The following is a 224,990-nucleotide window of genomic DNA, read 5'->3' as shown; positions in this document are numbered from 1 at the left end:
CGACGCCACCGTTCTTGCCCTCCACGTCGGCATAGAGACTGGACATGTCGGTGATGAGACCGATCTTGACCTTGTTCTCCTGCGCGAGCGCTGCCTGCGAACACAGGCCCGCTGCCGCGAGCACCATTGCCAATGCCGTGAACTTGCTCTTCCTCTGCATGTTGTGTCTCCTGAATGTTGTTGACGTGAGGGCGGAACCGGTGACCACCGCCGGCTGCGGTGAATGCCTTGCGGCACTCCCCGGTCAACCGGCGGCCTGGCGTCGAGGCCTCAGAGAGGCCGTCGCGCGCTTACTTCCAGAGCGTGCACTTGGACTCGGCCTTGGTGGTCCACACCGTGTCGGCCGGCAGTGTCTGCAGCACGTTCAGGTAGTCCCATGGCTTCTTGGAGTCGGCAGCCTTCTTCACTTCGACGAGGTACATGTCGTGTGCAAAGCGGCCATCCGGACGGATCACGCCCTTGGCGTAGAAGTCGTTGATCGGAGTGCTCTTCAGGTAGGCCATGACCTTGTCGGCGTCCGTGGTCTTCACCGCGGCAACCGCCTTGAGGTAGTTCATCGTCGCGGAGTAGTCGGCCGCGTGGATGTCCGTGGGCATGCGCTTGGTCTTGTCGAAGAACTTCTTGGCGAAGGCGCGCGATGCATCGTCCTTGTCCCAGTACCAGCTGGTGGTGTGCAGCAGACCTTCGGTGTTCTTCAGGCCCAGCGAATGGATGTCCGACAGGAACACCAGCAGGCCGGCGGTCTTCATGCTCTTGTTGATGCCGAATTCCTTGGCCGCCTTCACCGAGTTGATGAAGTCGCCACCGGCATTGGCCAGGCCCAGGACCTGTGCCTTGGAGTTCTGTGCCTGCAGCAGGAACGACGAGAAATCCGACGCATTCAGCGGATGCTTGACCGAACCGGCGATCGTGCCGCCCTTGGCCTTGATGACGGCCGAGGTGTCGGCTTCCAGCGAATGACCGAAGGCATAGTCGGCCGTCAGGAAGAACCAGCTCTTGCCGCCGCGCTCCACCACCGCACCGCCGGTGCCCTTGGCCAGCGCCACGGTGTCGTATGCGTAGTGCACGGTGTACGGGCTGCATTGCTCGTTGGTCAGGGCCGCGGAGCCCGCACCACTGTTGAAGTACACGCGCTTCTTTTCCTGCGCCACCTTGGCAGCGGCCAGTGCCGTACCGGAGTTGGTGCCACCGAACAGCATGGTCACGCCGGCGGTGTCGATCCATTCACGCGCCTTGGAGGCGGCGATGTCGGCCTTGTTCTGGTGGTCTGCGGAGACCATCTCGATCGGCTGGCCCAGGGCCTTGCCACCGAAGTCGTCAATGGCCATCTGCACGGCCACGGCACCGTTCTTGCCTTCCACGTCGGCGTAGAGGCTGGACATGTCGGTAATGAAGCCGATCTTCACCTTTTCCTGCGCCTGCACGGCGGCAGATGCCAAGCCCATTGCGCCCAGAGCGCATACCAGAGCCTTGAGAGTTGTCTTCTTCATTACTTTCTCCTTTGCTTTCGAAGCTGTTGTGTCGCGAAACTGCGGTTTCGCACTTGTCAATGAATGGGATATCCGAACCGGAAATCGATGCCGGCGCGTCAGACGCCCAGCAGTTCGTTGAGCACCGGCATCTTGGCCTCCAGCTCCGATGCGCCAAATTTCTCGACGATCTGGCCGTGCTCCATCACGTAGAAACGATCGGCCAGCGGGGCCGCAAAACGGAAGTTCTGCTCCACCATGACCACCGTGTAGCCCTTCTCGCGCAGCGTGATGATCATGCGGGCGAGTGCCTGCACGATGACCGGCGCCAGACCTTCGGAGATTTCATCGAGCAGCAGCAGGTTCGCGCCGGTGCGCAGGATGCGCGCCACGGCCAGCATCTGCTGCTCGCCACCCGAAAGACGTGTTCCCTGGCTGTTGCGGCGCTCCGCCAGATTGGGGAACATGGCATAGATCTCATCGACCGACATGCCCTGACGTCCGGTCTTGAGCACCGGCGGCAGCATGAGGTTTTCTTCCGTGGACAGGCTCGAGAAGATGCCGCGCTCCTCCGGGCAATAGCCCACGCCGAGGTGGGCGATGCGGTGCGTCGGCAGGTCGATGGTCTCGACCCCGTTGACTTTCACCGAGCCCTTGCGCGACCCCGTGAGGCCCATGATGGCGCGCATGGTCGACGTGCGGCCCGCGCCATTGCGCCCGAGCAGCGTCACCACTTCGCCGGGTTGCACGACCACGTCGACACCGTGCAGCACGTGCGACTCGCCATACCAGGCCTGAAGCCCCTTGATTTCCAATGCAGGCTGACTGCTCATCTCAATGCGCCCCTTGCAGTTGCCCGGCGTCTGTCGTGCCCATGTAGGCTTCCATCACTTGCGGGTTCTTCGATACTTCTTCGTAGGGCCCTTCGGCCAGGATGGCACCGCGCTGCAGCACCGTGATGCGGTCTGCAATCGTGGACACCACTTTCATGTTGTGCTCCACCATGAGGATGGTGCGCCCCGCGGAGACCTTCTTGATGAGCTGCGTGACGCGATCCACGTCCTCGTGGCCCATGCCCTGCGTGGGTTCGTCGAGCAGCATGAGCTCGGGCTCCATCGCCAGCGTGGTCGCGATCTCGAGGGCGCGTTTGCGGCCGTAGGGCAGGTTCACCGTGACCTCATCCGCGATGTCGGCAAGGCCCACCTCATCGAGCAGTTGGACTGCGCGGTCGTTGAGCTGGTCCAGGCTCTTCTCGCTCTGCCAGAAGTGATAGGCGTTGCCCAGCTGGCGCTGCAGGCCCAGGCGCACGTTCTCCATCAGCGTCAGATGGGGAAAGACGGCCGAGATCTGGAAGGAACGGATCACCCCGCGCCGCGCGATCTGCGCGGGCGCTTCACGGGTGATGTCCTGACCATTGAACTTGATGGTGCCCGAGGTGGGCTCCAGGAACTTGGTCAGCAGGTTGAAGCAGGTGGTCTTTCCCGCACCGTTGGGGCCGATCAGTGCATGGATCGAGCCGCGGCGCACGGACAGGTTCACATCGCTGACAGCGGTGAAACCCTTGAATTCCTTGGTGAGGTGTGATGTTTCCAGAATGAAGTCGCTCATGGCAACCAGAGCATGCAACGCCGGGGGCGCCACATGCACTTGTCTCCGTGGTTATGTTGCACTGCATCCTAGGTGGGCATTCCATTTGGAGGAACTGGTAGAAATGCCTATGTATTAACGCCTAAGGGAGGAATTCCCTTGATTGATGTCACCAATGTGTCAATTCGGCGCCCTCAGCGCCCTGCTCGCGCTCCTCTGATGGATCGAGGTACGGCTCAACTGAGCGCAAGAACCACCGCCGACTCGTCCACCTTCAGGACCACGCGGGAGCGAGCCCGCAGGCCCGCGCCCGGCTCGGAGAATCCCACGATCTGCAGGCCCGTGCCGAGCGTGGCCGAGACCTCGTCGCCCAATCCCCCGCGCGAGACGCGCGTCACGGAGCCGCTCCAGCGGTTCACACCGTAGGCCTCCACCGGCCCGCCGGTCGGCAGGGCCTGCGCGTGCACCGCGGTGGCCTTGCACAGTGCCTGCACGGCCACGCCGTTCTGAAGGCCCAGCAACTCGGCGCTCTCGCGCGTGATACGCGCGCAGACGTGAAACTCGGGCGACGCCGCGCCTTCGAGCACGACGCGCACGATCTGCCCCTGCACATCCATGTCCCTGACCACGCAGGGCCACTGGTTGCGCATGCTGGTGCGCACAGCCAGTCGCTGCGCCGCCCCGGCCGGCAGCGCGGGCCGTTCCTGCATGTGCTGCACCGCGTCGCTGCGGGCGATCTTGAGCGCCTGCGCCGCCGCCAGGAGCTGCACGCCCGCATCGGTGAGGCGTGCACCGCCGCCGCCTCGGCCACCCACGGCACGGTCGAGCAAGGCCACGCCCGCCAGATTGGTGAGCGTATCCACGGCCTGCCAGGCCGCCTTGTAGCTCACGCCCACGGCGCGCGCGGCCTTGGAGATGGAGCCCAGTTCGCCGATCTGCCGAAGAATGTCGATGCGCCGGTCCGACTGCACATGCCCCAGGGCTTCCACAAAGGAGGGTTCGCGGTGATTTGTCTGCATGGGCGCCATCATGCCGTGTCTTTGCATATACTCAACGTTGTTCAATTATGGAATAACGAATCAAGGAACATCGCATGACAAGCCAACGCACCCGCACCACCCTTTCCCTGAAGCTGATCGCACAGGCCGCACTCGCACTGGCGCTGCTGCCTGCGGCGCACGCCGGCGAGGTGGCCGTGGCCGTGGCAGCCAACTTCACGGCCCCCATGCAGAAGCTGGGGGCGATGTTCGAGAAGCAGACCGGCAACAAGGTGGTGATCTCCTCCGGTGCAACCGGCAAGTTCTATGCACAGATCGTCAACGGCGCTCCCTACGACGTGCTGCTGGCTGCCGACGACACCACGCCCGAAAAGCTGGAGAAGGAAGGCAAGGCCGTCAAGGGAACCCGCTATACCTACGCCATCGGCCAACTGGTGCTCTGGAGCCCGCGTGACAACTACGTCGACAGCGAGGGCAAGGTGCTGAACACGCAGTTCGACCACATCGCGATCGCCAACCCCAAGCTGGCCCCCTATGGCGCGGCCGCCATGGAGGCACTCGACAGGCTCAAGCTCACTGAGACGATCAAGCCCCGCGTCGTGACCGGCGAAAACATCGGCCAGACCTACCAATTTGTCGCCACCGGCAACGCACCGCTCGGCTTCGTCGCACTGTCGCAGGTGATGGTGGACGGCAAGGTCAGCAAGGGCTCGTACTGGATCGTTCCGGAGAGCATGCACGAGCCCATCCGCCAGGACGCCGTGCTGCTGAACAAGGGCGAGGCCAACGACACGGCGAAGGAACTGCTCAAGTACCTGCGCAGCGACGAGGCACGCGCGGTCATCAAGACCTACGGCTACGGCTTCTGAGCCGCGGGAGCGTGTTGATGCTCCCAGCATTGCCGGATGAGGGATACTTCGCACCACGAAACCTCCTCCGCGCTTCCTCGACCACCCGACACCGCCTCACCGTCACCGCGCCATGCATTTCACCGCCGAAGACTGGCAAGCCGTCCTGCTCACGCTGAAGCTTGCCGGGCTCACGACGATCCTTCTTCTGGTGCTCTGCACGCCCGTTGCATGGTGGCTGGCCCACACGTCCTCGCGCTGGCGGGCCCCGATCTCCGCCGTGGTGGCGCTGCCGCTGGTGCTGCCGCCCACGGTGATCGGCTTCTACCTGCTGATCCTGCTGGGCCCGCAGGGATTCGTCGGGCAGCTCATGCAATCCATGGGGCTGAAGCTGCTGCCCTTCACCTTCAACGGCCTGCTGATCGGCTCCCTGATCTATTCGATGCCCTTTGCCGTGCAGCCGCTGCAGCGTGCGTTCGAGTCGCTCGGCAGGCGCCCGATGGAAGTGGCCGCCACCCTGGGCGCCGCGCCGCTGGACCGGTTCTTCTCCGTCGCCGCCCCCATGGCCCGCAACGGCTTTCTCACGGCGGGCGTGCTGACATTCGCGCACACGGTAGGAGAGTTCGGCGTGGTGCTGATGCTTGGCGGAAACATCCCCGGCCAGACGCGCGTGGTCTCGGTGCAGATCTACGACCACGTCGAGGCACTCGAATACACGCAGGCCCACTGGCTGGCCGCGGGCATGGTGGTGTTCTCGTTCCTCGTGTTGCTGGCCATCCACCTGCTGCAGCGTCCGCAGTCCCGCTCATGAACCAGCCCAGCCACACCACAGCCCAACGCCTGCGCGCGTCCTTCACGCTTGCGCGGGCGAGCTTCCAGCTCGATGTCGACCTGGACCTGCCGGGCCATGGCGTGACCGCGCTGTTCGGCCCCTCGGGCTGCGGCAAGACCAGTTGCCTGCGCGCGATGGCGGGCCTTGAGCGCGCAGGCGGCAGCATGGTCGTGAACGACGAGGTGTGGCAGGACGACGCACGCCGCATCTGGCTGCCGACGCACCGACGCCGGCTGGGCTATGTGTTCCAGGAAGCCAGCCTGTTCCCCCACCTGGACGTGCGGCGCAACATCGCCTACGGCATGCGCCGCACGCCCGCTGCCGAACGGCGCGTGGCGCTCGAGCAGGCCGTCGATCTGCTGGGCATTACCGGGATGATGGATCGCCGGCCCGACACGCTCTCCGGAGGCGAACGCCAGCGCGTGGCCATCGCCCGCGCGCTGGCCGCGAGCCCCCATGTGCTGCTGATGGACGAGCCGCTCGCGGCACTCGACGCCCAGCGCAAGCTCGAGGTGCTGCCGTACCTGGACCGGCTGCACCAGTCGCTCGACATCCCCATCATCTATGTGAGCCATTCGCCCGACGAAGTCGCGCGCCTGGCCTCGCACATGGTGCTGATGGAGTCCGGCCGCGTACTGGCAAGCGGCCCCACCGAAACACTCATGTCGCGCCTCGACCTGCCCCTGGCCCATGGCGACACGGCCAGCGCACTGGTCGTTGCGACCGTAGCGGGCTACGACCGTGCCGACCAGCTGCTCACGCTGCACAGCCAGGCCGGCCCCCTGCACCTGCCCACGGCCCGTGAACATGCGGTGGGCGATGTTCTGCGCGTGCGCATCATGGCCCGCGAGGTCAGCCTCACACGCTCCCCGGCCAAGGACAGCAGCGTGCTGAACACGCTGCCGGCCCGCATCGCCTCCATCACGGACGAGGGCCCGGGCCAGATGCTGGTCGAGCTCGACGCATCCGGCACGACACTCCTCGCGCGCATCACCCGGCGTTCATGCAGGCAGTTGGGGCTCGCGGTCGGCGAGGCCATCCACGCCCAGATCAAGGCCGTCCTGCTCCTGGATTGAGCCTGGACGAAAGAACAAAACTATTAATACCTGAGATCGCGAGGGAAGAGTGTAGGGATTGCACTGTCATCAAGACGTAAGCCAATCCTTAGACTGTTACCTACAATTGCGATCCGCGCCGGCCACATCCCCTTGCCTCTGATCGAGGAGGGGCGCTCGTGTCTGGCGCCAAGCCTTTCCCGGAGACCAAATGCAGGCTTTACTAGCACTATCAAGAGCCATCGACAGGCTCAATGCCTTCATCGGCAAATACTCAATCTGGCTGATTTTTGCCGCCACCCTCGTCAGCGCCGTCAATGCCATCATCCGAAAGGTGTTCGACTTCAGCTCGAACGGCTTCCTGGAAGTCCAGTGGTATCTGTTCGCATGGTCGTTCCTGATCGCCGCCGGCTTCACGCTGCTGCATCGCGAGCATGTGCGCATCGACGTGGTGAACAGCCGCCTGTCGAAGAAGACCCAGGTGTGGATCGACATCATCGGCTTCGCCTTCTTCCTCACGCCGCTGTGCGTGACCATCCTGTACCTGAGCTGGCCGGTGGTCATGCAGATGTACACCTCGGGCGAAATGTCGGGCAACCCCGGCGGCCTGATCCGCTGGCCCGTGTGGGCCGCCATTCCCGTGGGTATCACGCTGCTGATGCTGCAGGGCATCTCCGAACTCATCAAGCGCATCGCCTTCCTGACCGGCGACGGCCCCGACCCCATGGGCAAGCTCTCCGACAAGAGCGCAGAGCAGGAACTGGCCGAGGTGCTGCGCGCCGAAGCCGAACGCAAAGAAGCCGAAGCAGCCGCCGCCATGGCTGCTCCTGCCAAGCACTGAACGCCGCAGGAGCCAACCACAATGGAATTCATTACCACCAACTACGCCCCGATCATGTTCGCGGGCCTGATCGTGTTCCTGCTGCTGGGCTTCCCGGTGGCATTCAGCCTGGGTGCTGCAGGGCTGGCCTTCGGTTTCCTCGGCATCGAACTCGGCGTGTTCCCTTCGTCCGTGATGGCCTGGCTGCCCCAGCGCCTCATCGGCATCATGGCCAACGATACCCTGCTCGCGGTTCCGTTCTTCACCCTCATGGGGCTGATCATGGAGCGCAGCGGCATGGCCGAGGACCTGCTCGACACCGTCGGCCAGGTGTTCGGCCCGCTGCGCGGCGGCCTGGCCCTGGCCGTGATCTTCGTGGGCGCCCTGCTGGCTGCCACGACGGGTGTGGTGGCCGCATCGGTCATCTCGATGGGCCTGATCTCGCTGCCCATCATGCTGCGCTATGGTTATGACCGTCCGCTGTCCGCCGGCGTGATTGCCGCATCGGGCACGCTGGCCCAGATCATCCCGCCCTCGCTCGTTCTGATCCTGATGGCCGACCAACTCGGCCGCAGCGTGGGCGACATGTACAAGGGCGCATTCATTCCCGGCTTCATGCTGATGGGCCTGTATGTCCTGTGGGTGGTGATCCTCGCGATCTTCAAGCCGCACACCGTGCCCGCACTGCCGCCCGAGGCGCGCATCTACCGCGAGGAAAACGGCAACGCCGGCTACACCTCGCTGGCCGTGGTCATGGCGGTCTCCACCGCCGTCGCGATCCTGCTGGCAGGCCACATGGCCGACCTGCACACCTGGTGGCAGGGCAAGGAAGTGCTGGACGTGCCCACCGATGAAAAGGTGGTCACGGCCATGTGCGGCGGCACGTTCATCGCATTCGTGATCGCCAGCGTGAACAAGCTGCTCAAGCTGGGGCTGCTCTCCAAGCTGGCCGAACGCGTGACCTTCGTGCTGATTCCGCCGCTGCTGCTGATCTTCCTGGTGCTGGGCACGATCTTCCTGGGCATCGCCACGCCGACCGAAGGCGGTGCGATGGGCGCGATGGCCGCGCTGATCATGGGCTTCGTGCGCAAGCGCCTGGACATGTCCCTGCTCAAGCAGGCCCTGGCATCGACCACCAAGCTCGCGAGCTTCGTCATGTTCATCATGATCGGCGCGACCACCTTCAGCCTGGTGTTCCAGGCCGCGGATGGTCCGAAGTGGGTCGAGCACCTGCTGACCGGCCTGCCCGGCGGACAGGTGGGCTTCCTGATCGTCGTGAACGTGATGATCTTCTTCCTGGCGTTCTTCCTGGATTACTTCGAACTCTCGTTCATCGTCGTTCCGCTGCTCGGCCCCGTGGCCGACAAGATGGGCATCGACCTGATCTGGTTCGGCGTGCTGCTGGCCGTGAACATGCAGACCTCGTTCATGCATCCGCCATTCGGCTTCGCGCTGTTCTTCCTGCGCTCCGTCGCACCGGACAAGCAGTACGTGGACCGCGTGACCGGCAAGGTCATCCAGCCCGTGACGACCATGCAGATCTACAAGGGTGCCGTCCCGTTCGTGCTGATCCAATTGATCATGGTGGGCACGCTGATCGCGTTCCCGGGCATCGTCACCGGTGCGCTCGACAAGGCCGAGAAGGTGGACATGAACGCCGTGGGAACCGAGATGCTGCAGCAGCTGGAAGGAAGCGAAGGCTACGGCAGCGGCTCCGACGGAGATACCTACGGCAATGACGAGCCCACAGCAGCCGAGCAACCCGACGGCGCGGCCTCGGCAGAAGAACCTGCCGCCCCGGCCGAGGGAGGCTACGGCTCGGACGATCCGATGAAGGCGCTGCAGGAATCCGCAGGCGCCGCGAGCGAGGCGAAGTAACGGCCTCTCGCTGATTGCCCCAAGGCTCACCGCAAACCTCCGGCGCCGGACCTCTCCCGGCACCGGAGGTTTTTTATTCATCACGCATTGTCGGAATGAGCACGAGGTTGTCCAAACGACGACCTGAGCAGCGCGCGCCCGCCCTGAACTGCCCACCCCAATGCTGAGATGGCCCCTCAGACGCGACGCAAAGGCGCAGACAGTACAAGCGTACGGCAAGCCTTTGCAACAAAGTATGAGGGGCCATATCAGCACTTCCAAACGAAGACTCTCACCGCAAGCGCCGCGAACCCCTTCGTCACGCTACACATAGAACCCGGTATTCCGGGAAGAAAAAAAGCGGTGAGCCGCTGGGGCCCACCGCTTTTGATGACGTGGAGAAGAACTTAGATCTTCACCGAGTTCATGTACTGGTTGAACGGGAATTCGGAGAAGCGATTCCACAGGATCTGGTCGCGCTGGAAAGCACGCATGTCCTGGTGGATCTTCTTGAACTCCGGCGACTTGGCTTCGTGCTCGGCAAACACTTCCATCGAAGCCTTGAAGCCCGCATCCATCACGGCCTTCGGGAAAGCCTTCAGCTGCGTCTTGTTGGCCACGAGGCGCTTGATGGCGATCGGGTTCACGGTCTGGTACTTGGAGGTCATGTCCATCGCAGCCCAACGCGTTGCGGCTTCCAGGATGGCCTTGTTCTCCGGCGACAGCGCATCGAACTTCTTGCGGTTGACGAAGAACTCCAGGTCGGCGGAACCTTCCCACCAGCCTGGGTAGTAATAGTACGGAGCCACCTTGTTGAAGCCCAGCTTCTCGTCGTCGTAGGGACCGACGAACTCCACGGCGTCCAGCGTGCCCTTTTCCAGAGCCTGGTACACGTCACCCGCGGGCATGTTCTGGCCGACCACGCCCAGCTTGGCCATCGCCTCGCCGAACACGCCGCCGCCCAGGCGCATCTTCAGGCCCTTGAGATCGGCCACGCCCTTGATTTCCTTGCGGTACCAGCCACCCATCTGGGTGGTGGTGTTGCCGGCACTGAAGGTGCGGAAGTTGTACTTCTCGAAGAACGCGTCCAGCAGCTTGCGGCCGTTGCCATGGTCCTTCCACGCATTCATCTGCAGCGTGGTCAGGCCGAACGGCACCGCGCAGCTGAAGGCGAAGATCGGGTCCTTGCCGGTGAAGTAGTAGGCCGCAGATTCGGCCATGTCGATGGTGTCGGCCTGCAGCGCATCCACCACGCCGAAAGCGGGCATCAGTTCACCAGCGGGGTGCACGGAAATCTCGAACTTGCCGCCCGACATGGCCTTGACGGCGGCCGACATCTTCTCGGCGCTGCCGAAGATCGTGTCCAGCGACTTGGGGAAGCTCGATGCCAGGCGCCAGCGCACGGCGGCCTGCGCGTGAACGGCTGGTGCAACACCGGCTGCGAGCACGCCAGCAATACCGGCCTGCTTGATGATGGAACGACGATCCATGGATTTCTCTCCGAACAATGTAGTTGAGTTGGTGCGGCGTGCGACGCAATGACTGACTGCCCGACCGGCACCTACGTACAGCACATCGCGCGCGCACTCGAAAAATGTAGACGATGGCACGCGCAAATGAGTTGTCAGATTCTAAAAAAATGTCGAGTGCGCTCAGAGGGGGTTTTCCCCTGCGTGTGGTACTCCGTTGCTACAACTTCTGCATTTTTTCGACTTGTGCCGGGCCGAAAAAACACAACCCGCCGCCAGTTGCCCGGAGCGGGTTGCAAGTGACTCGGAATTGCGGGAGGGCCCGCGCCGTCTTCGCCGTCTCGTTTGCCTGCGCGGTCAGGCGACCTTGGGCGTGGCGGCTGCCACGGAGCGGCGTGCACCGAAACGCTTCTCGATCGACGCCTGGATGCCCGCCGCGTCGAGCCCCTGCAGCGACAGCAGCTTGGCCGGATCGCCATGCTCGATGAAGGCATCCGGCAGACCGAGCTGGAGCACCGGACGCACCACGCCGGCCGCATTCAGCGCCTCGAGCACGGCACTGCCGGCACCACCCATGATGCAGCCCTCTTCCACTGTGACGATCTCGTCATGCGTGCGGGCGATCTCGAGCAGCAGCTCCGTGTCGAGCGGCTTGGCCCAGCGCATGTTCACGACCGTGGCATCGAGTGCCTGCGCGGCTTCGAGCGCCGGGTACAGCAACGTGCCGAAGGCAAGGATCGCAAGGCGCCTGCCCGCCTCGGCGGACTGCGTCTCGCGGCGCACTTCGCCCTTGCCGAATGGCAGGGAAGAGAGGTCCTCGAGAGGCTTCACGCCTACACCCGCACCACGTGGATAGCGCACCGCCACGGGATGGTCCTGCTCGTAGGCGGTGGTCAGCAACTGGCGGCATTCGCGCTCGTCGGCAGGGCATGCCATGCTCATGTTGGGAATGCAGCGCACGAAGGCAATGTCATAGGCACCCGCGTGCGTGGCGCCATCGGCGCCCACCAGACCTGCGCGGTCGAGAGCGAACACCACGGGCAGGTTCTGCAGGGCCACGTCGTGGATCAGCTGGTCATAGGCGCGCTGCAGGAAGGTCGAATAGATCGCGACCACCGGCTTCACGCCTTCGCAGGCCATGCCCGCGGCAAAGGTGACCGCGTGCTGCTCGGCAATGCCCACGTCGTAGTAGCGCTTGGGAAACCTGCGCTCGAACTCCACCAGCCCCGAGCCCTCGCGCATGGCGGGCGTGATGCCGACCAGGCGCGAATCCTGGGCCGCCATGTCGCACAGCCAGTCGCCGAAGACCTGGGTGAAGGTCTGCTTGGAGGGCGTGGCGGGCTTGACCAGGCCCACGGCCGGATCGAACTTGCCCGGACCGTGATAGGCCACCGGATCGGCTTCGGCCAGCTTGTAGCCCTGGCCCTTCTTCGTGACCACATGCAGGAATTGCGGGCCCTTCAGGCTCTTGATGTTCTCGAGCGTGGGAATCAGCGAGTCCAGGTCATGTCCATCGATCGGGCCGATGTAGTTGAAGCCGAACTTCTCGAACAGCGTGGCCGGCACCACCATGCCCTTGGCCTGCTGCTCCAGGCGCTTGGCCAGTTCGAGCAGCGGCGGCACGGGCTTGAGCACCTGCTTGCCCACGTCGCGCGCCTTCGCATAGAACTGGCCGCTCATCAGTTGCGCCAGATAACGGTTCAGTGCACCCACCGGTGGGCTGATGCTCATGTCGTTGTCGTTCAGGATCACCAGCAGGTTCGCATCGGCCACGCCCGCGTTGTTGAGAGCCTCGAACGCCATACCGGCCGTCATCGCGCCGTCGCCGATCACCGCGATGCCGAAGCGGTTCTCGCCCTTCTGCTTGGAGGCCAGCGCCATGCCGAGCGCAGCGGAAATGCTGGTGCTCGAATGCGCCGTGCCAAAGGTGTCGTATTCGCTTTCCGTGCGCAGCGGAAATCCGGACAGACCGCCCAGCTGACGCAGCGACGGCATGCGGTCGCGGCGCCCGGTGAGGATCTTGTGGGGATAGGACTGGTGACCCACGTCCCACACGATGCGATCCTGCGGCGTACTGAACACCTTGTGCAGCGCCACGGTGAGCTCGACCGTGCCGAGGTTCGACGAGAGGTGGCCGCCCGTCTTCGACACGCTCTCCAGCACGAACGCCCGCAACTCGTTGGCGAGCGTCTTGAGATCCGCGCGCGAAAGCCGGCGCAGGTCGGCCGGGTCGTTCACAGTCGTCAAAAGGGGATAGGAATTCGTGGACATAGTGGGGCTTCCAGCCTTCGTTCTCGCCCGGTTATCGGCTCTGCGCGGTGCGCGTGCCGAAGGGGCGTTGTTCTATCTTCTCGGGCTGAACCGCATGCGCCCAGGCACCGCGCGTGCCGGCGAGGCAGGCGGCCGGAGGGAGCATGAGTGCGGTTCGGAATGGCATCGCTGCAAGGGTCTCGCCAGTGCTGTCAGTGGCTGCGGCGCACCACCGCATCGGCCAGTGCGGCCAATGCCCGTGTGTCGGACAGCCCCGAGCGGGCCAATGCCGCGTGGGCCGCTTCGCGCAGCTCTTCGGCATATCGCTGCGCGGGCTCAAGGCCCAGCAGCGACACATAGGTGGGCTTGTCGCTTGCGGCATCCTTGCCTGCGGTCTTGCCCAGTGTGGCGGAATCGGCGATCACATCCAGGATGTCGTCGACCACCTGGAATGCCAGCCCGATGGCCGCGCCGTATTCCGCCAGCGCCTCGCGCGCATCCTCCGCGGCGTCCGCGCACGCGGCACCCATGACCACGCAGGCACGCAGCAACGCGCCCGTCTTGAGGCGGTGCATCCGTCGCAGTTGGTCTTCGGTCAGCATCTTGCCGACACTCGCCAGGTCGATGGCCTGCCCGCCCGCCATGCCGTCGGCGCCGGCCGCACGCGCCAGCATGCGGCACAGCGTGGCCTGCATCGCGGCAGGCACTCCGGTCTCGGGTGTGAGAAGTTCGAAGGCCAGGGCCTGCAATGCATCTCCCGCCAGCAAGGCCTCGGCCTCGCCGAACTGCACGTGCACCGTGGGCTTGCCCCTTCGCAGCACGTCATTGTCCATGCAGGGCATGTCGTCGTGGACCAGGGAGTAAGCGTGGATCAGCTCGGCAGCGCAGGCGCCGCGCAACGCGGCCTCGCGCAGGCCGCCCACGGCCTCGGAAGCGGCCAGCACCAGCAGCGGACGCAGCCGCTTGCCACCGTCAAGCACGGCATAGCGCATGGCCTCGCCCAGGCCCGCGGGCGCCTCGGGGCTCACCCAGCGCGAAAGGCAGTCTTCCACCTCGTCGCGCTGCACGCGCTGCCAGGCATCGAAATCAAAATCTTGTGCAAGCACCACTGCGGAATCCATTTTCTGCGTCACTCCTGCGTCCACGCCTGCAGCTTGCCTTCGTCGAGGACCTTGATCTGATCCTGAACCGCGTCGAGACGCGCGCGGCAGAATGCCAGCAGGCTGGCGCCGCGCTGATATCCGGCAAGCATCTGCTCGAGCGGCATGTCGCCGGATTCGATGCGCTCGATGAGTTCCTCCAGCTCCTGCAGTGCAGCTTCATAGCTGACGGGATCCTTGGAGTCTGCTGCGGCTGGGGCCTTGGGCATGGGTAAGATGGGCGCTGAACGCAAGTAGGGAAAACGGGCCATTTTAGGCGCTGCACTCCGAGGGCGTCAGCGGAATGAGTGTTTAAGGTGATTTGCCCGTTCGCTCGAAGAGAACAGGAGGCCGCCGGTGCTGCCATCGCCCGCCGGCCGCGCCGGATCGGCTCAATACACTTACTTGGACTCCGGAAATAACCCCACCGCCTATAATCCCATTTCCGTCACGAACCGGCTATGGATCACTGTCCCTGGGCCGGTTTCGTTTTTTTCCGTCGGTGCGAACGCGCACCCCTCCCTGTGGGGAGTCTTTAGGTCAGGTCCCCCATGTCTGATTTAAGTCTTCAACTGCAGCAGGCCGCAAGCCAACTTCCAGTTTCCAGTTACTTCGACGAGGCGCTCTTCCAGCGCGAGCTGGAGACCATCTTCCAGTCAGCTCCCCGCTATGTGGGGCATCAACTCGCCGTACCCAACCCGGGTGACTACTACGCGCTTCCCCAGGAGGGAGAAGGCCGCGCGCTGGTGCGCAACGCGCAGGGCCAGGTCGAACTGATCTCCAATGTGTGCCGCCACCGCCAGGCCGTCATGCTCAAGGGGCGTGGCTCGCTGCAAGGCCATGGCAAAGGCCATGCGGGCGGCAACATCGTCTGCCCGCTGCACCGTTGGACCTACAGTCCCAGCGGCGAACTGCTGGGTGCGCCGCACTTCGCGCACGACCCGTGCCTGAGCCTCAACAACTACCAGCTCCAGGAATGGAACGGCCTGCTGTTCGAGACGCGCAACGGCCGCGACGTGCGTGCCGATCTGGCCGGCATGGGCCCGCTGTCGGAGCTGAGCTTCGACGGGTTCGTGCTCAGCCACGTCGAGATGCACGAGTGCAACTACAACTGGAAGACCTTCATCGAGGTCTATCTGGAGGACTACCACGTCGGTCCGTTCCATCCGGGCCTCGGCAACTTCGTGACCTGCGACGACCTGAAGTGGGAGTTCGCCAAGGAGTATTCGGTGCAGACCGTGGGCGTCGCGCCGACCTTTGGCAAGCCTGGCTCCGAGGTCTACCGGACCTGGCACGACGTGCTGCTGCAGTACCGTGACGGCAAGCTGCCCGAGCGCGGAGCGATCTGGCTCACCTACTATCCCCATATCATGGTGGAGTGGTACCCCCACGTGCTCACGGTCTCGACGCTGCATCCGGTCAGCCCGACCAAGACGATGAATGTCGTGGAGTTCTACTACCCCGAGGAAATCGTCGCGTTCGAGCCTGAGTTCGTGGCAGCGCAGAAGGCCGCCTATATGGAAACCGCCATCGAGGACGACGAGATCGGCGAGCGCATGGACGCGGGCCGCAAGGCGCTGCTCGAGCGTGGCGACAACGAGGTCGGCCCCTACCAGAGCCCGATGGAGGATGGCATGCAGCACTTCCACGAATGGTATCGCTCGCGCATGGGAGACATGCTGAACGGAGATCCATCCGCCGCGCGCCGCTGAGCGCGAAATCCACGATTCCACGGCTCTCGCGTCCTCTTCGGCATATTCGCCGTAAGATCGGCGGGCCCAAGCCAGTGTTCTTTCTTTTCACGGAAGGCACTGGCATTTTTTTGTCCGCAACGAATACTCCGACGCTATGCATGCCCTCTGGATGGTCCTGGCCGCCTTCTTCTTCGCCAGCATGGGGGTCTGCATCAAGGCCGCGTCGCCCTACTTCAATCCGGGCGAGATGGTGTTCTATCGCGGCGTGATCGGGATGGCGATGATGATCTGGCTGGCGCGCCGGCAGGGCACTTCGCTGAAAACCCGCTACCCCGGCATGCACGCCTGGCGAAGCCTGATCGGCGTGACCTCGCTCGTGGCCTGGTTCTATGCGATCGCCCATCTGCCGCTCGCCACCGCCATGACGCTCAACTACATGAGCAGCGTCTGGATCGCCGTGTTCCTGATGGGGGCCGCACTCTGGGCCTGGCGCCCGTCTCCCGAAGCGCCCCGCCCGCCACTGCAGGGCTCGCTGGTCGGAACCATCATCGTCGGCTTCATCGGCGTCGTGCTGCTCCTGCGCCCCAGCATCCAGCAGGAGCAGGCCTTCGCCGGCATGCTCGGCCTCATGTCGGGCATGGCCTCGGCATTTGCCTACATGCAGGTGGTCGCCCTCTCGCGCATCGGCGAGCCCGAAACCCGCACCGTGTTCTATTTCGCCATGGGCTCGGCAGCGGCGGGGGCGGTGACCATGATGGTGACGGGCATCTCCCCGTGGGCTGGCTGGAACACGCTGTGGCTGATCCCGATCGGCGTGCTGGCCTCCATCGCGCAACTGTGCCTGACCAAAGCCTATGCGCAGGCCAAGACATCACGCGAGACGCTGGTCGTGGCGAACCTGCAGTACTCCGGCATCATCTTCGGAGCCATCTCGGGCATGGTGTTCTTCGGCGACATCATTCCGCCACTGGGGTGGGCGGGCATGTTCCTGATCATCGCCAGCGGCATCACGGCCACCGTGTTGCGTGCACGCAGCGCGCCCGATGCACCGAACGAAGAAGTATGAGCCCGTGCCGCAAGCTCTGAGGGTCGGGGGCTTGGGGCTTGGAATAAGCCTCGAATTTCGCTCCAGCGACCTCCCTCAGCCGATATTCATGCGGGATTCGCGTCAAAATGGTGACAGCAGGCAATTGGTGCAGCGGCCAATATCCAGACAAATTCATCCGTTCTCTCGACAAGCGCGAATATGACATACACGACATTGATTCAAGTTGCTGAATTGAAAAAGCTGATAGAGAGTGGCTCACCACTTATGGTGTTTGATTGCTCTTTTGATCTTATGAACCCGGGGTGGGGTGAATCACAGTTTCTCGCTTCACATATTCCCGGTGCAATTCACGCCGATCTGGACAAAAATCTCAGCGCACGGCATGGCAGCCCGGGTGCGGACGGCTCGGTCATTGTGGCTGGGGAGGCGGATCAGCCCGCCTCCGGAGGTCGCCATCCGCTGCCCAACCGCGAGCGTTTCTCGATGTGGCTGAGCGAAATCGGCTTCTCCAACGATATGCAGGCTGTGGTCTATGACCGCAATGGTGCCAACTATTGCGGCCGCCTCTGGTGGATGCTCAAGTGGGCGGGCCACGAGGCCGTGGCAGTGCTCGATGGCGGCCTGCAGGCATGGCGGGCAGCCGGCAATGCGATGGGCTCGGGCGAAGCAACCAACCACTTTCAGAGTAATTTCGAGCTCAAGGCGCCACTGGTCCGGCTGGTGAATGCGGACGATGTGCTCCTGCAGCTCGGCACCGGCAGCCAGACCGTGGTTGACGCGCGTGCGCCGGCGCGCTATCGCGGCGAGGTCGAGCCCCTGGATCCCGTGGCGGGTCATATTCCGGGCGCCTTGAATCGCCCGTTTACCAGCAATATCGGAGCAGATGGGAAATTCAAGCCTGCCAATCAGCTGCGCGAGGAATTCAGCGATTTGCTGCAAGGACGTTCACCAGACAATGTGGTTCACCAATGTGGCAGCGGTGTCAGCGCATTGCCCAATTTGATCGCCATGGAGGTGGCTGGTTTGGGACGCGGCGCGCTGTATGCAGGTAGCTGGAGTGATTGGTGCAGTAATCCGCAAAGGCCGGTGGAAAAAAATTAACCTTTGTGAATTCGCGGTCCCCGAGGTATTTAGGTGTATCTTTGGGTTACGCTTTGAAATCCAGCGATACCTCTGAAGCTCACTCGCTCCATAGCCATGCAAGTAGTCTGCTATTTTGGTAAAGCCGCGCGCCAGGGCAAGGTTGCCCTCCCCACGGACAGCCTGCTGGCCGCGTGCGAAGATTTTGCGAAACGCAACGAGCTCACAGGTCTGCTTGCCATCTCCGACGGCTACTTCCTCCACGTCCTGGAAGGAGAAGACGCCGCGGTGCAGAACATGGTGGGCCGCATTGCGGCATTCTGGGATCAGGAGTCGCCCTCGATCCTGTTCGAGCGCTCCGCCTCGCAGCGCCATTACCAGCAATGGAACGTCGTGATATCGCACGGCGCCAAGCACCGCGCGGATGCGGCCCAGCGGCTCGCGGAAACCCGGCGCTTTCTCGACGAAGATCCCGGCGATGCCGCCGATCCGTTCAGGTATTTCCTCACCCCCAACCGCTCGGCCAAGCAGTCGAGCACGCATCAGCCGGTGCGGCAGGTGGCGATCTTCAGCAATTCCGTGCTGTGGTTCAACCCGATCTTCAGCCATCTGTCGGAGCGCTTCGGCACGCAGGCCTGCGCGCTCAAGATGTCCAGCACCGGCAAGGATGCGGACAGCTATCCACTCGACTACGCGGACGTGGTGGGCGACTCCGCCGGTCCGGTGCGCATCGTGGGCATCAGCGAAGGCCTGCTCTCCTCCACGCTGTCCCAGCCGCTGCTCGAGAAGATCGAGCTGATGGTGTTCCTGATGCGCCGCAGCGGCCAGGGCACCGACACCGCCTTTGTGTCCCGGGCGCTATCGCATCCCGTCGTCCAGCGCTGCAGGCCGAGCGTGCTGTTCGTCACGCCGGGCGGCAACCAGGCGCTGTCCGACATGCTCCACAAGATGGTCGATGAAGCGGGGCTGACCTCGACGGAAACACGAGGCTCCGTGCTCATGGGCGGACCGACCTGGAAAGCCATTCACGAGCAGCTGGTCACCACCGCACGCCCGCTGCAGAAGGACCTTGCCGACGTGGCGGCGCAGGCACCGGTCGAAGCCTTGACAGAAGTCGATCTCGAACTGGAGGTGGTTGCTCCGCCGCCATCGCGCAAGCCACAGGCAACCAGGACGCACTCCCCGGTCGCTATGCCTGAAGAGCCTGCCGATGAGCCTGCAGAAGAGGCGCCTCCGGAGGAAGTCGCCCAGGAAGCCGCGAAAGCCATGAAAAAGGCGGCCTCCCCCGCATCACCACCCGCATCACCACCCGCAGTTGCGACCGGGCGCGCGGTCGACCTCTCCCCCGAGGCACTGACCGACATGCTGCAGCGCCTGATGTACGGGCTGGCCACGACGGCCTGGGCGGGCTGGCTTGATACCCGCGCGCGCGACTTTGCCGCCAAGACCGACAACGCCCCCGCCGCCGCGACCCTGAAGACCGTGGCCGAGAGCATCATGCCGCACCTGGAGGCGCAGGCCCGGCAAGGCCACCTGCGCGAGATGATCACCACGTTTGCAGACCACCACGAGATCCTGGTCCCGCATCCGCTCGACCCCACGCTGGTGCTGTACCTCTTCGCGCGCCTGGATGACCTGCCACTGGCCGCCCTGCGCCGACTGATCCTCGACGACCTGATGGACTGACCCACGGCAGGCAGCCACGGAAAAGCACAACGCCTCCAGGGCAAGCTGCCCTGGAGGCGTTCTGGGATCGGGCCACAGCTGCAGTTGCAGCAATGGCCTGGCAGTCCATCACACGTTGGTGATCGAGATCGCGCGGGTGTTCAGGCAGGCCTCCAGCGCCTCCGGTCCGCCTTCCGAGCCGTAACCCGAATCCTTGATGCCGCCGAACGGCAGTTCCGCCGAGGGCGTGGCTGGCTGATTGACCCACAGCATGCCGACCTCCACACGCTGCGACAGCAGGTGGGCATTCTTCAGCGAAGAGGTGAACGCGTAGCCCGCGAGGCCGAACGCAAGGCGGTTGGCCTCCTTGACAGCCTCGTTCAGGTCGGTGAAGCCGCGCACCGCCGCCACGGGACCGAACGGCTCGTCGTTGAAGATGCGCGCGGTCAGCGGCACATTGTCCAGAATCGTCGGTGCGTAGAAATTGCCGGCGGTGCCGATGCGCTCGCCGCCCGTCATCACCTCGGCTCCGCTCTGCACGGCGTCGGCCATGAACTCGGCCATCGCCGTCACGCGGCGCGGATTGGCCAGGGGGCCCATCTGCGTGCCCTCGGCCAGGCCGTCGCCCACCCGCAGGCCCTTCGCATACTTGGTGAGCGCCGCCACGAAGTCGGCCTTCACACTCTCATGCACCAGGAAGCGTGTGGGAGAAATACAGACCTGGCCCGCATTGCGGAACTTGGCGCCTGCCGTGCACTTCACGGCAAGCGCGATGTCCGCGTCGTCGCAGACGATGACGGGCGCATGGCCGCCGAGTTCCATCGTCACGCGCTTCATGTGCTGGCCCGCGAGGCCCGCGAGCTGCTTGCCCACCGGCGTGGAGCCCGTGAACGTGACCTTGCGCACCACGGGGTGCGGAATCAGATAGCCCGAGATTTCCGCCGGGTTGCCGTAGAGCAGGTTGATCACGCCGGCCGGAACGCCCGCATCGGCGAACGCCCTGATCAGTTCCGCGGGGCTGGCCGGGGTCTCCTCCGGCGCCTTCACGATCACCGCGCAGCCCGCAGCCAGGGCGGCCCCCAGCTTGCGCACCACCTGGTTGATCGGGAAATTCCATGGCGTGAATGCCGCCACGACCCCCACGGGGTCCTTCACCACCAGCTGGCGAACGGCCAGGTTGCGCGAGGGAACGATGCGGCCATAGACACGCATGCCTTCGTCGGCGAACCACTCGATGATGTCGGCCGCGGCCGCAGCCTCGCCACGTGCCTCGATCACCGGCTTGCCCTGCTCCTGCGTGAGGATCTCGCCGATCGCCGCCGCACGCTCGCGCATCAGCGCGGCTGCGCGGCGCATGGTCCTGGCCCGCTCGATCGCGGGCATGTCGCGCCAGATCTCGAAGCCCTTCTGCGCGGAAGCAAGCGCCGCATCCATGTCCGCCTTGTTGGCATGCGCCACACGGCCGATTTCCTGGCCGGTGGCCGGATTGAACACGGCAAGCGACTTGCCGTCGGATGCATCGCGCCATTGGCCGTCGATGAAGAGCTGGGTATTGGGGTAACTCATGCGTTTGCTCCTTGTGCTGGGTGTCGGGTTGGTGGCTTGCTGATTTGCCTCACCCGCCAATATAGGACAGATGGGTGGGTTGTGCTGGATTGTGGTTGCGCATTCTGGAACCGCTTGGCAGATACCCGGCCCCGGCGCACCGGCGAAGCGGAAGTCGCCGCCTCTTCGGTTCATCCCCCGCACATCCAGCTCCACGTAAGCGCAGCGCAGAGCACTCCACCGCATCGCCCCCCGCAAGGAAGAAGTCCCCCCCTTTCGATCAATGGTGCACAGGCACCAGGAAGTCCCGGCTGATCCGGGACCCCAGCTCGTTCACCCGATCCAGGAACTGCGTCAGGTATGCATGCAGCCCGGTGGCCAGAATCTCCTCGATCCTCCCGTAGCTCAGGTCGGCCAAAAGGCGCCCCGCCTTGCGCTGCGTCTCTCCCGAGTGCTCGTTGGCCACGGCCGCCAGGTTGTCCACCACCTGCTTCATGTTCGAATGCAGGGAGCGCGGCATGTCGGCCCGCAGCATCAGCAGTTCGGCCACGCGCTCGGGTGTGATCACATCGCGGTAGACCTTGCGGTAGATCTCGAATGCGGAGACGCTGCGCAGGATCGCGCTCCAGTGATAGAAGTCGAACTCCGGCGTGGCACGCGTGGGATTGCGCACGCTGCCGTGGAAATCGCTCTGCACCGCATGGAACTTCACGTCCAGCAGCCGCGCCGTGTTGTCGGCCCGCTCAAGGGACGTACCAAGCCGCATGAAGCGGTACGCCTCGTCATGCAGCATGGTGCCCAGCGTGACGCCACGCGAAAGATGCGAGCGGTACTTGACCCACTCGAAAAACTGCCCCGGGTCGCGCTCGAGGGCCCCATCCTGCATGTGCTTGTGGATGGCCAGCCAGGTGTGGTTCTGCGTCTCCCAGACCTCGGTGGTCAGCGCCCCGCGCACCGCACGCGCATTCTCGCGCGCGGCCTGGATGCACGAGTAGATGGACGAGGGGTTGCGCTCATCACGCACCATGTAGGTGAGCACCTTCTCCTGCGTGATCTCGCCGTAGCGTGCGGTGTAGTCGGGTATCAGCTCGCTGATGGACAACAGGCCCAGCCAGCCTTCCTGCGCCTTGCTGGCGGATTGCGGCAGCAGCGACGTCTCGTAGTTCACATTGAGCATGCGCGCGGTGCTCTCGGCACGCTCCGTGTAACGCGACATCCAGAACAAATGGTCAGCGGTTCGGCTCAACATGTCAGGCTCCCTGCGATTGGTTATGCGATGCGGCCGAAGATGCGGGGGCGTCCTCGGGATTGAGCACCCAGGTGTCCTTCGTGCCTCCCCCCTGCGACGAGTTGACCACCAGCGAGCCCTCCTTGAGCGCGACGCGCGTGAGCCCGCCCGCGACCATGCGCACCTTCTTGCCCGACAGCACAAAGGGCCGCAGGTCGATGTGGCGCGGCGCAATGCCGGAGTTCACATAGGTCGGACAGCTCGACAGCGACAGCGTCGGCTGTGCGATGTAGCCGGCCGGGTTGGCCAGCAGCGCGGCACGGAACTCCTCGATCTCGGCCCGGGTCGCGGCAGGGCCGATCAGCATGCCGTAACCTCCCGCTCCGTGTACCTCCTTGACCACCAGTTCATGGAGATGATCGAGCACGTACTTCAGATCGTCGCTCTTGCGGCACAGCCACGTCGGCACATTCGAGAGGATGGGTTCCTCGCCCAGATAGAAGCGGATCATCTCGGGCACATAGGGGTAGACCGACTTGTCGTCCGCGATGCCGGTGCCGACCGCATTGCAGATCGCCACATTGCCGGCGCGGTAGACATCCATCAGGCCCGCGCAACCCAGGGTGGACGTGGGGCGGAACACGCGGGGATCGAGGAAGTCGTCGTCCACGCGCCGATAGATCACATCGACGCGCTGCAGCCCGCGCGTGGTGCGCATGAAAACGAAGTTGTCCTTGACGACCAGGTCCTGCCCTTCGACGAGCTCGACGCCCATCTGCTGCGCAAGGAACGCATGCTCGAAATACGCGCTGTTGTACATGCCCGGCGTGAGCACCACCACCGTCGGTTCGGAACTTGCCGAAGGTGCGCTCGCCCGCAGGGTGTCCAGCAGCAGGTCGGGATAGTGCGCGACCGGTGCCACCTTGTGCTGCGCGAACAGTTCGGGAAAGAGCCGCATCATCATCTTGCGGTTTTCCAGCATGTACGACACCCCCGAGGGCACGCGCAGGTTGTCCTCCAGCACGTAGTAGACCCCGTTGCCGCTGGCGTCCGGCGCCCGCACGATATCGATGCCCGAGATGTGGGAGTAGACGTCGTTGGGTACGTCGACCTGCACCATCTCGGGGCGGAACTGCGCGTTGCGGTTGATCAGTTCGTCGGGAACGATGCCCGCGCGGATGATGTCCTGCCCGTGGTAGACGTCGTGGATGAAGCGGTTGAGCGCGGTGACGCGCTGCTCCAGGCCCTGGCGCATGCGCTGCCATTCATCTGCGGGAATGATGCGCGGGATCAGGTCGAAGGGAATCAGGCGCTCGGTGCCCGAGCCGTCCTCGTCCTTGGCGCCATACACCGCGAAGGTGATGCCGACGCGCCGGAAGATCATCTCCGCCTCGGCGCGGCGCGCCTGCATCGCGCTGTCGGGCTGGCGCGCGAGCCATTGGGCATAGCGCCGGTAGTGCTCGCGCTCGGCACCTGCCGCGATAGGAAGCGTTGCATACATTTCGTCAAACCTGAGCATAAAGAAGCCTCCTGTGACCACAGGATAGCAAGTTGCAGGCCTGAAATCCCGGGCTGCCCTTCGCCAAGCATTAGCGCTATCCCTAGATCACTCTCAATAGCTCGACCTCACCATTTCAGTGCACCCGCACCCTCGGCAGGAACACGGTGATGCCAGTACCGGGCGGTGCGCTCACGCTCGCACCCCACGTCCTGCGCCCGATCGGAACGCCAGTGCACGGCGCCGCACACAGGCGTTGCGGCAACCACGACGGAGCGCTCGCGATAACGCCCCATGACCGCCGGTGCGGGATGGCCGAAGCGGTTGCGGTAACCGGCCTGCACCACGGCGATCCGAGGCTTCAGCGCGTCCAGAAACGCTTCGCTCGAGGAGGTCTTGCTGCCGTGATGCGGCACCAGGAGCAGGTGCACCGGCGCGAGCGCCCCCTGGGCCAGCAACGCCCACTCCTGCGCCAGTTCGATGTCCCCTGCCAGCAGCGCCGAGACGCCCTGCGCATCGGTCACCCGCAGCACGCAACTGGCAGCATTGGGCCGCAGGCGTTCGATCGGCCCCTCTGCCAACCTCAGCCCAAGCTCCGGCGGCGGATGCAGCACCTCGAAGCGCACGCCGTCCCAGGACCACTCGCCGCCTGCAAGACAGGGCTGCACGTCGCGCAGTTGCGCAAGCGGGTGCCCGCCTTCCAGCGACGCAAGCAGGCTGCTCTGCGGTTGCGCAGCCAGTACGGCAGCAGCGCCACCCGTATGGTCGGCATCGCGATGGCTCAGCACCAGGGTGTCGATGTGCTCGCCAAGGGCGTGGAGCACCGGCACGACAATGCGCTCTCCTGCATTGGCCTCGCCCGAATACTGCGGCCCGGCGTCGTAGAGAAGGCCATGCCGCGCGGTGCGCACCAGCACCGCCTGCCCCTGTCCCACATCGAGTGCCATGAGATCGAAACGCCCGGCTTCCGGACGTTCCTGCGACCACCACAGCAGCGGCACCATGCAAGGCAGCGCGAGCATCCGTACCCGCCACGGCAGCCGCAAGGCCAGCAGCATGCCTGCCAACGCTGCAGCCACGCCCGCCCACAGCGGCGCCACGGGCAGAGCAAGCTGCGCCATCGGCCAGTTGGCAAACCATTGCAGTGTTGCCGTGAAGAGCTGCGTGGCCAGCACAGCAGGCACCCACAGGCCATTCCACAGGATGCCGAGCATGGACAGCGGCAGCACCACGAAACTCACCCAGGGGATGGCCAGCAGGTTGACCACCAGCCCCACCACCGACATCTGCCCGAAGATCAGCAGGGAGAGCGGTGCCAGGGCCAGCGTGACAATCCACTGCTGGTGCAGCAACTGCCGCAAGTGAAGCGCAAGCGTTGCGATCGGAGACCGATGCGCCATGGCGCGAGACCGCATGCCACCCGCGAACAGCATGCCCACGGCCACGAAGCTGAGCCAGAAGCCGGCCTGCAGCATCGCCCACGGATCCCACAGCAGCACCAGGGCACAGGCGATCAGCCACACCTGCGGCCAGGGCCAGCGCTTGCCACCAAGGCGCAGCAGCGCGACGACACCCAGCATGAACACCGTGCGCTGCGACGGCACGCCCCAGCCGCTGAACAGCGCATACATCGCGGCCAGCAGCACACCACCCGACAGGCTCGCGAACTGTGCCGGCAGAAGCAGGCACAGGAGGCCGGAACGACGCCAGAGCGCACCGATGACCTTCGCTGCGAGCCATGCAAACATCGTCACATGCAGGCCCGAGATGCTGACCAGATGCGCCACACCGGTGATGCGAAAGAGATCCCAATCCTGCCGGTCGATCACGCGCTGGTCGCCCGTGACCAGCGCCGCCACCACGCCGGCAGCACGCTGCCGGTCCCCCTCCCGTTCCTGCTCCTGCGGAGAGCGCGAGGCTGTGCGCTCGAGAATGGCGTCGCGCACATGCTGACGCGCTCGCTCGACGGGATGGCGCCATGCCGAGTCATCGAGCAACCGGGGCGCGGACGATCCGTGTCCGGAACGGACATAGCCGTTGGCCTGGACGCCCTGCTCCCACATCCAGAGTTCGTAGTCGAAGCCGAACGGATTCATGCCGCCATGCGGCGCCCTCAGGCGTACTTCGAACGCCCAGCGCTGCCCCGCGCGCAGCGTCGCCGGCACGGCCGCTGGAGTGGATGCATCGTCCCACATGCCGAGCGCATACCAGCTCAGGTCCACCAGCCGAGGCAGCGAAACCGGCTGACCACGCCAGCGCGCCGACTCGACGCGCAATCGCATCTTCACGCCGCGTTCGCTGGACTGGGGCATCGCGGCGACGACACCCTCCACCTGCAGGTCCCGGCCCTCCAGGTCCGGATTCAATGCGGTCTGCGCCAAGGAGGCCGATCGCCATCCGATCTGGCCGAACACCGCAAGCGCCGACAATGCTGCCAGCGCCACGATCCACCCCGCCCAGGCCTGGCGTAGCCACACCGGATGCACAGCGGCCGATCGCACCCGCCGCCCCACCCGCCGCCTCATCAGCAGCGCACAGGCCAGCATGGCGCCCGCCCCCGTCATGCAGGCCACATAGGCTTCCGCGCTCCAGAGCATGCGCTGCTGCAACTGAAACGCCGTACCCAGCAGCACGCCGATCATGAGTGCCGATCCGGCCCATGGCGCGCACGGGTGACTCGCAGGAATGTCGGTGTGCAAGAGCATCCGGCGATGCTAGGGATTGCCCTTTCCCACGCCTTGATCCATGCGGACTGCCCGGCAAGGGATGACTCCGCAAATGGAATTGCGTGTTTCTCTCCCAACAGCCAGCGGCAACTATGTACCATTGGCGACTGCACGCCCCTGCCGGCCAGCGGGCGACGCGTCCAGCAGAGGAGTCCGCAAGCCATGCGATCTCCCCATTCACCCCCATCCAACAAGGACTGCCGCCATGAGCGTTTACGACAAACTCAAGGAACTCAACATCACCCTGCCGCCCGTGGCCACGCCTGCTGCGGCCTACGTGCCCTTCGTGCAGAGCGGCAACCTGGTGTTTCTGAGTGGCCACATCGCACGCAAGGACGGCAAGCCCTGGTCCGCGCAGTTCGGCCGCGACATCACCACGGAAGAAGGCAAGGCCGCGGCCCGCGCCGTGGCAGTCGACCTGCTGGGCACACTGCATGCCGCCACGGGCGACCTCAACCGCGTCAAGCGCATCGTCAAGCTCATGAGCCTCGTGAACTCCACCAGCGACTTCACCGAGCAGCACCTGGTCACCAACGGCGCGAGCGAGCTGTTCGCCCAGGTCTTCGGTGACAAGGGCTCGCACGCACGCAGCGCATTCGGCGTGGCGCAGGTTCCCTTCGGCGCCTGTGTCGAGATCGACCTGATCGCGGAACTGGCTGACTGAAGATCAGCGACCCTCGCGCACCCGGAGACACCATGGACACCCCGCTTGTTCTGACGATTCAGTCCCATGTGGCCTATGGGCATGTGGGAAATGATGCGGCCATGCTGCCGCTGCAGTTGCTCGGCATCGAGCCGGTGGCCGTCCATACGGTTCAGTTCTCCAACCACACGGGCTATGGCGAGTTCAAGGGCCAGGTCTTCACCCCGGCCCATGTCACCGATGTGATCGACGGCCTGCGTGCGCGCGGCGTGCTCGCGCGCTGCAAGGCCGTGCTCTCGGGTTATCTCGGCGACCCCGGCGTGGGCGAAGTGATTCTCTCCGCGGTGCAGGAAGTTCGCGCCGCCCATCCCGCTGCGCACTATCTCTGCGACCCGGTCATGGGCGATGTGGGGCGCGGCGTGTTCGTGCGGCCCGGCATTCCGGAGTTCCTGCGCAAGCGCGCCCTCTCGCAGGCCAGCGTGATCACGCCGAATCACTACGAATTCGAACTGCTCTGCGGCGGTGAGCCGCTCACTACCGTGGAAGCTGCCGTCAAGGCAGCGCGCGGAATGCTGGCCAACATGCACCAGCCGTCGTCGGCGCTCATCGTCATCACCAGCCTGCGCACCTCCGACCTGCCGGCGGACAGCCTTGCCACACTGGCCGTCACCGCCCGGAACGCCTGGCTCGTGCAGACGCCCTTTGTCGATCTGCAGCCATTGCCCAACGGCATGGGCGACGTGTTCTCGTCGGTGCTGCTCGGCCACATGCTGCAGGGTGAATCGGTGGAGCAGGCCGTCACAAGCGCCGTGAGCACGCTCTACGCCCTGGTTTCGCGCACGCAATCCGGCCAGCGCGACCTGCCGCTGGTGGCGTGCCGGGACCAGATCATGCAGCCTGCCAAACGGTTCGAGGCAACACCCTGGACAAGCCGGTGATGCGCCATGGCGCGCGCATCACCAGGGTGCGCTGACGCATCGAAAATTTCGGCATTTTCCGCAGTCCCCGGAACAGTCGGTGCAAGAATGCATCTTCCGCATCACCCAACGAAGGACATCATGATTCTGGAAGTCGTGGACATCAAGATCCCAGCAGGCCAACAGGCGCCATTCGAGGAAGCCGTCGCGCGCGGCCTGAGCACCGTCATCTCCCGCGCCAAGGGCTTCAAGGGCTACCGCATCAAGCATTCGATCGAGAGCCCGGAGCGCTATCTCGTGATGATCGAGTGGGAGACGCTCGAAGACCACACCGTGGGCTTCCGCGGGTCACCCGCCTTTGCCGAATGGCGCGCGATCGTCGGACCTTTCTTTGCAGCGCCGCCCAGCGTGGAACATTTCACCTCCGTCGGCTGAGCTCTTCCAGTCATAAGAAGGGTTCATCACGGACTACTGGGGATAGTATTGAGGCTTTCCAAGTGACTGCCTGAGCAGCGCGCGCCCGCCTTGAACTGTTCACCCCAATGCTGAGATGGCCCCTCAGACGCGACGCAAAGGCGAAGACAGTACTTTGGTACGGCAAGCCTTTGCAACAAAGTATGAGGGGCCATATCAGCACCTCCACACGAAGACTCTCACCGAAAGCACAGCGCGCCCATTCGTCACGCGCCCCCATCCACCCCGGTATTCCACGAAGAACCAAAAAAAATGCGTGACCCTCAAAGGTTCACGCATTTTTCTTATCGCCTTTCGGCGATGTGCAACCGGCTTACTCCACGCGGATCAGATCGTTGATCTTGAAGCCGAAATCCCCCGCCTTGCCCTTGCGCCCACGCGCTGCGCGCGCGTTGTTGAGCGAACGGATTTCCAGCGTCTCCTCGCGCGCCTTGCCGCCGCGGCCGATGCCCGTGAAGCGCACGCTGCGGGTGTAAGCCACCGCGCCGCCAAGCTGGTCCTTGTCCTCCAGGTCGATCAGCATGAGCCCGCGACCGCCCTTTTCCATCATCTTGAGCTCGGCGATCTCGAACGTGAGAATGCGGCCGCCCACCGAGGCGCAGCACACATGGGTCGCGGGCACCAGCTCCTGCGACGCCGTGGTGAATGCAGCATGCGAGGGCCGGCACAGCGTCTCCTTGTCGCCCAGGTTCACGAACGACTTGCCGCCGCGATTGCGTGCCGTCATGTGCTCCACCGTGGTGATGAAGCCATAGCCGCCCGAGCCCGCGAGCAGCAGCGCCGCATTGTTGGGGCCGGCAAAGTAGTGCACGGGCTGCGTGCCGCTTTCAAGATCGATCAGCGTGGTGATCGGCTGGCCGTCGCCGCGGCCGCCCGGCAGTTGCGACACGGCGACCGAGTACACACGGCCGTTGCTGCCGAACACGATCAGCGTATCCACCGTACGGCATTCGAAGGTGCCGTACAGCGTATCGCCCGACTTGAAGCCGAAACTGCCGGCCTCGTGGCCGTGTCCGGTGCGCGCACGCACCCAGCCCTTCTCGGAGATGACGACCGTCACCGGCTCGTCCACCACCTTCACCTCGGCTACCGCCTTCTTCTCCGCCTGGATCAATGTGCGGCGCGAATCGGCAAACTGCTTGGCATCGGCCTCGATCTCCTTGATCATCAGGCGACGCAGCGCATTCGGGTTGGCCAGGATTTCCTCGAGCTTGCCCTGCTCCTCGCGCAACTCGGAGAGCTCCTGCTCGATCTTGATCGCCTCAAGCCGTGCCAGCTGGCGCAGCCTGATTTCAAGGATGTCCTCGGCCTGGCGGTCGGTAAGCCGGAAGCGCTCGATCAGCGCTGCCTTCGGTTCGTCCGAAGCCCGGATGATGGCGATCACCTCGTCGATGTTCAGCAGCACGAGCTGACGGCCTTCGAGGATATGGATGCGGTCGAGCACCTTGTTCAGTCGGTGCTGCGAACGGCGTGCGATCGTCGTCTGGCGGAAGCTGATCCACTCCTCCAGCATCTGGCGCAGCGACTTCTGCACCGGCCTGCCGTCGAGGCCGATCATCGTGAGGTTGATCGACGACGATGTTTCAAGGCTGGTGTGCGCAAGCAGCGTGGTGATGAGTTCCTGCTGCGGCACCTTGCCCGTCTTGGGCTCGATGACGATCCGCACGGGTGCATCCTTGCTGGACTCGTCGCGAACGCCGTCCAGCAGTGCCAGCATGCTGGCCTTGAGCTGGCTCTGTTCCTGCGTGAGCGCCTTCTTGCCGGTCTTCACCTTGGGGTTGGTCAGCTCCTCGATCTCCTCCAGCACCTTCTGCGTACTGGTGCCCGGAGGCAGTTCGGTGACGATGAGCTGCCACTGTCCGCGGGCAAGTTCCTCGATCTTCCAGCGCGCGCGCACCTTGAGGCTGCCACGGCCCGTGCGGTAGGCATCCTGGATGTCGGATGCGCTGCTGATGATCTGGCCACCGCCCGGATAGTCCGGGCCGGGGATCAGCGCATAGAGCTCATCGTCGCTCAGCTTCGCGGACTTCACGAGCGCAACGCAGGCATCGGCCACCTCGCGCAGGTTGTGGCTCGGAATCTCCGTCGCCAGCCCCACCGCAATGCCGCTTGATCCGTTGAGCAGCGAGAACGGCAGGCGCGCGGGCAGTTGCCGGGGCTCGTCGAACGAACCATCGTAGTTGGGCATGAAGTCCACCGTGCCCATGTCGATCTCGTCGAGCAGCAGCGTGGTGATCTTGGCCAGGCGCGCCTCGGTGTAGCGCATCGCGGCCGCACCGTCACCGTCGCGGCTGCCGAAGTTGCCCTGCCCGTCGATCAGCGGATAGCGCTGGCTGAAGTCCTGCGACAGGCGTACCAGTGCGTCGTAGGCGGATTGGTCTCCGTGCGGGTGGTACTTGCCGAGCACGTCGCCGACGACGCGCGCGCTCTTCACCGGCTTGGCCGGCACGTTGCGCGTGGGGCCGCTGTAGCCAAGGCCCATGCGATCCATCGCATAGAGGATGCGGCGCTGCACGGGCTTGAGGCCGTCGCTCACATCGGGCAGCGCGCGCCCCTTCACGACGGAGAGGGCGTATTCCAGGTACGCCTGCTGCGCATACTGCGCCAGTTCCAGGCTGTCGCCGTCGGGCTGATCAGCAGAAAATTCAAGAGTGGATTGATCGCTCATTCGTTCGCAGACAAGTCTTGCCATGTGGCGCGCGAGGCGACTCGAACAACGCTGTTCGAGCCGGCGGCGCCAAGAGGGGATGAGAAAGTGGTGGGTGAAGAAGAGGATGAGGAAGAAGAGGGAGCAGAGGAGGCCTCCTCCGCCGTGCCCGCAGGGATCTCCATGCGGATACGGCCGGGGACGACGCCCTGCTGCGCCTGGTGGGCACGATGCGCGCGCACCGGCTCCGGCGGCTTGAGCATGGCATACAGGCCCAGCACGCTCTTCACGTAATTCTGGGTTTCGCGGTACGCGGGAATCCGGTTGCCGGCGCGCTGCACGGCGCCTTCGCCCGCGTTGTAGGCCGCCAGGGCAAGGTCCTTGCGGCCGTCGAAAAGCTTGAGCAGATAACGCAGGTAGCTGGCCCCGGCGTTGAGGTTCGTGGCCGGGTCTTCGAGCTTCTGCGCCACGCTGCGCTTCTTGTCGGCAGCCACGCCGAAGCGGCTGGCGGTGGCGGGCATCAGCTGCATCAGGCCGACCGCACCGCGCGGCGAAACCGCCATCCGGTCGAAGCCCGACTCGGTGGCGATGACGGCCTTGAGCAGCTCATATTCGAGACCCGACGACTGCGCCGCACCGCGAATCTGTGTGCGCACGCTCTTGTAGCCCGGCGAGATGTCGATGAATGCCAGCTTGCGCACGCTGGCGCTTCCTGCTTCCGCAAGCGAATAGTCCGTATGGTCCGAGCCCGCGTCCTCCGTCCTGGCATCGCGCGTGGAATCGAACTGGTCGCCACGGAAGAACAGGGTGTAGTTGGCATCGATCTGCTCCGCGGCGAAATGCGTGACTCCGCGCGAATCGACATAGGCCCACAGATCGGCGTGCGCCGCCTGCTGCGCGAGGCACAGCACCGCGGCAAGCAGGGGCAACCTCAGCAGGCGCCCGGCCAGGCCGCTGCGGCCACCCGCACTCCCGCCCGCTCCCGCACGCAAGAGCGGACGCAACGCCGGAGCCTGTCCGGGCGTCGGGAATCCGAGGTGACGCGAGGGCCCGTTCATGTCAGATGTCGACCTCCACCTCGTCGCCATGAACTTCCATCAGTTCACGGCGCGCGGCGGCCTCGCCCTTGCCCATCAGCTTGGTCATCAGGCCTTCCGTTGCGCCGAAATCGAACGCACCGCCCACGCGCACCGGCAGCAGGCGACGGGTATCCGGATTCAGCGTGGTCTCCCAGAGCTGCTCGGCGTTCATCTCGCCCAGGCCCTTGAAGCGACTGATCTGGCATTTCTCGCGCGGCACGCCGTCCTTGGCGGACTTGTCGAGAATGCTCTCGAGTTCCGCCGCATCGAGCGCATAGACCTTGGCTGCGGGCTTCTTGCCGCGCGCGGGCACATCGACACGGAACAGCGGCGGACGCGCCACGTAGATGTTTCCTGCCTCGATGAGCTTGGGAAAGTGGCGGAAGAACAGCGTGAGCAGCAGCACCTGGATGTGCGAGCCGTCCACGTCGGCATCCGAGAGAATGCAGATCTTGCCGTAGCGCAGGCCGCTCAGGTCGGGCGTATCGTTCGGTCCGTGCGGGTCGACACCGATGGCGACCGAGATGTCGTGCACTTCCGTGTTCGCGAACAGGCGGTCGCGTTCGACCTCCCAGGTGTTCAGCACCTTGCCGCGCAACGGCAGGATGGCCTGATTCTCCTTGTCCCGACCCATCTTGGCGCTGCCGCCGGCGGAATCGCCCTCAACCAGGAAAACCTCGTTGTAGGCCAGGTCGCGGCTCTCGCAGTCGGTGAGTTTTCCGGGCAGGACGGCGACGCCCGAACCCTTCTTCTTCTCGACCTTCTGGCCCGCGCGCTGGCGGGTCTGCGCGGCCTTGATCGCCAGTTCGGCCAGCTTCCTGCCGAAATCGACGTGCTCGTTGAGCCAGAGTTCGAGCGATGGCCGCACGAAGCTCGACACCAGGCGCACGGCGTCGCGCGAGTTCAGGCGCTCCTTGATCTGCCCCTGGAACTGCGGGTCGAGCACCTTGGCCGACAGCACATAGCTGGCGCGCGCAAACACGTCCTCGGGCATGAGCTTGACACCCTTGGGCAGCAGCGAGTGGAACTCGATGAAGCTCTTGACCGCCTGAAACAGGCCATCGCGCAGGCCGCTTTCATGGGTTCCGCCGGCCGTGGTCGGAATCAGGTTCACGTAGCTCTCGCGCACCGGAGATCCCTCTTCGGTGAACGCCACGCACCACGCCGCGCCCTCGCCTTCGGCGAAGCTCTCGCTGTTGCGGTCGGCATAGCCTTCGCCCTCGATCAGCGGGATCACGGGATCGGCGTTGAGCGTCTGCGCCAGGTAGTCGCGCAGGCCGCCCTTGTACTGCCAGGTCTGCGTATCGCGGGTCTTCTCGTTGACCAGCGTGACGGTGACGCCAGGCATGAGCACGGCCTTGCTGCGCAGCAGGTTGGTGAGTTCGCCCATGGGCAGGGCTCCCGACTCGAAATACGATGCATCGGGCCAGACCTGCACGGTCGTGCCCTGCTTGCGCTCGCCGGCCTGCAGGGGGCGGGCCACCAGCGGCTCGACCACGTCGCCGCCGGAGAACACCAGCCTTGCGGCCTGGCCTTCGCGGTGGGTGGTGACTTCGAGGCGTTTCGACAGCGCGTTGGTCACCGAGACACCCACGCCGTGCAGGCCGCCCGAGAAGCTGTAGGCGCCCCCGTTGCCCTTGTCGAACTTGCCCCCGGCGTGCAGGCGCGTGAACACGAGCTCGACGACGGGCGCGCCCTCTTCGGGATGGATGCCGAACGGAATGCCGCGGCCGTCGTCCTCCACGCTCACCGACCCATCGGTGTGCAGGGTGACCTTGATCTTCTTGCCGAAACCGGCAAGCGCCTCGTCGGCGGCGTTGTCCAGCACTTCCTGGAGGATGTGCAACGGGTTGTCCGTGCGGGTGTACATGCCCGGACGCTGCTTGACGGGCTCCAATCCCTTGAGGACGCGAATGGAGCCTTCGGAGTATTCACTTGCCGGATTGGATGCAGGTTTGGTTGCCATGGCGGCGCATTGTAATACTGGATATAAAAACAGGCTTATGTCTTTTCCCCACCGCGCGGGGCTCAACCCGGCGCCTGCGGGAACACCGTGTTTTGGCTACATTTGTGCAAATGCAAAACGATCCAAAAAAATTGCCCATGGCACAGGTGCTCGCCTGCGGTGCTGCCGTGGTCACGCTGTCGATGGGCATTCGCCACGGCTTCGGCATGTGGCTGCAACCGATCACGCAGGAGATGGGCTGGACTCGGGAGACGTTCGCCTTTGCCCTGGCCATTCAGAATCTGGCCTGGGGTCTGTTCGGCATTTTAGGAGGCATTGCCGCCGACCGTCTCGGCGCGTTCAAGGTGCTCATCGGCGGCGCGGTCCTCTACGCGCTGGGGCTGGCCGGAATGGCCTTGTCGCCGACCCCGGGATTGTTCGCGCTGACCACCGGCGTGCTGATCGGCGCGGCGCAGGCCGGCACCACCTATGCCGTGATCTATGGCGTCCTCGGCCGGCAGATCGCCGCGGACAAGCGCTCCTGGGCCATGGGCGTGGCGGCCGCCGCCGGCTCGTTCGGACAGTTCCTGATGGTTCCGGTCGAAGGCCAGCTCATCCTGCAACTGGGCTGGAAGACGGCGCTGCTGGTGCTGTCGATTGCCGTGCTGCTGATCATTCCGCTCGCCTTCGGCCTGCGCGAGCCAGGTTTCCAGGGCTCGGCCCAGGTCAAGCGCACGCAGAGCGCGGGCGCGGCCTTCAAGGAGGCTATCCGCTATCCGAGCTTCCTGCTGCTTACCGCCGGCTATTTCGTCTGCGGCTTCCAGGTGGTGTTCATCGGCGTGCACATGCCAAGCTACCTGAAGGACCATGGCCTGTCCCCGCAGGTGGCCAGCTACGCGCTCGCGTTGATCGGCCTGTTCAACGTGTTCGGCACCTATATCGCCGGCACGCTGGGCCAGCGCATGGCCAAGCGCCATATCCTGGCCTTCATCTACTTCGCGCGGGCCGTCGTCATTGCCGTCTTCCTGCTGGTGCCGCTGTCGCCCCTGTCGGTCTATGTGTTCTCTGCCGTGATCGGCGCGCTGTGGCTGTCCACCGTGCCGCCCACCAATGCGGTGGTCGCGCAGATCTTCGGCGTGCAGCACATGTCGATGCTCAGCGGCTTCATTTTCTTCAGCCACCAGATCGGCAGTTTCCTGGGCGTGTGGCTCGGCGGTTACCTGTACGACCGGACGGGCAGCTATGACGTCGTCTGGTATCTGTCGATTGCCCTTGGCGTCTTCGCGGGATTGGTGAATCTTCCCGTGCGCGAAAATGCGATTGTCCGCCCTGCAGCCCCACAGGCCGCATAGCGCACCCGTACTCCTCGTTGGGACACCATCACCATGTCGACACCTGCCAGCACCTCAACCCATGCCGGACCCGGCTCGGGCCGACGCCCCGATGCAGGGGAAAGCCCATCGGCAGGCAGGCGGACGGGTGTCCGGCTGGCGGCGGCCATCGCCATGACCGTCGCCATCGCCGCCGTGCTGCTGGGCGTCTTCTCGCTCTATGCCCAGCCCGATTTCCTGGTGACGCTGGCCGACCAGTTGTGGGCGTGCTTCTGAAGTCAACCCATTGCCGGCCTGGCGAGTTGATGAATAATCGCCCACTTCACCACAGCCTCTCCACGGCACCACCTTGCCCGGCCCCGAAAGGCCGCACCGCATCGAGATGACCCTCCCCAACGCCAGCCACGCCACCGAACATGCCCCGCTGCATTCTCCCTCCGCATGGGTGAAGCGCTGGTCGCACCTGATTGCCCCGGGTGCGGACGTGCTGGACGTGGCCTGCGGCTCGGGGCGACACATGCAGTGGCTCGCATCGCGCGGCCACCAGGTGACCGGCGTCGACCGCTCACCCGAGGTGCTGGCCTCTGCGGGCCGCTTCGGCGCGGTCCTCGAGGCGGACATCGAGAACGGCCCCTGGCCCCTGCCGGGGCGGCAGTTTGCAGCAGTTGTTGTCACCAATTACCTCTGGAGACCGATTTTTCCGGTCATCCTGGACAGCCTTGCGCCGGGCGGCGTGCTGATCCATGAAACCTTCGCAAGCGGCAACGAAACGGTCGGAAGACCCGCCCGCGCGGAATTCCTGCTCCAGCCCGGCGAGTTGCTGCAGGTCTGCAAGGACTTGCGCGTCATTGCCTACGAGGACGGATTCCTGGACGATCCCGAGCGATTCGTTCAACGCATCGTGGCCCGACGCGAACCCGATTCCGCGGCAGAGTTGTTCAGGGCCTCCCTGGGCCACACTCTGACTAGTTAGAATGCTTCTTTCCCGTATAAAGACACGGACATGACTTCTCCCAGCGCTCCCCTGACCGGCAGCATCGTTGCCCTGGTCACTCCCATGCACAAGGACGGCAGTGTGGACTACCCCACCCTGCGCAAACTGATCGACTGGCACATCGCCGAAGGCACGGCCTGCCTTGGCGTCGTCGGTACCACCGGCGAGTCCCCCACAGTGAATGTGGAAGAGCACTGCGAGATCATCCGCGTGTCCGTCGAGCAAGCCGCCGGCCGCGTCCCCGTGATGGCCGGCTGCGGCGCCAACTCCACCGCGGAGGCGATCGAGCTTGCCAAGTTCGCCAAGAGCGTGGGTGCCGACAGCCAGCTGCAGGTCGTGCCCTACTACAACAAGCCGACGCAAGAAGGCCAGTACCAGCACTTCAAGACCATCGCCGAGACCGTGGGCGACCTGCCGATGTACCTGTACAACGTGCCCGGCCGCTCGGTGGCCGACATGCACCATGAAACCGTGATGCGCCTGGCCCAGGTGCCCGGCATCGTCGGCATCAAGGAAGCCACCGGCAACATCGAGCGCGCGCAGTGGCTGATCCGTGAAAAGCCCGCACATTTCTCCGTCTACTCCGGTGACGACCCGACCGCCGTGGCGCTCATGCTCTGCGGTGGACAGGGCAACATCAGCGTGACAGCCAACGTGGCACCACGTCTGATGGCCGAGCTGTGCAAGGCTGCGATCGCAGGCGATGTCCGCAAGGCCATGGAGATCCAGTTCAGGCTTCTGCCGGTGCACAAGAACCTTTTCGTGGAAGCCAACCCCATCCCCGTGAAGTGGGCCATGGAGCGCATGGGCCTGTGCGGCGGCACGCTGCGCCTGCCGATGACGACCATGAGCCAGGGCAACGAAGCGGTGGTGGAGGCTGCCCTGCGTGCGGCGGGCCTGCTCGGCTGAGGCCGGCGACCGCCCCTGCGACCGGCCTGATACCGCTCCCAACGGCACTCCCAAATCAATGAGGAATTTCGCGTGAACGCTACGACACGACTCGGCCTGCTGGGCCTGGCTTTGGCTTTGTCCGCCTGCTCCGTGCTGGAGAGCGACAAGATCGACTATAAGAGCGCCAAGAAGGGCGCGACACTCGAGGTGCCGCCCGACCTGACACAGCTCTCGCGCGACACCCGCTACACCGTGCCCGGCGGCGCTGTCTCCGCGCAAGCCTACGAGGCGGGCCAGGCACAGAAGCCCACAGGTCCCAACACGGCACCCTCCACGATCGGCGACGTACACATCGAGCGCGACGGAAACCAGCGCTGGCTCGTGATCGACCGCCCGGCAGACAAGCTCTGGGAACCGGTGCGTGACTTCTGGCTCGAGAACGGCTTCGTCTTCACCCAGGAAAATTCCGAGCTCGGCATTCTGGAAACCGACTGGGCCGAGAACCGCGCCAAGATCCCGCAGGACATGATCCGCTCGACTATCGGCAAGCTGTTCGACGGCCTGTACTCCACGGGCGAACGCGACAAGTTCCGCACACGCCTGGAGCGCAACCCCAAGGGCGGCACCAACATCTACGTGAGCCATCGAGGCATGATCGAGGTCTACAGCAACCAGCAGAAGGACGCCACGATGTGGCAGCCGCGCCCGGTCGACCCGGAGCTTGAGGCCGAATTCCTGCGCCGCATGATGGTCAAGCTCGGCGTGAGTGAAGCCCAGTCGAAGGCCGCCGCAGCTGCTGCGCAGACCACCCCGCTCGCACCATCGGTCAAGGTGACCAACGCGAACGGCGTGCCCGTTATCCAGCTCGACGAAGGTTTCGATCGTGCATGGCGCCGCGTCGGCCTGTCGCTGGACCGCACCGGCTTCACGGTCGAGGATCGCAACCGTGCGGAAGGCGTGTACTACGTGCGCTATGTCGCACCCGATCCGAACAAGAAGGAACAAGGCTTCTTCAGCAAGCTGTTCAAGGGTGCACCGGATGCCGTTCCGCCGCTCAAGTACCGCGTCGTCGTCCGCAGCGAAGCATCGCAGAGCGTGGTGACGGTCCTGAATGCCGCCGGCGCACCGGAAACCTCGGCCAATGCCGAGCGCATCCTGCGCGTGCTGGCCGACGACATGAAGTAAGCACGTGAGGACATCGGTGCCCGATCCGGCACCGATGTACACTCCACCATGCGCCTTTGTCCATGTCCGTGGACAAGGCGCATTTTTCTTTTTCGATCAGACAGGGCCTCTACCGCGGTACATAGCGCATGCTTCGCTTCAAGAGCCTGGGCAGTGGCAGCTCGGGCAACTCCACCATCGTCGAAGGCCGCAGCGGCCACTCCACCAGGAGACTGCTGGTGGATTGCGGCCTCGGAATCCGCATCACCGCCGAGCGCCTGGGCGAAGCGGGCCTCGGGATACAGCAGATCGATGGCATCTTCATCACGCATGAACACTCCGACCATGTCGGCTGCATGGCGACGCTCGCGTTACGCCACGGCATTCCCGTCTGGATGAGCCGCGGAACCTATGAGGCGATCGGTGAGCCCGATCTTCATGGCCTTCTGCGCATCACGGCACATGGCGAGAGCATCGACCTGGGGGCCATGGAGGTCCTGCCGTTTGCCGTGCCACATGACGCCCGGGAGCCGCTGCACCTGCGCGTGAGCGATGGGGCACGGCATATCGCGCTGCTCACCGACCTCGGACACGCCAGTCTCGCGGTCGCGCCCTACATTGCGGACTGCGACGCGTTGCTCATCGAAGCCAATCACGACAGTGAGATGCTGCGCAATGGCCGCTACCCCGCGTTTCTCAAGCGGCGCATCGGCGGTGACCATGGCCATCTGGCCAATGAGCAGACCGCGCAACTGCTCCAGTTCGTGGACAGGGACAGGCTTCAGCGCGTGGTGGCAGCGCATTTGAGCAAGGAGAACAACCTGCCCAAACTGGCCCGACAGGCACTCGCCACCGCCCTGGGACGCGATGCAGCCGACATCGACGTGGCGTTGCAGAAATCCGGCTCATGCTGGGTCCAGGTCGGCAACTGACGCCAGCAAATCCACTCGATTAATGCCACTTTTGTCCAGCAGGATTTACCGCTCATTTCACGCCATTCCATTTTGAAATGGAGTTCCCCTGACGGCTACCTGATCATTCCCCACGCTCCGGGACAGGATTTTCATTTTGCTGTTGAAAAAACAAAGAGACACAAACGAGATAAACAGCGGATAGCGTCACGCATTTCACCGCGTTCGCGCATTGCGTGGCACCCAAAACAAAAAGGCTCCAACCTTTCGGTGGAGCCTTTACCCTCAGTTGCACAAGCCATCTTTCAGGCCCGCGCTGCAGAAGAGTGATTATTACTTGTTGGCAGCGGAAGCAGCAGCGTTGGCAGCGGCATCAGCGGCAGCCTTGGCAGCGTCAGCGGCGTTGTTCGCGGCATTGGCAGCAGCGTCGACGGTAGCGGAAGCAGCAGCGGATGCGGCGTCCACAGCAGCGGAAGCGGCTTCGGTCGCAGCGGCGGCAGCCTGGCTGGCAGCAGCAGCGGCCTGGTCGGCAGCGGGAGCAGCAGCCGGGGCTTCAACAGGAGCTGGCGCAGGAGCGGGAGCAGCTTCTTCCTTCTTGCCGCAAGCGGACAGGGCAACAGCAGCAACCAGAGCGGCGAGAACGATGGAGTTCTTCATTTCAATTTCCTATTTGGACAGTCAGATCAGATTTGATTAGCCCTTATGCCCACCTCTTGCAAAGCAATGCACAAGGCCGAATGGGGCACCCAATCCATACTGAGCCCCACGATTTGCGAATTACAGCCACATATTATAAGAATTATTTTGGGCAATAGAGGGTTATCCCGACGTGAATCATGAAGGTTTACATTCCTGTGACTTTTTGGTCACAACCCCAATATCGTCGCGGGGAACCCCGGACGGCTGCGGCTCGCAATCCATTCCCGCAGATGCTCGTGCAGCACCAGTCCGTGCCGTGCATCGGTGGTGGCCGTCCCCCGGCTGCGCTCCACGTCAAGCCGCTGCAGGCACCAGCCCGGCGCCCAGATGGCGCTGGGGATGTCCGATGCGTTGCGGGTGCCCAGCAGGCGGCACTCGATAATATGATCCCAGCGGGTGCGCCACTGAACGAAGCGAGGGTGCCGGGCACGCAGGAACTCGAAGCTGCCCGCCAGCACGATGCATTTTCGCGGGCTGCGCCCTGACGAAGGACCTCCTGCCGAAGCCCAGGCATTCAACGCCTCCAGCACTTCGCGCTCGCCGAGCGGCCAGTCCCTGAAATCGCGGTCGCACAGGATCAATTCCCTGAGGCCCTGCTCCGCGGCACCGTGCAACGCCAGCCGAATCCACTGCTGGAACTCTGCCGGCCCATCGAAGCGTCCTTGCGGGAATGGGCAGCTTCCATCGCTCTCGGTATCGCAGTTGTCGGTCATGCAGGAGGGCCTCCGTCGGCTGTGTCGGGACTCAGCCCTGCGTCAACGCGCGCACCCAGCCGTCATCGAACCAGGACTCCAGCAGGGACAAAGCCTCATCGCTGGCCTTGGCAAGCTCGCGCGCGGAAAGCCTGCGCTCGTTGGCCAGCGTGCGCATCAGCGCGGCATCGCGGCCCGAGGCCCGGTAGCTTTCACCATTGATGTACACATGCTTCTCGTCATACATCATGCGGCTGCGGCGATCGAGCTCGATGCCGAGCTGCGTCAGGTCCGGCTCGTCCTCCGGTGGATCGAACCAGACATTGCCCTTGGGCTCGGTCAGCGCCTCGCCCAGGGCCCGCTCGAGCACCTGCCCCTGAGCGAGCGCACGCATCACGCCCTCACGGGCGAACTCCTGCAGCGCGGGCGGCACCTGGCCCGGCGCATCGACGGCCTCCTGGCCGGGATCGCGGTAGATCGGAGAACCCTCCGACTCGCCGAGCGCATCCGCGATGCGCAGCAGCGTCTCGCGTGCCAGCTCGTCACGCTGGGCGGAGCGAAAGCCGATCGAGTACGTCATGCATTCGCCCTCGGCAATGCCGTAGTGCGCCCAGCGGGGGGGCAGGTACAGCATGTCGCCCGGCTCCAGGACGTATTCCTCCTCGGGCTCGAAGTTCGCGAGGATCTTCACCGGCATACCCTCGACCAGCGACGGATCGCGCTGGCGGCCGATGCGCCAGCGGCGCCTGCCATGCGCCTGCAGAAGGAATACGTCGTAGCTGTCGAAATGCGGACCGACCCCGCCGCCATCGCTCGCATAGCTGATCATCAGGTCATCCAGGCGCGCCTCGGGAACGAAACGGAATTCGTCCAGCAACGCACGGCCGGCGGCATGGTGCAGGTCAACGCCCTGGACCAGCAGCGTCCATTCAGGCGTGCCGAGCGAAGGCAAGGCGCGGCGCTGGAAGGGTCCATGCTGGAGCGACCAGCCGGTCTTCTTCTGCTGGATCAGGCGGGACTCGACGCCCTCCTGCCCTGCCAGCTCGAACAGCTCGGCGCGCGGAATCGGCGCCATGAACCCGGGGATGGCCTGGCGCACCAGCAGCGGCTTCCTGTGCCAGTGCTTGCGCATGAACTGGGCCGGCGACATGCCGCCCAGCAAGGGGGTGATTTTCTGAACATCCATGGCGTGAAAAAGGCCGCGTTGGCGGCCGTCGAACGAACTGCGACAATTCTCCTATGGAAATCACTCAACAATGTGTTGTCGCACTGACCTGGGAGCTCAAGGATACGCTGGGCGATGAGCTGGACGTTCTCGACGAACCGGTCGAATTTCTCGTCGGTGGAGACGATCTGCTCACCCGTATCGATGAAGCCCTGCAGGGTCACAAAGTCGGCGATGAGCTGCAATTACACCTCGAACCCGAAGAAGCCTTCGGTGAATATCAGGAAAACTTGATCTTTCTGGAACCCAGGGACAAGTTTCCGCCCGACATCGAAGAGGGAATGACCTTCGACGGCACTGCCCTTCCCGAAGGTCTTTCGCCCGGCATGCCCAAGGATGCGCTGTACACAGTGGCGCAGATCTATCCGGAGCATGTGGTGCTGGACGGCAATCATCCGCTCGCCGGCATTGCGCTGCGCATCAAGCTGAAGATCCACGCCATCCGCGAAGCCACCGAGGACGAGGTCGGCCGGGGCTCTGCGGGCACCGGCTTCTTCCGCATCCAGCCCATGGCACCCGGCAGCGACACGGTTCACTAGCCAAGACCGGCAGGGGCGCACGGGCAGTGCATCATTGCGCTGTGCGCCTCGCCATGGACCTCATCCTCAATAGCGCGAGATCTGCCCGTTGACCATGCGCACGCGATCGCCGGGGCGCAGATCGCCGGGATCCGGCACGTCATAGATACGTTCGCCGCCGCGGTCGAGCTGGATGATCAGGCGGTAGAGACCGCCCACCTCGCCACTCGGGGCCGTGCGCCCTTCCAGTGCATTGCCTGCGTAGGCGCCACCCACGGCGCCAGCCGCAGTGGCTGCGGCGCGTCCCAGCCCGCCACCAATCTGATTGCCCAGCACACCACCGACCACGGCGCCGAGAACGGCCCCCACGCCGGACGTGGAGCCCCGCTGATAGGTACGAGGCTGGGCCTCGATGTTCCTCAGGACGCCATATTCGGCCACGTTCTGGTCGGGTTGCTGATATCCGCCACCGTAGCCGGCGGTGGGCTGCGGCGGAGGTGGAGGATATCCCCCGCCATAGGGATCCTGGTAGGCGCAGGCGCTGAGCAGCCCTGCCAGCGCCAGCGCGCCTGAGATGGAGGCGATTCGTCGAGGTGCACGCATTTCATCGTTCCTTTTCATGTACCGTGGCCCGCACCATGCGGGTGCCTTGTACAACATGCTGCGGCCTCTCCAAACACCCTTGTGTAGTCCTGAACCGGCTTTACCGTCCCGATACACAGCCTCGCCAACATCGCGACCTCGTGCACGGCCGCAGACGACCTCAGTGTTTCCCGGTGGATCCGTACCCGCCCTCGCCGCGCTCGCTCGCAGTGTCGAACTCGGCCACCACATTGAACTGCGCCTGCATCACAGGCACGATGACGAGCTGCGCCAGGCGCTCCATTGGCTGCAATGTGAAGGCCACATCGCTGCGGTTCCAGGCGCTCACCATGAGCTGGCCCTGGTAGTCGCTGTCGATCAGGCCCACCAGGTTGCCCAGCACGATGCCGTGCTTGTGGCCCAGGCCCGAGCGCGGCAGGATCAGTGCGGCATAACCTGGATCACGCAGGTGGATCGCGATGCCGGTGGGCACCAGCTGCCACGCATTGGGCGCCAGCGTGAGCGGAGCATCGAGGCAGGCCCGCAGGTCAAGGCCGGCGCTGCCGGGCGTTGCGTAGGCGGGCAATTGATCCGCCATGCGCGGATCGAGAACTTTCACATCAATCTTCACTTGAGACTACTTTCGTTGTGACGGACGGGAGGGCGCTACTTCCGGCCCTTGAGTCCGCCAAGAATCCTGCGTATGCCTTGGGCCGCAGCAAAAAGGAGGAGGAGTGTAGCGAGCGCAGGGCCCCATCGGATATTCAGCACAGAAAACAACCCTATCGCCGCTGCCACGGCAATGGAGATCAGCAGCCGCGTCAACGTCGGCCCGGCCCCGGGCAGCGGAGGCACGTCCCACCTCTCGGCGGTCTTGGTCGCCTGCCGGGTATCGTGCCACGACGGCAGCACCGCCCCCTGGGCCGCCTCTTTTGCCGCCTTCACTCCCTTGCTCTCCTTCGCGGGCAGCGGCAATGCCCTTCCCTGCGCGGATTGCACCGGCCTTCCCGGCTGTTGAGGCATCTGCAGCTGTTGCGACACCTGCGCGATCTGCTGACCGCCCGCAAGGGCCCTTGCCTGCCGCTCCACCAAGGCCTCCACATAGCGTGCGAAGTCACCGTCCGGGGGCGTATCAGCGGGATGGGCCGGAGCGTTTCCAAAGATTTCGCGCATGGTGGAACTCCCGTGGTGCGTGGTGGACAGCGAGTGGCGGGCCGTGCGTGCGAGCCCGCTCAGCCCTTGACGGGCACGCGCCGTGCGATGTCGGCGATCAGCTCATCCGCCAGCACCTGTTTGGACGCACGGGCCATCTCGCGATGTCCTTCCGCGTCGATCAGCACCAGCGCGTTGTCGTCCTGTCCGAAGGTGGCCGGGCCGATATTGCCGACCAGGAGCGGCACGCCCTTTCTCTTGCGCTTGGCACTGGCATGGGCCAACAGGTTCTCGCTTTCGGCCGCGAAGCCGACGCAGAACAGCGCCCCCGACTCGGCGGCCCGGGAGTGCGCAATGCTGGCCAGGATGTCCGGATTCTCGACAAAGGTGAGCGCGGGCACCTCTCCCGAGCCATCTTTCTTGATCTTCTGCTCGCTGGCCTGCGCCGGTCGCCAATCCGCCACCGCGGCCGTCGCGATGAAGATCGATGCCTCGGTGACCAGCGCCGTGGCCACATCGAACATCTGCTGCGCCGATTGCACATCCACGCGCTGCACGCCGCGCGGCGTCTGCAGATGCACCGGGCCGGCAATCAGCGTGACGCGCGCGCCCGCGTCACGCGCGGCGCGCGCAATCGCAAAGCCCATCTTGCCGCTGGAGAGGTTGGTGATGCCGCGCACGGGATCGATCGCCTCGAAGGTGGGCCCCGCCGTCACCAGAACATGGTGACCGACCAGTTTCTTGGGGGAAAGCTGCGCCGCCAGGTCTTCCACGATCTGCTCAGGCTCGAGCATGCGGCCATCGCCGGTTTCACCACAGGCTTGCGGGCCATTGCCCACGCCCAGTATCAGCGCGCCGTCGCTTGCGACCTGCGCCATGTTGCGCTGGGTGGCGGGGTGCAGCCACATCTCGCGGTTCATTGCCGGTGCCAGCAGCAGCGGCACCCGCTCGATCGGCCGTGCCAGGCACAGCAGGCTCAGCAGTTCGTCCGAGCGCCCCTGCGCCAGCCGGGCGATGAAATTGGCGCTGCACGGCGCGATCAGGATCGCGTCGGCCTCGCGGCTCAGGTTGATGTGCGGCATGTTGTTGGGCTCACGCGCATCCCACTGCGAGGAATGCACGGGCCGGCCGCTCAGCGCCTGCATGGTGACCGGCGTGATGAACTGGGCGGCGTCCTCCGTCATCACGACCTGGACCGTGGCGCCGGCCTTGATCAACAGTCGGCACAATTCGGCCGACTTGTAGCAGGCCACGCCGCCACTCAGGCCGAGAACTATGTGTTTTCCAGCAAGCTGTGTCATGCCGGAGAATTTAGCAGACTACGAACGGCCTCATCGCGGCGCGGTCCACCCTCCGCCAAGGGCCTTGTAGACCGCAACCCGCGCCTGCAGGCGGGCCTGCTTGAGCTGCACCGCCCCATCCTGCGCGGCATGGAGCGTGCGCTGCGCGTCCAGCAGCAGGAGCAGCGTTTCGGCTCCGGCGGCATACCGGCGCTCCGCCCATGCCAGAGCGCGTTCGGCTTCCGCCAGCACCTGCGCATGCGCCAGGCTTTGCTCCTGCAGGTACGCCACGGACTGCAGAGCAACATCCGCATCCGTCCATGCCGCGACGATGCTGCGGTGGTAGTCGGCAAGCAGTTCGTCGCGCTGCGCCTGCGCCAGGTCGGCCCCGGCCCGCAGGCGGCCCGCATCGAAGATCGGGGCTGCAAGCCCGGCTGCCAGTGTGTAGAGCGGGTTGTCGAACAGGGCGCCCGGGCGGCTGCCGCCCGTGGCAACGCCGGCGCGCAGCGTGAACGACGGCAGCATCGCGGCGCGCGCCGCCTCGACGTTGGCGTCGGCCGCGGCCAGCCGGGCCTCCGCGCGAGCAATGTCGGGACGTCGCACGAGCAGTTGCGATGGCAGACCCGCACCGATGGAGGGCTCGGCCAGGGCGTTCCAGACGTTCCCATCGCCGGAAGCAAGGCGCCTCGCGTCGATGGGCTCGCCCAGCAGGAGCGACAGGGCGCCGTGGGCCGCTGCCATCTCCTGCGCCAAACTCGCAATGTCGCGCCGACGCTGCGCCACCAGGCCGCGCTGCTGCGCAAGCTCGAGCGCAGAGGCCGATCCGGCCCGCGCCCGCGCCTCGAGCCAGCGCAGAAGGCGCTCGGAGTTCGCAAGGCTGTCGTGCGCGATGCGTTGCCTCTCGTGCAGTGCATGCCACCGCAGCCACATGTCGGCCACGCCCGCACTGACGCTCAGCGTCAGCGTATCCCTGTCGAACAGGCTGGCCTGTCGCTGTGCCTCGGCCGCCCTGGCCCCGGCACCATGGCGCCCCCAGAAGTCGATCTCGTAGCTTGCCGCCAGGCCTGCGCCCCACTGGTTGCCGGACGCCTGCGCACTGCCGCCCAGGCGCGCCTCACGGTTCGCGGAGAGCGATGCGTTCAGTGCAGGAAGCAACGCCGCCCCGGCCTGCCGCGCAAGCGCATCGGCCTGCCTCACGCGCGCAGTGGCCGCGGCCACATCCTGGTTCTCCGCGGCCGCGCGCGCCACCAGCGCATCCAGCTCGACACTGCCGAAGGCCCTCCACCAATCGTCTGCCACGCCCGCCTCGACGCCCACAGCCACGCTCACCTGCGAACGGCCCTCGGCCTCGCCCGTCCATTGCGGGGGAAGCGCAGGCGGCGTGCCCACCGATGGCCCGCCGACCGAGGCACATCCGGTCAGCCACACCACGCACGCCAGCATGGCTGCGCGGGCCTGTGCATTCGTTGTCCGTCGTCGTTGCCGCATGCCTACTCCCCCGTCAATGCGACCACCGGGTCGAGCCTTGCGGCCGTGCGTGCAGGCATGTAGCCGAACACCAGGCCCGTCGCGACGGCGCAGGCAAAGGCTCCCAGCATCGCCGATATGGAAAACACCACCGGTACGCCGGCAAGAATCAGCACGGCCCCCACGAGCAGGCCGCAGGCCACTCCCGCAGCGCCGCCCACCAGGGTGACCATGACCGCCTCGGTCATGAACTGCCGCAGGATGTCGCGCTGGCGCGCACCGGTCGCCACGCGGATGCCGATCTCGCGCGTGCGCTCCTTCACCGTCATCAGCATCACGTTCATCACGCCGATACCGCCCACCACGAGCGAGACGGCGGCAATCAGCCCCAGCATCACGCTCATGCTGCGCCGGGTCTGCATCTCGGCCTGGATGCGCGCCGCCGCGTTGCCGATGCCGAAGTCCTCGCGGCCATGGCGTGCGACGAGCAGCTTGCGGATGGCGGCCTCGGCCTCGTACACCTTGTCTGCCGACACCGCCTGCATCACCACGTAGTCGGGCTGCGTCTGCGCCTGGTAGACCCGCGCGCGGCCCGCGCGGTAGGGAATGAACACCATGTCGTCGTAGTCCTGCACGCCCGAGTCCGCACCGCGTTCGGCCATTACGCCGATCACCTCGAAGGGCGAGGCGCCGATGAGCAACTGCCTGCCGAGCGGGCTCGGCACGTCCGGAAAGAAATGCCGGCTGGCCTTGTGCCCCAGCACGACGAGCGGCGCGAGCGCACGGTCTTCGGCCTCGGTATAGAAGCGCCCCTGCGCCACCGACCAGTGGTGCACGGCAGGCATCTCCTCACCCGACGCGAATACATAGACCTGCTTGTCCACGCGCCCATGGCGCACCGTCGTGGGATCGCCGATGACCGGCAGCACGTAGCGCATCTCGGGCAGCTCGCGCACGGCCTGCAGGTCGGCCTCGGTCAGATCGCCATTGGGCCCGCCGGTCTGCGGCGGCATGCTGCTCATGTAGAGCATGGCCGTACCCATGGCGCCCATGCGCTCGAGCACCTGGCGGCGCGCCCCTTCGCCAATGGCCAGCATCACGATCACCGAGACCACGCCGATCACGATGCCCAGCAGGGTCAGCCCCGTGCGCACGCGGTTGAGCCGCATGCCGCGCCATGCCGTGCGGGCGGACTCACCCAGTTCATTCCACAGCGTGCGGGCCGCGGCGTGCCGTGCCTGCACAGGATCGAGCTGCAGGGAAGGCAGTGCGCCCGCAGTCCCTCCACCGTTTGTTGCACCGTTCGCCCTGTTCACTCCGTTTACGCCGGTTGCATCAGGCGTTGTGTCCCCGGCGACCATGGGAACCGCGCCCGCGCTGTCGGAAAGGATGCTGCCATCGCGGATTTCCACCACGCGCCTGGCCTGCGCCGCCACCTGATGGTCGTGCGTGATCAGGATGATGGTGTGGCCGGCATCGGCAAGCTCACGCAGCAGGCCCATGACCTGCTCGCCGCTGCGGCTGTCGAGCGCTCCGGTCGGCTCGTCGGCAAGGATGATGCGGCCGCCGTTCATCAGGGCGCGTGCGATCGACACGCGCTGCTGCTGGCCACCGGAGAGCTGATTGGGCCGCAGATCGAGCTTGTCGCCCAGGCCCAGCCGGGCCAGCAGGGCCGCAGCGCGTTCCGCACGCTGCGCCTCGGGCAATCCGGCATACAGCGCCGGCACCTGCACGTTCTCGCTCGCGGATTCGGTGGCGATCAGGTGATAGCCCTGGAACACAAAGCCGAATGCTTCGCGGCGCAGCCAGGCCAGCGCATCGGAATCGAGTTCGGCTACATCGTGCCCTGCAAAGTGGTACGAGCCTGCGCTCGCCCGGTCAAGGCATCCGAGCAGGTGCATCAACGTGGACTTGCCCGATCCCGACTGTCCGACGATGGCAACGAACTCTCCCGCATGGATGGTCAGATCGATGCCGTGCAGCACCTCCACTTCGGGCTGCCCGCCCATGCCGCCATAGCGACGCCGGATGCCCTCAAGAACGATCAGCGGAGGACCGGCATTCACCATTGCAGCCACCGCAGTGCACCGCCCGCCTTGGTTTCCGACAGGATCAGGCGGTCGCCCTCGCCCAGCCCCTCCAGCACCTCGGCCTGGTGCCGGCTGCGCGCCCCCAGGCGCAGCGTACGCGTCTGCGGCTGTCCGGCGGCATCCAGCACCCGTGCCGTGACGGCCTCCGCCTGGAGCATCAACGCGGACAGCGGCGCGATCAGCGCGTTCTCCGCCCGCGCGGTGATGAACACCACCTGCGCCGTCATCTGCGGCATCAGTTCACCGTCGGCGTTGTCCACATCGAACAGCGCCGTATAGGTGACCGCCTTGGTCGCCGTCGCCGGCTTGGCCGCGCCACCCGCCTGCGCCTTGGGCACCTGCGGCGCAGGCAGTACCTGTCGCACAGAGCCATGCCAGCGGCGCGCCTTGTCGCCCTCCTCGGCCCCGCCCAGCGTCGTGAAATAGACAGGCAGGCCCGGCTGCACGCGGCGCACATCGGCCTCCGACACCTCGGTCCAGACGGTCATTCCCGACAGGTCTGCAATGCGCAGCATGTCCGGTGTCTGGTAGGTGGCGTTCAGCGTCTGGCCTTCGCGCGCATCCACCGACACCACGGTCCCCGCCATCGGCGCATAGATGCGCGTGTACCCGAGCCGCGCCTCATCGGCCTTGAGCGTGGCCTGCGTCTGGTCGATCTGCGCACGGATCTGGTCGATGCGGGCGCTGGCCTGTGCATGGTTGGCTTCGGCCGTCTGCAGGTCCTCGAGCCGCGTGGCCTCGTCGGCCGCCATCTGCCGCTGGCGTGCCAGTTGCTGCGTGGCCAGGCGCTGCTGAGCCTGCTGCTCGGCCCACTGCGCGCGCAGATTGGCCAGTTGCGCCCGCCCCGCATCCACCGTCGCCCGCTGCACGCTGGGATCGATCTCCACCAGCAGGTCGCCCTTTTTCACCACCGCGCCCGGTGCCACCAGCAGCCGGGTGATCTGCCCCGACACCTGGGCGCCCACATCCACGTAGCGCAGCGGCTGCAAGGTGCCGATGGCCGTCACCGTGGATTCAATACGGCCGCGCTCGACCTTCTGCGTCGTGTATTCCACGCGTTCGCGCGTGTTCCACCAGAGCGCTGCAGCTGCCGTGCCGATGAGCAGCAAAACACAGGCCGCCAGGACCTTCCCCCGGGAAAATCTCATGGCTCCGCCCTCTCAAGACCCACGCCGTGTGCAAATGAAAACTTCATCGACCGTCAAACCCATGCAAGACAAACAAGAGACAGGGTGCTCGCCACAAGCACCACCAGGGCCACTCGCCACGCCCAGCGCGCGTGCAAGCTGATACCGACCACGGCCAGCAAGGCCCCCGCGCCCATGAAGCCGATCCAGGCCACCGTGCCCACGCTGCCCCCCCAGACAACCAAAGCAGGCAGCGCACAAAGCACCAGCAGAGCCGCGCCCGCGCAGCGCAGCCATCCGGCGCGCCAGGGCGCTATGGAGCGCTGGCCGGTCAACTGCTCGTGGTGCCGGTCCATCGCAAAGGCCAGTGCGCACATGCCCGTGAAGGCCAGCGCCAGGGCCGTCAAGGCCGCATGAACAATGCTCATTCCGCCACCTCCGCCGTCGCCGTACCTGCCGTCATGGCTGTCGCCGCCCCTTGCTTTTCGCGGCGAGGAGTTCGCTGGTTACGGCCCTCCGGATGCCTCAGCCAGCGCAACGCCCAGATCGCCAGCACACCCGCGGCAATGCACACCGACTCGACGCCCGCGCTTTCCCAGTCGCCGTGCAGCACCTGCGTGACAAGCATCTCGCCGGTCGTGAGGAGGTTCAGCCAGGGCAACAGCAGGCAGAGCGCGGCCAGCACGGCCAGTTGCTCCATCCATGCGGACCGGGGTGGGCGGCACCATGCGTGCACCACGGCCAGCCCCCACACGCCGAAGAACAGGCCGATCTCCCAATCGTCTCGGTGCGCAATGCCCAGCGGCACCAGCCTGTTGGCCCAGAGGTAGCCCACGCAGGCGATGCCCAGGCCCGCGATCGCCGCCACGTTGAGTCCCTCGATCAGGCGATACACGCGCGCAGTCGCCGAGCCGAACTCGCCCTGGTGCCGATGCCGGCGCTTGACCATGAAAAGAATCGCGCCCGTGGCCATCATCGCGCTGCCCATGAGCCCGCAGACAAAGTACAGCCATTTGAGCGCCAGGCCGCCGAACGGCACCATGTGAAGGCCGCCCATCACCGACTGCGCAAGCGAGGGCGTGCCGCCATCCACGGCGCCGGGCAACCGCACCTGCAGCACTTCTCCCGTTGCGGCCGAGAACATGGCCATGCCGGTGGTCGGGCTCAGCCGCCCGTGTGCGTCGGCATCCTCATTCCAGCCATAGATGCCGATACGTGCAGCCGCATCGCCCGGATGGTCGATCACCACGGCGCGCACGGGCTGGCCGATCAGCGTCTGGCCGCGCTGCACGAACGGTTCCAGATCGGGAACCTCCATGGCACGGCCCGAGGCCTCGGGCTTGCCGGGCTCGTTCAGCTCGGCCACGAAGCGCTCCCGATCCGCCTTCTGCGTGCCGTAGTACACGGCAACGCCCGCAGGCAGGAAGGTGAGCACCGAGAGCGCCAGGCCCGTGTACGCGATCATGAACTGGAAAGGCAGCGTCAGCACCGCCACCGCGTTGTGGGCGTCCAGCCAGCTGCGCTGTCCCTTGCGTGCACGGAAGGTGAAGAAGTCCTTGAAGATGCGCTTGTGCGTGATCACGCCGCTCACCAGGGCCACCAGCATGGCAAGCGCCGCCACACCCACGATCCACAACCCGGCCGTGCCCGCATGCAGCTCGTAATGGAAGGTGACGAAATGATGGCCGCCCTGCGTACCGCGCACGGGCGGCGTGGCCGCCGGCTGGATGGGCGAACCGTCCCGCGTGCTCAACTGCGCGGCGGCATATTGGCGGTTGCTGTCGAACCAGTACACGCGCAGGTCGCCGGCGCCCGTGGCGTCCGAGGGCCAGAGCTCCCACATCGCGGCGCCCTGGTGGTGCTCGCGCATGTAGTCGGTCCCCCAGGCCAGCCGCTGTGCCAGCGAGGCCGAGGCGGGCGCCGATGCTGCAAGCTGCTGCGCGGCGGCCTCCTCGGCATGGTGTTCCGGCGTCATCCAGTGGGTGATGGGCTCCTCGAAGACCGCCAGCGTTCCCGTGAGAAACACCGCGAACAGCAGCCATGAGAACCAAAGCCCGCACCAGGTGTGCAGCCACGCATGCGCCTGCCGAAAGCCTCCGGTGCCCGCACCCGTCAATGACGCGTCTGTGCTCATCTCAACCCCTCCAGTGCATCAGCACGCCCGAAGCCGCCAGCAGCAGAGCGGCAGGCACCAGCAGGCCCAGCCACATGCGCGCAAGCGGCATGGGCGAGAACGACCAGATGGCCGCCGCCACGTGGATCACGAGGCCGACCTGCATGCCCGCGAGAATCGACTCGGCGGCATGCCGAGACAGGGCGCCGCAGAACACCACCCAGGCGCTCGCGAGCAGGTAGCCGCCCAGGGACGCGCCCAGCAGGCGCTGAAGATAAGGGGCCGAACGCCTTGGGGTCTTCTTGTCGTTCATGGATCAGAAGCTGCCTTGCAGCGTGAAGTTCACCGCACGCTTTTCGCCATAGAAATTACCGTAGCCCGCGTAGCCGACCGTGCTGTAGTAGGTCTTGTCGAACAGGTTGGAGACATTCATCGCCACGCTCCACTGCTTGTTGATCTCATAGCCCACGCGCGCCGACCACACGGCATGGCCCGGCGAGTTGAACTGATAGGCCGACCAGGGGCCGTCGTACTGGCCGGTCTCGGGGTTGTAGGCGTTCAGCGTGCCCTTGCGGAAGGTGCTGCTCTGCATCGTCATGCCCGCGCCTGCGCTCCAGCCGCGCAACTCGCCGGAGAAACGGTAGTTGCCCCAGGCCTTGAGCAGATGGCGCGGTGTGATGGTGGCAAAGCGTGCATCATTGGCGCGCTTGTCGACGTTGTCGTTGAAGGTGTAGCCCACCGCGACCTGCAGGTCCGGCGTGACCTGGCCGGTGAGTTCCAGGTCGATGCCCTTGCTGAGCTGGTAGCCGTCGCGGAACCAGCAGCAGCCGCCCCGCCACTCGGTGCTGGGATAGGCCGGATCGATTGCCGCCACGCCTTTTTTCTCGGTGCGGAAGATCGCCGCGCTTCCCGCCAGGCCCGGAGCCAGCTCACCCTTCACCCCGAGCTCGTAGGTGCGGCCGCGCACCGGATCGAGCGGCTTGCCCGGCAGGGGAGCGGACAGCTTGCCCGCCTGGGACTGGAAGATTTCCGCCGTGCTGGCATAGATGCTCCAGGCCGGAGAGACGTCGTAGACCACACCGACATAAGGCACGAAGATATTGCCATCCACGCTCTTCGAATTGAGCTTGCCGCTCATGTCGTGCTGGGTCGTGCGCTCCTGCAGCGTATAGCGGCCACCAAGGACCACAGCCAGATCGTCGACGGGACGCAGCCGCAGCGATCCATAGAAACCCGCCTTCTGCGTGACGGTCTGCGAACCATTGGTCCAGTCTCCGAGCGGATAGCCCGGGTCGGCTGGCGGCGTGCGATCGAATATGTCGGCCGGACCGATCCGGGGCCAGAGGCTGCGGCTGTAGTCGCTGCCGCGCTGGGAATCGAAGCCGAACAGCACGTCATGCCGACGGCCCAGCGCATCGAAGCCGCCCTGCACGTTCACGTCAAGGCCTGTTTCGCGCGATTGCGTCTTGACCTGGTTGATCCACCAGTCGGCTCCCGCGCCCGTGATGGGAGACGGTGAGTTCTCGATCTCCGCACCGTTCACTCCTTCGTTGAAGCGCGTGTGGCGCAGTTGCGCCTTGAGCTTCCAGCCTGCCGCCAGCTCGTGGTCGAGCTTGGCGAACAGGGTCGTGTTCTCGCGGTGGATCCAGTTCCACGGCGCCCCCATGTTGGTGTTGCGGGGAAAGCCGATGTTGGAGCCGTCCGCATAGCGCGGCAGGCTGGCGTTGAAGCCCGGATTCTTGTCGTTCTGGTAGCTTGCGCCCAGCGTCACGAAGGTGTCGGGTGCGACATCCAGTTCCAGCGTGCCGTACAGCAGGCGGCGCTTCTGGCGCGATGGCTCGGCCATGTCGTCGCGGTTGTGCGTCACCACCACGGCACGGCCGCGCAGGCTGCCCGACTCGTTGAGCGCGCCGGTGGTATCGAGCTCTGCCCGGTAGTTGGACATGGTTCCGGCGGACACCAGCACCTGCGTCCGGCGCTCCGCCAGCGGGCGCTTGTAGGTGAAGTTGATCACACCACCCGCCTCGCCTGCACCAAAGAGCCCGTCGGGGCCGCGCAGCAGGGCAACGCTGTCGAACTGCGCCATGTCCTGAGAGCGGCTGCCCGAACGTGCCGTGGTCGTGCTGCCCCCGTCATAGCGGAAATTGGTGATGTTCAGCCCCCGCGACTGGTAGGTCGTGTCGAGCCAGTTTTCGTCGCGCGTCACGCCCGTGGTGTAGTTCATCACCTCGTCGAGCGTTCGCATGGCCTGGTCGTCCATGCGCTGGCGCGTGACCACCGTGACCGATTGAGGAATCTCGCGCAGCGACTGGGCGGCCTTGCCCACCTCGACGTTCTTTGGCGCATAGCTGCGCGATCCCTCGCTGTAGACACTGCGCTCCACGGCCTCCGTCACGACCACCTCGTCCAGTGAATTCGCCTGCCCGGCGGTCGGTGCAGGACGCGCACGCTCAACCGCTGCGGCAGTGCGCTGCACCGTGATGCTCGCTCCCGTGGGAAGGGCCACCAGTCCGGTACCGCCCAGTGCCTTGCGAAGCGCATCTGCCAGTGTCGCGTCCCCCTGCTGCGCCGGCGCCACGCGCCCCGCCACCAGGGCCGGATCCACCGAGATGGACACGCCCCACTGGCGCGCCAGCGCGTCGAGAGCCGGACCCAGGGGCTGGGCCTCCAGATCCAGTGGGTGCACGGCGGCCAGGGCATCCTGCCCGGATCCGGCGCATGCCACACCTGTGCCGGCCGCGCCCGACACGGCCACCATGCCTGCAAGCAGGATGGCGGGTAGCGATGGCACGGTGCGTGCGACCCCACGAGAAGAAGACGGAGTGGATGGTTTTTCTTGCGGATGACTCATGATGAAGCACATTGCTTGACGTGTTTCTTCGTTGAAGACGTACGAGCCTTCACGAACCGGACAAAATCTTTCGGTATCCCGCGCTCCCGCAACGCGGGCATTCAACGCTGGCGAATGGTCATGGAGCCCTGCGCGGAGCGACGCACCGTGACGGGCAGCGAGCGCGGCAACGCGTCGATGAAGGTGTCGGGATCCCGGATGCGAAAGCTCCCCGTCAGCAGCAGGTCGCCGCCGCCCTCGAGCACCACCGGGCGTGCCAGATAGTCGTTCCAGCGCGCGATCACCTCGGACAGCGGCGTGCGATCGAACACCAGCCAGCCGTCGCGCCATGCACCCACGCCACCTGGATCGATCTCGCGCGTGGGTCCCAGGCCGTCCGCATCCACGCGCACGCCCTGCCCACCCCGCAGCACCACGTCCGGTGCCTCTGCATATCCCCGGCCCTCGGCCCCGCGTGCCCACACCGCCACGCTGCCGTGCGCCACGGCCACCTGCATGCGCTCCTCGCGCACCTCCACGGAAAAGGCCGTACCCAGCACGCGCACCCGCCCCCAGTCCGAGAGCACCACAAAAGGCTTCTGTGGATCGCGCGCCACGTCGAAGCGGATCGCACCGCGCTCCATCCGGACTTCGCGCCGGTCTCTGTACATCACCACCTGTGCCCGCGTTCCCGGAGTGAGGTCGACATGCGATCCATCCGGCAGGTTGTGCGACACCACCTCGCGCGCGCCGGTCTGCAGGGCCAGTGTCTGCAGCGGCTGCCGTCCGTGCCAGCGCACGGCCCCCGCCACGGTCGCCGCCAGTCCGGCAACGCCAAAAACGGACAGCACCTGCCTCCGCCGCCTCTGCACGGCGGCCTGCTGCGTAGCCGGCAGGGGAAGCTCCTGGCGCAACCCGGCCGCCTGGGTGGCGTTCCAGCCTTGCAGCGCCGCCTGCGCCGCCGATTCATTGAGAGGATCCCTGGCGCGCCAGGCTGCCAGCGATTCACTGGCGCGCCGCGCGGATGCCGCATCGCCGCCATGCTGGCGTGCCAGCAACAGCAGGGCGTGCTCAAGGCGTCTGCGCGCCGCGGGCTCCTGGAATTCGCCATAGTCCGCGCTGCAGTCCATCACGCCCCCCGCAGACCCATGCAGTCGCAGACCGCCCGCACCACGTGTTTTTCAACGGCCGCTTCCGACACCATCATGTGCTGCGCCGCCTCCGCGTGGCTGAAGCCGTAGACCCGCACCAGTACGAACACCTCGCGGCGCTTGCGCGGCATGGCGTTCAACCGGGCCAGCAGCCTGTCGAGTTGCTGTCGCGCCTCCACCTCCTGCTGGGCCGAGGGTGCATCGTCCCGCTTGACCAGCGACAGCGTCTCCAACACGGCCTCCTCGGCCTTGCGCCGACGTGCTTCGTCGATCACGATGTTCTTGCCCGTGCGGAACAGCAGCGCGCGCAAGTCATGCGCGACGGCGGAGCGCGCCTGCATCCGGAGCACGCGCGCATAGCTCTCCTGCACCACGTCCCGGGCGGCGTCCCGGTCATTGAGCGAGCGCGTGAAGAAATTGACCAGTTCTGCGTAGAAGTGCACCTGCACGGTGGATCCCCAATGGCGGCAAGACGGCGAAGGGATCGGAAGAGTGACCGCCCCTTTTGTTACAAGGGACGCATCATACATTAATGAGAATCAATCTCATTACATTGATTAGCAGAAACTTGCCGGGGAGAAAGCCGCACTCCTCTGCATGCCATGCGGGCCGACCCGTATAATCGGAATTTCCCACCACCTTAAAAGACATGACCAAGTTTGTCTTCGTTACCGGCGGTGTGGTGTCTTCCCTGGGCAAGGGAATCGCCTCAGCCTCCCTTGCTGCGATTCTTGAATCGCGCGGCCTCAAAGTCACTCTCATCAAGCTGGACCCCTACATCAACGTAGACCCGGGCACCATGTCGCCGTTCCAGCACGGCGAAGTCTTCGTGACCGACGATGGCGCGGAGACCGACCTCGACCTCGGACACTACGAGCGCTTCATCGAAACGCGCATGAAGCAGTCCAACAACTTCACCACCGGGCGCATCTACCAGTCCGTGCTGGAGAAGGAGCGCCGGGGCGACTACCTGGGCAAGACCGTACAGGTCATCCCCCACATCACCAACGAGATCCAGGAATACGTCAAGCGCGGCGCCGGCATCGGCACCGAGGACGCCGTGGACGTCGCGATCTGCGAGATCGGCGGCACCGTGGGCGACATCGAGTCGCTGCCGTTCCTCGAGGCCGTACGCCAGCTCTCGCTCAAGCTCGGCCCGAACAACTCTGCCTTCGTTCACCTCACCTACCTGCCCTACATCGAGGCAGCGGGCGAGCTCAAGACCAAGCCCACCCAGCACACCGTGCAGAAGCTGCGCGAGATCGGCATCCAGCCCGACGCGCTGCTGTGCCGCGCCAAGCACGCGGTGCCGGACGAAGAGCGCGAGAAGATCTCGCTCTTCACCAACGTTCCCGAATGGGGCGTGATCTCGATGTGGGACGTGGACACCATCTACAAGGTGCCGCGCGTGCTGCACGAGCAGGGGCTCGACGGCCTCATCTGCGACAAGCTGCGCCTGAACACGCCCCCCGCCAGCCTCAAGCGCTGGGACGACCTGGTCTACGAGACAGAGCACCCGCAGGGCGAGGTGCAGATCGCCATGGTCGGCAAGTATGTCGAACTCTCCGATGCGTACAAGTCGGTCAATGAGGCGCTCAAGCACGCCGGCATGCAAAGCCATGTGCGCGTGAAGATCACGCACGTCGACTCTGAAACCATCGACGACAAGAACGCCAAGGACAAGCTCGCCAAGTACGATGCGATCCTGGTGCCCGGCGGCTTCGGCTCGCGCGGCGTGGAAGGCAAGATCTCGACCGCGCGCTACGCCCGCGAGAACAAGATTCCGTATCTGGGCATCTGCCTGGGCATGCAGGTTGCGACCATCGAGTACGCACGCCACATGGCGGGCCTCGAGGGCGCGAACTCCACCGAGTTCGACCCGCACGCCAAGCACCCCGTGATTGCACTGATCACCGAGTGGAAGGACGAGGACGGCACCATCAAGACGCGCGACGAGAACTCCGACCTCGGCGGCACCATGCGCCTTGGCGCGCAGTCCTCCGACGTGCAGCCCGGCACGCTGGCGCACAGCATCTACGGCGACGTGGTGACCGAGCGTCACCGCCACCGCTACGAAGCCAACACGCAATACCTGGACAAGCTGCGCGATGCAGGCCTGGTGATCTCCGCGCTCACGCAGCGCGAACAGCTCACCGAGATCGTTGAGCTGCCGAACTCGGTTCACCCCTGGTTCATCGGCGTGCAGTTCCACCCGGAATTCAAGTCCACGCCATGGAGCGGCCACCCGCTGTTCAACGCGTTCGTGAAGGCGGCCGTGTCGCATCACAAGGACGCCAAAAAGTAATCTCTGAAGGACCAGTCACATCATGAAACTCTGCGGATTCGATGTCGGCCTCGACAAACGTTTTTTCCTGATTGCAGGCCCCTGCGTGGTCGAGTCTGAACAGCTGCAGATGGATGTGGCTGGCCAGCTCAAGGAGATCACTTCTGGTCTGGGCATCCATTTCATCTTCAAGAGCAGCTACGACAAGGCCAACCGCTCGTCGGGCGCGAGCTTTCGCGGCCCGGGCATGGACAAGGGCCTCGAGATCCTCGCCAAGGTGAAGAAGGAATTGAATGTGCCCATCCTTACCGATGTGCACACCGAAGCGGAGATTCCCGCCGTCGCCAAAATTGTCGACGTGCTGCAGACGCCCGCGTTCCTGTGCCGCCAGACCGATTTCATCCGCGCCGTCGCCCAGAGCGGCAAGCCGGTGAACATCAAGAAGGGCCAGTTCCTCGCGCCGCATGACATGAAGAACGTCATCGACAAGGCGCGCGCGGCCGCCAAGGAAGTGGGCCTGCCGGAAGACAGCTTCATGGCCTGCGAGCGCGGTGCGAGCTTCGGCTACAACAACCTCGTCTCCGACATGCGTTCGCTCTCCATCATGCGCGAGACCGGCGCGCCGGTCGTCTACGACGCCACGCACAGCGTGCAGTTGCCGGGCGGCAACGGCACATCGAGCGGCGGCATGCGCGAGATGGTGCCCGTGCTCTCGCGCGCAGCGATTGCCGTGGGTGTGGCCGGGGTGTTCATGGAGACCCATCCAGACCCGTGCAATGCGCTCTCCGACGGCCCGAATGCGGTTCCGCTCAAGCACATGAAGGCATTGCTCGAAACGCTGGTGGCGCTCGATGACGTCACCAAGCGCAACGGCTTCCTGGAAAACCACTTCGAAGCCTGATCCCGCAACCCGATCTCCCTCCAACGCCATCCATCAGCCTGTTTTCATTTCCATAAGAAAAGAGACAACGACATGCCAAGCGGATACGTCATCGCCACCGTTCAGGTCACCCGGCCCGAGCAGTACGAGGAATACAAGAAGTGGTCCACGGCCGCCATGCAGGCGCACAACGCCGAACTCTGCGTTCGCGGCGGCCAGGTGGAAGTGATGGAAGGTGATTGGAATCCCGAACGCGTGGTGGTGCTGAAGTTTCCGAGCTTCGATGCCGCCAGGGCGTTCTATCACTCGCCCGAATACGGCCGGGCGCGCGCCGCACGCGAAGGTGCGGCGATCATGCGCCTGATCTGCGTGGAAGGCGTGTGATCCCCACCGTGAGAATCGATGCCGCAACAAGCCATGCCAGCCGCCATCCTTTCTCGACCTGCCATGCCGGAGCCCGCACGGCTTCATCGCGGCACCTCCGGCGTGTTGTTGTTCATTTCCCCGTTTTCAAACTCTCTTAGGATCATTCATGAGTGCCATCGTTGACATCGTAGGCCGCGAAGTGCTGGACAGCCGCGGCAACCCCACAGTTGAATGCGACGTGCTGCTGGAATCCGGCGTGATGGGCCGTGCGGCCGTGCCGTCGGGCGCATCCACGGGTTCGCGCGAAGCCATCGAGCTGCGTGACGGCGACAAGAGCCGCTACCTGGGCAAGGGCGTGCTCAAGGCCGTGGAACACATCAACACCGAGATCTCCGAAGCCGTGCTGGGCCTCGATGCGTCCGAACAGGCCTTCCTGGACAAGACCCTGATCGACCTCGACGGTACCGACAACAAGGGCCGCCTGGGTGCGAACGCCATGCTGGCCGTGTCGATGGCCGTGGCCCGCGCAGCCGCTGAAGAATCCGGCCTGCCGCTGTACCGCTATCTCGGCGGCATGGGCGCGACGCAGTTGCCCGTTCCGATGATGAACGTGATCAACGGTGGCGCGCACGCCAACAACAGCCTCGACCTGCAGGAGTTCATGATCATCCCCGTGGGCGCTCCTTCGTTCCGCGAAGCCGTGCGCTGGGGCGCCGAAGTGTTCCACGCACTCAAGAAGATCATCCACGACAAGGGCATGAGCACCGCCGTGGGCGATGAAGGCGGTTTCGCGCCCTCCGTGGAAAACCATGAAGCCGCGATCCAGCTGATCCTCCAGGCCATCGAGAACGCCGGCTACACCGCCGGCGAGCAGATCGTCCTGGGCCTGGACTGCGCTGCCAGCGAGTTCTACAAGGATGGCAAGTACGTGCTCGAAGGCGAAGGCGGCCTGCAGCTGACGGCCGAACAGTGGACCGACATGCTCGCGACCTGGGTCGACAAGTACCCGATCATCTCCATCGAGGACGGCATGGCCGAAGGCGACTGGGACGGCTGGAAGCACCTGACCGAGCGTCTGGGCGGCAAGGTCCAGCTGGTGGGCGACGACCTGTTCGTCACCAACACCAAGATCCTGAAGGAAGGCATCGACAAGAAGATCGCCAACTCCATCCTCATCAAGATCAACCAGATCGGCACGCTGACCGAGACCTTCGAAGCCATCGAGATGGCCAAGCGCGCGGGTTACACCGCCGTGATCTCGCACCGCTCGGGCGAGACCGAGGACTCGACCATCGCCGACATCGCCGTGGGCACGAACGCGGGCCAGATCAAGACCGGTTCGCTGAGCCGCTCGGACCGCATGGCCAAGTACAACCAGTTGCTGCGCATCGAGGAAGACCTGGGCGACATCGCGTTCTACCCTGGCCGCGCTGCGTTCTACAACCTGCGCTGATCGCCGGGCCGGAGGCCAACACGTTGTAACAACGGGTTGGCCCCGTCAGCACGCGGCACCCCATGGGCGCGTTATCCTTCGCGGTGACGCCTTGCCGGGGTCGCCGTGGTTGTGTTTCAACAACAGTCTGCGTGTACCATCCGTCCAAGGCCCCTACCGCTGCATCCACCTAGTCCATGAGCACACGCATTGTTCCGCTGATTCTCTTGCTGCTGCTCTTGCTGGTCCTGACCCAGCTGCTCAGCGGCCGCGGCAGCGTCGAACACGTGGCCAACATGCGACAGCAGATTGCCGAGCAGAAGGACGCCAATGACAAGGCCCGAGCGGAAAACGAACGCCTGAGCGCGGAAGTCTCCGATCTCAAGGAAGGCATGGACATGGTCGAGGAAAAGGCACGCAGCGAGCTTGGCATGGTCAAGCCGAACGAAATCTACGTGCATGTCGCTCCCTCCAGGCGCTGATCAGCCTCCCCCCGCCTCCCGCCGCATTCCTCTGCCGCTTCGCATTTCCTTCTGGGGAGTCGATGCCGGCCTCATGGCAGACGCACTGCAATCCCATGCGGATCTTCAGCCGGGCTGGAGCGAGCGGATCGCCATTCATGCCCACTGCTTCGATGCCCTGCAGCAGCCCGGTGCCATGCGCTGTGAGCAGCAGCGTGCGCAACTCGGCCAATGGCTGGCGCATGAGCTCAAGACCTTCGATCAGCCGCACCTGTCGCTGCTGGTGCCGGTGCAGTCGCCCAACTTCCATGCCAACGAGCTGGCCCTGCGCAGTGCCCTCACCGACTCCATGATGGGGTTCCAGGTGCTGTATGGCGCCACACTGCAGGAGCGACTGCGCAACGCGGCCAATGCCATCGCACTGACCGCCAGGGCCTTGCTGCCGTCGAGTGAAAGCGCGCACTTCGCGATCACCGACATCGCCAAGCCCACGCATCCGCGCATGCGTGCCTGGTCGTGCGAGAAATGCAGCGACCCGGAGTGCGAGCACAAGCTGTTTTCCGGCCTGGCGGCGACGGCCTAAGCCGGAAACACGCTCTTACTGGATGTTGTTCGATGCGGGAGGCTGCTTCTCACGCCCGGTGAAGAGCTGCGCCGCATCCACGGAGTCGTAGCGGTACTGCTTTCCGCAGAATTCGCAGCCCACCTCGACGAGTCCGCGCTCGTCGATCACGCTCTGCACTTCCTCTTCACCCAGGCCGCGCAGCATGTTGCTCACGCGCTCACGGCTGCAGGTGCAGGCAAAGCGCGGGCCGTCGTCGCCCTGCAGGGGCACGAAGCGCAGGACCTTCTCCTCCCAGAACAGGCGGCGCAGGATGGTGTCCACGTCCAGGGTCAGCAGCTCGTCGCGCGTGAGGCTGGCTGCAAGCGTGGAGATGCGGTTGTATTCCTCGTTCACGTCCATCTGGTCGGCATCGACATCGGCACCCTGCGCAGCCTCCAGGTTGGCCTCGCCCTTGACCGGCATGCGCTGGATCAGCAGGCCGGCCGCCACCTGGTCGTTCGCCGCCAGCACCAGCGTGGTGTCCAGCTGCTCGGAGTGGCGCATGTACTGCTCCAGCACATCGCTGAGCTTCTCCAGCTTCTGGCCGTGCTCGCCATTGAGCGGCACGATGCCCTGGTAGGGCTGCTGCCCGGGCAGGCGCGTCTTGGGATCAAGCGTGATCGCGCAGCGGCCCTTGCCGTTCACGTTCACCAGCGACGACAGGCTGGTCATCTCCTCGGTGACCGTGCCCGGAATCGTCGCCGTGGCGCGCAGGCTCAGATCGGACTGCACCTCCGCCACGGCCAGCTTGACCGGACCATCGCCCTGGATCTGAAAAATCAGCGCCCCCTGGAACTTGATGTTGGACTGCATGAGCACGCCTGCGGCGGCCATCTCGCCGAGCAGTTCGCGCACGGCGGGGGTGTAGTTGCCGGTTTCCGTGTTGGCCGCGCGGCGGCTCAGGATTTCGGTCCACGCATCCGTGAGCCGCACGATCATGCCGCGAACCGGCAGGCCATCAAACAGAAACTTATGGAGTTCTGACACTCGTACTCTTTCTAAAAACAACTCCGAGGCGGCACCTGGCCAAGCCTGCATGCACCTGCGGAGTCCATCAACCAATCTTGCGCAGCCCCTTCTTGAAGCGGTGCGCGTTTTCCACGTAACGCCGCGCGCTCTCGCGCAGCCCTTCCATCTGCTCGGGAGACAGCTGCTTCACCACCCGTGCCGGGCTTCCGAGAATCATGGAGCCGTCGGGAAATTCCTTGCCCTCGGTCACCAGCGATCCCGCGCCCACCAGGCAGTTCCTGCCGATCTTCGCCCCGTTGAGCACGACGGCCCCGATGCCGATCAGCGACTCATCGCCAATGGTGCAGCCATGCAGCATGACCTGATGGCCCACCGTGACGTTCGCACCGATGGTCAGCGGCACGCCATGGTCGGCGTGCAGCACGCTTGCATCCTGGATGTTGGAGCCCGCACCAATGGTGATCGTGTCGGTGTCGCCACGCACCACGGTGCCGAACCAGACGCTGGCGTTCTCGCCGAGCTTCACGTCGCCCATCACTTGCGCGCTGTCCGCAATCCAGGCCGATTCGGGCACGCTCGGTGCCATGCCATCCAGTTCATACATTGCCATGGGGGTTTGTCTCCTGAGACTCTTGTGGGATAGGGATTCCATAGGGAACCTCTGCAAAACTCCCTGCCATCGTCTGAACACGGCCTCGGGCGATCCGCGGCGTTGTCTTTTTCGTCAATAGCTACGGCTATTGCCTTCAAAAGACGCCTTGCGGCTCATCCCGATCCGCGTCCAGCCGATTGGCGAGGGTTTTGCAGAAGCTCCCTAGAATTGTAAGTATGGAGCTACGTCAACGAGCATTGCAGGTCTTGTGCCTGACAGACCCTGAGCAGAAATCAGCCCAGACGCTGGACATGTATGTCCACGCCGCGCAATTTTCAATAGATGCGCAGGCCGTGCTCGCGCCGCCACCGGGCATCGATCTTCCGGGCCGCCCCGAGCGGCCGGTCCTTTTGAAGCACACCGAAGTGGGCAGACGCTCACCCGCAACACCCGAAGGCCGGGCCGTGCTCATGCACGCCATCGCCCATATCGAATTCAATGCCATCAACCTGGCGCTGGATGCCATCTGGCGCTTCGAGGACATGCCCGGGCCGTTCTACCTCGACTGGCTCCGGGTGGCCGGCGAGGAGGCCAAGCATTTCCGCCTGCTGCGGGACCACCTGCGCGACATGGGCCATGACTATGGCGACTTCCCCGCGCACCAGGGGCTCTGGACGATGTGCGAGAAGACCGCGGGCGACATCGTGGCGCGCATGGCGCTGGTTCCGCGCACGCTCGAGGCGCGCGGCCTCGATGCCACGCCCTTGATCCAGAAGAAGCTGCGCCACATCGGGGCACCGGACGCCCTGGCGGCCGCGGCCATCCTCGACATCATCCTGGAAGAAGAAATAGGTCATGTCGCCATAGGTAACCACTGGTATCGTTGGTTGTGCAGTCGTGACGGACACGAACCGCTGACCCATTTCGCCGAACTCACCCGCGTCTACGAGGCCCCTCGTCCGAAACCCCCACTGAATGAGGCGGCGCGACGCGCTGCTGGCTTCAGCGATGAGGAATTGCTCTGGCTGAACCACTAGAATCGCCTTGACTTTGGTCAATCAGTAATTGATTGTTGATAAATTGAATCAAAGGTTTACAGAGCGGATACACGACAATCGAAACAATCATTCCTACAATTCACCTCGATTTGCTAATAGATCGCGCAGCCTTGACGCTGAACCCTCGTCCCTGACGAGCCGGTTCCGCGCCCCAACAAACAGCATGTACACAGTCCCGATGTCTCCGTCCATTGCGCCTCAAGGCAATCCATCCGTTGGAGCCTTGATTGCCCGACAAGCCATCGTGGATGCGGAAGGACGTGTCATCGGGCACGAACTGTTCAACCGCTCCCGAAATCACGCCGCGCATACGGCGGCCAGCGACATGATGCTGGCGCTTACCGCCCTCTCCCACGCCGGCCTGCAGGAGCTGATGGGCGAGACGCTGATCTTCGTGAACTGCACGCATGAGAGCCTGGCCCAAGGGCACCTGATGCTGCTCGACCCCGCCAAGGTGGTCCTCGAGATTCCACCGCTGGGCCATACGGCCACCGAGGAAGTGCGGACGCGCCTGCCGATTCTCCAGTCGCTGCATGAGCGCGGGTTTCGCCTCGCATTCAACCATTCGGTGCTCGAGTCGGCCTATGCTGCCTGGCTGCCGCTGGCCGACTTCATCAAGCTCGACGTGTCGAGCCTGCGCATCGAGCAGACCATGGTGTTGGCGAAATATGCGCTGCGCGAAAGCGGCGCGAAGCTGATCGCAGAGAAGATCGAAACCGCGCACCAGCTCGAACTGCTCAGCGAACTGGGCGTGCGGATGTTCCAGGGCTACTGGCTTTCCCGCCCGCAGCTGATGGAAGCGCGGCTCGTGTTTCCCAGCACGGAGAGCGTGACAAGGCTGCAGGGACTGCTGCGACAGCAGGCAGACACCCAGGAGATAGAGTCGCTGGTCAAGCGGGATGCCGCCATGGGTTTCAACCTGCTGCGCCTGGCCTTCACGTCGGGCCTGCTGCCCGCGGGTGGGCCCCAATCCATCGAGCATGCAATCCGCCTGTTGGGCCACAAACGGCTCACTTGCTGGGTCAGCCTGCTGCAGAATTTCCGCGTCACGTCCGAGGAGCCACAGGCCGCCTCCCGGCACGCTGTCGAGCAGGGCCGCTTCATGGAACTGCTGGCCAAGGCCCAGCAGCTACCGCAGTCCGTCAGCGATCAGGCATTTCTTGTGGGGATGATCACGCAGCTGGACCATCTGCTGGACATCCCGCTGGCCTCCATCATCGACCTGCTGCACATGCCACAGGGAGTGCGCGACGCGGCGCTGCAGCAAACGGGCTACCTCGGTGCGTTGCTGGCGCTCGCCCAGGCCTGCGAGGCCGGGGAAGAGGCGGAGCAGCTGCAGTCTGCCGCAGCGCTGGGCCTTTCCTGGCAGCAGTTGAGTGAGGCCCACAGGCTGGCGCAGGACTGGGCCAGCCCCACCTGAAAGCGCCTGCACGCTATCGGTGCGCGCTCATCGCCGAACGTGATTGCCGCCAAGACTTGTCATCATTTCTAAACACATGATCCGGAGGTCAAGCCCTCATGCGGATCAAACAACATGCAAACAAAAAAATAATTCCGTGGAATCTGCTGAAATAAACTGACAAAAGTTGCAAATTTGGACATCCTGCACCTTTTTGACAGTGCGTTTTCAACCATTCCACCGGCCTGAAAAGCCGGTATCGGAACGCGAGGCGTCGTGCGTTCGGGCTCGAAGAGTTTGCAAGCTGAAAACCCATAAAACATGTCGCGTGAACGCGCCGCCAAGTGTGGTGCTTGCGGTCGGTCGCGCGCAACCAGCAACTTCGGGACTACCGCTCATGGCCGACCGCAATACCTACGCAACGCCTGCCCATCCATCGCGCCGCGATGCCCTCCTTCAGTTGGGCGCCCTTGCCGGCGCGGGCCTGACTGCCTCGTGGCCTCACCAGGCTCTGGCCGCTCCGGTTCAGCTCAAGATTGCCGGAGCCTACACCGATGCGCTCTTTCACACCCAGAACCTGCAGCAGTTCGCGCGCGAGGCAAACCAGTCGAGCCAGGGTGCCCTGCAGCTCGAGGTGGTCAGCAACTCCAAGCTGATGCCGATGAACGAGGTGCTGCCCGCCCTGAGCAAGGGCGAGCTGGCGATCGGCGAGATCTTCATGTCCAACTTCAGCAAGCAGTACCCGCTGTTTGCCATCGATTCACTGCCATTCATTGTTCACAGTTTCGATGACGCGCGGCGCCTGTGGGAGCACACCCGCGCGCCCACCGAGGCGCTGCTCAAGAAACAGGGCATCCGCGTGCTCTACGCCGCGCCCTGGCCCGGCCAGGGGCTCTTTGCCCGCAATGCCATCGGCAAGCTCGATGACGTGAAGGGCCAGAAATTCCGCGTCAACAACGATGCGACCAAATACATCGCCGAGGTGGCCGGAGCAACGCCCGTCGACATTCCCGCGAACAACCTGGCCAAGGCCATCCAGGCAGGCCAGATCGACGTGATGGTGACGTCCAGTACCACGGGCGTGGACAGCCAGTCCTGGAATGCCATGGGTGTCTTCATCGACATGCGTGCCTGGATTCCCAAGAACATCATCTGCATGAGCGAGCAGGTCTTTGGCAAGCTGCCGGAGGCGGCTCGCACCGCGCTCGACAATGCCGCCAGACAGGCCGAGGTGCGCGGCTGGCAACTGGCCAAGGATGCCGACAATGCGGCCCAGAAGGTGCTTGCAGAACGCGGCACGAAGATCTCCGGCCCCACCTACGAGCTGCGCCACAAGCTCGACCAGTTGGGCGAGCGCTTCGCCCGTGATTGGTCCGGCAAGGCAGGCGTGGAAAGCGCGAACGCGCTGCTCAGCTACTACTTCGCCAAGAAGCCCTGACCCTCATGCACCAGCCACCGTCAGCCGCGCGGGTGGTGGTCGGCATGCAGCTGCTTGAGTCGCTCGCGCGCCACATGGGTGTAGATGGTGGTCGTGGAAATGTCCGCGTGCCCCAGCAGCAGCTGCACCACGCGCAGGTCGGCCCCGTGGTTCAGCAGATGGGTGGCGAAGGCGTGGCGCAGTGTGTGCGGTGAAAGCGGCGACGTGATGCCCGCGAGTTGCGCGTGCTTCTTCACGATCACCCAGAACATCACGCGCGTCATGGCCGCGCCGCGCTGGGTGACGAACAGGTCGTCGGTCTGCTGCCCTCCCAGGATGGCACCGCGGCTGTCCGCGAGATAACGCTCGATCCAGCGCGCGGCCTCTTGCCCGAAGGGCACGAGGCGTTCCTTTCCGCCCTTGCCGGTGATGCGCAGCACGCCCTCGTTCAGCCCCAGGTGGAAGGTCTTGAGCGTGACGAGCTCGCTCACGCGCAGGCCGCTTGCGTACATCAGCTCCAGCATGGTGCGGTCGCGCAGGCCGAGCATGCTGTCCACGTCGGGCGCACCGAGCAGCGCCTCGACCTGCTGCTGCGACAGGGTCTTGGGCACGCGCAGCGGTTGCCGGGCCGCCTGCAGCCGCACCGTTGGGTCCACTGTGATGCGGCCCTCGCGCAGCGCCCAGTGAAAGTAGCGGCGAAAGACCGTAAGCCGCCGGTTGGCCGACGTGGCCCGCGTCTCGTCATGGCGTGCGGCGAAATAGCCGTTCAGATGCTCCTCGCTCGTCCGGTCGAGCGAGACGGGCGCATCCTGACCGGCAAGCCATGCCGCATACAGCTCCAGGTCGCGCCGGTATGCCGCCAGCGTATTGCGGGACAGCCCGTCCTCGAGCCAGAGGGCGTCTATGAACTGGTCTATGGCGTTCTGGCTTTCTGACATCGAGCGAACATAGCACGTAAAAACGCCACCCCAGGGAGTGGCGTTTCCGTTTCTATCAGAGGATCTCGATAGTATCCGTCTGCCGGCTCAGTCGAGCGTCAGCTTCTGCTTCTTCACGACCTCCTTGTAGACCTCGAACTCGGCCTTGATCTGCTGCGCAAACTGCTCGGGTGTATTGGCAACGATGATCGAGCCGGTATCTTCGATGCGCTTGCGCACGGCCGGATCTTCCAGCGACTTGCGCGTAGCCTCGTTCAGCTTGTCGACCATGTCCTTGGGCATACCCTTGGGGCCCAGGATGCCGTAGTAGGCCAGGCGGTTGACGGGCTCGAGCCCCACTTCCTTGAAGGTTGGCACATTGGGCAGTTCCTTCAGGCGCGTTGGTGCGGACACCACGATCGGCACCAGCTTGCCGGCCTTCACGAAGGGCAGCGCGGACGGCAGGTTGTCGAAGATGATCGGCACCTGGCCGGCCACCACGTCATTGAGCGCAGGGCCCGCACCACGGTAGGGAATGTGCGTCACGAAGGTGCCGGTCAGGCTCTTGTACAACTCCATCAGCATGTGGCCGATGCCGCCCGTGCCCGAAGACCCGTACGAATACTTGCCGGGGTTCTTCTTGAGCTCGGCGATGAAGCCGGCATAGTCCTTGGCCGGGAAGCTGGGATTCACCGCGATGATGTTGGGCGTCGCGGCGATGTTGATGATCGGCGTGAAATCGGTGATCGGGTTGTACGGCGTCTTGGTGTTGATCGCAGGATTCGCGGCCGTCGTCGACACGGTCGCCACGCCCAGCGAATAGCCGTCGGGTGCCGAGCGCGCCGTTTCCGTCGCACCGATCAGGCCGCCGCCCCCGCCCTTGTTGTCCACGATGACCGGTTGGCCCAGGGTCTTGCCCAGCGGATCGGATATCACACGCGCGATGATGTCGGTCGTGCCACCAGGCGCAAATGGAACCACCAGACGGATCGGTTTGGTGGGATATCCATCTGCAAATGATGTGCCAGCGGCCATTGTGAGAGCCAAGGCCATCAAGTGTCGGCGTTGCATATGAGAAGCTCCTCGCAGTCGGTTCAAAGAATTGGATTTCGATGCTAAACGGATGAACCCTCCACCGGGTTTGCTTTTTGGCCCATATTCATCGGGATTTCCCCGATGCCGCGACTGAGCGTGTTCCAGGCTCCGCGCATCACCGGATTCCGCACCATGGCAACCGAGTCCCGCTATGCTGCGCCCCGTGAACTACGCTCAACTGCTGCTGCCGGATTTTTCGCTGATCCTGCTGGGTTTCCTGATCTGCCGCCACACCTTGCTGAACCGCCCGGTCTGGCAATCGGTGGAGATGCTGGTCTACTACCTGCTGTTTCCGACGCTGCTGTTCCAGTCGATCCTCAAGAGCCCCATCCAGCTCGACGCCGCATCGGGCCTGGTTGGCGCCGCCATCGCCCTGGGCGCGCTGGCCGTTGCGATGTCGTACTGCCTGCCCTGGGTGCCGTTGCTCGGCAAGCGCATCGACCGGCGCGATCATGCCGCTGCGGCGCAGGTGGGCTTTCGCTTCAACTCCTACATCATGCTGGCGCTCTCCGACCGCCTGCTGGGCGCCCAGGGCCTGTTGATGATGGCGATGATGATCGGCATCTGCGTGCCGCTGTTCAACATCGCCGCCGTGTGGCCGATGACCCGTGGCTCCGGCCGTGGCTTTCTGGGTGAGCTGGTGCGCAACCCGCTCATCATCGCCACCATTGCGGGCCTGGTCTGCAACTTCGCGGGCCTTTCCATTCCTGCATGGATCGAGCCCGTTTTCACGCGCATCAGCGCGGCATCGCTGGCGCTCGGCCTGATGGCCGCGGGCGCGGGTCTGCAGCTCGGAGAACTGCGGCGCAACAGGGGCCTGAGCCTGTCGCTGCTCGCGATCCGCCACGCCATCCAGCCCCTGCTGGCATGGCTTCTGGCCAGGCTGTTCCGGCTGGACCCGCCCCAGACCCTCGTGCTGATCCTGCTGTCCGCCTCGCCCACGGCGCCTTCCGCCTTCGTGCTGGCCGCGCGCATGGGGTTGAACGGGCCCTACGTGGCGGGCCTGGTGACGCTGTCAACGATGCTGGGGGTGCTGAGCCTGCCGTTTGCGCTGAGCCTCGTGGGATAGACGATCGGAGGGCTGGAGGGCTGGAGGGCTGGATCAGCCCTGCGCCAGCGCCCACTGCACATGCTCACGCACGCACTCGCTGGCGTGTCCGGCACGCGCGAGCAAGGCACTCCGGATTTCGGCATCGTCCGCCTTCGCAAGAGCATTGCCCATGGCCACCGCGATATTGCGCAGCCAGCGCTCATGGCCGATGCGGCGGATGGGGCTGCCTTCCGTGTGCCGCAGGAATTGCGCTTCATCCCATGCGAACAGCCGCACCAGCGTATTGCCCGCGAGCCCCGGCCGCACGTCGAAGTCGGGCAGGCTGCTGCGCTGCGCGAACTTGTTCCAGGGGCATGCGAGCTGGCAGTCGTCGCAACCGTAGATGCGGTTGGCCATCAACGGACGCAATTCGATCGGGATCGAGCCCGCATGCTCGATCGTGAGATAAGAGATGCAGCGCCGGGCATCCACCACGCCCTCGGCCACGATGGCCTGCGTGGGGCACGCGCTCATGCAGGCGGAACAGCTCCCGCAATGGGCCGTCGTGGGTGCGGTCGGCTCAAGCGCCAGATCGACATAGATCTCGCCCAGGAAGAACATCGATCCAGCCTCGCGGTTGAGCACCAGGGTGTGCTTGCCGCGCCAGCCCTGTCCGCTGCGGCTGGCCAGCTCGCACTCGAGCACCGGTGCGGAGTCGGTGAACACCCGGTGGCCGAGCGGCCCGACCGCCTCGCCGATCCGCTCCGAGAGCTTCTGCAGGCGCGACCGAAGCACCTTGTGATAGTCCCGCCCCCGCGCATACATCGACACGATGGCCTCCTGCGGGCGCGCCAGTCGCGAGAACTCGACGGCCTGCCAGCCTTCGGGAACCGTGTCCGGCAGATAGTCCATGCGTGCCGTGATCACGCTCACGGTGCCCGGAACCAGCTCCGCGGGCCGTGCGCGCTTGAGGCCATGGGCCTGCATGTAGTGCATCCCGCCGTGGAATCCGCTCTCGAGCCAGCGCAGCAAACCCGCTTCGGAAGAGGACAAATCGACACCGGCCACGCCAATTTGGGAAAATCCCAGTTCGCGAGCCCAGAGCTGAATTTGAGGAACGAGTTGACTGCTGCACCACATCACCCGCAAATTGTAGAAACAACTGCCACGCCGGCGGCGGGAAATGCCCTGGCGAACGATGCGCCCGCACCGCTCGCGCGCCTGCAATTCACCTGGAACAGCGAGGAAGACACCGCGCACTTCGCGGCCCGGCTGGCCGCCCTGCCCGGCCTGCGCAATGCCTTCCTCACGCTGCACGGCGACCTCGGGGCCGGCAAGACCACCCTGGTTCGCCACCTGCTGCGCGCCCTGGGCGTAACAGGCCGCATCAAGAGTCCGACGTATGCAGTGGTCGAACCGCACCAGGCCGGCAGCCTCGACATCTGGCATTTCGATTTCTATCGGTTCAGCGATCCACGCGAATACGAGGACGCAGGCTTTCGCGACATCTTCGCCACCCCGGGCCTGAAGCTGGCCGAATGGCCCGAAAAAGCGGGATCACTTATCCCACCTTCTGATATAGCTATTTACATTGAAGCACGAAGTGACGAGCTGAGGCAGGTTACGCTTGCCGCCGACACTGCCCACGGGCAGGAATTGCTCCAAGGATTGAACGCATGAACCCGTCGAGAATCACACTCGGCATGAACGCGCCCGCTTGCCCGACAAAGGACCTCGCATGACAGATGAGGCCCCGGTCCATCACTCCCGCCGCTCCCTGCTCCAGGCAGGAACGCTCGTCCTCCTTCTCGGTGCGCAGCAGATCGCACGCGGCGCATCCATCGTCGCCGTCCGCGTATGGCCCTCGCAGGACTACTCGCGCGTGACCATCGAGTCGGACCAGCGCCTGGTCACCAGGCACACGTTCGTCGAAACACCGCCGCGCCTGGCCGTGGATATCGAGGGCATCGACCTCAATCCACAGCTCAAGGAACTGGTCGCCAAGATCCGCCCGGACGACCCCAACATCGCCGGCATCCGCGTGGGCCAGAATGCCCCTGGCGTGGTACGCATGGTCATGGACCTCAAGCATGCGGCGCGTCCCCAGGTTTTCACGCTGACCCCGGTGGCTGCGTATCAATTCCGCCTGGTGTTCGACCTGTACCCGGCCCAGGCGCGCGATCCGCTCGAAGCGCTGATCGCCGAACGCCTGAACGATCCGAAGGCCACGGTGGCCGAGGCCCCGGCCCCCATCGACACGCCTGCGGGAACTCCTTCGGCGCATGATCCGCTCGGTGACCTGATCGCCCAGCGCAGCGAGAAACCGCTGCAGGACCGCCCCCCCGTGGCCGTCGCACAGGCACCTGCACCGCTGCCGCTGCCCGTTCCCGTGCCGCCGCCCGCTGCCACGCCGGCTCCGTCACCCGAGGTGATTGCATCCGCCCCACCGCCTGCGCCCTCGCCCGCCCCGGCTCCTCGCAGGGCGCCCTCGGTTGCGCGCCCCACCGACCGCCTGATCATCGTGGCGCTCGACCCGGGCCACGGCGGCGAAGACCCTGGCGCCACCGGCCCGAGCGGCACGCGCGAGAAGGACATCGTGCTCAAGATCGCCCACCTGCTGCGTGATCGCATCAACGCCACCACGGTGGGCGGCAATCCCATGCGTGCCTTTCTGACACGGGACTCCGATTTCTTCGTGCCGCTGGCCATGCGCGTGGAAAAGGCCCGCCGCGTGCAGGCCGACCTGTTCATGAGCATCCATGCCGACGCCTTCACCACGCCGGCAGCCAAGGGCGCGAGCGTGTTCGCGCTCAGCCAGAGCGGCGCCTCCAGCTCGGCCGCACGCTGGCTGGCCAACAAGGAAAACCAGTCCGACCTGATCGGCGGCATGAACGTCACCTCCCAGGACCGGCACGTTCAGCGCGCACTGCTGGACATGAGCACCACCGCGCAGATCAACGACAGCCTGAAGCTGGGCAGCGTGCTCCTGGGCGAGATCGGGGGATTTGCGAAGCTGCACAAGCCGCGCGTGGAACAGGCCGGGTTTGCCGTGCTCAAGGCCCCGGACATCCCCAGCGTGCTCGTGGAGACGGCCTTCATCAGCAATCCCGACGAAGAAGCCAAGCTGCGCTCCACCGCATACCAGATCCAACTGGCCGATGCCCTGATGCGCGGCATCACCCGCTACTTCGCCAAGAACCCGCCGCTGGCACGCAACCGGTCCGTCTAGGACGCGCGATCCGCAGGGGTAGGTGGGTCCCGTTCCTACAGGCATCGCATCACCGGGCCTACCCCGGCATCCCGGACGCCCGGTGACACTGAAGGCATGAACCGCGACGCCTTGTGAACTCCTTCGCAACGCATCCGTGGTCGACTAGAAGGAGCACACCATGAATGTACGCATCATCCTCTCTACAGTCGCCTGCACCGCAGCCCTGGGTCTGGCAGGCTGTTCCTCGAACCCCACCAATCAGCAGGTCGGCACGGGCGTGGGCGCCGTGGCGGGCGGTGTCGTAGGCAATGCCGTGTTCGGAGGCACACTGGGCACCGTGGGCGGCGCTGCCGCCGGTGCCCTGATCGGCAACGAGGTCGGCAAGGATCGCGACCGCCGTCGCTGAGCGAGACACAGCATGGGGGGGGGGGAGCCACCCCATGCCGTATCGCCTTGCAGCCAACCACACTGTTGGTAACCTTTTCTCAGTAATCTGATTGCCTATCTCGAACGTTGATAGTACATGGGCAGGCATCTGGATCTGCCCCGTCGGAGCGCCGTACATGCTGTCGGCGCATCCGCTTGGCTACCAATGAAAGGGGTACACACATGAAGAACATTCGCATCATCGTCACGACTCTGGCCTGTGCGGCCTCGCTGAGCCTGGTAGGCTGCGCCTCGCGCCCCTCCAATGCGCAAGTGGGTACGGGGGTAGGCGCCGTGGCCGGCGGTCTGGTTGGCAATGCCGTGTTCGGCGGCACACTGGGCACCGTGGGCGGCGCCGCTGCCGGTGCCCTGATCGGCAACGAGGTCGGCAAGAACAGCGACCGCAACAACCGCCGCCATCGCTATTGATGTCTGCACTGCGCAAGTAAAAAACCCCTGGAGCGCATGGCTCCAGGGGTTTTTTTTTGGGCGGTGGCGCGTTCGTCAATGCGATGCCGACGTGGCGGCCTTGTCCGCCCGGCCAGCCTTCCAGGCACCAAAGATGGCAATCAGCCCCGGCACCAGGATCAGGCCCCAGATGATCTTCTCGAGATTCGCGCGCACCCACTCCAGGTTGCCGAAGAAATAGCCCGCTGCAGTGATGCCGATGACCCAGATGAGCGCCCCCACCACATTGAACATCGTGAATTTGGCACGGGTCATGTGCGCAACACCCGCAACAAAGGGTGCGAAGGTACGGATGAAGGGCATGAAGCGCGCGAGGATGATGGTCACGCCGCCATAGCGCTCATAGAAGGCATGCGCCTGGTCGAATGCCTTCTTGTTGAACCAGCGCGAATCCTCCCACTGGAACACCTTGGGCCCCAGATAGCGGCCGATGGTGTAGTTGCACTGGTCTCCGAGGATCGCTGCCGCCAGCAGCACGGGCACGGCGATCGCGAAATTCATCAGCCCCGCGCCGCACATCGCGCCCACGATGAACAGCAGTGAATCGCCCGGCAGAAACGGCATGACGACCACGCCTGTTTCCACGAACACGATGATGAACAACAGGGCATAGACCCACGGTCCATACGTGACCACGAAGGCTTCAAGATGCTTGTCGATGTGCAAAATGAAGTCGATCAAAAAACTGACGATTTCCAATCCAGATCCCCGGTACTGAGAGAAGCCCCGGACTGTAGCGCATCGACGGCATCCACCGGCCCGGGTGGAGATTGGGGCCGGTTCCTGGACAGCCGCAAAGGACATGTCTCAACACTAGAATGGAATCGTGAATGAAGCCAACCTCTCTCCCTCCAGTCCCGAGACTGCGCGCCGCCCGATTCGTGACCTTCCCGACGAGCTGATCAGCCAGATCGCCGCGGGCGAGGTGGTGGAACGCCCCGCATCCGCGGTCCGGGAGCTCGTCGACAACGCACTGGATGCAGGTGCCCGGCAAGTCACCGTGCGGCTGCTGGCCGGCGGCGTCCGGCTGATTTCCGTGGAAGACGACGGGGTCGGCATTCCGCCCGAGGAGCTGCCCGTGGCCCTGCGCCGCCATGCCACCAGCAAGATCAGCAACCTGCACGATCTGGAATCGGTGAACACGATGGGTTTTCGAGGCGAGGCGCTGGCGGCCATCTCCTCCGTGTCGGAGACGGCCCTCCTCTCGCGCACGCAGGACCAGGCGAGCGCCTTCCTGCTCGATGCGCGCAGCGGCGAACTGCGCCCCGCGGCCCGCAGCCGCGGCACGACCGTGGAGGTGAAGGAGCTGTTCTTCTCCACGCCCGCGCGCCGCAAGTTTCTCAAGACCGACGCCACCGAACTGGCCCACTGCGTGGAAGCCGTGCGACGCCATGCGCTGGCCCGCCCCGACGTGGGCTTTGCCATCTGGCACGAAGGCAAGCTGGTCGAGCAGTGGCGCTCCACGCTGGAGACAGCCGACACGGCTGACGAAAACCGGCAACGCGAGGCGCTGGACCGCCGCCTCAGCGATGTGATGGGCGCCGACTTCCTCGAGGACTCGGTCGCCGTGGCTTTCAAGCTCGGCAATGTCACCGTCACGGGACGCGCGGGCCTGCCCGACGCAGCGCGCTCGCGCGCCGATCAGCAGTTCTGCTACGTGAACGGCCGCTTCGTGCGCGACAAGGTGCTCACGCATGCCGCACGCAGCGCCTACGAGGATGTGCTGCACGGGCAGAAGCAGCCGGTCTATGCGCTGTTCGTCGAGATCGATCCGCTGCGCGTCGATGTGAACGTGCACCCCACCAAGATCGAGGTGCGCTTTCGCGACAGCCGCGAAGTGCACCAGGCCGTCCGCCATGCCGTGGAAAATGCGCTGGCCGTGCCGCGCGCTCAGGCGCTGGCGGCAGCCGCAGCAACTTCGGACGCCGCCCCGGGCTCTGTCGGGGCAGCAGCAACCACACCGTTCTCACCCGCGCTTGCGCCCGCTTTCTCTCAGCCGACGGCATCAGGGGCATCGTCCGTCACTGCTCCATCGGCGTGGGCACCTGCCCCCAACTGGAAGGCCCAGGCTGCCATGCCTTTCGAGGAGCGAGTGGGCCACAAGGTGGAGGATCTGCAAGCCCTCTGGGGTGCTCCGCGCGCCATGGCGCAGCCAGGGACGGCTGCGATATCAGCGGCGCCCGATGAAGGAGCCTTCGCCGCTGCGCTCCCTCCGGCTTCCGCCGCAACCGAGGCCGATGCATCGCCATGGCCCCTCGGCCGTGCGGTGGCACAGATCCACGGCGTCTACATCCTCGCCGAGAACGCGCACGGCATGATCATCGTGGACATGCATGCGGCCCATGAGCGCATCGTCTACGAGCGCCTCAAGAGCCAGGTGATCGATGAGTCCGCGCGCATCGCCAGCCAGCCACTGCTGATCCCCGCCACCTTCGCCGCCACGCCGCACGAGGTGGCGGCTGCCGAGTCGCATGGCGAAACCCTGGCACTGCTCGGCATGGAGATAGCGCCCTTCTCTCCACGCACGCTGGCGGTACGCGCCGTGCCAACCGCACTGGCCGCGGGCGACCCCGTGGAGCTCGCGCGCAGCGTCCTGGCCGAATTGTCGCAGCAGGATGCGAGCACGGTGGTGCAGCGCGCCCGCAATGAGATCCTTGCCACCATGGCATGCCATGGCGCCGTTCGCGCGAATCGCCGGCTCACGCTCGACGAGATGAACGCCCTGCTGCGCCAGATGGAAGTGACCGACCGATCGGATCAATGCAACCACGGTCGCCCCACATGGCGCCAACTGACAATGAAGGAGCTGGACGCGCTGTTCCTGCGCGGCCGCTAAACACACCCCAGGGCCGGCTCATCCCCTGCCGTTGTTGCTGTCGTCAGCCTCGTCCTCGTACCAGGGCACGGCATCGCCAATCTCCTGACGCATCCCCCGGCTGGCAGCCACCAATGGGCTGCCGGCCCGGAGCGCTCCCGGCAGGAGCGCTTGCGGCCCCGCCGCCTGCGCGTCCATCCATGCCGATGCTCTCGCACCTCCCACAACACGCGTCGCGGCCGGCCCCGCCAACATGACGGTCGCCGCCATGGCGGTCGCGCTCAATGCGCATGCTCTCGTCATCGCTGTCATCGTCGGCATCTCGGCACTCCTTCCTGACCATCTGCCCGCTTCCTTGTCCGGGCTTTCGTGAACTGTGAACTCCCACGGTGACAGCGCCATGTCCATCCTTGCCCGGAGGCTCGCTTCGTCACCTTGGGTTCGCATCGGTTCAATGCATGCAGCGTGCCAAGTGGCGACGCGACAAAGCACCAATTCAGCGCAATCACTTCACCAATTTCGTGCAAATACAACCCCGTTTTTGATCAAAACAGTAGAGATCTGAGCGTTATAGGTGCATCACTACCATTTTGGTGCATAGCACCATGTCTTTTTGGCATAATGTCGCCTGCACTCCAGCAACACGTTGTCACTAAGTTAGAAGGTTCCGCTTTATGAAGCACGCATCCGTCGGGCAATTCCTCGAACAAGTCGCCCAACGCAACCCAGGCCAACCCGAATTCCTGCAGGCAGTCACCGAAGTGATGGAAAGCCTGTGGCCCTTCATCGAGAAGAATCCGCGCTATGCGGAGCACGGCCTGCTGGAGCGCCTGGTGGAACCCGAGCGCGTGATGATGTTCCGCGTGTCCTGGACCGACGATCACGGCAACGTGCAGGTCAACCGCGGCTTCCGCATTCAGCACAGCATGGCGATCGGCCCCTTCAAGGGCGGCCTGCGCTTCCACCCCTCGGTGAATCTGTCCGTGCTGAAGTTCCTGGCCTTCGAGCAGACCTTCAAGAACGCACTGACCACGCTGCCCATGGGCGGCGGCAAGGGCGGTTCCGACTTCGACCCCAAGGGCAAGAGCCCTTCTGAAGTGATGCGCTTCTGCCAGGCCTTCGTGACCGAACTGTTCCGCCACGTGGGCCCCGACACCGATGTGCCGGCAGGCGACATCGGCGTGGGTGGCCGTGAAGTGGGCTACATGGCCGGCATGTACAAGAAACTGGCCAACAGCGCCGCCTCGGTGTTCACCGGCAAGGGCCTGGCCTTCGGCGGCTCGCTGATCCGCCCCGAGGCAACGGGCTACGGCACGGTCTATTTCGCGGACGAAATGCTGAAGACCCGCGGCAAGAGCTTCGACGGCATGCGCGTCTCCGTGTCCGGCTCGGGCAACGTGGCGCAGTATGCGGTGGAAAAGGCCATGCAACTGGGCGCCAAGGTGGTGACCGTGTCCGACTCCTCGGGCACCGTGATCGACGAAGAGGGCTTCACCACGGAGAAGCTGGCCGTCCTCATGGAAATCAAGAACCACCTGTACGGCCGCGTGAACGACTATGCCGCCCGTGTGGGTGCCAAGTTCGAAGCAGGTGTGCGCCCATGGCATGTTCCGGTGGATATCGCACTGCCCTGCGCGACGCAGAACGAGCTCGACGAAAACGACGCCAAGGTGCTGATCAAGAACGGCGTGGTCTGCGTGGCCGAAGGCGCCAACATGCCGTCCACCATCGAGGCTGCCAAGGCCTTCGAGGCTGCCGGCGTGCTGTACGCACCGGGCAAGGCCTCGAACGCCGGCGGCGTGGCGACCTCCGGCCTCGAAATGAGCCAGAACGCAATGCGCCTGTCGTGGAACCGCGAGGAAGTGGATGCACGCCTGCTGCAGATCATGCAGAACATCCACGCAGCCTGCCTGAAGCACGGCAAGCGCGCCGACGGCACCGTGAGCTACATCGACGGCGCGAACATTGCCGGCTTCGTGAAGGTGGCCGACGCGATGATCGCCCAGGGCGTGATCTGATCCTCATCCCATCAAAAACCGATCACCTCTGCCCCCCTAAAAGACCGCCCTTCGAGGCGGTTTTTTTATTGGAACGCCTTAGACAATTTGCTCAGCGCTGGGTCGCCAATAAAAGGCCACCGGCCCCCATGAAGAAACCGCCGGTTGCGCGATTGAGCCGGATCACGCCCTTGGGCGTGCGGATCCAGCGCCTGATCTGCCTTCCGCAGGACGCGTAGACCAGCGTAGAGACATACTCCGCCATCAGGTAGATCGAGCCGAGCACCAGGAACTGCTGCGCGGCTGGCTTCGATGGATCGATGAACTGCGGGAAGATGGCTGCGAACAGGATGATGGCCTTGGGATTGGTGATACCGAGCAGAAACTCCTGCATCGCCAGCGTCTTCACGGAGTAATGCTTTGCCTCGGCCGATGCCGTGCCATCCCCGTTCTCGATCATCGCCGCGCCACCAAAATCGCGGCTGCGCCAGGCCTTCCAGCCAATCCAGAACAGGTAGACCGCACCGATCCACTTCACCGCCAGGAACGCCGTTTCAGAGGCCAGCAGCATCGCACCCAGCCCGATGGCCGACACGGCCAGAAAGATCGCGAAGGCGGCGACGCGGCCCGTGGTCGCCATCAGCGCCGGCACGACACCTGCCCGGATGCCGTTGTTGAGCCCGCAGAAATTGTTGGGGCCCGGCGTGAGTGAGATGGCAATGGAAACGGGAATGAAGAGGAGCGCATCCATGATCGTCCTGCCTTAGGAATATGGGGTCTGCGAAGTGTAATACTTGGCCTGCCTTTGTGTTGGTACTGCTGCACTCCGCCAGGAACCCCGCCCCTTTTCAATTCAGGAGACAAAAACCATGCGTCATTCCCACGCCCATCCCCACCCCCATTCCCGCTCTCTCGTCGCGCTCACGCTCTCCATCGCGGCAGGCACCGGCCTGCTGGTGGGCTCCGCAGCGCAGGCCGGGCCGCGCCTGGACAAAATCATGCAGACAAAGACGCTGCGTGTCGGCACGACCGGCGACTATCGCCCCTTCGCGATCAAGACGGATGCCGGCTACAGCGGCCACGACGTCGACGTGATCGAGGCCATGGCCAAGGAAATGGGCGTGAAGATCGAGTGGGTGCCAACCACATGGCCGCAGCTCATGCCGGACCTGAAGGCCGATCGCTACGACGTCGCCGTGGGCGGCATCACCCGCAACGTGGCACGCATTACGCAGGCAGACATGCTGCCGGGCTACGCGCCATTCGGCAAGGTGGCCCTGGTGCGCAATGCCGACAAACAGAAGTTCACCACGCCGGAAAGCCTCAACCAGGGCAGCGTTCGCGTCATCAAGAACCCTGGCGGCACGAACGAGGCCTATGTACTGCAGAACCTCACGGCGGCGCAGGTCAGCACGCACGACAAGAACGCCGAAATCCCTGCCCTGATTGCCGAGGGCAAGGGCGACGTGATGATCACGGAGACCTACGAGGCACTGCACTACGCACACACCGATCCCCGCCTGCACGCCGCGTTTCTCGACAAGCCCTTGACGCCGGTGAACATGCTGGGGTTCATGTTTCCTGCGGATGACGCAGACTATGCACGGGTGCTGCGCTTCACCTGGAATCAGATCGATCATCGCGGCGGCTTGAAGGCATCGGCACAGAAGTGGTTGAAGTGATATTGGAAAATTCACTCAATAAGTTCGGTCCTGATCTCCAGTCTGTACGCGCCAAGAGTGTGATTCCTCGTAAAATCGCGCATTCACGCAACTGCTGAGCTGGATTCCCATCCACGCGACCGGCTGAATCCGTGTCACAGCAACCTCTGCCACCGATGACCTCACAGGGCCCTGTTCCACTTAGCGAACTCTCACAGTGGCAGTTGTTGCGCCAGGATCTGGGCCTTTCCCTGCGCCAATGGCCACTGTGGATGCATCTGGGCTGGCAGGATCTGCTGCGGCAGTACCGCCGTTCGTTTCTCGGACCGACCTGGATCGCCATCAATATGGCGATCTTCACTGCAGCATTCGGCTGGATCGGGGCACAGTTGTTCAATCAGGACACGAAGACCTACATTCCCTACTTCTGTCTTGGCAATATCTTTTTCGGGTTTCTCACGTCCATGTTCAACGATGGATGCAAAACCTACATCGATGCTGCCCCTTTCCTGAAGCAGGCCTCCTACCCGAAATTCACATTCGTCTTTCGTGTGGTGTGGCGTAACCTGCTGCTGCTCGCCCACCAAATCCCGCTGATTCTGGTCGTGCTCTGGTACGGGGGACTTCTGCAAGGCGTGCTTTGGCATGTCTGGTTGGCAGGGTTTGTCCTGAGCACCATCGGCGCCACCCTGGTGCTCGCAATACTTGCAGCCATAGCCACCCGATTTCGCGACGTCCCCATGGTGGTGAGCAGCATTCTCCAAATCGCCTTCTTCGTCACGCCCGTGATGTGGCAAAGCAGCCAACTGACCACATCGCGAGCCCATCTGCTCACAACGCTCAATCCGCTGGCGGCCTGGCTGGAGCTCATGCGCGCGCCGCTCCTTGGGAAAATACCATCCGCTACGGCATTCCTGGCAGCAGGGAGCACTTTCTGCGTCCTTCTGGTGCTGTGCGTGGGACTCTATCTCGCAGTGCGTCGACGCATCAACTATTGGCTGTGAGCGCAGATCCGCGATGAAACCCTTTATCCAGCTCACCGATGTCGAAATAGAGTTTCCGGTTTTCGACGCACAAAGCATCGGTCTCATCAACACAGTGATGCGCTTCACGGGCATGCCGCGCAGCCAGGCTTCGTCCCCGGCACCTATTCGCACCGTGCAGGCGCTGCGCGGTATCAACCTGGAACTTCGGTCCGGCGACCGCATTGGCTTGATCGGCCACAACGGGGCCGGCAAGTCGACGTTGCTGCGCGTGCTCTCTGGAGTCTATGAACCCGTCCAAGGTCACATCCGGCAGTATGGGACTGTGTCTGCGCTCACAGACATCACGCTCGGCATGGATGCCGAAGCCTCGGGACAGGACTTCATCATCACGCGCGGAATCGTGATGGGCCTGTCCCGACGCGAAGCCCGTGCCATGGTGGAAGAGATCGGCGCATTCACCGAATTGAGCGAGCGCTTGCACATGCCCGTCCGCACGTACTCCACCGGCATGCTGCTCAAACTGGCGTTTGCCGTGGCGACCACGATCACGCCGGATATTCTGTTGATGGATGAGGTCGTCGGCGCTGGCGACGCCAAATTTCAGGAGCGTGCACAGAAGCGGCTGCACGACCTCATGTCGCGCGTAAGCATTCTTGTAGTTGCCAGCCACAACGAGCACTTGCTCAAGTCATTCTGCTCTCACGCATTGGTGCTGGACCACGGCCGCATTGCCTGTCGCGGCACTGTCGACGAATGCCTTGCCTTCTATCACGCTGCTGAATGAACCAAAAGTCTTGCGATGCAGTGGTAACGGCATACCACTGCGCCCGTTAGAGTGCTACGCTTGCAAGCAATTGTCACACGGCGGCAAGCGCCAGCGCAGGGCTTGACCGCCTACCCGCCACTCACCGGGCTTTGCGGCCCCGTTGTCCGAGATGAGAATACTCATATCGATGTGTTGCATGCAGTACCGGAGCGGTGCCGAGTTGTTTGTGCGCGACATGGCACTGGCCCTGCACAGACGGAGGCACGATGTCATCCTGTACTCCCCCATCATGGGGGACATGGTGGACGAACTGCGGGCCGTCTGCATCGCCTGCGTGACAGAACTCGCGCTGGTAACGGCTGCACCGGATGTCATCATCGGCAACACGCGAGACGAAACTGTCGCCTGCATGGCCCGGTTCCTTGGGGTACCAGCGCTCTCGATCTGCCACGACCGCACAGCGTCACACGGACGTCCGCCCTTGTTCGGCCGCATCCGACAGTACGTTGCCGTCGATGAAAATTGCGCGCAACGGCTCTGTCTGGAACACGGCATCGCACGGTCGTCTATCAGGCTCGTATCCAACGGCGTGGATCTGGCGCGCTTTCAGCCACGCGCACCACTGCCGGACAAACCAGTGCGCGCCGCCATCTTCAGCAATTACTCAACGAACCACGAGGAAACCGCAACCATCCGTGCGGCCTGCCAAGCCCATGGCATTGAGCTGGAGGTTATCGGCTCAGGAGTGGACCGGCAGGCCAGATCCCCGGAACAGGTCCTCGCGCAATACGATCTTGTCTTTGCCAAAGCCCGTTGTGCCATGGAGGCCATGGCCATAGGGTGTGCCGTCATCCTGTTCAATGAAAACATGGGCATGGCCGGTATGGTGACCACTGCCAACGTCCAGGCATGGCAGCCTTGGAATTTCGGTCGCCGCCTTCTGCAAACAGAAGTCTCGCACGCCAACGTGGTCGATGCGATCGCCAACTACAGCGCTGCCGATGCGAAGTCCGTGAGCGATTTTGTGCGTGCGAACCTATCGCTGGACGCAACAGCGCATCAACTAGAGAGCATCGCCCTCCACATCGTGGAGGATGAGCCGAATCACCCGCCCATGGCACCTGCCGATGAGATTGGAGAATTCGCGCGCCACTGCATGGACAACCTGCTCCCCTATGGCAGCGCCCATCAAGCGGTTCAAACGGGCATGATGCAAGAACGCATCGAGGCCCGAGACGCTGTCATCGCTGCGCAGCAGGAACAACTCACACGGCTGGCCCGGCAGCTTGAGACGAATGCCAAAGACGCGCGGGACGCCTGCTCACGCGAGCTGGTCACCACGATCAACCAGCTCTACGAGCGGGAGCGTCATGTGAATGCGCTGCTTGCCAGCAGAAGCTGGCGTGTGACAGCCCCCCTGCGCTGGTTGGCGGCAAGACTGGGAGTGAGATGAATCCCACACACTCCTGCCATGCCACGAACACCCTTGCGATCCCGCCATGAGACCTCTTCTGCTTGTCGCGCACCCGGGCCATGAACTGCGCATCATCCAATGGGTTCACAGAACCAGGCCCCATATCGTCATGCTGACCAATGGGGAAGGTTCCATCGGGCAGCCACGCCTCGAGCATTCGCTCCAGCTGCTTGAGCCCATCGGTGTACAGATACGCAATGACTGGCTTGCCTCCGTTCCTGACTCCCATATCTATGGCGCGCTGCTGGGCACGGCCCCCTCACCGTTCGGAGCCTGGCTCACCCGCTTGGTCGACCTGGGAATGCAGGGCCAATTCGACACCGTTGTCGCGGACCAGGCGGAAGGCTACAACCCAAGCCATGATCTATGCAGAGTGATGGCAAACTGCCTGGTGGACAGATTGCGCAAATCGGGCAAGTCAGTCAGAAGCCTGGAGTTCCCCGTGGTGGGTCCATCATGTGATCCCGACAGGCAAAGCGAGGTGGAGGACACGGTGATCCTGAGCCCAGCCGAACTCAGGCACAAGCTTGCCCTCATGCATCTCTACGCCCAGCGCACCAGCCCGGTGCTGAAGCAGGAGCTGGACGCCATGCTCGCCTCCTTCGGAGAAGAGTCCTTTGGCAAGGAGTACCTCTACCCTGCCTCACGTACGCCCTATGAGCTTGACGAGATGCCCACGGTATTGCCCGAGTTCGAGCGCATCGGCGAAGAGCGCTTTCGCGCCGGCGTCTATCGACATGTGATCCGGGCAGAGCATCTGCGGCGACTCGTGCAAGACATGACAAAGCCATGCTGATGCCATGAGCACCATGCCGCACAAGACACGCATTGCCATCATCGGGTATGGCCGGTTTGGCCGAATACACGCCAGGCGTGTTCGCGTGCATCCCGCGTTCGAGATCGTATGCGTGGTCGACCCCCTGCCGCATGCGCGCGATGCCGCACATGCCGCCGGATTCAAGGCTTTTGCTCGCCTGCAGGACATGCCGCGGGGTGTAGAAGTTGCTGCCGTGGTCACTCCCTACGATACGCACGCAGAGGTTGCGATCAGGTTGATGCGCATGGGCATCGACGTCCTTGTTGAAAAGCCGCTTGCAGCAACCGAAAGGGATATCGATGCACTGCTCGAAGCAGAATGCACAAGCCGCCGCCTGCTTTGCACCGGGCATGTCGAGCGCTTCAATGAGTGCCTGAGCATGCTGCCATGGACGCACACACCGCAAAGCCTGGCATTCACCCGCTGCTCAAGCGCTTCATCCGGAAGCAGATCCATCGCTCTGGATCTGATGGTTCACGACCTGGACACCGCCTCCCTGCTGCTGGGTGGCAAGGACCGTGAGGCATTCACCATCGTCGACGTACGACAACGAGACCAGAGATTGGATGCCCAGGTAATTTTTTGCGGAACACCGATGAACTTCAGTGCGTGGCACGGCGCTCCGAGCTCCGATGCTCGGCTGTCATGGCAAGAGACGGACGTACGCCATGAGTTTTCCCTCCGTCAGCCCATGAGTCCAGACGGTGTGGATGCATTGACTCTTCAGTACACCGCATTCCAAGAACGACTTCACGGGGCACGGACACACCCTGCCATCGCCAGCGCGGCAGATGGCGCGGCTGCGGCACGCCGGGCCATTGCCATCGAGTCCTGGCTATGAGAGTGCCGTTCTTCCGCAGCCCGTGGCAGGCACCAGAGCTCGCACAGCGCATGGGACTCCGTTTTGCGGACGTGCTGCAGAGTGGCCAGTACATACTGGGCTCGCAACTGCAACAGTTCGAACGAGCTTTGTCGGAGCGCTTTCCCTGCGGGCACCAAGCAGTTGCAGTGAATTCCGGAACGGATGCCCTCGTACTCGCCCTCCATCTGTTGGGACTGCAAAGCGGTGATGAAGTCCTGCTTCCCGCAGGCACGTTCATCGCTTGCTTTGAGGCTGTCGTGCGCACAGGCCTTACGCCCGTGCTGGTGGACTCGCCAGTGGATGATTTTGTCTGTGGCGCCGAACAGTTCAGCGCCGCCATCACCCCACGCACCCGAGCCATCGTGGCCGTCCCCTTGTTCGGGGATACCTGCGCTACTCCAGCCATTGCCAGGCTCTGCAAAGATCGGCGAATCGCACTCGTCGAAGATATTGCACAAGCTCTGGGTGCTCGAGCATACGAAGCGAATGGACACGGGATCCATGCAGGCGCAATGGGCGACATCAGCACGCTGAGCTTCTATCCCACAAAGACATTGGGAGCGGCAGGCGACGCGGGAGCGTTGATCAGCCCCCATGCACATCTCATGGACAGGGCTCGGGCCTTGCGTAATCACGGTCGCCGTCACGGACTGCACGACGAAGTGGGCTTCAACAGCCGCATGCATGAGTTGCAAGCGACCCTTCTTCTCGAAGGTATCTCATTGCTTGATGACTGGCTGCAAGAACGCTCCTTCATCGCACGCCAGTACCTGGAGCAATTGGCCGATCTGCCAGGCATAGTCCTGCCTCATGACCGTGACGGACATGCATGGAACTACTTTGTCCTGCGCAGCAAGCATCGCGATGAATTGAAATCCGAGTTGCACCGCCAGGGCATAGACACACGCGTCTACTACGACCCGCCCATCCACCAACAGCCAAGCTATCTACAACGCTTCACCCCCCTTCACCTACCCAATATCCAGAGTCATGCGCGGCAATCCTTGGCACTGCCCCTGTTCCCCGGGATGACGCCATCAGAAACGGCCTCGGTGATCGGCGCAGTACAAGCGGCAACACGCCGCACGCAGTGACAGGCCGCTCATTGGCAGAACAACATTGAATTCAGGAAGCAAACATGAATCAACAAAGAATGAAAGGCCCGGACGCCAACGATGTGGCCGAGTGGCGGTTTTCAGGCAGCAAGGACAGGCAGACAACTTATGCCAACTGGGACCTGGCTCCCGGACCCGGCATTGACGGAGTGCTGGTCAAGCAGATCACCAACGTGCTCACCGATGATGGTACGTTGACCGAAATCTATCGCCAAGACTGGAAGCTGGACAACCTCCCCGTTGAGCAGGTATTCCAGAAGATCATCTCGCCAGGCGGCATCTCCGCATGGCACGCTCATCGCAAGGCGACGGACCGCCTTTTCTGTGGATATGGTCGCATCAAGGTTGTCTTGTATGACGCGCGCAGACAGTCACCTACCGTAGGACAGCTGTCGGTTCATCGCCTGGCCCTCGAGCGCCCTGCCCTGCTCGTGGTTCCACCGGGTGTGTGGCATGGTGTGCAGGCGGTCTCCGATACGCCGGCCATTGTCGTCAACGCGGTCGACATTGCATATTCCTATGAAGACCCGGACCACTGGCGCCTGCCAAGCGATGCCGCCGAGATACCATTCCGGTTCACGCACAGGAACTGAGCGCCACGGCGCCCCTCCACCCACATGCCTCGCGTATCCATCATCATGGCCGCATATGGCCGCCCGCATCTGCTGAAGTGGGCAATCCAGTCTGTGCAGCGCCAATCATTCGTGGACTGGGAACTGCTTGTCGTGTCGGACGCCTGCCCCATGGGTACACGGGCAACGGTAGAACATTTCGCCGAGAGCGATCCTCGTGTCCACCTTGTCGAGCTCGCACGCAACTGGGGGGAACAATCGGGGCCCAACAATGCCGGACTTGCCCGGTCGAGTGCGCCCTTGGTTGCGTTTCTCAACCAGGACGACCTCTGGTTTCCAGATCACCTGCAAGTGCTGCTCGACTGGATGGATGCGGCTGGCGCTGATATCGCACTCGGTGCGAGTGCTCACATGGGTATCGTGTCAAACGATACCGAGCGCTTGAACTGGCCCAGTGGCCTGGCGGGTATTGGCGTCCGTGGACGCTATTGCCCAGTCAAGACCTTCTCACCCATGTCGGCCTGGCTGGTACGACGCAGCTGTTTCGAACGCATCGGTTTGCTGCCAAGTGCAAGAGATTGCATCGCTGAATCGTCTCAGACGTGGCTCTTCAGAGCCTGGCGCAACAGGCTTCACATTGCCACCTGCCCCGAGCTCACCAGCTTGATATTCTCATCAGGTTCACGCGCAGGCTCCTATCAGTCCAAAGATAGCGCGGAGCAGGAACACTTCGGCCAGCAGTTGCAAAGCAATCCCTATCTGCGCTCGCAGCTGTTGATCCACGCACATGCAAGTTACGCACCCCAACCCAATCCTCGCAAGGAATTCGCCAGCTACCACTTCAAACGCTTGCTCGCGTTCCTGGGTCTGTCTCCCCGCACCTGGGAGTTCTGGCGCAAGCATGGTCGCAGCAAAGGTGACTACATAGAGCAGTTGCGCAGCGTTCGCGGGCTGGGTCGCAAGCGACTCGACGAGTCCGACTACCCTCGCGCTCTCCTGCGACAAGCCATGGAGCGCCATTGCCAAATCAACATCGGTGAGCGTATCGACTGCAACGACGCAGGAGAAGGTGGCCGTTTCTTGATGAGCGGTTGGCATGCCCCCGACGGAGAGGGCTGTCTCATGCAAGCGAACATAGTTTCTCTGTGCATGCTGGTTCGCGACAGTGAAGTGCGGGCAAGCAGATTGACCACGGTGTGGGTACTGCCACCCGGCACCATACTGTATGCAAGCGCCAATGGCGAAGGCATTCCGCTCGTGGACACGCAGCCTTGCCAGACTCCCCTTGGAGCAACCAGGTGGTGTTGGAGCATTCCCGAGCAAACGGGCTCGGCGAAAAGCATGGATTTCATCATTCACACGCCAACGCCGGGAGCGCGGCTCGTGCAGATGTGGCTGGAGTAAGTCGCTTCCGGCGCCTACTGCAACGTTTCCTTGAGCGCATCCGGCAGCACGAAGGGCATCACGTCGATGCCTTCCTCCATCAGCTCCGCCGTCTCCTCGGCAGTAGCGTGGCCCCGGATGCCGCGCTCTGGCGCGTCGCCGTAGTGCATGCGGCGGGCCTCGTTGGCGAAGCGCTCGCCGACGTTCTCGGTGTTGGCAATCACATGTCTTGCGACGCGCAGCCACGCTTCCTGCAATTCCGCGGGCATTTGTGGAGGGGGAGCGACCTGTGCCGCGACAGGTGCTCGCTGCCCGGAGTCCGCCGGCATCGGCACGCCATCCCTGCGGGCCGCCGCCGTGTCATGCGCAGCGGAAGACTTCAGGTTCAGGCGCGGTGCACTCAGGCCCTTGCGGACATCGGCACGGCCGCACATCGGGCATTGCACAAGCCCTCTCTCAAGCTGGTTCTGGAAGTCGTCTTCAGATGCGAACCAGCCCTCGAATCGATGGTCTGCACTGCACAGGAGATCAAGCACCTTCATAGTCGACTTTTCAGGGAGGCCTCACAGGGAGAGAAAACAGAAACCGGATGCGGCCATGGTAGCACCGCCCGCATTCCTGCGAGGCTCGTGCGGCTCTGGCGCCAGCGGCCTGCGGGAGGGGGCGTCAACCCCTGCGACGCATCAGGTAGCGATAGACGAATCCGGGAAACGCCAGCGTCAGGAAGAGCGTGGCCGTGATGGCGTAGAACTCCCATCCCTGCGGTGCGTTCTGGCCCGCACGGCGCTCAAGCGCCATGGCCAGCAAGCCGACGATGAAGTACAGGATGATGAGTTCGAGCAGGCGAATGAAGAAGGGCTTGGCGCCCTGCCTGGGATGCGGCCCCACGAGCATGAGGCGCTGAGAAAGGAAAGGCCAGTTGGCGGCAGCGAATGCAGCCAGGATCACGAGCCAGATGGCTGCGGTCTGTGACATGGGACCTTTCCTTGATCTCGGGTGAGGCTGTCAGGCCTCAGGTTGCGAGGGCGCGGACGATGGCGTCTGCGCACAGGCTCATCAGTCCGCCGGGCAGCAGGCCCAGCACCAGCAGGGCCGCCGCGTTCAGCGTGAGCACGGTGCGCACGTCCAGCGGAGCGGACACATTGGTCGCGGTGAGGGGCTTGTCGAAGTACATGACCTTCACGACGCGCAGGTAGTAGAACGCACCGATCAGCGACATGACCACGGCAAACACCGCCAGGGCGATGTGCGAGGTCTCACCCGAGGAGACCAGGGCCTGCAGCACGGACAGCTTGGCGTAGAAGCCCACCATCGGAGGAATACCGGCCATTGAGAACAGGCACAGCGCCATCACCCCGGCATACAGCGGGCTGCGCTGGTTCAGGCCTGCGAAGTCGGAGATTTCCTCGCTTTCGAAGCCATCACGCGCCAGCAGCAGGATCACACCAAAGGCCGCCAGCGTGGTCAGCACATAGGTCACCACGTAGAACATGGCGGAGCTGTAGGCATTCTCGACGGCGCTCGTATCCACGTTACCGTGGATCACGCCGGACATCAGGCCCAGGAGCACGAAGCCCATCTGAGAAATGGTCGAATAGGCCAGCATGCGCTTGATGTTGGTCTGCTGCAGACCCGCAAGGTTACCGATGAGCAGCGAGCAGACCGCCATCACCATCAGCATCTGCTGCCAGTCGAAGGCCAGCGGCAGCAGGCCATCCACCAGCAGGCGCATGGTCATGCCGAAAGCCGCGAGCTTGGGGGCGCTGCCGATCAGCAGCGTAATGGCTGTAGGAGCACCCTGGTAGACGTCCGGAACCCACATGTGGAAAGGAACCACGCCGAGCTTGAAGCCAAGGCCGGCCACCACGAACACGGTGCCGAACACCAGCACCTGGTGACGGATCTGGCCGCCGTTGATCGCCTGGAACACCTGGCCGATGTCCAGCGAACCGGTTGCACCGTAGATCATCGACAGTCCGTACAGCAGGAAACCGCTGGCCATCGCGCCGAGGACGAAATACTTCATCGCGGCTTCCACCGATTGCGAGTGGTCGCGGCGCAGGGCCACCAGCGCGTAGCTGGCCAGAGTCAGCAGTTCGAGGCCGAGATAGACGACCAGGAAGTTGTTGGCGCCGATCATCACGAACATGCCGAGCAGCGACAGCAGCGACAGCGTGAACATTTCACCGCCGCGCAGCATGTCGCGGTCGGCTGCGTAGGGACGGCCGTAAACCATGGTGATCATCATCGCCACGGCAGCGAAGCACTTGAGCCAGCTACCCATGGAGTCGCTCACGACCATGTTGCCCCAACCGTAGAAGGTGGTGCCGTTGCGCGCATACATGGCCTCGAGCACGGCCACGACAACGAGCGTGAGCAGCGTGAGGATGTAGGTCGGAGTGCGGGTCCTGCTCTTGACGCCCAGGTCGACCAGCGCGATCACGCAGGCCATGACCAAGAGAACGATCTCCGGATAAATTGCCAGCCAGCTGATGTTGTCAATCATTTCTTATCTCTCAATCCAGTCTGGTCAGTTCAGTTTCGACTGCGCCACATGCTTGATCAGCTCGGCAACCGAAACATCCATCACATCGGTGAATGGCTTCGGATACAGGCCCATGTAGAGCACGGCAATCGCCAGAATCGCCAGCACCAGGAACTCGCGGCAACCGATGTCCTTGAGTTCGGCCACATGGTCGTTGGCGACGGGACCCAGGTAGACGCGCTTGTACATCCACAGTGTGTAGGCAGCGCCGAAGATCAGGGCCGTGGCAGCGCCAAGGCCAATCCAGAAGTTGAACTGCACGGCACCCAGGATCACCATCCATTCGCCCACGAAGCCGGCCGTTGCGGGCAGGCCGCAGTTGGCCATCGCGAACAGCAGAGCGAAGGCCGCAAACTTGGGCATGGTGTTGACCACGCCGCCGTAGGAGGCGATTTCACGCGAGTGAACGCGGTCGTACAGCACGCCGATGCAGAGGAACATCGCGCCCGAGACAAAGCCGTGGGCAATCATCTGCACCAGGGCACCGGAGATGCCCAGGTTGTTGAAGATGAAGAAGCCCAGCGTCACGAAGCCCATGTGCGCGACGGACGAGTAAGCCACCAGCTTCTTCATGTCCTTCTGCACCAGGGCCACCACGCCCACGTAGATCACGGCGATCAGCGACAGCGTGATCATCAGCGGAGCGAACCGGTGTGCCGCATCGGGGGCGATCGGCAGCGAGAAGCGCAGGAAGCCGTAGGCACCGAGCTTCAGCATGATCGCGGCCAGCACGGCGGAACCGCCGGTGGGCGCTTCCACGTGCACGTCCGGCAGCCAGGTGTGCACCGGGAACATCGGCACCTTCACCGCAAAGGCGGCCAGGAACGCGAAGAACAGCAGGGCCTGGGCCGTTGCCGACAGCGGCAGGGCATGCCATGTGGCGATGTCGAAGCTGCCGCCCGAGGCGTTGTACAGGTAGATCAGCGCGATCAGCATCAAGAGCGAGCCGAACAGCGTGTACAGGAAGAACTTGAACGCCGCGTAGATGCGGTTCGGGCCGCCCCAGATACCGATGATCAGGTACATCGGGATCAGCGTGGCTTCGAAGAACACGTAGAACAGAATGCCGTCCAGTGCCGTGAACACGCCGATCATGATGCCCGAGAGGATCAGGAACGAAGCGAAGTACTGGTTGACGCGCTCGGTGATGTTCTCCCACGAGGCGATCACCACGATCACCGTGATGAAGGCGGTCAGCGGCACGAACCAGAAGCTCAGGCCATCAACGCCCAGGTGGTAGTGCACATTGAAGCGCTCGATCCACATGGCCTTCTCGACGAACTGCGCAGCGGCAGTCGTGTTGTCGAAGCCAGTGAACATGGGCAGCGTGACCGCCAGCCCGACCAGCGCACCGATCAGCGCGATCCAGCGCACCATGGGTGCCTGGCTGTCACGCCCGAAGAAAAGGAGCAGAACGCCAAAGGCGATCGGTGCCCAGATTGCAAGACTCAACAATCCCATTTTTATATTTCTCCTACTACTTGTTGAGCCACACGAAGTACGTCATGAGCGCGAACACACCCAGGATCATGACCAACGCGTAGTGATAGAGATAACCGGTCTGCCAGCGGCGAGCCAGTTCACCCAGCTTGGCCATGAGCTTCCATGAGCCATTGACGACTGCGCCATCGATGATCGCCTGGTCGCCGACCTTCCAGAAGAAGGTACCGAACGCACGGGCACCACGGGCGAAGATGTTTTCGTAGACCCAGTCCACGCCGTACTTGCCTTCCAGCACCTGGTACAGGCCGATCTTCTTGGAGAACGACATGATGGCCGCCGGAATTTCAGGCTTGAGCATGTAGAACACATACGACACGACCACACCAGCCAGCGCCAGCCAGAACGGAGCCGCGGTGAAACCATGCAGCGCCATCGGTACCCAGCCATGGATCTCTTCGGCCAGTTCGGCCATTGCGTGGTGCTTGGTGCCGTCAACGGTGATCACACCCTTGAAGAAGTCACCCAGAACCATGGGCGCGAGTGCCATCGCACCGATCACCACGGAAGGAATGGCCAGCAGAACCAGCGGCAGCGTGACCACGGCGGGCGACTCGTGCGGCTTGGCATCGTGGCCATGGCCGTGGTGGTCGTCGTGCGCATGATGGTCGTCATGGTGCGCATCGGGATTCTGGTCGTAGCGCTCCTTGCCGTGGAAGACGATGAAGTACAGGCGGAACGAATAGAACGCGGTGATGAACACGCCCGCGAGCACCGCGAAGCTGGCGAAGCCGGCGGCGGGTAGGTGCGAAGCGTGGACCGCCTCGATGATCGCATCCTTGGAGTAGAAGCCCGAGAAGAACGGCGTGCCGATCAGCGCGAGATTGCCCAGCAGGAAGGTGATCCAGGTGATCGGCATGTACTTGCGCACGCCGCCCATCCAGCGGATGTCCTGATTGTGGTGCATGCCCATGATCACGGAACCCGCGCCAAGGAACAGCAGCGCCTTGAAGAACGCGTGCGTCATCAGGTGGAACACGGACACCGAGTAGGCCGACACGCCCAGCGCGATGGTCATGTAGCCCAGCTGCGACAGCGTGGAGTACGCGATCACGCGTTTGATGTCGTTCTGGATGATGCCCAGGATACCCATGAACAGCGCGGTGATCGAGCCGATGACGAGGATCAGGTTCAACGCCACATCCGACATTTCGTACAGAGGCGACATGCGCGAAACCATGAAGATACCCGCGGTCACCATGGTCGCCGCGTGAATCAGCGCGGAGATCGGTGTCGGGCCTTCCATCGAGTCCGGCAGCCATGCATGCAGAGGGAACTGGGCCGACTTGCCCATCGCGCCCACGAACAGGCAGATGGCGGTCACGGTCACCAGCAGCCAGCCGGTGCCCGGCAGTGCCGTGTTCTGCAGTTCGGGCAGCTTGGCAAAGATCTCCGAGTAGTTCAGCGTGCCGGTGTACGCGGCGATCAGGCCGATGCCCAGGATGAAGCCGAAGTCACCCACGCGGTTGACCAGGAACGCCTTCATGTTCGCGAAGATCGCGGATTCCTTCTTGAAGTAGAAGCCGATCAGCAGGTACGACACCAGGCCCACCGCTTCCCAGCCGAAGAACAGCTGCAGCAGGTTGTTGGCCATCACCAGCATCAGCATGGAGAAGGTGAACAGCGAGATGTACGAGAAGAAACGGTCGTAGCCGTCGTCTTCCGCCATGTAGCCCATGGTGTAGATATGCACCATCAGCGACACGAAGGTCACCACGCACATCATCATGGCGGTGAGGCTGTCGATCAGGAAGCCGACTTCCATCTTGAGGCCGCCCACCACCATCCAGGTGTAGATGGTTTCGTTGAACTTGGCGTCATCGAACACGACCTGCTTGAACACATAGGCGGACAGCAGGAAGGAAAGCAGAACGCCCAGAATCGTCAGCGAGCTGCTGCCGGTGCGGCCGATCTTGTTGCCGCCGAAGGCGGTACCCCAGATACCCGCCAAGGCTGAGCCGACCAGCGGTGCCAGGGGCACTGCCAGCAGCATGGATGCATTAAGGGTTTGACTCATTCTTCAGAACCTTTGTTATGCGCCTCAACCCTTGAGGGTGTCGAGATCTTCAGCGTTGATGTTGCGGTTGTTGCGGAACAGCAGCACCAGAATCGCCAGACCGATGGCCGACTCCGCGGCGGCCACAGTCAGGATGAAGAACACGAATACCTGGCCATGCATGTCGCCAAGGTAATGGGAGAACGCGACGAAATTCATATTGACGGCCAGCAGCATGAGCTCGATGGCCATCAGCAGAACGATGAGGTTCTTGCGATTGAGGAAGATGCCCACCACCGACATGGCGAACAGCATCGCGCCCAGTGCCAGGAAGTGACCCAACGTCAAAGTCATTATTTCTTCTCCTCTGTGGTGGGTTCAGCTTGTGGCGCAGCGGGGGCGACAGCCTTCTGCACGGCGTCCATCTTCACGATCTTCAGGCGATCGGAAGCGCGCACGCGGATCTGCTGCGACGGGCTGACGGCCTTGCTGTCCTTGCGATGGCGCAGGGTCAGAGCAATGGCAGCAATCATCGCAACCAGCAGGATCACCGCGGCGATCTCGATGGGATACAGGTACTCGGTATAGAGCAGCTTGCCCAGTTCCTTGGTATTGGAATAAGGGATCACCTTGCCCGCGGCATCGACCACCACGGCCAGCGCCTTGGGCTCTTCCATGCCGCGGAAACCGGTCATCAGCACCGCGCCCATCTCGAAGGCCACCAGGGCACCGATGAAGGCCGCCAGCGGGAAGTGCCGCCAGAAGCCCTTTCGCACCGTGTCGATGTTGATGTCCAGCATCATCACCACGAACAGGAACAGCACCATCACGGCACCGAGGTACACGAGCACCAGAGCGATGCCGAGGAATTCGGCCTTCAGCAACAGCCAGATGGCGGCCGCCTGCGAGAAGGCGAGAATCAGATTGAGCACAGCGTGAACCGGGTTGCGCGCCGTGATCACCCGGAAGGCTGCGAACAGCAGCACTGCCGAGAACAGGTAGAAAAATGCGGTTTTGGCGTCCATGAATCGAATCTTCTTTGTTTGATCAAGGAGCCGCTTCAGCGGTACTTGGCATCTGCTGCCTTGTTGGCAGCGATTTCGGCTTCATAACGATCGCCAACGGCCAGGAGCATGTCCTTGGTGTAGTACAGATCGCCACGCTTTTCGCCGTGGTATTCGAAGATGTGCGTCTCGACGATGGAGTCCACCGGGCAGCTTTCCTCGCAGAAACCGCAGAAGATGCACTTGGTCAGGTCGATGTCGTAGCGCGTGGTGCGGCGGGAGCCGTCATCGCGCACATCGGACTCGATCGTGATGGCCATTGCCGGGCAGACTGCTTCGCACAGCTTGCAGGCAATGCAGCGCTCTTCGCCGTTGTCGTAACGGCGCAGTGCGTGCAGGCCACGGAAACGTGGCGAAAGAGGCGTCTTCTCTTCAGGGAACTGCACCGTGATCTTGCGACGGAAGGTGTAGCGGCCGGTCAGCGCCATGCCCTTGACGAGTTCCACGAGCATGAAGCTCTTGAAGAAATCCTTGACGGAGAAAGCAGACGCAGGAGCAGTAACGGTAGTCATTCTTGTCCCCGCTTATTTCCAAATGTTCCAGGGCGACAGCAGCCAGCCAGCAATCACGAGCAGCCAGATCAGAGTCACCGGGATGAAGATCTTCCAGCCCAGGCGCATGATCTGGTCATAGCGGAAGCGCGGGAAGGTAGCGCGGATCCAGATGAACATGGATACCACGATGAAGGTCTTGATCGCCAGCCAGATCCAGCCGGGGATGAAGCCCAGGAAGTCGAACGGAGGCAGCCAGCCGCCGAGGAACATGATCACGGCGAGGATGGACACCAGCCACATGCTGGCGTATTCGGCCAGGAAGAACACGGCAAAGCCCATGCCCGAGTACTCGACCATGTGGCCGGCCACGATTTCCGCTTCGCCTTCGACCACGTCGAACGGATGGCGGTTGGTCTCGGCCACGGAGGAGATCAGGTAGACGATGAAGATCGGCAGCAGCGGCAGCCAGTTCCACGACAGGATGCCCGCACCCATGGCCGCGAAAGTGCCCTGGCTCTGGCCGGCGACGATTTCGGTCAGGTTCATCGAACCCGACACCATGATCACCACCAGGAAGCAGAAGCCCATGGCGATTTCATAGGACACCATCTGCGCGGAAGCACGCAGCGCGCCGAGGAAGGCGTACTTCGAGTTCGAGGACCAGCCGGCGATGATCACGCCGTAGACTTCGATCGAGGTGATCGCCATGATCAGCAGCAGGCCGGCATTCACGTTGGCCAGTGCGACATCGGGCGCGAAGGGAATCGCCACCCAGGCGGCCAGGGCCGGCATGATGGCCATCAGCGGGCCCAGGTAGAACAGGCCCTTGGCAGCCGCCGTCGGCTGGATCAGTTCCTTGGTCAGCAGCTTCAGGCCGTCGGCCAGGGGCTGCAGCAGGCCCATGGGGCCGACGCGGTTGGGACCGAAACGGATCTGCATGAAGCCGAGCAGCTTGCGCTCCCACAGCGTCAGATACGCCACGGCGCCCATCAGCGGGGCCACGATGCAGACGATCTTGAGCAAAATCCAGAGGACCGGCCATACCACGCCTGTCCACCAGGCCGCCTGAATGGCGTTCAGGCCGCCGTTGTAGATTGCGTCAATCATTGGGCAGCTCCTTTCAGTGCTGCACGACCGTCAGCAGTCAGTTGCAGCGAAGGTGCGCGGCGCACCAGGCTGTCCAGTTGGTAGATGCTTGCAACGCACGGTTCGGCGGATGGGGCCTTCTCGGCCTTCAGCGGCGCCTTGGTGGCGTTGTTCAACAGCTCGGCGGGAACCGAGGTCACTTCGCCGGCCTGCTTGCCCGTGATGCGGGCCAGCACGTCCTGCGAGGTCTCGTAGTTCATGTCCTGCAGATCCATCAGGTTGCCCAGAACACGCAGAACCTTCCATGCGGGACGCGCGTCGCCTGCAGGCTTGACCACGGCGTGGAAGCTCTGCACGCGGCCTTCCGCGTTGACGAAAGTACCTGCGGTTTCGCTGAACGGAGCGATCGGCAGCAGCACATCGGAGAATTCCATGTTGGCCTTGAAAGGGCTCATGGTCACCACCATCTGTGCGTTGTTCAGGGCCGACTTGGCCTGTGCGCCTGCGGAGGAGTCGAACTCCGGCTCGGTGTTCAGCAGCAGCACGGCCTTGAGTGCGCCCTGCAGCATCTGGCCGGCATTCAGCCCGCCCTGCTGCGGCTGGGCCTTGGCCCACTGCGCGCCCACGGTGTTGGCTGCTTCGGTCAGATAGCCGACGGATGCGCCCGTCTGCTCGCCGATGAACCGGGCCAGTGCCAGCAGGTTCGATGCGTTGGCGTGATGCGCCGCGGCATTGCCCAGCAGGATCGCCTTGCGCTCACCCGACAGCAGCGATGCAGCCACGGCACGCGCACCTTCGCTCACGCTTTCCACGGCGATCGGTGTCGGCATGGACTTCTCCGCGGCCACGGCGGCAGCGATCTGAGCCAGTGCGTCGGTCCACAGGGCGGACGGAGCCACGATGGCCTGCGCCACCGGCATCGCCCAGTCGTGGACCGAGGCGTTGATGACGTTCACGGCGCAGCCCTTGCGGGTGGCCTGGCGGATGCGCTGAGCGAACAGCGGATGATCCTTGCGCAGGTTGGAACCCACTACCAGCACGGATTGCAGCGTCGACAGCGAAGCGATCGACGTGCCCAGCCAGCGCACACCCTGGGGCGCTTCGAATTCCGAATTGCGCAGGCGGTAGTCGACGTTGTCGCTGCCGATGCCGCGCACCAGCGAACCGGCCAAGTACAGCTCTTCCAGCGTGCTGTGCGGGCTGACCAGCGCACCGATGCTGTTGGCGCCATGGTCGTTCTTGATGCCGCGCAGGCCGTTGGCCACGTATTCCAGAGCGGTCTGCCAGTCGACTTCCTTCCACTCGCCGCCCTGCTTGAGCATCGGGCTGGTCAGGCGCTCTTCACCGTTCAGGGACTCGTAGGAGAAGCGGTCACGGTCGGCAATCCAGCACTCGTTGACTTCTTCGTTCTCGAACGGAACGACACGCATCACCTTGTGGTTCTTGACCTGGACGATCAGGTTCGAGCCCGTGGAATCATGCGGCGATACCGACTTGCGGCGCGACAGTTCCCAGGTACGGGCGCTGTAGCGGAACGGCTTGCTCGTGAGTGCACCCACGGGACAGATGTCGATCATGTTGCCCGAAAGCTCGGAGTCGACCGTGTCGCCCAACACCGTGGTGATCTCGGAGTGCTCGCCACGGTTGATCATGCCGAGCTCCATCACGCCGGCCACTTCCTGGCCGAAGCGCACGCAGCGGGTGCAGTGGATGCAGCGGGTCATCTCCTGCATGGAGATCAGCGGGCCGACGTCCTTCACAGGAACGACGCGCTTTTCCTCTTCGTAGCGCGAAGTGGAGCCACCGTAGCCGACAGCCAGATCCTGCAGCTGGCACTCGCCGCCCTGGTCGCAGATCGGGCAGTCCAGCGGGTGATTGATCAGCAGGAATTCCATCACCGATTGCTGGGCCTTGATGGCCTTCTCGCTCTTGGTGCGGACGATCATGCCCTGCGTGACCGGCGTGGCGCACGCAGGCATGGCCTTGGGCGCCTTCTCGACGTCCACGAGGCACATGCGGCAGTTCGCCGCAATCGACAGTTTCTTGTGGTAGCAGAAGTGAGGGATGTAGGTGCCCGCCTTCTCAGCCGCATGCATGACCATGCTGCCTTCGGACACCTCTACCTTCTTACCGTCCAGTTCAATTTCAACCATATGCTTTTCTCGCGATCCGGCGGCTTATGCAGCCTGCTTGGAAGCGTTCTGGATCTTCGCTTCAAACTCGTGACGGAAGTGCTTGATCATGGCGCGCACCGGCATTGCAGCCGCATCGCCCAGCGCACAGATCGTGCGGCCCATGATGTTCACCGACACCGAATCCAGCAGTTCGATATCTTCCGGACGGCCTTCACCGTGCTGAATGCGGTTGACCACGCGCCACAGCCAGCCCGTGCCTTCGCGGCAGGGGGTGCACTGGCCGCAGGACTCGTGCTGATAGAAGTACGACAGGCGCAGCAGGCTCTCGACCATGTCGCGCGAATCATCCATCACGATCACGGCGCCCGAGCCCAGCATGGAGCCGGCCTTGGAGATGGAGTCGTAGTCCATCGTGCATTCCATCATGATGTCGGCGGGCAGCACGGGCGAAGACGATCCACCGGGGATCACGGCCTTGAGCTTGCGGCCGGTGCGCACGCCGCCCGCGAGCTCGAGCAGCTTGCTGAACGGTGTGCCGAGCGGAATCTCGTAGTTGCCCGGCAGGTTCACGTCACCGCTCACCGAGAAAATCTTGGTACCGCCGTTGTTGGGCTTGCCGCACTCGAGGTAGGCCTGCCCGCCATTGCGGATGATCCACGGCACGGCCGCGAATGTCTCGGTGTTGTTGATGGTCGTCGGCTTGCCGTACAGGCCGAAGCTGGCAGGGAACGGCGGCTTGAAGCGCGGCTGCCCCTTCTTGCCTTCCAGCGATTCGAGCAGCGCGGTTTCCTCGCCGCAGATGTAGGCGCCGAAACCATGGTGCGCATGCAGTTGGAAGCTGAAGCTGCTGCCCATGATGTTGTCGCCGAGGTACCCGGCTGCACGGGCTTCCTCCAGAGCGGCTTCAAAGCGCTCGTAGACCTGGAAGATCTCGCCGTGGATGTAGTTGTAGCCCACCGAAATGCCCATCGCATACGCGGCAATGATCATGCCTTCGATGACGATGTGGGGGTTGAACATCAGGATGTCGCGGTCCTTGCAGGTACCCGGCTCACCCTCGTCCGAATTGCAGACGAGGTGCTTCTGGCCGGGGAACTGGCGGGGCATGAAGCTCCACTTGAGGCCCGTGGGGAAGCCCGCGCCGCCACGGCCGCGCAGGCCGCTTTCCTTCATGGTGGCGATGACCTGGTCCTGCGTGAGACCCTCGCCGCCATCCTTGCCGAGCAGCTTGCGCAGCGCGACGTAGCCGCCGCGCGCTTCGTAGTCCTTGATGGACCAGTTGCTGCCGTTCAGGTCCGCATAGATCTGCGGATTGATGTGGCGGTCATGGAAGCAGGTCTCGACACCGGTGGCGGCGAACTTGTTCAGGACGGCATTGGCTGCTGCATTCATCATGCCTTGCCCTCCGCAGCCTTGAGGCCGTCGATCAGTTCGTCGAGCTTTTCATTGCTCATGAAGCTGCACATGCAGCGGTCGTTCACCAGCATCACGGGCGAATCGGCGCAAGCGCCGAGGCATTCCGACTGCTGCAGCGTGAACAGGCCGTCGGCCGTGGTCTGGCCCATCTTGATGCCAAGCCTGTGCTCGAGATGGTGCAGCGCCTTGTAGCCGTCGCGCAGTTGGCAAGGCAGGTTGGTGCAGACGTTGAGCTTGTACTTGCCGACAGGCTGCTGGTTGTACATGTTGTAGAACGTGGTGACTTCGTGCACCGCGATCTCGGGCATGCCGAGAACTTCGGCGATCACCGCCTCGCTCTCGGCGCTGACCCAGCCCTGCTCCTGCTGGACGATCGACAGGCAGGCCATGACGGCCGACTGCTTCTGATCAGCCGGGTACTTGGCCACCTCACGCGCAAAGCGCTCCTTGGTCGCTTCAGTAATCATCGGTCAACGTCTCCAAACACGATGTCCAAGGTGCTCAGCACCATCACAGCATCGGCCAGCATGTGGCCGCGGCACAGCTCGTCCATGGCGGACAGGTGTGCGAATCCTGGTGGACGGATCTTCAGGCGATAGGGCTTGTTCGCGCCATCGCTGATGAGGTAAATGCCGAACTCGCCCTTGGGATGTTCGACGGATGCATAGGCTTCGCCTTCCGGCACATGGAAACCTTCGGTGAAGAGCTTGAAATGGTGGATCAGGTCCTCCATGTTGCTCTTCATGCCTTCGCGTGCAGGCGGTGCAATCTTATGGTTCTCGGTGATGACCGGGCCGGGATTGGCACGAAGCCAGTCCACGCATTGCTTGATGATGCGGTTGGACTCGCGCATCTCGGCCACGCGTACCAGATAGCGGTCATAGCAGTCGCCCTTGGTGCCGACCGGCACGTCGAAGTCGAGGCGGTCGTAGACTTCGTAGGGCTGGCTCTTGCGCATGTCCCAGGCCAGGCCGGAGGCACGCAGCATCGGACCTGTCAGGCCGAGGTTCATCGCGCGCTCTGCGGTCACCACGCCGATGTCGACGTTGCGCTGCTTCCAGATACGGTTGTCGGTGAGCAGGGTCTCGTACTCGTCGCAGTTCTTGGGGAAACGTGCCGTGAAATCGTCGATGAAGTCCAGCAGCGAACCCTGACGGTTCTTGTTGATCTCCTCGATCGCACGGGCATTGCGGACCTTGCTTGCCTTGTACTGGGGCATGGAATCCGGCAGATCGCGGTACACGCCACCCGGGCGGAAATAGGCCGCATGCATGCGCGCACCCGACACCGCCTCGTACATGTCCATCAGGTCTTCACGCTCGCGGAACGAGTAGATCAGGATGGTGGAGCTGCCGGCGTCGTTGCCCGACGAACCCAGCCACATCAGGTGGTTCATGATGCGGGTGATCTCGGAATACATCACGCGGATGTACTGCGCGCGGATCGGCACCTCGATGCCCAGCAGCTTCTCGATGGCCAGGCAATAGGCGTGCTCGTTGCACATCATCGAGCAGTAGTCCAGCCGGTCCATGTAGGGGAGCGACTGGATGAAGGTCTTGCTTTCGGCGAGCTTCTCGGTCGCGCGATGCAGCAGGCCGATGTGGGGATCGGCGCGCTGAACGACTTCGCCGTCCAGCTCAAGCACCAGACGCAGCACACCGTGCGCTGCTGGGTGCTGCGGACCAAAGTTCAGTGAGTAGTTCTTGATTTCAGCCATGGTCTTCCGTCAAAAAGGCGCTTGCGCGCCTTTCAATGCAGCCCCCCGTAGTTGTCTTCCCGGATGATGCGCGGGGTGATTTCCCGCGGCTCGATGGTCACCGGTTGGTAGACCACACGCGCGGCCTCCGCGTCGTAGCGCATTTCGACATGGCCCGACAGCGGGAAGTCCTTGCGGAACGGGTGGCCGATGAAGCCATAGTCGGTCAGAATGCGGCGCAGGTCATCGTGGCCGTCGAAGACGATGCCGAACAGGTCGAACGCCTCGCGCTCGAACCAGTTGGCACCCGCCCAGATCTCGGAGATCGTGGGCAGCACGGGGAAATCGTCATCCACGCAGAACGCACGCACGCGCACGCGCTGGTTCAGCGTCACGGAAAGCAGGTGCGAGACCACCGCAAAGCGCGGGCCGTCGGTACCCACGCCCGCATAGGCCGAATAGTCCACGCCGCACAGATCCATCAGGATCTCGAACTTGCAGCTGGCTGCGTCACGCAGGGTCTGCATGACTTCGAAATAGTGGGCGGCCGGAACCTCGATGGTCACCTCGTCGAGCGCGATGCTGATGCTGCGCACCTTGTCGCCGAGCACGGAGGCGAGGTTGTCGCGCAGGATTTCAGGGTGAATTGCATTGACAGTCATATTCACCTCTTCAGACGCGGGCGATGGTGTTGGTGCGGCGAATCTTCTGCTGCAGCTGGATGATGCCGTAGATCAACGCTTCGGCTGTCGGAGGGCAGCCCGGCACATAGACATCCACCGGTACGATGCGGTCGCATCCGCGCACCACCGAGTAGCTGTAGTGGTAGTAGCCGCCGCCATTCGCGCACGATCCCATGGAGATCACCCAGCGCGGCTCGGACATCTGGTCGTAGACCTTGCGCATCGCCGGCGCCATCTTGTTGCACAGCGTGCCGGCAACAATCATCAGGTCGGAGTGACGCGGACTCGCGCGGAACACTTCAGCACCAAAGCGGCCGATGTCGTAGCGCGCAGCGGCCGCATGCATCATCTCCACCGCGCAGCACGCCAGACCAAAGGTCATGGGCCACAGCGATCCGGTCTTGGCCCAGTTCACCACCGAGTCGTAGCTCGTGGTGACGAAGCCCTTGCTCATCACACCTTCAATCATCGTCTTTGTCCTTTGAACGACCGGTCATTCCCAGTCGAGGGCGCCTTTTTTCCACTCGTAGGCGAAGCCCACGACCAGAATGGCCAGGAACACCAGCACTGCCACAAAGCCCGTCATGCCGACGTCTTGCAAGGTCACCGCCCACGGGAAGAGGAAGGCGATTTCCAGATCGAACAGGATGAAGAGAATGGCAACGAGGTAGTAGCGCACATCGAATTTCATGCGCGCGTCGTCGAATGCTTCAAAGCCGCATTCGTAGGGGGAGTTTTTTGCTTCGTCCGGGCGATTGGGGCCCAGAATGTACCCTAGTGCCAGAGGTACGACGCCTACGCCGATACCAACCAGGATGAACAAAAGAACGGGGAGGTATTGATCGAGGTTCATCGGAGGGCGCTCACCGCAGAAGGCCGGGACCCAGGCTTGCCGCTTGCCGAGCAAGCCTGGGTTGGTCTTTGTGTATTGGTGCCGTCGGCGAGACTCGAACTCGCACAGCTTTCGCCACTACCCCCTCAAGATAGCGTGTCTACCAATTTCACCACGACGGCATTTGACTGCGTCCGGATGGCATGAGGAGTCCTTCGCTTTGCTTCAGACTGTTTGGCTTTCCAGACAGAACGGTATTCTACTCCGGAAAAACCCTGTCACAACCAAGAACGCAGAAATTTCTAATTTTTTTAGTTCTTCGGAATTTCGGCAGCGCCGGAAGCCGGCACGGCAGCAGGCGCAGGCACCGAAGCGTCTGTACTGGCAGGCCCTGCGGCCGGCGCAGGAACAGCGGCGGCAGGGCCCTCGAGCACGCTGCCGGTGCTGGTCGGACGCGCATTGCCGAAGTAGGCCAGCGCCAGCGTGGACACGAAGAACACGGTGGCAAGCGCCGCCGTGCTGCGCGACAGGAAGTTCGCGCTGCCCGATGCACCAAACAGGCTGCCCGAGCTGCCGCTGCCGAACGCGGCGCCCATGTCGGCGCCCTTGCCGTGCTGCACCAGGATCAGACCGATCATGCCGAGCGCGGACAGGATCTGCACCGCCAGAATGATATTGACCAACATACCCATGTTCTAACTCCTAACGTATTCGTATACGGTTTGATTGCGGCTTCAGGATGCCGCGGAAATGATTTGCAGGAAGTCGGCCGCCTTCAGCGAAGCGCCTCCGACCAGACCCCCATCGATATCGGGCTGCGCCAGCAGCTCGGCGGCATTGGCCGCATTCATGCTGCCGCCATAGAGCAGCTTGATATCTGCCGCACGCTGCGAGGCTGCCGCCAACTGAGCACGGAGCACGGCATGCACCTGCTGCGCCTGCTCGGGCGTGGCCGTCTTGCCTGTACCGATAGCCCAGACCGGTTCATACGCGACGATGATCTCGCTCACGCAGTGGCTCACGGCGTGGATTGCCGCCGCCAGCTGGCGCTTGACGACCGCCTCCGTCTTCCCTTCTTCGCGCTCTGCCAGTGTTTCGCCGACGCACACGATCGGCGTGATGCCGGCAGCAAGGGCACGCTGCGCCTTCGCACCGACGACGGCATCCGTCTCGCCATGGTACTGGCGGCGCTCGGAATGGCCGACCAGCACGTAGCGCACACCGAACTCGCCCAGCATCGCGGCCGACATTTCACCGGTGTACGCACCGGATTCATGTGCCGAGACGTCCTGCGCACCAAGGGCGATGGGCGAATTGGCAACCAGCTGCTGTACCTGCGCGAGGTAAGGCGCAGGAACGGCCACGGCGATGTCGCAGCGCGCACGCGCGCCGACACCTTCGCGCAACGCGCTCAGCAGTGCGGCATTGGCAGCAAGGCTGCCATTCATTTTCCAGTTTCCGGCGATGAGTTTCTTGTTGTTCATGAGCCCCAAGTCAGAACGATCTTGCCTGTATGTTGATTGGATTCCATCAATTCATGCGCCTGCGCTGCCTGATCGGCCGGGAAGGTGCTGTGGATCACAGGACGAACCTTGCCAGCCGCAAGCAACGGCCAGACACGCTCGCGCAGCGACCTGGCAATTGCACCCTTGAACTCGACCGGACGCGGCCTCAGGGTCGATCCCGTGATGGTCAGGCGGCGACGCAGCACGAGGCCGGCGTCGACTTCAGCCTTCACGCCACCCTGCACCGCGATGATGACGATGCGGCCATCCTCGGCAAGGCACTCGACCTCGCGCGCGACGTACGATCCCGCCACCATGTCGAGCACCACATCGACACCCTTGCCTGCCGTGAGGCGGCGCGACTCCGCCACGAAATCCTGCGTCTTGTAGTTGATCGCATGATCCGCACCCAGTTCGAGGCAGTTCTGGCATTTCTCATCGGATCCGGCCGTCACGATCACCGTCGCGCCGAAAGCCTTCGCCAACTGGATGGCCGTCACTCCGATTCCGCTGCTGCCGCCCTGGATCAGCAGGGTTTCACCCGCCTGCAGGTGGCCGCGGTCGAACACATTGCTCCATACGGTGAAGAACGTCTCGGGCAACGAGGCCGCCTCGACATCGCTGAAGCCCTCGGGCACGGGCAGGCACTGCACGGCCGGCGCCACGCACCATTCGGCATACCCGCCACCCGCCACCAGTGCGCAGACGCGATCACCGACCCGGATACCCGCCGCCTGCATGGCCTCGGCATCTCCGGCCTCGACGACGCCTGCAATCTCCAGCCCGGGCAAATCGGATACCCCCGCCGGCGGCGCGTAGCTGCCCTTGCGCTGCAGCACGTCCGGACGGTTGATCCCACTTGCACGCACGCGGACCAACACCTCGCCCTTGCCCGGCTGGGGCACGGGGCGTTCACAGATCTTCAAGCCTTGCGGCGGTCCAAAAACCGCGATCTCCACGGCACGCATTGTCGACGTCATCCCTACCACGATCCAAGGTTGCATCCAAAAACGAAAACTGCCGCCAGCCCGAAGACTGGCGGCATGCGCCAGCGCAGCTTATTGCTGCTGCTGTTGTTGCTGCTGGTCGCGGTCTTCGTTGCTGCGACGCTCGCCACGGTCGTCGCGACGCTCGCGGCGTTCGCCACGCTCACCGCGCTCGCCACGTTCCTGCGGTGCGGGGCGTCCGCTGTCACCAGCAGGGCGATCCAGCAGCGCCTTCATGGACAGCTTCACGCGGCCCTTCTCGTCGGTCTCGAGCACCTTGACCTTCACGATCTGGCCTTCCGTCAGGTAGTCGGACACCTTCTCCACGCGCTCGTGGGCGATCTGGGAGATGTGCAGCAGGCCATCCTTGCCGGGCAGCAGGTTGATCAGCGCGCCGAAGTCCAGGATCTTGGTGACCGGGCCTTCGTAGACCTTGCCGATTTCCACTTCAGCGGTGATTTCCTCGATGCGGCGCTTTGCCTCGTCAGCCTTCGCGCCATCGGTTGCGGCGATGGTGATGGTGCCGTCTTCCTCGATGTTGATCTGCGTGCCGGTCTCTTCGGTCAACGCGCGGATGGTGGCGCCGCCCTTGCCGATCACGTCACGGATCTTCTCGGGATTGATCTTCATGGTGTAGAGCTTGGGAGCGAAGTTCGACACTTCGGTCTTGGCCTCGCCCATGGCTTCCTGCATCTTGCCCAGGATGTGCATGCGCGCTTCCTTGGCCTGAGCCAGGGCGACCTGCATGATTTCCTTGGTGATGCCCTGGATCTTGATATCCATCTGCAGCGCGGTGATGCCGTTGGTCGTGCCGGCCACCTTGAAGTCCATGTCGCCCAGGTGATCCTCGTCACCCAGGATGTCGGTCAGCACGGCGAAGCGGTTGTCTTCCTTGATCAGGCCCATCGCGATACCGGCCACGTGCGCCTTCATCGGCACACCCGCGTCCATCAGCGACAGGCAGCCACCGCAGACCGAAGCCATGGAAGACGAGCCGTTCGACTCGGTGATTTCCGACACCACGCGGATGGTGTAGGGGAACTCCTCCTTGGTGGGCAGGCAGGCCACCAGGGCACGCTTGGCCAGACGGCCGTGGCCGATTTCGCGGCGCTTGGTCGAGCCCATGCGACCCACTTCACCGGTCGCGAAGGGAGGCATGTTGTAGTGGAAGATGAAACGGTCTTCGAACTCGCCGGCCAGCGCGTCGATGCGCTGTGCATCACGCTCGGTGCCCAGCGTGGACACCACCAGCGCCTGGGTTTCGCCACGCGTGAACAGCGCGGAGCCGTGGGTGCGCGGCAGCACGGAATTGCGGATTTCGATGGGGCGCACGGTGCGGGTATCGCGGCCGTCGATGCGCGGTTCGCCAGCCAGGATCTGGCTGCGGACGATCTTCGATTCGATCTCGAACAGCAGCCCTTCCACCTTCACGGCGTCGAAATCGGTGCCTTCGGACTTGAGCGACTCCAGCACGGAAGCCGATGCTTCGCGCAGGGCCTGTGTACGGGCCTGCTTGGAGCGGATCTGGTAGGCCGCGCGCAGCTTGTCTTCGGCCAGTTGGGTGACCTTGGCGATGAAGGCCTCATCCTTCGCGGGAGCCTTCCAGTCCCACACGGGCTTGCCGGCATCGCGCACCAGTTCGTGGATTGCGTTGATGGCGATCTTGCCTTGCTCGTGGCCAAACACCACGGCGCCCAGCATCACTTCCTCAGGCAGTTGCTCGGCCTCGGACTCCACCATCAGCACGGCGGCCTCGGTACCGGCCACCACCAGGTCCATCTGCGAGTTCTTGCGGGCGGTCTGGCCCGGGTTCAGCACGTACTCGCCATTGATGTAACCCACGCGGGCTGCACCAATCGGGCCGTTGAACGGAATACCGGAGATCGACAGCGCTGCCGACACGGCGATCATGGCGGCGATGTCGGCATCGACTTCGGGATTCAGCGAAATGGTGTGGATGACCACATGCACTTCGTTGTAGAAGCCTTCGGGGAACAGCGGACGGATCGGACGGTCGATCAGGCGGCTGGTCAGCGTTTCGAGTTCGCTGGGCTTGGCCTCGCGCTTGAAGAAGCTGCCGGGGATCTTGCCTGCGGCGTATGTCTTCTCGATGTAGTCGACGGTCAGCGGGAAGAAATCCTGGCCGGCCTTGGCGCTCTTGGAACCCACGACGGTGGCCAGCACCACGGTATCGTCGATGTTGACGAGCACGGCGCCGGAGGCCTGACGTGCAATTTCACCCGTTTCCATGACGACGGTCTTGTCGCCCCACTGGAAGCTCTTGGTCACTTTGTTGAACATGGTCATTGAATGAACTCCATTCTTTTGTTTCGATAGCAGAAGCATCAACCTCTGCAAGGGATGGAGAGCAATTCAGAACACGATGCCATTCCAGTGGACCTGCCCTTTCGCGCCGGTGCGCAAGGCCATTGGAATGACACAGCTTCGCTCTTTATTGCAACTCCGAAGTAAAAAACGCCTGAGCTAGCGTGCTAACCCAGGCGTTTTTCCATGCCGGTACGATTACTTGCGCAGGCCCAGCTTGGCGATCAGCGCGGTGTAACGTTCTGCGTCCTTGGACTTCAGGTAGTCCAGCAGCTTGCGACGACGGCTCACCATGCGCAGCAGGCCGCGGCGACCGTGGTGGTCCTTGGCGTGTTGCTTGAAGTGGGGAGTCAGTTCGTTGATGCGAGCTGTCAGCAGTGCAACTTGCACTTCCGGGCTACCAGTGTCGTTTGCGGAACGGGCATTGGCCTTGACGACTTCAGCCTTGACTGTCGATGCGATCATGATTTTTTCCTTGGTATGGGATTCGAGAACGCTATTGAATCAATAGCACCAGAATCCTGTAATTACTTGCGCCACTGGCTGGAAGGGTCAGCGGCGTGCGTCTTGCACCATGCAAAACCCAACGATTATAACTGACTGCACTTCCCCCACCTGCAGCACCGGCCCGCGCATGGGCCCATGACGCGAGGCTGATCTGGCGCAGCCATGTCTTGGCGCATTCGGGAAATGATGCGCTGCGCACCCATTCCCCACCATGCATTGCCATCACACATTCGCCATCACACGAGGGAGATCCACATCATGCACATTCACATGCCACTGGGCATTCTGGCCGTCATGGCGGCCATTGCCGGCACGCCTTCCGCACAAGCCGCCGCACCTCGCCCCTCCGGCAGCAAGAGCACACCTGCCAGCAAATCATCCGTCAAGATCAAGGAGCACAGCGGCCATGCCGGGGAGACTCCCGCCGAACGAGACAAAAGACTTTACCGGGAATGCCGCGGCTTGCCCAATGCGGGCGCCTGTTCCGGGTACACTCGCAGATAACGCAAGCAGATTGAAGCGCCATTCAAGGATGGCGGCGCGAGGCGGATCTCTTCCGCAAGGATGAACAAGCCTCCACTTTTTTGAGAAATTTGGACTTTTTCCAAAAGAGGCAAAAAAGTGCTGCTATAATTCAATTCTTCAGCAAGCGGCTGTAGCTCAGCTGGATAGAGTACTTGGCTACGAACCAAGGGGTCGTGGGTTCGATTCCTGCCAGCCGCACCAAACGTCAAGCCTCAGAACAGAAATGTTCTGAGGCTTTTTCGTTTTCCACATCGCCGTGCAGCAACGAAGCGCTCGCTTCTCCACTCGCTCACGACACCAAAAGCCCGCGCGCCGTCCCCATTCAACCGAAGCGGCTCCTGTTCTAAGGCAAGATGGCAACATGAACAAAGCCTTCACGAAAGAGACAGACTCGGACGACGATGATGACGACCTGCCGCAGGCAGCCGGCATTCCAGCGGGCAGCAAGAACTACATCACACCCGAGGGCTATGCGCGGCTGCGCGCCGAACTGATGCATCTGATCGACGTGGATCGCCCCCAGATCGTGGACATCGTGCATTGGGCCGCGAGCAACGGCGATCGCTCCGAGAATGGCGACTATCTCTACGGCAAGAAGCGGCTGCGCGAAATCGATCGGCGGATTCGCTTCCTGACCAAGCGCCTGGAGATCGCCGAGGTCGTGGACGCCTCGCAACACGCGGGCAGCGACCAGGTGTTCTTTGGCGCAACCGTGACTTACATCGACGACCTGGATGGCGTCGAGCGCACGGTGACCATCATGGGCATCGACGAGGCAGACAACGCCCAGCAGCAGATCAGCTGGGTCTCGCCCGTCGCGCGTGCTTTGGTCAAGGCACGCGAAGGCGATGAGGTCACGCTGCAGACGCCGGCAGGCATACGCACCCTGGAAATCATCGAAGTCCGGTATCCCGAGCCGCCAGCCATCTGATCGGCGGGTGGAGTCGGCCTGAAGGGTTCAGGCCGCCAGCGGGATTTCCCGCAGCACGCGCAGCACGGAATGTGTGCGGCGCAGATTGCGCAGGATCGCCTCGAGGTGCGTGGCATCCTGCACCATGATGAGGAAGCGCAGATCGATGGTCTCCTCCATCGCCTCCCCTTCCATCTCCACACGCACAATGTCCGCCTCGGAATTGGCCAGCTCCGCCGCCACACGCGCCAGAACGCCCTTGCCATTGGTCACGGTCACGACGATGCCGGTTTCGAATGTGCGTGAAGGCTCCTCCGCCCAATCGACCGAGATGAATCGATCTCCATCCTTGGCCTGCAGCTTCTGCGCGACGGCACAGCGTGCGTTGTGCACCACCAGGCCCTCTCCCCGCCCCAGATACCCGGTGATCGGATCCCCCGGAACCGGCCGGCAGCATTGGGCGTACTGCACCGAGGCGCCTTCGCTGCCATCGAGCGTGATGCCGCCCTGGGAAATGGTCTCGTGCGAGCTGTAGCGCTCCCGCGTGAGCAGCAGTGCGTCGGGACGCTGGCCATCCTCGGACATCAGCAGCGCCATGCGCTTGGCAACGATGCTCGCAACGCGCTTTCCAAGGCCGATATCGGTCATCAACTCGGAGCGTGTGCGGCTGCCCGTGAATCGCAGGAGCTTCTCCCAGATGCCGGACTGCGCATCCTCGTCGGGCAGGCCTTCCATGCCTTCCGCACGCACGGCCTGAGTGAGCAGTTTCTCGCCAAGGCTCGCGGATTCGGTCAGCTCCATCGTCTTGAGGTAGCGACGGATCTTGGAGCGCGCGCGCCCCGTGCGCACAAAGGCCAGCCATGCCGGGTTCGGGTGCGAATCCGGCATGGAAATGATCTCGACCACGTCGCCATTTCTCAGCTCGGTGCGCAGCGGCACCTGCTCGCCATTGATCTTGGCAGCCACGGCACGATCGCCCACGTCTGTATGCACCGCATAGGCAAAATCGACCACGGTCGCGCCGCGCGGCAATGCCATGATCTGGCTCTTGGGCGTGAAGACATAGACGGCGTCGGGGAACAGATCGACGCGCACATGGTCCCAGAACTCCGCCGCATCGCGGGTCTCGTTCTGGATGTCGAGCAGCGACTGCAGCCACTTCGTGCCCATGCGCTCGACCGAGGACGCGCCCGCGCCGCCGACCTCCTTGTAGAGCCAGTGCGCCGCCACGCCGGCCTCGGCCACCACGTTCATCTCTTCCGTGCGGATCTGGAACTCGATGTTGACGCCCGCCGGCCCCACCAGCGTGGTGTGCAGCGACTGGTAGCCATTGACCTTGGCGATCGCGATGTGGTCCTTGAACTTGCCCGGCACCGGCTTGTACATCTGGTGCAGCACACCCAGCGCGGTGTAGCAGTCGGTCACCGTCGGCACGATCACGCGGAAGCCGTAGATGTCGGTGACCTTGGCGAAACTCAGGTGCTTCTCGGTCATCTTCTCGTAGATCGAGAACATGGTCTTTTCACGGCCGGCCAGGCGCACGTTCATGCCGATGCGGCCGAAGGCCAGGTCCACCTCGGCCTGCACCTTCGTCACCAGGTCGCGGCGGCGGCTGCGCGCCCTGTTCACCGCCTTTTCCAGCGTGGCATAGCGCCAGGGGTGCAGGTGGCGGAAGGCCAGCTCCTGCAGCTCGCGGAAGGTCTGGTTCAGACCGAGGCGGTGTGCGATCGGTACGTAGATATCGAGCGTTTCGGACGAAATACGGCGCCACTTGGAGCGCGGCATGTCGTCCAGCGTTCGCATGTTGTGCGTGCGGTCCGCCAGCTTGATGAGGATGACGCGCACATCGCGCGCCATGGCCAGCAGCATCTTGCGGAACGACTCCGCCTGGTTTTCCTCGCGCGTGTCGAACTGCAGCTTGTCGAGCTTGGTCAAGCCATCGACCATTTCGGCAACCGATGCACCGAAACGCGTCACCAGATCGGACTTGGTGACGCCGCAATCCTCCATCGCGTCGTGCAGCAGCGCCGCGCTCAGCGCCTGGGCATCGAGCTTCCAGCTCGCGCACAGCGCGGCCACGGCGATCGGGTGGGTGATGTAGGGCTCGCCGCTGTTGCGCATCTGCCCGAGATGGGCCTGGTCGGCGAAACGGTAGGCCTGGCGCACCTGCTCGATGCTCGCGTCGTCCAGATAGTCGAGCTTCTCCAGAAGCGCGGCAAAGCTGGCCGCAGCCGCGTTGGCTGCCGCCGCTCCAGCACCCGCCGGCTTGGCCGGAGCGCTGACATTCGACTGAGTCGCTGATGCCTGGTTCGACACTACTTCATGCCCTCAAATAGCTTTAGCAAAAAACGATGAACACAGAGAGCGCATGGCACATCTTGTGCCATCAACTCTGAATTTGAATCGCTCCCAACCGATTTCAAGTGCTATTGCTGTAGGTTGTTGCTTAAAAAAAACATATTGCAATGCAGCAAACAGCATAACAAACCTGCGCACTTCATGTGCAACGCGTTTCCACGTAGACAAGGGAAAGCGCTGTCGCACACAAGCCACCCATCCGGATCGTGAATCCGGTTGTCCAGTTGCAGCATCCCCTTTACAGGCTAGCAAAAACAAAAAAGCACCGCTTGGCGGTGCTTTTTTTCTGGAGGAAGACTCCGTGTGCCGATAGCGATCAGCCCGGAACCTTCTTGAGCATTTCCAAGCCCACCTTGCCCGCAGCAATTTCACGCAGCGCGGTCACGGCCGGCTTGTTGCGGCTTTCGATCTTGGGGGAATGCCCCTGGCTGAGCATGCGAGCGCGATACGTCGCAGCCAGAACCAGTTGAAAACGGTTGGGGATCTGCTCGAGGCAGTCTTCCACAGTGATGCGGGCCATGTGATTCTCCGGGGATCCAGTTCAGGGGATGTGGAGCGACTCGAAAGTATCGGCCCGGGCTCTGCGCTGGGCGGCGTACTTCAGACGCTGCGCGTGAACGATGCTCTTCAGGTCGAAAAGCGCGCGTTCAAAAACTTCATTGATTATAACGAAGTCGAAATTGCACGCCTGCGCCATCTCTTCCGCGGCATTCACCAGCCGGGTTTCGATCACGGCGGCCTCGTCCTCTCCGCGCCGCTCAAGGCGCGAGCGCAGTTCCTCCCAGCTGGGAGGCAGGATGAAGATCAGCACGGCATTGGCAAAGGTCTTCTTGACCTGCATGGCGCCCTGAAAGTCGATCTCGAGAATGACGTCGGAGCCTTGCCCCACGCGATCCTCGATGGCCTTCCGGGAGGTGCCGTAGCGGCGGCCATGAACATTCGCCCATTCGACGAAGCCATTGGCTGCCACCATGGCGTCGAACTCCTGGTCGGAGGTGAAAAAATACTCCCGCCCGTGCTTTTCCTGCCCGCGCGGGGCGCGGGTGGTGTGCGAAACGGAAGGCTGGACGAGCGAGTCCAATTCCCGAAGGGCCTTCACCAGACTGGATTTACCTGCCCCGCTCGGGGCAGACACTACATAGAGGTTTCCTGGATAGTCCATAGATTCGAGCGCATTGCGCTTCCAAAACGGAATTATCACTCGATGTTCTGCACCTGCTCCCGCATCTGCTCGATTAGCACTTTCATATCCACGCTAATTTTGGTCAGTTCCATCGCGGCGGACTTGGAGCCGAGCGTATTCGCCTCGCGGTGCAGTTCCTGGATCAGGAAATCAAGGCGCTTGCCGACCTCGCCCCCCTTCTTCAGCAGATGCTCGATCTCGTCGAGGTGCGAATCAAGACGCGTGAGTTCCTCGGCAACGTCGATGCGGATGGCAAACGCGGTGGCCTCGGTGAGCGCGCGATCCTGCGCCATCTCGGGCGCCACGCTGCCCTCCGCAAGGCCCATGGCCTCCTTCCAGCGCTCCATGAAGCGCTGGCGCTGCTGCTCCACCAGTTGCGGCACCAGCGGACCGGCCTGCTTGGCCAGGGCACGCAACTGGCTCACGCGGTCGAGCAGCGTGGCGGCAAGCCGCTCGCCCTCGCGCTCGCGGGCGGTCGTCAGGTCCTTGAGCGCTCCCTGGGCCAGTTTCTTGAGCTGTTCCGACCAGTCCGCAGCCGGTGCGGAGCCCGCCAAGGACAGGCGCAACACATCCGACACGCTCAGCGGGGCGGCATCGGGCAACCAGGCCTTGACGGTGTCCTGGATCGAGCACAGGCGCTGCAGCACCTGCGGCGAAGGGTCGGGCAGCGAGCCGCTGTCTCCCGTCTCCGCGAAGAACGCCCGCACCTCCACCTTGCCGCGCTTGAGCTTGGCGGTCAGCAGCGCGCGCAACATCGGTTCCTGAGCGCGCAATTCTTCCGCCAGGCGGAAAGAAAGGTCCAGAAAACGGCTGTTGACCGAGCGGATCTCCAATCCCAGTTGACGATGCGGCGCGTTTTGTCGCTCTTCGTTCACGAGTGCCTCCAGCTGAGCGCTGGCATACCCTGTCATGCTGTAAACTGCCATGGGACTTTCGGTGTTTGGTTGCTTGCAATCCGGCGATTATCCGGGTTCTGACCGAGCCCTGATTGCATCCACTGCCATATGTCGAAAATCAAGCCAGCCCCCCTCCCTCCAGATACCGTCATCGGCGGCTATCGCGTCGTGCGCCGCGTGGCCGCCGGAGGCTTCGGCGTGGTCTACCAGGCGCTGGGCACCGACGACCAGCCGGTCGCGATCAAGGAATACCTGCCCTCCTCGCTGGCCACGCGGGCTCCCGGCGAGCTCGCCCCCACCGTCGCGCCCGAAAAGCTTTCGCTCTACCGCCTGGGCCTCAAGAGTTTTTTCGAAGAAGGTCGCTCGCTTGCGCAGATCTCCCACCCTTCGGTGGTCAGCGTGCTGAACTTCTTTCGCGAGAACGAAACCGTCTACATGGTGATGAACTACCTGGAGGGGGCCACTCTGCAGGACTTCATCATCACCGCGCGCGAGCAGAAGGCACAGAAGATCTTCCGCGAATCGACCATCCGTTCGCTGTTCGACGAGGTGCTGCGGGGCCTGCGCATCGTGCACCAGCACAAGATGCTGCACCTGGATATCAAGCCCGCCAATATCTTCATCACCGACGACGACCGCGCCGTCATGATCGACTTCGGCGCAGCCCGCGAGGTGCTGTCCAAGGAGGGCAACTTCATCCGACCCATGTACACGCCCGGCTTTGCCGCGCCCGAGATGTACCGCCGGGATTCGCAGATGGGCCCCTGGACCGACATCTATGCCATCGGCGCCTGCATCTATGCGTGCATGCACGGCTACCCACCCACCGAGGCCACCCAGCGCTCGGACAAGGATCGCCTGACCGCGGCGCTGTCCAAGATGCGCGGCCTCTACTCCGACAACCTGATCGAGGTGGTGGAGTGGTGCATGGCCCTCGATCCGCTGTCGCGCCCGCAGTCCGTGTTCGCACTTCAGAAGGAGCTCAGCCGTGAAGGCGAGCGTCGCTATACCAAGCTCACCGTCGCGGAGAAAATGCGCCTGCAGCTCGACACACTGGTCGCCGATACACGCGGCAACGCGCTCAAGGTCGGCAGCGGCCCAGGGAAGATCCAATGAAATTCTCAGTTTTCCAGATCAGCCGCCGGGGCGGCCGCGAGAAGAACGAAGACCGCATGGGCTATTGCTACACCCGGGAGGCCGGCCTGTTCGTGCTGGCCGACGGCATGGGGGGCCACCCCGACGGCGAAGTGGCGGCGCAGATCGCCATCCAGACGGTTTCCGCCCTGTTCCAGCGCGAAGCCAAGCCGGCTCTGGCCGATGTCCCCGCGTTCCTGACTTCCGCGCTGCTCGCCGCGCACCACCAGATCCTGCGCTACACCAGCGACCGTTCGCTCGGCGACTCGCCGCGTACCACGCTGGTGGCGGCCGTCGTGCAGGATGGGCGCGCGCAGTGGATCCACTGCGGCGACTCGCGGCTGTACATGGTGCGTGATGGCCAGATGCTCATGCGCACACGCGACCACTCCTACATGGAGCTGCGCAACGCGTCATTCCAGGGCCTTGAAAACATCAACCGCAACGTGCTGTTCACCTGCCTCGGATCGCCGTCCAAGCCGGTATTCGACGTCAGCGATCCGATGCTGCTCGAGCAGGGCGACCGCATCCTGCTGTGCTCCGACGGGCTGTGGGGTGCCCTGGACGACGACAAGATATCTGCCGAACTCGGCCGGCATACCGTCTCGGAGGCAGTACCCAACCTGGTGGAGGACGCCCTGCGCGAGGCAGGCAGCTCCAGCGACAACGTCACGGTCGTCGCGATGGAGTGGGAAATGCCCGACCAGTTCGCCTCGACAATGGGCATCTCCACGGACGACATCCAGGAGGATGTGTTCGCCTCCACCATCCAGGCCAGCCTGCTGGACAACAGCAGCTTTCCGGAGGATGTGGACGAGCTCGATGACGAAGCCATCGAACGCTCCATTGCCGAGATCAACGAGGCCATTCGCCGTACCTCCGCTGCGCGCAAGTTCTGAAAGGCGCACAATTGCGGTTTACCTGCATCGGCGTCCCGCGAGAGCCGCGCGCCGGTTGCTGCGCTGCCAGTGCCCCGAAACGGTGACCTACCCGCGCACCGGCACGCACGGCGCGGGCGATGCCCTCTTCATGACGGCCTCCTGCCCCCCCGGTCGCGAGCACCAGGCCCTTGCAGACAATTTGAACGCGATTTCCAGCCACACGACATGCGGCCATGCATCTGGCCTCGCCGCAGGAGCACCACCATGAGCACCACACCGGACACCCCCTTCGCCCGCATCGGTCGCGCCAACGACGAACTGCGCGCGGTGCGCATCACGCGCAACTACACCATGCATGCCGAAGGTTCCGTGCTGATCGAATTCGGCAACACCAAGGTGCTGTGCACGGCATCGGTCGAAGAGCGCGTACCCCCGCACAAACGCGGCAGCGGCGAAGGCTGGGTCACCGCCGAGTACGGCATGCTGCCGCGGGCCACGCACACGCGCAGCGACCGTGAAGCCGCACGCGGCAAGCAGACCGGCCGCACGCAGGAAATCCAGCGCCTCATCGGCCGCAGCCTGCGCGCGGCATTCGACCTTCGGCTGCTTGGCGAGCGCACCATCCAGCTCGATTGCGACGTGATCCAGGCGGATGGCGGCACGCGCACCGCGGCCATCACGGGCGCCTGGGTCGCGGCACAGGATGCGGTCAACCGACTGCAGGGCAAGGGCATGATCGCCCAGTCTCCCATCATCAACGAGGTGGCAGCCATCTCGGTGGGCATCGTCGGCGCGCAGCCCATGCTGGACCTGGAATACCGCGAAGACGTCGCCTGCGACACCGACATGAACGTCGTGATGACGGGCGCCGGCCACTTCATCGAGGTCCAGGGCACGGCGGAAGGCGCCGCGTTCTCGCGCCAGGAAATGGACCAGTTGCTCAACCTGGCCGAAAAAGGCATCTCGGAACTGATCGCCCTGCAGCAGAAGGCACTCGCCTGACCGGCCCCATGGCACCGTCCGGCCCTCTTCGGGTGGCGGAGCCGAAGACATCCCGCATCTCATGAAAATCGTTCTCGCATCCAACAACAAAGGCAAGCTCGCCGAACTGCAATCCATGCTCGAGCCTCTGGGCGTGGAGCTGATCCCGCAGGGCCAGCTCTTCACCGGCGAAGCCGAGGAGCCCTTCCATACCTTCGTCGAGAACGCGCTCGCCAAGGCGCGCTTCGCATCACAGCACACGGGACTGCCGGCGATTGCCGACGACGCGGGCATCTGCGTGGAAGCTTTCGGCGGACTGCCAGGTGTGCAGACCGCCTACTACGCCACGCAGTTCGGCTACGAAAAAAGCGATGCCAACAATGTGCGCGCCATGCTCGAGCAGATGGAAGGCAAGGACAACCGCCGCGCCACCATGGTCAGCACACTGGTGGCCGTACGCAGTCCGCAGGATCCCGAGCCCTTGATCGCCGTGGGCCGCGTGCGCGGAGAAATCACACGCGAGCCGCGTGGTGCCAATGGCTTCGGCTTTGATCCCGTCATGTTCATTCCCGAACTGGGCCATACCTTCGCCGAGCTGCCGACCGCCGTGAAGAACGCATACAGCCACCGTGGCCGGGCATCCAAGCAGCTGCTCGACATGCTGCATGACAACTGGCTCTGACTCCTTCCCCAGACAATAGCGTGAGCATTCCCATCACCCCCGCCAGCGAGACGCCAACGAGCGGCAAGGCACTCCAATCCATCCAGGACTACATGCGTCCCGGCCTGTTGCAACTGAAGTCGCTGCCGCCCCTGTCGCTGTACATCCACCTGCCGTGGTGCCTGAAGAAATGCCCGTACTGCGACTTCAACTCGCATGAGGTGCGCCCGGGCAGCAGCGTCGGGGACCAGCCCGCATTGCACAGGCAGTATCTCGCCGCGCTGATGGCCGATCTCGAAGCAGCGCTGCCCCTGATATGGGGCCGCTCGGTGCACAGCATCTTCATCGGCGGCGGTACGCCCAGCCTGTTTTCGCCCGAGTCCATCGACCAGTTGCTGAGCGACGTGCGTGCCCGCCTGCGCCTTGAGGCCGACTGCGAAATCACCATGGAGGCCAATCCCGGCACCTTCGAGAAAGACCGTTTCCGCGCCTACCGCGCGGCCGGTGTGACACGGCTTTCCATCGGGGTGCAGAGCTTCGATGACCGCTATCTCAAGGCACTGGGCCGCGTGCATGACCGCGCCCAGGCACTCGCGGCCGTCGAGGAAGCCGCGCAGTCCTTCGAGACCTTCAACCTGGACATCATGTATGCGCTGCCCGGCCAGGGCCTGCTCGATCTCGAACGGGACCTGCAGACCGCGCTGTCGTTCGCGCCACCGCACCTGTCGGTCTATCACCTGACCATCGAGCCCAACACCTATTTCGCCAAGTTCCCGCCCGTCGTGCCCGACGAGGATACGGCCTACGACATGCTCGACCGCATCACCGACCTCACCGAGGCGGCCGGCATGCATCGCTACGAGATTTCGGCCTATGCACGCGCGCAGCACGACTGCGCGCACAACACCAATTACTGGCAGTTCGGCGACTACCTGGGCATTGGCGCCGGCGCGCACAGCAAGCTCAGCTTTGCTCACCGTGTGGTACGCCAGGTGCGGCTGCGTGATCCAGCGCGCTACATGGAAGGCGCCCTGGCAGGCATGGCCATCGCGCAGGATGACGACGTGCGCCGCGCCGACCTGCCGTTTGAGTACATGCTCAACGCCTTGCGGCTCAGAAGCGGCTTTTCGCTCGACGATTTCGTGGAGCGCACGGGCGCACCCCTCTCCACGATCGAGCCCGGCCTGAAAGAGGCCGAGCGCAAGGGCTTGGTGTTGCGCCAGGGCCTGAAGATCCAGCCGACCGAACGCGGCTTCGACTTCCTGAGCGACCTGCAGTCGCTGTTCCTCGCACCCTGATCGCCGGCGAGTGCTCAGCCGCAGGTGACGCCGACGATCTTCCCGCCCTGGTCCACGCTCAGGTTCAGCCGATCGGCAAGATACTCGGTGGTGGCAGGCTGACCGGCGCGCACGATGCGCGCCATGCGCGCGCCGGAGCGCACGCGTGCCTGCTCCGTCGCTTTCGCCGTAGCCATCTGGCCGACGAAGGATTGGGCTCCCTGCGCGCTGCAGGTGCCGCCCACCGGCGCGGTGGAGGCACCAATGGCCGGGGGTGGTGGCGGCACGGAGGCCGCGGGGCTTGCGGATCGCCCCTGGGGACCGAATGAAGAACACCCCGATACCAGTACAGCCACGCAAGCGGCCCACAATCCAGACGACAACTGACGCATCGGGTTATTCCTTCTTTGATTCTGCGTTGAAACATCAACGATAACGCAAGCCGGGGATCGCGAGGTTCTCAGGCGTAACCTCGCGTCGCAAACCGTACATGCACGCCTTCTGGGCGCAGGATCAGTGGCGCAGCTTGCTGTGCTCCACGGCTCCCGTCGTGGCGTTCACATACAGCTTCAGGCGCTCCCCCTGCGCGTTGTGGACCTTGGCCTCGTAACGCCCATCGTCCCATTCGATCTCGCGAATGTCGCGGTAGCCTGCAGACTCGAGGCGGTCGTAGATCTGCCGGATGTTCAGAGCGGGTGTCGTGGCAGGTGCCGGTGCCGCAGTGACGGCCGCAGGCGTTCCTTGCACCGCGGCGCCCCCTTGAGCCACGGCGAACGAAGCCCCGCCGGCAATCGCGAGCACGGCAAGCACCGGCATGGCGGCGCGGCGGCTCCAGGTGGCGATGGAAGCACCGACGGAAGTGCCGGGGGAAGTAGGATAGGAATGCGACATGAAAAAGCTCCCTGAGACGATGTCTCGTTCGTTGTGTCGATGAAAACAAGTGACGGCTTGCTGAGCCGGACAGCGGCCCGGGTGAGGTTCCCTGCATCTGTCGGAATCGATTCTTGAAAAATCGCCGTGAAGCGAACCTGAATCACCCGTTCATCCGTCGTTCATCGGCGATTCGGTATAAGAAACATCCACAGGAACGCTCCCCGTCATTTCCATGCAACACATCCCCGCCCTGCTTTTACGACACGTCCGGCAGACACGGAGCATCAACGCCGTGCTGGTGATGGCCGTGCTCGCGCTGGGCGCCTGGCTGCTCGCTCTTCCACCGGCGGGCATTGCGCATGCCGGGGAAAGCGATCATGAGATGGCACGCAAGGCGCTTCGCGAAGGCAAGGTGCTGCCGCTCAAGACGGTGCTGGATCTGCTGGAGCGCGACTATCCCGGGCAGGTGCTCGAGGTCGAGCTGGAACGCGATGACGGCATGTTCATCTACGAGATCAAGCTGCTTCGTGCGGATGGACAGCTTCTCAAGCTCAAGCTGGATGCCGCCACCGGTCGCGTCGTCGGGGTCAAGCAGAAAAGGACGCCGTGATGCGCATACTCGTGGTCGAAGATGAACCCACGTTGCGGGAGCAACTGGTGCAGGCACTCACGCAGGCCAGCCACACGGTGGAAACCGCCAGCGATGGAGAGATGGCACAACACCTCGGCGAGGTCGAGGACTTCGATGCGGCCATCCTCGACCTGGGCCTGCCGGTCGTCGACGGGCTGAGCGTGCTGAAGCGCTGGCGCGCTGCGGGACGGAACATGCCCGTGATGATTCTCACGGCGCGCGGAGCCTGGCACGAGAAAGTCGCCGGCATGGACGCAGGCGCCGACGACTATCTCGCCAAGCCGTTCCACATGGAGGAGCTGCTGGCGCGGCTGCGGGCCTTGCTCAGGCGCCTCAGCAATCAATCGAGCGCCGAATGGCAGTGCGGTCCCATCCGCCTGGATACGCGACAGGCGCGCGTGCTGGTCGATGGCCAGCCGCTGGTCCTCACCAGCCACGAATTCAAGATCCTCTCGCTGCTGATGCAGCGCGCGGGCGAAGTGTTCTCGCGCACGGAACTGTACGAGCACATCTATCCGCAGGACAGCGAGCGCGACTCCAACACCATCGAGGTGTTCATCGGGCGGCTGCGCAAGAAGCTTCCAGCTGGCTGCATCGAGACCGTGCGGGGAATGGGGTATCGGCTCATCGATACGGGCGACGCAGCATGAACGGCGTGAAGGGCCAGGGACCCAAGCCGGACGGCGTGTCGCTGCGCGCGCGCCTTCTTGTCGGCGCGGTGGCCTGGATCGTTCTGGCGCTTGTCCTGGCCGGCTGGGGTCTTCGCAATCTGTTCAAGGAGCACATCGAACAGCAGTTGCAGGCACAGCTCGTGCTGCACCTGAACCAGCTGAGCGCAGCAGTGAATGCGAAGGCCGACGGAAGCATCTCGGTCACGCCGATCGCCGGCGATGCCCGCTTCGAGAAGCCGCTGTCCGGACTGTTCTGGCAGGTGGATGAACTCCGGCTCGACGAGCACCGCCAGCCGGTGGTAGCGCGTGAGGCACTTGCCCGCTCGCGTTCGCTGTGGGACCAGGCACTGGCCTTGCCGAAGGCGGCCGCCGCCGCTCAGGCAGGCCAGAGCTATCGCACCCTTCAGCTTCGCGATGCAGGCGGGAACGAACTGCTTGCCGTGGTACGCAACCTGCAGTTGCCGGAGAACGATGCACCACCGCTGCGGCTCGCCGTCGCTGCGGACCGAGCCCTCCTGTCGGAGCCGCTGCAGCGTTTCACGTCCATGCTGACCGCCACGCTCGCCCTGCTGGCCCTCGGGCTCGTGATTGCGGTGCTGGTGCAGCTCCAGGTCGTCATGCGTCCGCTGGCGCAGCTGCGCCTGCGGCTTGCTGCCGTGCGCGAAGGCGAGGCGCGCAATCTCGAAGGACAGTTTCCACGGGAAATCCAGCCGCTGGTCGACGAGTTCAACAAGGTGCTCAACACCAACGCAGACATCGTGCAACGTGCGCGCACCCAGGCCGGCAACCTGGCACATGCGGTGAACACGCCACTGTCGATCCTGGGCAACGCGGCGGCGCAGGAGAGTGGTCCGCTCGCGGCGCTCGTGCGCGAGCAGTCCGATGTCGCGCGTCGCCAGATCGAGCATCACCTTGCGCGCGCGCGCGCCGCCTCTGCCGCGCATGCCGGCGGCCTGAGCACCCCGGTCCTCGCGCACCTGCAGGCGCTGGTGCGCACAATGGAAAAACTGCATGCCGAGCGCGGCATCCGGTTCCGCATCGGCGAGATCGATCCGATGCTGGCATTCCGCGGAGAAGAGCAGGACTTCTACGAACTGCTCGGAAACCTGCTCGACAACGCAGGCAAATGGGCGCGCGGGGAGGTGTCCGTCACCGCGACCGCAGGCGATGGCGATAGAGATGACGGCATGCTGGAATTGCTGGTCGACGACGACGGCCCCGGCATGAACGAGGATCAGCACGCGCAGGCCTTCCAGCGCGGCGTGCGCCTCGACGAGCGCCGGCCGGGATCGGGGCTCGGGCTCGACATCGTGCGCGAGCTGGCGCAGACCTATGGCGGCGACATTGCCGCACAACGCTCGCCACTCGGTGGTCTGCGCATGCGCCTTACGCTTCCTGCCTCCAGGATGCATTGATCCCGCGGGCCACGCGGCGCTGCGATCAGCCCTCCGCGCAGCCGTCCTGTGGTGCCGCCAGCATGATGCGCTCGTCCGGCACATCGAAGGTGGCCGCCAATCGATCGGCGACCTCGCGCAACTGGGGCACCCATTGCATGAGATCGTCGATGGTGAACTGCTCCGCGCTCGCCTGGATGGCCACGGCCGCACCGACCTTCTTGGCATGGAGCATCACGGGAACAGCCACCGCCACCACACCCGGGATGTATTCGCCCGTGTTCAGGCCCAGGCGGCGCCTGCGCGTCTCCTCCAGGTCCGCGCGCAAGGTGTCCATGTCGCAGATGCTCCGCTCCGTCCAGCGCCGCAGCGGCAGCTTGCGCAGCAGCAGCTCGCGCTGCTGGCGCGGCAGAAAACTCATCAGCAGCTTGCCGCTGGCCGTGCAGTGAAACGGCACGCGCGTGCCGGGAGTGAGCTTGGCCGATGCGCTCCAGTTCGACTCGACGCGATCGAGATAGACCACCGCGTCGCCGCCCGAGATGGCCAGATTGCAGCTGGCCTGCACCTTGTCGGCCATTTCCTGGAGTATCGCGCGCCGTGCCGCCGCCGGCCCCGTGGTCATCAGCAGGTTGATGGCCATCTGGCGGACGCGGCTCGAGCACACATAGTGCTTGCCCGGGCCATCGCGATTGACCAGCCACGCGCTCTCCAGCTGCTTGAGCAGCCGGTGCACGGACTGCTTGGGCAGGTCCATGCGTGTGCTGATCTCCATGAGCGTGAGCGGCTCGCGCGCCTGGGCAAGCAGTTCGACGATGCGAAATGCGCGGATGGCGGCGGCATTGGATTGGGTCGAAGTCATGGAGCGGCAGTGAGGTCGATGGCTGAACGTTCAGCGCCTGGCGGGCGGTGACACCCGTCGCGCGGCGGGCGCATGGTGCGATCTTGTCCCGAAAATTGCATTTTCGGCTCCACACGGCCCCGCGAATCGTGGAAAACGCAAAAAACGGGACTCGCGGATTTCTCTCCTGCATAGCCTGTGCATCAGACGGGCCGACGGCATGCATGCGAAGGCGCAGTGGCCTGTCCAGGTTCGGCGACACAACGACGACATGCAAGGAGACAGACAATGGAAGTGCAGGAGACACAACGAGATCCGCTGCAGGCCGCACAGCAGGCCATTGGCGATCTCATTCAACGCGCTCGCGCGGCGCAGGCCAGCTTTGCGCAACTGGGCCAGCAGGGCATGGACGATGCGGTTGCAGCCGTTGGCTGGGCCATCATGGAGCCCGGCCGCAACCGGCAGCTCGCGGAACTTGCCGTGAAGGAAACTAGCCTCGGCAATGTCGCCGACAAGATCACCAAGAACCACCGCAAGACGCTCGGCCTGCTGCGCGACCTGAAGGGCGTGCGCACGCACGGAGTGATCAGGGAGGACCGGTCCTCCGGCATCACCGAGATCGCGCGCGCGGTCGGCGTGGTCGCGGCCATCACGCCATCGACCAACCCAGGTGCCACCCCTGCCAACAACATCATCAACGCACTCAAGTGCGGCAATGCGGTCATCGTCGCACCCTCGCCCAAGGGCCTCGGCGTGAGCCGCATGCTGATCGACTTCATCCATGCCGAGCTGCGCAAGTGCCACCTTCCGGTCGACCTGGTGCAGACGCTGCCCAGCCCCATCAGCAAGGTGCTGACGGCCGAACTCATGCGCCAGGCGGACCTGGTGATCGCCACGGGCTCGCAGGCCAACGTCCGCATGGCCTACACCTGCGGCACGCCGGCCTTCGGCGTGGGGGCCGGGAACGTGGCGTCGATCGTCGACAGCTCGGCCGATGCGGGGCAGGTGGCGGAACTGATCCTCGCGTCCAAGACCTTCGACAATGCCACCAGTTGCTCCTCGGAAAACAGCATGGTGCTGCTGGACGAGGCGCGCGAGACCATGCTGCAGGCCCTGCGCGAGAGGGGTGCGCTGCTGCTGACCGCCGACGAGAAGGACAGGCTGCAGGCCCTCATGTGGCGCGACGGCAAGCTGAGCGACACCATCACCGGCAAGAGTGCGGCACTGATTGCGCAACTCGCACAGATCGACTGGCGCGGACGCATTCCGCAGGACGCCCCCCGGGTACTGATGGTCGAGGAAAGCGGCGTGGGCAAGGACCACCCCTTCTCGGGTGAAAAGCTGTCGCCGGTGCTCACCGTATATGCGGCGCGCACATTCAACGACGCTGTCGCCACCGTGCGGCGCATCTATGGCTACATGGGGGCTGGCCACTCGGTCAGCCTGCACTCGCAGGACGACGAGCAGGCGCTCTATCTCGCGCAGAACCTGCCGGTGGCGCGCGTGATCCTCAACCAGGCCCACTGCTTTGCAACCGGCGGCAACTTCAACAACGGTCTGCCGTTCTCGCTGTCGATGGGCTGCGGCACCTGGGGCGGCAACAACTTCTCCGACAACCTCAACTACCGCTATTACATGAACGTGACGCGCGTCTCGCGCACGATCCCCGAGAACCGTCCGTCGGTGGAGGACATGCTGGGCGACTACTTCCGGAGGTACGGAGCATGACGACGAACACGGCATTGCACAGCATTGCGGAACTGATCGACGCGCGGGCAGCGGAGCGCGGCGAAGAGACCTTCATGATCAACGCGCAGGACGGAGCCCTGTTTTCGTTTGCACGGTTGAAGGAAGAGACGGACAGGCTGCGCGCGAACTTCGATGCCATCGGCCTGGCACCCGGCGACAAGGTATCCGTCTACATGCCCAACGGGCCGCTTCCGGCGATCCTGCTCCTGGGCATCATGGCCAGCGGCCTGGTGGTCAACCCCGTCAACCTGCTGAGCCAGCCATCGCAACTGGTGCATGTGCTGCGCCACTCGGACACGCGGCTGGTGTTCACGAGCAGAGAACACCAGCCCGCGCTCGAGCAGGCACTGGCCCAGGTCGAGCGCAGCGTCGCCGTCGTGCTCTGCGACCCCGAGTCCATGCATGTGCCGCTGGCGCCTTCGCTGCCGCCCGTGGCGGGTGTCGCCGATCGGCTTGTCACGCACCGCATCGCGCCCGACGAACCGGCGCTCATCATGTACACGTCCGGCACCACCGGCGTTCCCAAGGGGGTGCTGCTCACGCATGCGAACCTGCTGGCCAATGCGGCCAGCACGTCGCAGGTGCATGCCCTGGGCGAGAGCGATCGCGTGATGGTCTCGCTGCCGCTCTATCACATCAACGCGCTGGTCGTCGCGCTGATCACGCCGCTGTTCCATGGCGGCTCGCTGGTCATGTCGCCGCGGTTCTCCGCCAAGACGTTCTGGGCCGATGTGTGCGGATTCGGATGCACGTGGATCAACGTGGTTCCCACGATCATTGCCTATCTGCTCAACGACGAGGCCGGAGCCCAGGGCCGCGATCTCTCCGCCCTGAAGTTCTGCCGATCGGCATCGGCGGCACTGGCTCCCGAGCACCACCGCGCGTTCGAGTCGCGCTTCGGTCTCGGCATCATCGAAACCATGGGCCTGACCGAGACCGCGGCCCCTTCGTTCAGCAATCCGCTGGCAGCCCGCGAGCGCCGCATCGGCAGCGTCGGCCGCCCCGCCGGTGCGCTGGCGGCCGTCATGGGCGTGGACGGCCAGCTTCTTCCCGCGGGCGAGCGCGGCGAGATCGTGCTGCAGGGCCCCCATGTGATGCAGGGCTACTACAAGGACCCGGTACGCACGCGCGAGGCCTTCACCGACGACGGATGGCTGCGCACGGGCGACGTGGGCTACCAGGATGCGGACGGTTTCTTCTACATCACCGGCCGCTCGAAGGAGCTCATCATCAAGGGCGGCGAGAACATCGCGCCACGCGAGATCGACGAAGCGGTGCTCAAGCATCCCAAGGTGCTGGATGCGGCTGCCGTCGGCGTTCCGCACCCCGAGTACGGACAGGAAATCGCCGTGTACCTGGTGATGCGCGACGGCGCGGAATTCGATGCGGCCGACCTGCGCCGGCATTGCCTCGCCGAGCTGGGCAACTACAAGTGCCCGAGCCGTTTCGTCCAGATGCTGGAGCTGCCACGCGGTCCCTCGGGAAAGCTGCAGCGCCTGCGGCTGCTCGAACAACCCGCCTGAACTCATCGACAACGCGAAGCAGGCCGCTTCACGCGCTCGTGAATCCCGCGGCTTCCGCTCCCCGCCCCATTCTTTCGAAAGGAACCGCCGCCCTTCCCCTCTTGCCGTCCGAGCGACGACTGCAACGTATTGCCTGTAGCGGCGCCCCTGGCGCCATCCATTGAAATGAACAAAGGCCCGTCCGCGATGCACGCAGGCAAGGGCCCAAGGAGACAAACATGCAACGCAGAGTCAAAACGCATCACATGGTTCTGGGCGTGATGTGCCTGATGTATTTCATCGCCTACATAGACCGGGTCAACATGTCGGTGGCTGCACCGATGATCAAGGAAGAGATGGGCCTGAGCAACCTGCAGCTCGGCCTGATCTTCTCCGCATTCGCGTATCCGTATGCGGCCATGCAGATCATGGGCGGCTGGCTTGCCGACCGATTCGGCCCGCACAAGGTGCTCACGGTGCTGTCACTGATCTGGGGCGCGGCCACGCTGTTCACCGGCTTTGTCGGATCGCTGGCAGCCCTGCTGGTGCTGCGGCTTGCACTGGGGCTTGGCGAAGGAGGCGCCTTTCCCACCGCCACGCGTGCCTTCACCTACTGGATTCCGCTGAAGCAGCGCGGCTTCGCACAGGGCATCACGCACTCGTTCTCGCGCCTGGGCGGCGCCGTCACGCCGCCGCTGGTGTTCCTGATCATCGCGATGGCGGGCTGGCGTGAATCGTTCATCGTGCTGGGCGCCGTCAGCCTGGCATGGACCGCGCTGTACTGGTTCACGTTCCGCGACACGCCGCAGCAGCATCCTCGCGTGACCGAGTCGGAGCTTGCCGAGATCAACGAAGGCCGCGCGGAAAAGCCCAGGCAGGAGAAAGGCCCCACGCCCTGGAAGCGCCTGATCGGCGGCATGTGGAAGGTCACGCTGGTCGACTTCTGCTACGGCTGGACGCTGTGGGTCTTCCTGACGTGGCTGCCTTCGTACCTGAAGGATGCGCGCGGATTCAACCTCAAGGAAATGGCCATCTTCACCGCGTTGCCGCTGCTCGCGGGGGTCGTTGGCGATACGCTGGGTGGCGTCGTCTCCGACCGCATCTATGAACGCACGGGTAACCTGCGCTTTGCGCGTGTCTCGGTTCTCGTATTCGGCCTCGTGGGCGCGCTCATCTTCATGGTGCCGATGATTTCCGTGGACAGCGCCATGACGGCCGTGCTGCTGCTGTCCGCATCGTTCTTCTGCCTCGAACTGACCAACGCGGTGCTCTGGAGCCTTCCGCTGGACATTGCAGGCGACTATGCGGGCACGGCCTCCGGCATGATGAACACGGGCTTCGGCGTGGCCGGAATGATCTCACCGGTGGCGTTCGGGTACCTGATCCAGACCACCGGAAGCTACTCGCTGCCCTTCATGATTTCCGCCGGCCTGCTGGGCTTTGGCGCATTCATGGCGCTGTTCATCAATCCGCTGAACACCGTCAAGCGCGAGGTGGCAAGCCTTCCCGTCGGGGCACGGCTGTCGGGCGTGGGGTCTGCCTGATCTCAGGCACGTCCCACGAACGACCAGGGCATCGCCCTACGCCCCGGCTCCGGCAGGCAGCCTAGTCTTGTGGAGTGCAGCGGCTTCTTCTGGAAAGCCGCTGCACAGACAAGGAAGGAGCAGCAGCCATGAACAACGAAGCCGCAAGGAGCGCGATCCGGTCGCCATTTCACCTGTCCCACGAAGATACGGCAACGCTCGCGACCGGATGGAGCGCACGGAACAACCTCATCGGGCTCGAGGTCTACAACGAACGCGAGGAGCATGTCGGATCGGTCTCCGACCTGATCGTCGGCACGGGCGGAGCCCGCATGTTCGCCATCGTCGGCGTTGGCGGTTTCCTGGGTCTGGGCACCCGCGACGTCGCCATTCCCGTGGAGTTCTTCAAGCTGCGCGATTCGCAATTGATTCTGCCGCAGGCGACCGAAGAGGCGCTCAAGCACCTGCCCGAGTTCATCTATCCCGCCGAAGGCTGGAACACCTACGACTTCTCCCTCACGGCCCCCACCCCGGGCCGCGCACAGGCGAGCACGAAGCCTACTGGAGGGAGCGCTACGCCAGCGAACCCTATGTATCGCAGGATTTTGTCTACGAGGACTATGCCCCGGCCTATCGGGCCGGCTATGTCTGCCGCCTTGAAGGCCACGCCGAATGGGAGGCCGCACGCACGCATGCGCAAGGCCGGTGGGACGTCGAACGTGGAGGCAGCCGCCTGCCCTGGTCCCAGGCCGAACCTGCAGTCAAGGCCGCATGGGATCGCGCCAACCGGCAATACATCCAGGAAACAGGCTACTGAGAAAAACCCGGGCTCGCGGCAGACGGTTGTCGCGGGCAGAGCCGGGTGGCCCATGTCTGGGGCGAACAGTATGGACACCAAAGTCCTCGCTCGTCCATCGCACAAATAGACTAGGCCCGGGCGTTTCAAGTTGCCTCATACTTGGCCCATGCCCGCCCTGTTGCTGCTGATCGACGACCATACGCTGTTTCGCACCGGCCTGCGCCTGATCGTGCAGGAGCACCCCGGCGTGGGCAGCATTGCCGAAGCGGGCACCGTCACGGAAGCCTGCGCACTGGCACCCATGGACGTGGACCTGGTGCTGCTGGACATCCTGATGCCGGGCATGAGCGGCCTGGACGGGCTTCTTCCGTTGCGCAAGGCTTTTCCGCGCGCGCGCATCGTGCTGGTTTCCGCCAGCGTGGCGCCCGACGCCATGCGCGAGGCCCGCATGCGGGGCGCGGACGGTTTCCTGCCCAAATCCGCCAGCGGGGACGACATCCTGGCCGCCATCAGCCTCGCGCTGTCAGGCGTGGCCTGTTTTCCCACGGACAGCCCGATCGGCAGCGCCGCGGCCATCCCGTCCACCGCCACGCCGATGCTCACGGCGCGGCAGATCGATGTGCTGCGCCTTCTGTGCATGGGCAAGTCCAACAAGCTGATCGCGCGCGACCTGGGGCTCAGCGAAAACACCGTGCGGGTTCATGTGACGGCCATCTTCACCCAACTGGGCGTGAACAGCCGCAGCACCGCGCTGCTGCGCGCGCAAGGCCTGGGGCTGGTGGATCTGCCGCCCTCCTCGCTCACCGCCTAGACAGGACTCCCGATCCTTGGCCTCCACGCTGACCTCCTCCGAACGCTCTGCCCTTGTGGCTCTGCTCTATCTGCAGTCGCGCGCAGTGTTGCTTGCCAACTTCGTGATCCCCGTGCCGGTGCTTGCCGTACTCTGGCCCTACGCATCCCACGCCACCCTGCTCGCATGGGCGGGCGCGGTGTTCCTGGTGACGCTGGCTCGCCTTGTGCTCAGCCTTGCTCAAATGCGCCGCCCCGATGGCGCGCACAGCAGCACATGGGCCTGGTACTTCACCGCGGGCAGCAGCGTGTCCAGCGCCTTGTGGGGATGGATGGGCTGGGCACTGTACCTGCCCGAGCAGCCCCAGCTGGTGGCCTTCATCTGCATCGTCATCGCGGGGCTGTCCTGCGGCACCATCGCCTCGTTCGCGGCGTTTCCGCCCGCGGCCGCCATTGCGCAGGTCCTGCTGGTGCTGCCCTTCGCGTTGCGCAATTTCATCGTTGGCGAAGGCCTGGCGCCGATCTACGGCGTCTTCGCGCTGTGTCTCTTCGCGGTCAACCTCTACTACAGCCGGGGCACCTACAACACCCTGCTTGCCAGCGTGCGGCTGCGCTTCGAGAACATGGCCCTGGTGGAGCAGTTGAAGGTCGAGCGGGACCGCGCCGAAACGGCCAACCTTGCCAAGTCCAGGTTCCTTGCCGCGGCCAGCCATGACCTGCGCCAGCCGCTGCATGCGCTGGGTCTGTTTCTTGATTCACTGGAGCGACATGCCATCTCACCGAGCCAGGCCACGGTGTTCGGCCATGCACGCTCAGCATCGGTGGCGGCGTCGGAAATGCTCAACACCTTGCTGGACTACTCTCGCCTGGAAGCCGGCGTGGTGCAGCCCCATGCGGCCCCGTTCGCCGTGCAGCCGCTGCTGGGCGCGCTGGAGCAGGAGTTCGGCGTGCAGGCCGATGCCGCGTCCCTGATCTACCGGACGCGCGAGACCACGGCAGCCGCTCTGGCCGACAAGGTGTTGGTCGACCTCGTGATGCGCAACTTCATTTCCAATGCGCTGCGCTACACCCATGCGGGAGGCGTGCTGGTCACCTGCCGCCAGCGCGCGGGGGCACTGGCCCTGGAGGTATGGGATACAGGCTGCGGCATCGCGGCAGAGCATCAGCGGGACATCTTCAAGGAGTTCCACCAGCTTGGCAATTCCGAACGCGACCGCCGCAAGGGACTGGGGCTGGGCCTCGCCATCGTGCAGCGCCTCGCCCATGCCATGCAGGCCCGGGTCGAGGTGCGCTCTCGCCTTGGACATGGCTCGGTCTTCCGGCTGTGGTTGCCCGCATGGTCAGGCACGCTGGAGGACGAAGCCAGTGCGACACAGGCCATCGGCGCTATTCCAGGCGGCCTGCGCATCCTCGTGATCGATGATGACGAAGCCGTGCGGCAAGGCATGCAGTCGCTGCTGGAGAGCTGGGATTGCACATGCATCTGCGCCGAATCATCTGATGACGCGATTGCCAGGGTGCACGCGGCAGAGCCGCCGGACGTGATCGTGACCGACTTCCGGCTGCGCAACGGAGAGACGGGCAAGCAGGCGCTGCAGGCGCTGCGGGAGCACCTGCAGCGCCCTGTGCCCGCCATCATCATGACGGGCGACACCTCCCCGCAACGACTGCGCGATGCGCAATCCACGGCGGCGCTGCTGCTGCACAAGCCCGTCTCCACACGGCAGTTGCGGGAAGCACTGGGGAACGCCAGCCTCCATGCGCCTGTCGGCCCTGAGCGCCCCTGACGGTGCAGTAGCAAACGACAGGAAGGGGTTGATCAAGGCTGGTGCTCTGCCAGTCGCTCGCCTGGCAGTGACCCAGACCAGCAGACCGCCGGCCTTCACCCCCTGCGCATGCTGCCGAGACCCATCGCGGCAAATCCAGCCAGCGCAAGGGACAACAGCATCAGCGCCCAAGCCCCCAGCGTGGGCACCGGCGTGGGTGCCGCGTTGATGGGTGCTGCAGTGATGGTGATGCGCTTTTCCACCGTCACGTCATGCGCTATCGGGTCGGCCTTGAGCCGTTGCGCGGACAACGGTCCCGCGAAGGTGGCATCCGCAATGTGCAGCGTGAAATGGGCGACCTCCACACGGGTCGGCGTGCCGCTGAACTCGATGGAGCGGCCATCCGCCGACAACGCCGCATTCAATCCAGCAGGAAGTTGCCCACCGACGATGGCGAATCGGTACTGCGCCAGACCGCCACTCAAAGGCAGGCGAGCCAGGTAGGTCTGGCCTTGCACTCCGGCGGGCAGATCGCCGCCGGGCGCGAGGATGCTGCCGATGGGTGTCGCCGGCCCGGCGGTGGCGGGGGCACTGTCGCCCACGATGTTCCGCGCCACGACGTTGAAGTCATAGACTTGCTGATTGGTCAGGCCCGTCACCGTGCATTGGTTCTGGCTGGCCACGGCGATGCAGAACTTGCTGCTGTCGCCCACCACCTCCACGCGGTAGCCGGTGATGGCGCTGCCGCCATCGCTGGACGGGGCATCCCAGGTGATGGTGACCTGCCCGTCTCCCGCCAGGGTCTGGGCGCGGCGCGGCGGGTGCGGCGGCATGGCACTACCCGTGGGCGTGGCCGATGCAATGGCAACGGGGCTGTCACCCACGACGTTGCGAGCCACCACGTTGAAGGTATAGCTCAGGCCATTCGTCAGGCCAGTGACCGTGCAGTTGGTGCCATCGGCTGGCGCTGTGCAGAACTTGCCGGCGTCGCCGGCCACCTCAACCCGGTAACCGGTGATGGCACTGCCGCCATCGTTGACCGGAGGCATCCAGGTGACGGTCACCTGCCCTCCACCGGCCAGGGCCTGGACACTCCCCGGCGCATCCGGCGCGGTGGCGCTGGGTGCGCCCGAGATGCTGGCGGCCACGCTGTTGCCCACGACGTTGCGAGCCACCACATTGAATGTGTAGTTCTGGCCATTGGTCAGGCCGGTGATCACGCAACTGGTGCCATGGGCCGGGGCCATGCAGAACTTGCCGGGATCGCCCGCCACCTCCACCCGGTAGCCGGTGATGGCACTACCGCCATCGTTGGCAGGTGCGGTCCAGCTGAGGGTGACCTGGCCCGAGCCCGGTACCGCCTGGACGGCCACGGGCGCGTCGGGCGGCGTGGGCGTGCTGCTGGCGAGATAGTGCAGGCGCACCGAATGCACCAGGCCGCTGGAGCCACCGTACTGCCCGCCCGTCGCCACGCCCTGTGCACGCACCCAGACAGTGCTGTCGCGCGGCAAGTCCAGGCCGTTCAACTGCCAGCCACCCGGAATGCGTTCACCAGGTCCCAGGTCTTGCCAGCCGGCCTCTGGCGCATCTGCACCGGTGGTGCTCAGCGCAAAACGCACCTGGCTCAGCTCGGGCCCGCTGCCCGAACGCAGCCAGCGCAGTCCGGTATTGCCAGCGGCCACCAGCTGCTGCAACGCGGCCTCCGGCGGGCTCACGCGGGCCATGGCCTGACGTGGCTGACCGCTGAAACTGGTGAAATCGCCGCCCACCACCAGCTTGCCGTCGGCCTGCAGCGCGATGCTGTGCACCTTTACGCTTGCGTTGTACGGCTCGTTTGCATTGGGATCCAGCGCGGCATCCACAGCACCGCTGGATGTCAGCCGGGCGATGTTGTTGCGTGGCTGGCCGCCGATGCTGCCAAAGGCCCCGCCCACCAGCAATTGGCCGTCGGTCTGCAGCGCGATGCTGTAGACCGTGCCATCCGAATTGCCGTTGACGTTGGGATCGAAGTCGAGGTCCAGCGAACCATCGGCGTTCAGCCGGGCAAGATGGTTGCGCTGCTGGCCATTGACCAGGGTGAAGTCGCCGCCCAGCACCAGCTTGCCGTCCGGCTGCAGCGCGATGACGTAGACCGGTTTATCGACACTCGGGGCGAAGTCGGTATCCAGCGAGCCATCGGCATTCAGCCGGGCAATGCGCGCACTCGGCATGCCGTTGACGGATGTGAACAGGCCCCCCACCACCACCTTGCCATCGGGCTGCAACGCGAGGCTGGCAACCTGGCTGTTCATGCTGGCGTTGAAGCCTTCGTCCAGCGAACCGTCGCTGTTCAAGCGGGCGACCCGGTTGTGTGTCACCCCGCCCACTTTGGTGAACGTTCCCCCAGCAGCAGCTTGCCGTCCGGTTGCTGCACCATGCTACGGATCTGGTTGTTCACAACGGGGTTGAAGCCGTTATCCAGCGAATCGTCGGCATTCAGCCGGATAAGGGTCTGGCGCGCTTGCCCCGCAAACTGATTGAACATGCCAAATACGACCCGCTTGCCATCGGGCTGCACCACGAAGCCGGCCACGGTGCTGTTCGCGCCCGGGTTGAAGCCGGTGTCCAACGTGCCATCGCCGTTCAAACGACCGATGTTGTTGCGCACCGCTCCGCCCAGAGTGCCAAAGTAGCCGCCCACCAGCAGCTTGCCATCGCGCTGCATGACCGTGGCGACGACCGTACCATCGGCTTGGGGGTCAAATCCGTCAAGCACTCCAGCCGCCAGCGCGGGCCGGGCGAGTGCGATCCACGCCAGCAGGAACAGAGTCAGGCCGATACGAAGCCATCGGACCGAAGTAATGAACATGTTTCTTCCTCGATAGGTGCGATGAATGCGCCGCCCACCACCAGAGAGGCAGGGGCCAGACAGGGATGCGCCTTACATCGTGTATCGACGTTAACCATGCATGCACAGTTTGAAAATGTGCTGTCGGCACATTGCGTGCGCCATAAGGCCCGGCAGCCGTGCTTTCCGACCTGGGTCGAGGGCCAGGATTTCAAGCATGCGAAAGCACCATGGCCCCTGCAGGCCTGCATGCGGGGCAGCAGTCAATGCTTTGGCGATGCAAGCGCACGCATCCAGCGTTCGTGCTCTTCGTTCTCCAACTGCAGCAAGCTTTCCGGCGAGCCGCCTCCGCCCACAACCTGAATGTCTTGCAAATACCTGCGCACCTCGGGCTTGGCAAGCACCTGAGCCACGGCCTCCTGCAGGAGGCGATTGGATGCGGCATCCGAGTTTGCAGAGCCCAGAGGCTGAAACGGTCATATGCCGTATAGCCCGCCAAGGCCGGGCTCGAAGCCAGCGTGGGCCACAGCACCCCTTGGACGGTTTGCGGATGCGCGGGGTCGGCCGTGGTGCCCAGCACACGCAGTTGGCCGCGCCGCACCGCAGAGATCGCGCCCGTTCCGCCATGGTTATGCCGTGGTCGTGGGCGCTTTCCCGGAGGACTGGCGGCCGCCCGGGTGGCAGGACAGTTGGCCGATCATTCGGGCCTCATGGAACTGCGGCGCGATCGCCCATTGGCCCTGCGCGTTCTGGTACCCCCAACGACCGGTATCCACATCCTTGGCCGGTCGCAGTGCGACACCAGCGCAAACCGGTCATCAGGTCCGGAACCGTGCCGATCGTGAACGAGAAGATGTCTTCCCATCGCTGAGACTGTGCATCCACCGGCTGCAATTGCCAGGCTGCCTGCATCGGCAATGCACGCTCCGGATGGGCCTGCAGTTCCTCGTAACTCGGCGGTGCGGCATGGGCCGGACAGAGGACGATGCCAAGCCACAACAGAAGTGAGAGGACATGCAGGCGCTTCATGGAGCGATCGCGGCAGCCCGTGCGAGCGCATGTCGCCGAGGCTGTACTCCTGCATGGAAGGGTGTGGGGATGTAGGCCACGAACAAGATCAGGACGCAGTCCATCGATACAGTTCTTCGAGCTCCTGCTACGACCGGCCCGCAGTTGGATGCGGCGGCTTGCCGTTCAAATTGTGCCATAGCGAACCCACCCCGGACGAAGCCCCGCAACAAGGCTCATCCGGGCTGCAGTGCCTGCTTAAAACCGCAAAGCGCATAAGCCAGCGCATATTTATTCGTTTTCTTCGTCCGCCGAGCTTTGGACACTCAGGCCTCCAACGTAGCTGGAGGCTCTTTCATGTTGTCCATTTCTTCTGTGCTTTCCAACGCACGGATTGCTGCCTGCGCACAGGCCCGATGGGGCGTGCTGCGCTGCTTCTGGGCGGCCCCGGTCGCGAACGTCGTCGAGCTCGCGCTGCAGCGCTATGAGTTCAACGTCAAACCCATCGCCCGCGAAGTCGCAGCAGACCAGCAGCGCATCGCCGACGCCTTCCACGCACTCAAGTGGATTCCCAAGCCGATTCAGGTGGGCGAAGCCGTGGTGTTCGCGCTGGACTGATCTTTCAACGCCCCCTTCAAAACAGACATGACCCGTATCTCCTCTCCTCGCCGCCGCCTGATCCAGGCCGGTGGTGCCGCCCTCGCCCTGCCCGCCATCAGCACCCTCAGCGCCTTCGATGCGTTCGCGCAGGCCCCGCAACGCACGCTGCGCATCGGCTACCAGAAAGGCGCGCTCAGCGTGCTCAAGGGCCGCGGCACGCTGGACAAACGGCTGGCGCCACTGGGCGTGAGCATCAAGTGGACAGAGTTCACCGCCGGCCCCGTGCAGCTTGAAGCGCTCAATGTCGGTTCGATCGACTTCGGCGACGTGGGCGAAGCCCCGCCGATCTTCGCCCAGGCGTCGGGTGCGCCACTGGCCTATGTGGCCGCCACCGGACATCGTCCGGCCTCGGAGGCCGTGCTGGTGCCCGCGCAGTCGGCCATCAAGACGGTGGCGGATCTCAAGGGCAAGAAGATCGCGCTCAACAAGGGCAGCAATGTCCACTACTTCATCGTCAAGCTGTTCGAAAAGCATGGCCTCGCGTTCAAGGACCTGAACCTGGTCTACCTGCCCCCGGCCGACGCCCGCGCCGCCTTCGAGAAGGGTTCGATCGACGCCTGGGTGATCTGGGATCCGTTCCTGGCGGCGGCCGAGAAGAGCCTGGGCGCGCGCATTCTGGCCAATGCCGAGGGCGTGGTCGGCAACCGCGCCTACTACTTCTCATCGCTGGACTATGCGGGCCGGAACGCTGACGTGCTGGCGGCCGTGATCGAAGAGATCAACGCGCTGGAGCGCTGGGCCGAAGCCAACCGGAGCACCTACGCCGGCGAACTCGCAGCGGTGCTGGGCCTGCCCAAGCCGGTGCTGGATCTGGCGGTCAGCCGCAACCGCTTCGGCATCACGCCGATCACGCGCGCGATCCTGGCAGAACAGCAGCAGATCGCCGACACCTTCTTCTCGCTCAAGCTCATCCCCAAGCCGATCCAGGTTCTGGATGCCGCAGCCCCCAACCTCAACGCCTGATACGCCCATGAAAGTCTTCTGGTTCCTCCCCACCCATGGCGACAGCCGCTACCTGGGCACCGGAGAAGGTGCGCGGCAGGTGGACCTGTCCTATCTGCAGCAGGTGGCTGGTGCGGCGGACCGCCTCGGCTACGAGGGGGTGCTGATCCCTACCGGCCGGTCCTGCGAGGATCCCTGGGTCATCGCCTCCAGCCTGCTCGGTGCCACCCGGCGCCTGAAGTTCCTCGTGGCCGTGCGGCCCGGCCTGCACCAGCCGGCACTGGCCGCGCGCATGGCAGCCACCTTCGACCGTCTCTCGGGCGGCCGCCTGCTCGTGAACCTGGTGACGGGTGGCGATCGCGGCGAGCTCGAAGGCGATGGCGTGTTCCAGGATCACGCAGAGCGCTATGAGCAGTCGGCCGAGTTCATCCGCATCTGGCGCGAGATCCTCGCGCGCAGCCACGGCACGGACAGCTACGACTTCGAGGGAAGGCATCTGAGCGTCAAGGGCGCGCGGCTGCTTTTTCCGCCAGTGCAGAAGCCCCATCCTCCCGTCTGGTTCGGCGGTTCGTCGCCAGCCGCGCAGGACCTGGCCGCGGAACAGGTCGAGGCCTATCTGACATGGGGCGAACCGCCCGCCGATGTCGCGGCCAAGATCGAGGAGGTACGCGCCCGCGCGGCCGCCCGGGGGCGCAAGCTGCAATACGGCATCCGCCTGCATGTGATCGTGCGAGAGACCGAGGAAGCCGCCTGGCAGGCCGCCGATGCGCTGATCAGCCGGCTTGACGACGCCACGGTGGACCGCGCCCAGGCCGCGTTCGCGAAGATGGACTCCGTGGGCCAGCAACGCATGGCGGCCCTGCATGCCGATGCGCGCGCCAAGGGTGGAGCATCGAGCCGCTCGCGCGCGGCGCTGGAGATCAGTCCGAACCTGTGGGCCGGCATCGGCCTCGTGCGCGGCGGTGCGGGCACGGCCCTCGTGGGCAGTCCGCAAACCGTGGCCGCGCGCATCCAGGAGTATGCCGACCTCGGCATCGAGACCTTCATCCTGTCGGGCTATCCGCACCTGGAGGAGGCTTACCGCTTCGCCGAGCTGGTATTCCCGCTGCTGCCGCTGCAGCTGCGCGAGCGCCTGAGCGGCAGCCATGTGACAGGACCTTTCGGCGAAGTCGTGGCCAACCTGGATGCGCCGGCGCGGCTCGCATCCCAGAGCTGAGGAGGCAAGACCATGAGCACCTTGGGCTCCGAAATCCACGATTCTCAGGCCACGCCGCTGGCCGCAGTCACCGAGCGTCCCGGTTCTCCGGCCTGGGTCGGCACATTGGCCCACCAACTGCTGCCCTGGCTCGTCCCCCTGGTGCTGGTCGTCACCTGGCAGGTGGCCTCCAGCCTGGGCTGGCTGTCCACGCGCGTGCTGCCGGCACCCATCGACGTCCTCCGCGCGGCCTGGACGCTGACCGTCTCGGGCGAGCTCTGGACCCATGTGAAGGTCAGCGCCGGTCGCGCGCTGCTGGGACTGGCCATCGGCGGCGGACTGGGCCTCCTGCTGGGGTTGCTGACGGGCTCGATCAGGTTCTTCGAGACCTTGCTCGACTCGACGATCCAGATGGTGCGCAACATTCCGGCGCTGGCACTGATCCCGCTCGTGATCCTGTGGTTCGGCATCGATGAGACGGCCAAGCTGTTCCTGATCGCGGTGTCGGTGTTCTTCCCGATCTACCTCAACACGTTCCACGGCATCCGCAACGTGGACCCGCAACTGATCGAGATGGGACGGACCTATGGCCTGTCGCGCTGGCAGCTTTACAAGGAGGTGATCCTGCCCGGTGCGGTCTCCTCAATCCTCGTGGGACTGCGCTTCTCGCTGGGACTGATGTGGGTGATCCTGATCGTGGCCGAGACCATATCCGCCCAGGCCGGTATCGGCTACCTGACCATGAACGCACGCGAGTTCCTGCAGACCGACGTGGTGCTGGTCGGCATCCTGCTCTACGCGCTGCTCGGCAAGCTCGCCGACCTGCTGGCGCGTGGCCTCGAACGCTGGTGGTTGCGCTGGCACCCCGGCTACAACCAATGAACGGCGACAACTCCATGAACCTCATCCCCTTCCAACGCCGCACCTTGCTGGCCGCCGCGGCCTCCTTTGCCGCGGGTGCGGCCTGGGCGCAGGGCGCACCCGCCACCGTGCGCATCGGCTACCAGAAATCCTCCACGCTGACCGTGGTGCTCAAGGCGCAGAACACGCTCGAACAACGACTCGCGCCGCTGAACGCCAAGGTCAGCTGGCACGAATTCACGAGCGGCCTGCCGCTGCTTGAAGCACTGAACCTGGACAACCTGGACTTCAGCGCCGACGTGGCCGACACCGTGCCCGTGTTCGCGCAGGCCGCCGGCGCGCAGCTGACCTTCGTTGCCCAGGAGGCGCCGTCGCCCACGGCCCAGGCCATTGTGGTGCGCGCGGATTCACCGCTGCGCAGCGTGGCCGATCTCAAGGGCCGGAAGGTCGGCTTCGCCAAGGCAGCCGGCGCGCACTACCTGCTGATCGCTGCACTCGAGCAGGCGGGCCTGTCGTTCAAGGACATCGAGCCCGCCTACCTCACACCGGCCGATGGCCGGGCCGCGTTCGAGCGCGGAGCCATCGATGCCTGGGTGATATGGGACCCGTTCCTGTCTGCAGCCCAGCGCCAATCGAACGTGCGTGTGCTGGCCGACGGCACGGGCATCGCAAGCTACCAGCGCTACTACCTGGCCAGCACCCGGTTCGCGAACAAGCGCCCGGATGTGCTGGAGGTGATCTATGCGGAACTTGCCAAGACGGGCCAATGGGTCAAGGCCCAGCCCGAGGCTGCCGCCGCACTGCTGTCGCCGGTCTGGGGGGTGGACGTACCCACGGTGCTGCAGGCCAACGCCCGGCGCAGCTATGCCGTGCGCCCTGCCGTGCCCTCGGGCCTGGCCGAACAGCAGAAGATCGCAGATGCCTTCTTCGCCGAAAAGCTGCTGCCGCGGCGCGTGAACGCGGCAGATGTCTCCCTCTTCAGACCCGGGAGCCCGGCATGACAACCCAACAGGCCGGAGGCGTGCGCCTGCAGGCACGCCATCTCTCCAAACACTATGGCGCACGCGCCGTGCTGCAAAACGCGCAACTGGATATCGCACCCGGTGAATTCATCGCCATCGTCGGCCGCAGCGGCTGCGGCAAGAGCACCCTGCTGCGCCTCGTGGCCGGGCTCGAGGCTGCGAGTGGCGGCAGCCTGCAGGTCGATGGCGAGCGCATCAGCGGGCTCGACCCTCGCACCCGCATCATGTTCCAGGAAGCCCGCCTGCTGCCCTGGAAACGCGTGCTGGACAATGTGCTGCTGGGGCTGCCCGAGGCGGCCCGCACGCGCGGTGAAGAAGTGCTGGGCCACGTTGGCCTGGCCGAGCGCGCACGCGAATGGCCGGCCCGCCTGTCAGGCGGACAGCGCCAGCGCGTGGCCCTGGCCCGCGCCCTGGTGCACCAGCCGCAGTTGCTGCTGCTCGACGAGCCCCTGGGAGCACTCGACGCGCTCACGCGCATCGAGATGCATCGCCTCATCGAAGGCCTGTGGCAACGCCACCGCTTCACGGCCCTGCTGGTCACGCACGACGTGCAGGAAGCCGTGGCGCTGGCCGACCGCGTGATCCTGATCGAGGACGGCCGCATCGCGCTGGACCAGCGCATCGACCTGCCACGCCCGCGCTCACAGGGCGATGCGAGCTTCGCGGCCATCGAGAAGCACATCCTCGACCGTGTGCTGCAGAAGCCCGGTGTCGAAGAGCCTGAACCCGAGCGGCTGCTGCCGGCCCACGCATTGCGCTGGGCGGTCTGATCCACCAGACGCTTCAGGGAGCGCGTGGATTCAGCCCAAAATTGCCGGGCCAGCAACGCCAGGATGATGGTGGTGGAGACGCGGATAGGCGGCATTGGGGCAGCATGACATCGCTCGATCACTGGGTCATAATCCGCGCCACCATGAAATCCAGCCAGCCCTTGACGCCCACTCCGCGACGCCGTTCGGCAGCCAATCCCGGGATCTCCGACATTGACAGCAACGATGCGAAGGCCGCTATCCTGAAGGCCGCGCGCGCAGAGTTTTCGGCCAAGGGACTCACCGGCGCGCGGGTCAACGAAATCGCAGCGATCGCGGGTGTGAACAAGCAGCTCATCTACTACTATTTCGGCAACAAGGAAGACCTCTATCGCACCGCGCTCGAGGTGGTCTACACGGAGATACGGACACTGGAGAGCGGGCTTCATCTGGGCGACATGCAGCCCGAGGAGGCCATGGCTGCGCTCATCGGCTTTTCGTTCGACTACCTGCAGGCAACGCCGGATTTCATCGGTCTGCTCAACCACGAGAATGCACGCGGCGCCTCGCATGTGCGTGACTCCAAGGCCATTCGCGAAACCAACTCGCCGCTCATTGAATTGCTGGCCAAGACACTCTCGCGTGGGACGCGAGCCGGGGTTTTCCGGCGCGGCATCGATCCCGTGGAGCTCTATGTTTCCGTGGCTGGCATGTCGTACTTTTTCTTCTCCAACCGTCTCACCCTCTCGTCCATTTTTGCGCGCGATCTCGAATCGAAAGCCGCTGTGCAGGCCTATCGCAAACATGTGGTGAGCTTCGCAATGGCTGGTCTGCGGGCCTGAGCCATCCGTTCTGAAATCACCCCGGGAATACCCTCGCCTCAAAATTCAACCAAACGGTTGACGTCGATTTTGCGAAGCCATAAAGTTCGTACATCAATCAATTTGCAGCACGAGGAAAGCAGATGCAGAGCATTCAGGTGGAGCCCGCCGCACCAATCACGACACCGCTGCTGGACGTCTCGAATCTGCCCGCGAGTTTCGAATCCGTGGAAGCACTGGACGATTTCCTCGCACGGCCGAGCCAGGCGCTGGTCGACGATCTTGCACGGCTGGACGGCGACATCATGATCCTCGGCGTGGCGGGCAAGATGGGTCCCACGCTTGCACGCTTGGCCAAGAATGCCGCTCCGCACAAGCGCGTCATCGGCGTGGCTCGTTTCAGCGAGAGCGGTGTGCGTGAGCGCCTTGAGGGCTGGGGCATCGAGACCATTGCCGCCGACCTGCTGGATCGTCGATCTCTGGAGGCTCTGCCGCGCATTCCCAACATCGTCTTTGCCGCCGGCCACAAGTTCGGCGCCAAGGACAATCAGGCGTTGACATGGGCAATGAACACACATGTGCCGGCGCTGGTGGCTGAGGTGTTCCGCGATTCGCGCATCGTGAGTTTTTCCACTGGCAACATCTACGCGCTCACCCCTGTCGGCCGCCAGGGCGCAAGTGAAGCCACGCCACCTGCGCCCGTTGGCGAATACGCGCAGTCCTGCATTGGCCGAGAGCGCATGTTCGAGTATTTTTCTTCCCGGCACGGCACGCCGGGCCGCATCTTTCGCCTCAACTACGCGATCGACATGCGCTACGGCGTGCTGTACGACATCGCATCCAAGGTGCATCGCGGCGAGACCATCGATCTCGCAATGGGCTATGTCAACGTGATCTGGCAGGGCGACGCGAACGCACAGGCATTGCGCAGCCTGCTGCATTGCACCGTGCCACCCAAGCCCATCAATTGCACGGGGCCCGAGACGATTTCGGTGCGCTGGCTGGTGCAGCAGTTCGCCGCGCGCTTCGGCATTCCCGTGAAGGTCTGCGGCGAGGAGTCTGCCAATGCACTGCTGTCGGACACCACGCTGTCATCAACGCTCTTTGGCTATCCACAGGTTCCGCTGGGCGTGATGCTCGACTGGGTGTCCGACTGGGTTCGCCGCGAGCAACCCGCGTTCAACAAACCTACCAAGTTCGAAGTACGCGACGGTGCGTTCTGACGTTCTGAAACTGCCCGACAGACATTGAAGAGTTCCAGCATGAGTGCCTTGACACCCGAGAAGGTCGCCCACGTCCGCGAGTTGTTGCAGCGCGGCCTGGCCATTCCCGCGCATCCGTTGGCGTTGACTTCCGAACGACAACTCGATGAGCGCCGCCAGCGCGCATTGAGCCGTTACTACGTCGATGCCGGCGTGGGGGGACTGGCCGTGGGTGTGCATACCACGCAGTTCGCAATCCGCGAGGTGGGCCTGTATGAGCCGGTGCTGCGCCTGGCGATGGATGCCGTGCGTGAATGGGCGCCTGGCGATCGCGAGCTTGCGATGGTGGCGGGCATCTGCGGCCAGACCGCGCAAGCGGTTGCCGAGGCCCGCACGGCGCACGGCCTGGGATATCACGCAGGCTTGCTGAGCCTGGCAGCCCTGCGCGGGCAACGCGAAGATGCCTTGATAGCGCATTGCGAAGCGGTTGCCCGCGAGATCCCGCTCATCGGCTTCTACCTGCAGGCCGCCGTGGGCGGTATGGATCTGAGCGCTGAATTCTGGGCACGATTCGCCTCCATCGATAACGTGGTTGCGATCAAGGTGGCGCCGTTCCACCGGTATCGTACGCTCGACGTGGTGCGCGGCGTGGTCATGGCGCGCGCGGAAAAGCGCGTGTCGCTCTACACCGGCAACGATGACCACATCGTGCTCGACCTGGTCACGCCATTCACCGTGCCGCGCGATGGAGAGCCGGTCACCGTGCGCTTTCGAGGCGGCCTGCTTGGCCATTGGTCGGTGTGGACATCGAGCGCCGTGCGCATTCTGGACCAGTGCCAAGCCGCTGCAAAGCGGGGCGAGGTCGATGCGCAAATGCTTGCACTGGACAGCCGCGTGACCGACTGCAACAGCGCATTCTTCGACGTGGCGAACGACTTCCACGGCTGCATCGCCGGATGCCATGAAGTGCTGCGCCGCCAGGGCCTGCTCGAGGGCATCTGGTGCCTGGATCCGCAAGAAGGGCTGGGCCAGGGACAGAAGGATGCCATCGACCGCGTGTATGCCGAACATGCCGATCTGGCGGATGACGCATTTGTCGCTGCCAATCTGAGCCGTTGGCTTGGATGAGCGCGCAAGCGAAGAACAGGAAGGGTACGGAACGTTCACCATGAACCGCAACAAGATCACGCGCTGGCTGGCACACTATCTGCCGGCCATCGGATTGTTTATTGGCTTCGTCATCCTCTGGCAGCTCGCGGTATCGGTGTTCGATATCCGCGAGTACCTGCTTCCAAGCCCCGGCGCAGTGGTGCAGGCGATGTTCAGCGACGAGATTCCGTGGCTCGGCCACACCTGGGTCACGGCGCTTGAAATTCTGGGCGCATTCCTCATTGCCGCCATCGCGGGTGTGATGCTTGGCATGGCCATTGCATGGTCGGATGCCATGTCGCGTGCACTCACCCCATTCCTGGTCTTCGTGAACACCCTGCCCAAGGTGGCGATCGCTCCGCTGTTTCTCATGTGGATGGGCTACGGCATCATCCCCAACATGCTGATCGGTGCACTGATCGGTTTCTTTCCGGTCGTGATCAATACGGCAGTAGGACTGACTCAGATCGACAAGGATCTCGTCGACCTTGGTCGCGTGTTCAGCGCACCGAAATGGAAAGTGTTCTGGAAGATCCGCATTCCCAATGCCTATCCCTATATCCTCAGCGCACTGAAAGTCACCGCAACCTCGGCGGTGGTCGGCGCCGTTGTCGGTGAATTCGTGGCGTCGCAGAAAGGTCTGGGCTACGTCATCATCACCACGCAGAGCAGCATGAATACGCCAGTGGCGTTTGCCGCCCTGGTGTGGATTTCCATCCTGGGCCTACTGCTGTACGGCATCGTCGCGATGCTCTCGCGCGTACTGGCCCCATGGGCCGAGTGAGCCCTTGTTGACAACCCGTCTTCACTTGAAAGCCAAGCCATGACTTCCAGGAAATCGACCGTCACTTTCGTTGCCGCAGCCTGCGCGGTGCTGCTGTCCGCCGTGGCGCCCGCTGGCGCCAGCGCACAAGACCGCGAAAAGTTCACGTTTGCACTGAACTGGTTCGCGGTAGGTGATCACGCAGCCTATTGGGTGGCGCTCGACAAGGGCTACTATGCACAGCGCGGGCTCGACGTAACGATCCAGAACTCCAAGGGCTCCGGCGAATCCATCGCCAAGGTGGACAGCGGCCGCGCCGATGCGGGCGTGGCCGATACCGTGCCGGTGATTTCCGCCGTTTCGCGTGGTGCCCGCGTGAAGATGGTCGGCATGGTGTTCGACAAGACACCGATGACGTTCTTCAGCCGCGCCGACAACGCGCTCACCAAGCCCAAGGATCTGGAAAGCAAGACCATCGGTGCGCCTCCGGGTGACAGCCAGCGCCTGGCGTTTCCCGCATTTGCGCGGCTGAACCAGATCGATCCGGCCAAGGTGAGCTGGGTGAACATCGAGCCCACCGCGAAGGTGGCTGCGATTGCAGAGAAACGCGTGGATGGCGTGGTCGACTACACCACCGGCCAGCCGTTCTATGACAAGGCCATGGGCTCGGGCAAGGCGGTGCGCCTGCAATGGGCGGACTTCGGTTTTGACATGTACGCCATGGCCATCCTGGCAAGCGACAAGACCATGAAGGATCGTCCCAAGGCGTTGCGCGCATTTCTCGAGGCCTCCTACATGGGCTGGCGCGACGTCATGGCCAACCCCAAGGAAGCGCTTGCGATCTACAAGAAGCGCGTGCCGGAGATCGACGTTGCCATCATCGAAGCCAACATGAACATGGGTTTCGAACTCATGCGCACCAAGAACTACGCCGACAACGGCATCGGCTGGATCGATGACAAGAAAATGTGCAACTCGGTGGATATCGTCAACACCTACATGGGCTTGCCCAAGAAGGTGGATTGCACGGCGGTGTACGACAAGCAGTTTTTCATCAAGGTGGCGATGCCGCTGACGGTGCAGTGAGCCCGCTGGCCTGAACCCAGCCGGATCCCGGAACGCAGAGAAGAGTCAAAGTGAGCATCACCACGGCAACCATCCAGAGCGCGCTCAATGTGGCTGCGCCCATGACACGACCATTGATCGAGATCGAGCACGCGGGCCTCATCTATCAGGCAGAAAGCGGGCCGGTAGAGGCGTTGCGCGATATTTCACTCACGATTCACGAAGGCGAGTTCGTGGCCCTGCTGGGGCCGAGCGGCTGCGGGAAATCCACGCTCATGCGCGCGATCGCGGGCCTGCACAATGTCACGAGCGGCCGCATTCTGGTGGACGGCGCGCCGGTTGAAAAGCCGATCGCCAAAGTGGGCATGGTGTTTCAGGCGGCGTTGCTGCTCAAGTGGCGCACGATCCTGGACAACGTTCTGTTGCCCGTGGAGCTCGCGGGCGGCAACCCCGAGCAGTATCGTGAACGTGCGATGTCGCTGCTCAGGATGGTGGGCCTCGGCGACTTCGCCGGCAAGCGACCTCGCGAGCTCTCGGGGGGCATGCAGCAGCGTGCGTCGCTGTGCCGTGCGCTCATCATGGACCCGCCGATTCTCCTCATGGACGAGCCTTTCGGCGCACTCGATGCGATGACGCGCGACGAGATGAACATCGAGCTGTTGCGCATCTGGGGTGAAAGTACCGCGGGGGCAGCACGCAAGACCATCGTGTTCGTGACGCATTCCATTCCTGAGGCGGTGTTCCTGGCGGATCGCGTCGTGGTCATGTCGCCGCGCCCGGGCCGCGTGGCCAGCATCCGTCCGGTGGACATTCCGCGACCGCGCACCGCGGAAACAAGAGCCCACCCGGAGCTCGGCCGCATGTCCTTCGATCTCTACACCGAGCTCTCCGGTGCCAGCGGAAACGCACAGGCGCGTTCCGGCCCGCACTGGTAGACCGACATCGCCTGCGGCATCTCCATGCAGACCGTTCCACATGTGAAGGTGCTCTCCGTCGAATGCGCGGAGTTGCCCTATGTGTTGCGCATGCCGTTTCGCTTCGGCGCGACCACGGTGCGGGAAGGACTGCAGGCCGTGATTCGCGTGCGCCTGGGACTTCCGGGCAAGGGGGGAGAAATATTCGGCTACGCCGCCGAAGCCCTGGCCGCCAAGTGGTTCGACAAAAGCCCCGCGTTGAGCGATGCGGACAACGTGCAGCAACTGCGTGATGCGCTACGGCTCACGGCCAAGACCTATAAGGCGGCCGCCGCATGCAGCGCGTTCGACCTCTTTGCGAACCATCACGCCGAGATTGAAGCAGATGCGCATGCCCACCGCCTGCCGCCTCTCGTGATGAGTTACGGTCCCGCGCTGCTCGACCGCGCAATTCTTGATGCCCTGTGCCGCGCGCATGGCCTGAGCTTCCGGCAGGCCATGCAGGCCAATCTGGCGGGCATGCACCTGGGAGCGCTGGATGCATCGCTTGGATCGTTTGAAACTTCGGCATTTCTCGCATCGCTCAAGCCCCAGACACAACTCGACGTGCGGCACACGGTGGGCATGCTGGACCCCATCACCGAGGCGGACCTTCCAACATCCGGGCGTGCCGATGATGGCTTGCCGGAGACCCTGCAAGAGGTCATCGCCCACTATGGCAATCGCTATTTCAAGATCAAGCTCGGCGGTGACGATGCTTCCGATCTGGCGCGCCTCGAGCGCATTGCCGCCGTGCTCGACGCCCGGAGTTCTCCGTACTTCGTGACGCTGGACGGCAACGAGCAATACACCAGCGCCGAAGCAGTAGCGATGCTTTGGAAAGCCATGGAGGAGAGGCCACGGCTTGCGCGCCTGTGCGCATCGACATTGCTGGTGGAGCAACCGATTGCGCGTGGCGTGGTCTGGTCGCAGCCGGTGGAGGCAATTGCACGCCACAGACCCGTGATCATCGATGAGTCCGACGAGGACGTGGGCGCGTTCACCCGTGCGCGAGCCCTCGGCTACCGCGGCGTCTCCTCGAAATCATGCAAGGGTTTCTACAAGTCCCTGCTCAATCTGGCGCGCTGCCATGTATGGAATGCGCAGGCCGCGCCGGGGGAGCCGCCCTTCTTCCTCTCTGCCGAAGACCTGACCACGCAACCCGGCTTCAGCATGCAGCAGGACCTCGCACTCGTCAGCCTGCTGGGCATTTCGCATGTGGAGCGCAACGCCCACCATTTTGTCCACGGCTTCAATGGCAAGCCGAATGCGGAGGCCCGGGAGTTCCTTGCAGCACATCCTGATCTCTATGAAATCGGGGATCGCAGCGCAGCGCCACGTTTGAGAATCCGCGATGGCCGTGTGCATCTGGCATCGCTCGACGCAGTGGGCTTCGGCACAAGCCTGCATCCGCATATCAAAAGCTGGGTAGAAGTCGTGTCCTGACGATGGGGCATTTCAGAAGCACTTCCCCGTTGAACCACTGACTGGTGGGTCAAAGAACGTCTGAGTCCGATAGTCGTGCCGACTGCTGACCCTGGCGAATCGACGCATGTACTACCTCGTAGGTTTGCGCGGGTACCTCATCAGATGAGATAGCCCCACTGAATCTCCTGACACGGTCTATTGCTCGCCTTTGCGAAGAATTGTTGCAACCGGAAGATCCTGGCGTGCAGAGCGCAAGAGGGCAAGGGCTGGCGGTGCACAGGTGCGAGACATACAACCCAGGGTTTATACCGAATCACTTTTATGTATTCGATATCAAAATTCGCACACTCATTTTCAGTTTTGCATACAAAACACTGAATTGCATACAATATGAAGACAGCGATGGGGCGTTGCCTGCGGTCGCATGCAGAAAGAAATCTATGAATCGCTTGCTAACCACCTACTGCAAAGCCCTGGATGCCGCAAGTGCCCTCTGTATGGCTGTCATGGTCGTTCTGGTGTTTGGGAATGTGGTGCTTCGCTACTTTTTCAGCACCGGGTTGCTCATTTCCGAAGAGATTTCGCGCTGGCTCTTCGTGTGGATGGTTTTCATGGGCGCTGTGGTAGTAATGCGCGAGCGCGGTCACATGGGCACCGACATGGTCATCGCACGCCTGCCAGTCAAAGCCCAGCGACTGTGTCTTGTTGTCGCTCAAGTGATGATGCTCTACATCACATGGCTAATGCTGACCGGCAGTTGGGGGCAGGTCATGGTGAATAGAGAAACCGAAGCCCCTGTCAGTGGGCTGTCTGTGGCGATCTTTTACTTCGCAGGCGTGCTATTCGCCGCCTCTACCCTGCTCATTCTTATCCATCAAATTTGGCTCACTGTGAGCGGCCGACTCTCAGATTCTGAACTGGTGGTGATGGTCGAGTCCGAAGAATCAGCGCACCTGGTATTGCCCCCGACAACAGGCGCTTCGACAGACGAGCGTCAATAAGCATTTGAATTGAGGAATCGGAGACAGAAATGACGGTGCTCATCTTTGTTGGAGCGCTCTTGGCGGCAATGGCCATCGGCGTACCTATCGCTTATGCCCTATTGTTCTCAGGCTTGGCCCTGATGCTTCACCTGGATCTATTCGACGCGCAAATCCTCGCCCAGAACGTGATCAATGGGGCTGACAGTTTTCCCCTGCTCGCAGTTCCCTTCTTCATGCTGGCCGGCGAAATAATGAATGTGGGTGGACTATCCAAACGGATCGTGAATTTGGCTATTGCGTTGGTGGGGCACCTGCGTGGCGGCCTGGGCTTTGTTGCCATCATCGCAGCGTGCCTCATGGCAGCCTTGTCTGGCTCTGCGGTGGCCGATACCGCTGCCCTGGCCGCGTTGCTGCTACCCATGATGGTCAAGGCAGGGCACGACAAGGCCAGGGCTGGTGGTCTGATTGCGTCGGCGGGCATTATTGCGCCAGTGATCCCTCCGTCCATCGGTTTTGTGGTGTTTGGAGTCGCCGCCAACGTCTCCATCGGCAAACTTTTCATGGCCGGCATTGTTCCCGGTCTGATGATGGGGGTCAGCATCGCAATAGCATGGTGGCTGGTGGCACATCGTGAGAACGTCTCCCTGCCGGAACCAACAACCCGCAAAGAGAAGTTGCATGCACTCAAGGATTCCTTGTGGGCGCTGGGTCTACCAGTGATCGTCCTGTTCGGATTGAAGTTCGGTGTCTTCACTCCTACTGAAGCTGCGGTGGTAGCTGCAGTGTATGCATTGCTGGTCTCCACCGTCATCTATCGCGAGATCGGTTTGCGTCAGATGTATGGCGTATTTGTGTCGGCTGCCAAGATCACCGCTGTGATCATGTTTCTAGTCGCAGCCTCCATGGTATCGGCGTGGTTGATCACAGTGGCGGACATCCCCGACCAAGTGATCGCGTTGCTCAAGCCCTTCATGGACAGTCCCACGCTGCTCCTGATCGTGATCATGGTCCTGGTAATGATCGTGGGCACCGCGATGGACATGATGCCCACCATCCTGATCCTGACTCCCGTACTCATGCCGGTCATCAAGGAAGCGGGAATCGATCCCGTCTACTTCGGTGTACTTTTCATCATGAACAATGCCATTGGACTGGTGACCCCCCCTGTCGGCTCTGTGCTCAATGTGGTGGCCGGCGTGGGCAAGATGCGCCTCGACGATGTAGCCAAAGGGGTGATTCCATTCATGATCGCCCAGTTCATCGTCATGTTTCTGCTAGTGCTGTTTCCATCGATTGTGCTGGTGCCACTGAATCTCCTGACCAAATGACCTGCAAAGAGTTCTCATGAACGCCAAGCTACCTCAAAAATCTACAGGCTCCGGTGTCTTCGAGGCCGTTAGCGCTCACCTCAACGAGTTGCGCTCCGAGATCACTGAGCCCATTCGCGTGCGCGAAGAAGACTTGGCAACGCAATTGGGCGTTAGCCGTACTCCTGTACGCGAGGCATTGATCCGCCTTGACAGTACAGGCCTTATCAGCCTGCGTCCCGGCCGCGGCGCAATTCTGCAGCCAGTGAGCGACCGGGACTATCGCGAATGGCTACAGCTCCGAGAGCAACTCGAAGGGTTTGCCGCGCGCGAGGCCGCCCTGAATGCCTCACAGCGCGATGTATTGGCGCTACGCGCAATCTTCGAGCCATTTCTCGAACCAGGAGTTGCGGAAGCGAGGGCCGCTGAGTACTCGCAGGCCAATGTTGCGTTCCATATCGAAATCATCCGACTTGCCAACAACCATTTGCTGGAGCGAGTTTGGGCGTCATTCGGTCATCCACAAACCAGCTACCGACGGCAGACGATCGCTCGCTTGCATCGCAGTGCCGACTCGCTACGCGAGCACCTTGAAATCATTGATGCCATCGAACACCGCGATGCCGATCTTGCCGAATCCCGAGCCCGTGCACACGTGCGCGAACTCTATGTGGCCGTCGAGCAGGCAAGCTCGCGAGAAAGATCTTGATCCTCCATCTCCCTGAAGAAGCTATGAAGTTCCTCAACTTTACCCATACCGAAGGTGTCCGGCTTGGCGCCCTCATCAATGACACTCGGATTGTGGATCTCACCGCAGCGTGGCCTACCAAGCCTGCACCGCAATCAGTCGATGAACTGATAGCAGGCCAAGACATCGCCCTGGCGATCGCGAAAGAATTAATCGAGGCCTGCGGCGATGCGTTGCGCAATGACGGCACTCAACACACTCTGGCCTATTCCGAGGTAGTCGTGCTTCCTCCCGTCGCTGCGGTCGGCAGAAACATATTCAACGTTGGCCGCAACTACCGAGAGCACATCATCGAAGGCAATCTGGCCAACGGCCGTCCTGCCGATGCTTTCCCGCCAGCCATTGAGTTCTTCACAAAGCCCCGAACCGCGCTGGTTGGCCATCGCGCAAAAGTACTGCGCCATGAATCGCTCACCAACAGTCTTGACTACGAAGTCGAACTGGCCATCGTCATCGGTAAAGGGGGAAGAGACATTCCGGCCGCGCGAGCCCACGAGCATATTTTTGGCTACACCATCCTCAACGATGTCACGGCCCGTGACCTCCAGCGACTGCATGGCCAGTGGTTCAAGGGCAAAAGCCTGGATACCAGTTGCCCGCTCGGGCCTGTGGTCGTCCACGCAAGCTCCATCGACGACCCGGACAACCTGGCGTTGGAACTGGATGTCGACGGTCAGCAACGCCAATGCGACAACACCAACTCCATGATCTTCAACGTGGCCACGGTCATTGAACAACTCTCCGCGGGCATGACGCTTTTGCCGGGTGATGTGATCGCCACGGGAACCCCAAAGGGCGTTGGATTCGCTCAGACCCCCCCGAAGTGTCTGCAAGTGGGGCAAACCATGCGCGCACGAATCCAGGGAATCGGCGAGCTGACCAACACCGTCATTGCCTAGCGCTTGCAACTTGCACATTCAGGCTTTTCGCCCAATACCACCACTATCTGACTACAGGAGACCCCCATGGCTCTGATGACCCCCTTCCTGCCCAATGCCGACAAATATGGTCCGCTCGATTCGCGGAACATGGCCATTGATGAGCTCCCCTGGAAGCCTACGCCTACAGCGGGCATTGACATGAAGATCCTCGTCAAGGATGACGACACAGGCCTTCTGACTGCCCTCTTCCGCTGGCAACCCGGGTCGGAGCTGGCCTTGCACGAACACGTAGAAATCGAACAAAGCTACGTGCTCGAAGGCGAGTTCGAAGATGCTGATGGTGTGTATCCCGCCGGCAATTTTGTCTGGCGCCCCAAGGGCCATCGCCATACCGCCCGTTCACCCAAGGGAGCACTTGTGTTGTGTTTCTTTCTCAGGCCCAACAAATTCCTGGGTGGCGAACTCGACGGACAAGAACTGAAGTAAGCCCAACTAGCTACGCTGCATCACCCATTCGGAGACAAAACATGACCGTTGCAAAGATTTCCCTGTTCACCCGCCGCATCCCAATGGCGCTTGCCGCAGGCACCATTGCGCTGACAGGCGTGCAAGCCCACGCGCAAGACATTCAGGAACGCAAGATAAAGTTCAGCCATGCAGTCGCCAAAGACAATCCCATTGGCCTGGCCGTGGACAAGTTTGCGCAGATAGTCAATGAAAAGAGTGCGGGCAAGATCAAGGTAACGGGTTACCCCAATGCCACCCTTGGCAACGAAATTCAGTCCATGTCGTCTGCCCAAGGCGGTATTCTGGAGATGTCCGTAGTCTCCACTGCCGGAGCGGCGGGCAACGTCAAGGAGCTCGCTATCTTTGATCTGCCTTTCATTTTCCGCAGCGAGAAAGAAGCTGATGCGGTTGTCGATGGTGAAGTCGGGCAATCGTTGCTCAAGAAATTCTCCGAGAAGAACCTGATCGGTCTTTGCTACATGGATTACGGTTTCCGACAGGTCACCAATAGCAAGCATCCCATCAAGCGCCTCGAAGACTTCCGTGATCTCAAACTGCGCACCTTGCAAAACCGCGTCTACATTGACATCTTCAAGGCTCTAGGTGCAACACCGCTGCCCCTGCCTTACCCGGAGACTTACACGGCGCTGGAGACCAAAGCTATTGACGGACAGGAGAGTGCGTACCTGGTCACCAAGTCCAGTTCCTATCAGGACATCCAGACCTATCTGACAGAAACGCGCCACGTCTATCTGCCCGCGGTGGTTCTAGTGAGCAAAAAGTTCTGGGACAAACTGAACGCAACCGAACGGGGAGTGCTTGAGTCATCGTGCAAGGAAGCCCAAGCCTTTCATCGTGACGTAAGCCGGAAGATGGAAGCAGCCGTAGTGCAAGACCTCGTCAAGGCTGGCATGAAGTTCAATACCATTGAGCCAGCAGAACATGCGCGCATGGTACAAGCCACCGCCTCGGTCATCGAGAAATACAAGCCCGAGTTGGGAGCTGATCTGGTCAACAAAACCATGGCTACTCTCGAGAAGGCGCGAAAGGCGCCCTGAGGCAAATCGGACGACAGCAGGCCAGATGGTTCGGCCAGTCTTGGCAGGTGGTGCGCCTCGGCCGGCCCCGACGCTCGTACGGGTTTCGCTCACGGCTCGATCCACGACCCAGACCCAGACCCAGACCTAGATATGGCCTGCGACCAGCGCCGAATGATCCCAAGGGCGGGACATTGCTAGCGTCTCGCAGCGCCATCAATCTGCCGCCATCTATTGCCTCATCAGTCCCTATTTCGAGATATCGCTATGGATACGTCTTTCCAAAATCTACGCGTCATGGTCTCTGCGGGGGGATCCGGTATTGGCCTGAGCATTGCACACGCCTTCGCCCAAGCTGGTGCCAAAGTGCAAATCTGTGATATCTCACGGGAAGCTATAGCGGCAGCGCTGCCGCTTTTACCCAACGGTGGTGGGCAATGCGCAGACGTGTCGATCTCTGCCGACGTAGATGCCTGGTTCGAGCGCGCATTGCAAACCCTGGGCGGACTGGATGTGCTGGTCAATAACGCTGGGATTGCTGGCCCAACTGCACGTATACAAGACATTGAGCCGCATGAATGGGACCAGACCTTGGCAGTCAATCTGCGCAGTCAGTTCCTGTGCGTGCGTCGCGCCATTCCGGTACTCAGGGAATCGTCTCGTGGCTGCATTATCAATCTCAGTTCAGTAGCCGGCCGACTAGGTTACCCACTCAGAACCCCATACGCTGCTTCGAAATGGGGAGTCGTTGGTCTGACCCAAAGCCTCGCACTCGAACTGGGGGATGAAAATATCACGGTAAATGCGATTCTTCCCGGAATCGTTGACAGTGAACGATCGCGCAACGTGACTGCAGAGAAAGCGCGTGCGCGCGGCATTAGTGAAAGCGAGATGCTAAGCGAGATCCTCGCCAACGTTGCGTTGCATCGCAAAGTTCCATTGTCCGATGTGGCCCAAACAGCCCTGTTTCTCGCTTCCCCTGCGGGACGCAGCATCACCGGACAGACTATGAATATCTGTGCGGGTGTGCAGTCCTTGCGCTAATCCATATCCATACCATGACAGCCTCCTATTTTCAGAGTACCTTTGGACTCCAGCAACGCGTTGCCTGCATTACTGGCAGCGCGAGTGGTTTGGGATTCGCCATCGCTCGCCACCTCGGGCGCGCAGGCGCTCGCGTCGTAGTCAATGATCTCGACCTCAAGCGCTGTAACAATGCTGTCCAGCTACTACGCTCCGAAGGCATTCAAGCACGCGTTGCAGTATTTGACGTATCGCAGGCGGATGCGGTAACCCGGGCCATCGAAACTCTTAACGAGGATGACTGGGCTCCCGACATCATGGTGAGCAATGCGGGAAATCAGAATCGCAAGCCAGTGACGGAAATGTCGCTTGAACAATGGCAATCACTCTTCAATGTGCATGTCAACGGTGCATTCAATTGTGCACATGCAGTGCTGCCACATATGGTTCGCAAGGGCTTCGGTCGCATCATTCTGATGTCCTCTGTCGCCGGCCAAGCATGCATGCCTGGCATTGCCGCTTACGCCTCTGCCAAGGGTGCCATTGCTGCCTTTACCCGCGCACTTGCGGTGGAATATGGAAGCTCAGGCATTACCAGCAATGCCTTGGCGCCGGGCTTCGTTCGTACTCAGTTCACGCAAGGCTTGCAAGAACGGGAAGGATTCGACAGCTTTCTTCAGGGGGCTGTCCCGTTGGGCCGCTGGGCCGATCCCGATGACATCGCCCCCGCCGTCGTATATCTATCTTCGAACGCAGGAGCATTTGTCAATGGTCACGTGCTCTCTATCGACGGAGGCATGTTGGCGCGCATGTAGTGGGTCTGCATGAGACAGCCCCAAATTCCATCACGGCACCATCGCAAATAAATAAAACTGCATTGTATGTACACGCACATCGTCATGATGGGGTTTACTCCCGATACCGGCATCGAGTTTTTCGCCACGGTTGAGGCCTTTGCTGATCGAATACGCAAAGAATGTCCAGATGTGGAGATCTATCACTTTGGCGTGAACGAAGCTGCACGCGCGAACGGCTATACGCATGCCGTTGTTTCGGCCTTCAAAGACTCAGCTGCCCACGATGCCTACCAAACCAGCCCGGCACATGTCGAGATGAAAACCTACATGGGACCGCATATCCTGCGAATCGTCGTTTTTGATGCATCAGTACCAGAACCTGTCTGAACGTGACTCTGTGAGGGCAGCAACCTCGTAAAAATGAGCCATTGTGTGAGGCTTTCCCTGAAAACAGGATTACATAACCCGATGATCAAGCGGCAGATTTGCGCTGCGCCGCCAACCAGCGTTGTTCGAATTGCATCGCGCTGAGATAGCCCAAGGGCGTAGTCAGCGATGGCGAAGGCCGCAATGCACGGCTTCACGCCGAGCTTCAGCACCACCGTCGCTGCCGTGCCTGTGGTGGCCACGCCGACGCCAGTGCCGACTTGGGAGGAATGGGGTGTGGGTGTGATTGCTCTGTCATCGTTGCTCGCGATGTTCGGGCCGGCGCGAAGCCGACACCGTCTGGGCTGATTTGAAAGCCGCCTCGGAGCGTTTTTTTCCAGCAGCCACACTGGGCGCCCCTGGGTCGTGGAGCTCAGCCTGCATCCTTTGCTACGAAAAGTAATGCGCTCAGCCTCTGTCCTACTATATACAGCCGACTCCTCTGAAGCTACGCGCCGTAACACTCCCTTCTATGGAACTCCTAGCATCGCGCTGTCTAACCACGATGAAGGTGTTGTATGAAAAATTTAAAAGAATTCCGGCCTGCCAGGGCTCTGGCATGGACCGGTCTGGGTCTGATAGCCGCCACCTTGGCAGCATGCGGCGGCGGTGGAGGCGGTGACTCTTCCCAGCAAGGCACACTGAAACTTGCCATGACTGATGCTCCGGCCTGTGGATACGATCACGTCTATGTCACTGTCACCAAGATCCGCGTTCACCAGAGCGCGACAGCAGGCGTCAATGACGCTGGTTGGAGTGAGCTTGCCATTCCGGCTCAGCGTATTGATCTGCTGGGCCTGACCAATGGCGTGTTACAGGAGCTGGGGTCGCTGCCGCTCCCGGCCGGCAACTATCAGCAGATCCGTTTGGTGCTGGCAGACAATCCTTCCAATCCCACACCTGCCGCGCCCTTGGCCAATGCCCTGGTTCTATCAGGCTCGGCAAAGGAGATTGCACTGGCCACTCCCAGTGGCCAGCAGAGTGGCTTCAAGCTCAAGGCGAACTTTGATGTGACGGGCGGCCAGGTCGCCGATATGGTCCTTGACTTCGATGCTTGCAAGTCTGTTGTCAAAGCAGGCAACTCAGGCAACTACAACCTCAAACCTGTGGTGGCCGTGATCAAGCGCTTGACAACGCAGATCGTGGGCTACGTGGATCCGGCGATGGCCTCCGGCGTGATCGTATCCACGCGTGATCCGGACAACAATGTACGAGCAACCGTGCCAAACGCCACGACAGGCAGGTTCGTGTTGGCCTACCTCCCCGAGAACACCCATTACACGGTGACGATGGCAGGCCAGAATCTGACCACCGCTGCCGTCACGGGCATTCCCGTATCCATCGCTGCAGGAACTACAACACTCAATACCGCAACGACGCCCATCGTTTTGGCAAAATCGGCTTCTGCTACGGTTTCCGGGGTTGTGACCAACGCCTCCAATACGCCTCTCACTGAAGCTACCGTGAATGCTCAGCAGATACTCAGCGGTGGCCAGAGACTGGACGTGGCATGGGCGCAGGTTGACCCTTCCAGCGCGGCCTACGGCCTGAGCCTGCCCCTGGCAGCTCCGTTTGCTGCTCCCTATGTGGCGAACGGACCTCTGGTATTCTCTGCGGACACGGCTACCGCCGGAAAGTACAACATATTCGGTAGCGCGCCGGGTTATACCGTCCAAAGCACTGCGCCAGCCGTGACACTCACCGCACCAAATAGCGTTACGCCCAAGAATCTGGTGCTAACTCCCTGAAACACGGGTCGCCGAAGTGGCTGCGAAAGATCCCCCAGCCACAATAAAAAAGCCCGCGGATGCGGGCTTTTTCTCTTGTTACGCACTCACAAAAAGAGCCATATCCGTGTCGCAGGTGCGCCGGGCAGGCCCTTTGTTTCCATGTCAGCAGTTACCCTTTTTGGCTTGGCCTGGTGGGCAACCATGTGGATGCGCCTTTTTTCGGGGAGCGTTATCGTAGTAACCATCACCGTAAACAGCGCAACCGCTCATCAACAATGCGACAGCAGCAAGGGACAAAATCTTCTTCATGAAACACCTCTAATTGTTAGCAGGTGAGTCTACGAGATGAGCTAAATATTGCTGTAAATCATTGTTTGACCCGCCAACGCGCGCTCCCTTAGGCTTCCCCGCTTCCGGCTTCATCTTCCATCCAAACAAGGTGTCATCGAAACCGGCTGCAGCCCAGCTCGCCGAAATTCCTTCAAAGCGTCAACTGGTAACATACGATTACCAACTATGAAGGAGACAAAATGAAACCCAAATATTTCTCAGCGCTCAGGCTTCTGCTTGTGCTTGTGGCGCTCATAGGGTTCTCGACAGTGAAGGCCCAAGGGTTCCTATTCACCCCAACAAGCACGGTGAACTTCACCAACACGGCTCCAGGCAGTGTTTCCCCCGAACAGATCGTGACTATTCAGTACTTCGGGCCACCTACGCTGATAACCGTGACTGTGATTCCGCCGACGAACCCGGCCTTTACCGTAACCAACAGTACATGTTCCTCTGGCCTTACTCTGGACTTCGCCCAGTGCGTAGTCCACCTCACTTTTACCGCTCCAAATACGGCAGGTAATGTGAACGATGTCTATCAATTTGTGACCAGTGAGTTCGGCAGCCAGAACATTGCACTAAACGGCAGCTCAGTTGGCGCGCCTCCACTCACGCCTCAAGCTATCACCTTCACTTCAACTGCTCCGACCAACGCGGTGGTGGGCGGGGCAACTTATGACGTGACCGCTACGGGTGGTGGATCGAGCAATCCTGTTGTGTTCTCCATAGACCCAAGTGCAGCCAGCATCTGCAGTATCAGCGGCAGCAGCACCGTGAGCTTCTTGGCTCCAGGCAATTGCGTTGTAAATGCGGATCAGGCCGGCGATGCCTCGTACGAGCCTGCACCACAGGCACAGCAGAGTTTCGCTGTTTCTCCCGCCCCGCTGACACCACAATCCATCACTTTCACATCGACACCCCCAAGCCCTGCAACAGTCGGAGGAACCTATGAAATTGCCGCGACAGGAGGTACATCGGGTGAGCCGGTGACGTTCTCGATTGATCCAGCTGCATCTGCGGTCTGCTCGATCACCGGCAGCACCGTGAGTTTCCTGAGCGAAGGCAATTGCGTGATCAACGCCAACCAGGCAGGCAACACAACACATGAGCCTGCTGCTCAAGCAGCTCAGAGCTTCAGCATTTCCCCGGCAACCGTTACTCCAAGTGCAGCCACCCCCGTTCCCACTCTCAATCAATGGGGCCTGATGCTGCTTGCGTCTCTTCTTGGTGGCCTGGCTTTCTGGCGCCAGCGTCGCAGAAACTGAAATGACCACACGCGGTCGTACGGCAAAGAACGACTGCGTGTCTCATCAGATGGCAGGAACCTTCAACCAATGATCAAGATCTATGTGGACACCGGTGGCTCCATGCCCGTACTGCGCGATCTCATCTCACGCGGCCTTGCTCACTGCGTCGGAGCAGATATAGATGCCAACGCATACACGATCCGACGAGGGGAGAAAGTCAAAAGCACACTAGAGGCCTGGGACAAGGATGACCAACCCTGGAAAGAAGACACTGGATCCTGGGCCGACGAAAAAAACGCCTCACCAAAGTTCGATGACATCAGACGCCTGGTTCAAACGTACGATGACTCGCGACATCTTGACACCGCATATAGGAATGGGTGCCAAGTCTTCCTCACCTCCGACAAAGACGATATCTGGATGCATCGTGAGCAGTTGCAAGAGCTACTCAATCTTCGAGTGATGCACAGCGCCTCTGAGATTGGACAGCTTGTGCAGATGTGCGAGGCGCAAATGAGCAATTCACCCCCAAAGCCATGAACTCCACTGACACCAAGATACCATCAGACTGCCACACGGCTGGAGTTGCTGTTCGCTCTACAAGCCCCCTTGAGCTTGGGGTAAGAGTCCCGCGCAATCAAATCTCTCATGCACGGCCGGGCTTGCTCCAGGTATGAAGGCGGGTATGCCTGCTTGCTATAGTTCCCCAAGGCGCTGCCTAGCGCACAACAGGGAGACCACATGCTCATTCTCAAACGCTGCATCCTGAGTGCAGCCGCTCTGACTGTCTCGGCTTCTGCGATTGCAGCCTTGCCGGATCCCGGCCTCTGGGCCATTGACGGCGAAATGAACGGCAAACCCGGTCGCGGCATTCAGATTGACCGCCAAGGCGGCGAGACAGTCATCGCGTCCTACTTTGGATATCGCGCAGACGGCACTGCTGTGTTCTATCAAGCCGTCGGCAAGATCACCGATGGCAAGACCTTTAATGCGAACCTGATCGAGTACAAGGGTGGGACGGTCATCGGCGGTTCAGTGGAGGACGCCACTGAAGCGAAGACCATCGGTCCGATACAAGCCGTCTTCAACACCGACTCATCGGGCAGCGTGACACTCCCGGGAACTAAGCCGCAGGCATTCATTCGCCTGGCGCACTCATCACTTACGATGGTGAACTCAAGAATAACGGAACCGGCTTTTCCTCAAGCGGAATCGGTGGAACAAACGGTGATGGAGACGTCATCTTGGGTATGCCAATATTTTTGAGATTCGAAAACCTGTCTGTTAGCGACAAGGGCATCATCTCAGGCACCCTTCACATGGGCGGCTCCGCTGAATCACCGAATAGAACAGTGACCTTGTTGGGCATGTGCTACGGAATACGAACAGGAGACAACACCGACTCTCCACCAACTCTTTGCGATGCTCAACACCTCGGACTGTCTCGGTGATAAATGCAAAAGCCGCCCACTCGGGACGGCTTCGTAGATGCATTTGCAATAACTTAGATGGGGTCAGCTCATTCAACAGAGCCTTGCTTGACGATGATTTCAAAAGGACCGACCTCAACCACATCGCCAGTGAACAGTATCTTGTGCCTGACTGGAATGCCATTCACACGAATCCCGTTCGTGCTGTCGTTGTCTTTCAGACTCACGAGATTTGACCACCGCTTAATCACGCCATGCACGCGGCTGACAAAAGGCGATGGAAGGTTGATCGCATTTCCCGGCTCTCGACCAAAAGTGTTCAAGCCTTGCTCCAATGCGATCAAGTGAACCTCAGAGGAACCTTTTCGTTTTATCTGTATTTCTGGATTGTGCATCTCCGCCTCCCAGTGCCCAGCTATCTCACCGCTCCGGTAAAACGCCACTAGGCACACGATGCAACAATCATAGTTATTAACTAACAAATCAAATACAACAATAGTCAATAGAAAGATTTTTAACAAAAGCAAAGGCCCCGACCATTTCTGATCGGAGCCTCCACAGCTCAAATTCTGGGCGAGCGCCTCCATCGACTTCCTGCTGGCCCGAACCCACCGCTCGAGGCGTTTCTGCAAGTGATGGCAAGGGAGGTTTTCTTGCTCCTGCGCTATAGGAGGCGCTGTATACCCTATTTCTTTCCTGCTGCAACCTCTTTCAACTCACGCAGGTGTTTGAGCATCGCAACAGTGCCGCGTCGCGAGTCATCCACCAGCTTCGCGATCTTCTCGGAGATAGTCAGCCCATCAGCCCGGTGAGGAATGTCCCGCTCACGAAGCCCTTGCAGCAGGAGCACGCCATTTCGCTACGCACCCCGGCTCCCTTGCAGGAGGTGCAGCGGCGATCCGCCCACCAGCCCAGCACGTCCAGCAGCTTTTCGCGCGGGTTGGTGAACCCCTGCTCGACCACCCACGGCAACAGCCCCGAATGCGGATCCATCAGCTTGGACAGACTGCCCAGCCGTCCGAGGATCCGACGGCGCTCCATGGCCAACCACTGCTCCAGTTCCAGGCGCGCTGCGACAACCTGGCGCCCTTCGAGACTGGCGGCCTTGGGTTTCCCGCGGCGATCGAGCTTCACGGCTGGCAACTTGTCCCCCACCGCGCCACATCAGCAGCACCCATCGCCTTGGCCAACCGCTGCATGTCCTCTTCGGTGAATGGCCTGGGCTTGGCCCAAGCATCCCATTCCGACATCAGCTGATAGACGAGGCCAGTTGCACTGGGCACGGACAAGCGCGCCGCCATCCAGAAGATTCTCGACATGAGCGGATCGGGCAGGACACGGGAACGATAGACGAGCTTTGGAGGGCGTACCAACTGATGCCGCAATGGATCTGGTGACTGGACTTGACGACGTCAGAGCGTCATCGCTCACGCCTGATGTTGACCTATGGCACCATGAAGGCTTGATAGGATTGAGGAGATATTAATGAGTGATCTTCACACGCGAGTGGCGAACAGCTTTGCTGCGCAAGGCTTAATGGCGACCATTGGCGCCCGATTGGCCATGGTTTCTGAGGGCGAGGTGCACATTGAGTTGCCCTTCTCAGGTGCCTTGTCCCAGCAGCACGGCTATTTGCATGCTGGCGCCACGACCAGCATCGTGGACAGTGCTTGCGGCTACGCTGCACTCACCAAGGCTCCCCCTGGATTCGAGGTTGTGACGGCGGAGTTCAAGATGAATCTCTTGCGGCCGGCACTCGGCACGCACTACTTGGCCGTCGGGCGAGCTGTTAGTTCGGGCAAGCTCTTGACGGTCTGCACCGGCGAGCTTCGGGCGTTTACCTGATCTTGCCCCCGTAGTTCCGGACACCGTCCAGTCGCTAAGTTAGCCCTGATGGGCGGGGTGATTCTGCCGTCGTCGGAACTCCCTGGGCGACATCATCTTCAAACTCGAATGTGGGTGGATTTCGTTGAAGTGCTCGAACGCACCCGGCAATTGCGCCAACACGGTCGGCGCATCGCGCAGGTCCATACGGCTCATGTAGTCGCGCTTGAAGGTGTTCACGAAGCTCTCGGCCATGCCGTTGCTCTGCGGGCTACACACGGGCGTGTTGATCGGCTTCAGGCCCAGCGATCTAGCAATGCCACGCGTCTCGTGCGCGATGTAGGCGCTGCCGTTGTCGGTGAGGAACTCCAATTCACGCTCCAGGGGCACGGCTTCAACCGTGCCAAAGCGCCGCTCCACGGCTTCCACCAGCATGTCGCGCACAGGCTCTCCCGCAAGTCCCTTGCCCTCCCAAGCCCGCCAGGCCAGGATCTCCCGGTCGCAGCAGTCCTTGGCGAAGGTGGCTGTGACCGTCTCGCCCGAATCGCACTTGATCTCAAAGCCGTCAGAGCACCAGCGCATGTTGCTCATCGGCACACTGACCTGGCCATCGTGAATGCGGCTCGAATGCCGTCGCTTGGGCGCCTTGGGCAACAGCAGTCGATGCCGCGCCATGACCCGGTAGATGCGCTTGTGGTTCAGCGCCTGTTGACCTTGCGAACGTCGCTCTCGATTGAGCAGCGCACCGGCGCGGCGATAACCATAGCTGGGCAACTCGGCAATGTGGCGCCGCAGGTCGGCCAGCAAGAGCTCATCCTGGGCCGGGGTGCGGCCTCTGCGGCTGTCCTGCCAGTGGCCAGGGCGGTGATGCCGCACATGCAGATTCGAGCGCGCCACGCCCAGCACCGAGCAGACCGGCTTCATTGGTCGTCCCCGGGCAACAAGGGCGAGCGCGCAATCCATTTTTTTGCTGCAGCGATCTCCACGGCTTCCTTGAGTATCTCGTTCTCCAAGGTCTTCTTGCCCAACACGCGCTGCAGCTTGGCGATCTCGGCACGGGCGGCTGCCAGTTCCGATGCCGGCACAACGGCCTCGCCTGCACCGACAGCCACCAGCGCGCCTTCGCGCTCCAGCCGCCGCCAAGTGAATAGCAAGCTCGCCGACACGCCCTCCTGGCGGGCCACGAGCGAGACGCTCATGCCCGGTTCATACGTCTTGCGAACCAAGGCGGCCTTCTCGGCAGCCGACCAGCGCCGCCTGCGCTGGTCTCGGGTGATGACCTCAATCGTTTCTGTATGCCTAGTCATACGCACAGTCCTATGCCTATCTCGAAGATAAGCGATGGACCGTGTCCGGAGATTCAAGGGGCTATCTCACACCGACGACGGCGATTCATACAAGGTTGTGGCCTTGATGCAAGCCACAATCGTGAACGTCAACGCCACGCCGGCGTAGCTTCTCAACTGAGACTTCTTTCTCAAAATACCGAGAAGTTCCATTGCGACACTCCTGGACCCAATGTTGCCACATGGAATAGGCAAAACAAAAGGCGCTTCACAGGAGGCGCTTTTTGCTTTTCAAGGAGCATCATGGATATCTGACTTCGGGGTATAGGCCCGGCGTTGTGGCCCGCAAATGTTAAGGCGCGCTGACCTTGCAGCAAGGGCACCCCATGCGCACCGGGAAGTCGGAGAGTGAAGCAGCGAAGTTTGCGGGTTACAAGAAGCCGCCCACATCAGAGGCTGTCGCCAAGGCCATCGCGGACGGCGTCACGATGCAATGGGGTAGCAAAGCGCTGGACTATGCGCGTGATGTTGCCCGCGAACGCGTTGGTGAAACTGCCCCAACAAAGTTCCAAAATGCAGCGATGCGGATCGGGTCTGAACAAGAGGCTTCTGCACGGGCAATGTACGAAGGCCGCGCCGGGTATCTGGTGGATGAGGTTGGCTTCTACACAACTGAATACGATCTCTTTGGCCTCTTTCCGGATGGTCTCATTGACGATAACGGCGTACTTGAAATCAAGACCATGGTCAGCAGTGACACGTTGTTTACTGCCGTTGCCGACGCCTACATGGATCAGTGCCTCGGCTACCTATGGCTCCTTGGCCGCCAGTGGGTTGACCTAGTGCTCTGGTGCCCCGATCTTGGCCACATGGTAATTCATCGAATCACCCGAGACGAAGATGCCATTGAAGCACTTGAGGCCGATCTGATGGCCTTCGCCGAACTGGTCAAGGACTATGAGAACAAGCTGCGCGCCGCACTGGCCGCAAATGACGAACTGGCCAAGCAGGCCGCATAAGGAATCAACATGGCAAAGATGTACGGACTCATGCGCCTTGGGCGAGATGCAGAAGTCAAGACACTTCCAAGCGGCAAGAAGGTGGCGAACCTCTCGCTCGCCTATAACTATGGGCAAAAGGAAGGCGACGAGTATCCATCTCAATGGATAGACGCAGCGTTTTGGGGAACGTCCCGAGAAGCTAGCTCAATATCTGATGACCGTATGCTCAAGCGCGCATATGCCAAGGCGGGAGTTGCTGACTTCCGGTTCCACGACTTGTGTCACACCTGGGCAAGCTGGCATGTCCAGTCTGGAACGCCGCTTTTTTGTGCTCAAGGAACTGGGAGGATGGAGACCCTGGAGATGGTAAAAAAGTACGCCCATCTTGCGCCGGAACATCTGGCGCACCACGCAAACGCGGTCATTTTTTGGTCAGAGAGGGCTCATTCTGGCAAAAAAGAAGCCCCCAAACATGCGGCCTAATGGCTTGATTTCATTGAGAAATATCTGGTAGGACCTCCCAGAGTCGAACTGGGCACCAACGGATTATGAGTCCATCACCAGATCCTTTGTTTATGCGGCCTCCAACCCTATCCGTGGGAATATTCGATGTTTTCCAAGGCTTCAATGGTGCGGCCTTGCGGACCCAAGTTCCCATGCTTTCGGCTCTCCCCATCCTCGGATCGCTGAAAGGCTTTGATAGTAGGCTGCGTTGTACTTTCCCACGCTGGCGGTGCCGCTCGCAAGGGCCGCGGTCTGTCGCTCCATGGAGCGCTGTGCCGCGCGTGCGCCGGCCTCCATGTCATCGCTGGTGCGCTTGATTCCTTCGCTGATTTTGCGCTGAGAGCCCGCCACCTTCTGAGCCGCCTTGTCGGCACCGTCGCCCATTGACGAGATACCCTTGGCGGCTGTCTCGCCGGCGCGAGCAACGCTCTGCGCCATGTCCTTGACACCGCGATTGATCTGGTCAAGACCGGCTTGCACCTCGGTGCCGTCCACGCCGAATTTCAACTCGGCTTTTCTTTCTTCGTCTGCCATGTGGACCCCTCAAATGCAAAAGGCCCATGCGGTGAAGCGTGAGCCCATGAAAAAAGCCCGCCGAAGCGAGCCTTGAAATCGAAACCGCTGAGAGGCGGCAGTTGCTTATCCGTACTTTATCTTTAGAGCCTTGTGTAGCTCTGAAGGATCATGAATGACTTCACACAATTGATGCTTGGGAAGTGAAAATGCTATTCCACAAATGCTCTCCAATTGCTTCACCAAATTGCACTGCGTGGCAAGCTTCACGTACCTATTGGTGCCGCCTGACTGCAGGTCGAGCCATAGCCCACGGAAATCCGAATCTTCAGGCGCGTTGACAATCGCAACAGTGTCGGTAATTTGCTCGTAGAAAAATGGGGCATTTCCAGCATATCCACCCATGCGATTTTTAGCGTTCACATATCCACAAACATCGCCCTTTTCCTTACCCGCAACGAGTCCCGAAAACTGAGCGCTATCAGGATCACTCAGTAGCCCTTTAACAGCGTTTTTGGCAGTTTGATTAGAGCAAGCCATTAGTAGCGCAGCCGCCGCAACTAAAGCCAACATCCTTCCTGTGCGCATAACCCCTCCAGAATGAAAAGGCCATGCTACCAAATGTCACCGCTGGCTCGAAGACTTCTTCGCCCGCTTCTCGCGCTCGTCACTCATGACAGCCAGGGCTTCAGCCTCCATCTCCATCACGCCCTCCTCGATCTCGGCTGCCTCCTCGTCGGACAGACGGCTTGCCCTTGGTGGGCCGTCGCATGGCCGAAGAACGTCTCAACCAGGCTGGTGACTACCGAGCCCCTGCAGGGTTCAACTGGAGCAAGTAATGGGAAGAAAGCGAGATCGAGCATCAGGGTTCGGCTTGCTTCCAAGAATGGAGGCTCGCCCCTGGAGCGATGGAAAAACCGTGTCGTACCGCTATCACCCGATCGCCGGCAAGCCTGTTGCACTGGGCACGGACAAGCGCGCCGCGATCCAGAAGGTTCTCGACATGAACGGATCGGGTCAGGACACAGGAACGATAGACGAGCTTTGGCGGGCATACCAACTGATGCCGCAATGGATCAGGTTGGGCGACCGCACCAAAAACGACTACAAGGTCTACAGCGAGAAGTTGCTCGCGGTAATGGGGAAGGTTTCGGCACGCCTGATTCGACCTGCTGACATTGCCCGATACCTGCGAGTTGAACGAGCTGATGCGCCAGTTCGGGCCAATCGGGAGATTGCGCTCCTGTCCAACTTGATGAATGTCGCCGTGGAGCGGGGAAATATTGACGTCAACCCCTGCAAGCAGGTCAAACGGAACTTGGAGCGTCCCCGGACAGAGGCGCCAGAGCCTGAAGAACTTGCCGCGTTCATCCACTGGCTGAAACGGCAGGGCCAACAGCGCGAGGTCATTGCCCTCATGGCTGAGTTTGCAGCCATGGCCGGCAGCCGGCGAATCGAGTTCCTGCACCTCACCCTGCCGCAGATCGATGACGGCAAAAGCGTGATCCGTCTCATGCGCGCCAAACAACATGGCGGAAGCAAGCGCACTGAGAACGTCAACATCACTCCGGCAATGGAGGGCCTGGTGGCACGTCTGAAAGCGCTTCCCCGGCCCGATGGATGCCTGACCGTGTTTGTGACGCGGAACGGCAACCCTTATACGGACAGCGGGTTCTCCTCAAACTGGCAGAAGATCATGCGCGAAGCGATAGAGCAAAACATCGTGTCCCGCCGCTTCACGTTTCATGACCTGAGGGCGTACTACACAACACAGCACAAAGCCCAGTACGGGACGTTGCCAGAACTCCATGCCGACGGCTCCACAACGGCCAAGGTGTATGACCGGACCCGGATTTCTGTTCGCAAGGGATTGGGGTGATATTCCCACCGTGGGAATATTCAGGGGTTTCCGCTATTTAATCAATAGCATGAGCCCCTGAATGAATATGGTAGGGCCTCCCAGAGTCGAACTGGGCACCAACGGATTATGAGTCCGCTGCTCTAACCAAGCATGAGCTAAGGCCCCGGATTTTTGCGCCAAGACCTGCATTGCACAAGCCGGCAAAACGACCATTGTAATGGCTTAACTCCTGTGGCTCAGGGCATTGGTCACCAATTTGGACGTGATATCGACGATCTGGATCATCCGGTCGTAGGGCATGCGGGTGGGGCCGATCACGCCCAGGGTACCGACGATCTGGCCGTCGACCTCATAGGGGGCGCTCACGACCGAGAGCTCCTCGAAGGGTACGACCTGGCTTTCGCCGCCGATAAAGATGCGCACGCCTTCGGCCTTGCTGGAGATGTCGAGCAGGCGCAGGATTTGCGTCTTCTGCTCGAACAGGTCGAATGCCCGGCGCAGATTGCCCATGTCGCTGGAGAAATCACTCACCGACAGCAGGTTGCGCTCGCCGGATATGACCACGCTGTCCGTCGATTCGGAGAGAGCGTCCGACCCCACGCTCACCGCCGCCTGCATCAGGGTGGCAATCTCTCCGCGCAGGGATTCGACCTCGGACTGCAGGCGTTCGCGGACCTGTTCCATCGTGAGGCCCGAGAAGTTCGAGTTCAGGTAGTTGGCCGCCTCGACCAGTTGCGAGGACGAATAGTCGCTCTGCGTGAAGATGACGCGGTTCTGCACATCTCCATCGGGTGAGACGATGATCACGAGCAGGCGCTTTTCGGACAGCCGCATGAATTCGATGTGCCTGAACACCGAGGGCCTGCGCGGAGCCATCACCACACCGACGAATTGCGACAGGTTGGACAGCAGGTTGGCCGCATTGGCGATCACCTTCTGCGGCTGCTCGGGCATGAGCTGCAGTTCAGGCAGCCGATCGCGCTGCACCGTGAGCATGGTGTCCACGAAAAGCCGGTAGCCGCGCGCCGTGGGGATACGGCCAGCCGAGGTGTGCGGACTCGCGATCAGGCCGAGCTCCTCGAGGTCGGCCATCACGTTGCGAATGGTCGCCGGCGAAAGCTCCAGACCCGAGGCACGCGACAGCGTCCGGGATCCGACAGGCTGGCCGTCCGCGATATAGCGTTCGACGAGGGCTTTCAACAGCAACTTGGCACGATCATCAAGCATCTTGGCATTCTAAGGTGGCGGCACCGCCGTGCATGGCGTGCACGGACAGCCAGGTTTACCCCAGGATGCCGTGCCGGCTCTGCATGCAGACCCGCGGCAAGCGCATGCAGGCATGATATACAAGCAATCAAGAAGAACAGACGCTGTGGGCCGTTCCGGCCAGGCGTCCGTAGTGGCCTGACTTTCCGGCCCCACAGGCAAACAGTCAAAAAACCACATCACATTTAATGATGTAATTTCCGAATGACCATCAACTTTCGCAAAGTCGCCCTTATCGGCAAATACCAGCGCCAGGCATCCGAGGAGGCCTCGGAGAAGTCCCGGCTTGCGCTGGAGGGTATCGGCCAGTTCCTCGTCGGGCAAGGCTGCGAGGTGCTTCTTGAAGCCGAAACCTTTGCCAACACGGGGCTCTCGGGCCACCGGGTGGCCGAGGTCGACGAGATCGGCGCACAGGCCGATCTCGCACTGGTCGTTGGAGGCGACGGCACGATGCTGGGCGCGGGCCGCCAGTTGGCGCGCTATCACACGCCACTGGTCGGCATCAATGGCGGGCGGCTCGGATTCATCACGGATATCGCACTCGAGGACTACCAGGACGCGCTTGCACCTATCCTGCACGGTGATTTCGAGGAAGACCTGCGTCCGATGATGCAGGCGCGCGTGATGCGCGGCAACGAATGCGTCTTCGAGGCGCTCGCACTCAACGATGTGGTGGTCAATCGCGGATCGACATCAGGCATGGTGGAGCTGCGCGTGGAAGTGGGCGGGGTGTTCGTCTCCAACCAGCGGGCCGACGGCCTGATCGTCGCATCGCCGACCGGATCCACCGCCTATTCGCTGTCCGCAGGAGGCCCGATGCTGCATCCCTCGCTGCGCGGCTGGGTGATGGTGCCGATCGCGCCGCACACCCTGTCCAACCGGCCGATCGTGCTGCCGGATTCGGTGGAGATCGCCATCGAGGTCGTGGGCGGGCGCGATGTCTCCGCCAACTTCGACATGCAGTCGCTGGCCACCCTGCTGCACGGCGACCGCATTCTCGTCACACTGGCCGAAAACTCCGTACGCTTCCTGCATCCACGCGGCTGGAGCTATTTCGCCACGCTGCGCAAGAAGCTGCGCTGGAACGAGGGAGGCTCCTGACATGGCGCTCAAGCGCATTGCCTTGCGTGACTTCGTGATCGTGCAGACCCTCGATCTGGACCTGCACCACGGATTCACGGCGCTCACCGGAGAGACCGGTGCCGGCAAGTCGATCCTGATCGATGCGCTGCAGTTGCTGCTGGGCGCGCGCGCGGAAACCGGCGTGATTCGCGAAGGCGCCGAGCGCACCGAGCTGGCTGCCGAATTCGATCCACCGGCCCACATGCAGGCCTGGTTCGAGGAGGCCGGCATCGAGCAGGAAGAAGTGCTGTTGATCCGCCGGACCATCGATGTCCAGGGCAAGAGCCGCGCGTGGATCAATGGAAGCCCGGTCACCGCCACGCAGTTGAGGGCCCTGGGCGAGCACCTGCTCGACATCCACGGACAGCATGCGTGGCAGAGCCTCACGCGCCAGGACAGCGTGCGCGGCCTGCTCGATGCCTATGCCGGCGTGCAGGCACAGCCGCTTGCAGCGCTGTGGAGCGAATGGCGCGAAAAGCTGCGCGCACTGGAGCATGCCCGCGCCGCGCAGGACACCCTGCAGCAGGAACGCGAACGACTCCAATGGCAGATCGGAGAGCTGCAGAAGCTCTCGCCGCGCGCCGACGAATGGGACGAACTCAACGCGCAGCACGCCAAGCTCTCCAACGCGCAATCGCTGCTCGACAACGCCCAGGAGGCCGCCCTGGCACTGGAAGACGAGGAAGGCACGGGGGCGATCTCGCGGCTTTCGCATGCGCAGGATCTGCTGCAAAGCTATGAGCATGTGGACGATGCCTTCCGTTCGATGAACGAGGTGCTCAGCAACAGCCTTGCACAGGCCGAGGACGTGCTGCGATCGCTGCAGGGTTTCCTGCGCCATACCGAACTGGAGCCGGAGCGGCTTGCGGAGCTGGACACGCGGCTCTCGCAATGGATCTCTCTGGCACGGCGCTACAAGCGACAGCCCGAAGACCTGCCCGCGCTGCTCGACGGCTGGAAGTCGGAGCTGCATGCGCTCGACTCGGCAGCCGATCTCGATGCATTGGCCAAGGCCGAAGCCGCGAGCCGTGCCGCCTATGAAAAAGCTGCGCGCGTGCTGTCGCAGAAACGAACCAAGGCCGCGCCCCAGTTGGAGGGAGCTGTCACACAGGCCATGCAGAATCTGGGCATGGCTGGCGGCAGGTTCGTGGTGTCTGTGGAGCCCGCGGCCGAGCCGGGGTCACACGGCATGGATCTGGTGAGCTTCCTGGTCGGCAGCCATCCGGGCATGACGCCCAAGCCCATCGGCAAGGTGGCATCGGGCGGCGAGCTCTCGCGCATCTCGCTGGCGATCTCGGTCACGACCAGTGAACTGGGTGAGGCGCCCACGCTGATCTTCGACGAGGTGGACTCGGGCGTGGGCGGTGCCGTGGCGGAAACGGTCGGGCGCCTCATGCAGCAGCTTGGCAAGGCGCGCCAGGTGCTCACCGTGACCCACCTGCCGCAGGTGGCCGCATGTGCGGATCACCATCTGGTGGTGGCCAAGCACAAGACAGCGCGCAGCACCAGCAGTTCGGTGCGCGCGGCGGATGGGGATGAACGGGTCCAGGAAATCGCCCGCATGCTGGGAGGAGAGAAGCTGTCCGCGGCCACTCTGGCGCATGCGCGCGAGATGCTGGAGCCGGTGCCGCCCCGTGAATCCGTGCGCTCGGCGCATGGAGCCTGAGTTGCCTGTTTGTTTGTTCGTTGATGGATCTAGAAAGCCTGTAGCAAGTCTGTGGTGAAGGAAATGTCGCTCGAAATTGTGCTCATCACCGGAATGTCCGGATCGGGAAAATCCGTGGCGCTGCACGCGCTGGAGGATGCCGGCTTCTATTGCGTTGACAACCTGCCTCCGGAGCTGCTGAGCGCCTTCGTGGCGCTGGAGCATGTCAACCATGGCAACCGCCTTGCCATCGCCATCGATGTGCGCAGCGCCACGGCGTTGCCCATGGTGCCGCAACAGCTTGACGACCTGCGCATGCAGGGCGTGCGCGTGCAATGCCTGTTCCTCGATGCCAACACCGAGACGCTGGTGCGCCGTTTCTCCGAAACCCGCCGCCGCCACCCGCTGTCCAAGGACGAGCTGCGCGACGGCCAGAATGCGCTGCTGCAGACCATCGAACTGGAGCGTGAACTGCTGGCCGATCTTCGGGAGCAGTCGCACGTCATCGACACCAGCGCCATCCGCGCGTCGCAGCTGCAGGGCTACGTGAAAAGCCTGGTGGATGTGCCGCCGAGCCGCATGATCCTGGTGTTCCAGTCATTCGCGTTCAAGCGCGGGGTGCCGGTAGACGCCGACTACGTGTTCGACGTCCGCATGCTGCCCAATCCGCACTACGAACCGGCCCTGCGTGAACTGACCGGTCGCGATGCCGCCGTGGCGGAGTTCCTCGAACAGCAGCCTGCCGTCCATGCGATGGAGCTCCAGATCTCGCAGTTTCTCGAAAACTGGCTCGACGCCCTGGCGGAAAACCACCGCAGCTACGTGACGGTGGCGGTGGGCTGCACGGGTGGGCAGCACCGCTCCGTGTATCTGGTGGAGCGGCTTGCCCGCCACTTCAGCCCGAAGTGGAACACGCTGCGGCGACACCGCGAGCTCGATGCGCTGAAAGCCCCGAGGCAGGGCTGATCGCAGGAAGACCGCCGGCGGCGCTGTGTGCCCGAGGCCCGAGATCGCTACAGCGCAGCAAGCAGCTTGCGCACGGGCGCGGGCAGCCCCAGCGCGGGCCACTCGGCGGGCGCATAGAAGCCTGCGCCATCGCCCTCTTCGCCCTTGCGCCGCAACGCGCTTGCCGTCGACAGCTGCATGCGCACCGGATGCAGGTACAGGTCGCGATGGGTCAGCACATGCATCACCACCGGCAGGTCATCCAGCGCGGCCTTCGCATCGTGCGCGGCGCGCTGCGAAAGAAGCTCCCGGTCCTCGAACACCGGCGGGCAGTACAGCCCGGCCCAGATGCCGGTCTGCGGCCTGCGTTCCAGCCAGATACGGCCCGATTCGTCGCGCTCGATCAGCAGCCACCAGGACTGGGCGCTGCGCTTGAGCTTGCGCGTGCGCACGGGGTAGTCTTCCGGATTGCCCTCGCGATGGGCCTTGCACACTTCGGCCAGCGGGCATAGCAGGCAGGTCGGTGAGCGTGGCGTGCACAGGCCCGCGCCCAGGTCCATCAGGCCCTGCGTATAACGGGGCATGTTGCTCGCCAGGTCCGTCTCGGGCAGCAGCGCTTCGGCCAGCGCCCAGAGCCTGCGCTCGTTGGCGGCGGTTGCCAGATCGTCCTCGAAGCCCAGCACGCGCGTGAGCACCCGGCGCACGTTGGCATCGAGAATCGCCGCGCGCACGCCGAAGCAGAACGAGGCGATCGCCGCCGCAGTGGACTTGCCAATGCCCGGCAGCGATGCGAGCTCCTCGACCGTGCGCGGAAATGCTCCGCCGAAGTCGCTCACCACCCTCTGGGCACAGCGATGGAGATTGCGCGCGCGGCTGTAGTAACCCAGGCCGCTCCACAGTGCCAGCACGTCGTCCTGCTGCGCGGCTGCAAGCGACTGCACATCGGGGAACCGCTCCAGAAAGCGCGCGTAGTAATCCAGCACCGTGGCGACCTGCGTCTGCTGCAGCATGATCTCGCTGAGCCAGACGCGATAAGGGTCACGCGTGTTCTGCCATGGGAGATGGTTGCGCCCATGCTCTTTCTGCCAGCGCACCACGCGCATGGCAATTTCAGGAATCCCGACCGTCATCAACTCATCTTCAATCGAACAGCAGCAGATCCACCGCATCCTCGGGCCGCGAGACACGCTCCTGGGGAGCCAGCGGCATGTGCACCAGCTTGTCGGTCAGCGTCGTCAGACGCACCTCGAGCTCCTGGAGGTGCGCCTCCGCGGACTCGATCTCGGCAATGCGCTCCACCAGGCCATTGGCCGCACTCTGGATGCGATCCACCGCCTCGATGCGCCGCGAGAAACTGCGCTTTCTTTCACGCAACTGGGCATCGAGCTGCGCCGTGGCGGACTTGCTCCACAACTCCAGTTCGTTCGACGCCGAATCGAGCACCGCACGCAGGCGCAGCGTCAGGCCGCGCTGCAGGCGCTGGGCGAACTCGGGCTGCGCAAGACGCAGCGTGTTGCCCATGCCGATGTATTGCTCGTGGCGGCGCTCGATCTCGGTCACGTCGGCCACGTAGGATTCGAACTCGGGGGCCTTGGGCGCCTGCAGCGAAAAGCCGAATTCCGCATTGAGCTGCTTGTAGGTGCCGCCGAGCATGTCGCGGATCTCGGTCCCTGACGCCTGCGCGGCCTGCAGCAGCGCGCGCACGCGGGCGAACGTGTCGGCATAGACCTTGCGCAGGCCGAGCTTGATCACCCCCCCGTTCTGCAGGGCTTCCGCCAGAGGCTGCATCTCCGCCTTGAGGGCGCGCGAGCCCAGGCGGTGGAACACGTCGCGCATCATCTTCAGGTGCACCGCGCGCAACGCGAGCACCTTGGCCGTGCTGGAGTCGAAATCACGCTGCTCCAGTTCGATGCGGCCGCGCATGGCCTGGATGACCGTCGAGTTCTTTCCGCGCAGGCTGTTGAGCTCGGACATCTGGTCGTCGAGATCACGGCGGCGGATATTGAGCACGCGCGTCGTCTCGGCATGCAGACCTGCCACGCCGTTGGCGACCACGCCACGCAGGATGGCCTGACGGCGCCCCAGGATGCCCTCGCCCAGCGCCTCTTCGAGATGCGGCAGGCCGCTGGCCTCGAGCAGCACATCGTCGCAGTTGATCTTGGCAACCAGGCCCTTCTGCGCCGACACCGGCACCACCTGGCTGAGCGACACGCCCAGCATGTCCGCCGAATTGCGGCACTGCTGGTCGAGCTGCTCCTGCACCTGCGTCGGGGAGTTCAGGGAATCCCACAGCGTGTCGATCTTGTTGAGCACGACCAGCCGGGTCTCGTTGTTCTCGCTCGCAGCGCCCAGATGCTCACGCCAGATCGACAGGTCGGAACGCGTCACACCCGTGTCCGCGCCCAGGATGAACACCACCGCGTGCGCCTGGGGAATCAGGTTGATCGTCAGCTCGGGCTCGGCACCGACGGCATTCAGGCCCGGCGTATCCAGAATCACAAGGCCCTGCTTGAGCAGCGGATGCGGCACATTGATCAGTGCGTGGCGCCACATCGGCACGTCCACCATGCCGCCCGCGTCGACCATCGGGTTGTCGTCTGGCGCATCGTCGTGCCAGAAGCCCAGGGCCCGCGCCTCGTCGATCGACACGCGGCGCACCTCGGACACCTTGGCCAGGGCCTCGGCCATCTGCTGCGCGTCATCGATGTCGAGAGCAATCTCGTTCCACTGGTGCTGCTTGAGGCGCCACTCGGCCAGTCCCTGCGGCTGCAGGCGGGTCTCGATGGGCAACAGGCGAAGGCACGGCGCCGAACCCTCCTCGTACGACAGCTCGGTCGGGCACATGGTGGTGCGGCCCGCGCTCGCCGGCATGATGCGGCGGCCGTAGTCCGCAAAGAAGATCGCGTTGATCAGCTCGGACTTGCCGCGCGAGAACTCCGCGACAAACGCCACCATCACCTTGTCGCTGCGGATCTGCTCTTCCAGGCGCTTCAGGCGTTCCTCGATGGACGAATCCATCAACTCGTGCGCACCCATCCAGTCCGCCAGTTGCTTGAGTTGCTGCGCAAACGAGCGCTTCCAGGCGCCGTGCTGATCGAACTGTTCGTTGAATGAAGGTCCCACGATATATATCTACTTATTGTTTTCTCGCATCCACTCATCTGGGGCGATAGTGAGCAAGAGTTACCTATATGGTGCAATATAGCATCGCGGCGTTGAAAAGGCGCCATCCGGCGCGGCTCAGGGCCTCTGGCAATGGGCACAGAAAAAGGTGCTTCTCTGCCCCTGTCGCAACTGCCGGACAGGCGCGCTGCAAACCTTGCACGGCAGCCCCTCGCGGGCATAGACATTGGCTTCGAGCTGGAAGTGCCCGGCATTGCCATCCGCGGCCGAGAAATCCTTGAGCGTGCTGCCGCCCGTCTCGACGGCACGTGCCAGTATCTGGCGGATCGCCGCGTGCAGGCGCAGGGCCCGCTCGCGTCCGATCCGGCCGGCCACTGTCGTCGGTCGGATGCCGGCGAGGAACAGCACTTCCGACGCATAGATGTTGCCCACGCCCACCACGACCTTGCCGCTCAGCAGCAGCGGCTTGATCGCCAGCCGGCTCGCCTTGAGGCCGCGCGCGAAAGGCTCGAAATCAAAATCATCCTCGAGCGGCTCCGGGCCCAGCCTGGCAAGCAGCTTGACCGCCAGCGGGTCATCATCGCCCGACACCGCCAGAACGGCACCAAAACGCCTGGGGTCGTGCAGCCGGAGCAGCCCCTTGTCCGTCGTCAGTTGAAAGTGATCATGCACACCCGGCAAAGGCAACTCCGCCGCGAACCGCAGGCTGCCCGACATGCCCAGGTGCAGCATCAGCATGCCGCGATCCAGGTCGACGAGCAGATACTTCCCGCGGCGGCGCACCTGCAGGACCTGGCGGCCCACCAGCTCCTGCGGATCCACGCCCAGGGGCCAGCGCAGCGGCTTGCCCAGGAAAACAGAACTTATCCGCGCTCCAGCGATCTGCTCAGCAAAGCTGCGCCGCGTGACCTCGACTTCTGGCAACTCCGGCATATCCGCAATCACTTTCCTTTTAGAGCGTGTTCATGACCTGGCAACGCGTGCGCATGGATTATTATGGCCCGATGATGCAAACTCATCGTTTTCGTGCAGTTGCCCTGGCCGCCGTGCTGGCCCTGCAAGTCCATGCTGCATGGGCGCAGTCGCCCGCTCCCGCCGAGCCCGAATCGGCCGCCGCGCTTCCCGCGGAGAAAGAGGACGTCAGCGATGAAAAGGCAGCTGTCGATGCCGAACTGTTCTACGAAATTCTCGTGGGCGAGCTCACCACCGGCCAGGGAGATCCCGCCTCCGGCTATGCGCTGATGCTCGACGCTGCGCGCCGCAGCGGCCAGGAACAGCTTTATCAGCGTGCCACGCAGATCGCGCTGCAGTCCCGCTCCGCCGAAAGTGCCTTGATTTCCGCCCGCGCATGGAAGGACAGCTTTCCGCAATCACGCGACGCCAACCGCTATCTGCTGCAGATCCTGGTGGTACTCAATCAGGTTGACGAAACGGCCGGACTGCTCAAGCAGGAACTCGCAGCCTCGCCGCAGCGGGTGAAGCTCATCACACTCAAGGCGCTTCCGCAGATCTATGGCCGCGTGAGCGACAAGACGCTGGCCGCCAAGGTCGTCGAGGAAGCCTCGTCGGACGAACTCAGGAACCCCGCCACCGGCCCCACGGCATGGACCACGATCGGCCGCATGCGATTGGCAGCCGACAACGCCGCAGGTGCACTGGAAGCCGCTCGGAACGCCATTGCGCTCGACCCGGCGGACGAAGGCGCCGGCATGCTCTCGCTGCAGCTTGTCGATGCCGGGGTTTCCGGTGCCGACCGCTTGCTCGGAACGTACCTGTCCGGCAAACCTCATCCGGAAGTGCGCATGAGCTATGCACGCTATCTCCTGCAGGAGCGCCGCAACGACGAGGCTCGCGAGCAGTTGGAACAGCTCACGAAGTCCAATCCCGAACTGGCGGACGCGTGGCTGGTGCTCGCGTCGCTCAACCTTCAGGCCAAGCGCCCGGAGCAGGCCGACGTGGCCCTGCGCCAGTTCATGACGCTGTCCGAGCCCAATGCCGGCAACCCGACGGTTGCCAAGGCCCTCTCGCGTGCCTACCTCATGGAGGCGCAGATCGCCACCGACCGCGCCGACTATCCAGCGGCCCAGGGTTGGCTCGCCAAGGCCGACAAGGTCTCGCCCGGTGACTTCTCCGTCAACGTGCAACAGGCCTCGCTGCTGGCCAGGCAGGGTGAGCTGGCCAAGGCCCGCGCGCTGATCCAGGGTCTGCCCGCCGCCAACACGGACGAGATGCAGCGCAAGCTGCTGGCGGACGCACAACTCCTGAAGGAAGCCAAACAGTACGACGAGGCCTCCAAGGTCCTGGGTCAGGCCATCGAGCTCACCCCCCTGGACAACGACCTGCTCTATGAACAGGCCATGCTGGCCGAGAAGGCCGGCCGCCCCGAAGACATGGAACGTCTGCTGCGCACGATCATCCGCCGCCAGCCCGACTACTACCACGCCAGCAACGCGCTCGGCTATTCGATGGCCGACCGCGGGGTGAACCTCGAGGAGGCACGCGGACATATCGATGCCGCGCTCGTACATGCGCCCGAGGATCCATTCATCCTCGACAGCAAGGCGTGGGTGGAATTCCGCCTCGGCAACACGCAGGAAGCACTCAAGATCTTCGAGAAGATCTTCGCCAAGCAACAGGACGCCGAAATCGCAGCTCACTACGGAGAGGTGCTCTGGAGCGCGGGCGACCGCAACAAGGCCATGGCCGTCTGGCAGCAGGGCCTGCGCAGCGAACCCGGCAACCAGACGCTGAAGGACACCCTGAAGCGCCTGGGCGCCACTCCGGGAGCCCCGCAGTGACGGGATCCCGCGTGGCGGTCGCGCCCCGCGGCCCTCTGCGCCGACGCGTGCTGCTGCTGGGCCCCGCGGTGCTGCTTGCCGCCTGCGCCCAGCCCCCGCTGCGCGAGCACGCCATGAGCGGCGAGGATTCCTGGAGCGGCCGGCTCGGACTCCAGGTCGACGAGGGAACGGACAAATCCTTCAGCGCGGGTTTCGACCTGTCAGGCAATGCCGACCGAGGGTCGCTCACGCTGTACAACCCGCTTGGCAATGTCATGGCCACGCTGCGCTGGTCGCCTGGCGTCGCCTCGCTCGATTCGCCCGACCAGCAGCTGGAATCGGACTCCCTGAGTGCCCTCGTTGTTCAGCTGACGGGCAATGACCTGCCGATCCAGGCACTCTTCGGCTGGCTCAAGGGCGTCGACGTGAAAGTCACCGGCTGGGAAGCGGACCTGAGCCGCATCGACTCCGGCCGCATCGTCGCCACCCGTTTCTCGCCGTTGCCAGGAGCCGTGCTGCGCATCGTCCTGAACCGCTGAAGCGGCTCGCGCCGCGCCGCTCGTCCCCCCCCCCCACTCTTCCACCGGATCAACCACTCGAGGCATCAGTCAGTCATGCAGGCCCTCTACGACGTGCCGGCTCCCGCCAAGCTCAACCTCTTCCTGCACATTACCGGTCGCCGTGAGGATGGCTACCACCTGCTCGAATCCGTCTTCACGATGATCGACTGGCACGACACGCTGCATTTCGACAAACGCAGCGATGGACTGATCACGCGCGAGGATCTGTCGTCACCCCTCCCCCCCGACGACCTTTGCACCCGTGCCGCCCGTGCGTTGAAAGAGGCGAGCGGGTGCCCGCTCGGTGCGCATATCGGCATCGTCAAGAGAGTGCCTGCCCAGGCCGGCATGGGTGGCGGCTCCTCGGATGCAGCCAGCACGCTTCTGGCCCTCAATCGCCTGTGGGGATTGAATCTTCCGCTATCACAACTTTTGCCCATCGGCCTGAAACTTGGCGCAGATATTCCGTTTTTTTTATTGGGCAAAACGGCTTTCGTGAGCGGAATCGGTGACATAATTCACCCACTCGATTCGCAGCAACTGCCACCACCAACCCAGTTGGTCGTCGTGAAGCCCGAAGCCGGGTTGGATACGAAAGAAATTTTTTCAAGTCCTTCCCTTAAACGTGATTCAAAGCATGCTACAATCGAAGACTTTGCTGCGGCACCCAACGGTTTCGGAAGATACTTTGGAAGAAATGATCTGCAGCCAGTCGCTCAGGCACTCTGCCCGGAGATAAAAAAAGTCACTGACTTTTTGAAATCGAAGGAAATGCATGCTAGAATGACAGGCTCAGGAAGTGCGGTGTTTGCACAAATGCTGAATGCAGTTGATTTGACTGACGCGCCAAGCGAATGGAAAATCAAGGTATGCAGCCAACTGACGGTTCATCCCCTGACAGGGTGGGCGTCAGACAAGGTTTGAGGCTGATTGCTTTCGGCAGTCGGCCTGTGTAGGGGAGTCGCCAAGCTGGTTAAGGCACCGGATTTTGATTCCGGCATGCGAAGGTTCGAATCCTTCTTCCCCTGCCAAATAATTGTCCCGACGGGATTTAAGTCAGACTGCTGAGCAGCTCATGCACGCCAATAACCCAGACTTCATGGTTTTCACCGGCAACGCCAATCCTGGTCTTGCAGCTGAAATCGTCAAGCACCTCGGCACCAACCTCGGTGCAATGGATGTGGGTCGTTTCTCCGACGGTGAAGTCACCGTGGAAATCAAGCAGAACGTCCGTGCCCGAGACGTTTTCGTCGTTCAATCGACCTGCGCCCCCACCAACGAAAACCTGATGGAACTGCTGATCATGGTGGACGCCCTCAAGCGTGCCTCCGCAGATCGCATCAGCGCCGTCATTCCCTATTTCGGCTATGCCCGCCAGGATCGCCGCCCGCGCTCGTCGCGTGTGCCGATCTCCGCGAAGGTCGTTGCCAACCTGCTGCAGACCGTCGGCGTGAACCGCGTCCTGACCATGGACCTGCACGCGGACCAGATCCAGGGCTTCTTCGATATTCCCGTCGACAACATCTACGCCTCTCCGGTGTTGCTGGGCGACCTGAACCAGAAGAAGTACGAAAACCTGATCGTCGTGAGCCCTGACGTGGGTGGTGTGGTGCGTGCCCGCGCCCTCGCCAAGCAGCTCGGAACCGACCTTGCCATCATCGACAAGCGTCGCCCCAAGGCGAACGTGTCCGAAGTGATGCATGTGATCGGCGACATCGACGGCCGCAACTGCGTCATCATGGACGACATGATCGACACGGCCGGCACGCTGGTGAAGGCCGCCGAAGTGCTCAAGGAGCGCGGCGCCAAGAACGTGTATGCCTATTGCACGCACCCGATCTTCTCGGGTCCTGCCATCGAGCGCATCTCCAAGGGTACGGCCCTCGACGAAGTGGTTGTGACCAACACCATTCCGCTGAGCGACAACGCCAAGGCATGCAGCAAGATCCGCCAGCTGTCCGTGGCACCGTTGATCGCCGAGACCATCCAGCGCATCAACACGGGCGAATCGGTGATGAGCCTGTTCTCGGATCAGAACAACAATTTCTGATGCGGCGGCAGCCCACAAGGGTTGCGGCACATCGAAGAACCAGCAAGCCTCCCTCGGGAGGCTTGTGTGTTGTCCGCAAGCGGATGGCACAAGTGAGTGGCCGGGAAAGCCGGCCTTTTGTAAACGGATCAGGCTGGTCGCGGCCGATCCATCCAGGAGTTGATTATGAAATTCGTCGCTTTTGAGCGCGCAAAGCAAGGTACGGGTGCGAGCCGCCGTCTGCGTATTACCGGCCGTACACCCGGCATCGTCTATGGCGGTGAGGGCGAGCCCCAACTGATCGAACTCGATCACAACAACCTGTGGCACGCCCTGAAGAAGGAAGCCTTCCACGCATCCGTGCTGGACATGGATCTGAACGGCAAGGAAGCCAAGGTTCTGCTGCGTGACGTGCAATTCCACCCGTTCAAGCAACTGGTTCTGCACGTGGACTTCCAGCGCGTTGACGCCAAGACCAAGCTGCACATGAAGGTGCCACTGCACTTCAAGGGCATGGAAGAGTCTCCCGCCGTGAAGGTTGACAAGTGCCAAGTGACGACCCTGCTGAATGAGCTGGACGTGACCTGCATGCCTTCCGACCTGCCCGAGTTCATCGAAGTGGACCTGAGCGGCCTGACCAAGGGTGCTCCTCTGCACGTGAACGATGTGAAGCTGCCGAAGGGCGTGTCCATCGTTGTGCGCGGCGGCAAGAACAACCCTGCCCTGCTGTCCATCACGGCTCCTGCCGTGGAAGAAGCCGCTCCAGCCGAAGCAGCTGCTGAAGAGAAGAAGCCTGCAGGCAAGAAGTAATTCTTGAGTCCTGCCTGAGCCTTGCGGCCCACTTCGGTGGGCCGTTTTGCTTTCTGGAACGAACATCGCGGCTGCATGCGCCTGGCGCGTCGATGCATGCGGCCATGTTCCTGCCGACCTTCCCCGATAATGCCCCCTCATGATCAAACTGTTTGTTGGCCTGGGCAATCCCGGCCCCGAGTACGAAGCCACACGACACAACGCCGGATTCTGGTGGATCGACGAACTGGCGCGCGACCTGAAAGTCTCGCTCATGCCCGAGCGCAGCTACTTCGGCCTGATGGCACGCGCGAATGTGGGCGGCAACACGATCTGGCTGCTCGAACCCCAGACCTTCATGAATGCCTCGGGCAAGTCCGTAGGCGCACTTGCCCGCTTCTTCAAGATCGCGCCACACGAAGTGCTCGTGGCGCATGACGAGCTCGACATTCCCCCGGGACAGGTCAAGCTCAAGCGCGGCGGCAGCCACGCGGGCCACAACGGCCTGCGCGACATCCATGCGCAACTGGGCTCATCGGACTACTGGCGCCTGCGCATCGGCATCGGGCATCCAGGCGTGAAATCGGAAGTGGTGAACTGGGTGCTGAAAAAACCCTCGCCCGATCAACGCAAGCTCATCGACGACAGCATTTTCCACTCGCTCAAATCCTGGCCGGTGATGGTCGAGGGCGACATGGAGAAGGCGACCATGCAGGTGCACACCAACAAGCCCCCAAGGCCCAAGCCTCCAAAGCCCGAAGGAGCAGCCGGAGCCTCCGGCGCGAAGAAAGAGCAGGAATAGAAGCAGGGAAAGAGCCGGAAAAGGAAAAGGGCCGGCCTGTCCGGATGCCTGCTCCCAAGGAGCAGAGGGAAAAACCTCAGGCTGCCTGCAGCCGCAGGTATTTCTGCATCAGCGTCTCGCGCGTCTCGACGTGCTCGGGATGGGTGGGAATGCAGGCCACGGGGCAGATCGCCACGCATTGCGGCTCATCGAAGTGCCCCACGCACTCGGTGCACTTGTCATGGTGGATGTCATAGTGCTCCTCGCCCATGTAGATGGCGTTGTTGGGGCACTCCGGCTCGCAGACATCGCAATTGATGCATTCGTCGGTGATCATCAAAGCCATGGCGCAGCTCCATCACCCTGTGAGGGCAAGGAAAAAGGTGGGACCAAAGGCCGGTAACGATGCGTTGGCATGGGAGGATTATCCAACGCCCGCGTCCATCATGCGAAATCCGCACACATGGCCGGAAGCGGTTTGCGGTTTTTGCCGCTATGCTCGCATCCCATGGCCATCTTTCTCATCAAGCGCCTGTTGACGCTGCTGACGACGCTGCTTGCGGCGTCGGCCGTGGTGTTCCTGGTGCTGGAGATTCTTCCCGGCAACGCCGCCCAGGTGCTGCTCGGGCCGGATGCCTCCCCGGAAGCCGTGGTGGAGCTCACCCAGCAGCTCGGGCTCGACCAACCCGCACTCTCGCGCTATCTCCACTGGATCGGTGGATTGGTCCGTGGCGACATGGGCACGAGCTATGCCTATGGTTCGCCCGTGGGCGAGCTGATCTTCGAGCGCCTGGCGCTCACCATTCCACTGGCCATCATGGCCATGCTGTTCACCACACTGATCGCGCTGGCCGCCGGCATCTACGCCGCATCGCGCCACAACCGGCTGGGCGACGTCGGCGTCATGGGATTGGCGCAGATCGGCATTGCCATACCGAACTTCTGGTTCGCCATCCTGCTGATCCTCGTTTTCTCCGTGAAGCTGCAATGGTTCTCCGCGGGCGGCTTTCCCGGCTGGAGCGCGGACGACGGCGGCGGCCTGCTGCCGGCACTTCAGGCGCTGCTGCTCCCCGCAATTTCCCTCGCGGTGGTTCAGGCCGCGATCCTCGCGCGCATCACGCGCTCGGCGGTGCTCGATGTATCGCGCGAGGATTTCGTGCGCACGGCACGTGCCAAGGGACTCACCGAGCGGGCGGCGCTCTGGCGCCATGTGCTGCGCAACGCGATGATCCCCGTCGTCACCGTGATGGGCCTGCAGTTCGCCAACCTGCTGGCCGGCACGATCGTGGTGGAAAACGTGTTCTACCTGCCGGGCCTCGGTCGCCTGATCTTCCAGTCGATCGCCAATCGCGACCTGATCGTCGTGCGCAACTGCGTGCTGCTGCTCGCGGCCATGGTGGTGGTGGTGAACTTCGTCGTGGACGTGCTGTATGCCGTCATCGATCCGCGCGTGAAGGCAGGCGAGCTCTGATGCACCCGCGCACATCGAACCCTGCATTGCCCTCCGCACCGGGCTTCTGGCAGCGCGCGCTGCGCAACCACAGCTTCGTGCTGGGGGGCGTGCTCACCCTGCTGCTGCTCGCCATGGCCGCGCTGTCCTTCGCCTGGACGCCCTATTCCGCCTATACCGTCGAGATGGACTCGGCACTTCAGCCTGCCAGCGCAGCGCATTGGCTCGGCACGGATGCCTATGGCCGCGACGTGCTCACGCTGCTGCTGGTAGGTGCGCGCAGCTCCATCACGGTCGGCGTGATCGCGGTGGGGATCGGTCTCCTCATCGGCGGCGCCCTGGGCCTGCTCGCCGCCGCGCGCAGGGGCTGGGTGGAAGAGCTCGTGATGCGCATCGCCGACTTCACCTTTGCGTTCCCCGCGCTGCTGCTCGCCATCATGCTCACCGCCGTCTATGGCGCGAGCATCCGCAACGCCATCATCGCGATCGGCATCTTCTACATTCCCACTTTCGCCCGCGTCACACGGGCCTCGGCCAGGCAGATCTGGTCGCGCGACTACATCCTTGCCGCGCGGGCCTGCGGCAAGGGCCCCATGCGCATCACGCTCGAGCATGTGCTGCCCAACATCCTGCCCGCACTCATCGTGCAGGCCACGATCCAGTTCGCGCTGGCGATCCTGGCCGAGGCCGCTCTGTCCTATCTGGGCCTGGGAACGCAGGCGCCCGAGCCGTCCTGGGGCCGCATGCTGGCCGAGGCGCAGACGCTGATGTTCCAGTCCCCCCTGCTGTCGGTGTGGCCGGGCGTGGCGATTGCTCTGGCGGTGCTGGGCCTGAACCTGCTCGGCGACGGTCTGCGCGACGTGCTCGATCCACGGCTGGCACGCCAACGCTGAGCGAGGTATCGCGATGAACGAAGACAACGCACCGACCCGCGAACCACCCCTGCTCGACGTCTCTGGGCTCGGCATCACGCTGCGCACCCATCGGGGGCTTGCGCAGGCGGTGCGCAATGTGAACTTCCAGCTTGCACGCGGCGAGACGATCGGCCTCATCGGCGAATCGGGCAGTGGCAAATCGCTGACGGCCATGGCGCTCATGGGCCTGCTGCCCCAGGGCGCCGCCACCCAGGGCCGCGTGACGTTCGCGGGAGACGACCTGCTTGCGCTTCCCGAGCCCAGGATGTGCCGGATTCGCGGGCAGCGCATCGGCATGATCTTCCAGGAGCCGATGACGGCGCTCAACCCGGTGCACACCATCGGCGCACAGGTGGCCGAGCCCCTGCGGCTGCACCGCGGCCTCTCCGCCCGCCAGGCCCGGGCCGCGGCGCTCGACCTGCTTGATCGCGTGGGCATTCCCCAGCCCGCGCAACGCATCGATGCCTATCCCCACCAGTTCTCCGGCGGCCAGCGCCAGCGCATCACCATCGCGATGGCGCTCGCCTGCAAGCCCGACCTGCTGATCGCGGACGAGCCGACCACGGCGCTCGATGTCACGGTGCAGCAGCAGATCCTCGACCTCATCGCTGACTTGGTCGACGAGCACCGCATGTCGCTGATTCTGATCTCGCACGATCTGGGGGTGATCTCGCAGAACGTGGACCGCATGCTCGTGATGTACGGCGGCACCGTGGTGGAGAGCGGCAGCACCGGACAGGTCTTCGAGCACATGGCCCATCCCTACACCCGCGGCCTGCTCGCGGCGCGTCCGCGCATGGCATCGGCCGACGCGCCGCAGAAGATTCGCCTGAGCACGATCGCCGGCACCGTGCCCGAACTCTCGGACCTGCCTACGGGATGCCCCTTCGCGGGACGCTGCAGCTTCACGGCGGATGCCTGCTGGACAAGCAGCCCGCCCGATGTGCAGCCGCAGCCCGGGCACGTCGTGCGCTGCCTGCGCGATGAGGCCATGAGTGGAGCCGGCGCATGAATGACATGAACGCCACGCATGCAACGCATGCCGCGAGCGCAGCGCCGCTGCTGCGCATCACCGATCTGGAACGCACCTACGATCTGCCGCGCAGCCGCCTTTTCGGCCCGCGCGAGCAGGTGCATGCCCTGCGCGGCGTGAGCCTGTCCCTGAACAGCGGGCAGAGCGTGGGCATCGTCGGCGAATCGGGCTCGGGCAAGTCCACCCTCGCACGCATCGTCATGGCGCTGGATGCGCCGACAGCGGGCAGCGTGGAGTTGGATGGCCGCGACCTGCACCGCATGGATCCCAGTGCCCTGCGCGCCGCGCGCCGCGACTTCCAGATGGTGTTCCAGGATCCCTACGGCTCGCTCGACCCGAGGCAGACGATCGAGCGCATCGTCTCGGAGCCGATGCAGGCACTGCAGCATGCCGCGCGCGACCTGCAGCGCGAGCGCGTGGCCGAAGTGCTCGGCCAGGTGGGCCTGCGCGCAGGCGATGCCCAGAAGTATCCGCACGAATTCTCGGGCGGCCAGCGCCAGCGCATTGCCATCGCACGGGCTCTGATCACCCGGCCTCGCCTGATCGTGGCGGACGAGCCCGTCAGCGCGCTCGATGTCTCGGTCCAGGCCCAGGTACTCAACCTGATGCAGGACCTGCAGCGCGAGCAGGGACTTTCGTATCTGCTCATCAGCCACGACCTCGCGGTGGTCAGCCACCTGTGCAATGAGGTCGTGGTCATGCACCAGGGCCGGATCGTCGAACGCGGCACGCCGGCCCGGCTGTTCGCCCACGCGGAGCATCCCTATACGCGTGCGCTGATCGCTGCCGTGCCGCAGATCGCCCCCGGCGGAGCACGCGCACGGCGCGCAGCGCGCAGGCTGCAGGCATCTTCCTGATTCGTGCGCCGCGGGCTTCGCACGCAAAGCCGTACTCTGTAGTAAAACACGTGCTGAAATCAGGCCGTGCTCCGCACGGGTGCGGCCTGCATGCAACCCTCAGGAGACCCCCCATATGCTCAACCGTCGCTGCATTCTGGCCACCGGCGCGCTGTCCGCCCTCCCCCTCGCCACGCCGTTCTCCGCGCTGGCACAGGCCAGGAAAGACAGCCTCACGCTGGCGCTGGTGCTCGAACCCCCGGGGCTCGACCCCACGGCAGGCGCCGCCTCCTCCATCGCCGAGATCACGCTCTACAACATCTACGAGACGCTCACCAAGATCAATCCGGACGGCAGCGTGTCTCCGCTGCTGGCCGAAAGCTGGGAGGTTTCACCCGACCTGCGCACCTACACCTTCAAGCTGCGCAAGGGCGTGACGTTCCAGAACGGCGAGCCCTTCAACGCCGCCGCCGTGAAGTACTCGTTCGACCGCGCGGGTGGAGACAAGAGCACCAACAAGGACAAGCGCACCTTCGCCAGCCTCAGCACCAAGGTCATCGATGACAGCACGGTCGTCGTGATCAACAGCGAGATCGACCCCGACCTGCTCTTCATGCTGGGCCAGGCCACGGCCATCATCGTCGAGCCCAAGAGCGCGGCGACCAATGCCACCAAGCCCGTGGGCACCGGTCCATACAAGCTCGATGCCTGGGCCCGCGGCTCGTCGATCACGCTGAGCGCCTGGCCGGCCTATCGCCAGGCAGCCAAGATCAAGATCCGGCGCGCGGTGTTCCGCTTCATCCCCGATCCGGCCGCGCAGGTCGCTTCGCTGCTGGCGGGCGACATCGACGTGTTCGCCCGCATCACGCCGCGCAGCGTGGCCCAGTTCAAGGCCAACCCACGCTTTCAGGTGGTCATCAGCGGCTCGCGTGCCAAGACCATCCTGGCCATCAACAATTCGCGCAAGCCGCTCGACGATGTGCGCGTGCGCCGTGCGATCGCCGCCGCCATCGACCGCAAGGCGGTGATCCAGGGTGCCGCCGACGGACTGGGCGTGCCCATCGGCAGCTATTACGTGCCGGGCGCTTTCGGCTATGTCGACACCACGGGAGTGAATCCCTACGACCTGGAAAAGGCCAAGAAGCTGATGGCCGAGGCCGGCGTGAAGACACCGCTTGAGCTCACCATGACGCTGCCGCCCACGCCCTATGCACGCCAAGGCGGAGAGATCATCACCGCAGAGCTCGCCAAGATCGGCATCAAGGTGAAGACGCAGAACGTGGAATGGGCGCAGTGGCTGTCGGGCACGTACGGCAACCGGAACTACGACCTGTCCATCATCTCGCATGTGGAGCCGTTCGACCTGAACAACTACACCAAGCCCGACTACTACTGGGCCTACCAGTCGGAGAAGTTCAACGCGCTCTACGAGAAGATCAAGACCGCAGAGCGCCCCGCCGACCGGGCACGCCTGCTGGGCGACGCACAGCGCATGCTGGCCGACGAGGTGCCGGGTGTCTACCTGTACCAGCCGCAATGGGTGAGCGTGGCCAACAAGAACCTGCGCGGCCTGTGGAAGGACATGCCCGTGTTCGTGAACGACCTGAGCACCATGTCCTGGTCCTGACCCGCCCTGCCATCGCGCCATCGCATTCCGCAGCCAGTTCGGTAACCCCTTCAGCCTGACCTTGCCCGACATGACGACAACCGCCTCGCTTCTCCATGACCTCAGTGCCAGCGACATGCTGGAGGCCTTCCGCACGCGCCGGCTCTCGCCGGTGGATGTCACGCGCGCCGTGCTCGAGCGCGTTCAGCAATGGGAGCCGCAACTGCACGCCACCTATCTCCTGCGTCCGGAGGCCGCGCTCGCGCAGGCCCGGGCCAGCGAGGCACGGTGGATGCGCAACGCACCGCAGGGCCTGCTCGACGGCGTGCCGGTCACCATCAAGGACAACATTGCCACCCAGGGCGATCCGACACCGCTCGGCACGGCCGCGGTCGAGCTCTACCCCGCCAGCGCGGATGCCCCGCCCGCCGCCCGCATGCGCGAAACCGGTGCCGTGATCTTCGCGAAGACCACCATGCCCGACTACGGCATGCTGTCGTCGGGACTGTCGAGCTTTCATGCGCTGGCGCGCAACCCCTGGGACACGGACAAGGGCCCCGGAGGATCAAGCGCCGGTGCGGGCGCCGCCGCCGCCGCGGGGTACGGACCGCTGCACCTGGGCACCGATATCGGCGGCTCGATCCGCCTACCCGCAAGCTGGTGCGGCATCTTCGGCCTCAAGCCCAGCCTGGGACGGATTCCCATCGATCCGCCCTACACCGGGCGTGCCGCGGGCCCCATGACGCGCACGGTGACCGATGCGGCGCTCGCCATGCAGGTGCTGTCGCAGCCGGACACCCGCGACAGCATGAACCTGCCATTCCAGGACATCGCCTGGCACGAGGCGGCCGATGCCACGCCGGAGTTCTTCAAGGGCAAGCGCATCGGCCTGCTGCTCGACGCGGGCTGCGGCCTGCCGCTGGATGCCGAAGTGAGGGCCGCCATCGAGCACGCCGCGCGGCTCATCGAGGCGGCGGGCGCACAGATCATCCCGATGAAGCCGTTCATGACACCCGCGATGCTGGAGGGCATGGACCACTTCTGGCGCATGCGCTCGCTGGCCGACATGCGCCTGCTGTCGGCCGAGCGCCTGGCGAAGGTGTTGCCCTACATCCGCGAATGGGCAGAGAGCGCAGCCTCCTTCACCGGCGCACATGTGTTCAACGCCAGCCAGCAGTTCCACGTCACGCGCGTGGTCACGGTGAAGGCCTGCAGTGCGTTCGACTATGTGATCTCACCCGTGGCTCCACATGTGGCCTTCAGGGCGGAAGACGCCTCGCCCACCAACGATCCGCTGCGGCCCCTGGAACACATCGGCTTCACAGTGCCGTTCAACATGTCGGAGCAACCCGCATCCTCCATCAACTGCGGCTACACGGAGGCCGGGCTGCCGATCGGCCTGCAGATCGCAGGCGCACGCTTCGATGACCTGGGCGTGCTCAAGGCGTCCCGCGCATTCGAGCAGATGCGCGGCGGGCAGCACCCGTGGCCCGAACCTGCGCAGCGGTAGGAGCTCCGGAATCTCAGCTCAGCGCTGCGAGGTCGCCAGCTTCACCGCCAGTCCCACGAACACGATGGCGGTGATCCTGTTGAGCCACCTCTGCCCCCTGGCGGAGCGCAGCAGCAGGTTGCCGAACACGCCGGAGAAGATCGCGATCGAGCCGAACACCAGGAACGTCGCCACGATGAACACCGCGCCGAACACGAAGATTTGCGGCGCCACCGGCCCCAGGGAGGGATTGGCGAACTGAGGCAGGAAGGCCAGGAAGAAGATCAGCACCTTGGGGTTGGTGAGGTTCATCACCACGCCGCGCAGCACCATGCGCATGACATCGGATGCCGAGGCGCGGGGCTCGGACGAAGGCGAACCCACCGCTTCCTCATGCTTCACACCGACCGGTGCGCGCCATGCACCCCATGCCAGGTAGATCAGATATGCCGCGCCGCACCACTTGAGCACGTCGAACGCGATCTCGGATGCGGCAAAGACGGCGGCCAGCCCCAGGGCAACGGCCGTCGTGTGGCCGATGATGCCGATGCACAGCCCCACCACCACCGCAATGCCCATGCGCCAGCCGCGCTGCGCCGACTGCAGCAGCACGAAGAGATTGTCCGGCCCCGGGCTCAGGCCGAGAAGGACGGCGACGCCAAAGAAGGTGAGCAGTGTCTGGAGAGTGGGCATGATGTGCGGACGCGGGCGAATGACCCTTGCATTCTGCACCGAAGCGCCCGCAGCGGCGGGAGAAGCCGTCGCACAATAGAGGTCCTGCCCCCGCTTTGGTTTCCGCGGCGGGCAAACACTTCACCCGAACGCATATCCATGGATCCGATTCTTCTGGTGCTGCTCGCAGCAACGGCCTCCTATTTCGTCAACGCCAAGCAGCAGCGCCAGCGCATCGCGGTGCTCGCCGAGCATCTGCAGCCTTTCCAGATCGAAAAGCACATCGAGTCGCTCACGCAGGGCTACCTGCGCGCCATGGGCGAGAAGGAGGACGAGCGCAGGCTGCAGGTGCTCGCGCTGCTCGGCGACAGCGAGCAGTCGCTCGTCGGCCAGTTCGGGCGCTTTGCCACCTCGTTCCAGAAGGTGAGCGAGCCCATGGCGCGCGTCAGCAAATGGCCGGTGAGCCTGCCCTTTGCCACGCAGATCGTGCCCGCCAGCACCTTCGACATGCGCAAGGCGCTGCAGATCCATGCGCAGGGGTTCGAGCGCGTGGTGCGCAACGAGGCGGGCCGCACGCCTCGCGACAGGGCCTTCATGATGACCGCCGAAATCCTGCTGATGCAGCACACCTGCCATTGGTATTGCAAATCCAGGTCGGTGGCGTCGGCGCGCATGCTGGCGCGCAACAAGACCCCGCACGATCAACTGGTGCAGTCGGTCTCGCCGGAAACGCGTGCGGCCTATCAGGCCCTGATTCGCTGAGGTGCGCCGAGGTTCTCCGCACTCCGTGACGGCTTCAGGGAAGCCCCTGCCTGAAATGGAATTCAGATAAGAATATTTCCAAATATTGGAACACTGGTTTACGAAATAGACCTTTTGGTTCTACGATGTCTCCATTCCTGAGCAAAAAGGAAACGGAGACAACGTGAAGCAGCCACAGCGTTCGAGGTTGCTGGCACTTGCGGCGCCAGCACTGATACTTGCTCCCTTCGCCACGCGTGCCGAGTCCCCCTGGCCGGCGTCGCCGATACGGCTGGTCGTGCCGTTCCCCCCGGGCGGCTCGTCCGACATCCTCGGGCGGCTCATCGCCGACCGCCTGAGCAAGGACCTGCACGCCAACATCTTCGTGGACAACCGGCCCGGCGCCACCACGCAGATCGGAACGGAGCATGTGGCGGGCGCGGCACCCGATGGCAACACGCTCCTGCTCGCCGCCGCCTCCAGCTTCACGGTGCTGCCCAATCTGCGCAAGCTCAGCTACAGCCTGCAGAGCTTCGAATCGGCCGGCGGCATCGCCGACTACATCGCGGTGATGGCCGCGCGCAAGACACTGCCCGTGACGACGTTACAGCAGTTCGTCGACCATGCGCGCCAGCAGTCCAACCCGCTCTCGTTCGGTTCCGCGGGCGAAGCCTCGCAGGGACACCTCTATGGCATGACGCTGGCGCGCGATACGAGCATCCAGGTGCAGCATGTGCCCTATCGCGGCTCGGCGGCCGCGGTCAATGGACTGCTCGCGGGCGAGATCGACTTCATCATCGACGGAGCGGTCACGCCCATGGTGAAGGCGGACAAGGTCCAGCCCCTTGCAGTGTTCTACAAGCGCCGCCATGTGGAGCTGCCCGACGTACCTACCGTGCTGGAGGCAGGCTTTCGCATCAAGTCGACCAAGGGTGCCGGCTGGGGACTGCTCGCGCCCAAGGGCACGCCCCGGCCCATCATGGACCGGCTCGCGCAATCGCTGCAGAAAGTGCTGGAGCAGCGCGACGTGCAGGACGCCCTGGCGCGCGCCAACTCCACGGCCGCATGGCAGGCGCCGCAGGAATTCGTCCAGAACATCGATGCCGACCGCCGGCTCTACGCAGAGCTGCTGCCCGCCATGGGCATCAAGGAAAACTGAGGTCGCCCCGCCGCGTCGCATCGCATCGCTCCGACGAAACGGCGGTCGCGCTTCTTTTCTTGCTTCTTGTCCGTTGTCTCCTCTTGCCAGTCTTTTGGGAACGCCATGAAATCTGCAGCCACCGTCAGGGAAATATTGCACCCGAAAAGCGTCGCCATCGTGGGTGCCTCCGAGAGCCTCGACAAATGGGGCGGCCGCCTGCTCAGCTACATGCTGCGCCACCGGCTCGATGGCCGGCTGTATCCGGTGAACGCCCAGGCGAGGGAACTGATGGGCGTTCCCTCCTATGCGTCCGTACTCGAATGTCCCGGGGACGTCGACCTGGCGATCCTGCTGGTGCCCCATGCGCATGTGAAGAAGACGGTGGAGGAATGCGTCGCCAAGGGCGTGAAATGCGCGCTGTGCATCACTGCGGGCTTTGCCGAAGCGGGCCCCGCAGGCCGTGCGCAGGAGGAAGCGCTGGTCGCCATCGCACGCGCGGGCGGCATGCGCCTGATCGGCCCGAACTGCATGGGCCTGATGAACACGCAGCACAGCCTCTGCGCCACCACCGGCGTGGTGATGGGATCGATCGAATCACTGCCCAGGGGCGGCATCGGCCTTGCCAGCCAGAGCGGTGCAATGATGGGTGCGATGATCTCGCGCGGCGTCGATATCGGTGCGGGCTTCTCGTCCACCATTTCGGTGGGCAACCAGGCCGATCTCGACCTCAACGACTTCTTCGAATACCTGATCGACGACCCGTTCACCGATGTCGTCTGCCTGTACATGGAAGGCGTGAAGAATGCACCGCGCTTCACCGCCCTGCTCGCAAGGGCGGCGGAGGCCGGCAAACCGGTATGCATCGCCAAGTCCGGCCGCAGCGAAGCCGGTGCCAAGGCCGCCGCATCGCACACCGCAAGCCTGGCGGGCGCCTGGTCCGCATTCGAGGCAACGTGCAGGCGCTGGGGCGTCTACCTGTTCGACAACGTCTACGATCTGCTGCACGGAGCGCAGCTGCTGCAGCGCGGCAAGCGCGCGGCTCCCACGGGACGCGTGGCGGTTTTTTCCGGCTCGGGAGGCGGTGGCGCCCTGCTCACCGACGAGGTGGACACCACCGCTGGACTGCGCCTTGCGCAGATTGCGCCCGCGACGCAGGAGCGCCTGCGCGAGGTTCTGCCCGAGACCCATCGCCAGCTGCCTTTCGACTTCGGCATGCTCAACCACCAGGCCGCACCCGACCCGCAGGTCGATGGTGGCTCGGTGGGCCTGGCACTCGATCGCGCGATGGCCGACGACCACGTCGATGCGGGAATTCTGCTGCTCACCACGCAGCCGCAACAGGAGCGCGTTGTACAGGCGGCCATCTCAGTGGGCGAGCGCAGCGGCAAGCCCCTGCTGTTCGTACAGGGCGCGGGCAATTTCGGCGACCTCGCGCGCCAGAAGCTGCGGGATGCAGGACATGGCTATCTCGACAGCACGCATGACGCGGTCCGTGTCGTGTCCGCGCTGTGCGGCCGCCTGCCGCCGGAACCCGCATCCGCTGCGGCGCACCGGATCGATGCGCCGACGGGCCTGCCCCCGGGCTTTCTCACCGAACCCGATGCGCGCCGGCTGCTCGAGGCCGCGGGCATTCCCACCACCCACTGGCGCTTCGCCCGCAGCGCCGACGAGGCCGTGCGTGCTGCGGGCGAGATCGGCGGCGCTGTCGTCATCAAGGCCGTCAGTCCCCAGATCGTCCACAAGAGCGACGTGGGCGGCGTGGTGCTTGGAGTGCAGGGCGAACAGGCCGTGCGCGAGGCCTGCACGAAGATTGCACATGCCATCACGGCCGCCCATGCGGAAGCGGTGCTCGACGGTTACCTGGTCACCGAAATGTGGCGTGCCGATACCGAGCTGATCCTCGGCATCCAGCGTGACCCCGATTTCGGTCCGCTCGTCATGGTGGGCGCCGGCGGCGTGCTGGTCGAGCTGATGAAGGACGTGCAACTCGCGCCCGCCCCGATCTCTCATGCGGCCGCGCTCGCCATGCTGCGACGGCTGCGCAGCCTGCCGCTGCTCACGGGCTACCGGGGCCGCGCACCAGCCGACCTGGACGTGATCGCCGACGTGATTGTCCGGCTGGGCGAGCTCGCGCTCGGCCTGGACGGCCGCGTGCAGGAACTCGACATCAACCCGCTGTTCATTGCAGGCGGCCGCGTGGCCGCAGCCGACGCGCGCGCCGTTCTGAGTTGATCCGACCGGCGCATCGACAGATTTTCACGACCATCACAGGAGACCCATCCACCATGTCCGCCATCCTCTATGAAACCAATGACGGCATTGCGCTCATCACCATCAACCGTCCCGAGGCGCGCAATGCCATCAACAACGACGTAGTCCAGGGCCTGCACGAGGCCTGGCGCCGCTTTGCCGAAGACGACGATGCACGCGTGGCGGTATTGGCCGCGACGGGTGACGCGGCATTCACCGCCGGCGCCGACCTCAAGGACATGCCGCGCGACATCTGGTACTCCATGCCCAATCTCTCGGTGCCGACCGACAAGCCCATCATCTGTGCGGTGAACGGGTTCGCCGTCGGCGCCGGCTCGACCATCGTCATGCTGGCCGATCTGGCGATCGCCGAAGAGCAGGCGCAGTTCATCTACCCCGAGGCCAAGATCGGGGCCTTCGCCGGCGTGATGGCGGGCTTTGCGCCGCGCATGCAGTACAAGGCCGGGCTCGAGTGGCTGCTGACCGGCGATCCGATGACCGCGCAGCGTGCCTACGAAATCGGGCTCGTCAACCGCGTGGTGCCCAAGGGCCAGGCCAAGGCTGCCGCAATGGAGCTGGCGGGCCGGATCGCGCGCAATGCGCCGCTGGTGGTGCAGGCGATGAAATCCATCTCGCGCAGCACGATGCCCAAGTCGTCCACCGAGCTTTACTACCCGCAGCGCCGCATGCTCGACGCGATCGCCAACAGCGAGGACATCCAGGAAGGCGTGTCCTCGTTCAAGGAAAAGCGCGCGCCCCGGTTCAAGGGACGGTGACCGGAAACCGCCGCCCCTGGCCTTCCAGCCTGACCACGCGATAAGGAGCCTCCCATGAGTCTGCAGCGCCGCCATGTCCTGCTGTTGCCGGCAGCCCTTTTCGTTCTGAACATCTCCCGCGCTGCATTCGCGCAGGGAGCGAAGCACTGGCCCGACAAGCCGATCCGCTTCATCACGCCCTACCCTCCGGGCGGGTCGTCGGACATCATCACCCGCATCGTGGCACAAGGGATCGCGCAGGGGCTGGGCCAGTCCATCATCGTGGAGAACAAACCCGGCGCGGGCGCCACGCTGGGCACGGAGTATGTCGCACTGGCACCGCCGGATGGCTACACCTTCCTCGTCGCCCCGATGGCCACGGTGACGATCGCCCCCTGGCTCAAGAAGCTGCGCTACACCAGCGAGAGCTTCATCCCGATCGCCAAGCTCAGCTCGTCCTACGGGCTGGTGTCCGCGCGCAAGGATGCCCCTTTCAGCAACTACGGCGAATTCGTCGCCGCTGCCAAGGCGAATCCAGGCAAGTTCACGTTCGGCTCGAACGGCGTCGGCTCCGTCGTGCACCTCACGGGCGTGCTGCTGCACAAGCAGACGGGTGTCGACGTGGTGCACGTGCCCTACAAGGGCGCCGTGGAAGCGGTCAACGACATGCTGGGCGGGCGCATCGACGTGATGTACGACCCGGTTCCCGCTCCCTATGTGAAGTCGGGCCAGCTCAAGGGACTGGCAACGGTCAGCCCGATTCGCAACCCGCTGCTGCCCGATCTGCCCACGCTCCGGGAACAGGGCTTCAACACCAATGCTTCAAGCTGGTTCGGCCTCTTCGCACCCAAGGACGTTCCCGACGACATCGTCGCGCGCATGGCGCAGGAGGCCCGGAAGGTCATGACCTCGGAGGCGGTGAAGGGACCGCTGCAGGCGGCCTCGATGTACGCCGATTTCGAGGATCCGCAGACCTTCATGAAGCGCGTTCAGGGCGATGCGCAGTATTTCGGCGACGTGATCCGCAAGGAAAACATCAAGGCCGATTGAGACGCGGCCTCCCCGTCCCGCACGGTTCACCGTCGGCTTGTAGGACAATCCCGGGCCTTGTCGGACAACTATTGCCGCACAGCGCATGCATCCCTCAGAATGCCTACGCACAGGGGTTGCATGCAGCAACGCCGCATTTCCAACGACGACAATGACCGAATCAGCCACCCCCTCCGCATGGATTGCCGCCGGCGTCCAGCATGCCGTGCTCTCGCGCACCATGCCCGCACTGCGGCACGAACTGGCGGGATCGGTGTCCGTGCTGCGCATGGGGCTGGCCGTCGTCAAACGCAAGCTGGAGCTCACGACCGATCCCATGGTGGATTGCGATGCCATGTCGCAGCGCGTGGAGTCGCTCGAAAGCGGCATCACGGACTTGAGCCAGAGCCTTCGCAGGCTTCGTCATTGGGACAAGCCTGCCGATGAAATGCTGAGCCTGCGCGCGCTGGTCTCCGAGGTGTGGGAGCTTGCCCGCCCCTTTCTCGCGCTGCGCAACATCGAGCCCGCGGAGCTGCCCGACGAGCATGCGGCATGGTCTGACGAGCCAGTCAGGCCACAGCCGCTGATGTACATGCTGCTCGCCTGCATCTACCACCTTGCCGAAGGCTCGGGACACACGCCCCGGCGCCTGATGCTCACCGTGAAAGGCGCACGGCTCCAGGTATCCGGCGATACCGGAGATACCAGCGAAGGCCTCGCTGCGGCTTCTACGGAACCTGCGCGTGCAATCTCCAGCACCCTGCAGACACCCCCCATCGATCGCTTCGCGCTTCAATGCCTGGCAGAGTCGTTGCACGGCCGGATCGAATTCAGCGCGGATCAAACCGTATCACTGCAGGCGGGCTGAACGCCCGCGATCCAGCCTTCGAGCGGATCCATTCCGGGCGGCAGGCCGTAGAGCGCATCCCCGGCAAGATAGCGCCCATGCGCCCATCCAGCGGCCAGCATGCACAGCACCGCATCGACGCTGTCGCCACGTGCATCCTCCACCAGTTGCGCGCGCTGCGGCTGCGTGAGGCGCACGCGCAGGCCGCCCAGCATCGCCAGCGGACGCTCGATGGCCTCGACCAGATGCTGCCGCGCCGCACTGCGCTCGGGGGTCTGCCGCGATCGGTCATCGCTCTTGTAGCTGCTGCGCCCGACCAGTTGCCGCGCAATCCAGCCGGGATAGGCCTCGAGGGCAACGCGGCCGGAGTCCCCCGCATGCAGACCCGGCAGATGGACGCCGGCATCGAGCAGCAGGGGCACGCCCGCATGCATCATGAAAGCGACCGGAGGATTCACCCATTTCATCGAGGGGCTGGAGCCTGCGGGCCCATCGGTTACGCGATGCGCGAACTTGCCGCCCGCGGGCCTGTGCGCGCAGAAATCGGCAAAGCGGTCTCGAATCTCCGCACGGCTGAGCGATGCATAGTGGCGCATGCACGGCTGCCACTGCATCGGCCACCCCTGCGCGACCACCAGTTCGCGGGGCAGGCCGAAAGGCAGATCGAAACCTCCGACCCACGCGCCTGCCTGCGTGAGCCAGGCCGCGAAGGCTGGCAGGGTCTCGAAGCTTTCCAGCGCCAGCAGCCGTATCGCCCGGCTCTGCGGGTTCTGCGCATCCCACTCCCCACGCGCCAGCATGATGGGCTTGCGGCGCGAAGGACTGCTTGAGAAGTCGCAGCCCACGAGTTGCGGCTGCGCGGGCATCACCCCAGTCCCAGCGCCGTGACGCCGGCGGCGATCAACACCGCCCCGAAGATGCGCGCCTTGCGGTCGCCTTCCTTGAGCAGGTGGCCGCCGATCAATGCGGCGAACAGCATCGACACTTCACGCGCCGGGGCCACGTGGGACATGGGCGCATGCTGCATGGCATAGAGCACCAGCACATAGGCGATCGGGCTCACTGCCGCGACAAGCAATGCGTATTTCCATTGCGCCTTCCACAGCGGCATCAACTCCCCGGGCTTGCGGAAAGCCACGGGCGACAGCAGCACGATGCGCACCAGGTTGCCCATGTAGTCCACCAGGATCGGCGACAGCAGCATGACCTTGACCGCATAGCCGTCGACCACCGTGTACGACGCAATGAACACTCCGGTCAGCACCCCGTACAGCATGCCCTTGTGGACACGCGTGCGTGCCACCGGATCTTTCGCCGCGCGCAGCAGCCCGGGACCGCCTGCGATCAGGAAGACGCCACCCACGACGCCCGCAATGCCGAGCGCCCCGAGGGCCGAAAGGTGTTCGCCGAGAAAGGTGATCGCCACCATCGACGACAGCAGCGGCCCCGTGCCGCGAGCCAGTGGATAGACCACGGTGAGATCGGCCTTGCGGTAGCCGCGCAGCAGCACCACGTAGTACAGGACGTGCAGCACGCCGCTCAACGCGACGATGCCCCACTCCTTCGCGCCCCACAGCGGCACGACGTCACGGCCCAGCCACCACCCGAGGGGCGCCCAGACCACCATGTTGAGGATCGAGGTGAAGAAGGCGAAGCGTGAATCGCCGCCCGCGCGTTTCGCCGCGATGTTCCATCCTGCATGGATCAGCCCCGCGACGATGATCAAACCGAAGGCCGTCAGTGACATGCGTTGAGTTGGCGTTGTGTGATTGTCTGCATGTGCTTGAATGCGGGTCCCTGCCGTACCCGTGCGTCATGTGTACCGCCTCTCTTCCACCGGGGAAGAAGGCGGCAGGTGTTCAGGCGCGGCCGATGACCGAGGCCGTGGCCATCAGTTCCTCGAGCAGTGCGAAGGACACCTTGCCCGAGGTGGAGTACGGATCGAATTCCGGACGTTCCGAATACTTCAGCACGATCGAGTGATTGAGCTTGGCGAGGTTCACGTGCCCCATCGTCCAGCCACCGAAGCGGCGCTCCGAGATCTCCTCGAACGACAGGAGCTCCACATCCTTGTGGCGCGCATCCGCCTGGATCGAACCATAGAGCTCGCTCACCGTCGAGCGGCCGCCCTCGATGGCCTGCAGGAAGATGCCGCCGCCATAGCACAGCACGCCGGTGATGCCGCTGGCCGGGTTGTGCGAACGCGACTGCGTGAGGATGGCTTCAATCGCCGCGGGGGATGTATCCACCGCGCGGCTCACATACAGCAAACGCACGAGCATGATGTTCAGTTCCTTCCGGGAATCAGTGACAGGAATTCGCGGCGTAGCGTGGGATTGGTGAGGAACACACCGCGCATCACCGAATTGATCATCTTGCTGTCCATCTCGCGCACGCCGCGCCAGGACATGCAGAAATGCGAGGCCTCCATCACCACGGCAAGGCCGTCGGGTTGCGTCTTTTCCATGATGAGGTCGGCCAGTTGCACCACGGCCTCTTCCTGGATCTGCGGACGGCCCATGACCCAGTCCACCAGCCGTGCGTACTTCGACAGGCCGATCACGTTGGTGTGCTCGTTGGGCAGCACGCCGATCCAGATCTTGCCGATGACCGGGCAGAAATGGTGGCTGCAGGCACTGCGCACGGTGATCGGTCCGACGATCATCAGCTCGTTCAGATGTTCCGCATTCGGGAACTCGGTGATCGTCGGCGGCGTGACGTAGCGGCCGCGGAACACCTCGTTGATGTACATCTTCGCCACGCGGCGCGCCGTGTTCTGCGTGTTGTGGTCGCCCTGCGTGTCGATAACCATGCTGTCGAGCACGGTCTGCATCTTCTCTTCGACCTCATCGAGCAGCTTTTCCAGCTCTCCGGGCTCGATGAACTCGGCGATGTTGTCGTTCGCATTGAAACGCTTGCGTGCAGCGTTCAGGCGCTCGCGGATCTTCACGGAAACAGGCGTTCCCTCATCAGCGGAAGGCGCGGCGGATTTCGGGTCAGCGTCTTTGTTTTGCGACATCCTGGCATGGTACCAGTGAATGAAGACAGCGTCGGAGTATGGATTTTCAAGCACCCACGCCATGCTCTACAAGATCTTTTTGCTTCTTATTTGATAGCTAATTCAGGTCAACAATAAAGATACATTCAGATTCAATTAACAAGTTTCAATAAAAAATTATCGAATTACAATAATTTCATTCTAATCAACCAAGACACTCCATGCCGTTCAATCGTCTGGCCCGTTGCATGGCCTCCACTACCCTGTGCCTTATCGTCCTCATGCTTGCAGCGAACCTTGCTGTCTGGCTGTTCCCCCGGCTGGGCAGCATCGAAGGAGGACTTGGCTTGTCCTTCTCACTATCCGACCGGATGGTGTCTGCGCTGGGTCCGAATGTGACCTCTATGCCCTGGTGGCAGACGCTTGGCGCGATCATGCTCTCCAGCCTTCCTCTTCTCGTGCTGTCCTTCGGACTGCTGAACCTGCGGGCGCTGTTCAAGAGCTACGCCGCTGGCGAGTACTTCAGCGCGACGACATCCACGCACATGCGCCGCTTGGGTATCGCCGTGGCGCTCTGGGTGGTGCTCGGCGTCCTGTGTGAACCGCTTCTGAGCGCCTGGGCAACGATGCAGCTGCCCCCGGGCCAACGTTTTATCTCGCTGAGCTTCGACTCCTCCGGCATCGTTGCGCTTTTCCTGGCCGGCTGCGTCATCGTCGTTGCCAGCATCCTGCGGCGAGCCCACGAGATCGACAGCGAGAACAAGCACTTCGTGTAAGGCAGCGCCATGCCCATCGACATCACACTGAACGTCATGCTGGCTCGTCGCAAGGTCAAGTCCAAGGATCTTGCAGCAGCGATCGGCATCACGGAGCAGAACCTGTCCCTGCTGAAGCAGGGAAAGGTCAAGGGCCTGCGCCTGTCCACACTGGAGGCCATCTGCAAGTACCTGGACTGCCAGCCCGGGGACCTCCTGAGCTACTCCGCCGGCGACATCCCTGACGAACGATTTTCCGAGGAGGAAAAGGAAACCTGAGCCTGCAAGGCCGGCGGGCAAAGGCAGCGGATTTCTGCTCAGTAGCGGTTGCCCGTCACCCAGATCAGCGATCGCATGATGGCCGAGGCAATGTGGTCAAGCACCCGCTGCCTGAGCGGCCTGCTGGCAAAGCCCTGGGGATCCATGAGCTCCCCCTCGTGCTCCATGGCCAGTTCGAGGCGCCGGTGCAGATCCTGCGCGAACTCGGCATCCTCGACCACCACGTTGGCCTCGCGTGCCAGCAGCAGCGACAGCGGCTCGAGGTTGGACGACCCCACGGTGGCCCAGGGCTTCTCGACATAGGCGTCGATCACCGCAACCTTCGCATGCAGGAAGCTGGGCGCGTATTCATGGATCTGCACGCCCGCCGCCAGCAACGCGCCATATACCGGCCGCGAGGCGTGGTACTGCATGAAATACTCGTACTTGCCCTGCAGCAGCAGGCGCACCTTCACGCCGCGCTGGGCTGCCAGGATCAGCGCTCGCCGAAGCTTCCTGCCCGGCAGGAAGTAGGCGTTGGCGATGATGATGTCCTGGCGCGCATTGGCGATGGCACGCAGGTAGGCCTTCTCGATGCGCGCACGGTTGCGCAGGTTGTCGCGAAACAGGAGCGCGGCCCGCATGCCGCGCGTCTTGGCATCCGAGAGGCGGGCCGCCGTCCTCGCCACGCCCGCTGCGCGCAGGTCCGCCACCGCGCTGGAAATGCGGCGGTTGCGCGCATCATGCACCGCGCGCATGCGCCACCAGAGCTTGTCCATGTTGTCGGACGCCTGCTCCACCACCGCTCCCTTGGCACGCACGGCAAAGTCGAACCGCGGTGCGGTGAGCGCGCCATGGTTGGGATCGTAGAAATCATCGAGCACGTTGATGCCCCCGCAGTACAGCACCTCGTCATCGACCACGCAGAGCTTGCGGTGCAGCCGGCGCCAGTGCCTGGGCAGCAGGAGCGCCAGCTGGCTCACGGCCGAGAACACCTGCAACTGCACGCCCGCGGCATCGAAGCGCTCGCGCAGCGGGGCCGGGATGGGCCCGGTGCCGAAGCCGTCCACCGCCAGGCGAACGTCCACACCGCGCTGCGCCGCACGGATCAAGGCGTCGGCGATGTCCTCGCCGCTCGCGGTGCAGTCGAAGATGTAGGTCTCGAACTGGATGCAGTCCTTCGCGGCGTCCATGTCCGCGACCAGCGAGGGAAAGAGTTCAAGGGTACCCTGGAGCAGCCGGACCTCGTGCCCGGATTGCAGGATGATGCGCTTGCCAGCCCGGGCCGCCGGCTGCTTCAAAGCCTGAACTCCGCAATCAGCGGCAGGTGGTCGGACATGCGCCACCAGATGCGCCCGTTCGGCACATGCAACCCCGTGGGACGCAGTCCGCGCACGTAGACATGGTCGAGCTGCACCATCGGCAGGCGCGCCGGATAGGTGTTGGAGCGCGGGCCTTCGTCGAATTCGAACAGCCCGAACCCTGCGAGCATGCGCTTGATCTGAAAGCCCCAGTCGTTGAAGTCGCCGGCGACGATCAGCGGCGCATCCTTGGGAACCTCGCGCTCGATGAAGCGGTGGATCTGCGCAATCTGGCGAATGCGGCTCTCGTGGATCAGGCCCAGGTGCACGACGATGGTGTGCACACGCTGGCCCTGGAAGTCGATCTCCACGTGCAGCAGGCCACGCTGCTCGAAGCGGTGATCGGAGATGTCCTCGTGGCTGCTGCCGACCACCGGCCAGCGCGTGAGCAGCGCATTGCCGTGCTCGCCATCGCGCGTATAGGCATTGGTCCGGTAGACCGACTCATACCCCTCCGGAGACAGGTACTCCGCCTGGGACACCTCGGGCCAGCGGTCGAAATACTGGGCCTCGCGGCGGTTCATCTTGCGCACTTCCTGCAGGCACACGATGTCGGCATCGAGCTGCTCGACGGCCAGCCCGAGGTTGTGGATCTCCAGCCTGCGCGCGGGCCCCAGGCCCTGCACGCCCTTGTGGATGTTGTAGGTGGCAACGCGCAGGATGCCCGGGTGGTCGTCATGCGCGTTGCTGTGAAAATCTGTAATCATCGTCCGGCAAATCGTGGCAGCCATAGTATGGCTTCTGCATTGGAGGACGAGTAACAGCGATCCGCCGCATCCCGCCAGTCCCACCATCCATATGCTGTGTGTTCCCTGGGATTCAAGGTCACAGATGTGTCCGGTGGCACTTCGAGGCTGAAGATCCGCTCGGTGTTCTCCCGGACGCCGGGAGCATAGCGATGCAGCCACTGGGGGTAGATGCTGTAGACGTTCTCCATGTTCCAGTCACGCAGCGTACATTCCGCAGCCCGGCTGTCAATGCCCGTCTCCTCCAGCACTTCGCGGTGCGCCGTGAGCGAAAACGCCTCGTCGAGAGCATCCTTGCTGCCGGTGACCGATTGCCAGAACTCGCTGCGGGCGTCCTCGCCGGTTTCACCCGTGCCCCCGGTGCGCCGCATCAGCAGCACCTGCAATTCGCGCGTATGGATGATCACCAGCACCGACTGGGGAATCTTCCAGGGGCGCACGGGCAGCGCCTCGTTCATGCCAGCGTCCATCTCAGTTGTCATCTGTCAGCGCCCGTCCTGCCCTGCCGCCTTGGTGGCCACGGGCGGCGGAAGCTCCTTGGCCTGCAGCAGCCGCAGTTGCTGCACGAGCTGGTTGTGCGAATGCAGGAAGGCCGCCGCGATCACCTTGCCTTCGTTGGTATTGCTCCAGCCCGCACCGGCGCCACCGCCGACCCTGCCGAGCACGAATCCGCCCACGCCGAGGTCGGTCGCCTTCGCCGAGCCCGTGGACGCCGCGACCTGCTCGGTGGTCTCGTTGTCGGTCAGGAAGAGCGCGGTCTGCGCCTCCTTGAACTTCACCTGCTCGGCCACGCCCGCAAGCCCCGCGATGTCGCGAAGCACTGGAATCATCGCGATGATTCCCGCGAGGCCCCGCCCCGCATCCTGCTCGCTGAAGGTCAGGCTGGGCGTCATCGTGTACTGCGCCTCGTAGCCCTTGCCCTTTTCCACCGTGCCATTCTTGCGCAGCACCCCGGCATCCCGCAGCTCGCCCTCCCGGAGGGTGCCCTGCAGCCCCCCCGCGCGGTCGACCACGCGAAAGCAGCCGCTTTGCTGCATCAGCAGTTTCACCAGCGGTACGGGCGTGGGCGGCAGATTCACCGCACTGGGCATGACATAGCCGCGTGGGTTCTCCAGCAGCGCCACCGTGGCGATGGGTTGCTCGCAACGCTCAAGCGTGGGATTCGCGCCCTGCGCCCCCGCAGGCCCGGCCGATCCCGTCACCTCGGAGCTGCCCTCTCCCAGTTCGGTCTTCTTCTCGCCGCACGCCGTCATCGCGCATGCGGCAAGGGCGCTTGCGCAGATCACGATGCAAGCACGGAGATTCACGGACAGGCAGCGCGCAGAGTTCATGCGATCACTCACAAAGTCTTCAAAAGGTCACAGATAAAAAAAACGCCAAGGCCCGAAGGCTTTGGCGTTATACCGTTTTTCCGTTGCCGGACTGTCAGTGCATCACTGAGCCGCGGGTGTCGGGTTGCGCAGCTTGATGTGCAGTTCGCGCAGCTGCTTCTCGTCGACGGGCGACGGAGCCTGCGTGAGCAGGTCCTGCGCGCGCTGGGTCTTCGGGAAGGCGATCACGTCGCGGATCGACTCGGCACCGGTCATCAGCGTGATCAGGCGATCGAGGCCGAATGCCAGGCCGCCGTGCGGAGGCGCGCCGTACTGCAGCGCATCCAGCAGGTAGCCGAACTTGGCACGCGCGTCTTCGGCCGAGATGTTGAGCGCTGAGAACACCTTGCTCTGCACGTCCGCACGGTGGATACGCACCGAGCCACCGCCCAGTTCCCAGCCGTTGAGCACCATGTCGTAGGCCTTGGCAAGGCACTTGCCCGGATCGGTGTCCATGAGGTCTTCGTGGCCGTCCTTCGGGGATGTGAACGGATGGTGCACGGCCGCCCAGCGGTTGTTTTCCTCGTCGTGCTCGAACATCGGGAAGTCCACCACCCACAGCGGCGCCCACTTGTTCTCGAACAGGCCGTTCTTCTTGCCGAACTCGCTGTGGCCGACCTTCAGGCGCAGTGCGCCGATGGAGTCGTTGACGATCTTTTCCTTGTCGGCGCCGAAGAACAGCAGGTCGCCGTCCTGGGCACCAGTGCGCTTGAGGATCTCGGCGATGGCCGCGTCGTGCAGGTTCTTCACGATCGGGGACTGCAGGCCGTCACGGCCCTTGGCCACTTCGTTGACCTTGATCCAGGCGAGACCCTTGGCGCCGTAGATCTTCACGAACTCGGTGTAGGCATCGATCTCGCCGCGCGAGATTTCGGCGCCGCGCGGAACGCGCAGGGCCACCACGCGGCCGCCCTTGGTGGTGGCAGGCGTGGAGAACACCTTGAAGTCGACGTCCTTCATCACTTCGGTGAGCTCGGTGAATTCGAGCTTCACGCGCAGGTCGGGCTTGTCGGAGCCGAAGCGGAAGGCCGCGTCCTGGTACGTCATGATCGGGAACTCGCCCAGGTCGACGTTCAGTTGCTCCTTGAACACTTCCACGATCATCTGCTGGAAGATCGCACGGATTTCTTCCTCGTTCAGGAACGAGGTTTCGCAGTCGATCTGCGTGAATTCAGGCTGGCGGTCGGCACGCAGGTCTTCGTCGCGGAAGCACTTGGTGATCTGGTAGTAGCGGTCGTAGCCCGCCACCATCAGCATCTGCTTGTAGAGCTGGGGCGACTGGGGCAGAGCGAAGAACTCGCCGTCATGCACGCGGCTGGGCACCAGATAGTCGCGCGCGCCTTCGGGCGTGCTCTTGCCGAGCATCGGGGTCTCGATGTCGATGAAACCCAGCTTGTCCAGGTAGTTGCGCACCTGGATGGCGGTCTTGTAGCGCAGCATCATGTTGCGCTGCATGTAAGGACGGCGCAGATCCAGCACGCGGTGCGTGAGGCGCGTGGTCTCCGACAGGTTCTCGTCGTCGAGCTGGAACGGAGGCGTGACCGATGCGTTGAGCACGTTCAGCTCGTGGCACAGCACTTCGATCTGGCCGCTCTTGAGCTTGTCGTTGGTCGTGCCCGCAGGACGCGCGCGCACCAGGCCCTTGACCTGGATGCAGAACTCGTTGCGCAGGTCTTCGGCGATCTTGAACATCTCCGGACGATCCGGATCGCAGACCACCTGCACATAGCCTTCACGGTCGCGCAGGTCGATGAAGATCACGCCACCATGGTCGCGGCGACGGTTCACCCAGCCGCACAGGGTCACGGTTTGGCCCAGCAGGGCCTCGGTCACAAGACCGCAGTATTCGGTACGCATTGCCATGGTCTAACTTCCTGCGTCCTCGTGGAACGCTTCAATTGCAAGTTTGCTTGTTTGTTTATTGTTTGGGTTCGTGGGCGATCGGGTCCGGCGGCGTCACCACACCCATCGACACGATGTATTTCAGCGCTGCGTCGATGCTCATGTCGAGCTCGATGCAGTCGCTCTTGCGCATCATCACAAAATAACCGCCGGTGGGGTTCGGCGTCGTCGGCACATACACGCTGACGAACTCATCGCGCAGGTAAGCAGCCACTTCCCCGGTCGGTGCCCCGGTCACGAACGCCACCGTCCATACGCCTTCTCGCGGCCACTGCACCAGCACGGCCGTGCGGAACGCGTTGCCGCTTTCGGAGAACAGCGTATCCGACACCTGCTTCACGCTCGAGTAGATCGAGCGCACGACGGGAATGCGGCTGACCAGCGCATCGCCCCACTGCACGAGCTTGCGCCCCGCGAAGTTGCTGGCGAGACCGCCGACGAGCAGCAGGATGAGCAGCGTGAGCACCACCCCGAAACCAGGGATATGCATGCCGAGCAGCTTGTCGGGCTGCCAGTCGCCCGGCAGGATCTGCAGCGTCTGGTCGAGCGTGGAGACGATCCAGTTGAGCACCCAAGCGGTGATCACGCCCGGCACGATGACCAGCAGACCCGTGAGAAGCCACCTTCTGAGAGCAGACATCATCGTGTACCAGTCAGGCCTCTGTTGCGGATGCGGGAGCCGGCGCGGCGGCAGGAGCTGCCGCAGCCGCGGCATCGCCGGACGCCTTGACATCGGCTTTGGACTCGGGATTGGCGGCGCTTGCCGGGCCACTGCCGCTGTTCTTGAAATCCGTGGCGTACCAACCCGTTCCCTTGAGCTGGAAGCCGGGGGCCGTCAACTGCTTGGAAAACGCCTCTGCCGCGCATTCCGGGCACTGGGTGAGCGGCGCATCAGAGATTTTCTGCAGCACGTCCTTGGCAAAACCACAGGCGCTGCATTTGTAGGCGTAAATTGGCATGGAAACCGAAAGGAGCTGGTATGCAAAACCCTTAATTATAGGCGTTGCTACCTATTTCCCTTCATTTGGCCACCTCTTCCACGCCGACGATGCGGTGATGGCTCGCGTGGGTGTTGTCCACCATCTGCGGCATCAGAGAGCCCGCCACCATGCCGAACATGGCGGCCAGCACCCCCGCGAGCTGCTGCGGGAAGGCCTCGCTCAGCGCAGGAGTCACCATGAAGACGATCCACACGCCGATGCCCAGCACCACGGCGGCAATGGCGCCCTGGGTGCTGGCACGCTTCCAGTACAGGCCAAACACCAGCGGCACGAACGCGCCGACCAGCGGCACCTGGTAGGCGCTCGAGACCAGCTCATAGATCGGCGTGCCTTCCATCTTGATGGAGTAAGCAAGCACACACACAGCGAACACCAGCACGCTGATGCGCATGGTGAGCAGCACTTCGCGGTCGCTCACCTTCTCCGGGCGGAACTGGCGCCAGATGTTCTCGGTGAAGGTCACGCTGGGCGCAAGCAGCGTGGCCGAGGCGCACGACTTGATGGCCGAAAGCAGCGCGCCGAAGAACAGCACCTGCATCACCAGGGGCATCTTGTCCATCACCAGCGTGGGCAGCACCTTCTGCGGATCGTCCTTGAGCAGGGCCGCCGTCTCGGCCGGCATGATCAGCAGCGCGCTGGCGACCAGGAACATCGGAACGAACGCGAAGAAGATGTACGCCGTGCCGCCGATCACCGTGCCGCGCACTGCGGCCTTCTCGGAGTTGGCCGACATCACGCGCTGGAACACGTCCTGCTGCGGGATCGAGCCCAGCATCATCGTGATGGCAGCGCCAAAGAAGAAGATGATTTCATGCCAGGTCGGCTCGGGCCAGAACTTGAACAGGTCGCGGCTCGTGGCCAGGTCGATCACCCTACCCGCGCCACCCGCCATGTCGCTCGCAAAGACGGCCAGCACCACCAGGCCGACCACCAGGATGATCATCTGGATGAAGTCCGTCACTGCCACCGACCACATCCCGCCCCAGAGCGTGTAGACCAGGATCGACAGCACGCCGATCGTCATGCCCCACGGAATGCTGATCACGCCGCCCGACAGCAGGTTGAACACCAGCCCCAGGGCCGTGACCTGCGCGGACACCCAGCCCAGGTAGCTCAGCATGATGATCAGCGAGCAGACGATCTCGATGCTGCGCCCGTAGCGTTCGCGGTAGTAGTCCGAGATGGTCAGCAGCGTCATGCGGTAGAGCTTGCCCGCGAAGAACAGACCGACCAGGATCAGGCACATGCCCGCGCCAAACGGGTCCTCCACCACGGCATGCAGCCCCCCTCGATGAACTTGGCGGGCACGCCGAGCACGATCTCCGAGCCGAACCAGGTCGCGAAGGTCGTGGTGATGATCATGTACATCGGCAAATGGCGCCCTGCGATCGCGAAATCGGCAGTGTTCTTGACCCGGCGGGCAGCCCACAGGCCGATGCCGATGGTGACGAACAGGTAGGCAATCACCATGAAGAGCAACACAATGGCACTCCTGAGGAAGATAGAGGGGGTTGGATTGAAAAAGTGGGATTATCAGTAGAAATGCCGCATGCGCATCAGGATTTGCATCACCAGCAATCCCAGCACGAAACCGACACCCCCGTAGACGATGCGCTGCAGCAGGCGGTTGGTGCGTTTCTGCTCCGCCAGCAGTTCCTGCAGCTCGGTGCCGTAGTCCTTGGGCCTTTGCTGCAGGTAGTCGTGCATCAGGCGCGGCAGCTGGGGCAGCATCTTCGCGTAGAGCGGCGCCTGCGATTGCAGTTCGCGCCATACGCGCTTGGGCCCCATCTGGTCGAGCATCCACTTCTCGAGGAAGGGCTTGGCCGTGCTCCACAGGTCGAGCTCGGGATCGAGCTGTCGGCCCAGGCCCTCGATGTTGAGCAGCGTCTTCTGCAGCAGCACGAGCTGGGGCTGGATCTCCACCTGGAAGCGGCGTGAGGTCTGGAACAGGCGCAGCAGCACCATGCCCAGCGAGATCTCCTTGAGCGGCCGGTCGAAATAGGGTTCGCATACCGCGCGGATCGCGGATTCCAGCTCGTTCACGCGCGTGGTGGCAGGCACCCAGCCGCTTTCGATATGCAGTTCGGCCACGCGCTTGTAGTCGCGGCGGAAGAACGCGGTGAAGTTCTGCGCGAGATATTCCTTGTCGAACTCGGTGAGCGATCCGACGATGCCGAAATCCAGCGAGATGTAGCGGCCGAAGGTTTCGGGTTCCAGGCTCACCTGGATATTGCCCGGATGCATGTCCGCGTGGAAGAAGCCGTCGCGGAACACCTGCGTGAAGAAAATGGTGACCCCGTCGCGCGCCAGCTTCGGAATGTCCACCCCGGCATTGCGCAACCTCTCGACCTGGTTGATCGGCACGCCGTTCATGCGCTGCATCACCAGCACCTGCGGATGGCAGAAGTCCCAGAACACCTCGGGAATTTCCACCAAGTTGAGGCCATCCATGTTGCGACGCAGCTGCGCGGCGTTGGCCGCCTCGCGGATGAGGTCAAGCTCGTCATGCAGGTAGTTGTCGAATTCGGCCACCACCTGGCGGGGCTTCAGGCGCTTGCCATCGCTCGAGAGCTTCTCGACCCAACTGGCCATCATGCGCATCAGCGCCAGATCCTTGTCGATCACGCCCAGCATGCCCGGGCGCAGCACCTTCACGGCCACATCGCGCTCGTGGCCATCGCGGTCACGGATCACCGCGAAATGCACCTGCGCAATCGATGCACTCGCCACCGGGACGCGATCGAAGGACACGAACACTTCGTCGACCGGCCTGCGGAACGATCGCTCGATGGTATCGACCGCCACCTGGGGATCGAACGGCGGCACGCGATCCTGCAGCAGCGCGAGTTCGTCGGCGATATCGGGCGGCATCAGGTCGCGGCGCGTGGACAGCACCTGCCCGAACTTCACGAAGATCGGCCCCAGGCTCTCGAGCGCCTCGCGCAGGCGCTGCCCGCGTGGCGCATCCAGCTTGCGCCCGAAATTGGTGAACCGCGCGATGCGGCTGAGCACCGGGTTCTGAAAACTATTGAGGACCAGCTCATCCAGCCCGTAGCGCAGGCAGGTCCAGACGATCGTGAAGCCGCGATACAAACGACTCATGGCGCTCAAACGTCTCCGCGCGACAGGGGCATGGCATTCACGAACTTGCGCAAGGCCTGCGCGACACGTCCCGCCACACTGGCGACGGCGTGCGCCGGCGCATCCCCGATGACGCGGGCAAGGTCTTCCTCCACATCCCAGCGCACGTTGTCCACCAGCCAGTTGATCTCGGCGGCGAACTTCACGTCGCCATCGATCAGGATCGTCGGCTTGTCACCGCGCATGGCGCTCTGGGCGATCGAGAAAGGCGAGGACTCCGCCACTTCAATGCGCAGGTCGGGCGTCGCCGTGGCAGGCGCCAGATCGAGCAGGCCCGCAGGCGTGATCTGCAGCGTCATGGAATACGCACGCCACTGCACCCGCGCAACGCGCCCGCTCTGCGTGAACAGGCGCTCCATGGCTTCGGGTTCCTGCATCAGGACATGATTCAGGAACAGCACAGCACGGTGCTGCACTTCGTGCACCAGCCATTCCGGTGGTTGGGGTCCGGCCGCCACACGTTCGAACAAACCATCCAGGAAAGAAAAGGGAGTCTTGGGTGTCATATCCCCTCAATTATTCCCTGAACTGGGGTTGATGCAGTTGGTTGAGTGGGATTTTGCGGTTTGGGTATGGGAAATTGTGGGGTTCGGCATGGTTCCGACGGGTGGCGGGGCGCTTGCTGCCTTGCTTGTGAGGGGGGGCTGGCTGCTTCGACTTCTTCCTTCTACCTTGTTTGAGGGCGGAGGCCGGGAGTGCCCCCGGCGGGGCAGTAACTTTTTGGTCTTGCCCAAAAAGTCACCAAAAATGCGCTTGGGATGCGGGGGCACGCGGTAGAACTCACTGCGCGCCTGAGGCGCTCCGTTCAGACAGCCACCGCGAGTCAGTTTGCAAGAGGTATGTTCGGCACGTCGCTGCGCTCGTGCCCGGGCTCGCCCGACTTCGGGCGAGCAGGCTGCGCTACTTTTGAACAATGTTGGTGGTTTGGGCACTGAACATCTCGCGAAGTCGCGAGATGCCTCAGCACGAGCGCAGCGACGTGCCGAGCACACCTCCCCCTAATCTGACTCACGGCGGCTGTCTGAACGGAGTGACGAAGGAACGAAGAGAGTTCTGCCGTGGGTATTAAGACGCCTTTTTGGTGACTTTTTGCGCGCGCAAAAAGTTACTGCCCCGCCGGGGGCAGTCCCGGCCTCTGTCCTACAACCAGTAAACAGCAAAAAAAGAATCCAAAAAAACAAAACGCCCTCCCCACACGAAGCAGGAAGGGCGCAGAAACAAAAAAGCAGAAAGGCTTACTGGAGAGCCTGCACTCCAGCCACCAGCCACCCGCTGCCACCCGCCTTGGGCTTGGTCATGTTCCAGACCTCGCGGAACGGGGAAGGACCGGCAGAGGGCTCTTCGCGGATCATGCCCGAGAACTCCACGCTTGCCATGTAGGCGTCGCCCAGATCCTCGATACCCAGCAGTTGCGCCTCGATCATCACCACATCGGTCTGATTCGGCTGGCCATCGGTGCGGTGCGCCTCGCGCTCATTGAGCTGGGAGCGGATCTCCGTGACCATGTCGTCGGTCATCATCGAACGCAGCGACGTGATGTCCGCGCGGTCCCAGGCTGCCTGCAGTGTCACGAAATTGCGCTTGGCCGCGGTCAGGAAGCCTTCGGTGTCGAAGCCATCCGGCACGCCCCAGTTCTGCGAACCGCCCAGAGCCGAGCCGATCATCGATCCACCTGCAGCACCAGCCGCACCGGCAGCGGGCGAGAAGGCCATGTTGCTGTGATCGAACGGACGGGCCGACGCATCGTTGCCGATCTTGTCGGGGTTGTACTGGCGCGGCACTTCCGCCTGCGAAGGGCTCGCGTTGCCAGCGCCCTGGAAGGCGAACGGCGATGCATTGCCCGCATTGCCGCTAGAGCCTGCTCCCGCCTTTGCACGCATGATCATGCGGATCACGGCGAAGGCGATCATCGCGAGCAGCGCGATCATCAGGATGTTGCCGAAGCCTTCACCCAGGCCCAGCGAGCTGGCCAGCCATGCCAGGCCCAGGCCGGCGGCGAGACCGCCCAGCATGGCGCCCCAGGGCTTCTTGGGTGCGGCTGCAGGCGCTGCGGGAGCCCCCGGCTGACGCGCTGGCGCCGCGTTGTTGGCAGATTGGGCAGGCGCGCCCGGCGCGGCCGCAGGGCCGCCGGATTCACGCTGCGTCACGTTGGACGACTGCTTGCCCATGGATTTGCCGCCACCCATGCGCTTCGCATCGGCGTCGGCGTGCACCAGCACGAGCATCGCGACCAAGACTACAGACCACAGTTTCATCATCCGTTCTCCATTTGTTCGTTCGTGTGCACTCTTCCCTTCACGCTTTTCTTTGTATCTTGAGAATTTCAGCAATGAATCAATAGGGATCGTTCAGCACTTGATTCCAACATGCAATGCCACCACCCCGCCAGTCATATTGTGATAGTCCACATGCCCGAAGCCACTTTGCCTCATAAGGGTTTTGAGCGCTTCCTGCCCCGGATGCATGCGGATGGACTCGGCCAGGTAGCGGTAGCTGTCGGCATCGCCAGCGACCATGCTGCCCAGGCGCGGCAGCACGTTGAAGGAGTACCAGTCATAGACTTTCTCAAGTGGCTTGGCAATCCTGGAGAACTCCAGGACCAGCAGCCGGCCGCGCGGCTTGAGCACGCGGTTCATCTCCTTGAGCGCCTCGTCCTTGTGCGTCATGTTGCGTAGCCCAAATGCGACACTCACCATGTCGAAGTGGTTGTCGGGGAACGGCAGCTTCTCGGCATCGCACACCAGCGTCGGCAACACGACGCCCTTGTTGATGAGGCGGTCGCGCCCGACGCGCAGCATCGCCTCGTTGATGTCGGTGTGCACGACCATGCCGCTCGCGCCCACTTTCTTCGAGAACGCCAGACCCAGGTCGCCGGTGCCGCCCGCGATGTCGAGCACCCTGTCACCTTCCTTGAGATTGGCGACCATCACGGTGTAGGCCTTCCAGGCGCGATGCAGGCCGCCGGACATGAGATCGTTCATCACGTCATATTTGGAGGCGACGGAGTCGAACACGCCGCGCACATGGCGTGCCTTGTCCTTTTCGTCGACGGTCTGGAATCCGAAATGTGTGTTGCTCATGGTGTGATGCTAGGCGCGTGCGCCGCCGAGGTACAGCGACAACCCCGCGCCAATGTGGGACTTGTGAATGGAACGGATTGTGAACCAGGGGTGATGCGGGCCTTCAGTGGCCGCCGCAGCCATGGCCCTTCTTCGAGGGCATGGGGGTGTCGCGGTCCACGCCTTCGGCCTTCAGGCGGAATTCGTATTCGGCCCAGAGCTGCGCCTCGTTGCTGCCCAGCTCGTACAGCAGATCCCACGAGAAGATGCCGCTGTCGTGCCCATCGGAAAACGTGGGCTTGATGGCGTAGTTGCCGACCGGCTCCAGGTCCACCAGCGTGACGTTGCGCTTGCCGGTCTGCAGCACCTCCTGGCCCGGGCCGTGGCCCTGCACCTCGGCGGAAGGCGAATACACGCGCATCAGCTCGAACGGAATACGGAAGTTTGCGCCGTCGGAGAAACCCACCTCCAGGACACGGGACTGCTCGTGCACGGTGATGGATTCGGGAAGCGGCGAGCCGGGACGAAGTCCTGCCATGGTTGTTCACCCTTGAAAAATCAGCGATGGCGGGCGACAGGTAAGTTAAGTCGGCCCGCCGGAAGAACCCGGTGGTCCACCGGAGACTGGCGTCAGCGGAAGATCGCTGACAGGCGTTCCGCCAGCTGTGCGTCCAGCATGCTCAATTGTGCCGCCACGCCGGCTTCCCGGTCCGCATCGCGTGCACGCAGCGGAGCCGCCCAGACGGAGGCGGGGAAGTGGCTGTCCCAGTCGTGGCGCGCGATCACGTGCCAGTGCAGATGCGGCACCATGTTGCCCAGCGCCGCCAGATTGATCTTGGCGGGCGCGAGCGCGTCGCGCATGGCACGCTCGACCACGGCCACTGCCTGCATGCACAGGTTGCGGTCGGCATCGCTCAGGTCGGACAGCTCGGCCGCATGCGCATTCCAGATCACGCGGTAGAAGGCCGGAAAGCCCTCCTCCGCAGCACGGATCAGGCGCAGCTTCTCGCCGCGCCAGACCAGCGCGCCACCGTCCTGCGCACAGAGCACGCAGCCGGAGTCCGCGGCAGGGGCCGTCATACCAGCACCCGCTCGATGCCGCCTTCGTTGGCGCGCTTCACGTAGTCGGGCATCCAGTTCTCGCCCAGGATCTCGCGTGCCATCTCGACGACGATGTAGTCCGCCTCGAGCAGGCCGTTCTGCAGGTCGTCCTGGTAGCGGTTCAGGCCCTGCAGGCAGCTGGGGCAGCTCGTGAGGATCTTCACGTTGTCCTTCGCACCGACCTGGCCGCTCTCGCGCAGCACCGCCTCGCCCTTGCGGATCTCCTCGGTCTTGCGGAAGCGGATCTGCGTGGAGATGTCCGGGCGGGTCACGCCCAGCGTGCCCGACTCACCGCAGCAGCGCTCGCTCTTGAGCACGTTGTCGCCGACCAGCGACTTCACCGTCTTCATCGGGTCCTGCAGCTTCATCGGCGTGTGGCAGGGGTCGTGGTACATGTATGCGCCCTTGCCCTGCAGCGTGATGCCCTTCTCCAGCAGGTACTCGTGGATGTCGATGATGCGGCAGCCGGGGAAGATCTTGTCGAACTGGTAGCCCTGCAGCTGGTCGTAGCAGGTGCCGCAACTCACCACCACGGTCTTGATGTCGAGGTAGTTCAACGTGTTCGCCACGCGATGGAAGAGCACGCGGTTGTCGGTGATCATCTGCTCGGCCTTGTCGAACTGGCCCGAGCCGCGCTGCGGATAGCCGCAGCACAGATAGCCCGGTGGCAGCACGGTCTGCACGCCGGCATGCCAGAGCATGGCCTGCGTGGCGAGGCCCACCTGGCTGAACAGGCGCTCGGAGCCGCAGCCGGGGAAGTAGAACACGGCCTCGGTCTCCGAAGATGTGGTCTTCGGGTCGCGGATGATCGGCACGTAGTCCTTGTTCTCGATGTCCAGCAGCGCACGCGCCGTGCGCTTGGGCAGCCCTCCGGGAAGCTTCTTGTTCACGAAGTGGATGATCTCTTCCTTGAGCGGCGCGGCGCCCACGGTGGCCGGAGGATGCGCGGTCTGGCGCCGTCCCACCGCCTGGAACAGGTCCACGGCCGCGCGCTGCGCCTTGAAGCCCACGTTGACCATCGCGCCACGCATGAACTTGATGGTGTCGGGATTGGTCGCATTGAGCATCGCCATGGCCATCTTGTTGCCGGGACGGAAGCTCTTCTTGCCCATCTTGCGCAGCAGGTTGCGCATGTTCATGGTCACGTCGCCGAAGTCGATCTTGACCGGGCATGGCGTGAAGCACTTGTGGCAGACCGTGCAGTGGTCGGACACGTCCTCGAACTCCTGCCAGTGCCTGATCGACACGCCCCGGCGCGTCTGCTCCTCGTACAGGAAGGCCTCGACCAGCAGCGAGGTCGCGAGGATCTTGTTGCGCGGGCTGTACAGCAGGTTGGCGCGCGGCACATGCGTGGCGCACACCGGCTTGCACTTGCCGCAGCGCAGGCAGTCCTTCACGGAGTCGGCAATCGCGCCGATATCGCTCTGCTGCATGATCAGCGATTCGTGCCCCATCAGGCCGAACGACGGCGTGTAGGCATTGGTCAGGTCGGCGAACATCAGCGACGAACGCGAGTGCGCATGTGCCGGATCCGCCTGCAGCTTGTTCTGGTCGGCCAGCAGTTCGTCCTGGTTGCGGATCAGCTTGCCGCGGTTGAACCAGCCGTGCGGATCGACCTTGCGCTTGTACTCCGCGAACGGTGCAAGCTCCTCGTCCGTGAGGAATTCAAGCTTGGTGATGCCGATGCCGTGCTCGCCCGAGATCACGCCGTCAAGGCTGCGTGCCAGCACCATGATGCGCGCCACGGCTTCATGCGCGGTCTGCAGCATGTCGTAGTCGTCGCTGTTCACGGGGATGTTGGTGTGCACGTTGCCATCGCCGGCATGCATGTGCAGCGCGACCCAGACCCGGCCCTTGAGCACGCGCTGGTGGGTGGCATTCACCTCGGCAAGGATCGGCTGGAACGGTGCGCCGCTGAAGATCTTGGCAAGCGGCGCCTTGAGCTGCGTCTTCCAGCTCGCACGCAGCGTGTGGTCCTGCAACTGGGGGAACAGCGTCTCGACGTTGTCCAGCCAGTCCCGCCACAGCGCGCGCACCTCGCCCACCAGCGCAATCGCCTGGCTCACGCGGTCTTCCAGCAGCTCGGCAGACGGGATCTCGCCCGCATCGTCCTGCTTGCCCAGCGGCAGGTTGCCGCGCTCGAAGAAGTCGATGAGCGCGTCGCACAGCTTGAGCTTGTTGCGCAGCGAGAGCTCGATGTTGATGCGCTCGATGCCGTCCGTGTACTCCCACATGCGCGGCAGCGGGATCACGACGTCCTCGTTGATCTTGAACGCATTGGTGTGGCGGCTGATCGCGGCGGTGCGCTTGCGGTCCAGCCAGAATTTCTTGCGGGCTTCGGCACTGACGGCGATGAAGCCCTCGCCGTTGCGCGAATTGGCAATGCGCACCACCTCGGCCGTCGCCTTGGCCACGTCATCCGCGTTGTCGCCGACGATGTCGCCGATCAGCACCATCTTGGGCAGATGGCCGTTGCCCTTCTTGCTCTTGGTGGCGTAGCCGACGGCCTTCAGGTAGCGGTCGTCCAGATGCTCGAGACCCGCAAGCAGCACGCCGGAGCGCTTCTGCTCGGCGAACATGAAGTCCTTGATTTCCACGATACTCGGCACCGCGTCCTTGGCATTGCCGAAGAACTCCAGGCACACCGTGCGGGTGTGGTCGGGCATGCGGTGCACCACCCAGCGCGCGCTGGTAATGAGGCCGTCCGTGCCTTCCTTCTGCACGCCCGGCAGGCCCGAGAGGAACTTGTCGGTCACGTCCTTGCCCAGGCCTTCCTTGCGGAAGGTGTGGCCGGGAATGTGCAGGTGTTCGGTACGCAGGGGCGTCTTGCCGTCGGCCGCGAAGTACTGCAGCTCGAAGCTGGCCGTCTCCGCATCGTGGATCTTGCCGAGGTTGTGGTTGATCCGGGTGACCTCCAGCCACTCCGCGTTCGGCGTGACCATGCGCCAGCTCGCGAGATTGTCGAGCGCCGTGCCCCACAGCACGGCCTTCTTGCCGCCCGCGTTCATGGCGATGTTGCCGCCGATGCACGAGGCTTCGGCCGATGTCGGATCCACGGCGAACACGAAACCGGCGCGCTCCGCTGCGTCGGCGACGCGTTGCGTGACGACACCAGCCTCCGTCCAGATGGTGCCGACCTGGCGTTCGACGCCCGGCAGGTTGACCATCTCCACCTCGGTCATCGCCTCGAGCTTCTCGGTGTTGATCACCACGCTGCGCCAGGTGAGCGGAATCGCGCCACCGGTATAGCCGGTGCCGCCGCCTCGCGGGATGATGGTGAGTTCGAGCTCGATGCACGCGCGCACCAGCTCGGCCATCTCGGCCTCGGTATCGGGGGTGAGCACCACGAACGGATACTCCACGCGCCAGTCGGTCGCATCGGTCACGTGCGCCACGCGGGACAGGCCGTCGAACTTGATGTTGTCCTTGGCCGTGTGCTTGCCCAGGCGCTTCTGCACCTTCTTGCGCAGCTCGGCCGCTTCCACCAGGGTGGCATCGAACTGCTCGATCGCGCGGCGAGCGGCCTGCACCAGCACACCCACCAGGCGGTCGCGCTCGGCATCCTCCTGCGGCTGGCGGCGCTTCTCGATTTCCGACAGGCGGTGCGTCAGGGCATCCACCAGCATCTTGCGGCGTCCCTCGTTGTGCAGCAGGTCGTCCTGGAGGTAGGGGTTGCGCTGCACGACCCAGATGTCACCGAGCACCTCGTACAGCATGCGTGCGGATCGGCCTGTGCGGCGCTCCCTGCGCAACTGGTCGAGCACGCCCCAGGCGGAAGCGCCCAACAGGCGAATCACGATTTCCTTGTCGGAAAACGAGGTGTAGTTATACGGAATTTCGCGCAAACGGGTGGGCTCTTCGCCCTGCGCCTGCAGGGCAGCCAGCGCAATCGGAACATTCATGGGTGTATGACCTGGATGAGCGGGCTTGGCGCCCGCGTGCCTCGGGGGTGCGATTTTATGTCACACGCCCGGTTCGCGCTGCACTGCAGCAAGAGCCATGACAGTTCAACCATGTTTTGGAAGCCGAACAACCCCCGCGGATCGTCCTCCGCAACCGTTTGCGGACATCCACTCAACGCTCCGCCTGCAGCGCCCTGCGGCCGGCGGAGAGGTGCACGCTGTCCTCCTGCGGAGTGTGCACTCGCCCGCACAGCACATCGCGCAAATGGCGCTCCAGCGGATTCCTGCGCGACAGCCCGTGGTTGCCGGTCAGCGCCACTGCATCCTGCACCACGGTGGTTGCCTGGTGCATGACCAGGTTCTTGACCAGCCCTGCGTCCACGATGGGTATGGGAACACCGGCGTCAAGGTCCGATGCCAGCCGCTCCAGCAGGAAACGATTGGACAAAAGAGCCCCCTCGATCCGGCCCACGGCCTCCTGGAACCGAGGCAGGCTGGCCAGCGGCGCTCCCAGCGCGGTAGGCACACGCTCGTTCAGGAATCCCAGGAGCCAGTCGCGCGCCGCCCTTGCAATGCCGTCATACAGCGCACCCAGCAGCAGGATCATCTCGGCATGGAAGACGGCATCCGGCGAGGAAGCACGGGTATCGTGCGGGAGCAGGCCAATGGCGTGCCCCTCCGGCACCTGCACGCCTTCGAGCACTACGTCGTGGCTGCCGCTCGCGCGCAGGCCGAGATGGTCCCAAGTCTCCTCGATGCGGACGCCGGGGCTGTCCGCACGCACCAGGAAGCTGCCGACCCGGGGCGGCTCATCATCCGTGCGTGCCCACACCACCATCCACCGCAGGATCGGCGAGCCGGTCGAGTAGATCTTGCGCCCGTCGAGCCGCCAGCCACCGGAGTCGCGCCGCGCAACGGTCGCAGGCAGGCCGCCGCGCGCTGGCGACCCGAGCTCGGGCTCCACCCGCAGCGCGTTCACGAGCGAGACACCATCGACCGCCTGCTGCACCAGGCTGCGCGCCAGCGGTTCCGGCCAGGGCGAGCCGGGCAGCGCCGACTGCCGCTGCTGGATGTACTGCATGCTCAGCACCAGCGCGGTCGCGGGGCAGCCATAGGCGATCGCCCCGATCACCTCGGCCAGTTGCGCGCTCGATGCGCCCTGCCCGCCCCATCGCCGGGGCGCTGCCAGCGCCAGCAGGCCGGCCTCGTGCAGCGCCGCGAAGTTCTCGTGCGCAAAGCTGCCGTCGCGATCGTGCTGTGCCGCCCGGGCGCCGAAATCCACCGCGAGCGCGCGTGCGGCATCGCCCCAGCTCATCGAGGCATTCATGCTCAGGCCGCCTTGCGTTCGCTCGCGGCATGGCCGAGCGCATCTCGCTGCGCCACCTTCTCGCGGATCAGCGGGATCAATTCGCGGCCATACTCGATCGCGTCGACGAGCGGGTCGAAGCCGCGCAGCAGGAAGGTGCCGATGCCGAGGTCGTAGTACTTGAGCAGCGCCTGTGCCACCTGCTCGGGCGTGCCGACGAGCGACGTGGAATTGCTGCGGCCACCGGTCTCGCGCGCAATCGCCGTCCACAGGCGCTCGTCCACGCGGTCGCCTTTCGCCGCGTCGGCGAGCAGGCGGCGCGCACCCTCGCTCTGCTGCGGTCCGGAGCCGCGGGCATGCGAAATCTGCACCTGCTGCTCGCGGGTCTTCTGCAGGATCCCGGCGGCCTTGTCCCAGGCCGCATCCTCGGTCTCGGCGATGATGGGACGGAAGGAAATGCTGAATGCCACCTGCCTGCCATGGCTTGCGGCCTCTGCACGCACGCGGCGCACCAGGTCGCCTGCCTGCGCGAGCGACTCGCCCCAGAGGGCGTACACGTCGGCATGCCTGCCCGCCACCTGCAGCGCCGCCTCGGAGGCGCCGCCGAAATAGATCGGCACGATGGGCTGCTGCAGCGGCTTCACCTCCGATACCGCCCCCTTCACACGGTAATACGTCCCCTCGTGGTCGAAGGGCCGGGATTCGGTCCACACGCGGCGCAGGATGGTGAGGTATTCGTCGGTGCGCGCGTAGCGTGCGTCGTGGTCCAGGAAGTCACCATCGCGCTGCTGGTCCACGTCGGACCCGCCGCTGATGTAGTGCACCGCAAGCCGGCCGTTCGTGTAGTGGTCGAGTGTCGCCAGCTGCCGCGCCGCGAGCGTAGGGGCAACAAAGCCCGGCCGATGCGCCAGCAGGAAATGGATCTTCTGCGTTGCCGCCGCCGCATGGGCCACCGTGAGCAGCGTGTCGGGGCTGGTCGAGCTCGCCGGCACCAGGATACGGTCGAAGCCCGCGTACTCATGTGCCTGAGCAAACGCGCGGACATAGGCCGGGTCGAGCGCAGGCCCCCTGCGTGCAATGGTTTCGGATACCTCGGCGGGCTGGATCATTCCGATGATCTGGGCGGGCATGTCGTGTCTCTCCGTGAAGGCTGCAGCGATGCAGCGGTGAATGGGTGTCCCATGATCTCGTTGCACAGCGCCATTTCCAACGAAGAAAAACGCGTTAGTTTTCTCGATTCTTTTTGCCGATTCTTTTTTTCGATTTCCGACGCGTGCCCGTGAACTCAATGAGGGAAACCCGCGCGCAGCAGGCGTACCGGATCGCCATCCATGCGCCGCAGCAGTGCGTCGAGCCCGTCGCCCTGCGGTGCAAGGGCAGCCGGCCTCCCCCCGCTGCCGACGACGACACAGCGGTCCGGCAGACCAGGTCGTCCTCGGACCAGGCGGCGCTCCCCGGTGTGGAGCGCGCACGCAGCCAGCCATCGCGGTCGACCAGCAACTGGTAGCCGCCGATGCGCTCTTCGCTCTCGCCCAGCAACAGGGCCAACGCTGCCTGAAGCTGCGTGTCGGCCGACTCGCATTCCGCGCTCCCTGCAGTGAGGGCCTGCCCCACGACGATCGAGACAAGGCGCGGATCCTCGCCCGGCGCAGCACGCCGTCCGGACGGCCCGGAAACGGGGAGCACCAGCAGCAGGCGCTGTCCCTGCAGATCGGCACTGCTGTGCCGCCCCTCGTAGCGGCAGCGCAGCGCGAAACGGGGAAGCCGTACGGGCCATTCCCATGCGCCCAGGTTGCGCAGCGCCTGTCCCGCGGCATGGGCCTGCAGGTAGTCGATCACATTCCAGACATCGGCGTCCGCCAGCCGCCACTCGCCAATACCTGGCATGGTCTCCCGGCCCGTGCGCTCGTCGCGCATGCCGTGACGGATGCGCCAGAACAGTTCCCCCTCCAGCCGCTTCCACACCAGCCCGCCGCTCAGGTCCGGAGGCCAGCGCTCAAGACTGCTCGCCAGCACCCCCTGTCCGCGCGCGTCGGCACCATGGCATTGCTGGCAATGCTGCCGAAACAGCGCCTGTCCACGCAGGATGCCCGCGGGCTCGAAACCCGTCTCGGAGCGATGCAGGCTCGTCGGAGTGGCGGGAACCCATAGCAGGTGGGCCGCCGGCCAGGGCGCGGCGACCAGCGCCGCCACCGCCAGAAGAACGCATCCCGCGAGCCACCGTTTGCGCATGCCGTTCGCGCGCGGCCTGCGCAGAATGGCGAGAACGCATGCGGCCGCCAACAACGCCATGGCCAATGCCATGCACAGCC

At 63.5% G+C, this 224,990-nt stretch carries 216 protein-coding genes, 4 tRNA genes and 1 pseudogene (2 of these 221 running past the window's edge); 115 read left to right on the top strand and 106 right to left on the bottom strand.

Features of this window, described 5'->3' with window-relative positions:
- The 5 genes from H9K76_RS06000 to H9K76_RS05980 all read right to left on the bottom strand — a co-directional run.
- Nucleotides 1–160: the 5' end (the start) of an ABC transporter substrate-binding protein gene (locus H9K76_RS06000; RefSeq protein ID WP_187598742.1), read on the bottom strand. 1,046 nt of this gene lie to the left of the window's left edge; 160 of the gene's 1,206 nt are visible here — the first part of the coding sequence; its start codon is at nt 158–160; its stop codon lies off the left edge, out of view.
- A gap of 130 nt (nt 161–290) precedes the next feature.
- On the bottom strand, nt 291–1,490 hold the full coding sequence (locus H9K76_RS05995; RefSeq protein ID WP_187598740.1) for an ABC transporter substrate-binding protein: 1,200 nt from the start codon (nt 1,488–1,490) through the stop codon (nt 291–293).
- Between the two features lie 98 nt (nt 1,491–1,588).
- A complete protein-coding gene (locus H9K76_RS05990) occupies nt 1,589–2,302 on the bottom strand; it encodes an ABC transporter ATP-binding protein (protein WP_187598738.1) in 714 nt (237 codons plus the stop codon).
- 1 nt (nt 2,303) lies between these two features.
- On the bottom strand, nt 2,304–3,077 hold the full coding sequence (locus H9K76_RS05985) for an ABC transporter ATP-binding protein (RefSeq protein WP_187598736.1): 774 nt from the start codon (nt 3,075–3,077) through the stop codon (nt 2,304–2,306).
- Nucleotides 3,078–3,292: 215 nt separating this feature from the next.
- Nucleotides 3,293–4,075 carry a TOBE domain-containing protein gene (locus H9K76_RS05980; protein WP_246475338.1) on the bottom strand — a complete coding sequence of 261 codons (783 nt, stop codon included), beginning with the start codon at nt 4,073–4,075 and terminating at the stop codon, nt 3,293–3,295.
- Between the two features lie 74 nt (nt 4,076–4,149).
- Here H9K76_RS05980 and modA point away from each other — a divergent pair, with 74 nt between their 5' ends.
- From modA to H9K76_RS05955, 5 genes are all read left to right on the top strand, one after another.
- Nucleotides 4,150–4,923: a molybdate ABC transporter substrate-binding protein gene (gene modA / locus H9K76_RS05975; RefSeq protein ID WP_187598732.1), complete on the top strand. Its 774-nt coding sequence runs from the start codon at nt 4,150–4,152 to the stop codon at nt 4,921–4,923.
- Nucleotides 4,924–5,035: 112 nt separating this feature from the next.
- Nucleotides 5,036–5,713 carry a molybdate ABC transporter permease subunit gene (modB, locus tag H9K76_RS05970; protein ID WP_187598730.1) on the top strand — a complete coding sequence of 226 codons (678 nt, stop codon included), beginning with the start codon at nt 5,036–5,038 and terminating at the stop codon, nt 5,711–5,713.
- Nucleotides 5,710–6,810, top strand: a complete 1,101-nt coding sequence (modC, locus tag H9K76_RS05965; protein WP_187598729.1) for a molybdenum ABC transporter ATP-binding protein — start codon at nt 5,710–5,712, stop codon at nt 6,808–6,810. The genes modB and modC overlap by 4 nt, the downstream gene beginning before the upstream one ends.
- A gap of 190 nt (nt 6,811–7,000) precedes the next feature.
- On the top strand, nt 7,001–7,630 hold the full coding sequence (locus H9K76_RS05960; protein WP_187598727.1) for a TRAP transporter small permease subunit: 630 nt from the start codon (nt 7,001–7,003) through the stop codon (nt 7,628–7,630).
- A gap of 21 nt (nt 7,631–7,651) precedes the next feature.
- On the top strand, nt 7,652–9,487 hold the full coding sequence (locus tag H9K76_RS05955) for a TRAP transporter large permease (protein ID WP_187598726.1): 1,836 nt from the start codon (nt 7,652–7,654) through the stop codon (nt 9,485–9,487).
- A 386-nt stretch (nt 9,488–9,873) separates the two neighbouring features.
- On the opposite strand, the gene H9K76_RS05950 is transcribed toward H9K76_RS05955, so the two are convergent.
- The 4 genes from H9K76_RS05950 to xseB all read right to left on the bottom strand — a co-directional run bounded on the left by H9K76_RS05950 (nt 9,874) and on the right by xseB (nt 14,554).
- Complete coding sequence (locus H9K76_RS05950) at nt 9,874–10,956, bottom strand: TRAP transporter substrate-binding protein (RefSeq protein WP_187598724.1); 1,083 nt, start codon at nt 10,954–10,956, stop codon at nt 9,874–9,876.
- Nucleotides 10,957–11,292: 336 nt separating this feature from the next.
- Nucleotides 11,293–13,206 (bottom strand): 1-deoxy-D-xylulose-5-phosphate synthase, encoded by a 1,914-nt coding sequence (gene dxs, locus H9K76_RS05945; protein ID WP_187598722.1) that lies wholly within the window; start codon nt 13,204–13,206, stop codon nt 11,293–11,295.
- 191 nt (nt 13,207–13,397) lie between these two features.
- Nucleotides 13,398–14,306 (bottom strand): polyprenyl synthetase family protein, encoded by a 909-nt coding sequence (locus tag H9K76_RS05940; protein WP_187598720.1) that lies wholly within the window; start codon nt 14,304–14,306, stop codon nt 13,398–13,400.
- A gap of 8 nt (nt 14,307–14,314) precedes the next feature.
- Complete coding sequence (gene xseB, locus H9K76_RS05935; RefSeq protein WP_187598718.1) at nt 14,315–14,554, bottom strand: exodeoxyribonuclease VII small subunit; 240 nt, start codon at nt 14,552–14,554, stop codon at nt 14,315–14,317.
- Between the two features lie 321 nt (nt 14,555–14,875).
- On the opposite strand from xseB, the gene H9K76_RS05930 reads away from it, so the two are divergent.
- The 4 genes from H9K76_RS05930 to H9K76_RS05915 all read left to right on the top strand — a co-directional run bounded on the left by H9K76_RS05930 (nt 14,876) and on the right by H9K76_RS05915 (nt 19,832).
- Nucleotides 14,876–16,036, top strand: coding sequence for an aromatic ring-hydroxylating oxygenase subunit alpha (locus H9K76_RS05930; RefSeq protein WP_187598716.1), 1,161 nt, complete (start codon nt 14,876–14,878; stop codon nt 16,034–16,036).
- Nucleotides 16,037–16,172: 136 nt separating this feature from the next.
- Nucleotides 16,173–17,084, top strand: coding sequence for a DMT family transporter (locus H9K76_RS05925; RefSeq protein WP_187598714.1), 912 nt, complete (start codon nt 16,173–16,175; stop codon nt 17,082–17,084).
- 180 nt (nt 17,085–17,264) lie between these two features.
- Nucleotides 17,265–18,167 (top strand): sulfurtransferase, encoded by a 903-nt coding sequence (locus H9K76_RS05920; protein WP_187598712.1) that lies wholly within the window; start codon nt 17,265–17,267, stop codon nt 18,165–18,167.
- Between the two features lie 96 nt (nt 18,168–18,263).
- A complete protein-coding gene (locus H9K76_RS05915; protein ID WP_187598710.1) occupies nt 18,264–19,832 on the top strand; it encodes a BLUF domain-containing protein in 1,569 nt (522 codons plus the stop codon).
- Between the two features lie 108 nt (nt 19,833–19,940).
- Here the strand turns inward: H9K76_RS05915 and H9K76_RS05910 are convergent, their stop codons facing one another.
- The 4 genes from H9K76_RS05910 to H9K76_RS05895 form a co-directional block, all read right to left on the bottom strand.
- On the bottom strand, nt 19,941–21,377 hold the full coding sequence (locus H9K76_RS05910) for an NAD-dependent succinate-semialdehyde dehydrogenase (protein WP_187598709.1): 1,437 nt from the start codon (nt 21,375–21,377) through the stop codon (nt 19,941–19,943).
- Between the two features lie 259 nt (nt 21,378–21,636).
- The gene (locus H9K76_RS05905; protein WP_187598707.1) at nt 21,637–22,605 is read right to left on the bottom strand and encodes an alpha-E domain-containing protein; all 969 of its coding nucleotides are present in this window, start codon (nt 22,603–22,605) and stop codon (nt 21,637–21,639) included.
- A gap of 1 nt (nt 22,606) precedes the next feature.
- Nucleotides 22,607–24,103: a circularly permuted type 2 ATP-grasp protein gene (locus H9K76_RS05900; protein WP_187598705.1), complete on the bottom strand. Its 1,497-nt coding sequence runs from the start codon at nt 24,101–24,103 to the stop codon at nt 22,607–22,609.
- Between the two features lie 107 nt (nt 24,104–24,210).
- Nucleotides 24,211–26,787: a DNA internalization-related competence protein ComEC/Rec2 gene (locus H9K76_RS05895; protein WP_246475337.1), complete on the bottom strand. Its 2,577-nt coding sequence runs from the start codon at nt 26,785–26,787 to the stop codon at nt 24,211–24,213.
- A 226-nt stretch (nt 26,788–27,013) separates the two neighbouring features.
- Here H9K76_RS05895 and H9K76_RS05890 point away from each other — a divergent pair, with 226 nt between their 5' ends.
- The 3 genes from H9K76_RS05890 (at nt 27,014) to H9K76_RS05880 (ending at nt 28,803) form a co-directional block, all read left to right on the top strand.
- Nucleotides 27,014–27,472: a RidA family protein gene (locus H9K76_RS05890; RefSeq protein WP_187598703.1), complete on the top strand. Its 459-nt coding sequence runs from the start codon at nt 27,014–27,016 to the stop codon at nt 27,470–27,472.
- Nucleotides 27,473–27,504: 32 nt separating this feature from the next.
- On the top strand, nt 27,505–28,389 hold the full coding sequence (gene pdxY / locus H9K76_RS05885; RefSeq protein WP_187598701.1) for a pyridoxal kinase PdxY: 885 nt from the start codon (nt 27,505–27,507) through the stop codon (nt 28,387–28,389).
- Between the two features lie 120 nt (nt 28,390–28,509).
- Complete coding sequence (locus H9K76_RS05880) at nt 28,510–28,803, top strand: antibiotic biosynthesis monooxygenase family protein (RefSeq protein WP_187598699.1); 294 nt, start codon at nt 28,510–28,512, stop codon at nt 28,801–28,803.
- Between the two features lie 352 nt (nt 28,804–29,155).
- Here the strand turns inward: H9K76_RS05880 and parC are convergent, their stop codons facing one another.
- Genes parC through H9K76_RS05865 form a run of 3 tightly spaced genes read right to left on the bottom strand, consistent with a single transcriptional unit; the run spans nt 29,156 to nt 34,534 of the window.
- Nucleotides 29,156–31,510: a DNA topoisomerase IV subunit A gene (gene parC, locus H9K76_RS05875; RefSeq protein ID WP_187598697.1), complete on the bottom strand. Its 2,355-nt coding sequence runs from the start codon at nt 31,508–31,510 to the stop codon at nt 29,156–29,158.
- Nucleotides 31,507–32,547 carry a lytic transglycosylase domain-containing protein gene (locus H9K76_RS05870; protein WP_187598695.1) on the bottom strand — a complete coding sequence of 347 codons (1,041 nt, stop codon included), beginning with the start codon at nt 32,545–32,547 and terminating at the stop codon, nt 31,507–31,509. Before H9K76_RS05870 ends, parC begins: the two co-directional genes overlap by 4 nt.
- 1 nt (nt 32,548) lies before the next feature.
- Nucleotides 32,549–34,534: a DNA topoisomerase IV subunit B gene (locus tag H9K76_RS05865; protein ID WP_187598693.1), complete on the bottom strand. Its 1,986-nt coding sequence runs from the start codon at nt 34,532–34,534 to the stop codon at nt 32,549–32,551.
- Between the two features lie 110 nt (nt 34,535–34,644).
- Here H9K76_RS05865 and H9K76_RS05860 point away from each other — a divergent pair, with 110 nt between their 5' ends.
- The 6 genes from H9K76_RS05860 to H9K76_RS05835 all read left to right on the top strand — a co-directional run bounded on the left by H9K76_RS05860 (nt 34,645) and on the right by H9K76_RS05835 (nt 39,825).
- The gene (locus H9K76_RS05860; RefSeq protein ID WP_187598692.1) at nt 34,645–35,865 is read left to right on the top strand and encodes an MFS transporter; all 1,221 of its coding nucleotides are present in this window, start codon (nt 34,645–34,647) and stop codon (nt 35,863–35,865) included.
- 33 nt (nt 35,866–35,898) lie between these two features.
- A complete protein-coding gene (locus H9K76_RS05855; RefSeq protein WP_187600824.1) occupies nt 35,899–36,120 on the top strand; it encodes a hypothetical protein in 222 nt (73 codons plus the stop codon).
- Nucleotides 36,121–36,226: 106 nt separating this feature from the next.
- Nucleotides 36,227–36,817: a class I SAM-dependent methyltransferase gene (locus H9K76_RS05850; protein ID WP_187598690.1), complete on the top strand. Its 591-nt coding sequence runs from the start codon at nt 36,227–36,229 to the stop codon at nt 36,815–36,817.
- Between the two features lie 30 nt (nt 36,818–36,847).
- Nucleotides 36,848–37,747 (top strand): 4-hydroxy-tetrahydrodipicolinate synthase, encoded by a 900-nt coding sequence (gene dapA / locus H9K76_RS05845; protein ID WP_187598688.1) that lies wholly within the window; start codon nt 36,848–36,850, stop codon nt 37,745–37,747.
- Between the two features lie 72 nt (nt 37,748–37,819).
- The gene (gene bamC / locus H9K76_RS05840; protein ID WP_187598686.1) at nt 37,820–38,914 is read left to right on the top strand and encodes an outer membrane protein assembly factor BamC; all 1,095 of its coding nucleotides are present in this window, start codon (nt 37,820–37,822) and stop codon (nt 38,912–38,914) included.
- A gap of 128 nt (nt 38,915–39,042) precedes the next feature.
- Complete coding sequence (locus H9K76_RS05835) at nt 39,043–39,825, top strand: MBL fold metallo-hydrolase (protein WP_187598685.1); 783 nt, start codon at nt 39,043–39,045, stop codon at nt 39,823–39,825.
- Nucleotides 39,826–40,137: 312 nt separating this feature from the next.
- Here the strand turns inward: H9K76_RS05835 and H9K76_RS05830 are convergent, their stop codons facing one another.
- The 3 genes from H9K76_RS05830 to H9K76_RS05820 all read right to left on the bottom strand — a co-directional run bounded on the left by H9K76_RS05830 (nt 40,138) and on the right by H9K76_RS05820 (nt 42,381).
- A complete protein-coding gene (locus H9K76_RS05830) occupies nt 40,138–40,461 on the bottom strand; it encodes a hypothetical protein (RefSeq protein ID WP_187598683.1) in 324 nt (107 codons plus the stop codon).
- Between the two features lie 209 nt (nt 40,462–40,670).
- The gene (locus H9K76_RS05825) at nt 40,671–41,216 is read right to left on the bottom strand and encodes a hypothetical protein (RefSeq protein ID WP_187598681.1); all 546 of its coding nucleotides are present in this window, start codon (nt 41,214–41,216) and stop codon (nt 40,671–40,673) included.
- A gap of 31 nt (nt 41,217–41,247) precedes the next feature.
- Complete coding sequence (locus tag H9K76_RS05820) at nt 41,248–42,381, bottom strand: JmjC domain-containing protein (RefSeq protein ID WP_187598679.1); 1,134 nt, start codon at nt 42,379–42,381, stop codon at nt 41,248–41,250.
- A gap of 53 nt (nt 42,382–42,434) precedes the next feature.
- On the opposite strand from H9K76_RS05820, the gene H9K76_RS05815 reads away from it, so the two are divergent.
- A complete protein-coding gene (locus H9K76_RS05815; RefSeq protein WP_187598677.1) occupies nt 42,435–42,959 on the top strand; it encodes an FKBP-type peptidyl-prolyl cis-trans isomerase in 525 nt (174 codons plus the stop codon).
- A gap of 66 nt (nt 42,960–43,025) precedes the next feature.
- Here H9K76_RS05815 and H9K76_RS05810 read toward each other — a convergent pair whose 3' ends face one another.
- The 13 genes from H9K76_RS05810 to H9K76_RS05750 all read right to left on the bottom strand — a co-directional run bounded on the left by H9K76_RS05810 (nt 43,026) and on the right by H9K76_RS05750 (nt 57,173).
- Complete coding sequence (locus H9K76_RS05810) at nt 43,026–43,541, bottom strand: glycine zipper 2TM domain-containing protein (RefSeq protein ID WP_187598675.1); 516 nt, start codon at nt 43,539–43,541, stop codon at nt 43,026–43,028.
- A 160-nt stretch (nt 43,542–43,701) separates the two neighbouring features.
- Entirely contained in the window at nt 43,702–44,151 is a 450-nt protein-coding gene (gene dut, locus H9K76_RS05805; RefSeq protein WP_187598674.1) for a dUTP diphosphatase, read from the bottom strand.
- Between the two features lie 35 nt (nt 44,152–44,186).
- Entirely contained in the window at nt 44,187–44,693 is a 507-nt protein-coding gene (locus H9K76_RS05800) for a hypothetical protein (protein WP_187598672.1), read from the bottom strand.
- Between the two features lie 59 nt (nt 44,694–44,752).
- Nucleotides 44,753–45,973, bottom strand: a complete 1,221-nt coding sequence (gene coaBC, locus H9K76_RS05795) for a bifunctional phosphopantothenoylcysteine decarboxylase/phosphopantothenate--cysteine ligase CoaBC (RefSeq protein ID WP_187598670.1) — start codon at nt 45,971–45,973, stop codon at nt 44,753–44,755.
- A 30-nt stretch (nt 45,974–46,003) separates the two neighbouring features.
- On the bottom strand, nt 46,004–47,440 hold the full coding sequence (locus H9K76_RS05790; protein ID WP_246475336.1) for an efflux transporter outer membrane subunit: 1,437 nt from the start codon (nt 47,438–47,440) through the stop codon (nt 46,004–46,006).
- A 2-nt stretch (nt 47,441–47,442) separates the two neighbouring features.
- A complete protein-coding gene (locus tag H9K76_RS05785) occupies nt 47,443–49,488 on the bottom strand; it encodes an ABC transporter permease (protein WP_187598668.1) in 2,046 nt (681 codons plus the stop codon).
- Nucleotides 49,482–50,657, bottom strand: coding sequence for an efflux RND transporter periplasmic adaptor subunit (locus H9K76_RS05780; RefSeq protein ID WP_187598666.1), 1,176 nt, complete (start codon nt 50,655–50,657; stop codon nt 49,482–49,484). The genes H9K76_RS05785 and H9K76_RS05780 overlap by 7 nt, the downstream gene beginning before the upstream one ends.
- A 53-nt stretch (nt 50,658–50,710) precedes the next feature.
- Nucleotides 50,711–51,064 carry a DUF3325 domain-containing protein gene (locus H9K76_RS05775; RefSeq protein WP_187598664.1) on the bottom strand — a complete coding sequence of 118 codons (354 nt, stop codon included), beginning with the start codon at nt 51,062–51,064 and terminating at the stop codon, nt 50,711–50,713.
- Entirely contained in the window at nt 51,061–52,770 is a 1,710-nt protein-coding gene (locus H9K76_RS05770; protein ID WP_187598662.1) for a PepSY-associated TM helix domain-containing protein, read from the bottom strand. Before H9K76_RS05770 ends, H9K76_RS05775 begins: the two co-directional genes overlap by 4 nt.
- A 1-nt stretch (nt 52,771) precedes the next feature.
- Nucleotides 52,772–53,062 carry a hypothetical protein gene (locus H9K76_RS05765; RefSeq protein WP_187598660.1) on the bottom strand — a complete coding sequence of 97 codons (291 nt, stop codon included), beginning with the start codon at nt 53,060–53,062 and terminating at the stop codon, nt 52,772–52,774.
- A gap of 3 nt (nt 53,063–53,065) precedes the next feature.
- A complete protein-coding gene (locus H9K76_RS05760) occupies nt 53,066–55,600 on the bottom strand; it encodes a TonB-dependent siderophore receptor (protein ID WP_246475334.1) in 2,535 nt (844 codons plus the stop codon).
- Nucleotides 55,601–55,701: 101 nt separating this feature from the next.
- Nucleotides 55,702–56,709 carry a FecR family protein gene (locus tag H9K76_RS05755; protein ID WP_187598658.1) on the bottom strand — a complete coding sequence of 336 codons (1,008 nt, stop codon included), beginning with the start codon at nt 56,707–56,709 and terminating at the stop codon, nt 55,702–55,704.
- The gene (locus H9K76_RS05750) at nt 56,709–57,173 is read right to left on the bottom strand and encodes a sigma-70 family RNA polymerase sigma factor (protein ID WP_246475332.1); all 465 of its coding nucleotides are present in this window, start codon (nt 57,171–57,173) and stop codon (nt 56,709–56,711) included. Before H9K76_RS05750 ends, H9K76_RS05755 begins: the two co-directional genes overlap by 1 nt.
- Nucleotides 57,174–57,379: 206 nt before the next feature.
- Here H9K76_RS05750 and pyrG point away from each other — a divergent pair, with 206 nt between their 5' ends.
- The 6 genes from pyrG to H9K76_RS05720 all read left to right on the top strand — a co-directional run bounded on the left by pyrG (nt 57,380) and on the right by H9K76_RS05720 (nt 62,736).
- Nucleotides 57,380–59,035, top strand: a complete 1,656-nt coding sequence (pyrG, locus tag H9K76_RS05745; RefSeq protein WP_187598655.1) for a CTP synthase — start codon at nt 57,380–57,382, stop codon at nt 59,033–59,035.
- Between the two features lie 22 nt (nt 59,036–59,057).
- On the top strand, nt 59,058–59,915 hold the full coding sequence (gene kdsA / locus H9K76_RS05740; RefSeq protein WP_187598653.1) for a 3-deoxy-8-phosphooctulonate synthase: 858 nt from the start codon (nt 59,058–59,060) through the stop codon (nt 59,913–59,915).
- Between the two features lie 72 nt (nt 59,916–59,987).
- A complete protein-coding gene (locus H9K76_RS05735; protein WP_187598651.1) occupies nt 59,988–60,278 on the top strand; it encodes a DUF1330 domain-containing protein in 291 nt (96 codons plus the stop codon).
- A 148-nt stretch (nt 60,279–60,426) separates the two neighbouring features.
- Nucleotides 60,427–61,713, top strand: coding sequence for a phosphopyruvate hydratase (gene eno, locus H9K76_RS05730; RefSeq protein WP_187598650.1), 1,287 nt, complete (start codon nt 60,427–60,429; stop codon nt 61,711–61,713).
- A gap of 176 nt (nt 61,714–61,889) precedes the next feature.
- Nucleotides 61,890–62,174, top strand: coding sequence for an FtsB family cell division protein (locus H9K76_RS05725; RefSeq protein ID WP_187598648.1), 285 nt, complete (start codon nt 61,890–61,892; stop codon nt 62,172–62,174).
- 73 nt (nt 62,175–62,247) lie between these two features.
- Nucleotides 62,248–62,736 (top strand): hypothetical protein, encoded by a 489-nt coding sequence (locus tag H9K76_RS05720; RefSeq protein ID WP_187598646.1) that lies wholly within the window; start codon nt 62,248–62,250, stop codon nt 62,734–62,736.
- A gap of 15 nt (nt 62,737–62,751) precedes the next feature.
- Here H9K76_RS05720 and hslO read toward each other — a convergent pair whose 3' ends face one another.
- On the bottom strand, nt 62,752–63,744 hold the full coding sequence (hslO, locus tag H9K76_RS05715) for an Hsp33 family molecular chaperone HslO (protein WP_187598645.1): 993 nt from the start codon (nt 63,742–63,744) through the stop codon (nt 62,752–62,754).
- Between the two features lie 67 nt (nt 63,745–63,811).
- Nucleotides 63,812–64,336 carry a gamma carbonic anhydrase family protein gene (locus H9K76_RS05710; RefSeq protein ID WP_187598643.1) on the bottom strand — a complete coding sequence of 175 codons (525 nt, stop codon included), beginning with the start codon at nt 64,334–64,336 and terminating at the stop codon, nt 63,812–63,814.
- A gap of 218 nt (nt 64,337–64,554) precedes the next feature.
- On the opposite strand from H9K76_RS05710, the gene H9K76_RS05705 reads away from it, so the two are divergent.
- The 3 genes from H9K76_RS05705 (at nt 64,555) to H9K76_RS05695 (ending at nt 68,213) form a co-directional block, all read left to right on the top strand.
- Nucleotides 64,555–65,355 carry a ferritin-like domain-containing protein gene (locus H9K76_RS05705; protein WP_187598641.1) on the top strand — a complete coding sequence of 267 codons (801 nt, stop codon included), beginning with the start codon at nt 64,555–64,557 and terminating at the stop codon, nt 65,353–65,355.
- Between the two features lie 244 nt (nt 65,356–65,599).
- On the top strand, nt 65,600–66,796 hold the full coding sequence (locus H9K76_RS05700) for an EAL and HDOD domain-containing protein (RefSeq protein ID WP_343066303.1): 1,197 nt from the start codon (nt 65,600–65,602) through the stop codon (nt 66,794–66,796).
- Between the two features lie 376 nt (nt 66,797–67,172).
- Nucleotides 67,173–68,213: a TRAP transporter substrate-binding protein gene (locus H9K76_RS05695; RefSeq protein ID WP_187598637.1), complete on the top strand. Its 1,041-nt coding sequence runs from the start codon at nt 67,173–67,175 to the stop codon at nt 68,211–68,213.
- A gap of 20 nt (nt 68,214–68,233) precedes the next feature.
- On the opposite strand, the gene xerD is transcribed toward H9K76_RS05695, so the two are convergent.
- Both xerD and H9K76_RS05685 read right to left on the bottom strand, forming a co-directional pair.
- Nucleotides 68,234–69,130 (bottom strand): site-specific tyrosine recombinase XerD, encoded by an 897-nt coding sequence (gene xerD / locus H9K76_RS05690; RefSeq protein ID WP_187598635.1) that lies wholly within the window; start codon nt 69,128–69,130, stop codon nt 68,234–68,236.
- A gap of 87 nt (nt 69,131–69,217) precedes the next feature.
- Nucleotides 69,218–70,180 (bottom strand): tripartite tricarboxylate transporter substrate binding protein BugE, encoded by a 963-nt coding sequence (locus H9K76_RS05685; RefSeq protein WP_187598633.1) that lies wholly within the window; start codon nt 70,178–70,180, stop codon nt 69,218–69,220.
- A 175-nt stretch (nt 70,181–70,355) separates the two neighbouring features.
- Here H9K76_RS05685 and H9K76_RS05680 point away from each other — a divergent pair, with 175 nt between their 5' ends.
- Entirely contained in the window at nt 70,356–71,273 is a 918-nt protein-coding gene (locus H9K76_RS05680; protein ID WP_187598631.1) for an AEC family transporter, read from the top strand.
- Nucleotides 71,274–71,306: 33 nt separating this feature from the next.
- On the opposite strand, the gene queG is transcribed toward H9K76_RS05680, so the two are convergent.
- Complete coding sequence (gene queG / locus H9K76_RS05675) at nt 71,307–72,374, bottom strand: tRNA epoxyqueuosine(34) reductase QueG (protein WP_246475330.1); 1,068 nt, start codon at nt 72,372–72,374, stop codon at nt 71,307–71,309.
- Between queG and tsaE the strand changes: the two genes are divergently transcribed.
- From tsaE to H9K76_RS05655, 4 genes are all read left to right on the top strand, one after another.
- On the top strand, nt 72,357–72,914 hold the full coding sequence (gene tsaE / locus H9K76_RS05670) for a tRNA (adenosine(37)-N6)-threonylcarbamoyltransferase complex ATPase subunit type 1 TsaE (RefSeq protein WP_246475329.1): 558 nt from the start codon (nt 72,357–72,359) through the stop codon (nt 72,912–72,914). The two genes, queG and tsaE, sit on opposite strands and share 18 nt — an antisense overlap.
- Nucleotides 72,915–72,972: 58 nt before the next feature.
- Entirely contained in the window at nt 72,973–74,463 is a 1,491-nt protein-coding gene (locus H9K76_RS05665) for an N-acetylmuramoyl-L-alanine amidase (RefSeq protein WP_187598625.1), read from the top strand.
- Nucleotides 74,464–74,623: 160 nt separating this feature from the next.
- On the top strand, nt 74,624–74,851 hold the full coding sequence (locus H9K76_RS05660; RefSeq protein ID WP_187598623.1) for a glycine zipper 2TM domain-containing protein: 228 nt from the start codon (nt 74,624–74,626) through the stop codon (nt 74,849–74,851).
- Nucleotides 74,852–75,054: 203 nt separating this feature from the next.
- Entirely contained in the window at nt 75,055–75,300 is a 246-nt protein-coding gene (locus H9K76_RS05655) for a glycine zipper 2TM domain-containing protein (RefSeq protein ID WP_187598621.1), read from the top strand.
- Between the two features lie 75 nt (nt 75,301–75,375).
- On the opposite strand, the gene H9K76_RS05650 is transcribed toward H9K76_RS05655, so the two are convergent.
- Complete coding sequence (locus H9K76_RS05650; protein WP_187598619.1) at nt 75,376–76,038, bottom strand: DedA family protein; 663 nt, start codon at nt 76,036–76,038, stop codon at nt 75,376–75,378.
- 127 nt (nt 76,039–76,165) lie between these two features.
- Between H9K76_RS05650 and mutL the strand changes: the two genes are divergently transcribed.
- Nucleotides 76,166–78,175, top strand: a complete 2,010-nt coding sequence (gene mutL, locus H9K76_RS05645) for a DNA mismatch repair endonuclease MutL (RefSeq protein ID WP_187598617.1) — start codon at nt 76,166–76,168, stop codon at nt 78,173–78,175.
- 18 nt (nt 78,176–78,193) lie between these two features.
- Here the strand turns inward: mutL and H9K76_RS05640 are convergent, their stop codons facing one another.
- Complete coding sequence (locus H9K76_RS05640; RefSeq protein ID WP_187598615.1) at nt 78,194–78,457, bottom strand: hypothetical protein; 264 nt, start codon at nt 78,455–78,457, stop codon at nt 78,194–78,196.
- 371 nt (nt 78,458–78,828) lie between these two features.
- On the opposite strand from H9K76_RS05640, the gene gdhA reads away from it, so the two are divergent.
- Complete coding sequence (gene gdhA, locus H9K76_RS05635) at nt 78,829–80,172, top strand: NADP-specific glutamate dehydrogenase (protein ID WP_187598614.1); 1,344 nt, start codon at nt 78,829–78,831, stop codon at nt 80,170–80,172.
- A gap of 91 nt (nt 80,173–80,263) precedes the next feature.
- Here gdhA and H9K76_RS05630 read toward each other — a convergent pair whose 3' ends face one another.
- Complete coding sequence (locus H9K76_RS05630; protein WP_187598612.1) at nt 80,264–80,902, bottom strand: LysE family translocator; 639 nt, start codon at nt 80,900–80,902, stop codon at nt 80,264–80,266.
- 118 nt (nt 80,903–81,020) lie between these two features.
- Here H9K76_RS05630 and H9K76_RS05625 point away from each other — a divergent pair, with 118 nt between their 5' ends.
- The 9 genes from H9K76_RS05625 to H9K76_RS05585 all read left to right on the top strand — a co-directional run bounded on the left by H9K76_RS05625 (nt 81,021) and on the right by H9K76_RS05585 (nt 89,808).
- Nucleotides 81,021–81,833 carry a transporter substrate-binding domain-containing protein gene (locus H9K76_RS05625; RefSeq protein ID WP_187598610.1) on the top strand — a complete coding sequence of 271 codons (813 nt, stop codon included), beginning with the start codon at nt 81,021–81,023 and terminating at the stop codon, nt 81,831–81,833.
- 155 nt (nt 81,834–81,988) lie between these two features.
- The gene (locus H9K76_RS05620; protein WP_187598608.1) at nt 81,989–82,816 is read left to right on the top strand and encodes an ABC transporter permease; all 828 of its coding nucleotides are present in this window, start codon (nt 81,989–81,991) and stop codon (nt 82,814–82,816) included.
- 13 nt (nt 82,817–82,829) lie between these two features.
- Nucleotides 82,830–83,582 carry an ABC transporter ATP-binding protein gene (locus tag H9K76_RS05615; RefSeq protein ID WP_187598606.1) on the top strand — a complete coding sequence of 251 codons (753 nt, stop codon included), beginning with the start codon at nt 82,830–82,832 and terminating at the stop codon, nt 83,580–83,582.
- A 178-nt stretch (nt 83,583–83,760) separates the two neighbouring features.
- Nucleotides 83,761–85,017, top strand: a complete 1,257-nt coding sequence (locus tag H9K76_RS05610) for a glycosyltransferase (RefSeq protein WP_187598604.1) — start codon at nt 83,761–83,763, stop codon at nt 85,015–85,017.
- A 46-nt stretch (nt 85,018–85,063) separates the two neighbouring features.
- Entirely contained in the window at nt 85,064–85,834 is a 771-nt protein-coding gene (locus H9K76_RS05605; RefSeq protein WP_187598602.1) for a hypothetical protein, read from the top strand.
- Between the two features lie 4 nt (nt 85,835–85,838).
- Nucleotides 85,839–86,696 (top strand): Gfo/Idh/MocA family protein, encoded by an 858-nt coding sequence (locus H9K76_RS05600; protein WP_187598600.1) that lies wholly within the window; start codon nt 85,839–85,841, stop codon nt 86,694–86,696.
- Nucleotides 86,693–87,811, top strand: a complete 1,119-nt coding sequence (locus tag H9K76_RS05595; protein WP_187598599.1) for a DegT/DnrJ/EryC1/StrS family aminotransferase — start codon at nt 86,693–86,695, stop codon at nt 87,809–87,811. Before H9K76_RS05600 ends, H9K76_RS05595 begins: the two co-directional genes overlap by 4 nt.
- A 44-nt stretch (nt 87,812–87,855) precedes the next feature.
- The gene (locus H9K76_RS05590) at nt 87,856–88,425 is read left to right on the top strand and encodes a dTDP-4-dehydrorhamnose 3,5-epimerase family protein (RefSeq protein WP_223196278.1); all 570 of its coding nucleotides are present in this window, start codon (nt 87,856–87,858) and stop codon (nt 88,423–88,425) included.
- A 24-nt stretch (nt 88,426–88,449) separates the two neighbouring features.
- Nucleotides 88,450–89,808 carry a glycosyltransferase family 2 protein gene (locus H9K76_RS05585; protein WP_187598597.1) on the top strand — a complete coding sequence of 453 codons (1,359 nt, stop codon included), beginning with the start codon at nt 88,450–88,452 and terminating at the stop codon, nt 89,806–89,808.
- 14 nt (nt 89,809–89,822) lie between these two features.
- Here the strand turns inward: H9K76_RS05585 and H9K76_RS05580 are convergent, their stop codons facing one another.
- From H9K76_RS05580 to rpsO, 22 genes are all read right to left on the bottom strand, one after another.
- The gene (locus H9K76_RS05580; protein ID WP_187598595.1) at nt 89,823–90,329 is read right to left on the bottom strand and encodes a DUF1178 family protein; all 507 of its coding nucleotides are present in this window, start codon (nt 90,327–90,329) and stop codon (nt 89,823–89,825) included.
- Between the two features lie 124 nt (nt 90,330–90,453).
- Nucleotides 90,454–90,762, bottom strand: coding sequence for a DUF2818 family protein (locus tag H9K76_RS05575; RefSeq protein WP_187598593.1), 309 nt, complete (start codon nt 90,760–90,762; stop codon nt 90,454–90,456).
- Nucleotides 90,763–90,799: 37 nt separating this feature from the next.
- A complete protein-coding gene (gene nuoN / locus H9K76_RS05570) occupies nt 90,800–92,293 on the bottom strand; it encodes an NADH-quinone oxidoreductase subunit NuoN (RefSeq protein WP_187598592.1) in 1,494 nt (497 codons plus the stop codon).
- Between the two features lie 24 nt (nt 92,294–92,317).
- Nucleotides 92,318–93,793, bottom strand: a complete 1,476-nt coding sequence (locus tag H9K76_RS05565; protein ID WP_187598590.1) for an NADH-quinone oxidoreductase subunit M — start codon at nt 93,791–93,793, stop codon at nt 92,318–92,320.
- Between the two features lie 16 nt (nt 93,794–93,809).
- A complete protein-coding gene (gene nuoL / locus H9K76_RS05560; RefSeq protein WP_187598588.1) occupies nt 93,810–95,849 on the bottom strand; it encodes an NADH-quinone oxidoreductase subunit L in 2,040 nt (679 codons plus the stop codon).
- Between the two features lie 24 nt (nt 95,850–95,873).
- Nucleotides 95,874–96,182: an NADH-quinone oxidoreductase subunit NuoK gene (gene nuoK / locus H9K76_RS05555; protein WP_187598586.1), complete on the bottom strand. Its 309-nt coding sequence runs from the start codon at nt 96,180–96,182 to the stop codon at nt 95,874–95,876.
- The gene (locus H9K76_RS05550) at nt 96,182–96,853 is read right to left on the bottom strand and encodes an NADH-quinone oxidoreductase subunit J (RefSeq protein WP_187598584.1); all 672 of its coding nucleotides are present in this window, start codon (nt 96,851–96,853) and stop codon (nt 96,182–96,184) included. Before H9K76_RS05550 ends, nuoK begins: the two co-directional genes overlap by 1 nt.
- A 35-nt stretch (nt 96,854–96,888) precedes the next feature.
- Nucleotides 96,889–97,404 (bottom strand): NADH-quinone oxidoreductase subunit NuoI, encoded by a 516-nt coding sequence (gene nuoI, locus H9K76_RS05545; protein ID WP_187598582.1) that lies wholly within the window; start codon nt 97,402–97,404, stop codon nt 96,889–96,891.
- A gap of 12 nt (nt 97,405–97,416) precedes the next feature.
- On the bottom strand, nt 97,417–98,493 hold the full coding sequence (gene nuoH / locus H9K76_RS05540; protein WP_187598581.1) for an NADH-quinone oxidoreductase subunit NuoH: 1,077 nt from the start codon (nt 98,491–98,493) through the stop codon (nt 97,417–97,419).
- Nucleotides 98,490–100,625, bottom strand: a complete 2,136-nt coding sequence (nuoG, locus tag H9K76_RS05535) for an NADH-quinone oxidoreductase subunit NuoG (RefSeq protein ID WP_187598579.1) — start codon at nt 100,623–100,625, stop codon at nt 98,490–98,492. Before nuoG ends, nuoH begins: the two co-directional genes overlap by 4 nt.
- 24 nt (nt 100,626–100,649) lie before the next feature.
- Nucleotides 100,650–101,999 carry an NADH-quinone oxidoreductase subunit NuoF gene (gene nuoF, locus H9K76_RS05530; protein ID WP_187600474.1) on the bottom strand — a complete coding sequence of 450 codons (1,350 nt, stop codon included), beginning with the start codon at nt 101,997–101,999 and terminating at the stop codon, nt 100,650–100,652.
- A complete protein-coding gene (nuoE, locus tag H9K76_RS05525) occupies nt 101,999–102,490 on the bottom strand; it encodes an NADH-quinone oxidoreductase subunit NuoE (RefSeq protein ID WP_187598577.1) in 492 nt (163 codons plus the stop codon). Before nuoE ends, nuoF begins: the two co-directional genes overlap by 1 nt.
- A complete protein-coding gene (locus H9K76_RS05520; protein ID WP_187598576.1) occupies nt 102,487–103,740 on the bottom strand; it encodes an NADH-quinone oxidoreductase subunit D in 1,254 nt (417 codons plus the stop codon). Before H9K76_RS05520 ends, nuoE begins: the two co-directional genes overlap by 4 nt.
- A gap of 32 nt (nt 103,741–103,772) precedes the next feature.
- Nucleotides 103,773–104,381, bottom strand: coding sequence for an NADH-quinone oxidoreductase subunit C (locus H9K76_RS05515; RefSeq protein WP_187598574.1), 609 nt, complete (start codon nt 104,379–104,381; stop codon nt 103,773–103,775).
- Between the two features lie 10 nt (nt 104,382–104,391).
- Entirely contained in the window at nt 104,392–104,871 is a 480-nt protein-coding gene (locus tag H9K76_RS05510) for a NuoB/complex I 20 kDa subunit family protein (RefSeq protein WP_187598572.1), read from the bottom strand.
- Nucleotides 104,872–104,895: 24 nt separating this feature from the next.
- Nucleotides 104,896–105,255: an NADH-quinone oxidoreductase subunit A gene (locus H9K76_RS05505; protein ID WP_187598570.1), complete on the bottom strand. Its 360-nt coding sequence runs from the start codon at nt 105,253–105,255 to the stop codon at nt 104,896–104,898.
- Between the two features lie 76 nt (nt 105,256–105,331).
- A tRNA-Leu gene (locus tag H9K76_RS05500) sits at nt 105,332–105,416 on the bottom strand.
- 129 nt (nt 105,417–105,545) lie between these two features.
- Entirely contained in the window at nt 105,546–105,926 is a 381-nt protein-coding gene (secG, locus tag H9K76_RS05495; RefSeq protein ID WP_187598568.1) for a preprotein translocase subunit SecG, read from the bottom strand.
- 42 nt (nt 105,927–105,968) lie between these two features.
- Entirely contained in the window at nt 105,969–106,718 is a 750-nt protein-coding gene (gene tpiA, locus H9K76_RS05490) for a triose-phosphate isomerase (RefSeq protein ID WP_187598566.1), read from the bottom strand.
- Nucleotides 106,715–107,719, bottom strand: coding sequence for an NAD(P)H-quinone oxidoreductase (locus tag H9K76_RS05485; RefSeq protein WP_187598565.1), 1,005 nt, complete (start codon nt 107,717–107,719; stop codon nt 106,715–106,717). Before H9K76_RS05485 ends, tpiA begins: the two co-directional genes overlap by 4 nt.
- Nucleotides 107,720–107,797: 78 nt before the next feature.
- The gene (gene pnp / locus H9K76_RS05480; protein WP_187598563.1) at nt 107,798–110,032 is read right to left on the bottom strand and encodes a polyribonucleotide nucleotidyltransferase; all 2,235 of its coding nucleotides are present in this window, start codon (nt 110,030–110,032) and stop codon (nt 107,798–107,800) included.
- A gap of 216 nt (nt 110,033–110,248) precedes the next feature.
- Nucleotides 110,249–110,515: a 30S ribosomal protein S15 gene (gene rpsO, locus H9K76_RS05475; RefSeq protein WP_187598561.1), complete on the bottom strand. Its 267-nt coding sequence runs from the start codon at nt 110,513–110,515 to the stop codon at nt 110,249–110,251.
- Between the two features lie 300 nt (nt 110,516–110,815).
- On the opposite strand from rpsO, the gene H9K76_RS05470 reads away from it, so the two are divergent.
- The 3 genes from H9K76_RS05470 (at nt 110,816) to greB (ending at nt 112,013) form a co-directional block, all read left to right on the top strand.
- Nucleotides 110,816–111,061, top strand: coding sequence for a hypothetical protein (locus H9K76_RS05470; protein WP_246475326.1), 246 nt, complete (start codon nt 110,816–110,818; stop codon nt 111,059–111,061).
- Nucleotides 111,062–111,206: 145 nt separating this feature from the next.
- Nucleotides 111,207–111,283, top strand: a tRNA-Arg gene (locus H9K76_RS05465).
- 160 nt (nt 111,284–111,443) lie between these two features.
- Entirely contained in the window at nt 111,444–112,013 is a 570-nt protein-coding gene (greB, locus tag H9K76_RS05460; protein WP_187598559.1) for a transcription elongation factor GreB, read from the top strand.
- A 27-nt stretch (nt 112,014–112,040) separates the two neighbouring features.
- Here greB and H9K76_RS05455 read toward each other — a convergent pair whose 3' ends face one another.
- From H9K76_RS05455 to H9K76_RS05440, 4 genes are all read right to left on the bottom strand, one after another.
- Nucleotides 112,041–114,308, bottom strand: a complete 2,268-nt coding sequence (locus tag H9K76_RS05455) for a RelA/SpoT family protein (RefSeq protein WP_187598557.1) — start codon at nt 114,306–114,308, stop codon at nt 112,041–112,043.
- A 358-nt stretch (nt 114,309–114,666) separates the two neighbouring features.
- Complete coding sequence (rpoZ, locus tag H9K76_RS05450) at nt 114,667–114,870, bottom strand: DNA-directed RNA polymerase subunit omega (RefSeq protein ID WP_166067109.1); 204 nt, start codon at nt 114,868–114,870, stop codon at nt 114,667–114,669.
- A 21-nt stretch (nt 114,871–114,891) separates the two neighbouring features.
- Nucleotides 114,892–115,512, bottom strand: coding sequence for a guanylate kinase (gene gmk / locus H9K76_RS05445; protein ID WP_187598556.1), 621 nt, complete (start codon nt 115,510–115,512; stop codon nt 114,892–114,894).
- Between the two features lie 35 nt (nt 115,513–115,547).
- Nucleotides 115,548–116,444, bottom strand: coding sequence for a YicC/YloC family endoribonuclease (locus H9K76_RS05440; RefSeq protein ID WP_343066347.1), 897 nt, complete (start codon nt 116,442–116,444; stop codon nt 115,548–115,550).
- A 93-nt stretch (nt 116,445–116,537) separates the two neighbouring features.
- Here H9K76_RS05440 and H9K76_RS05435 point away from each other — a divergent pair, with 93 nt between their 5' ends.
- The 5 genes from H9K76_RS05435 (at nt 116,538) to hemW (ending at nt 121,384) form a co-directional block, all read left to right on the top strand.
- Nucleotides 116,538–117,545 carry a serine/threonine protein kinase gene (locus H9K76_RS05435; protein WP_187598552.1) on the top strand — a complete coding sequence of 336 codons (1,008 nt, stop codon included), beginning with the start codon at nt 116,538–116,540 and terminating at the stop codon, nt 117,543–117,545.
- Nucleotides 117,542–118,462 (top strand): PP2C family protein-serine/threonine phosphatase, encoded by a 921-nt coding sequence (locus tag H9K76_RS05430; protein WP_187598550.1) that lies wholly within the window; start codon nt 117,542–117,544, stop codon nt 118,460–118,462. The genes H9K76_RS05435 and H9K76_RS05430 overlap by 4 nt, the downstream gene beginning before the upstream one ends.
- 246 nt (nt 118,463–118,708) lie before the next feature.
- Nucleotides 118,709–119,446: a ribonuclease PH gene (rph, locus tag H9K76_RS05425; protein WP_187598548.1), complete on the top strand. Its 738-nt coding sequence runs from the start codon at nt 118,709–118,711 to the stop codon at nt 119,444–119,446.
- Nucleotides 119,447–119,507: 61 nt separating this feature from the next.
- A complete protein-coding gene (rdgB, locus tag H9K76_RS05420; protein ID WP_187598547.1) occupies nt 119,508–120,107 on the top strand; it encodes an RdgB/HAM1 family non-canonical purine NTP pyrophosphatase in 600 nt (199 codons plus the stop codon).
- Nucleotides 120,108–120,127: 20 nt separating this feature from the next.
- Nucleotides 120,128–121,384, top strand: coding sequence for a radical SAM family heme chaperone HemW (hemW, locus tag H9K76_RS05415; RefSeq protein ID WP_187598545.1), 1,257 nt, complete (start codon nt 120,128–120,130; stop codon nt 121,382–121,384).
- A 14-nt stretch (nt 121,385–121,398) separates the two neighbouring features.
- On the opposite strand, the gene H9K76_RS05410 is transcribed toward hemW, so the two are convergent.
- Both H9K76_RS05410 and H9K76_RS05405 read right to left on the bottom strand, forming a co-directional pair.
- Nucleotides 121,399–121,650, bottom strand: a complete 252-nt coding sequence (locus tag H9K76_RS05410; protein ID WP_246475325.1) for an I78 family peptidase inhibitor — start codon at nt 121,648–121,650, stop codon at nt 121,399–121,401.
- A 226-nt stretch (nt 121,651–121,876) separates the two neighbouring features.
- Nucleotides 121,877–122,254: a PepSY domain-containing protein gene (locus tag H9K76_RS05405; RefSeq protein ID WP_246475323.1), complete on the bottom strand. Its 378-nt coding sequence runs from the start codon at nt 122,252–122,254 to the stop codon at nt 121,877–121,879.
- A gap of 214 nt (nt 122,255–122,468) precedes the next feature.
- On the opposite strand from H9K76_RS05405, the gene H9K76_RS05400 reads away from it, so the two are divergent.
- From H9K76_RS05400 to H9K76_RS05390, 3 genes are read left to right on the top strand one after another with little or no spacing between them, the layout of a single operon-like run.
- Nucleotides 122,469–122,846 (top strand): PepSY domain-containing protein, encoded by a 378-nt coding sequence (locus tag H9K76_RS05400; protein WP_425489677.1) that lies wholly within the window; start codon nt 122,469–122,471, stop codon nt 122,844–122,846.
- Nucleotides 122,846–123,517 carry a response regulator transcription factor gene (locus H9K76_RS05395; protein WP_187600470.1) on the top strand — a complete coding sequence of 224 codons (672 nt, stop codon included), beginning with the start codon at nt 122,846–122,848 and terminating at the stop codon, nt 123,515–123,517. Before H9K76_RS05400 ends, H9K76_RS05395 begins: the two co-directional genes overlap by 1 nt.
- The gene (locus H9K76_RS05390; RefSeq protein ID WP_187598541.1) at nt 123,514–124,953 is read left to right on the top strand and encodes a sensor histidine kinase; all 1,440 of its coding nucleotides are present in this window, start codon (nt 123,514–123,516) and stop codon (nt 124,951–124,953) included. The genes H9K76_RS05395 and H9K76_RS05390 overlap by 4 nt, the downstream gene beginning before the upstream one ends.
- Nucleotides 124,954–124,978: 25 nt before the next feature.
- Here H9K76_RS05390 and H9K76_RS05385 read toward each other — a convergent pair whose 3' ends face one another.
- Nucleotides 124,979–125,791: an IclR family transcriptional regulator gene (locus H9K76_RS05385; protein WP_187598539.1), complete on the bottom strand. Its 813-nt coding sequence runs from the start codon at nt 125,789–125,791 to the stop codon at nt 124,979–124,981.
- 267 nt (nt 125,792–126,058) lie between these two features.
- Here H9K76_RS05385 and sauS point away from each other — a divergent pair, with 267 nt between their 5' ends.
- The 6 genes from sauS (at nt 126,059) to H9K76_RS05355 (ending at nt 133,919) form a co-directional block, all read left to right on the top strand.
- On the top strand, nt 126,059–127,498 hold the full coding sequence (gene sauS / locus H9K76_RS05380) for an acylating sulfoacetaldehyde dehydrogenase (protein WP_187598538.1): 1,440 nt from the start codon (nt 126,059–126,061) through the stop codon (nt 127,496–127,498).
- On the top strand, nt 127,495–129,042 hold the full coding sequence (locus H9K76_RS05375) for an AMP-binding protein (protein WP_187598536.1): 1,548 nt from the start codon (nt 127,495–127,497) through the stop codon (nt 129,040–129,042). Before sauS ends, H9K76_RS05375 begins: the two co-directional genes overlap by 4 nt.
- A 218-nt stretch (nt 129,043–129,260) precedes the next feature.
- Complete coding sequence (locus H9K76_RS05370) at nt 129,261–130,565, top strand: MFS transporter (RefSeq protein WP_187598534.1); 1,305 nt, start codon at nt 129,261–129,263, stop codon at nt 130,563–130,565.
- Nucleotides 130,566–130,693: 128 nt separating this feature from the next.
- Nucleotides 130,694–131,470, top strand: coding sequence for a PRC-barrel domain-containing protein (locus H9K76_RS05365; protein ID WP_187598522.1), 777 nt, complete (start codon nt 130,694–130,696; stop codon nt 131,468–131,470).
- A gap of 39 nt (nt 131,471–131,509) precedes the next feature.
- On the top strand, nt 131,510–132,154 hold the full coding sequence (locus H9K76_RS05360; protein ID WP_187598521.1) for a response regulator: 645 nt from the start codon (nt 131,510–131,512) through the stop codon (nt 132,152–132,154).
- Between the two features lie 16 nt (nt 132,155–132,170).
- Complete coding sequence (locus H9K76_RS05355; RefSeq protein ID WP_246475322.1) at nt 132,171–133,919, top strand: ATP-binding response regulator; 1,749 nt, start codon at nt 132,171–132,173, stop codon at nt 133,917–133,919.
- A 95-nt stretch (nt 133,920–134,014) separates the two neighbouring features.
- Here the strand turns inward: H9K76_RS05355 and H9K76_RS05350 are convergent, their stop codons facing one another.
- The 3 genes from H9K76_RS05350 to H9K76_RS05340 all read right to left on the bottom strand — a co-directional run bounded on the left by H9K76_RS05350 (nt 134,015) and on the right by H9K76_RS05340 (nt 137,754).
- Nucleotides 134,015–136,255 carry an IPTL-CTERM sorting domain-containing protein gene (locus tag H9K76_RS05350; RefSeq protein ID WP_187598520.1) on the bottom strand — a complete coding sequence of 747 codons (2,241 nt, stop codon included), beginning with the start codon at nt 136,253–136,255 and terminating at the stop codon, nt 134,015–134,017.
- A complete protein-coding gene (locus H9K76_RS05345; protein ID WP_187598519.1) occupies nt 136,252–136,746 on the bottom strand; it encodes a delta-60 repeat domain-containing protein in 495 nt (164 codons plus the stop codon). The genes H9K76_RS05350 and H9K76_RS05345 overlap by 4 nt, the downstream gene beginning before the upstream one ends.
- A gap of 687 nt (nt 136,747–137,433) precedes the next feature.
- Nucleotides 137,434–137,754 (bottom strand): hypothetical protein, encoded by a 321-nt coding sequence (locus tag H9K76_RS05340; RefSeq protein WP_187598518.1) that lies wholly within the window; start codon nt 137,752–137,754, stop codon nt 137,434–137,436.
- 336 nt (nt 137,755–138,090) lie between these two features.
- Here H9K76_RS05340 and H9K76_RS05335 point away from each other — a divergent pair, with 336 nt between their 5' ends.
- From H9K76_RS05335 to H9K76_RS05210, 26 genes are all read left to right on the top strand, one after another.
- Nucleotides 138,091–138,351, top strand: coding sequence for a hypothetical protein (locus H9K76_RS05335; protein ID WP_246475319.1), 261 nt, complete (start codon nt 138,091–138,093; stop codon nt 138,349–138,351).
- A gap of 27 nt (nt 138,352–138,378) precedes the next feature.
- On the top strand, nt 138,379–139,356 hold the full coding sequence (locus tag H9K76_RS05330) for a sulfonate ABC transporter substrate-binding protein (RefSeq protein ID WP_187598517.1): 978 nt from the start codon (nt 138,379–138,381) through the stop codon (nt 139,354–139,356).
- Nucleotides 139,357–139,363: 7 nt separating this feature from the next.
- Nucleotides 139,364–140,551: an FMNH2-dependent alkanesulfonate monooxygenase gene (gene ssuD, locus H9K76_RS05325; RefSeq protein WP_187598516.1), complete on the top strand. Its 1,188-nt coding sequence runs from the start codon at nt 139,364–139,366 to the stop codon at nt 140,549–140,551.
- Nucleotides 140,552–140,563: 12 nt separating this feature from the next.
- Entirely contained in the window at nt 140,564–141,412 is an 849-nt protein-coding gene (ssuC, locus tag H9K76_RS05320; RefSeq protein WP_187598515.1) for an aliphatic sulfonate ABC transporter permease SsuC, read from the top strand.
- 14 nt (nt 141,413–141,426) lie between these two features.
- Nucleotides 141,427–142,392, top strand: coding sequence for an aliphatic sulfonate ABC transporter substrate-binding protein (locus H9K76_RS05315; protein ID WP_187598514.1), 966 nt, complete (start codon nt 141,427–141,429; stop codon nt 142,390–142,392).
- A complete protein-coding gene (locus tag H9K76_RS05310) occupies nt 142,389–143,183 on the top strand; it encodes an ATP-binding cassette domain-containing protein (protein WP_187598513.1) in 795 nt (264 codons plus the stop codon). The genes H9K76_RS05315 and H9K76_RS05310 overlap by 4 nt, the downstream gene beginning before the upstream one ends.
- A 143-nt stretch (nt 143,184–143,326) precedes the next feature.
- Nucleotides 143,327–144,004, top strand: a complete 678-nt coding sequence (locus tag H9K76_RS05305; RefSeq protein ID WP_187598512.1) for a TetR/AcrR family transcriptional regulator — start codon at nt 143,327–143,329, stop codon at nt 144,002–144,004.
- A gap of 122 nt (nt 144,005–144,126) precedes the next feature.
- Entirely contained in the window at nt 144,127–145,206 is a 1,080-nt protein-coding gene (locus H9K76_RS05300; RefSeq protein ID WP_187598511.1) for an NAD-dependent epimerase/dehydratase family protein, read from the top strand.
- 39 nt (nt 145,207–145,245) lie between these two features.
- Nucleotides 145,246–146,313 (top strand): dihydrodipicolinate synthase family protein, encoded by a 1,068-nt coding sequence (locus tag H9K76_RS05295; protein WP_223196277.1) that lies wholly within the window; start codon nt 145,246–145,248, stop codon nt 146,311–146,313.
- Nucleotides 146,314–146,353: 40 nt separating this feature from the next.
- Nucleotides 146,354–147,118, top strand: coding sequence for an ABC transporter permease (locus tag H9K76_RS05290; protein ID WP_187598510.1), 765 nt, complete (start codon nt 146,354–146,356; stop codon nt 147,116–147,118).
- A gap of 39 nt (nt 147,119–147,157) precedes the next feature.
- Entirely contained in the window at nt 147,158–148,183 is a 1,026-nt protein-coding gene (locus H9K76_RS05285; RefSeq protein ID WP_187598509.1) for an ABC transporter substrate-binding protein, read from the top strand.
- Nucleotides 148,184–148,233: 50 nt separating this feature from the next.
- Complete coding sequence (locus H9K76_RS05280; RefSeq protein WP_246475318.1) at nt 148,234–149,097, top strand: ABC transporter ATP-binding protein; 864 nt, start codon at nt 148,234–148,236, stop codon at nt 149,095–149,097.
- Nucleotides 149,098–149,121: 24 nt separating this feature from the next.
- Entirely contained in the window at nt 149,122–150,561 is a 1,440-nt protein-coding gene (locus H9K76_RS05275) for an enolase C-terminal domain-like protein (protein ID WP_187598508.1), read from the top strand.
- A gap of 422 nt (nt 150,562–150,983) precedes the next feature.
- A complete protein-coding gene (locus H9K76_RS05270) occupies nt 150,984–151,544 on the top strand; it encodes a TRAP transporter small permease (protein WP_187598507.1) in 561 nt (186 codons plus the stop codon).
- 29 nt (nt 151,545–151,573) lie between these two features.
- Nucleotides 151,574–152,854 carry a TRAP transporter large permease subunit gene (locus H9K76_RS05265; RefSeq protein ID WP_187598506.1) on the top strand — a complete coding sequence of 427 codons (1,281 nt, stop codon included), beginning with the start codon at nt 151,574–151,576 and terminating at the stop codon, nt 152,852–152,854.
- A gap of 16 nt (nt 152,855–152,870) precedes the next feature.
- Nucleotides 152,871–153,542, top strand: a complete 672-nt coding sequence (locus H9K76_RS05260; RefSeq protein WP_187598505.1) for a GntR family transcriptional regulator — start codon at nt 152,871–152,873, stop codon at nt 153,540–153,542.
- Nucleotides 153,543–153,565: 23 nt separating this feature from the next.
- The gene (locus H9K76_RS05255; protein ID WP_187598504.1) at nt 153,566–154,480 is read left to right on the top strand and encodes a fumarylacetoacetate hydrolase family protein; all 915 of its coding nucleotides are present in this window, start codon (nt 153,566–153,568) and stop codon (nt 154,478–154,480) included.
- Between the two features lie 66 nt (nt 154,481–154,546).
- Entirely contained in the window at nt 154,547–154,948 is a 402-nt protein-coding gene (locus H9K76_RS05250; protein ID WP_187598503.1) for a cupin domain-containing protein, read from the top strand.
- A gap of 41 nt (nt 154,949–154,989) precedes the next feature.
- Nucleotides 154,990–156,027: a TRAP transporter substrate-binding protein gene (locus H9K76_RS05245; protein ID WP_187598502.1), complete on the top strand. Its 1,038-nt coding sequence runs from the start codon at nt 154,990–154,992 to the stop codon at nt 156,025–156,027.
- A 246-nt stretch (nt 156,028–156,273) separates the two neighbouring features.
- Nucleotides 156,274–157,050, top strand: coding sequence for an SDR family oxidoreductase (locus H9K76_RS05240; RefSeq protein ID WP_187598501.1), 777 nt, complete (start codon nt 156,274–156,276; stop codon nt 157,048–157,050).
- Nucleotides 157,051–157,064: 14 nt separating this feature from the next.
- A complete protein-coding gene (locus tag H9K76_RS05235; RefSeq protein WP_187598500.1) occupies nt 157,065–157,844 on the top strand; it encodes an SDR family NAD(P)-dependent oxidoreductase in 780 nt (259 codons plus the stop codon).
- A gap of 66 nt (nt 157,845–157,910) precedes the next feature.
- On the top strand, nt 157,911–158,213 hold the full coding sequence (locus H9K76_RS05230) for a Dabb family protein (RefSeq protein WP_187598499.1): 303 nt from the start codon (nt 157,911–157,913) through the stop codon (nt 158,211–158,213).
- Between the two features lie 557 nt (nt 158,214–158,770).
- Nucleotides 158,771–160,000 (top strand): DUF4382 domain-containing protein, encoded by a 1,230-nt coding sequence (locus tag H9K76_RS05225; protein WP_187598498.1) that lies wholly within the window; start codon nt 158,771–158,773, stop codon nt 159,998–160,000.
- A gap of 512 nt (nt 160,001–160,512) precedes the next feature.
- On the top strand, nt 160,513–161,577 hold the full coding sequence (locus H9K76_RS05220; protein ID WP_187598497.1) for an IPTL-CTERM sorting domain-containing protein: 1,065 nt from the start codon (nt 160,513–160,515) through the stop codon (nt 161,575–161,577).
- Between the two features lie 69 nt (nt 161,578–161,646).
- Nucleotides 161,647–162,099, top strand: a complete 453-nt coding sequence (locus H9K76_RS05215; protein ID WP_187598496.1) for a hypothetical protein — start codon at nt 161,647–161,649, stop codon at nt 162,097–162,099.
- Nucleotides 162,100–162,300: 201 nt separating this feature from the next.
- Nucleotides 162,301–162,825 (top strand): hypothetical protein, encoded by a 525-nt coding sequence (locus H9K76_RS05210; protein ID WP_187598495.1) that lies wholly within the window; start codon nt 162,301–162,303, stop codon nt 162,823–162,825.
- A 253-nt stretch (nt 162,826–163,078) separates the two neighbouring features.
- Here the strand turns inward: H9K76_RS05210 and H9K76_RS05205 are convergent, their stop codons facing one another.
- Both H9K76_RS05205 and H9K76_RS05200 read right to left on the bottom strand, forming a co-directional pair.
- On the bottom strand, nt 163,079–163,576 hold the full coding sequence (locus tag H9K76_RS05205) for an FHA domain-containing protein (RefSeq protein WP_187598494.1): 498 nt from the start codon (nt 163,574–163,576) through the stop codon (nt 163,079–163,081).
- Between the two features lie 205 nt (nt 163,577–163,781).
- Complete coding sequence (locus tag H9K76_RS05200; protein WP_187598493.1) at nt 163,782–164,132, bottom strand: hypothetical protein; 351 nt, start codon at nt 164,130–164,132, stop codon at nt 163,782–163,784.
- A gap of 342 nt (nt 164,133–164,474) precedes the next feature.
- Between H9K76_RS05200 and H9K76_RS05195 the strand changes: the two genes are divergently transcribed.
- Complete coding sequence (locus tag H9K76_RS05195; RefSeq protein WP_187598492.1) at nt 164,475–164,834, top strand: PaaI family thioesterase; 360 nt, start codon at nt 164,475–164,477, stop codon at nt 164,832–164,834.
- Between the two features lie 39 nt (nt 164,835–164,873).
- Here H9K76_RS05195 and H9K76_RS05190 read toward each other — a convergent pair.
- A protein-coding gene (locus tag H9K76_RS05190; RefSeq protein WP_425489603.1) for an IS3 family transposase occupies nt 164,874–166,120 on the bottom strand; the annotation gives its coding sequence in 2 pieces (ribosomal slippage) (nt 164,874–165,775 and nt 165,775–166,120; 1,248 coding nt in all).
- A 365-nt stretch (nt 166,121–166,485) separates the two neighbouring features.
- On the opposite strand from H9K76_RS05190, the gene H9K76_RS05185 reads away from it, so the two are divergent.
- Together H9K76_RS05185 and H9K76_RS23660 are read left to right on the top strand one after the other, a co-directional pair.
- Nucleotides 166,486–167,118 carry a YqaJ viral recombinase family protein gene (locus H9K76_RS05185; RefSeq protein ID WP_187598491.1) on the top strand — a complete coding sequence of 211 codons (633 nt, stop codon included), beginning with the start codon at nt 166,486–166,488 and terminating at the stop codon, nt 167,116–167,118.
- A 9-nt stretch (nt 167,119–167,127) separates the two neighbouring features.
- A complete protein-coding gene (locus tag H9K76_RS23660; protein ID WP_187598490.1) occupies nt 167,128–167,583 on the top strand; it encodes a tyrosine-type recombinase/integrase in 456 nt (151 codons plus the stop codon).
- 141 nt (nt 167,584–167,724) lie between these two features.
- On the opposite strand, the gene H9K76_RS05175 is transcribed toward H9K76_RS23660, so the two are convergent.
- The gene (locus H9K76_RS05175) at nt 167,725–168,138 is read right to left on the bottom strand and encodes a hypothetical protein (RefSeq protein WP_187598489.1); all 414 of its coding nucleotides are present in this window, start codon (nt 168,136–168,138) and stop codon (nt 167,725–167,727) included.
- A 105-nt stretch (nt 168,139–168,243) separates the two neighbouring features.
- A complete protein-coding gene (locus H9K76_RS05170) occupies nt 168,244–168,705 on the bottom strand; it encodes a hypothetical protein (RefSeq protein WP_187598488.1) in 462 nt (153 codons plus the stop codon).
- A 331-nt stretch (nt 168,706–169,036) separates the two neighbouring features.
- On the opposite strand from H9K76_RS05170, the gene H9K76_RS05165 reads away from it, so the two are divergent.
- Nucleotides 169,037–169,996, top strand: a complete 960-nt coding sequence (locus tag H9K76_RS05165) for a tyrosine-type recombinase/integrase (RefSeq protein ID WP_246475317.1) — start codon at nt 169,037–169,039, stop codon at nt 169,994–169,996.
- 68 nt (nt 169,997–170,064) lie between these two features.
- On the opposite strand, the gene H9K76_RS05160 is transcribed toward H9K76_RS05165, so the two are convergent.
- Both H9K76_RS05160 and hrcA read right to left on the bottom strand, forming a co-directional pair.
- Nucleotides 170,065–170,143 (bottom strand) — tRNA-Ile (locus tag H9K76_RS05160).
- 57 nt (nt 170,144–170,200) lie between these two features.
- Nucleotides 170,201–171,205: a heat-inducible transcriptional repressor HrcA gene (gene hrcA / locus H9K76_RS05155; protein ID WP_187598486.1), complete on the bottom strand. Its 1,005-nt coding sequence runs from the start codon at nt 171,203–171,205 to the stop codon at nt 170,201–170,203.
- A 243-nt stretch (nt 171,206–171,448) separates the two neighbouring features.
- Here hrcA and H9K76_RS05150 point away from each other — a divergent pair, with 243 nt between their 5' ends.
- The 3 genes from H9K76_RS05150 (at nt 171,449) to rapZ (ending at nt 174,977) form a co-directional block, all read left to right on the top strand.
- The gene (locus tag H9K76_RS05150; protein WP_187598485.1) at nt 171,449–172,345 is read left to right on the top strand and encodes an NAD kinase; all 897 of its coding nucleotides are present in this window, start codon (nt 171,449–171,451) and stop codon (nt 172,343–172,345) included.
- A gap of 1 nt (nt 172,346) precedes the next feature.
- Nucleotides 172,347–174,032 carry a DNA repair protein RecN gene (recN, locus tag H9K76_RS05145; RefSeq protein ID WP_187598484.1) on the top strand — a complete coding sequence of 562 codons (1,686 nt, stop codon included), beginning with the start codon at nt 172,347–172,349 and terminating at the stop codon, nt 174,030–174,032.
- A gap of 63 nt (nt 174,033–174,095) precedes the next feature.
- The gene (gene rapZ, locus H9K76_RS05140; RefSeq protein ID WP_187598483.1) at nt 174,096–174,977 is read left to right on the top strand and encodes an RNase adapter RapZ; all 882 of its coding nucleotides are present in this window, start codon (nt 174,096–174,098) and stop codon (nt 174,975–174,977) included.
- 47 nt (nt 174,978–175,024) lie between these two features.
- Here rapZ and mutY read toward each other — a convergent pair whose 3' ends face one another.
- From mutY to mutM, 3 genes are all read right to left on the bottom strand, one after another.
- Nucleotides 175,025–176,086: an A/G-specific adenine glycosylase gene (mutY, locus tag H9K76_RS05135; protein ID WP_187598482.1), complete on the bottom strand. Its 1,062-nt coding sequence runs from the start codon at nt 176,084–176,086 to the stop codon at nt 175,025–175,027.
- A gap of 10 nt (nt 176,087–176,096) precedes the next feature.
- Nucleotides 176,097–178,079: a dynamin family protein gene (locus H9K76_RS05130; protein ID WP_187598481.1), complete on the bottom strand. Its 1,983-nt coding sequence runs from the start codon at nt 178,077–178,079 to the stop codon at nt 176,097–176,099.
- A gap of 117 nt (nt 178,080–178,196) precedes the next feature.
- Nucleotides 178,197–179,012, bottom strand: a complete 816-nt coding sequence (gene mutM, locus H9K76_RS05125; protein WP_187598480.1) for a bifunctional DNA-formamidopyrimidine glycosylase/DNA-(apurinic or apyrimidinic site) lyase — start codon at nt 179,010–179,012, stop codon at nt 178,197–178,199.
- 32 nt (nt 179,013–179,044) lie between these two features.
- Between mutM and H9K76_RS05120 the strand changes: the two genes are divergently transcribed.
- The 7 genes from H9K76_RS05120 to pth all read left to right on the top strand — a co-directional run bounded on the left by H9K76_RS05120 (nt 179,045) and on the right by pth (nt 185,036).
- On the top strand, nt 179,045–180,877 hold the full coding sequence (locus H9K76_RS05120; protein ID WP_246475315.1) for a tetratricopeptide repeat protein: 1,833 nt from the start codon (nt 179,045–179,047) through the stop codon (nt 180,875–180,877).
- Entirely contained in the window at nt 180,874–181,395 is a 522-nt protein-coding gene (locus H9K76_RS05115) for a lipoprotein insertase outer membrane protein LolB (protein ID WP_246475314.1), read from the top strand. The genes H9K76_RS05120 and H9K76_RS05115 overlap by 4 nt, the downstream gene beginning before the upstream one ends.
- Before the next feature lie 75 nt (nt 181,396–181,470).
- On the top strand, nt 181,471–182,340 hold the full coding sequence (gene ispE / locus H9K76_RS05110) for a 4-(cytidine 5'-diphospho)-2-C-methyl-D-erythritol kinase (RefSeq protein WP_187598479.1): 870 nt from the start codon (nt 181,471–181,473) through the stop codon (nt 182,338–182,340).
- Nucleotides 182,341–182,370: 30 nt separating this feature from the next.
- A tRNA-Gln gene (locus H9K76_RS05105) sits at nt 182,371–182,447 on the top strand.
- Nucleotides 182,448–182,491: 44 nt separating this feature from the next.
- Nucleotides 182,492–183,466 (top strand): ribose-phosphate pyrophosphokinase, encoded by a 975-nt coding sequence (locus tag H9K76_RS05100; protein WP_187598478.1) that lies wholly within the window; start codon nt 182,492–182,494, stop codon nt 183,464–183,466.
- A gap of 165 nt (nt 183,467–183,631) precedes the next feature.
- Nucleotides 183,632–184,255, top strand: a complete 624-nt coding sequence (locus H9K76_RS05095) for a 50S ribosomal protein L25/general stress protein Ctc (protein ID WP_187598477.1) — start codon at nt 183,632–183,634, stop codon at nt 184,253–184,255.
- Between the two features lie 139 nt (nt 184,256–184,394).
- Complete coding sequence (pth, locus tag H9K76_RS05090) at nt 184,395–185,036, top strand: aminoacyl-tRNA hydrolase (protein ID WP_187598476.1); 642 nt, start codon at nt 184,395–184,397, stop codon at nt 185,034–185,036.
- A gap of 76 nt (nt 185,037–185,112) precedes the next feature.
- Here the strand turns inward: pth and H9K76_RS05085 are convergent, their stop codons facing one another.
- The gene (locus H9K76_RS05085) at nt 185,113–185,361 is read right to left on the bottom strand and encodes a YfhL family 4Fe-4S dicluster ferredoxin (protein ID WP_187598475.1); all 249 of its coding nucleotides are present in this window, start codon (nt 185,359–185,361) and stop codon (nt 185,113–185,115) included.
- Between the two features lie 162 nt (nt 185,362–185,523).
- Here H9K76_RS05085 and H9K76_RS05080 point away from each other — a divergent pair, with 162 nt between their 5' ends.
- From H9K76_RS05080 to H9K76_RS05055, 6 genes are all read left to right on the top strand, one after another.
- A complete protein-coding gene (locus tag H9K76_RS05080; protein WP_187598474.1) occupies nt 185,524–186,486 on the top strand; it encodes an ABC transporter permease in 963 nt (320 codons plus the stop codon).
- Complete coding sequence (locus tag H9K76_RS05075) at nt 186,486–187,358, top strand: ABC transporter permease (protein WP_187598473.1); 873 nt, start codon at nt 186,486–186,488, stop codon at nt 187,356–187,358. Before H9K76_RS05080 ends, H9K76_RS05075 begins: the two co-directional genes overlap by 1 nt.
- Nucleotides 187,359–187,371: 13 nt before the next feature.
- Nucleotides 187,372–188,391 (top strand): ABC transporter ATP-binding protein, encoded by a 1,020-nt coding sequence (locus H9K76_RS05070; RefSeq protein ID WP_187598472.1) that lies wholly within the window; start codon nt 187,372–187,374, stop codon nt 188,389–188,391.
- 5 nt (nt 188,392–188,396) lie between these two features.
- Nucleotides 188,397–189,269, top strand: coding sequence for an ATP-binding cassette domain-containing protein (locus H9K76_RS05065; protein WP_187600464.1), 873 nt, complete (start codon nt 188,397–188,399; stop codon nt 189,267–189,269).
- Between the two features lie 115 nt (nt 189,270–189,384).
- The gene (locus H9K76_RS05060; RefSeq protein WP_187598471.1) at nt 189,385–190,875 is read left to right on the top strand and encodes an ABC transporter substrate-binding protein; all 1,491 of its coding nucleotides are present in this window, start codon (nt 189,385–189,387) and stop codon (nt 190,873–190,875) included.
- Between the two features lie 70 nt (nt 190,876–190,945).
- Nucleotides 190,946–192,364 (top strand): amidase, encoded by a 1,419-nt coding sequence (locus H9K76_RS05055; protein WP_187598470.1) that lies wholly within the window; start codon nt 190,946–190,948, stop codon nt 192,362–192,364.
- Between the two features lie 18 nt (nt 192,365–192,382).
- On the opposite strand, the gene H9K76_RS05050 is transcribed toward H9K76_RS05055, so the two are convergent.
- A complete protein-coding gene (locus H9K76_RS05050) occupies nt 192,383–193,036 on the bottom strand; it encodes a LysE family translocator (RefSeq protein WP_187598469.1) in 654 nt (217 codons plus the stop codon).
- Nucleotides 193,037–193,174: 138 nt separating this feature from the next.
- Here H9K76_RS05050 and H9K76_RS05045 point away from each other — a divergent pair, with 138 nt between their 5' ends.
- The 6 genes from H9K76_RS05045 (at nt 193,175) to H9K76_RS05020 (ending at nt 199,799) form a co-directional block, all read left to right on the top strand.
- The gene (locus tag H9K76_RS05045) at nt 193,175–193,777 is read left to right on the top strand and encodes a hypothetical protein (protein WP_187598468.1); all 603 of its coding nucleotides are present in this window, start codon (nt 193,175–193,177) and stop codon (nt 193,775–193,777) included.
- Nucleotides 193,778–193,940: 163 nt separating this feature from the next.
- Entirely contained in the window at nt 193,941–194,915 is a 975-nt protein-coding gene (locus tag H9K76_RS05040) for a Bug family tripartite tricarboxylate transporter substrate binding protein (RefSeq protein WP_187598467.1), read from the top strand.
- A 105-nt stretch (nt 194,916–195,020) separates the two neighbouring features.
- On the top strand, nt 195,021–197,129 hold the full coding sequence (locus H9K76_RS05035; protein ID WP_187598466.1) for an acetate--CoA ligase family protein: 2,109 nt from the start codon (nt 195,021–195,023) through the stop codon (nt 197,127–197,129).
- A gap of 53 nt (nt 197,130–197,182) precedes the next feature.
- Nucleotides 197,183–197,923 carry an enoyl-CoA hydratase/isomerase family protein gene (locus tag H9K76_RS05030; protein WP_187598465.1) on the top strand — a complete coding sequence of 247 codons (741 nt, stop codon included), beginning with the start codon at nt 197,183–197,185 and terminating at the stop codon, nt 197,921–197,923.
- A gap of 54 nt (nt 197,924–197,977) precedes the next feature.
- Complete coding sequence (locus tag H9K76_RS05025) at nt 197,978–198,952, top strand: Bug family tripartite tricarboxylate transporter substrate binding protein (RefSeq protein WP_187598464.1); 975 nt, start codon at nt 197,978–197,980, stop codon at nt 198,950–198,952.
- A 151-nt stretch (nt 198,953–199,103) separates the two neighbouring features.
- A complete protein-coding gene (locus H9K76_RS05020; RefSeq protein ID WP_187598463.1) occupies nt 199,104–199,799 on the top strand; it encodes a hypothetical protein in 696 nt (231 codons plus the stop codon).
- On the opposite strand, the gene H9K76_RS05015 is transcribed toward H9K76_RS05020, so the two are convergent.
- The 4 genes from H9K76_RS05015 to folE form a co-directional block, all read right to left on the bottom strand.
- Nucleotides 199,772–200,644, bottom strand: a complete 873-nt coding sequence (locus H9K76_RS05015; protein WP_187598462.1) for a DUF429 domain-containing protein — start codon at nt 200,642–200,644, stop codon at nt 199,772–199,774. The two genes, H9K76_RS05020 and H9K76_RS05015, sit on opposite strands and share 28 nt — an antisense overlap.
- Nucleotides 200,644–201,525, bottom strand: coding sequence for an EamA family transporter (locus H9K76_RS05010; protein WP_187598461.1), 882 nt, complete (start codon nt 201,523–201,525; stop codon nt 200,644–200,646). The genes H9K76_RS05015 and H9K76_RS05010 overlap by 1 nt, the downstream gene beginning before the upstream one ends.
- A gap of 112 nt (nt 201,526–201,637) precedes the next feature.
- Nucleotides 201,638–202,060, bottom strand: coding sequence for a BLUF domain-containing protein (locus H9K76_RS05005; protein WP_187598460.1), 423 nt, complete (start codon nt 202,058–202,060; stop codon nt 201,638–201,640).
- Nucleotides 202,061–202,065: 5 nt separating this feature from the next.
- Nucleotides 202,066–202,797 carry a GTP cyclohydrolase I gene (gene folE / locus H9K76_RS05000; RefSeq protein ID WP_187598459.1) on the bottom strand — a complete coding sequence of 244 codons (732 nt, stop codon included), beginning with the start codon at nt 202,795–202,797 and terminating at the stop codon, nt 202,066–202,068.
- A 200-nt stretch (nt 202,798–202,997) separates the two neighbouring features.
- On the opposite strand from folE, the gene H9K76_RS04995 reads away from it, so the two are divergent.
- Together H9K76_RS04995 and H9K76_RS04990 are read left to right on the top strand one after the other, a co-directional pair.
- Complete coding sequence (locus H9K76_RS04995) at nt 202,998–203,552, top strand: DUF2975 domain-containing protein (protein ID WP_246475312.1); 555 nt, start codon at nt 202,998–203,000, stop codon at nt 203,550–203,552.
- Nucleotides 203,553–203,561: 9 nt separating this feature from the next.
- Nucleotides 203,562–203,810 carry a helix-turn-helix domain-containing protein gene (locus H9K76_RS04990; RefSeq protein WP_187598458.1) on the top strand — a complete coding sequence of 83 codons (249 nt, stop codon included), beginning with the start codon at nt 203,562–203,564 and terminating at the stop codon, nt 203,808–203,810.
- A 38-nt stretch (nt 203,811–203,848) separates the two neighbouring features.
- On the opposite strand, the gene clsB is transcribed toward H9K76_RS04990, so the two are convergent.
- The 18 genes and pseudogenes from clsB to H9K76_RS04900 all read right to left on the bottom strand — a co-directional run.
- Nucleotides 203,849–205,090 carry a cardiolipin synthase ClsB gene (clsB, locus tag H9K76_RS04985; RefSeq protein ID WP_246475311.1) on the bottom strand — a complete coding sequence of 414 codons (1,242 nt, stop codon included), beginning with the start codon at nt 205,088–205,090 and terminating at the stop codon, nt 203,849–203,851.
- Entirely contained in the window at nt 205,087–205,857 is a 771-nt protein-coding gene (locus H9K76_RS04980; RefSeq protein WP_187598457.1) for an endonuclease/exonuclease/phosphatase family protein, read from the bottom strand. The genes clsB and H9K76_RS04980 overlap by 4 nt, the downstream gene beginning before the upstream one ends.
- Complete coding sequence (nudB, locus tag H9K76_RS04975; protein ID WP_246475310.1) at nt 205,854–206,378, bottom strand: dihydroneopterin triphosphate diphosphatase; 525 nt, start codon at nt 206,376–206,378, stop codon at nt 205,854–205,856. Before nudB ends, H9K76_RS04980 begins: the two co-directional genes overlap by 4 nt.
- A gap of 3 nt (nt 206,379–206,381) precedes the next feature.
- Nucleotides 206,382–207,149, bottom strand: coding sequence for a CsgG/HfaB family protein (locus H9K76_RS04970; RefSeq protein WP_246475486.1), 768 nt, complete (start codon nt 207,147–207,149; stop codon nt 206,382–206,384).
- A gap of 180 nt (nt 207,150–207,329) precedes the next feature.
- Entirely contained in the window at nt 207,330–209,129 is a 1,800-nt protein-coding gene (aspS, locus tag H9K76_RS04965) for an aspartate--tRNA ligase (RefSeq protein WP_187598455.1), read from the bottom strand.
- Nucleotides 209,130–209,184: 55 nt separating this feature from the next.
- Complete coding sequence (locus H9K76_RS04960; protein ID WP_187598454.1) at nt 209,185–209,808, bottom strand: DUF502 domain-containing protein; 624 nt, start codon at nt 209,806–209,808, stop codon at nt 209,185–209,187.
- 13 nt (nt 209,809–209,821) lie between these two features.
- On the bottom strand, nt 209,822–210,127 hold the full coding sequence (locus tag H9K76_RS04955; RefSeq protein ID WP_187598453.1) for an FmdB family zinc ribbon protein: 306 nt from the start codon (nt 210,125–210,127) through the stop codon (nt 209,822–209,824).
- 61 nt (nt 210,128–210,188) lie between these two features.
- A pseudogene (locus tag H9K76_RS04950) lies at nt 210,189–211,651 on the bottom strand (high affinity choline transporter 1).
- Nucleotides 211,652–211,702: 51 nt separating this feature from the next.
- Complete coding sequence (gene ubiB, locus H9K76_RS04945; protein ID WP_187598452.1) at nt 211,703–213,271, bottom strand: ubiquinone biosynthesis regulatory protein kinase UbiB; 1,569 nt, start codon at nt 213,269–213,271, stop codon at nt 211,703–211,705.
- 5 nt (nt 213,272–213,276) lie between these two features.
- A complete protein-coding gene (locus tag H9K76_RS04940; RefSeq protein WP_187598451.1) occupies nt 213,277–213,816 on the bottom strand; it encodes a hypothetical protein in 540 nt (179 codons plus the stop codon).
- Nucleotides 213,817–214,545: 729 nt separating this feature from the next.
- On the bottom strand, nt 214,546–215,568 hold the full coding sequence (locus H9K76_RS04935) for a Tim44 domain-containing protein (RefSeq protein WP_187598450.1): 1,023 nt from the start codon (nt 215,566–215,568) through the stop codon (nt 214,546–214,548).
- Nucleotides 215,569–215,658: 90 nt separating this feature from the next.
- Nucleotides 215,659–216,390: a bifunctional demethylmenaquinone methyltransferase/2-methoxy-6-polyprenyl-1,4-benzoquinol methylase UbiE gene (ubiE, locus tag H9K76_RS04930; protein ID WP_187598449.1), complete on the bottom strand. Its 732-nt coding sequence runs from the start codon at nt 216,388–216,390 to the stop codon at nt 215,659–215,661.
- Between the two features lie 103 nt (nt 216,391–216,493).
- Nucleotides 216,494–216,907, bottom strand: coding sequence for a gamma-butyrobetaine hydroxylase family protein (locus H9K76_RS04925; protein ID WP_187598448.1), 414 nt, complete (start codon nt 216,905–216,907; stop codon nt 216,494–216,496).
- Nucleotides 216,908–216,999: 92 nt separating this feature from the next.
- The gene (locus tag H9K76_RS04920) at nt 217,000–217,449 is read right to left on the bottom strand and encodes an HIT family protein (protein ID WP_187598447.1); all 450 of its coding nucleotides are present in this window, start codon (nt 217,447–217,449) and stop codon (nt 217,000–217,002) included.
- Nucleotides 217,446–221,372 (bottom strand): DUF3683 domain-containing protein, encoded by a 3,927-nt coding sequence (locus tag H9K76_RS04915; RefSeq protein WP_187598446.1) that lies wholly within the window; start codon nt 221,370–221,372, stop codon nt 217,446–217,448. The genes H9K76_RS04920 and H9K76_RS04915 overlap by 4 nt, the downstream gene beginning before the upstream one ends.
- A 172-nt stretch (nt 221,373–221,544) precedes the next feature.
- Nucleotides 221,545–222,699, bottom strand: a complete 1,155-nt coding sequence (locus tag H9K76_RS04910; RefSeq protein WP_187598445.1) for an acyl-CoA dehydrogenase family protein — start codon at nt 222,697–222,699, stop codon at nt 221,545–221,547.
- A 2-nt stretch (nt 222,700–222,701) separates the two neighbouring features.
- Nucleotides 222,702–223,808, bottom strand: coding sequence for an LLM class flavin-dependent oxidoreductase (locus H9K76_RS04905; protein ID WP_187598444.1), 1,107 nt, complete (start codon nt 223,806–223,808; stop codon nt 222,702–222,704).
- Nucleotides 223,809–223,902: 94 nt separating this feature from the next.
- On the bottom strand, nt 223,903–224,990 hold the 3' portion of the coding sequence (locus H9K76_RS04900; RefSeq protein WP_246475309.1) for a c-type cytochrome. Its footprint extends 190 nt past the window's final position; only the last 1,088 of its 1,278 coding nucleotides appear in the window; its start codon lies off the right edge, out of view; it ends in the stop codon at nt 223,903–223,905.

It is taken from the genome of Diaphorobacter ruginosibacter (assembly GCF_014395975.1).
Classification (GTDB): domain Bacteria; phylum Pseudomonadota; class Gammaproteobacteria; order Burkholderiales; family Burkholderiaceae_C; genus Diaphorobacter_A; species Diaphorobacter_A ruginosibacter.
The sequence above is the reverse complement of the archived record's forward strand: the minus strand, read 5'-3'. Positions and strand labels throughout refer to the sequence as shown.

What these genes read in the sequence shown, in the direction of transcription:
- H9K76_RS05245 (WP_187598502.1), top strand. Translation starts at nt 154,990, where the DNA reads ATGACCGTTGCAAAGATTTCCCTGTTCACCCGCCGCATCCCAATGGCG.
- H9K76_RS05860 (WP_187598692.1), top strand. Translation starts at nt 34,645, where the DNA reads ATGCAAAACGATCCAAAAAAATTGCCCATGGCACAGGTGCTCGCCTGC.
- H9K76_RS05920 (WP_187598712.1), top strand. Translation starts at nt 17,265, where the DNA reads ATGACATACACGACATTGATTCAAGTTGCTGAATTGAAAAAGCTGATA.
- H9K76_RS05830 (WP_187598683.1), bottom strand. Translation starts at nt 40,461, where the DNA reads ATGAAGAACTCCATCGTTCTCGCCGCTCTGGTTGCTGCTGTTGCCCTG.
- folE (WP_187598459.1), bottom strand. Translation starts at nt 202,797, where the DNA reads ATGTCGCAAAACAAAGACGCTGACCCGAAATCCGCCGCGCCTTCCGCT.
- H9K76_RS05815 (WP_187598677.1), top strand. Translation starts at nt 42,435, where the DNA reads ATGGAAATCACTCAACAATGTGTTGTCGCACTGACCTGGGAGCTCAAG.
- H9K76_RS23660 (WP_187598490.1), top strand. Translation starts at nt 167,128, where the DNA reads ATGGCAAAGATGTACGGACTCATGCGCCTTGGGCGAGATGCAGAAGTC.
- queG (WP_246475330.1), bottom strand. Translation starts at nt 72,374, where the DNA reads ATGTGGTGCAGCAGTCAACTCGTTCCTCAAATTCAGCTCTGGGCTCGC.
- H9K76_RS05550 (WP_187598584.1), bottom strand. Translation starts at nt 96,853, where the DNA reads ATGGACGCCAAAACCGCATTTTTCTACCTGTTCTCGGCAGTGCTGCTG.
- H9K76_RS05775 (WP_187598664.1), bottom strand. Translation starts at nt 51,064, where the DNA reads ATGAGCATTGTTCATGCGGCCTTGACGGCCCTGGCGCTGGCCTTCACG.
- H9K76_RS04960 (WP_187598454.1), bottom strand. Translation starts at nt 209,808, where the DNA reads ATGTCTGCTCTCAGAAGGTGGCTTCTCACGGGTCTGCTGGTCATCGTG.
- aspS (WP_187598455.1), bottom strand. Translation starts at nt 209,129, where the DNA reads ATGGCAATGCGTACCGAATACTGCGGTCTTGTGACCGAGGCCCTGCTG.
- H9K76_RS05590 (WP_223196278.1), top strand. Translation starts at nt 87,856, where the DNA reads ATGAATCAACAAAGAATGAAAGGCCCGGACGCCAACGATGTGGCCGAG.
- H9K76_RS04980 (WP_187598457.1), bottom strand. Translation starts at nt 205,857, where the DNA reads ATGATTACAGATTTTCACAGCAACGCGCATGACGACCACCCGGGCATC.
- H9K76_RS05930 (WP_187598716.1), top strand. Translation starts at nt 14,876, where the DNA reads ATGTCTGATTTAAGTCTTCAACTGCAGCAGGCCGCAAGCCAACTTCCA.
- H9K76_RS05735 (WP_187598651.1), top strand. Translation starts at nt 59,988, where the DNA reads ATGCCAAGCGGATACGTCATCGCCACCGTTCAGGTCACCCGGCCCGAG.
- H9K76_RS05305 (WP_187598512.1), top strand. Translation starts at nt 143,327, where the DNA reads ATGAAATCCAGCCAGCCCTTGACGCCCACTCCGCGACGCCGTTCGGCA.
- H9K76_RS05175 (WP_187598489.1), bottom strand. Translation starts at nt 168,138, where the DNA reads ATGGCAGACGAAGAAAGAAAAGCCGAGTTGAAATTCGGCGTGGACGGC.
- H9K76_RS05215 (WP_187598496.1), top strand. Translation starts at nt 161,647, where the DNA reads ATGATCAAGATCTATGTGGACACCGGTGGCTCCATGCCCGTACTGCGC.
- modA (WP_187598732.1), top strand. Translation starts at nt 4,150, where the DNA reads ATGACAAGCCAACGCACCCGCACCACCCTTTCCCTGAAGCTGATCGCA.
- H9K76_RS05825 (WP_187598681.1), bottom strand. Translation starts at nt 41,216, where the DNA reads ATGACCGACAACTGCGATACCGAGAGCGATGGAAGCTGCCCATTCCCG.
- H9K76_RS05195 (WP_187598492.1), top strand. Translation starts at nt 164,475, where the DNA reads ATGAGTGATCTTCACACGCGAGTGGCGAACAGCTTTGCTGCGCAAGGC.
- H9K76_RS05625 (WP_187598610.1), top strand. Translation starts at nt 81,021, where the DNA reads ATGCGTCATTCCCACGCCCATCCCCACCCCCATTCCCGCTCTCTCGTC.
- H9K76_RS05855 (WP_187600824.1), top strand. Translation starts at nt 35,899, where the DNA reads ATGTCGACACCTGCCAGCACCTCAACCCATGCCGGACCCGGCTCGGGC.
- gdhA (WP_187598614.1), top strand. Translation starts at nt 78,829, where the DNA reads ATGAAGCACGCATCCGTCGGGCAATTCCTCGAACAAGTCGCCCAACGC.
- H9K76_RS05755 (WP_187598658.1), bottom strand. Translation starts at nt 56,709, where the DNA reads ATGGACTGCAGCGCGGACTATGGCGAATTCCAGGAGCCCGCGGCGCGC.
- H9K76_RS05235 (WP_187598500.1), top strand. Translation starts at nt 157,065, where the DNA reads ATGACAGCCTCCTATTTTCAGAGTACCTTTGGACTCCAGCAACGCGTT.
- mutM (WP_187598480.1), bottom strand. Translation starts at nt 179,012, where the DNA reads ATGCCGGAGTTGCCAGAAGTCGAGGTCACGCGGCGCAGCTTTGCTGAG.
- modB (WP_187598730.1), top strand. Translation starts at nt 5,036, where the DNA reads ATGCATTTCACCGCCGAAGACTGGCAAGCCGTCCTGCTCACGCTGAAG.
- gmk (WP_187598556.1), bottom strand. Translation starts at nt 115,512, where the DNA reads ATGGACTATCCAGGAAACCTCTATGTAGTGTCTGCCCCGAGCGGGGCA.
- H9K76_RS05665 (WP_187598625.1), top strand. Translation starts at nt 72,973, where the DNA reads ATGACAGATGAGGCCCCGGTCCATCACTCCCGCCGCTCCCTGCTCCAG.
- greB (WP_187598559.1), top strand. Translation starts at nt 111,444, where the DNA reads ATGAACAAAGCCTTCACGAAAGAGACAGACTCGGACGACGATGATGAC.
- H9K76_RS05515 (WP_187598574.1), bottom strand. Translation starts at nt 104,381, where the DNA reads ATGACTGTCAATGCAATTCACCCTGAAATCCTGCGCGACAACCTCGCC.
- H9K76_RS05615 (WP_187598606.1), top strand. Translation starts at nt 82,830, where the DNA reads ATGAAACCCTTTATCCAGCTCACCGATGTCGAAATAGAGTTTCCGGTT.
- H9K76_RS05810 (WP_187598675.1), bottom strand. Translation starts at nt 43,541, where the DNA reads ATGCGTGCACCTCGACGAATCGCCTCCATCTCAGGCGCGCTGGCGCTG.
- H9K76_RS05070 (WP_187598472.1), top strand. Translation starts at nt 187,372, where the DNA reads ATGAACGAAGACAACGCACCGACCCGCGAACCACCCCTGCTCGACGTC.
- H9K76_RS05865 (WP_187598693.1), bottom strand. Translation starts at nt 34,534, where the DNA reads ATGGCAACCAAACCTGCATCCAATCCGGCAAGTGAATACTCCGAAGGC.
- eno (WP_187598650.1), top strand. Translation starts at nt 60,427, where the DNA reads ATGAGTGCCATCGTTGACATCGTAGGCCGCGAAGTGCTGGACAGCCGC.
- H9K76_RS05470 (WP_246475326.1), top strand. Translation starts at nt 110,816, where the DNA reads ATGCACATTCACATGCCACTGGGCATTCTGGCCGTCATGGCGGCCATT.
- H9K76_RS05310 (WP_187598513.1), top strand. Translation starts at nt 142,389, where the DNA reads ATGACAACCCAACAGGCCGGAGGCGTGCGCCTGCAGGCACGCCATCTC.
- rph (WP_187598548.1), top strand. Translation starts at nt 118,709, where the DNA reads ATGAGCACCACACCGGACACCCCCTTCGCCCGCATCGGTCGCGCCAAC.
- parC (WP_187598697.1), bottom strand. Translation starts at nt 31,510, where the DNA reads ATGAGCGATCAATCCACTCTTGAATTTTCTGCTGATCAGCCCGACGGC.
- H9K76_RS05055 (WP_187598470.1), top strand. Translation starts at nt 190,946, where the DNA reads ATGACGACAACCGCCTCGCTTCTCCATGACCTCAGTGCCAGCGACATG.
- H9K76_RS05265 (WP_187598506.1), top strand. Translation starts at nt 151,574, where the DNA reads ATGACGGTGCTCATCTTTGTTGGAGCGCTCTTGGCGGCAATGGCCATC.
- H9K76_RS05800 (WP_187598672.1), bottom strand. Translation starts at nt 44,693, where the DNA reads ATGCGCGAAATCTTTGGAAACGCTCCGGCCCATCCCGCTGATACGCCC.
- nuoL (WP_187598588.1), bottom strand. Translation starts at nt 95,849, where the DNA reads ATGAGTCAAACCCTTAATGCATCCATGCTGCTGGCAGTGCCCCTGGCA.
- nuoG (WP_187598579.1), bottom strand. Translation starts at nt 100,625, where the DNA reads ATGGTTGAAATTGAACTGGACGGTAAGAAGGTAGAGGTGTCCGAAGGC.
- H9K76_RS05285 (WP_187598509.1), top strand. Translation starts at nt 147,158, where the DNA reads ATGACTTCCAGGAAATCGACCGTCACTTTCGTTGCCGCAGCCTGCGCG.
- tpiA (WP_187598566.1), bottom strand. Translation starts at nt 106,718, where the DNA reads ATGAACAACAAGAAACTCATCGCCGGAAACTGGAAAATGAATGGCAGC.
- H9K76_RS05910 (WP_187598709.1), bottom strand. Translation starts at nt 21,377, where the DNA reads ATGAGTTACCCCAATACCCAGCTCTTCATCGACGGCCAATGGCGCGAT.
- H9K76_RS05995 (WP_187598740.1), bottom strand. Translation starts at nt 1,490, where the DNA reads ATGAAGAAGACAACTCTCAAGGCTCTGGTATGCGCTCTGGGCGCAATG.
- H9K76_RS05430 (WP_187598550.1), top strand. Translation starts at nt 117,542, where the DNA reads ATGAAATTCTCAGTTTTCCAGATCAGCCGCCGGGGCGGCCGCGAGAAG.
- H9K76_RS05270 (WP_187598507.1), top strand. Translation starts at nt 150,984, where the DNA reads ATGAATCGCTTGCTAACCACCTACTGCAAAGCCCTGGATGCCGCAAGT.
- pnp (WP_187598563.1), bottom strand. Translation starts at nt 110,032, where the DNA reads ATGACCATGTTCAACAAAGTGACCAAGAGCTTCCAGTGGGGCGACAAG.
- H9K76_RS05060 (WP_187598471.1), top strand. Translation starts at nt 189,385, where the DNA reads ATGCTCAACCGTCGCTGCATTCTGGCCACCGGCGCGCTGTCCGCCCTC.
- H9K76_RS04970 (WP_246475486.1), bottom strand. Translation starts at nt 207,149, where the DNA reads ATGACGGCGTGCGGCGAGAAGAAGACCGAACTGGGAGAGGGCAGCTCC.
- H9K76_RS05120 (WP_246475315.1), top strand. Translation starts at nt 179,045, where the DNA reads ATGACCTGGCAACGCGTGCGCATGGATTATTATGGCCCGATGATGCAA.
- H9K76_RS05725 (WP_187598648.1), top strand. Translation starts at nt 61,890, where the DNA reads ATGAGCACACGCATTGTTCCGCTGATTCTCTTGCTGCTGCTCTTGCTG.
- rdgB (WP_187598547.1), top strand. Translation starts at nt 119,508, where the DNA reads ATGAAAATCGTTCTCGCATCCAACAACAAAGGCAAGCTCGCCGAACTG.
- ubiE (WP_187598449.1), bottom strand. Translation starts at nt 216,390, where the DNA reads ATGAGCAACACACATTTCGGATTCCAGACCGTCGACGAAAAGGACAAG.
- H9K76_RS05210 (WP_187598495.1), top strand. Translation starts at nt 162,301, where the DNA reads ATGCTCATTCTCAAACGCTGCATCCTGAGTGCAGCCGCTCTGACTGTC.
- H9K76_RS05100 (WP_187598478.1), top strand. Translation starts at nt 182,492, where the DNA reads ATGCACGCCAATAACCCAGACTTCATGGTTTTCACCGGCAACGCCAAT.
- H9K76_RS05095 (WP_187598477.1), top strand. Translation starts at nt 183,632, where the DNA reads ATGAAATTCGTCGCTTTTGAGCGCGCAAAGCAAGGTACGGGTGCGAGC.
- nuoE (WP_187598577.1), bottom strand. Translation starts at nt 102,490, where the DNA reads ATGATTACTGAAGCGACCAAGGAGCGCTTTGCGCGTGAGGTGGCCAAG.
- xseB (WP_187598718.1), bottom strand. Translation starts at nt 14,554, where the DNA reads ATGCCCAAGGCCCCAGCCGCAGCAGACTCCAAGGATCCCGTCAGCTAT.
- H9K76_RS04915 (WP_187598446.1), bottom strand. Translation starts at nt 221,372, where the DNA reads ATGAATGTTCCGATTGCGCTGGCTGCCCTGCAGGCGCAGGGCGAAGAG.
- H9K76_RS05960 (WP_187598727.1), top strand. Translation starts at nt 7,001, where the DNA reads ATGCAGGCTTTACTAGCACTATCAAGAGCCATCGACAGGCTCAATGCC.
- H9K76_RS05335 (WP_246475319.1), top strand. Translation starts at nt 138,091, where the DNA reads ATGTTGTCCATTTCTTCTGTGCTTTCCAACGCACGGATTGCTGCCTGC.
- H9K76_RS05205 (WP_187598494.1), bottom strand. Translation starts at nt 163,576, where the DNA reads ATGGAGGCGCTCGCCCAGAATTTGAGCTGTGGAGGCTCCGATCAGAAA.
- H9K76_RS05720 (WP_187598646.1), top strand. Translation starts at nt 62,248, where the DNA reads ATGGCAGACGCACTGCAATCCCATGCGGATCTTCAGCCGGGCTGGAGC.
- H9K76_RS05360 (WP_187598521.1), top strand. Translation starts at nt 131,510, where the DNA reads ATGCCCGCCCTGTTGCTGCTGATCGACGACCATACGCTGTTTCGCACC.
- pdxY (WP_187598701.1), top strand. Translation starts at nt 27,505, where the DNA reads ATGGACACCCCGCTTGTTCTGACGATTCAGTCCCATGTGGCCTATGGG.
- H9K76_RS04955 (WP_187598453.1), bottom strand. Translation starts at nt 210,127, where the DNA reads ATGCCAATTTACGCCTACAAATGCAGCGCCTGTGGTTTTGCCAAGGAC.
- H9K76_RS05005 (WP_187598460.1), bottom strand. Translation starts at nt 202,060, where the DNA reads ATGCTCGTGCGTTTGCTGTATGTGAGCCGCGCGGTGGATACATCCCCC.
- H9K76_RS05485 (WP_187598565.1), bottom strand. Translation starts at nt 107,719, where the DNA reads ATGACGTCGACAATGCGTGCCGTGGAGATCGCGGTTTTTGGACCGCCG.
- H9K76_RS05315 (WP_187598514.1), top strand. Translation starts at nt 141,427, where the DNA reads ATGAACCTCATCCCCTTCCAACGCCGCACCTTGCTGGCCGCCGCGGCC.
- H9K76_RS05660 (WP_187598623.1), top strand. Translation starts at nt 74,624, where the DNA reads ATGAATGTACGCATCATCCTCTCTACAGTCGCCTGCACCGCAGCCCTG.
- H9K76_RS05400 (WP_425489677.1), top strand. Translation starts at nt 122,469, where the DNA reads ATGCAACACATCCCCGCCCTGCTTTTACGACACGTCCGGCAGACACGG.
- H9K76_RS05010 (WP_187598461.1), bottom strand. Translation starts at nt 201,525, where the DNA reads ATGTCACTGACGGCCTTCGGTTTGATCATCGTCGCGGGGCTGATCCAT.
- H9K76_RS05880 (WP_187598699.1), top strand. Translation starts at nt 28,510, where the DNA reads ATGATTCTGGAAGTCGTGGACATCAAGATCCCAGCAGGCCAACAGGCG.
- H9K76_RS05905 (WP_187598707.1), bottom strand. Translation starts at nt 22,605, where the DNA reads ATGTTGAGCCGAACCGCTGACCATTTGTTCTGGATGTCGCGTTACACG.
- H9K76_RS05680 (WP_187598631.1), top strand. Translation starts at nt 70,356, where the DNA reads ATGCTGCGCCCCGTGAACTACGCTCAACTGCTGCTGCCGGATTTTTCG.
- H9K76_RS05375 (WP_187598536.1), top strand. Translation starts at nt 127,495, where the DNA reads ATGACGACGAACACGGCATTGCACAGCATTGCGGAACTGATCGACGCG.
- H9K76_RS05220 (WP_187598497.1), top strand. Translation starts at nt 160,513, where the DNA reads ATGAAACCCAAATATTTCTCAGCGCTCAGGCTTCTGCTTGTGCTTGTG.
- H9K76_RS05230 (WP_187598499.1), top strand. Translation starts at nt 157,911, where the DNA reads ATGTACACGCACATCGTCATGATGGGGTTTACTCCCGATACCGGCATC.
- H9K76_RS05345 (WP_187598519.1), bottom strand. Translation starts at nt 136,746, where the DNA reads ATGTTCATTACTTCGGTCCGATGGCTTCGTATCGGCCTGACTCTGTTC.
- H9K76_RS05050 (WP_187598469.1), bottom strand. Translation starts at nt 193,036, where the DNA reads ATGCCCACTCTCCAGACACTGCTCACCTTCTTTGGCGTCGCCGTCCTT.
- H9K76_RS05900 (WP_187598705.1), bottom strand. Translation starts at nt 24,103, where the DNA reads ATGCTCAGGTTTGACGAAATGTATGCAACGCTTCCTATCGCGGCAGGT.
- H9K76_RS05150 (WP_187598485.1), top strand. Translation starts at nt 171,449, where the DNA reads ATGACCATCAACTTTCGCAAAGTCGCCCTTATCGGCAAATACCAGCGC.
- recN (WP_187598484.1), top strand. Translation starts at nt 172,347, where the DNA reads ATGGCGCTCAAGCGCATTGCCTTGCGTGACTTCGTGATCGTGCAGACC.
- H9K76_RS05835 (WP_187598685.1), top strand. Translation starts at nt 39,043, where the DNA reads ATGCTTCGCTTCAAGAGCCTGGGCAGTGGCAGCTCGGGCAACTCCACC.
- nudB (WP_246475310.1), bottom strand. Translation starts at nt 206,378, where the DNA reads ATGACAACTGAGATGGACGCTGGCATGAACGAGGCGCTGCCCGTGCGC.
- H9K76_RS05895 (WP_246475337.1), bottom strand. Translation starts at nt 26,787, where the DNA reads ATGCTCTTGCACACCGACATTCCTGCGAGTCACCCGTGCGCGCCATGG.
- H9K76_RS05365 (WP_187598522.1), top strand. Translation starts at nt 130,694, where the DNA reads ATGAACAACGAAGCCGCAAGGAGCGCGATCCGGTCGCCATTTCACCTG.
- H9K76_RS05390 (WP_187598541.1), top strand. Translation starts at nt 123,514, where the DNA reads ATGAACGGCGTGAAGGGCCAGGGACCCAAGCCGGACGGCGTGTCGCTG.
- H9K76_RS04925 (WP_187598448.1), bottom strand. Translation starts at nt 216,907, where the DNA reads ATGGCAGGACTTCGTCCCGGCTCGCCGCTTCCCGAATCCATCACCGTG.
- H9K76_RS05925 (WP_187598714.1), top strand. Translation starts at nt 16,173, where the DNA reads ATGCATGCCCTCTGGATGGTCCTGGCCGCCTTCTTCTTCGCCAGCATG.
- H9K76_RS04935 (WP_187598450.1), bottom strand. Translation starts at nt 215,568, where the DNA reads ATGATGAAACTGTGGTCTGTAGTCTTGGTCGCGATGCTCGTGCTGGTG.
- H9K76_RS05640 (WP_187598615.1), bottom strand. Translation starts at nt 78,457, where the DNA reads ATGACGAGAGCATGCGCATTGAGCGCGACCGCCATGGCGGCGACCGTC.
- H9K76_RS05030 (WP_187598465.1), top strand. Translation starts at nt 197,183, where the DNA reads ATGTCCGCCATCCTCTATGAAACCAATGACGGCATTGCGCTCATCACC.
- H9K76_RS04990 (WP_187598458.1), top strand. Translation starts at nt 203,562, where the DNA reads ATGCCCATCGACATCACACTGAACGTCATGCTGGCTCGTCGCAAGGTC.
- H9K76_RS05505 (WP_187598570.1), bottom strand. Translation starts at nt 105,255, where the DNA reads ATGAACCTCGATCAATACCTCCCCGTTCTTTTGTTCATCCTGGTTGGT.
- kdsA (WP_187598653.1), top strand. Translation starts at nt 59,058, where the DNA reads ATGAAACTCTGCGGATTCGATGTCGGCCTCGACAAACGTTTTTTCCTG.
- H9K76_RS05780 (WP_187598666.1), bottom strand. Translation starts at nt 50,657, where the DNA reads ATGAGATTTTCCCGGGGGAAGGTCCTGGCGGCCTGTGTTTTGCTGCTC.
- H9K76_RS05385 (WP_187598539.1), bottom strand. Translation starts at nt 125,791, where the DNA reads ATGACTTCGACCCAATCCAATGCCGCCGCCATCCGCGCATTTCGCATC.
- H9K76_RS05075 (WP_187598473.1), top strand. Translation starts at nt 186,486, where the DNA reads ATGCACCCGCGCACATCGAACCCTGCATTGCCCTCCGCACCGGGCTTC.
- H9K76_RS05435 (WP_187598552.1), top strand. Translation starts at nt 116,538, where the DNA reads ATGTCGAAAATCAAGCCAGCCCCCCTCCCTCCAGATACCGTCATCGGC.
- H9K76_RS05785 (WP_187598668.1), bottom strand. Translation starts at nt 49,488, where the DNA reads ATGGTGAATGCCGGTCCTCCGCTGATCGTTCTTGAGGGCATCCGGCGT.
- H9K76_RS04995 (WP_246475312.1), top strand. Translation starts at nt 202,998, where the DNA reads ATGCCGTTCAATCGTCTGGCCCGTTGCATGGCCTCCACTACCCTGTGC.
- H9K76_RS05395 (WP_187600470.1), top strand. Translation starts at nt 122,846, where the DNA reads ATGCGCATACTCGTGGTCGAAGATGAACCCACGTTGCGGGAGCAACTG.
- H9K76_RS05955 (WP_187598726.1), top strand. Translation starts at nt 7,652, where the DNA reads ATGGAATTCATTACCACCAACTACGCCCCGATCATGTTCGCGGGCCTG.
- H9K76_RS05440 (WP_343066347.1), bottom strand. Translation starts at nt 116,444, where the DNA reads ATGACAGGGTATGCCAGCGCTCAGCTGGAGGCACTCGTGAACGAAGAG.
- H9K76_RS05510 (WP_187598572.1), bottom strand. Translation starts at nt 104,871, where the DNA reads ATGATTGAAGGTGTGATGAGCAAGGGCTTCGTCACCACGAGCTACGAC.
- nuoH (WP_187598581.1), bottom strand. Translation starts at nt 98,493, where the DNA reads ATGATTGACGCAATCTACAACGGCGGCCTGAACGCCATTCAGGCGGCC.
- H9K76_RS05620 (WP_187598608.1), top strand. Translation starts at nt 81,989, where the DNA reads ATGACCTCACAGGGCCCTGTTCCACTTAGCGAACTCTCACAGTGGCAG.
- H9K76_RS05915 (WP_187598710.1), top strand. Translation starts at nt 18,264, where the DNA reads ATGCAAGTAGTCTGCTATTTTGGTAAAGCCGCGCGCCAGGGCAAGGTT.
- H9K76_RS05610 (WP_187598604.1), top strand. Translation starts at nt 83,761, where the DNA reads ATGCAGTACCGGAGCGGTGCCGAGTTGTTTGTGCGCGACATGGCACTG.
- H9K76_RS04940 (WP_187598451.1), bottom strand. Translation starts at nt 213,816, where the DNA reads ATGACACCCAAGACTCCCTTTTCTTTCCTGGATGGTTTGTTCGAACGT.
- H9K76_RS05765 (WP_187598660.1), bottom strand. Translation starts at nt 53,062, where the DNA reads ATGAACGACAAGAAGACCCCAAGGCGTTCGGCCCCTTATCTTCAGCGC.
- H9K76_RS05240 (WP_187598501.1), top strand. Translation starts at nt 156,274, where the DNA reads ATGGATACGTCTTTCCAAAATCTACGCGTCATGGTCTCTGCGGGGGGA.
- H9K76_RS04920 (WP_187598447.1), bottom strand. Translation starts at nt 217,449, where the DNA reads ATGACGGCCCCTGCCGCGGACTCCGGCTGCGTGCTCTGTGCGCAGGAC.
- rapZ (WP_187598483.1), top strand. Translation starts at nt 174,096, where the DNA reads ATGTCGCTCGAAATTGTGCTCATCACCGGAATGTCCGGATCGGGAAAA.
- H9K76_RS05185 (WP_187598491.1), top strand. Translation starts at nt 166,486, where the DNA reads ATGCGCACCGGGAAGTCGGAGAGTGAAGCAGCGAAGTTTGCGGGTTAC.
- nuoK (WP_187598586.1), bottom strand. Translation starts at nt 96,182, where the DNA reads ATGACTTTGACGTTGGGTCACTTCCTGGCACTGGGCGCGATGCTGTTC.
- nuoN (WP_187598592.1), bottom strand. Translation starts at nt 92,293, where the DNA reads ATGATTGACAACATCAGCTGGCTGGCAATTTATCCGGAGATCGTTCTC.
- H9K76_RS05025 (WP_187598464.1), top strand. Translation starts at nt 197,978, where the DNA reads ATGAGTCTGCAGCGCCGCCATGTCCTGCTGTTGCCGGCAGCCCTTTTC.
- H9K76_RS05045 (WP_187598468.1), top strand. Translation starts at nt 193,175, where the DNA reads ATGGATCCGATTCTTCTGGTGCTGCTCGCAGCAACGGCCTCCTATTTC.
- H9K76_RS05710 (WP_187598643.1), bottom strand. Translation starts at nt 64,336, where the DNA reads ATGGCAATGTATGAACTGGATGGCATGGCACCGAGCGTGCCCGAATCG.
- H9K76_RS05595 (WP_187598599.1), top strand. Translation starts at nt 86,693, where the DNA reads ATGAGAGTGCCGTTCTTCCGCAGCCCGTGGCAGGCACCAGAGCTCGCA.
- pyrG (WP_187598655.1), top strand. Translation starts at nt 57,380, where the DNA reads ATGACCAAGTTTGTCTTCGTTACCGGCGGTGTGGTGTCTTCCCTGGGC.
- dapA (WP_187598688.1), top strand. Translation starts at nt 36,848, where the DNA reads ATGACTTCTCCCAGCGCTCCCCTGACCGGCAGCATCGTTGCCCTGGTC.
- H9K76_RS05085 (WP_187598475.1), bottom strand. Translation starts at nt 185,361, where the DNA reads ATGGCTTTGATGATCACCGACGAATGCATCAATTGCGATGTCTGCGAG.
- H9K76_RS05705 (WP_187598641.1), top strand. Translation starts at nt 64,555, where the DNA reads ATGGAGCTACGTCAACGAGCATTGCAGGTCTTGTGCCTGACAGACCCT.
- H9K76_RS05255 (WP_187598504.1), top strand. Translation starts at nt 153,566, where the DNA reads ATGAAGTTCCTCAACTTTACCCATACCGAAGGTGTCCGGCTTGGCGCC.
- ssuD (WP_187598516.1), top strand. Translation starts at nt 139,364, where the DNA reads ATGAAAGTCTTCTGGTTCCTCCCCACCCATGGCGACAGCCGCTACCTG.
- ssuC (WP_187598515.1), top strand. Translation starts at nt 140,564, where the DNA reads ATGAGCACCTTGGGCTCCGAAATCCACGATTCTCAGGCCACGCCGCTG.
- H9K76_RS05405 (WP_246475323.1), bottom strand. Translation starts at nt 122,254, where the DNA reads ATGTCGCATTCCTATCCTACTTCCCCCGGCACTTCCGTCGGTGCTTCC.
- nuoI (WP_187598582.1), bottom strand. Translation starts at nt 97,404, where the DNA reads ATGACTACCGTTACTGCTCCTGCGTCTGCTTTCTCCGTCAAGGATTTC.
- H9K76_RS05260 (WP_187598505.1), top strand. Translation starts at nt 152,871, where the DNA reads ATGAACGCCAAGCTACCTCAAAAATCTACAGGCTCCGGTGTCTTCGAG.
- H9K76_RS05035 (WP_187598466.1), top strand. Translation starts at nt 195,021, where the DNA reads ATGAAATCTGCAGCCACCGTCAGGGAAATATTGCACCCGAAAAGCGTC.
- H9K76_RS05340 (WP_187598518.1), bottom strand. Translation starts at nt 137,754, where the DNA reads ATGAAGCGCCTGCATGTCCTCTCACTTCTGTTGTGGCTTGGCATCGTC.
- H9K76_RS05295 (WP_223196277.1), top strand. Translation starts at nt 145,246, where the DNA reads ATGAGTGCCTTGACACCCGAGAAGGTCGCCCACGTCCGCGAGTTGTTG.
- H9K76_RS05695 (WP_187598637.1), top strand. Translation starts at nt 67,173, where the DNA reads ATGGCCGACCGCAATACCTACGCAACGCCTGCCCATCCATCGCGCCGC.
- H9K76_RS05300 (WP_187598511.1), top strand. Translation starts at nt 144,127, where the DNA reads ATGCAGAGCATTCAGGTGGAGCCCGCCGCACCAATCACGACACCGCTG.
- H9K76_RS05370 (WP_187598534.1), top strand. Translation starts at nt 129,261, where the DNA reads ATGCAACGCAGAGTCAAAACGCATCACATGGTTCTGGGCGTGATGTGC.
- H9K76_RS05015 (WP_187598462.1), bottom strand. Translation starts at nt 200,644, where the DNA reads ATGCCCGCGCAGCCGCAACTCGTGGGCTGCGACTTCTCAAGCAGTCCT.
- pth (WP_187598476.1), top strand. Translation starts at nt 184,395, where the DNA reads ATGATCAAACTGTTTGTTGGCCTGGGCAATCCCGGCCCCGAGTACGAA.
- H9K76_RS05790 (WP_246475336.1), bottom strand. Translation starts at nt 47,440, where the DNA reads ATGCGGCAACGACGACGGACAACGAATGCACAGGCCCGCGCAGCCATG.
- hrcA (WP_187598486.1), bottom strand. Translation starts at nt 171,205, where the DNA reads ATGCTTGATGATCGTGCCAAGTTGCTGTTGAAAGCCCTCGTCGAACGC.
- H9K76_RS05290 (WP_187598510.1), top strand. Translation starts at nt 146,354, where the DNA reads ATGAACCGCAACAAGATCACGCGCTGGCTGGCACACTATCTGCCGGCC.
- H9K76_RS05685 (WP_187598633.1), bottom strand. Translation starts at nt 70,180, where the DNA reads ATGCAACGCCGACACTTGATGGCCTTGGCTCTCACAATGGCCGCTGGC.
- H9K76_RS05580 (WP_187598595.1), bottom strand. Translation starts at nt 90,329, where the DNA reads ATGAAGGTGCTTGATCTCCTGTGCAGTGCAGACCATCGATTCGAGGGC.
- ispE (WP_187598479.1), top strand. Translation starts at nt 181,471, where the DNA reads ATGCAGGCCCTCTACGACGTGCCGGCTCCCGCCAAGCTCAACCTCTTC.
- H9K76_RS05170 (WP_187598488.1), bottom strand. Translation starts at nt 168,705, where the DNA reads ATGCGCACAGGAAGGATGTTGGCTTTAGTTGCGGCGGCTGCGCTACTA.
- H9K76_RS05630 (WP_187598612.1), bottom strand. Translation starts at nt 80,902, where the DNA reads ATGGATGCGCTCCTCTTCATTCCCGTTTCCATTGCCATCTCACTCACG.
- H9K76_RS05275 (WP_187598508.1), top strand. Translation starts at nt 149,122, where the DNA reads ATGCAGACCGTTCCACATGTGAAGGTGCTCTCCGTCGAATGCGCGGAG.
- H9K76_RS05080 (WP_187598474.1), top strand. Translation starts at nt 185,524, where the DNA reads ATGGCCATCTTTCTCATCAAGCGCCTGTTGACGCTGCTGACGACGCTG.
- rpoZ (WP_166067109.1), bottom strand. Translation starts at nt 114,870, where the DNA reads ATGGCCCGCATCACTGTGGAAGACTGCCTCGAGCAGATCCCCAACCGT.
- H9K76_RS05890 (WP_187598703.1), top strand. Translation starts at nt 27,014, where the DNA reads ATGAGCGTTTACGACAAACTCAAGGAACTCAACATCACCCTGCCGCCC.
- H9K76_RS05950 (WP_187598724.1), bottom strand. Translation starts at nt 10,956, where the DNA reads ATGGATCGTCGTTCCATCATCAAGCAGGCCGGTATTGCTGGCGTGCTC.
- H9K76_RS05820 (WP_187598679.1), bottom strand. Translation starts at nt 42,381, where the DNA reads ATGGATGTTCAGAAAATCACCCCCTTGCTGGGCGGCATGTCGCCGGCC.
- H9K76_RS05655 (WP_187598621.1), top strand. Translation starts at nt 75,055, where the DNA reads ATGAAGAACATTCGCATCATCGTCACGACTCTGGCCTGTGCGGCCTCG.
- modC (WP_187598729.1), top strand. Translation starts at nt 5,710, where the DNA reads ATGAACCAGCCCAGCCACACCACAGCCCAACGCCTGCGCGCGTCCTTC.
- H9K76_RS05020 (WP_187598463.1), top strand. Translation starts at nt 199,104, where the DNA reads ATGACCGAATCAGCCACCCCCTCCGCATGGATTGCCGCCGGCGTCCAG.
- H9K76_RS05605 (WP_187598602.1), top strand. Translation starts at nt 85,064, where the DNA reads ATGAGACCTCTTCTGCTTGTCGCGCACCCGGGCCATGAACTGCGCATC.
- H9K76_RS05225 (WP_187598498.1), top strand. Translation starts at nt 158,771, where the DNA reads ATGAAAAATTTAAAAGAATTCCGGCCTGCCAGGGCTCTGGCATGGACC.
- H9K76_RS05985 (WP_187598736.1), bottom strand. Translation starts at nt 3,077, where the DNA reads ATGAGCGACTTCATTCTGGAAACATCACACCTCACCAAGGAATTCAAG.
- H9K76_RS05760 (WP_246475334.1), bottom strand. Translation starts at nt 55,600, where the DNA reads ATGAGTCATCCGCAAGAAAAACCATCCACTCCGTCTTCTTCTCGTGGG.
- coaBC (WP_187598670.1), bottom strand. Translation starts at nt 45,973, where the DNA reads ATGACACAGCTTGCTGGAAAACACATAGTTCTCGGCCTGAGTGGCGGC.
- H9K76_RS05250 (WP_187598503.1), top strand. Translation starts at nt 154,547, where the DNA reads ATGGCTCTGATGACCCCCTTCCTGCCCAATGCCGACAAATATGGTCCG.
- dxs (WP_187598722.1), bottom strand. Translation starts at nt 13,206, where the DNA reads ATGTCCACGAATTCCTATCCCCTTTTGACGACTGTGAACGACCCGGCC.
- sauS (WP_187598538.1), top strand. Translation starts at nt 126,059, where the DNA reads ATGGAAGTGCAGGAGACACAACGAGATCCGCTGCAGGCCGCACAGCAG.
- H9K76_RS05870 (WP_187598695.1), bottom strand. Translation starts at nt 32,547, where the DNA reads ATGAACGGGCCCTCGCGTCACCTCGGATTCCCGACGCCCGGACAGGCT.
- H9K76_RS05065 (WP_187600464.1), top strand. Translation starts at nt 188,397, where the DNA reads ATGAACGCCACGCATGCAACGCATGCCGCGAGCGCAGCGCCGCTGCTG.
- H9K76_RS05520 (WP_187598576.1), bottom strand. Translation starts at nt 103,740, where the DNA reads ATGGCTGAAATCAAGAACTACTCACTGAACTTTGGTCCGCAGCACCCA.
- H9K76_RS04905 (WP_187598444.1), bottom strand. Translation starts at nt 223,808, where the DNA reads ATGCCCGCCCAGATCATCGGAATGATCCAGCCCGCCGAGGTATCCGAA.
- secG (WP_187598568.1), bottom strand. Translation starts at nt 105,926, where the DNA reads ATGGGTATGTTGGTCAATATCATTCTGGCGGTGCAGATCCTGTCCGCG.
- H9K76_RS05600 (WP_187598600.1), top strand. Translation starts at nt 85,839, where the DNA reads ATGAGCACCATGCCGCACAAGACACGCATTGCCATCATCGGGTATGGC.
- H9K76_RS05940 (WP_187598720.1), bottom strand. Translation starts at nt 14,306, where the DNA reads ATGGATTCCGCAGTGGTGCTTGCACAAGATTTTGATTTCGATGCCTGG.
- H9K76_RS05575 (WP_187598593.1), bottom strand. Translation starts at nt 90,762, where the DNA reads ATGTCACAGACCGCAGCCATCTGGCTCGTGATCCTGGCTGCATTCGCT.
- H9K76_RS05770 (WP_187598662.1), bottom strand. Translation starts at nt 52,770, where the DNA reads ATGAGCACAGACGCGTCATTGACGGGTGCGGGCACCGGAGGCTTTCGG.
- H9K76_RS04910 (WP_187598445.1), bottom strand. Translation starts at nt 222,699, where the DNA reads ATGAATGCCTCGATGAGCTGGGGCGATGCCGCACGCGCGCTCGCGGTG.
- H9K76_RS05330 (WP_187598517.1), top strand. Translation starts at nt 138,379, where the DNA reads ATGACCCGTATCTCCTCTCCTCGCCGCCGCCTGATCCAGGCCGGTGGT.
- ubiB (WP_187598452.1), bottom strand. Translation starts at nt 213,271, where the DNA reads ATGAGTCGTTTGTATCGCGGCTTCACGATCGTCTGGACCTGCCTGCGC.
- rpsO (WP_187598561.1), bottom strand. Translation starts at nt 110,515, where the DNA reads ATGATCGCATCGACAGTCAAGGCTGAAGTCGTCAAGGCCAATGCCCGT.
- H9K76_RS05990 (WP_187598738.1), bottom strand. Translation starts at nt 2,302, where the DNA reads ATGAGCAGTCAGCCTGCATTGGAAATCAAGGGGCTTCAGGCCTGGTAT.
- H9K76_RS05980 (WP_246475338.1), bottom strand. Translation starts at nt 4,075, where the DNA reads ATGCAGACAAATCACCGCGAACCCTCCTTTGTGGAAGCCCTGGGGCAT.
- H9K76_RS05850 (WP_187598690.1), top strand. Translation starts at nt 36,227, where the DNA reads ATGACCCTCCCCAACGCCAGCCACGCCACCGAACATGCCCCGCTGCAT.
- nuoF (WP_187600474.1), bottom strand. Translation starts at nt 101,999, where the DNA reads ATGAATGCAGCAGCCAATGCCGTCCTGAACAAGTTCGCCGCCACCGGT.
- mutY (WP_187598482.1), bottom strand. Translation starts at nt 176,086, where the DNA reads ATGACGGTCGGGATTCCTGAAATTGCCATGCGCGTGGTGCGCTGGCAG.
- xerD (WP_187598635.1), bottom strand. Translation starts at nt 69,130, where the DNA reads ATGTCAGAAAGCCAGAACGCCATAGACCAGTTCATAGACGCCCTCTGG.
- H9K76_RS05565 (WP_187598590.1), bottom strand. Translation starts at nt 93,793, where the DNA reads ATGGGATTGTTGAGTCTTGCAATCTGGGCACCGATCGCCTTTGGCGTT.
- H9K76_RS05585 (WP_187598597.1), top strand. Translation starts at nt 88,450, where the DNA reads ATGCCTCGCGTATCCATCATCATGGCCGCATATGGCCGCCCGCATCTG.